This is a genomic window from Brevibacillus sp. HB1.2, from assembly GCF_013332495.1.
GTDB lineage: Bacteria > Bacillota > Bacilli > Brevibacillales > Brevibacillaceae > Brevibacillus > Brevibacillus porteri.
Genome location: NZ_JABMIU010000002.1, coordinates 115343 through 346028, shown reverse-complemented (window position 1 = coordinate 346028; position 230686 = coordinate 115343). Strand labels below are relative to the sequence as shown.

Here is a 230686-nt window from a genome sequence, read left to right as displayed (position 1 = left end):
TCCTTCCACCTCTTGCGGGTACGCTACAGGCTGATCTGGATTTCCTTCGTGGAATAGCATCCAAGTCACACCTTGTCCCTGCTCGGGGTTCAGAGAAATACGTATTTCTTCTGGTTTATCTACTTGGAAGGCAAAAATATCTTGCCAGTCGTTTCCTTTCATGTCGCCTGAAACAGTCGTACCTATCGGCAATGGACCATTTGCTTGCTCGATAGAATCATTGCTCTCGCTTTCTTGATAGAGTTGCTCTTGTGGGCTATCTTCACCCGTAACCACTAAGGTAAACGGTTGGTCCTTTTGCCCTGTACCATACGTATAAGCAGTCACATAGTAAGTCCCTGGTTTCGCATCGAATGATCCGATCAGCTTGTTGCCTTCGCGCTTGTTGGGATAGGCGATGTAGTTCTGCTTATCAGACTCGTGGAATACTAGCCACGCCACTCCATCCACATGCTTTGTTTCCATCTCTACTTGAAGCTGTTGGGCTGATTTCACATCGAGACGGAACTCCTGGCTCGGTTTTTGAAGATTGACGATACTTGTAATCTGCTTACCCAATGAAATAGACGTTTCGTCAGGGTTAGGCGTTGGATTCTCTGGCTCGGTGCCATCTTCATGAGCCAGCTTCCCGTGGAACACGACATCATAGGCAAAGCGTCCATCTTTTGTCGTACGATAATTGGTGAAGTAGCTCGTAACCGTGTCATAGCCATTCCAGGAAAGACCCGATAACTCCTTGAGGAATCCATCTGAGAGGCGGTTCATTTCTTGCCAATCCTGAAATTCTCCTTGGGAAGCTCCACCCGTATAAACCCCACGCAACGTGAAGCTACGGAATTCTCCAGAGTCTTTTTCATCTGTTTTTACATCGGTCAGAGAGGCAACCTTTGCGATTTGACGATAAACCTCGTCTTTGTTCGTCACGTCCACTTTTTGTAAGTAATCATCTGAAACGAGAGGAACATCCAACTCTTCATACTGGTCGATCAATTCTTCTAACGTTTCTTGATAGCCACGTTCAAGAGCGCGATCACGGCTGAATTCTTCGATTAAGTCATCATAAGCAGATACATCATTGGAACGGATCGTATCATTGATTTTATCCAGACGAGCAAAATCATTCTTGAACATATGGTACTGAAGCGCGAATGAGTAGTCGTAGAATGCCATGGTTCCGTATTTGGCACGCATCATATCTGCCGCAGTGTAATCGAGATAAGGCGCTGAATTTCGGATATTGCCTACAACGGATTGGCGAGGCTTGATTCCTTCCGTTCGGGTAGCACCTGCGAAAAACTCAGCTCCGCCTTCTTCATACCAAGGCAAGCGGCTGTTTTCATAAATTTCTCCCTTTCCCCACATGCCCGGCACTTCATATCTACCTTGCAAATAGTGGACGAATTCATGACGGAACAGCTCTTCGAGACTGTAGATGCTTTGTTCTTTTGTCCGATCGTAGGTGAAGAAAGTACCGGTACCCTCAATGTAGATACCACCATTATCTGTGTCGTATCCGTACAGGAAGCGATTCATTTTATATTCATCAGGCGTATTGTAGATGACAATGGTCAGTACATCATCCGGATTACCGCTCTCGAGCTCCTTGTCATTGCCGATGACACGATGAAATTGTGCCTTCACTTCCTTGGATGCCCAATACAAGCGCTCAACCTGTTCTTCTGTTAGTTTATCTCCCGTTTTGAACACAATCGCTCCGTCATCAAAAGTAAATTGCTGCGGAAGATAATGCTTTTTCCCTTCTTTTTTCATTTCCTCGAGGTCGATTTTTTTTCCATTGGCATCCTCGCCATATGCTTCCTCGATTTGTTGCGCGGCCGTGAAGTAAGGCTCGCTCCACTTTTTATAAGTTTTCATTGCTTTCGTCAAAACTTCATTGGCTTTGTCTGAATCACTGTAGTAGCTACCTAATTTCCCTGTGTAATACAAGGCATTGTTCGTCAGCCATACGTGATCAGTGGAAGTGTCACCATTTTCCGCCATGTCGAAAATGGGGTCGAGAAATGCGTCGATGCTGCCTTTCAGTGCATCTCTTTCTGAATCATCTACTCCCCAAATCAGAACATAGCCAACACCTTGAAGGACGCTGTAAAAAGCTTCGCTTGCTTCGCGATCATCTGACCATTTATCCCGATTGTCGTTAAAGTCCGCCATTACTTTTGACAGAAGGCCGATTGTCTCAGAATCAACAGTCGTGTTGCTAATTAATTTTCCCGTAGAACTGATGATTTCATTTTGAGTCTTTGTACCTAAGGTAAAATTTTGATTGGAAGTAATTGCTTGAAGTGCTGGAATAATCTTTTGCTTATACTTTGGCTCCATCAAATACTTTAAGCCGTCGTTGTAATACCCCAAGTAATACCCCGAACGCAATACCTCTACAAATGTATGTATGCCTTGCTCGTCATCCTTAGTGAAGTTCTTGCCACTCTCTTCCAATGCATCGATGATGGCTTGAACCCGATCTCGATCCGCATAAAATTCCTGGGTGTCGTCGTTGTAAGTAAACAGCTCAGGGATTTGCGTCCAACTGATTTCCTTCAACAATTCAACAAGCTCTGAATTGTCCAATGTATTTAGGTGGGAGATGCTGTACTTCTCCTGTTTGGCTGCTTGGCGTAACTGACTCTTCGACATGTTTTCTTGAACGGGTGTATGACCAATCTGCGAATCATTGCGCTCTTGGGATGGGCTTGGCGGCGTGCTTTTGGCTTGAGCTGCTAGTGGCAAGCCTGCCGCTACCGTTGAAATTGCAATTGATCCTGCTGTTACCATGCTAATCCATGATCGATTCATTCTTTCGTTGACTCCTTTTTCATTCATTTTGGTAGTGAAATTGAATATTTTATAGTATCGGTATCCAATATGAAAATCCTTACAAATAAAACAAAAGATGACGGAATATAGCTCTTTCTTCCTATTTGGTAAAAAGAAAAGAATGTCTAGAGAAGTAGCTTTGTAAGAATGGAAGGAGAGCGACTTTTGTTTGCCTATGACGAAAACATGATTGTTGATCGACAAAAGAAGAAAGGATGTGCATCCAGCATTCGACAGTCTTTGTTAGCAGCATTGGCTATGATTGACATTGGGAAAGCACAGATAGGTGAAGTTGGCGGAGGGGAGTGCTAGAAGATGCTGGAAAAAATTCTCGAACTGCGTTCACGATCCATGTCCATTGCACAAATTGCCAAAGAGTGCGGCTTAACGATCGGTCAAGTTAAGTATCGCCTGCAAAAAGACCGTGCGAAGCCAGTGACACCACCTCCCGCTAGAACGGAATTGGAATGGCAATTGCCTGCGTTTTATGGTCGGGACATTGTCAAAGTCATGGTACAAGGACCGACTGTGCTATTCGTCTATTGGGAAATCACTTGGCCCCGCATGAGAATGGTCGCATCCTACCTGCAAGCCGATTATCGTCACATCCAGAAGGGCTTGCGTCTGTATGATGTCACGGAACGCTTATTTGATGGAAAAAATGCGCATTCCGTCCGAGATGTGCTCGTACATGAAGAGGCTCATTCCTGGTACGTGAATGATGTAGAGCCAGGGCGTACATACATTGTTGATTTTGGTTTATATGAACACAATCGGTTTTGTCCGATTTTACGCTCGGAAACGGCAATTACCCCGCGTAACTCAAAAGCTAGCTGGGGGGAATCGTTCGTTGAGCCCGTCCACGATTCAGCTACACCTTCCTGGTTTGAGAACTTTTCCTCCTACTCGTTGTATACCAAAACATCAAAATAAGTGAGGTGTCATTTGTGCACAAAGGTTATCTCTCCCTCGTGTTGCATGCCCATCTGCCTTATGTCCGACACGGGGATCGGGACGATCGCCTGGAAGAGCGCTGGGTGTATGAAGCCATGCTGGAATGCTATCTTCCCTTGCTCATGGTTTTCGACAGGCTCCTCTCAGACGGCATCGCTTTTCGCATGACCCTTGCTATTTCTCCGACATTACTTTCCATGCTAGAAGATGATCTGATCGTGACACGCTTTCGCACACATCTAGCGAAGACTGTTGAATTGGCTGGGAAGGAAGTCAAACGCACCGCAGGTCAACCTGAAGAACACCGTATCGCCAAAATGTACGTGGAGCGCTTTCGAAGCATCATTGCCTATTGCCGCAAGTGGGATTTTCAACTAATCAAGGCCTTTAGGTATATCGAGGATAGCGGATGCCTCGAACTCATCACTTGTGCAGCCACGCACTCCTTCTTGCCCTATGTGGAAACAGAAGAGGCGATTCGGGCACAGCTTCAGGTGGGCATCGATACACATGAGCGGATTCTGGGAAGACGTCCGAAGGGAATTTGGCTGCCAGAGTGCGGGTATACACCTGGATTGGATCGTTTGCTGAAAGAGGCAGGGCTTCGGTATTTCTTTGTAGACAGTCACACGATAGAGCATGCGACGCCGTTACCTCGCAGAGGGGTGTTGGCTCCCTTGTTCACGCCGCATGAAGTGGCTGCCTTTGCCCGTGATGAAGTGGCTTCCCGCCAGGTATGGAGCTCAATCGATGGATATCCAGGGGACTATGATTATCGTGAATACTACCGGGATATCGGATTTGACAGGGAGATGAGCTACATCGAGCCGTACATCCATCCTGACGGCATTCGCGTGCATACCGGTTTGAAATACTATCGGATCACCGGAAAAGCAGGGGATAAAGACTGGTATGAGCCAAGCTGGGCGCGGGAAAAAGCAGCGTCTCATGCTGGACACTTCCTGTATCACCGAGAGCGTCAAGTGGAGGAAGCCAGTCACTGGATGGATCGCAAGCCGTTGGTCGTCGCCACTTATGATGCGGAATTGTTTGGTCATTGGTGGTTCGAGGGTCCACAGTTTCTAGATGACCTCATGCGAAAAACGGTTTGTGATTCAAAAGACGTGAAATTAATGACACCATCTGAATATTTGGAGGAGTATCCAGCGCAGGATCGCGGTCACTTGCCTATGTCTACGTGGGGGAGAAATGGCTACGGAGAAGTCTGGCTGAACGAGAATAATGGCTGGATATACAGGCACTTGCATCAAGCAGAGCGGGAACTGATCGGAGCGATTACTACCTTTTCTGAAAAGAAAGGAGATCCGCTTGCCTTACGGTGCCTCAAGCAGGCAGCACGCGAATTGATGTTAGCCCAAAGCAGTGATTGGGCGTTTATTTTAGACGGTCAAACGGTCACCCCGTATGCGGTGCAACGCGTTCATGATCATTTAGTTCGCATGCGGGCTCTCTTGGCGATGTATCGAGAGCATCAACTGGATGAAGAGGCAATTACGCAAGCAGAAGCTGACTTTCCGATCTTTCCTGACTTGGATATCACGTTCTATTTGCCTAAACAAATGCATAGAGTGAACGTATCGCGTCAATTGGTAGCGGCTACGCAAGATCAGTCTTCGACAAAAACAGTTTTGATGCTTGCATGGGAATTTCCCCCTCATGTGGTAGGGGGGCTTGGTCGGGCTGTCTACGATCTCGCCAGACATCTTGTCCAGCAAGGAATCGTGGTGCATGTGCTGACAGGTTCGGCAGATTCATGCTCCATAGATGAGATGATGGAAGGAGTTCATGTACACCGTTTGCCTACGTACCTTCCTTCTGAACAAGCTGACTTTCTGGCATGGGTGTTTCAACTGAATTTGGCGATGGTCGATGCTACCTTCAAGCTATGGTCACTCGGAGTGCGACCAGATGTCATCCATGCTCATGATTGGCTTGTCAGCTGGGCAGCGATCGAACTGAAACAGAGGTACTCTCTTCCGCTCGTCAGCACGATTCACGCTTTGGAGCATGGACGGCATCAAGGCATTCATACACCGTTGCAGCAAAGGATTCATGAGTGTGAACGTACACTAACACAAAGCTCTGACTCGATGATCGTTTGCAGCAAGTATATGGAGTCGGAAGTCATGTGCTTGTTCGGAACACCTTCATCCCAATTACGTGTCATTCACAACGGTGTCGATCTCATTCCTTTACCGGATGTAAATCGTGAACAGCTTCGGCAGGAGTTGGCGATAGGCGATGGACCTGTCCTCTTTTTTGTAGGGCGCTTGGTCCAGGAAAAAGGTGTTCACCTATTGTTGGAAGCCATGGCAAGGCTGCGCGATGAATTTCCGCAGGCGAAGTTGCTTATAGCTGGCAGAGGGCCGATGCAAGACGAGTGGAAGCAGTTGGTTCATCAAAAGGGACTTTTTGAGCAAGTCCGCTTCTTGGGCTTCGTAGAAGATGTTAGGCGAAATGAGTTGTTCGCCTTGGCTGATGTGGCGGTATTCCCGAGCTTGTATGAACCTTTTGGAATTGTTGCACTGGAAGCGATGGCGCTAGGTACGCCAGTTCTTGTTGCGGATACGGGAGGGCTTCGAGAGATCGTTCGCCATGGCGAAAACGGCGCTATGATGTTCACAGGCGACCCTGAATCCTTGACGAATCAACTCCGCTGGCTACTGCGCGACCCCGATCAGCGGCATCAACTAGCCCAGACGGCCATGCAAGATGTGAAACAGTTTTATAACTGGACCATTCTCGCTACTCAAACCATCGATCTATATCGTTCACTTTGCGTATCCGCGGAAAGCGGCATGACAACATAGATTGCAACGATGAAGGAGGAAGAAAAGAAGATGAAGGCAGTAATCATGGCTGGGGGAAAAGGTACACGACTACGTCCGTTAACATGCCACACGCCAAAACCAATGGTGCCACTCTTAAACCGGCCTTGCATGGAGTACACGATTGATCTATTGAAAAAGCATGGGATTACAGAGATAGCAGTGACACTCCAGTATCTGCCTGATGTCATCCGCGATACGTTTGGTGATGGATCTCGCTACGGTGTTTCGCTCGTCTATTTTGAAGAAACGATTCCTTTGGGCACGGCAGGCAGCGTGAAAAACTGCGCCGATTTTCTCGATGAGCGCTTTATCGTGATCAGTGGAGATACGTTGACAGACATCGATTTGTCGGCAGCGATACGTTTCCATGAGCAAAATAACGCTCTGGCTACGTTGATTTTGACTCGTGTAGAAACACCGCTGGAATTCGGAGTTGTCATGACAGATGAGGGCGGACGCATTACACGCTTTTTAGAAAAGCCGAGCTGGGCGGAGGTTTTTAGCGATACGGTGAATACCGGGATATACGTCTGCGAGCCAGAGGTCTTGTCTTATATAGAAGAAGAGCGGGAAGTGGATTTCAGTAAGGAAATTTTCCCATCTTTTTTACAAGCAGCAAAGCCTCTATACGGATATGAAGCAAGCGGTTATTGGTCTGATATTGGCTCTTTGGAGGTTTATCAGCAAGCCCAGTTTGATTTGCTGGATGGACGCGTGCATCTCGAAATAAAAGCACAGGAAATCGCGCCGCGCATTTTCTTGGAAAATGATGTTCGCATCGATTCATCGGTCCGTTTGGAAGGCCCTGTCTATATCGGTGAAAATGTACACTTGCAGGCTGGAGTTGCCGTTGGTGCTTATTCCATTCTGGGGAAAAATACGGTGATTTCTTCCGGTACGAAGCTGTCCAGGACGATCGTTTGGGAAAATAATGTCATTGGGAAAAAAACTGAGATCACAGGAACGACGCTCTGCCGCAACACCCGAATTAGCGATTGCGTACAACTCGGGGAAGGGGCGGTCATTGGAGACCAGTGCTTCATTGGGGCGAAGTCGGTGGTAAAGGCAGGCATCAAAATTTGGCCGGACAAGGAAGTCGGTGAAAATGCGACTGTCACAACCTCGCTCATCTATGGTGCCAAGCAAACCAAAAATTTGTTTGGGACGCATGGAATCAAGGGCATTGGCAATGTCGACATCACGCCCGAATTCGTCACTAGACTTGCTGCTGCCTACGCGTACTTACTACAAGCGGGGGATAAAATTGCGCTCTCAGCATGCTCACACCCATTTGCTCAGTTATTGAAGCATAGCATCATGACGAGCTTGTGCTCTTCCGGAATTGATACGGTCGATCTCGGGATTGGCAATTCACCCTTGATCCGATACGGCGTGCGCTCCCTGGCTTGCAAGGGTGGCATTCATGTTTATATGGCAGAGCCAGTCGATGATAAAGAGATTGTCATCCAATTCATCGATCATGCTGGGTTGCCGATTTCTCGTGATATGGAACGCAAAATTGAGAATGCTTACTGGCAAGAGACGTATGTTCGCAACCTGCATCGATTGGGAGCATTGCAAGTCGAGCATCAAGTACAAGAAGCTTATCTTCATGCTTTGGTCCAACAGTTGAATGTATCGTCCATCCAGCGTCAGCGCTTCCACCTGCTGATCGATTGTGAACAGCGATTTTTCCCGACTTTTCTTGCGCCACTCTTGCATGTAATGGGAGTCACTGCACATTACAGCTCCATACAAGAAGGTATTCGGAAAAAGGGAGCGGATTTAGGCGTTCGTCTCGATAAAAATGGCGAACAATTTACCTTGTTTACCGAGCATGGAGAGAAGCTCTCGAACGAGCAGATCACGGCTCTGCAACTGCTGGCTTGCAGTGGTCAACATCGGCGCATCGGGCTTCCTGTGAGTGCACCGATCGAATTGGAGCATATGGCCCAGCTGTTGCAAATGGAGGTTGTACGCACCAAGGTCTCTCCGCGCTCCATGATGGAGGTATCGAGTGAACAGCGCTTTCATCCGATGTTTGACGCCGTGTACAGTCTCATGAGAATTCTTTCGTACCTCGCTTCCGAAGAAAAACCGCTCAGCATTCTGCTGGAGCTGTTGCCAGCGTGCCATATGGAGAAAAAGACTGTCTTTTGCCCATGGACAGCAAAAGGGAAGGTCATGCGCAAAGTGATGGAAGAAAACAAAGGCAAGCTGCTGGAGCTCGTCGATGGAATCAAAGTATACGATTCGAACGGCTGGGTGCTGATTTTACCCGATTCAGAGGATTCGCACGTAAAAGTGATTTCGCAAGGAGCGACGGCAGAGACCGCGGCTACGCTTGCTTCTTCCTACGCGAGGCGAATTGCCGAATATCAGTTTCACGAAAAGAGAGAGATCGACAGCCTATAACGAAAAGGACGTGAAGGCATGCCGAGACCGCTCGTCGTCGGGAACGGAAAACTGCTGATTAATTTTGATGACAAGCTGCACATGCGAGATCTCTATTTTCCGTATGTCGGCCAACTGAATCATGTCGGGGGACACTTTAGCAAGCTGGGTATTTGGGTGCAAGGTCACTTTTCCTGGCTGGATGAAGACGGCTGGACGCGGAAGCTCGGATACGGACAGGAGTCTTTGGTGACAGATGTTCATGCGCATCATGAACATCTGGGCATCGCCCTGCAAATTGCAGATGGGGTGCATCAGCGTGACCCGATTTATTTGAAAAAGGTGTGCGTTCAGAATTTGACGAGTGAAGTGCGAGAGGTCAGGCTGTTTTTCAATCACGATTTCAGCTTGAATGAGACGGAGGTAGGGGATACCGCTGTTTTTGATCCTATCCTGCGCACCATTTACCATTACAAGCGCAATGTGTACATCATGGCGAATGGAAAAACGGATACGGGTGGGATCGATCAATATAGTGTCGGGATTAAGCGGTTCAACTATGCGGAGGGGACCTGGAGGGACGCGGAGGATGGTCTTTTGTCCGGCAATCCAATTGCACAAGGCTCCGTAGATAGTACGATTTCTTTTTCCCTCATACTGCAACCGCAAGAAGAAAAGGCGCTCTTTTACTGGATGTGCATTGGTGAATCGTATGAGGATGTTAAAGTATTGAACCAGTATGTACTCGAAAGTGATCCGGAACATTTGCTCAGTCGGGTCGCGGTGTATTGGCAACGTTGGGTCAATAAGGAAGAGCGGGACTTTGCTGATCTTCCTTCAGAGGTTGTCAATCTGTACAAGACCAGCTTGCTACTCGTGCGCACGCAAATTGATCAGAATGGAGCGATTCTCGCTGCGAATGACTCGGATATTCTCCAATTCAATCGCGACCATTACAGCTACATGTGGCCCAGAGACGGAGCGTTAATTGCGAGTGCGATGGCGAAAGCGGGTTATACGGGAGTGGTCGCACCATTTTTCCGATTTTGCGCGGACGCATTGAATAAGGACGGATATTTGCTGCACAAGTACAATCCAGATGGGTCTGTCGGCTCTAGTTGGCATCCGTATATTGTTGACGGAGAAATTCAGCTCCCGATTCAGGAGGATGAGACGGCACTCGTGCTGTATGCGCTCTGGGAGCAATACAAGAGCGGCAAGCAAATTGAAGACTGCCAAGCGCTCTACCCCACGCTGGTTCGCCCGGCGGCCCGCTTTTTGCTGGAGTATGTCCATCCAGAGCTGCAACTCCCAAAACAAAGCTACGACTTATGGGAAGAGCGACGGGGAATTTTTACGTTTACCAGTGCTACTGTTTTCGCAGGCTTAATGGCTGCGGCTCGTTTTGCCCAGCTGTTCGGGGATGATCGGCGCTACAAACGCTACACAGAAGGGGCAGAGCGCATTCGTGGGGCAATGGAAAAACATCTCTACGACTCTGAAATCGGGCGTTTTTTGCGTGGGATATATGTAAGAGGAGATGGGAGTGTCGAAAAAGATTTCACGGTGGAGAGCAGCTTGTTCGCCTTGTTTGCGCTTGATGTGTTTTCCGTAGACGATCCGAGAGTTGAGCGGACGATGGAAGCTGTCAAAAAGAGTTTGCGGGTAGACACGGTGATTGGTGGAATTGCCCGCTACCAAGGGGATTACTATTTCAAAAAATCACATGATACGGCGAAGGTACCGGGCAATCCATGGATTATTTGCACCTTATGGGTCGCTGATTGGGAAATTGCCAAGGCGAAATCTCTCGATGAACTCCAAGAGCCAAAGAACAGATTGGATTGGGTCGTACGCCATGCTCTACAAAGCGGCGTGCTATCCGAACAGCTCGATCCGTATACAGGTGCTCCCGTATCCGTTGCACCGTTGACGTGGTCGCATGCTACTTATGTTGCCACTGTTTTGCGTTATTTGGAGAAGGTGAATGAGTTGCGGTAACGAGGGGAGAGATGAGGGGATGACAACGATCCGTTTCGGTACGGACGGTTGGCGCGACATAATTGCAGATGGCTTTACTGTCGAGAATGTCCGCATTGTCGCACAAGCTATCGCTAGCTATACCAAAGAAATCGGACAACAGGAGCAGCCTGTTCTGGTCGGGCACGACACACGGTTCTTGGGGAGACGCTTCGCGGAGGAGGTTGCAGCTGTCCTGACTGCGAATGACATTCGTACCTATTTGGTGAATGAAGCAGCGCCAACGCCTGCCGTAGCCTTTGGAGTGAAGCATTTTGCAGCGAGTGGCGCGATCATGATCACGGCCAGTCACAATCCACCCGAATATAACGGCATCAAATACATTCCGGAGTACGCCGGACCTGCAACGCCTGCGATCACGCAAAGATTGGAAGAGTGGATCAGCGAAACCTGCCAGGCGAAATCGGTGCGTACGATTTCCCTCGCGGAAGCAAAGGCCCGCAAGCTGCTGCAAGTCATTGTGCTGCGTCCTCATTACGAGGCGCATCTTAGACGGATGGTAAATATGGATGTTTTGAAAAACTCTTCCTTGTCCGTTGTTGTCGATGCCATGCATGGTGCAGGTATGGGCTACGTGAGCGGTTTTTTGTCTGAGGCGGGGGTGAAAAACGTCGGAATCCGAGAAGTCCCGGATGCGGCTTTTGGCGGAGATTTGCCTGAGCCAAACGATAAGCATTTGCATTTGCTAAAAAAAGAAGTAGTAGAACGCCAAGCATCTCTTGGTCTTGCCAATGACGGCGATGCGGATCGCTTCGGAGTCGTCGATCGCTTCGGACAGTACATCACGCCAAATGAAGCACTCGTCCTGCTGACCTATCATTTGCGAAAAAATCGTGGCTTGAGCGGACGGATTGTCAGGACCGTAGCGACTACGCATCTATTGGATCGGATGGCTAAGCATTATGGTCTTGAACTGGTAGAGACGCCAGTTGGCTTCAAGTATGTAGGTGAGGAAATGCGCAAAGGTGACGTGCTCATTGGTGGAGAAGAAAGTGGCGGGGCCAGTATTCTCGGTCACATCCCGGAGAAAGACGGCGTACTCATCAATTTGTTGCTCGCTGAGATGTGCGCGCACGAAAACAAAGGAATTGATCAAATCCTGCGAGACGTATACGAGCAGTTCGGCGAGCTGTTCCATACGCGAATTGATATGAAATTGCCGGAAAAAGATCAATGGATACAGCAAATGATCGCTAAGCCACCTGCACTAATTGGTCCTTATCAGGTTTTGGAGATTCAACGAGTGGATGGGGTCAAGCTGTTGCTCGAGGAAGGACATTGGGTCTTGATCCGTCCGTCTGGCACAGAACCGTTGGTACGCATCTATTGTGAAGCAACGAATGCAACGGCTTTGCAGAAGTTGCAAGATGCGATTCGCGAATGGTTTTTGGAGATTAATGTGTAAATTCTGAAGGGGAGAGCCTGCATGGATGTGCTAGGTTCTTCTTTTTTTCGTAGGTTCCTGTTATGTGGCTACGGGGAAGAGAAGAATATTTCCAGTCTAGGCTCCAGGCTCCGTCCTGCTGGGGGCTGAGACTGTCCGCTCCGAAGGGATTCGCGGGGAAACGCAAAAGTGGTAGCCGCTTCGTCGCGTGGGCACGTTGCGTTTCTTTTGCCCGCTCATCCCTTCTCCGCTCGGTAGGACTCCACAAGTCGCTACGTCTGGAAATATTCTTCTCTGGCGTGACAATGAGGTTCTCCAATCTTTTCAGGCATTTAAAAATCGGCTCACACGGAAAGTTCGTAGAGGAAACAGGAGAAAAAAGCGAAGATCTTAGGGACACCGACCGAGACGCAATGCAAAAAGCGAAACACGCTCTTAAGCGTCCACCTCTGAAACACATCTTGAAAGGACCACTTTGGACGCGGTTTCGCTTTTTGCATGGAGTCGTGCAGTCAATCCCGCAGGGGGTGGCCCTAGAATCTGAGTGTTTTCTCCTGTTTCCTCCCCACCACGACAGCAACGTACAAAATCGTTATACACTACATAAAAAAACAGATGCTATTGCTGGATATCTACTACCCATTTACCAAATCGAAAAAATGAGGTATTCTTGTCCATATGCAATCCTTTCATTGGAATCGGACAGGACTTCCTGGCCTCACCAGTGTAAAGGATTTTTTGCCCCTTAAAATAGGAAGTGTCTGAATGATCGTAGTAGATGGACCTTCATTAATTTTGTTTTAACGTAGTTCGAAGTCGGTAACTGATGAGAGATGATGAGAAACGATGCGGATCGATCAGGATATATTGCAAGCTTTTTTACAGGAAGTTCAAGTGGAGAGTCTGTCGCCGGATGATCCAGTCGTCGTACACCACACGCCGTATCCGTGGGAGTTGGTCGGTACCGGCAATTATGCTGCCGTATTTGCCCACCCGGACTATCCAAAGGTAGTGATTAAGCTGTACGCACCTGGAAGACCAGGAGCCGAACAGGAAATCGAAGTCTATCGCAAGCTTGGGGAGACTCGTTCTTTCCCTATCTGTTATGATTATGGGGAAGGATACTTGGTCATTTCGCGGATGAACGGCATACCCCTGTTTGACTGTGTTCGCTTTGGTATTCCGATTCCTCCCCAGGTGATTGAAGACGTGGAGGAAGCACTTGAAGAAGCGCGCAGGAAGGGTTTGTTTCCGCATGATGTCCATGGGAAAAACGTACTCATGGATCAGGGACGAGGTTATCTGATTGACGTATCGGATTACTATGTCAATGATACAGACACAAAATGGCGTGATTTACGCAAGGCGTATTACAAGGTGTACCTGCCATTTATCAAGGATCGTGGATGGAAAATTCCATTGTGGATGCTGGAAGTTGTACGCAAAGGCTATCGACTGTACAAAAAAGGAAAGCGCTTGTTCACGTAGACGGTCTCTGGTAAAATGATCATTTGATATTGTGTTTGTTCAGTTGCTGGTCGAAGCAGAATAAGGAGGACATTCCATTGTTGTACTATCTCATTGCGGCAGTAATTATTGCGCTTGATCAGTTTACAAAGTATTTAGTCGTGAAGTATATGGAACTGGGAGAATCCATTCCTTTGATCGCGGACGTATTTCATCTCACTTCCCATCGAAACATGGGAGCGGCGTTTGGCATCCTGCAAAATCGACGTTGGTTTTTTATTGTCATTACCGTTGTCGTTGTGATTGGGATTGTCATTTCCTTGATTCGCTTGAGAAAAAACCAACCTCGTGCATCGTTGGCGCTGTCATTGGTCTTGGGTGGAGCCGTCGGGAATTTCATTGATCGTGCGATGACTGGTCAAGTTGTAGATTTTCTCGATTTTACGTTGATTAACTTCCCAATCTTTAACGTGGCTGATATGGCCATCACGATTGGTGTGGGGATTTTGCTTCTCGATGTTTTTCTGGATGGGAAGAAAAACAGATAGTTATGAGAATAATAGTGGGAAAGCTCGGATAGGTGGAGAAAATTACATGAATGACACGCAATTGTTTGAACGTTACGATTGGACGGTAGAGCCAGCGGATACGAGCGAGCGCATCGATAAGTTTATCACGCTGCAAAATGAAGATTGGTCCCGATCACAGGTGCAGGCTTGGGTGAAGGAAGGCCGTGTCACTGTAAATGGTGAACCGATCAAAAACAACTACAAGCTGCAGGCAGAGGACGAAGTAACCCTCCGTGTTCCGCCGCCAAAGGAAATGGCAATCCAGCCAGAGGAAATGTCCTTGGATATTGTATACGAGGATAGCGATGTCGTGGTCGTGACTAAACCACGTGGCCTCGTCGTGCATCCTGCTCCTGGTCATTACAGTGGGACACTCGTCAATGGGCTTTTGGCACATTGCAAGGATTTGTCCGGAATCAATGGTGTTTTGCGTCCAGGAATTGTCCATCGCATTGACAAGGATACATCCGGCCTGTTGATGGTAGCCAAAAACGACAAGGCACACATGGGTTTGGCTGAACAATTAAAAGCACATACGGTCAATCGGAAGTATGTCGCGATTGTTCATGGTGTCATCCCGCATGAAATGGGAACGATTGAAGCACCAATCGGGCGCGATCCGAAAAATCGCCAGCAAATGGCGGTTGTTTTTGAAAACAGCAAGCCGGCTGTGACGCATTTTATCGTGCTGGAGCGCTTCAAAGAGTACACGTTGGTGGAATTGAAACTCGAAACAGGACGTACCCATCAAATTCGCGTACACATGAAGTATATTGGCTATCCACTGGCGGGCGATCCGAAATACGGTCCGAAAAATACATTGGAGCTCGATGGACAAGCTCTGCATGCGAAAACACTGGGCTTTATCCATCCCCGTACAGGAGAGCAGCTCGAATTTGAAGCGCCAATGCCGAAGGAAATGCTTGACGCCATCGAGGTTCTTAGACAAGCGTAAGCGAACAGGAGGAATAGCCGTGCTAAAAAGATTAGCGCATGTGACGCTGTACGTTCACGATTGTGAAGAGGCATTGCGGTTTTACACGGAAAAACTCGGTTTCGAAAAACGCATGGATTCTCGGATGGATGATGGTTCTCGTTGGCTCACCGTCGGTCTTCCTGGGCAGGAGATAGAGATCGTATTGCATGACCCTACCCATTGGCATCGGGAAGAAGTTGCGCAGGAAATGCTTCGTCAGGTCGGCAAAAATCCAATGTGGGTTTGGGAGACGGATGATTTTGTGTCCACATACGAAACACTGCGCCAACGCGGTGTGAAGTTTGTGAGTGAACCAAACGAAGTGATGTATGGCATTGAGGTTATTTTCGAGGATCTGTATGGCAATCGTTTTTTGTTGTTGCAGCCAGTCTTCCTATGACACTTACATAATGGCAGTTGGATTGGAAAACGCTAGTAGAGAGCTTATTACTTTCTTCTGGCGTTTTTTTCATCATTCAATAGAGCGTGTAAGGAGTGAATGCTTGTGATCGGAAAATGGGGGAAGCTGATCAGTCTTTTTGTCCTTTTGGTTGTACTTGTCACGGCAAACGGTGAAGCAAAGGTGACGGCCCAAAACCAACAGCCAGAGCGTGTGAACAAGGAAATAAGCGTTCCGGCAAAAATTGCATTTACGAGCAACCAGCATTTGTTTTTGGTAGATGGACGGGATGCATCAGGAAAAATAAAGCAAATCTCCAAGGACGGCTATGCACAGATCGTAGGCTGGTCGCCAGATGGCAAGTGGCTCCTGTTCGTGAAATACAAAGGCAACGACAATTACTCGACACCAGGCTACGTGTGGATCGTCAGAGCGGATGGCAGCAAAACAGTACAGGTAGACGAACGAGCAGTCTTTGAAATGCCAAAGTGGTCCCAAAAAGCGAACAAGCTAGCATACACCGTGAATATCGGCAGCAATGAAGCGCCAAGCCCTTTGCTGATTGTAAAAGAAATTCATGATCAAGGAGAAGTAGCCTTGCAAAGTTCAACGAAGGCTGACTTCGCAGATTTTGCCTGGATGCCGGATGGGGAAAACATGCTTGTCGCGCTACCCGCTGAAAAAAATAAGCCGATGACGCTGGCCTTGCGCACGCTTGCAGGTAAACCGTTGGCTGCCTACCCGATTGCAGAACCGCCAAAAGTGGAGGAAGGTATCTACCCATGGGCGGCGACAGGCCTAAAAGTATCCCCGGATGGGAAGGCTGTTGCCTACTTTGTCAGGTATAACTCCGGGTCCTTGTCTGCTGATGGCGTACCTATTCAATGGTTTGATTTGACACAGCCTGCCAAAAAGCCAATAGAACTCGGTACAGGATTGGCTTATCCTGATTGGCTTGATTGGACACCAAATAGCGACCAGCTCGCTTTTGTCGATGGCACTGACCGGATCGCCACGACTAACAAGCAGTTGAAGCTGGCGGATCGAGCAGGAAAGGTCAAAACAGTTAGCCCTAGTCCAGTGGTGGTAGACACTTATCCAGTATGGATTCCAAAAGCTCCATACACACTGCTTTTCACCAGAGGCTTGGCTACAGCGTATTCATACGATCCAAAGAAGGTCATGGTACCGGAACAAGGCATCTGGCGGCGATCCGCAGATGGAGCAGAGCAGCAGGTGACAAAAGGGTCAGCGAATACCGCCGACTACTATCCTGCGCCATCTCCAGATGGGAAACAGCTCCTTTTCTTGCGTTTGGATCGAGCGGAGCATGGCTCCCTGTTTATCCAAGGAATAGGTGAGGATGCGGACAAACAAGTCGAGCTGATCAAAGACATTACAGGGGACATTGGTTATTATGCGAACTATTTGCCACCGTGGGTCAGCGTCTATTGGGAATAGTTAGACTTTTCCGGGCTGCATTGACACCCGTCCAGAATCGTGACATAATTCTACATGACGAATGGAACCTTTTAATCCAGTCCAGTGAGGCTGGCAAGGGCACGGAATGACAAGCAGGCGGGACTCTTACAGTCCGGTCAGTTTGTCCGAGGGCTTCTTGTCTCCTGACAAGGAGCCTTTTTTCGTAAGGTCCACTGTTCCCGTCGAGAAAGGGGATATTGAGATGATCAACAAAAGCGTCATTATGGATGAAGCCGCAATCCGCCGCGCGCTCACTCGAATCGCACATGAAATTATCGAGCGAAACAAAGGCGTCGAAGATCTCATTATCGTGGGCATCAAGACCAGAGGGATCTACCTCGCACAGCGTCTTGTGGAAAGAATCGAAATGATTGAAAATGTGAAAGTCCCAGTCGGTGAGCTGGACATTACGTTCTATCGTGACGATCTGCAACACAAGTCAGAAGATGCCATTTTGCAAGGCTCCAAGCTCCCAGATCAAATCACGGGCAAGACTGTGATTCTGGTGGACGATGTTCTCTACACGGGAAGAACAGTGCGTGCCGCATTGGATGCACTGATTGACAACGGTCGCCCTCGGATGATTCAACTGGCTGTTCTGGTTGATCGCGGTCATCGCGAGCTACCCATCCGCCCTGATTTCGTCGGAAAAAACCTCCCAACTGCTCGAACGGAAATTGTCGATGTACAATTGGCAGAAGTGGACGTTATGGACATTGTGTCCATCCGACAGCTACTGTAAAAATAAAAGAACTCCTCTTTAAAAACGATCCCGTGAGGTCGGCAAGAGGCAAGAAACTTCCCATGAGCATGGTGAAGCTAGCCTCTTTGTGTCCGCACAAAGAGGTTTTTTGTATAAAAAAGCTTTTTGAATGAAAGAAACAAAACAGGGGGCATACAGGCATGAGCCAAAAAAATTACATCGATGTAGACGAAACACCACATATTTCGCGATTGCTGCCACTCAGTATTCAACACTTGTTCGCGATGTTCGGCTCGACTGTACTCGTACCGATCTTGACGGGTCTGGATGTTGCAACGGCCCTCTTGGCGAGCGGGATCGGGACACTTCTGTTTCTGTGGATCACCAAAGGAAAGCTTCCGAACTATCTCGGTTCTTCCTTCGCCTTCATCGGTCCGATTATCGTCGTGAGTCAATCGCATGGTGTAGGGACGGCACTCTTAGGCTGCTTCCTCTCCGGGATTGTGTACATCATCGTCGCCGGAATTGTGAAGAAGGCAGGAGTCAAATGGCTCGATCGGGTACTGCCACCAGTTGTCATCGCATCCGTCATCGTTGTGATCGGTCTGAGCCTGGCTGGCGTAGCAGTAGACATGGCAACGAAAGTCACTGTAGACGGTCAATCGCAAATGTCACTGACTTCGATTGAAATCTCGCTCGTTACCGTGGTCATAACAGTTCTAGCAGCGGTCATGCTACGCGGTTTCCTTGGTCTTATCCCCATCTTGATCGGAATGGTTTCTGGTTATGTATACACGCTGCTGCGTCACCCTGATCTGATTAACTTTCAAAAAGTAGTAGAAGCAGACTGGTTCATCACGCCACAAAAAATGTTTACGGAGCACTTCAAATTTACCGAAGTCATGAGTGCGATCGGTGACGGCTCTGCATGGATCGCAGCACTCGTCATTGCGCCAGTCGCTTTCGTCACGCTGGCAGAGCATTTGGGACACTTGCTGGTAACGAGCAAGGTCATGGATCGCGATCTGATGAAAAATCCGGGTCTGCACCGCAGCTTGCTCGGAGACGGGGTGGCAACCTCACTCGCAGCCATCATGGGAGGTCCGCCAGCAACGACGTATGGAGAAAATATTGGTGTCCTTGCAATGACTAAGGTATACAGCCGAGTGGTCATCGGTCTGGCTGCTGTACTGGCAATCATGTTCGCCTTCGCTGGTAAGATTAGCGCCATTTTAATGACGATTCCAACGCCGGTACTTGGTGGTGTCTCCATCATCCTGTTCGGTATCATCGCGGCACAAGGCTTGCGGATGTACGTCGAGCACAAAGTGAATTTTGCAGACAAACGCAACATGATTCTCGCAGCGGTCATCCTCGTCACGGGAATCGGCGGATACAAAATCAGTTTTGCAGGTACAGGTATCGCTTTCCTGAACGATCTGACCATCGATAATATCGCACTCTCTACCTTCCTGGGAATTATTCTGCACCTGATCCTTCCAGGAAAAGAGTCCGCGATGGGCGAAGCGCACCAGGAAGAACAAAAACAAATAGCCTAAACGTTCCCAATCCTTTAAATCCAGTCCAGAGAGGCTGGCAAGGCATAGAACGCTGTTAAGGCTGCCCGAAAAAGGCACCCAACCAGCTTCTTGTCTCGCTTGCCTCCAGATGCAAAGCGATGCCAAGAAGCTTTTCTTATGAAAAAAGCTTTTCTGTTGACCAAAATGAACCGGAGGGATTCATGATGAAAAATGTAGCGCACCTGATTGGCCTCAAAGACTTATCGAAAGAACAGATCATCCAGCTCCTCGAGCGAGCAGAGTATTGGGCTGCTAGACCAACTGAGCAAGCGGATATCCTGCGCGGACGGTTTGTCGCGAATCTGTTCTTCGAGGCCAGTACCAGAACCCGCTTCTCTTTTGAAGTAGCACAAAAGCGACTGGGCGCACATGTTTTGAACTTCATTCCGGAAACCTCCTCCACCGTAAAAGGCGAGACGGTCTATGACACGATCCGCACCTTGGAAGCAATGGGCGTGGAAGCAGCCGTTATCCGCACCAAGAAAGAAGGCCTGCTGCAAGAGTTAGCAGAAAGCGTAGACCTGAAGCTGATCAACGCGGGAGATGGAACGAATGAGCACCCGACCCAATGCCTGCTCGATCTGTTGACCATGAAAAGACAGTTTGGCAAGCTATCTGGTCTCACAGTAGCGATCATGGGAGACCTGCGCCACAGCCGCGTGCTCGGTTCTCACCTGCATGCGCTGCCGAAGCTCGGCGTGAATCTGCTACTCTCGGGTCCTGCTACGATGATGCCGGCGCATATCCCGCAAGGTGTCAAAATCGTGGAAATGGAAGAAGCGGTTCAAACCGCAGATGTGGTCATGATGCTGCGCGTTCAGCTAGAGCGCCATGCGGAATCCCTCTATCTATCGAAAGAAGAGTACCACAAGGCACATGGGCTCACTCTGGAAAGAGCCAAAATGATGAAGTCCGGCGCAGTTATCATGCATCCGGCACCCGTCAATCGCGGGGTTGAGATTCATACCGATTTGGTAGAATGCGAAACGTCCTTGATTCAAACCCAAGTGACCAACGGAGTCGCAGCAAGAATGGCAGTTCTAGAAACTCTTTTGAAAGGGAGCGAAATGACATGGGAATCATCCTTGGCAACGGCAACGTACTAAATCAGGCGGGGGAACTCACCCCGATGGAAATATTGGTGGAAAAGGGAAGAATCACAGCGATGGGGGAAACGCTCGATCGCGAGGGACATGAATGGATCGATTGCCACAGCGGTATGATTAGCGCCGGTCTCATCGATGTGCACGTACATCTGCGTGAGCCAGGCTTCGAACATAAAGAAACGATCGAAACAGGGGCAAAAGCAGCGGTACAAGGCGGATTTACAACAGTAGCATGCATGCCGAACACACGACCATCCATCGACAGTGTCGAGACCGTGACCTACATTTTGGACAAAGCGAGCGAGGCTGGTATGGCGCGCGTGATCCCGTATGGTGCGATTACCGTTCGCCAATTGGGAAAAGAGCTGACGGATTTCGCTGGGTTAAAAGAAGCGGGGATCTTTGCGCTGACGGATGACGGTGTGGGCGTGCAATCAACAGCGATGATGAAAAAGGCCATGCAAAAAGCAGCAGAGCTCGGTATCGCAATCGTCGCTCACTGCGAGGACGAAGACCTGTTGATCCCAGGAGCAGCCTTGCATGACGGGGTGGTAGCTGCTCGACACGGACTCCCTGGAATTCCTTCTGAGTCAGAGTCCATCCACGTTGGTCGCGATATTTTGCTGGCAGAACAGACAGGTGTGCACTACCACGTATGCCACATCAGTGCGAAAGAGTCGGTGCGTCTGGTACGCGATGGGAAACGCGCTGGCGTAAATGTAACGTGTGAAGTCAGTCCGCATCACCTCTTGCTGTGCGATGAGGATATCCCGGACAATCTGGATACGAATTGGAAAATGAACCCGCCGCTGCGCTCTCGTGAGGATCGTGCTGCACTGATTGCGGGATTGAAAGACGGCACCATTGATATGATCGCCACAGACCATGCACCACACACTCAAGAGGAAAAAGCAAACGGGATGAACCGAGCACCATTCGGAATCGTCGGACTGGAGACAGCATTCCCGCTCCTGTACACAAATCTCGTGCAAAACGGAGAGCTGACCTTGAAGAAGCTGGTTGAGCTGTTGACCGTGAAGCCAGCAGAAGCATTCAAACTGCCATACGGACGTCTGGAAGTGGGCGCACCAGCAGACCTGACTGTGATTGATCTGGAAACGGAAAAAACAATCGACCCAAGCACATTCGCAAGTAAAGGAATCAACACACCATTTGCTGGTTGGGCATGCAAAGGCTGGCCGACCCTGACACTGGTTGATGGGAAGATCGTATATCAAAACGTGTAAAAACGACTTACAGACGAGACACAAGTTTTTACACGACAATGGAGGAGGAGCATAGATGCGTGCAAGATTGATCTTGGAAGACGGAACAGAATTTATCGGGACAGCATTTGGAGCGACAAAGGAGTCCTACGGGGAAGTGGTTTTCAATACAGGGCTGACTGGCTATCAGGAGGTTTTGTCCGACCCATCCTACTGCGGACAGATCGTCACCATGACATACCCGCTAATCGGAAATTACGGGATCAATCGAGACGACTTTGAAGCTGTTCGTCCATACATTCACGGCTTCGTTGTTCGCGAGCATTGCGAGGCGCCTAGCAACTGGCGCAATACGAACACACTCGATGAACTGCTGAAAACATACGACATCCCAGGTATTGCTGGAGTCGACACCCGGATGCTGACGAGAAAAATTCGTTACCACGGCACGATGAAGGGCATGATTACAACCAGTGAAGCCCCGTTGGCTGAATTGGTTGCTGCCCTGAACGGCACGACATTGATGACAGACCAAGTATCACGTGTTTCTACGAAAAGCGTCTTCAGCTGCCCAGGTACAGGTCATCGGGTAGCACTGGTAGACTTCGGCGCGAAGCACGGAATTTTGCGCGAGCTGACCAAACGCAATTGCGACGTAGTAGTCGTGCCTTACAATGTGACAGCAGAAGAGATTCGCCGCATTCAACCAGACGGGATTCTCTTGTCCAACGGCCCTGGGGACCCGAAGGATGTACCGCAAGCTGTAGAGATGATTCGCGAAATCTTGGGTGAATATCCTCTGTTCGGAATTTGCCTCGGTCACCAGCTGTTCGCACTAGCATCTGGCGCGGACACGACGAAAATGAAATTCGGACACCGTGGCGGCAACCATCCAGTAAAAGAGCTGCCAACCGGACGCACATATATCACATCCCAGAACCACAGCTATGCAGTCAAAGAAGATTCACTGGCAGGCACGGAACTGGAAGTTACACATATCGCACTCAATGATGGCACCGTCGAAGGCGTACGTCATGCAGCGAAGAATGCATTCTCAGTACAGTACCATCCAGAAGCAGCTCCAGGTCCGTATGATTCCGGCTACCTGTTCGACCAGTTTCTTGCGATGATGGAAACCGCTAAGGAGGAAAAAACTCATGCCAAAACAAGATAATCTGAAAAAAATCCTCGTAATTGGCTCTGGACCTATCGTCATCGGGCAGGCTGCAGAGTTTGACTATGCAGGCACGCAAGCATGCGAAGCGTTAAAAGAAGAGGGCATGGAGGTAGTTCTGATCAACTCCAACCCGGCGACCATCATGACTGATACAAACATGGCGGACAAAGTATATATAGAGCCAATCACACCTGAATTCGTAGCGCGCGTCATTCGTCAAGAGAAGCCGGATGGACTGTTGCCTACACTTGGTGGTCAAACAGGCTTGAACATGGCTGTTGCTCTCTCAGAAGCAGGCGTTCTCGAGCAAGAAAATGTAAGGCTGCTCGGAACTAAGCTGGAATCGATTAAGCAAGCAGAAGACCGCGACCTGTTCCGCTCTCTCATGAATGAACTGGGTGAGCCGGTACCTGAATCCGTCATCGTGAGCACGGTCGTAGAAGCTGTCGATTTTGCAAACGAAATCGGTTATCCCATCATCGTTCGTCCTGCCTACACCTTGGGTGGTACAGGCGGTGGAATTTGTGAAGATGAAGAAACCCTCCGCGAGATCGTCGCAAGCGGATTGAAATACTCCCCGATTACGCAATGCTTGATCGAGAAAAGCATTGCCGGCATGAAAGAAATCGAGTACGAAGTGATGCGCGATGCCAACGACAACTGCATCGTAGTCTGCAACATGGAAAACATCGACCCAGTCGGCGTGCATACAGGTGACTCCATCGTAGTAGCACCTAGCCAAACACTGGCTGATCGCGAATATCAAATGCTGCGCTCATCCGCACTGAACATCATCCGGGCACTAGGTATCGAGGGTGGCTGCAACGTACAATACGCACTCGACCCGCACAGCTTCCAATACTACGTGATCGAAGTGAACCCGCGTGTGAGCCGCTCTTCTGCACTGGCTTCCAAGGCAACAGGCTACCCAATCGCAAAGATGGCAGCCAAAATCGCAATCGGCTACACGTTGGATGAACTGAAAAACCCGGTGACAGGCCAAACATACGCATGCTTCGAGCCAACACTGGACTACATCGTCAGCAAAATCCCACGCTGGCCATTCGACAAGTTCCAATCCGCAAACCGCAAGCTCGGTACGCAAATGAAAGCGACTGGAGAAGTCATGGCGATCGGTCGGACTTTTGAAGAATCGATCATGAAAGCCATCCGTTCCTTGGAAATCGGCAGCTATCACATCGAGATCGAGGGAGCAGGCGAAATCAGCGAGGAAGATTTGAAAGCTCGACTGGTGCACGCGGATGACGAACGCCTCTTCCTGCTGGCAGAAGCACTGCGTCGTGGCTGGACGATCGAACAACTGCACAACCTGACCAAGATCGATCTGTTCTTCCTGCATAAGTTCCATAAAATGATTGCTTTTGAAGCGGAACTGGCAAAAGGCTTGACGAGTGAGAAGCTGTACGAAGCAAAACGCATGGGCTTCACAGACCGCAAAATTGCCGAGCTGTGCGGTGAGACAGAAGAAGCGGTACACGCGATGCGCAAAGAAAAAGGCTTTGTACCTGTATATAAAATGGTAGATACTTGCGCGGCAGAATTCGAAGCGCAAACACCGTACTACTACTCCGCGTATGAAGTAGAAGACGAGCGCATCGAGACTGGCAAGAAGCGTGTGGTTGTGCTGGGTTCTGGACCAATCCGCATCGGTCAAGGAATCGAGTTTGACTATGCGACTGTCCACGCTGTCTGGGCACTGAGAGAAGCGGGCTATGAGGCAGTGATCATCAACAACAACCCGGAGACCGTTTCAACAGACTTCAACACTTCGGATCGCCTGTACTTCGAGCCGCTGTACATTGAAGACGTCATGAACATTCTCGATGTAGAGAAACCAGAGGGTGTCATCGTACAATTCGGCGGACAAACCGCGATCAATCTGGCTGACAAGCTGGCTGCACGTGGAATCAAAATCTTGGGTACGAGTCTCGAAAACATCGACGCAGCGGAAAACCGCGAGAAGTTCGAAGCGCTGCTGCGCGAGCTGGAAATCGCCCAACCACCAGGCAAAACGGTTACGTCAGTCGACCAGGCAGTAGTGGCAGCAGAAGGACTTGGCTTCCCAGTGCTGGTTCGCCCATCCTACGTACTTGGCGGACGTGCGATGGAAATCGTCTACAACCAGTCCGAACTGTTGGAGTACATGGAAAAAGCGGTGAAGGTAAATCCTGATCACCCTGTACTGGTTGACCGTTACATGGTGGGGGTAGAAGCGGAAGTCGATGCGATCTGCGACGGCGAAAATGTTTTGATCCCAGGCATCATGGAGCATATCGAACGCGCAGGGGTGCACTCCGGTGACTCTATCGCTGTATATCCTCCGCAATCCTTGTCCCAAGCGATCAAGGATGAGCTGATTGACATGACGACAAAGCTGGCGCGCGCCCTGCAAATCAAAGGCTTGCTCAACATCCAGTTCGTCATCTATAAAGACCGTCCATACGTAATCGAGGTCAATCCGCGTTCGTCCCGTACGGTGCCATTCCTCTCCAAAGTAACGGGGATTCCAATGGCAAACATCGCAACGAAAGCGATCCTTGGTCACTCGATCATCGAACAAGGCTTTACACCAGGCTACCATCCAGAGGAGTCGATGGTTTCTGTCAAAGTACCAGTCTTCTCCTTCGCAAAGCTGCGTCGCGTCGATATTACGCTCGGCCCTGAAATGAAATCGACCGGAGAAGTCATGGGACGCGAGAGCACACTGGCAAAAGCATTGTACAAAGGCTTGGTCGCAGCGGGCATGAATATCCCGACACAAGGCACATTGCTTGTGACAGTTGCTGATAAAGACAAGGAAGAAGCGCTAGACATCGTGAAACGCTTCCGCCACCTTGGCTTCAAGCTGATGGCGACCGCAGGCACAGCAGATTATTTGGAGCAAGCGGGACTGCAAGTAACACGCGTAAGCAAATTGTCTGAGGGCACGCCAAACCTGTTGGATGTCATCCATACAGGAGAAGCGAACATCGTACTCAATACACTGACAAAAGGCAAAACGCCACAACGCGACGGCTTCCGCATTCGTCGGGAAGCAGTAGAGAACGGCGCCGTATGCTTGACTTCACTCGATACAGCTTCCGCTCTCCTGCACGTACTGGAGACGATCACATTCTCTACAGAAGCAATGCCAGCCCAGCGTGCTGGTGCCAAAGTGGCAGTAACCGTATAAAAAGGGGAGAGCAGCGTGCAACAACAACTAACCGATATTCGCGAACGCATGATTGTTGCGCTCGACTTTTCCACACTGGATGAAGTCAAAAAGTGCATCGAGCCGCTACAGGGGCATATCCGCTATGTAAAAGTGGGGATGGAGCTCGCTTACGCAGAAGGTCCAGCGATCGTTTCCTTCTTGAAGGAAAAAGGACTCCAAGTGTTCCTCGACTTGAAGGTTCACGATATTCCCAATACAGCTAAAGGCGCGATGAGAAGCCTGGCGCGTCTGGGAGCAGACATGGTAAACGTTCATGCGGCAGGCGGCGTAGCCATGATGGCGGCAGCGAGAGAAGGTTTGGAGCAAGGGACAGCGGCAGGTGCTGCTCGTCCCCTCCTGATCGGTGTGACGATGCTGACATCTACTGGTTTGCAAACGATGAATCAAGAATTGGCGATTCCAGGTGATGTAGAAGATGTTGTGGTGCACTATGCGCTGATGACCAAGCAAGCTGGTTTGGATGGGGTAGTTGCTTCTCCACTAGAGGTACCGATGATCAAAAAAGCTGCTGGAGACACATTTGTAACCGTAACACCAGGAATTCGTCCACTGGGAGCAGATCAAGGCGATCAGACGCGCATCACGACGCCGGAACAGGCATTTCGCTTGGGCAGTGATTACCTCGTGATCGGACGCGCGATTACGGGTGCAAAAGATCCGGTAGGTGTCTGGCAAAGTATCGTCGCAGCAGTGGACAAAGATCGTTCGTAAAGTAGCCAGCTGGAGGGAATAAGGGAAATGACGACAAAGACAACCGCTAAACATATTGCAGCGAACCTTCTCGAAATCGGGGCAGTTCATTTGCGACCGGAACAACCTTTTACATGGACGTCCGGGATCAAATCCCCGATCTACTGCGACAACCGGATCACGATGTCCTATCCGCATGTGCGCCGTGCCATTGCGAGAGCATTTGCCGATTTGATCAAGGAGCAGTACCCAGATGCGCAAGTCGTTGCTGGAACAGCGACTGCGGGTATTCCACATGCTGCATGGGTAGCAGAGCTGCTTGATCTGCCTATGATTTACGTACGGGACAAGGCAAAAGGCCACGGTCGCCAAAATCAGATTGAAGGCGCATTGGCGGCTGGTCAAAAGGTCGTCGTGATTGAAGACCTGATTTCCACAGGAGGCAGCTCCTTGAAAGCAGCGCAAGCTGTGCAGGCTGAGGGTGGAGAGGTACTGGGGGTCGTAGCCATTTTCAGCTACCAATTCCCAGATGCCCAAGCCTTGTTTGAGGATGCAGGCATTCCTTGCTCCACCATATCGAATTACACAGCACTTTTGGAAATAGCTTCAGAGCAAGGGGTTATTACAAGTGAACAGGAAAAAGTACTGGGCGAATGGCGGAAATCCCCGCGTACTTTTTTTGAATAAGGAAGGGATACATGATGAAGAGTAGGGCGGTGATCAAACCGTCCTACTCTTTTTTGTTTCGCCGTGGATCACAATCTGGACCCCTTCGGATCGATAGAACTGGAGTATATCATCGGCAGTCATTTCGAAATGACCGAAATCCTCTGGAAAAAGAATACCGGGCGTAACAGTTGAGTTTTCGTTTTGCCGAATGATGGGTTGTGCAAAAATGGCAGCTCCCAAAGCAGTTAGGTGAGTCTGCCCTTTCGGATCAGTGATCTCGATTTGGCGTTTCACGTTCATGCCATGCTGATTGCGCCCATTTAATTGGATGACAACATGGTGAGGTGACCCTTCACCTGGATTGTACAGTATTTTTTGACGTGTGCTTTTGCTGAGCAGGTTCCATATCCGGCTTTTCACCAATGAAACGAGGGCAAAAGTAGACAGTTTATTGTCGAAGGCGATACGAAAATCAGCGGCAGTTACGTTTTGGGCTTTCACGAGCGTCATGTGATCGGGTGTGTCAAGACGATAGCATTTCGCATGGTACCCATTCGGAAAGGTGACGGGTAACGGATCTGACAAGGGTGTCACTTCTTTTACGCCAGTCGGTGTGGTGACGGCAAAAGGAATCGTCATACGATCCATATAGTCGGTGGAATCTGGACCCGCTTTGTCTTGAAGGGAATAAAGGGCGTGAAGATGTATCTGGACATCTTGCAGGGAAGCTGTATGTATGCTTGCAAGAAGTGCTACAGTTCCCCCCATCCACCCTGAGGCGAGAATGACTGGAGAGCCAATGTTCTCATTCTTCAAGCGTTCGATCGATCGTGTAAATCGTTCTGTCCAACGTGTGACGTCAATCAGAGGAATCTGTCGGCGAACAGCGGCAAGAAGCAGAGTGTCATCAGGATCATTTACTGCACTAATGATCAAAGTCAAATCATCAGGAGCATGGGCGAGAGGATCGGATTTGGAGATGTCTAGGAGGAAAGGCTTTAGCCTACCGGATGTAAAAGGCAATGACTTTCCCGTAGACCTTCCTCCCAGCAATAATTCGAGAGTAGGGTGGCGATCGTGCAGGATCTTGGCAATTTGGCTCCCAACCGTTCCGTAGCCGCCGACAATTAAAACTTTGGTGAGATTCATGAAGATTTCTCCTTTGATTAAAGGTTTATGCGTTTAAGTTTATTAACGGATAAGTGTGAAAAACAGGGACACACTGTCCCTTTTCGTGACGTTTCAAATTCAGTTGCACTCTTCTTCGACGAAAGTCACCAATTGCTTAAAAAGCCTGATCGCTTCTGTAATTTCAAGCCGATAAAACATCTCCGTTCCTTTTTTTTGAACGTTTACTAGGCCCGCCTGTTTTAATATTTTCAAGTGATGAGACACCGTAGGTCTAGACATGGGAATATGCTCGGCGATTTGTGTTACGTTCATGCTTTCCTTGTCGATGAGAAGAGCTACAATTTGCTGCCGAATCGGATCACCTAAGCCTTGGAAGTATGGACTTAACTCCATAAATATTTGAATCGCTTTTTCATTGCAGGTTGGATTCGTCATTGCACACTCCGTTAATAAACTTAATCATTTGAACCAAAGTATATGGGTTCTTCCTTATTTTTGCAAGTCATAAAAACGTTGATCAATCAGCAAAAAATAAGAGGAAGCGAGATTGGCCAGATGCAATAGGAAAGAAAAGTAGGGAATAGTAAGGGAGGTTACAAAAAAAGTAAAGGTAGGTGCTTGTGTATGAAAAAAGGAACGGGGAGCCTGGGCTCTCTTATGAAAACAGAGAAGGTTAAGAAAATCATCGGTGCAGCTTTTTTGTCTGCCACACTGATGTTTTCTCTTCCTCATACGGGACAGGCTGTGGGCAAAGGTGCACATGGGCCAGATATTTATGTGATTCAGGGGATGTTGAAATCATTAGGTAGTTACTCGGGTCAAATCAATGGATACTACGATGATGTTACCGTACGAGGTGTAAAGCATTATCAGAAAAAACACGGGTTGCCGGTTACAGGAAATGTAGATAATCGTACGTTCCAAAGCATTGTTTATTCCTATGATAGTGTCAAATCTGGAAAACGCGGCCAAGGTGGCGGCAAAGGTCGCGGTGGTGGAGCAGGCCAAGGTGGCGGCAAAAGTCACGGTGGTGGAGCAGGTCAAGGTGGCGGCAAAGGTCACGGTGGTGGAGCAGGCCAAGGCGGCGGCAAAGGTCACGGTGGTGGAGCAGGCCACGGTGGCGGCATGGGCGGCGGAGCAGGCCAAGGTGGCGGAATGGGCGGCGGAGCAGGTCAAGGTGGCGGCATGGGCGGCGGAGCAGGCCAAGGTGGCGGAATGGGCGGCGGAGCAGGTCAAGGTGGCGGAATGGGCGGCGGAGCAGGTCAAGGTGGCGGAATGGGCGGCGGAGCAGGTCAAGGTGGCGGAATGGGCGGCGGAGCAGGTCAAGGCCAAGGGAAAGGTTACGGCGGCGGAACAGGCCAAGGCCAAGGTAAAGGTAAAGGCTACGGCGGTGGAACAGGTGAGGGCCAAGGCAAAGGCTACGGCGGTGGAACAGGTGAAGGCCAAGGTAAAGGTAAAGGCTACGGTGGCGGAACGGGTGAAGGCCAAGGCAAAGGCAAAGGTTATGGCGGCGGAACAGGTGAAGGCCAAGGTAAAGGCAACGGCGGTGGAACCGGCAACGGCGGCGGAACCGGCAACGGTGGTGGAAAAGGCAACGGCGGCGGAACCGGCAACGGTGGTGGAAAAGGCAATGGAGGCGGCAACGGCAACGGTGGCAGCAATGGCAACGGTGGTGGTAACGGCAACGGTGGCAGCAATGGCAATGGAGGCGGCAACGGTAAGAACAATGAGGATAACGAAGGTACTGGAAAAGACTAACTGTACACAGGAGATAAAACGCTTCGCCTCTTTTATAGGGACGAAGCGTTTTTCATGTAAAAGAGCTAACTTTAGTTAGTGTTAGAAGGAATTTGGCTAATGATATCATGATTGATGATTGCTATTTAATCAGCCGGGATATTAGAAAAAGTTCGATGGAGGAAGAGCGATACACATAGGAAAGACAAGTCAGCGTATCCAGCCTGAAAGAATGCAAGCAGGTAACTGATCAAATGACAGAAAAGTACAACGATTGCATGCAAGGAGGATTATGGTACATACCAGACCTTTTGAATATGAGCAAGACGAAGCATTTATTTGGGAATTGTACGGTTCTACGAGAACCGAAGAAATGGCTCTTTGGGGTTGGAGTGAGGCGGACAAGCTTGCTTTTTTACAGTCGCAGTTTATCATGCAGCAGAAGTCTTACCAAATGCAGTTTCCCGCTCAGAAGCATCAAATCATTCTTCGATCCGAGCAGCCTATCGGTCGGATGATCACGGATGCGAGCGGAGATGCATTGCACCTCGTAGATATTTCTTTGCTGCCTGCTTATCGGGGACAGGGTGTTGGTTCTGGTATGATTGGCGATCTGCAAAAAGAGGCTCAAGCTTTCCAATTACCAATCCGTTTACATGTTGTACAAGGGAATCCCGCCTTTCGATTATATGAACGACTTCATTTCATCGTAACTGACTCAACGGGGCTGTATATCCAAATGGAATGGCAGCCACGTTTGCAAAAATGACCAATCTGTTCGTTCGACAACGGAAATAACCACTTTACATAAGGAGGAAGCAACATGGCAGAGCCATTTATTGGAGAAATCAGGATGTTTGGAGGAGATTATGCACCACAAGGTTGGGCATTATGCAATGGACAAATCTTATCTATTTCTGAAAACGACACATTGTTTAGTTTGATTGGAACCACATACGGCGGGGATGGACAAACGACTTTTGCGTTGCCTGATTTACGGGGACGTATCCCGCTTAATCAAGGGAAAAATCCGAGAACAGGAACTACCTACGTGATGGGTGAAAAAAATGGTGTAGAATCCGTCACCTTAACCGTCCCACAATTGCCCGCGCATACGCATACGGTCCATGCATCATCGCAGCCAGGAACGCAGAACAGCCCTGCCAATGCTGTATGGGCAAAGAATGCGCAGCAATATTCAGCGAATGCACCTGATGGATTAATGAACGCGTCCAGCTTGAGCAGTGTAGGTGGGAATCAACCACACAGTAACCTGATGCCGTTTACGGTTATTAATTTCATCATTGCCCTGTACGGGATCTATCCTTCACAACAGTAATATCCAAATCGAACAGGAGGATTTTACATGGAACCATTTCTTGGAGAAATTCGCTTTTTTCCATTTCCATTTGCACCAAAGGGTTGGGCCTTGTGTAATGGTGCTCTGCTACCTATCAACGGAAACCAGGCACTGTTTTCCTTGGTAGGAGTTGTTTATGGGGGGAACGGGACAACTACGTTTGCTTTACCAGATTTAAGAGGGCGTGTCCCCGTTCATACGAATCGTCACTCGGATCGCCAAATCGTAACGCTCGGTATGTCAGCCGGCGAAGAAACGCATGTATTAACGACAAATGAGATACCCGCCCATACCCATACGGCAAGCGGTTCGAATGCAGTTGCCAATGAAAAAGTATGCGCTGGGAACTACTGGGCACAAGCTTCCGCTACAACCTATGGGACAACCCCGGATACGACGATGAGCGAGAGTGCGCTGCAAACGGTAGGAAACAGTGCACCACATTATAATATGCAGCCGTATTTGGTCGGAAATTTTTGCATCGCAATTCAAGGGATTTACCCGTCAAGAAACTAGAGGAGGCACTACCATATGGATCCGTATATTGGAGAAATTCGTATCTTCAGTGGAAACTTCCCACCGAGGGACTGGGCTTTTTGTGATGGACAATTGATTGCGATCTCTTCCAATCCTGTCTTGTATTCGATATTGGGAGCGAAGTATGGCGGAGATGGCAAGACCACATTTGCTCTTCCTAATTTAAGAGCTACAGCTCCAATGAACCAGGGGGAAGGACCTGGCTTGACACCACGTGTGGTAGGTGAGACAGGTGGTTCAAGCAGCATAACGTTGCTGCAAAACGATATTCCGGCACATACTCATGTTCCGAATGCGTGCTCAACTCCTACAGAGGATACGCCAACAGGCGCAAAATGGTCTTCCACCGTTGGCCGGGGAGCTGTCATTCCTTACTCTAACACGAGTGATGGGACACAGCTTAGTCCGCAAGCAATCGGCACCACAGGCGGGACTCAACCTCATAATAATATGCAACCTTATCTTGGACTCTCGTTCATCATTTGTGTGGAAGGCGGAGCTTTTCCGCCGAGAGAATAGGAACCGTATTTTGGACGCCCGATGCTGCGTAGCAGAAGGCGTCTTTTTCGAATGACGATGACGGTCACAGCCCTTCTTCCATCTTTTCCTACTTTTCGTATTCTTCTTGCGAGACGTATGCATTATAATGGATATGTCCGTGATATTAAACGATCGCTTGAAGCAGAACGATCGCAGAGGATGAAGCAGATGACGAAGATAGAAATACTGAAAAGCATGTTGACGAGCGATCAACGCAATGCCCCAGTATGGCTGTTATTAGGGTTAGAGCATGCTGAGCACGGGGATCGTACGGAGGCTTTACAAGCGTTTACGCAGGCCCTTGCCTATGGAAATGAAGCAATGAAGGAAAAAATTGTGATCGAACTCAACAAGCTACAAAAGGAATCCCCATATTCGCGGACGTTAAAAGGGATCAATCAGAAGGATTCCTCAACATATACGATGTTTTCACCTAAGATACGCGTCATCGAAGGGGGCAAAGGGAAGACCACCGCGAAATCGGTTCAACTCGTTGAGAAAACGGCGGGTTTTGGAATGGTCGGCGGGCTTGGACGAGTAAAAGAGGCAATTTTTCAAAGACTCCTACATCCTATTTCGCAACGGTTGTCTCAAAAGAAAAGTACCATTTTACTCTACGGACCATCGGGGTGCGGAAAATCTTTGCTAGCAAAAGCAACCGCAGAAGAATGTCAGGCTCATTTTTTCTCCATGGCGATCACAGGCGGTCGAAGTATGTATGCGCCGTCGAACAGGCAGTTCAACATCCAGGACTTACTGGCAACAGTCCCTGCCGATAAACCGTTTCTGTTCTTTTTAGATGAACTAGACGCTTCCAGCCATTACGAAGAGCATCCGAACTCCTATCCTAGACAGGGGATCGATTCCAAATGGCTTCAGCAGATAGCGGAGGCAGGCGAATACGACGAACGATTCGTCCTGATGGGTTCAACCAACGTTCCATGGGAATTGGAGCCTTCCATGCTCCGAGCAGCTGGTTTTGATCACTGGATTTTTGTCGGACCGCCAGATCGGCAAGCACGGGAGGATATTTTTCGCTTAAAGCTAGAGGGCCGTCCTTCTGAGACGCTCGATTATGAGCAATTAGCAGGATGGACAGAGTTTTATTCGGGGGCAGACATCGAGTATGTAGTGGAGCTCGCAACGGAGCAGGTCTGGCATGATGTTGTAACAAAAGGGGTCGATCGCCCGATTCAAATGAGCGATCTACGGGAGGCCATTGCAGCTACCTATCCAACAACCATTGAGTGGTTGCGGACTTTGAAAGAACATTTGAAACAAGTGGATTACAACGGAATCTATGATGAGGTGTGGGATTACCTGTCTCTTCATAGCAGAATCTAACATCAACGAAAAGACTGTCAGCTCGCTATCAAGCTGCGGTCTTTTTTCTTGGTACAAATGTTAGAATATTGACTCAATATAGTCTTTTTTGTACGCTGAGTATAGGCACGAACAGTTGCTGGAAGGTGGAGGATACGTGATGAAAATAGTAGATATATCCCGTCCGCTCATGGCAGGTATGCCGACCTGGCCAGGGGACACTCCCTTTCACTATGTCGTAAACTGGCCCAAAGCGGAGAGCGGATCAGTCAATGTTGGTAAAGTAACCATGAGTATTCACACAGGCACCCATGTGGATGCTCCATTCCACTTCGATGACGATGGCCGAAAAATAGCTGAATTGCCTTTGGACTTGTATATTGGAGAGGCAAGAGTGGTAGAGCTTACGGGACGTTCCAGCATTGGCCCAGAAGATTTTGCCCAGGTAGATCTGGAGGGGGTGGAACGCTTGCTGCTCAAAACCTTATCATGGAGCGACCCCAATCAGTTTCCGTCAACCATCTGTCATCTGCGAACGGACTTACCAGCGTTCCTCGCCCAAAAAGGCATTCGGCTGATTGGAGTAGATGTCCCGTCTGTCGATCCATTGGACAGCAAGGAACTGGCTGCTCATCATGGGCTTCATCAGTATGACATTCATATTTTGGAGGGGCTTCTGCTCGATCATGTAGAACCGGGTGATTATGAACTGATCGCACTGCCGCTGCTTTTGATGGAAGCAGATGGGAGTCCGGTACGTGCAATCTTGCGTCGTTCGTGAGGCTGTATATTGATAAAGCAGTGATTTTCTCGAATAATAATAGGGTAACTACAAAAACCATCATCACGGCGTACGTATGAAGGGAATGAAAAAGTAGATGGAAGCGATGACCTTTGTCCTTTTTGGTGCAACAGGAGATTTAGCCAAACGCAAAATTTTCCCTGCGCTCTTTAACTTATATGTAGATCAAAAGTTGTCTGCTGCCTTTTCGATTATCGGTGTAGGGAGAAGGGCCTGGTCTGGTGACGAATTTCAGGAATCTGTTCGCCAGTCTGTCCATGAGTTTTCCCGTCGAGCTCAGATTGCTTCCCACGAACTAGACGCTTTCTTGTCTGCTTGTCGCTATGCGGAAGTAGATGTCATGGAGCCGCGTGCTTATGAAACGTTACATGATCTGGTCCTGCAGAGAGAGCAAGAGCTGCAGATCCCGCAAAACCGGATGTTTTACTTGTCAGTAGCCCCGCAATATTTCGAGGGAATTGCAACCAATGTTAAGGTCAGTGGACTGGGTTCAACGACAGGCTGGAAGCGTCTGATCATTGAAAAACCGTTTGGGCATGATTTGCAATCTGCCGAAGAATTGAATGAAAAGCTGGGGAAAGCATTTTTGGAAGAAGAAATATATCGCATTGACCATTACTTGGGAAAACCGATGGTTCAAAACCTTGAGGCTCTCGAATTTGCGAATCCGGTCTTCCAGGCTCTTTGGAACAACCAGTACATCGCCAACGTGCAAATTACGGCGAATGAAACGGTCGGCGTCGAGGATCGGGCGGGATATTACGAGCCAGCCGGTGCACTGCGCGACATGCTCCAAAATCACATGCTGCAAATGCTCATGATTATCGCCATGCAGCTTCCGAAGCGAATCACTTCCGCCCATATCCGCGAAGAAAAGCGCAAGGTGATGGCGGCCGTGCGTCCGATGAAGAAAGAAGAAGTCCGCACCCACGTGATTCGCGGTCAGTATAGTGCAGGACATATTCAAGGAACACCTGTGGCTAGCTACAGGGACGAGCCTGGTGTCGATCCAGTTTCGATGACAGAAACGTATATTGCCACTCGTGTCTGGATTGATGACCCGTTTTGGCAAGGGGTACCTTTTTATATTCGTACGGGAAAAAGACTGCAAGAGAAATCAACCAGGATCGTCATTGAGTTCAAAAATCCGCACGAAAAGCTATATCAGGAGCAAAATGAAACAACATCGCCAAATTTGTTGATCATTAGCGTGAATCCGAACGAAGGTATTGCCTTGCAGGTAAATAGTAAGAATCCGACAAATAGCGGTAAGATTGAGCCGGTGACGGTAGATTTCAGTGCGGGGACAAAAGACGTGCCAGAAGCGTACGAGCTGCTCTTGTTCGATGCACTCCGAGGGGATTCCACCTACTTTGCGCATTGGGATGAGGTCCGGCTGTCTTGGGAGTGGGTGACACCGATTTTGGAAGCCTTCGCTGAGAATTTGGTGCCGCTCTTTACGTACGAAGCTGGCTCATTTGGACCGAAGGCCGCAGAGCAATTGCTGGCTGCGGACGGATTCGTGTGGTGGCTGGATAAGGTCGAAGAACGAGTGCCGGTCACTGCAACGAGATAGACCAAAAGAAAAGGGAGCGGATGAGATGCGATTTGGCGTAATCGGAACGAACTGGATCACCGAGGAATTTATCCAGGCTGGTCAAGAAGTTGAAGGATTTTCTCTTCAGGCTGTTTATTCACGTACCATCGAACGCGCCAAGGAATTCGCTGACAAGTACCATGCACCATTCGCCTATAACAGCCTAGAAGAAATGGCTGCAAGCAAAAATATGGACGCGGTCTATATCGCGAGCCCCAACTCCTGCCACGCGGAACAAGCGATCCAGTGCATGGACGCGGGGCTACACGTATTGTGTGAAAAGCCACTGGCTTCCAATGCAATTGAGGTAGAAGAAATGATCGAAGCAGCGAAAAGAAATGACGTGCTGCTCATGGAGGCTGTCAAATCTACGCTGTTGCCCAATTTTTTTGCGATACAAGACAACCTGCACAAGCTTGGAAAAGTACGACGCTATATTGCTAGCAATTGCCAATATTCTTCGCGCTATGACGCCTATCGCGAAGGGAAGGTTTTACGTGCTTTTGATCCTGCTTTTTCAAACGGAGCCTTGATGGACATCGGAATCTATTGTCTTTATCCGTTACTCATCCTTTTTGGCAGACCAGACGACATCAAGGCAGAAGGAATTGTGCTTGATTCTGGAGTGGACGGGGAAGGCAGCATTCTTTTGAAGTATCGAGAGATGGATGCAATCATTAGCTTTTCGAAAATTACGACCTCCTATCAGCCAGCAGAAATCCAAGGGGAGGACGCCACGATGGTGATCGATCGAATCAACCATCTCAAAGAAGTGGACATTCGTTATAGAGACGGACGAATCGAGCAAGTGACAAGGCCGCAGACCCCGAAGACCATGCATTATGAAATTAGGGAGTTCCTACACTTGGCAAGGATAGGGGCAAGACAATCTACAACGAATTCACATGATGTCTCCAAAACGACCATGCAGGTCATGGATGAAGTAAGAAGACAGATGGGAATCGTTTTTCCTGCGGATCATAAAAAACGGTAAGTAAAGGGGAGGGCATTTGGGATGAAAATGTATGATGTAACCGCCACCGTGTACGAAGGAATGACGGTGTATAAAAACAAGCCGGAAAAGCAGCCGAAAATACGTACCGCTACCAATGGCTATGTAACAGAATCGAGAATCGATATGGACCTTCATTCTGGTACCCATGTAGATGCTCCCCTGCACATGGTGAATGCTGGCGATACATTTGAGAGTATTTCATTGGAGAAGCTAGTGGGCAGTTGCAAGGTTCTCGATCTCACAGCGGTAGAGGACAGGATCACTCGCTCCGACTTGGAGAGCTTCGATCTTGAGCGAGGAGATTTTGTCCTGTTTAAAACGAAAAACTCTTTTGAAGAGGCGTTCTCTTTTGAATTCATCTTTCTGTCAGAGGAAGGTGCAGAATATGTAAGTGAGCTGGGGGTACGGGGCATTGGAACCGATGCACTTGGAATCGAACGCAGTCAGGAAGGGCACCCCACCCATAAAAAACTGTTTGCAGCGGGCGTCATTGTCGTGGAAGGCTTGCGGCTAGCGGAGGTCCCCCCAGGCGATTATTTTCTGGTAGCTGCACCACTCAAGCTGATCGGCACGGATGCAGCCCCGGCAAGGGTCCTATTGTTTGAAGGATTACATAACGAATAATGGAGACATCATTTGTCTATCCAAAATGAAGGGGAGGGAAATACATGCTCAGACGACCAAAGCGCGATGAATACGCCGCTTATTTTGACTATTATATTGGGCTTGTACCGGAGGGGGAGCTGCTAACGATCCTTACGCAACAAGGAGAGAGGCAAGTCGCGCTATTTTCGTCACTTGCGCCTGAGCAAATTGATTATCGGTATGCACTAGGCAAATGGACGTTAAAAGAGGTTTTGGGTCATCTCGTCGATACAGAACGCATCATGAGCTATCGCTTACTGAGAATCGCGAGAGGAGACCAGACACCCCTCATCGGTTTTGATGAGAATGCTTTTGTCGAACACGGGTGTTTTCAGCTACGAGACCTCTCTGATTTATTGGAAGAGTATAAGGCTGTACGTGCTTCGACTATCGCGCAAGTCCGAGGAATCTCTCCAGAAGCGTGGTTGCGTACAGGAATTGCCAACGGAAACAAGCTATCTGCAAGGACGTTGGCTTATGTGATTGCAGGACATGAAGCTCACCACAGTACCATTTTGAGAGAGCGGTATTTAGGGTAGGTCTCGTATGGAAAGGATACAGACAATCGATTATGCATCGCCCCTCGGTGTCTTGGAAATCAGTGGGACAGAAGACGGGGTATGTTCTATCCTATTCACAGATCGGGACGAACCCATTTTGCTTGAACATGAAGACAATTGCCACGAGCCTCTCCTCGTTTGCTGGCAACAGCTGGACGAATATTTTTCCGGCAAGAGACAGTCCTTTTCTGTTTCCCTGTGGATGAAAGGGACAGACTTTCAGAAATCAGTCTGGCACACATTGACCACCATTCCCTATGCGCACAAGATTACGTATACGGAGCTAGCCGCGTTGATTGGGAAGGAAAATGCGGTGAGGGCTGTCGGGAATGCCAACGGAAAAAATCGGCTGAACATCATTGTGCCATGCCATAGAATTATAGGAGCAAACGGGAGTCTAACAGGCTATTCGGGTGGCTTGTGGCGAAAGGAATGGCTACTGACCCACGAACAATGTTCGCTAAACAAGGAAGAATAAGGTAAAATTTGAGGAGAGTAGTGAGAAAAGACAATTTCATAGGTGGAAACAGGTTCCTTCGGGCGTAACATTCGCCACAAGGATAATAGGGAAGCTCGGTGCAAATCCGACACGGTCCCGCCACTGTAAGAGGGGAGTCAGCGTCCAACAAGCCACTGGTCTATCAAAATAGACGGGGAAGGCGACGCTAGACGATGAACCCATAGTCAGGAGACCTGCCTGTTTCGACAACACTGATAGACCTACGGGAGATAGGGAGGTGTTAGAGATGGCTTGCGAAAAACAGCGCGTGGACAAGTGCGTCCCTCTTTTTCTGGCATTTTCTAACGATCGTCACGGTCGAGCGGAAAATGTTCTTTTTATTTTGGGCAGGATAAAAGAAGAGGAGGGCGTGCGATGATTCAACTTTTCATTTGCCAATGGTGCGGATATGTCGAGGAAAAAGAGCTGCCTGAGGAAGGTCAGGAGGGTGTGTTTCATTGCACTTGCTGCAGTATGGAAGAGGTAGAAAGCCTGTTCACTCCCAACTGAAAGCCTTGACAAATCAGCTTACAATCAGAAAAGAAAGAATTTTGTTGACGCTTGCCTTGGAATTTCTTAGAATAAAGCTCAACAGCATAAATAGTTCTTATCCAGAGAGGTGGAGGGTCTGGCCCTATGAAGCCCGGCAACCGTTGCATATTGCGACAAGGTGCCAATTCCTGCGAGACGTTTCGTCTCGAAAGATAAGAAGCGGGTTACTCTATTAGTAGATGAACCTTCTTCTTAGCGAAGAAGGTTTTTTTCAATTTCATATTTTCTTTATCCAGAGAGGTGGAGGGACTGGCCCGATGAAGCCCGGCAACCGTCACGCATATTTTGTGACAAGGTGCCAATTCCTGCAGGACATATACGTCCTGGGAGATAAGGAGGGGGAGCATTAGCTACTAACAAGCCTTCTTCTTATCGAAGATGGCTTTTCTTTTTATCTAAAATTCGGGGTATGGGGTGGTCAGGATGAGTGCAGAAGTGGTACGCGTGGGATTATTGGGATTGGGAACAGTGGGTGGAGGCGTAATCAAAACGATCCGTTCGCAACAGGAGAAGCTGGCTTCTCGTCTGGGAAAACGAATTGAGATCGTCAAGGCCTTGGTGCGTGACTCGGAAAAAGAGCGGGCGGTTCATGTCGACCCGGCTTTACTGACAACTGACTTTGAGGAAGTATTGAGAAGCGATGTGGATATCGTGGTGGAGGTCATGGGCGGTGTAGAACCTACCTATGACTACGTCCGTGCTTTGATCGAAAAGGGCTGCCATGTAGTAACTGCCAACAAAGAACTTCTGGCGAAAAAAGGAACAGAGCTAGTCGATTTGGCAAATCAGCATCAAGTACATCTGGCCTATGAAGCGAGTGTGGCAGGGGGCATCCCGATCTTGAGCGTGCTCCGGCAGTTCCTTCGCACGAACGATATCCAAGGTGTTCGCGGTATTCTCAACGGAACAACGAACTTCATTTTGACGAAAATGGAAGCAGAACAGCTCTCTTATCAGGAGGTGCTCAAGCAAGCGCAGGAGTTGGGCTATGCGGAAGCAGACCCTCGTTCGGATGTAGAAGGCTTTGACGCTATGTACAAGTTGTACATCCTGGCACAGCTTGTTTATGGAGAATCGCTGCCGCTAGCAGATGTTGTTCGTAAAGGGATTTCAGATTTATCAGCGGGTCACATTCGGATTGCGAGTGAGCTGGGGTACCGGATCAAGCTCATCGCGCAGGCCTATCAAGCTGAACAAGGAATTCGCCTATCTGTTGAACCAACCATGCTTCCGCTGAGCCATCCGTTGGCGCAAATCCACGACGCGTTTAATGCTGTGCAGCTATCGGGCAACATCGTGGGAGACTTGTTGTTTACAGGAAGAGGGGCAGGAGAGCTCCCTACAGCAAGTGCAGTCGTAGAGGATTTGGCCTATTTATTGACACAGCCATTCACACCTCATCCTACTTGGAAAGAAAAAACGGCTGACAAAGCAGGAGTCACGGTGGATTCGGAGGAACGCGTCCTGTGTTATCTAGAGGGCTCATGTCATACTGCTACGCCAGATCGTGTCTTGTATTTCCTTCAGCAAGCAGGAGTCAACGTGCATAAACTAAAAGTCCAATTCGACTTGGGGGGCGTATTGCGTGCAGGTTTGATCGTGACAGGAATCAGTAAAGAGCACGAGTCCCTATTGAAAAATGATTTTGGCTTAGAAATTCGCTGCTTCCCCATTATCGAATCTACGTAAGTAAGAGGAAAAATAAGAAGAAAAGCCGTATTTCTAGTTACCTGGAAACACGGCTTCTTTTGTCAGGGGGCAATCTCCACCGCTTTTGCGCGCGGCTGTACACGCCCGTCACTTTGTATGTCTACACTCTCAGAAATGGATTCAATACGTTTTAGCAGGGCAGCGCCGTTGCTTTCATTCATGGGTACAGCTTGTCCCAATTCTGCGTGAAACGGAAGCATCGTCAGCTCACAATCACCGCTTTTCGTACAGCTTGCTTGCAGAACCATCGTTTCCCAAGTCTTGGGTTCGCTTGATCGTGTGAAAATGAAATTGCCGAGACTATACGCAATCCATTTGTCATTGTATCGTTCAAAGCCTTGAAGTACGTGGGGATGACCGCCGACAATCAAATCTGCACCAGCATCGATGTAGGCACGAGACAACTCTTCTTGATGATCGACAGGATAATCGGAGCGTTCCTTTCCCCAGTGCGCAATCACCACGACGAGATCCGCTTGGTTGTTCGCATTTTGGATCGCTTTCACTGCTAGCGTAGGATCATAGGAAGCGGCCATACCTGGCTGGGAATCCCCTGCAAACCAGCTTGTTTCGGGAATGACCCTGCTGAAGCCGAGAATCGCGATCTTGATGCCGTTCTTTTCTATGAATACAGGGGAATAGGCACGGTTGGCATCCTTTCCGGCGCCGACGTATTCAATCCGGTTCTTGTCCAAAGCGTCAAAGGTATCGAGCAATCCCGGAACTCCTTGATCCATGGAGTGATTATTGGCGAGATTCACCACATCAATCCCTGCGTTTTTCATGGCAGGAACAGCAAGTGGCGATGACTTGTAGACATACGCCTTGTTCTGTGCGGCAACACCTGTGGCAGTGATCGGCGTCTCCAAATTGGCAATCGTGATATCATCTTGCAAAAAGAGTGAGCTTACATGCTTGAATGGGTAGTCATAGCTGTTTGCGAGTAAGGTTTTCTCTACATTCCCGGACATCATGATGTCACCGACAAAGGTGAGCTGCACAGAGGTCTTTTGGTTCACAGTATTGTCAGGAGCAGGCTGCTCGTTCGGGTTGGCATATTTTCCATCCATGGCAGTTTGGAATAGGTAATAGGTTCCGACGACGAAGATGGCCAATACGCTAAATAGGAGCGTGCTCTTTCCAACACGTACCCATGTTTTACGTGATTTCTTGCGCCGAGCTTTTACCCGACTTGATCTGGTCTCGTTCATTTTTCCCCCTTGTGATTCTATCCTTACATAAATGAATTTTGATATCCTATAAGTATTACGAAAAGAGGCGAGAAAAGGTGCGATTAACTTTTGATCATTTGGTTCATTTTGTACAGCGAACTCCACAGGAAGCATCGGAACAATTTTGCCAAGCGGGTTTTCATGCGGTAGCTGGAGGGCGTCATGCGTCTTGGGGGACATGGAATAGCCTTAGTTATTTCGGGCTTTCTTATGTTGAATTTTTGGCGGTTGAACACAAGGAGCTTGCGCGACAATCAGATAATCCGCTCGTACGTCAATGCATCGAGGATGAGGCAAAGGGAGAAGGATTTGGCCAGATTGCGCTTCGGACCAACGAGATGGATGCGTGGGCAGAGCGCCTGCGAATCCAAGGTTTGCAGGTTACTGGACCAGTTGCGGGAAGTCGTACGCGTGATGATGGCACGACGCTTCGGTGGCGGATGCTGTTCCTCGAAGATGCAGATAGTGCACTTCTACCGCCATTTCTCATCGAATGGTCGCAAACGGATGAGGAGAGAATAGATGATTTGACAAATCGTGGCATCATTGCCGCTCATCCGAACGGTGCAGCGCATCTCCAGTCAGTAGGCTATGCAGTAACAGATCTGGAGGAGGCAACAGCACGTTGGCAAAGCTGGTTTGGATGGAAGAAGAGCGAAACATTCCACGATAAAGAACTGGGGGCCATCTGCCAAGCATTTGAACTTCCGGGTGGAAATGTAGTGCTTTGTCAACCGACTGAGGAGGGATTGGCGCTGACTGCATGGAAAAATCGCGGGCAACGACCGTTTTTTGCGAGGCTGGAAGGAGCAAGCAAGAATAGCGAGTATAAGATTGATGGAGGATCTTACTTTCTAGTAGCGCTGGAATAGTCGTTTAGAAGAGAGCCTCTGCAAACGGATTGAGTTGTGTTTACGAGAAGAAGAGCATCCGTTTTATGTAGCGTTTTGAGAAAAAAACCACCTCGCACTGGAGGTGGTTTTTTTACTAGGTGCCAAACGTCTTTTTAGTTAAATTTCGGTACATCACCAGCATCGCGATACGCCAAGGTACGAGCATGCCGAATGCGAGCAAGAAGAACAGTCCACCTGTCTGAATCGGTGTAAAGCTATCATTGATCATCAGTTTAATAATCAGTCGGATGACCAACAGTCCGGACAAAATGAAGAAAAACGCACGGGACCGTTTCAAATACACATCTTGCCCAATGATTTCGAAGCGTGACGTCATAATCAGCGGAATCGAAAAGATAAGCCCAACCACAAAGGCTGCAATATCAAACTTGGGCGGTAATTGCGCCTCGGGGAACAAGAACATTGCAAACCCTGTCGCCATAAAGAAAGGTGGCAAAATAATGCTTTTTGCAGAAGCCGGCTTTTTTTGCCGACGCATTCTCACAAAGATCACTGCAATAGCCATCACGAGAGGCAGCAGGATTCCCAAAACGGGAGAGGAAAGTATCTGCATGGAAGAACGCCTCCATAAGGTTCAACATACTTTCACTAGTGTACACCAAAGCATGGTCAGTGGGAAAGCGTTTGTCATGGTACGTTACATTCCGATTCTAGGCAGCTGCTTCATCGTGGGAGCGCACATCCAGCTTATGCTTTTTACTGTAGAAGAAAGTCAATAAGCCAAAGAGCACTGTCACCGAGCCGATGAAGAGGAGGTAGCCGCTAATGCCGAGAATGTCCAGCCCAACTCCTGTAATCGCGAGAGCCAACAAGAAGAATCCACGATCCAGCATGCTTTTGAAAGAAAAGAATCGCCCTTGCTGGTGTGGAGGTAGACGCTTCTGGAAAATCGTTGCGGTAACCGGGAAGAAGAAAGCAACGACAAAGCCGAACATGGAGAAGGAAGCGAGCACCATGAATTTGTTATCGGCGAATGACATGCCAAACTGGGACAGCGCGAAGAAAAAGAGCATGATGGTGGACGCTGCCACGAGGTTTCTGCGGCCGATCCAACGTTTTGCCAAGAGCCCCCCAATCAAAATGCTGATTCCTTCTGCTGCATAGATCCATCCCATGAGCTGAGGTTCCTGTTGTAGCTCGCTAAAGTTCAAGATCATCAGGTTTAATCCTCCAAGGAACAAGGTGATCAACCCGTTATTAATCAAGCCGACTAACAAGGCCGGGTCCTGTCGCGAGATCGTCAGTACTTCGCGAAACTCCACTTTTTCCTGAATTTTCCGAGAAGTCACTTGCGGAATACGGAGAAAGAGTGTGACGACAGCGAGTACAGCGTACGCGATGATGGAGCACACATACAGCATGGACAGGTCCATGGAGGCAACGAGTATACCGCCGATTGCTGTTCCTCCAATGCGCGAGAGGGTAGAGATATTCAGATATGCGCTGTTCGCCTTGAGTAACTCGTCCTGGGAAAGGATGGCTGGCAAGGAAGCCTGCACGGTCGGAAAATAAAACGCAGCAGAGCATTGCATCACGATCAAAGATACGATCATCCACAGAAGAGAATCGTTGGCAAGAGCCGGGAACATGAAGACGGGGCTGAGTGTTCGGACCAGGCTGGCAAACAGCATGATCTTGCCTTTGTCGTACATGTCAATTACCACACCTGCTTTAGGGGCGAGGAGGATGCTGACCACCAACCCACACATCAGAATCAAGCCCTTCACCGTATCAGAAGGAACGAGTTTCTGCATGAACGCAAGATTGGCAATAATCGAAATCCACATGCCCGCTCCCGCGACGATCTCTCCGCTCATTAAAAGCAGAAAGGTACGATTACGCCATAACATGAGAGCCACTCCAAACATTCGTTAGATAGGTAAAAATTTGAACCGATCCATTCATTTGATAAAAAGCGATTTCTCAAGTATAGCATTCATGCAAACGCTTGTATATTTATTGTCTTTGTGGGTATTCTTCGTGTTCATAACGGACAAACTAACGCAATACTGCGGCCATTACGCCCAAAAGGAGCTATTCGTAAATGGCGCGAAAACGGACGTTGCTACTGTTGATCGTGTATGGATTCGCTGCGACACTCACGATCTTTTACGGACTGGTGGAAAAGCATAGCGTGATTGTCACGTTCTTTTCTTTTCATGTGCTTGTTTGCATCTGTATCCCCGTCATTCACGGATGGTGGGAAGGAGATTTGCAAAGGCACTGGCGTTTAGCGTGGGGAAGTTTTGAATGGCAGGGTACTTTATACGGACTGGCATTAGGCGTTCTTATGTTGACAGGAGTGCTGGCTGGGCTTTGGTTGCTCCTGCAGGAACCGGGAAGACCTGAAGCCGTTCGAGCAGGTATGGAGACATGGGGGATTGAACGCCGCTGGATTTGGGGTTTTTCGTTCTACCTCGTTTTCATTAACTCGCTGCTGGAAGAGTTGTTCTGGCGAGGCTTCGTATTGCAGCGGTTGCGCGCATCCTTATCCCGCTTGATGTCCATTTTTCTTTCCAGCTTTTTTTATTCCTTGTATCACCTGATTATCTCTACGATCCTCTTTGGTTTTCGAAACGGCTTGTTCATTACGTCGATGGTTTTTGGAGCAGGGCTAATTTGGGGATGGATGAAAGGAATGTTTCCTTCGATTTACCCAAACTGGATTAGTCATTTGTTCGCGGATTTGGGTCTCGCACTAGCTGTGGGTCTCTGGATTTATTGACCGGATAGGAGGGTGAAACGGATGCTGGCGATTCATGAAGAAACGAGACTGCGTAAGCGATTGCTCAGTATACTTCGGCAAAACAGTGAAGCATTTCAACTCTACTATGACACGTATGGATATACCCCGATTGAGCCGTTGCTGGACTATCTTCATACGCTGAAAGGGTGCTCATACATAGCTAGGCAAGATCTTCATCAAGTCGTGGAATTCGATCCGGAGCGGAGTATCGAATGGGACGGTGGAGCACTCATTCGAGCTACTTACGGATTTTTGCCCACGATTGCAAAAAGCAAGCTCATCGAGATGGTACCACCTGACGTTCTTTATTACGGGACACATCGAAAATTATGGAAACAAGTACTCACTGGTGGCCTGTTGCCAATTGCCAGTGAGTATGTGCAGCTTGCGGAAAGACCGGAGCATATAGGAGAGCCGACAGGCACATTGCGCCTCGTCACTGTGAATGCAAAGGAGGCCCATGAAGCCGGCATTTGCTTTTACCGCGTGGGTGAGCGCTATTGTTTGAGCGATGCTGTCCCGGCTAGTTATTTGCAGCTGTACGCAGACTAGTTTGACTCGTTGTTTCGACGTGCTTCGCGCATTTGCAGCTGTTGCTTGCGTTCTGCCAAAACGTCGCTTCGATCCCTCAAGGTATGCTTATTCAGCAAGTAGGCGTCTTGCATATCGCTATCCCGATGTTCAGGGTGATTTTGCATCGTACAAGCCTCTTGATACGCCTGTTTCAAAGCATCGGACATGGGCAGGGACAGGCTTCGATAGGGCTGACCATTTTGGATTTCCGTCAGGCGCTCTTCAAGCAGGTTAGCCAGACTGTCACTATCCAACCCAAGCTTTTGGATGTCAAGTTGATGCTTTTTGACAAGGGATATGGCGCTTGTGAGCATTTTGATTGCACCTGACTGATTCCCGCGTCTCTGGTGATACAGAGCGACGGAGATTTGAATCAAACCAACCCACACTGGCTGTCGCTCATGTGGAGGAGCGCTTTTCCAATACTCCTCAAGAATCTCATGACACTCAAAATAATCGCGTTCTACATGAAACTGGATCAAATAATCCAGATACGGTTGCGGATACATGGTGATCTTCACCTCACTACTTGGTTTTCAATGGTTCGTTTATGTACTATTATAAAGCATAGAGAGTAGAAAATGAGGTGTAAAACCATTTATGACAAGAGATGAACTCGTAGCCGTATTGGAAAAAAAGCGAATGACCGAAATCATAGAACTGATCGAGGATGCTGAACAGGGAGAACTGGAAGAGCTCGAGCTCGTGGAAAGCCTGGGATTGCTCATGGATCAGGAGTTGAACAAAGAAGTCCTTTCGTTATTGGAGAGCTTGGGTGTCGCCATTATTTACTTGAGCGGCGATGAAGAAGACGAAGAGGATGAAGACGACGAAAAGTAGTAAAAAAGAGAACCAACCTTGTGCATGGTGCCAGGTTGGTTTTTGCATTCCTTACTTTTGCGTCCATACGCGATTTTTATTTCGTGTAGCGGGGAACTTTTCCCCTCTGGAAAGCTCGATGATCATCGGGTTCTGCACACTTGCACCAGACTCACCAATCTCCATGTATACGGCATTTTTCGGAGACTTTTCTCCTTCACGAAAACGGCTGTGTTCTCCCACGAAGGCACCTTCTTCCTAAGGAATTGTCATCTGAATTAGTATGACCCGGTACACTGGCTTCATGCTTTCCCTTCTATTGACGATAGATTTTGAATTCCTTTACGATCATTTCAATTACTTTTGGAGAGGTGAATACATGCTACCTTTGACCTTGAAAAAGGAATCCAATATATCTTATCACGAGCAATTATATCAACAAATTTCATCCTCGATTCGAAGCGGTGAGCTTCCTTCCCAAGAGCAGCTGCCAACGGTAAGGGAGTTGGCGGCACAGTTGAAAGTCAATTACAACACCGTTCGCAGCGTGTATTTGCGTCTCCAGCAAGAAGGGCTAGTTGATTGTCGGCAAGGGAGGGGGACGATTGTAACCAATAGTGCAAGTGACACGCTCTTGTCACGTAACCCGATCCATCTTGCTTTACTCGCCAAAGAAACCATTCATAAAGTAAAAGCAATGGGCTATACCATGGATGAATTCTCGCGCGTTCTGTCCTGTGTTTTGCAAGAAATCAATCAGTTTCCGGTTCTTTTTTTGCGGTTCACAGAGCTGGAGGTCACTGAATATATGCGTTTGGTGCAGTACCATCTTCCGAGTGTGATGGTTGAAGGGAGAACCGTCGAGGATTTTTCTCAGCAGGTAGAATGCGATGCAAATTTTTTGCAGCAATACAAAGCCATCGTTATCCCACCTTCCGTTAACCTGAAACTCCCGCAGGATGCGCCTCCGATCGTTAGCCTTGATTTTATCCCGGACCCAACGACGGTGATCCCTGCCATGGAGGCCTACCCACGAAATACGAAAGTCGGATTGATCTGTGCGACCATACGAGGTGGTGCGGGTATGATCAATGATCTCTACAACGCAGGCATTACGCACTTGGATATTCGGACAATAGAAGCGAACCATGCAGAAGTGTTTGATTTGATTGCATCCTCTGACGTCGTGTATATTTCCAAGCCTGGCTATATGGTGAAACCACATTTGCTTACGCTGCCAAAAGTAAAGGAATTTCAAGAAATTCCTGACCACCATGGTATTAATGAGCTGCGCAAGCTCGTTACCCATTGACCATACTGAATAGCCTACGAGACATCCGCTGATTTTGACTAGTGTATAGACTGATGTCCATGCCGATATGCCTTCACCTACATACCTTGTAGATGTAACGAACAGGAAGGAGTGAGGTTAATGAGTTGCGGATGCAGAAGATCTCGTCGCAGATGCTTTAAATGCTGCGAAAAGAAAGTGTACAGAAAGCATTGCTTCTACAAGCCACACTACAAAACCCATTGCAAACCATACGGTCGTAGTTGGGGACACGGACATTGTGGAGGTGGAGGCCACTATGGTGGTTGGGGCCACTTTGGCGGCGGCTATGATGGTTACGGCTCCTCTCATGGTGGCGGGTACGGTGGAGGGTACGGCGGCGGTTACGGTGGAAGTCACGAGAGCAAGTATTAATAGAGAAAGGCGCCGTGGTGGCGCTTTTTTCGTTTTTTCGCAAGTTTTGCGCAATTTGTCGTACAATAGAGGAAAAGGATTAATGGAGGTATGGATATGCAATTCCTGAATGGGAAAGAGGAACGAATGTGGGCGATGATCGTGCATCTATCTGCCTTCCTTGGTTTTATCGTTCCGTTCGGCAATGTACTAGGACCTTTAATCGTATGGTTGATCAAGCGTGAAGAGGGAGCCTTTTTTTATCAGCATGGAAAAGAGGCACTGAATTTTAGCATCTCGGTGACGATTTATGCCGCCATTTCAAGTTTGCTGATCATCATTTTTATCGGCGCACTTTTATTGGGAGCCCTCTTTATTTTTTGGGCGATCTTCGTTATTATCGCTGCGGTGAAAGCGAACGAGGGAAAAGAATTCCGTTACCCGCTCACTCTCCGGTTTATTAAATAACCGTTCTTGGAAAAGTCGTTCCACTTGGGACGGCTTTTTATATTTGTTTGAATTTTCTATTTAAAAAGAGGGTGAACAGTCGTTCATCTCGAATTACAAGAGAGTGTAGTCGGTGAAGGGGGGAGTTAAATCATGTTGACGGGAGTGACGATAGTTGATTTTTCTCGCCATCTTCCAGGTCCGATTTGTACGATGCGCCTGGCTGATTTGGGGGCAGAGGTCATTGAGGTGGAACCGTTTCACGACAAAACTCACTCACCGTTAATCAGACCTTCTCATCCTGAAGCTAGAGAGACGGGAGCGTTTTACCTGCGTTCACATCGCAATCATAAAAGTATTTCCTTGAATTTGCGGACGAATGAGGGAAAAGCGCTCGCGTTTGCTCTGGCCAGACAGGCTGATGTCGTGGTGGAAAGCTATCGACCAGGTGTGATGCGTCATTTGGGACTGGATTACGATCGCCTGTTCGAGATGCACCCTGCTGTCATTTATTGCTCCGTGACGGGCTATGGCCAAAGCGGCGAGCTATACCAAATAGGGGGGCATGACTTGAATGTCCAGGCAGTAAGCGGATTTCTCTCACTGGTTCGCGATCTGGAAGGCAAGCCTGTCGTTGCAGATATTCCGCTTTCTGATTATGCGCTCGGGTTGTATGCCAGTGAACAAATATGCGCGGCGCTTGTTCAACGTGCGCGGACAGGACGAGGAGCATATTTGGATGTTTCGTCGGCTGACTTGTTTAGTTCTTGGACAGGGCTTCATGCACTGTTTATGTCATACAGCTCCTCGATTGGACGGGAGACCGGGAGAGGGAGTCTGCTGGCGTATCAGGTGTATGAGACAGCAGACGGCCAGTATGTCGCACTTGCTGCATTGGAAGAAAAGTTCTGGCTCAATTTTTGCCGTGCGGTAGGAAGAGCAGACTGGGAGCTATGCCACCGAGCTAGCGTTTCTCTGCATCCAGAGGTGTTTGACGATATGAAAGCACTGTTTCTGTCCAGAACCCAAGCCGAGTGGAGTGAACTGGGCAGTGAAGTGGATTGCTGTCTGACCGCCGTTGAAGATTGGGAAAACTGGGTAGATAATCCATACGTTGCGAACAGGGAGATAGCGTATACGCTGCCTTATTTGGAAAAGAAGTCGCCCGATCATGGGGAGAGTCTCGCGCATCGTTACAGGGCGGAGCGGTTGTCACCCCCGTGGCACACCGATTACACGTACGAGCTGCTCAAACGCAAGCTGAACCTCACAGAGGAGGATTTGAGCAGGCTGCAAAGGCAGGGGGTTATTCCTGCCGCTTCTTTATAGGAAAGGGTGAGAAAAATGATGGAACAGGATCATCATACGCAACTGATCGTAACAAAAGTTGATGGAATCTGCACGATTACGCTCAACAGGCCACACGTCCTCAATGCGATGACGCTTGAAATGTTTTCCCTTTTGCAGGACGCGATCTCAAAAGCTTCAGCAGATGAGGAGGTCGATGTGCTTATTTTGCGGGGAGCAGGGGGGAACTTTTGCTCCGGTGCTGATTTGGGCGTGTTGACTGCGCTGACGGATAAGAGTGACGCTGATCAATCATTGACGATCATTAATGATTTCATCACTAACTTGCATCAAATGCCAAAGCCTGTGATTGCAGTCATCGAGGGAGTAGCCGTCGGAGCGGGACTCAATCTCGCGTTGCATGCTGATTTTGTCATTGCGACGGAAGACGCCCTGTTGCAGGAGCCTTTTGTCCAGATTGGTCTGACAACGGATTTTGGCGGGACATACCTTATGCCAAGGCTTGTTGGGACGGCGTGGGCGAAGCGTCTCGCACTGCTGGGAGAAAAGATTACAGGGAAAAAAGCGGAGGAAATCGGCTTGATCTATCGAGCGGTAGAAGCCAATCAAGTCGAAAGTGAGGTTGAAAAATTGGTTGCTGCGGTACGGCGCCTGCCGAAGCAAGCGTATGCCGTCACAAAAGAAGGGTTGGGACGCTGCCAAGCAAACGGCCTAGAATATGCACTGGCCTGGGAAAAGCAACAGCAGCCGTCCCTGATCGCACGTCCTGAATTTCAGATGCTCGTACAAGCGAAGCTGAAGCGGACGTAGCGCTGATTTATTTTGGCAGTGGGATGTTTAGCTCATGAATGCGCTGTCCTGTCGCTGCACTTTCCTCGAACAAAGAGAGCGCTGGTGATTTTGCGCTCGGGTCCAGCTTGAGATCGATAGAAAAGCTCCCCCACTCGGGGGCACCCGTGCTTGCTGTCACAAAGCTATTGGCCAATGTCTTGTCTCCGTCTGTCACGACGAATCGAACGTTGGCTTCGTTCACGCGTGCTTCACCCTTAATCGTATATTGTCCTTCGCCTGTTTTGGTGATCGTAATATTCCGAAACGATTCATTCTCGTATTGCCCCTTGTCTTCGCCAACAGGATGAGAATGTGTGCTAGCTGCTGCGGGCGAAAGGATGCTGGGGAATGATACAGCAGTCAGGCTCATGGCGAGTAAGCAGGTTGTCAGCATATTTGTTCGAAATTGCATGTTTTTCCTTCCTTTCATTCGTTTTCCTCTCTAGGTTGGCGAAATTGGAATAGAACTATTCTCGGGATTGTATGACAACTCCGTGAAAATGGATGAGATAAAAGTCCAAAGGGAACTTTATCCGTTGAGCAAAGGGCCATTCTGTGATAAAGTAGGGACATCAAGATCCTGCGATGTTCGATAGGCCGTAAATGTTTCTAACCTTATACGTGTTTTTTGGGAGACGGAAACTGTGATGGATGTCAGGCCCACCTCCTTTTGGGATGCATGGGAAGGCTGAAGTGCAGAAGGGTCGCCCACCTGTGTGAGCGCAGGTTATAGAAACATGAGGTCAACGGCAGAGCGGGGACTTGGCCGTTTATGAATGCAATGAATTGCCGATAGCACAAAAAACCACTTGGAATCTGCTTCCAGGTGGTTTTTGTTTTTTATACGTTGATTAATGGGTGGTTTTGTTTTGTTTGCCCGAGCCGTGGCCCTGCCCCTGCCCTTGTTTTTGGGAGCCTTGGTCTTGATCCCCATGATCGACAATGGTCAGGTCCTTTTCAAGTGTTTGGGAGTCTTGGGCGTCTTGAAGAATTTGATACATTTGTAGGAAGTTTGCTTTTTGTCCCTCAGGAATTCCTTTAATGCGAACGGTTAGTTCTTGCGGGCCGCCGCCATTTTGCTGTTGCCCACCTTGGCTGTTCCCTTGACCGCTGTTTTCATTGGAACTCGGCTGCTCATCAAGAAAGCTGAGAAACATCGAGTCGCTGTCTTGGTCTTGTTGGTTGTTTTGTCCGCTGTTTTGCGATTGCTGTCCTTGTCCTTGTCCGTTTCCGCCTTGCTGCTCAAACAGCACGTTGAATTCGTTAAGATCGGTCTGGATGATACCAATGACGTTCATCCTGATCCTCCTTCCAAAATAGAAATGATGCTTCAGCCCGGATGTTTGGAATGATGGACACCGTGCCGTTGCAGGTATCCATGGAAAAAGTATTCGACCACCGTAATGGCAAATGCCGTCAACAATAAACCAGATAAGGATATGGTCTGACCAAACAAGTAACAGCCAAGCCACAAGGAGGCAAACACGAACAAGAAATCAGCGGAGCTCGCAAACGTATTGTTCGTACGCGGGAGGATTGTCAAATCAAGTACATAACCCAGTAAACTGACAATCACGCTTGCGAGCACTGCAAACATAAGGGACGTCCCCGACCACCAAAGCCCTGGAATGGCAATGATTCCGTTAAACAAGAGCTTGAGAACGATGTTCAAAGAGCGAACACCACCTTTCATGCCCTTAGTATGAACTTAGGTAGTCGCACTATTCGTAGAAGAGGTGTTTGATTTCAAACGGCGGATCAGTGCTTCATCTGGTGTCACATACAGCGTTCGTTGCTGCTCGTAGATCACATAGCCAGGCTTGGCCCCGCTCGGTTTTTTTACATGCTTGATGAGCGTGTAGTCTACGGGAATTTGACTTCCTTCTTTGGCACGACTGAAATAAGCCGCCAGATTCGCTGCCTCAAGCAACGTTTCATCTGAAAATTCCCGAGCGCGAATGACGACATGGGAGCCAGGGATATCCTTGGTGTGTAGCCATGTTTCTTGCGACGATGCGAGCTTGTTGGTCAAGTATTCATTTTGTTTATTGTTTTTACCGACCAAAATTTCAATACCGTCCGAAGAAAGGTACGTATCCAGCTCTGGTCTGGTCTCTTTTTTCTTGCGCGGACCGCGTTTTTTACGATCTCGCATGTAGCTTTGCTCAACGAGCTCCTCGCGAATTTCTTCTGCATCTTTTAAGGTGGCATGTTCCAGTTGAACCAATACGCCGTCCAAATACAAGAGTTCAGCATGCGCTTGCTCAATCTGCTCACTCACGATGGAAAGGCTGTTTTTGGCCTTGTTATACCGCTTGTAATACGACTGTAAATTTTCCGAAGGGGTCTTCAACGGATCGAGCGGAATCGTGATGGTACCTCCCGCTTCATCATACCAGTTGACTGTGACGAGCTCGCGATCCCCTCGCTTCATTTGGTGCATATTGGCGGTGATCAATTCACCGTACAGGCGGAACTGATCTGCTTCATGCGCATCTTGCAATGTTTGTTCGAGCTTCTCGATTTTCTTTTCATTTTTATTGCGCTCAGAAGTGACAAAACGAATTAAATCGTGCGCACGCTGCTTGACAGTGTCACGGAGCGCCTTTCCTTCGTAAAATGCCTGCAAGCATTCTTGAATGGAAGGATAGGGGGTGGTAACCCCGTTTGAGAGATGAGTTAGCTCGACGACGTGAAAATACGCTTTGCCGTTTGCCTGTACAATGGATGGAACATACTCATGAGCGTTGATTGCCTTCATCACCTGTGAAAAGGCAGCCCACAGTGTTTCATGATTCGCAAGGCCGGCTCTGTGCAAAATTTCTTTTGCCAATAACGGACTGATCCCGGTATAGCCTTCTACGATTTGCTTGTCCAAACGACCGCCGTTCCAGTCGAGGGAAGAAATAAACGCTTGCTCGGTTACAGTAAGAGGGTCGCGCTTATCTTGGCTCGGAGGAGAAACATAAGGTCTGCCAGGCGTAACTTGTCTATACTGGCTAATGGCGAGCGTCACATGCATGGCGCTATCCAAAATCATTCCGGTTGCAGGATCGATGAGGATGATGTTACTGTGCTTGCCCATGATCTCGACAATAATTCGGCGGACAGCCGTGTCACCCAGCTCGTCCCGCGTGCGTACGTCGATGTGAATGATTCGCTCCATCCCGATTTGCTGGACAGATTCAATTACACCGCCCTCACAATGCTTGCGCAATAGCATGCAAAACATCGGAGCTTCCAGCGGATTCGTGAATTCTTCTGTCGTGATATGAAGTCTCGGATAAGTCGGGTTTGCAGACAGGAGGAACTTTACCGTTTCTCCTTGTGTCCGTACTTGCATAACAATATCGCTATGGTGGGGCTGGTGGATTTTCGAGATGCGTCCTCCTACCAGTTTATGTAATTCCCGCGTAACGGAGCGGGTTACTACGCCATCAAATGCCATAAAAGTCACCTCAGATCAAAAAAATGGCTAGAATAATAGATAGAGAGCTGCCAGTCACAGTGTAGCATAAGTCAGGGCAAGGAGGAATCTCATCGTGGTGGGGTTGCTTCGGTTGACACTGCCAAGAGTTGTCTCCTATAATAAATTAACGATTTTGCGTCTATGGAAGTGAAAACTTATGATTCGAAGCATGACTGGTTACGGTAGAAAAGAAGATAGCAAAGGCTCCATTCGAGCAACAGTCGAGATTCGTGCAGTGAATCACCGCTTTTCTGAGATTGTCGTGCGCCTGCCCAAAGCATGGAATATGCTTGAGGATTCGATTCGTAAGCTAGTCGCGCAGTTTGTCAGAAGAGGGCGTGTTGATGTCACTGTCTCAGTGGAAGGGAAAAATTCTTCTGCTACGGTCATGGACATTGACTGGGATGTGGCTGAACAGCTAGTCTCCATTTCCCGCGAGATGACTCAGCGTTTTTCGCTAGAGACGCCTTTAACCGTCAAGGATCTGCTACACTTTCCTGGCGTGATACATACCAAAGAGTCAGAGGACAATGTGGAGGAGCTGACAGAGTGGCTCCAAGACCTGGTCAGGGGCGCGGCAATGGATCTCGTTTCGATGAAAGAGACCGAGGGTAATCTGCTGCACGCTGATCTAGCCAGTCGCCTGACTGCCGTCAACACATGGACGCGGGAGATCTCCCAGTTGGCCCCACTATGTAGGGAAGATTACAAGGGCCGACTTGAGCAGCGCGTAAGTGAGTGGGCCGGTTTGACACCTTTTGAATTGGACCCTGCTCGTGTAGCGCAAGAGGTTGCCTTTTTCGCTGATAAAAGTGATATTAGTGAAGAGTTGACCCGTTTAGATAGTCATTGCCAACAGTTTGCCATTCAATTAGGCAAAGAAGAAGCAATTGGTCGAAAACTGGATTTTCTGCTCCAAGAAATGAATCGGGAAGCCAATACGATTGCTTCCAAAGCGAATCATTTACGCATTCAGCATCTGGCTGTCGAGATCAAGACAGAACTGGAGAAGATGCGGGAGCAAATACAGAATGTTGAGTAGCATGAAAGGATGGGCTGGGCCGTCATGGCAATCAAGCTAATCAATATCGGTTTTGGCAACATTGTCAATGCCAACCGCATTATTTCAATTGTAAGTCCGGAGTCCGCTCCTATCAAACGGATCATCCAGGAAGCGCGCGATCGCAACATGCTTGTGGACGCTACTTATGGGAGACGTACACGTGCAGTCATTATTACAGACAGCGATCACGTGATTTTGTCAGCGGTACAGCCAGAAACAGTGGCACAGCGCTTGACTACGAAGGATGACGAATCGGACGAATAAAGTAGGAGTGTAAACAATGAGTATGGTTGATCGTGGTCTCCTTTTGGTTCTTTCCGGACCAGCTGGTGTGGGAAAAGGAACAGTATGCAAGGCACTTCGTGAAGTGATGCCTGATCTGGTGTATTCTGTTTCCGCTACCACACGCCAGCCGCGTCCTGGAGAGGTAGAAGGAGTTAATTACTTTTTTAAAAGCCAGGAAGAGTTCAAGCGGATGATTGAAGAAGATGCTCTTCTGGAATGGGCAGAATACGTAGGAAATTACTACGGAACACCTCGTCAGTTCGTGGACGATATGCTGAATGAGGGGCGCGATGTTATTCTTGAGATCGAAGTTCAGGGTGCGCTTCAAGTGAAAGAGAGCTTCCCGCAAGGTACATTCCTGTTCCTGGCTCCTCCTGATTTAAACGAACTGGAAAACCGGATCGTGGGACGCGGGACAGAATCACAAGAGATTATTCGCAAGCGCATGGAAGTGGCGCGTGCTGAAATCGAGCTCATGGACCACTACGATTATGTAGTCGTCAATGACGTCATCGAATCGGCTTGCGATCGAATTCAAGCGATTATTACAGCGGAGCATCTGAAAAAAGATCGTCAGGTTCACAAATATAGCAAATGGTTACAGGAGGTTGAATAGAATTATGTTGTATCCATCTATTGACGAATTGACCGAAAAAGCAGAGAGCAAGTACATCCTGGTGACAGTAGCATCCAAGCGTGCGCGTCAGCTTCGCGAAAACAGCGAAATTCAAGTGGTGAGACCAAAATCCAAAAAGTTTGTAGGTTTGGCACTGGAAGAGTTCATCTCCGACGAGCTCGTTCACGAGTTTTTGGACGGTCGCAAATAAGCAGTCACCTTTAAAAACAACCTCACGAGGTTGTTTTTTTCGGATTTCGGATAGGGGAGAAGGGAGAGAGTGCAGATGCATTCGCTTGCAGGAAAACGAATTGTTCTTGGGGTATCGGGCGGCATCGCTGCTTACAAGGCTGCTGCATTGACCAGCAAGCTGACACAGGCAGGTGCATTGGTGCATGTCATTTTGACAGAGGGTGCCTTACAGTTTATTCAGCCTTTAACGTTTCAAGCCTTGTCTCACCTACCTGTTTATACGGATACATTTACAGAGCCAGACCCGCATGTGATTAGCCATATTGAACTGGCTGATCGAGCTGATCTCGTATTGATCGCGCCAGCAACGGCAAACGTGATTGGCAAAATGGCGAATGGCATAGCGGATGATATGCTGACGACGACTGTACTGGCTACGAAAGCGCCTGTCATGGTCGCGCCTGCCATGAATGTCAATATGTACAATCACCCTGCAGTTATCGCAAATATGGATAAGCTGACGGCCTATGGTTATCGGTTTGTTGAACCGGGTGTCGGGCTCTTGGCATGTGGATGGATTGGCAAAGGACGTTTGGCGGAGCCAGAGGAAATCGTCGAAGCTGTTCGTCAATGGTTTGCTTCCGATGAGACTAGACAAATGATCCGAGAAAAAGATTTGCAGGACAAGCATGTACTGATCACAGCTGGACCGACCCGTGAAAAAATTGATCCAGTTCGTTACATAACCAATCATGCTTCAGGCAAAATGGGCTACGCTATCGCGGAAGCGGCACGAGACAGAGGGGCGAAGGTCACACTGATCAGTGGGCCGACTTCCTTGGCACCTCCTGATGGAGTGGAATTCATCGCGGTGGAATCGGTACAAGAAATGTTTGATGCCGTCATGGAGCAGTTGCCTCACTGTGACATCGTCGTCAAATCAGCAGCAGTGTCCGATTATCGACCAAAGCATGTATCTGAACATAAGATGAAAAAGGGTGATGGTCCACTCGAACTGGAGCTGGAGAAAGCACCCGATATTTTAAAGACCATTGGTGATCGGAAAACGAAGCAATTCGTCGTGGGCTTTGCAGCAGAAACCCAAAATGTGTTGCAGCATGCCCAGTCCAAGCTGGAGCGAAAAAATCTCGATATGATCGTAGCCAATAACGTATTGCTCGAGGGTGCAGGTATGGGGAGCGATACGAATATCGTGACCTTGCTAACCCGTGGCGGAGAGCAACTGGCATTGGATAAATTGAGCAAGCGGGCTGTGGCAGACAAGTTGTTTGATGCTGTCCTTGCAGTACAAGAACATAAACCGCTTCGAGACCTGTCATGATTGCTCAAATTATCGTGGACGTTCCGGTCAATCGAACGAATCGACCTTTTGATTACCATGTTCCGCCTTGGTTGCGTCCACTGATTCGCATTGGTAGCCGTGTGGTTGTCCCATTTGGTCCCCGTCAACTGCAAGGCTATGTCATTGGGATCGTCGAGGACGACGAAGCCATACCAGATCGTTCGCGACTAAAAGATGTCGTGCAGGTACAAGACGATACTCCTCCTCTTACGCCAGAGCTGTTAAAGATGAGCGAATGGATGTCCAAGCAATACTTGTGTCCGTGGGTAACGGCTGTACAGGCGATGCTTCCTGCTGTGCTCAAAGGGAAGTCGGAGAAGTGGCTGACGGCGACAGACGCATTGGACGAAGAGGCATGCGGGAGATCGGGGCTTCTGTGGGAATTGTTCCGCAAACGGCAACTACCGCTAGCAGAAGTAGAGAAACAATTTGCGGAGGAGTATTTGCTCGTTCCGGGTTGGATACAGAGTGGTCTGCTTGCTACCGAATATCAAGTAAGGGACAAAATTACCCGCAAGCAGCAATCATTTGTCCGGAGTTTATTGGATGAGGGTAAGCTGGAGGAAGCGATAAGTTCGTTGCCAGCGCGGGCGGAGCAGATGCGCCGTGTCCTTCAACTGATGCTCATGCACAAGGAGCAGTCCTTGTCTGTACAAATGCTGCGGGATGAATACGGAATAACGCGTTCTCCGCTAAAAAGCCTGGAATCAAAAGGCTGGATCGCGATCGAGCAAGTGGAGGTTTACCGGGACCCGTACGCCAATCGACGTTTCCAGGAAAAGCAAAAGCCTGTCTTTACCTCGGTGCAGGAAGCGGCACTGACACCTATCTTGCAATCGATTGATTCGGGGACGTATGCTTCTTACTTACTGCACGGTGTTACCGGAAGCGGGAAGACAGAAGTGTATCTCGAAGCGATCGAAAGTACGTTGGAAAAAGGGCGCGAGGCGATCTTTCTCGTTCCGGAAATTTCACTGACTCCGCAAATGGTGGAGCGCTTCAAGGCCCGTTTTGGTGCAGACGTAGCTGTTTTGCACAGTGCGTTGTCACAAGGAGAGCGCTATGACGAGTGGCGCAAGATCATTCGTAAACAGGTCAAAGTGGTGGTAGGTGCACGATCTGCCATCTTTGCTCCGTTTCGGAATGTTGGTTTGATTGTGATTGATGAAGAGCATGAGAGCTCGTATAAGCAAGAAGAGACCCCTCGCTATCATGCACGGGAAGTAGCCCTGTGGCGAGCGAAAGAGAATCAGGGTGTACTCGTCATGGGAAGCGCGACTCCTGCCTTGGAGACGTATGCACTGGCTACCCGAGGCCGCTACGAGCTGTTGCGCATGCCAGAGCGCGTCGGGAACCGTCCGATGCCGCAGGTACATGTCGTGGATATGCGAGAGGAGCTTCAGTCCCAGAATCGTTCGATGTTCAGCCGGAAGCTGCATGAGATGATTGCAGATCGATTGGCAAAAGAAGAACAGATGGTCATTTTCCTTAACCGAAGAGGCTTCTCTACCTTTGTCATGTGTCGATCCTGTGGCTATACGATGCGCTGCATTCATTGCGACATCTCGCTTACTTATCATAAAACGAATCATACGGCACGTTGCCATTACTGTGGATATACCATCGCACAGCCTAAGCATTGTCCGGAGTGTCAGAGTGAGCATATACGCTTTTTTGGTACCGGAACACAAAAGGTGGAAGCGGAGCTGGCCAAACTTTTCCCTGGAATCCGGGTCATCCGCATGGACGTGGATACGACCTCGCGTAAAGGCTCTCATGAAGAGCTGCTAAACAAATTCCGCGCGGGTCAAGGCGACGTTTTACTCGGTACCCAGATGATTGCCAAGGGCCTTGATTTTCCACGAGTGACGCTAGCGGGAATCATTGCAGCGGATACTTCCTTGCATCTGCCTGACTTCCGTGCGGCGGAAAAGACATTTCAGCTCCTGACGCAGGTAGGTGGACGGGCAGGACGGCATGAACTGGACGGAGAAGTATTGATTCAGACGTATACGCCAGAACACTACAGCATTGTCCATGCGACCAAGCATGATTATCCCGCATTTTATCAGGATGAAATGATGCAGCGCAGACGAACAGGCTACCCGCCGTATTTCCGTCTCGTATTAATTACGTTTAGCCACGAGGATGTACCTGTTGTTATCCGTGGTGCGCATACAATGGCTGACTATTTGCGGCAGCGTTTGGCACAGACAACGGTCCTCTTGGGCCCAGTCGCTTCGCCCATTGCGAGGGTGAAGGATAGATTTCGTTTTCAGATCATGCTAAAATATCGTGATGAACCGCAACTGTCAGACCTGCTCGCTCAGGCGACGGCTGCGTTTGAAGAATGGAACAAACAGCAGAAAGTATTGATGACGATTGACGTCGACCCTTACGTACTGCTTTAGGGAGGATATGAAACACATGGCGATTCGCACAATTGTAAAACATCCAGATCCGATTTTGCGTGAAAAGGCAATGGTTGTAACCAAATTTAATTCCAACTTGCACAAGCTGCTTGATGATATGGCAGATACGATGTACGATGCAGACGGTGTAGGCTTGGCTGCTCCACAAGTGGGCATCTCCAAGCGTGTCATCGTAATGGATTGCGGTGATGGACTGATTGAAATGATCAATCCGGAAATCGTTGAGCATGAAGGTGAGCAATACGATTATCCAGAAGGCTGCCTGAGCATTCCTGGCCTGCAAGGAGACGTTCGCCGCCACAAGTGGATCAAACTGCGCGGTCATGATCGTAACGGGAATGTGGTTGAGCTCGAGGCAGACGACCTGTTGTCCCGTTGCGCTCAACACGAGATCGATCATTTGAATGGTGTCCTCTTTATCGATGTAGCTGACAAGGTGTACAAAGTAAACCCGAACCAGGAAGGGGAATAACCATTTGAAAGATGCTCGCATCCTGTTTATGGGTACTCCTGACTTTGCTGTATCGAGTCTTACGGCTGTACTCGAAGCAGGCTACAACGTGGTTGGAGTCGTAACAAAATCCGATCGTCCCGTTGGACGCAAGCAAGTATTGACGCCGCCCCCCGTGAAGGAGGCGGCTTTGCGTCATGGACTTTTGGTATTGCAACCGGAGAAAATCAAGGCAGAAGAAGCCTTGGATGAAGTGTTAGCGCTCGAGCCTGATCTGATCATTACCGCGGCGTATGGACAGATTTTGCCGAAGAAATTGCTTGATGCACCGAAATATGGCTGCATCAATGTGCACGCTTCTCTTTTGCCGAAATATCGTGGGGGTGCCCCCATTCATAAATCAATTGTCGAGGGAGAAGCGGAAACAGGCGTGACCATCATGTACATGGTGGAAGCTCTCGATGCAGGGGATATGCTGTCCAAGGTAGTCGTTCCGATTGAGGAGCGCGATACCGTGGGGACCATGTTTGACAAATTGGCTGCGGCAGGCTCTGAACTGTTGCTGGCTACCGTTCCACGCCTGTTGGCTGGTGAGCTCGTAGCAGAGCAACAGGATCATTCGGCAGCGACTTTTGCCCCGAATATTAAGCGTACAGACGAAAAAATTGACTGGAGCCGTTCTGCAGAACAGATTTACAACCAAGTCCGCGGCTTGAATCCGTGGCCGGTCGCATTTACTACATGCGAAGGCAAGATTTGGAAGTTGTGGTGGGTAGAAAAAATGCTTGCGTCGGGCGAAGGCAAAGAGCCGGGAACGATCATCGCCCGTGAGGAAGACGGTATCGTGGTCGCTTGCGGTAGCGGTGCAGTGAAAATAACCGAATTGCAGCCAGAAGGCAAAAAACGTATGAGTGCACTCGACTTTTTGCGTGGAGCGGGCAGCAACATTGAAATCGGCACAAAGGTAGGAGAATAGTCCGTGGCAAAAAAGGGAGCTCGCGATATCGCCCTCGATGTTTTGAACAGGGTAGAAGAACATAAGTCCTACAGTAATCTTGAGCTGCGCAATGTCTTGGATCGTGAAAATCTCAGTGCAGCAGATGCAGGGCTGGTGACGGAGCTTGTGTACGGTACCATTCAGCGAAAGATGACGCTGGATCATGTCCTGTCTCATTTTGTCGGGAATAAAAAGGTACAGACTTGGGTTCGTAATTTGTTGCGTCTCAGCTTATATCAAATTCACTTTTTGGACCGTATTCCTGAGCGCGCTGCCGTACACCAGGCGGTTGAAATCGCCAAGAAACGCGGTCACCAAGGGATTGCTTCGATGGTCAACGGTGTCTTGCGCAATGTATTGCGCCAGCCGGATGTGTGGGAGCGTCAGCCAAAAGGCGACCGTGCTTTGCAAATCGCCGTAGCCTATTCTCATCCAGAATGGCTTGTGCGTCAGTGGCTTACGGTCTATGGAGAAGAGACGACGATTGCGATTTGCGAAGCCAACAACAGAACGCCGCATAGCTCTATCCGGGTCAATGCATGGAAAACGACGAAGGATCAAGTGCTGGACAAGCTGGCGGAAGAAGGGCTGGAAGGCCAAACATCGTCTGTCAGTCCTCATGCTATTTTGATGGAAGGCGGACATGCAGCAGGCTCTCGCTTGTTCAAGGAAGGCTACTTCACGATTCAGGATGAGAGCTCCATGCTCGTAGCACCAGCTCTTGCTGCACAACCAGGCATGCGTGTACTGGATGCTTGCGCGGCTCCTGGTGGAAAAACAACGCACATAGCAGAAATGATGGAAAACAGCGGGCAAATCATTGCGAGTGATGTGCATCCGCACAAACGCGATCTGATTGCGAGTGCAGCGAAAAGACTCGGGATTACAATCATCGAGCCAATCGTTAGTGATGCGCTGGACCTACCTGAAAAAGAGCTGGGAACTTTCGATCGAATCCTGCTGGATGCGCCGTGTACCGGATTTGGCGTGATTCGTCGGAAGCCAGATCTGAAATGGAACAAAACGCCTGAAGATGTCCGTGCGATTGCTCAGTTACAGTACGAACTGCTCAAGACGTTGGCACCGATGCTTGCTCAGGGTGGTGTCATGGTTTACAGCACATGTACGATCGAGCCAGCAGAAAACCAGGAGATTGTTCGCCGCTTTGTCGAAGAACACCCTGATTTCGTATTTGATGATACACTGGCACAAGACCTGCCTGAGGTTGTCAGAGGGCATGTCGATGAAACCGGAGCCTGCGTACAAATTTTGCCTCACCATTTCGAGAGTGATGGATTCTTTATCGCACGATTGAAACGAAGAGGATAAGGAAACGGACGTACAAACAAGGGGTGGCGCACCAACAGGTGGAAAATGCCACTCCTTTGCCTTTGTTTGCGAGCGCTCAGATTGGTTTACACTAGGAAAAGCGATGCATTTATGAATCTGGATGTCAAAACCGTTTGAAGCGAGACGCCCCACGAGGTACAATGATAGAATGGATTTAGGCAAGCAATGATTTTGAGGATGTGGAGATAGAATGCCGTTAACGACATTTACTGGCGCAAAGCCGCTTATTTACAGTTTGACGCAAGATGAAATGAAGGAATGGCTGGTTAGTGCCGGCGACAAAGCATTTCGTGCGCAACAAATTTTTGACTGGTTATATGTAAAGCGTGTCACTTCTTTTGAAGAGATGAGCAATTTGTCCAAGGAGCTGCGCGAAAAGCTGGCTGATACATTCCGCATGGGTCCGCTCAAGGAAATCACGCATCAAGAATCGCAGGATGGAACGATCAAGTTTTTGTTCCAGCTTGTCGATGGACATGCGATTGAGACGGTGATTATGCGTCATAACTACGGAAACAGCATTTGTGTTACGACACAGGTGGGCTGCCGTATCGGATGTACGTTTTGTGCATCTACATTAGGTGGACTAAAGCGTAACCTGGATGCAGGTGAAATCGTCTCTCAAGTATTGACGGCACAACGCAGATTGGATGCGGAAGGTGAGCGTGTCAGTCACGTTGTCGTCATGGGGATCGGGGAGCCTTTCGAGAACTTCGAGAGCTTGATGGCGTTCTTGTCTGTAATCAACGATAACCGTGGACTGAATATCGGTGCTCGTCACATTACAGTTTCCACCAGTGGAATTGTGCCGAAGATTTACGAGTTTGCTGAACAAGGCGGACAAGTGAACCTGGCGATTTCCCTGCACGCTCCAAACACGGAGCTGAGAAGCCAGCTGATGCCGATCAACCGCGGCTTCCCGCTTGCTACGCTGATGGAAGCATGCCACCATTACATTAACAAGACAGGGCGTCGTATCAGTTTTGAGTATGGTCTGTTCGGCGGGAAAAATGATCAGCCTGAGCATGCAGAGGAGCTGGCCGAACTCATTGGCGACATGCTTTGCCACGTGAATCTGATCCCGGTGAACTACGTACCAGAGCGTGATTATGTGCGCACGCCACGCAATGAGATTTTTCAGTTCAAACGCATTTTAGAGGAAAAAGGAATCAATGTGACCATCAGACGCGAGCAAGGCAGTGACATTGCTGCTGCATGCGGACAATTGAGGGCACAACACGCTAAAGAAACCGTGGGGTGATGCCATGGAAATCGCGATGAAATCCCATGTTGGCCGCGTTCGTCAGGTTAACGAGGACTATTATGCCTGTGTGACCGATTTAAACGGACGCGTGCTCGCCATTGTAGCAGATGGTATGGGTGGCCATCAGGCTGGTGATATCGCCAGTCGCCTTGCTGTTGAGCGAATAGTAAAAGAACTGCGTCACCTAGAAGGGGACCTCGAAGCAGAGGATGTGCGTGAGCAATTGATGAACGCCATCCTGCTTGCGAATAAAGAAGTCTATGAATATGCGATTGAACATCCGGAGTGCAGTGGCATGGGTACAACCGTGGTTGCTGCTTTGTTCGACCAATCCTCCGTGATTACTGCGCATATTGGCGACAGCCGTCTGTATTTTTACAACCAAGACGGTCTGGTCATGAAGACAGAAGACCATTCCCTTGTAAATGAGCTGTTGAAAAGTGGACAGATTACAGCCGAGGAGGCGTCTGTCCACCCTCATCGCAACGTCATTATGCGTTCGGTCGGGACTGAACCGGATGTGCTCATTGATCTTGGGCAGTTTGAATGGTCAGAGGGTGATATCGTCTTGATTTGCTCAGATGGACTGAGCAACAAGGTCAGTCATCCTTCCTTAGAAGAAAATTTGCAGAAACAGATATCGTTACAAGCGAAGGTGGACGGTTTGGTGCAAGAAGCACTGGATGCTGGTGGGGAAGACAACATAACGCTGGTTGCCGTACGAAATACGCTTGATGCCGGTCAGGAAGAGGGGTGAGAGAGATGGAAGGTCAACGACTGGGAGGACGATACCAAATAGAGTCCCGCGTCGGTGGGGGCGGTATGGCCATTGTATACAAGGCCAAAGATTTAATATTGAATCGTCCAGTGGCAGTTAAAGTGCTGCGTTCACAGTTTGGTACGGACGAAGATTTCGTCAATCGTTTCCGACGTGAAGCGCAGGCGGTGGCGAGCTTATCTCACCCCAATGTGGTTGGGGTGTATGATGTCGGTCAGGAAGGCGATACCCATTACATGGTGATGGAGTACATAGAAGGCTACACGTTGAAAGAGGTCATCATTCAACGTGGTGCGCTGCCGGTAGAAGAGGCAGTGCGGATCGCCGAGCAAATTTGCGATGCACTCGATCATGCGCATCAAAACCAGATCATTCATCGAGATATCAAGCCGCATAACATTATGATTGGAAAAAATGGTCGGGTGAAGGTTACGGACTTCGGGATTGCGAGAGCCGTTACTTCAGCAACGATTACGCATACGAATGCGATGCTTGGCTCTGTCCATTATTTTTCGCCAGAGCAGGCGCGCGGCGGGATTACCGGGGAAAAATCCGATATTTACTCGCTGGGGATCGTCTTGTACGAAATGGTGACGGGTGAACTGCCGTTTTCCGGTGATTCGCCTATATCAGTGGCGCTCAAGCATTTGCAGGAGCCGCTTCCAGAGCCGCGCCAAGTCAATCCGGCTATCCCGCAGAGTGTAGAAAATGTCATTTTGAAGGCGCTGGTAAAGGATCCATTTCTCAGATACGCGTCCGCGAGTGAAATGCTAGAAGATTTGGAGACCTGCCTGTTCCCAGAGCGATTAAACGAAGAAAAGCTGACGTTCCCGGTGGATGAAGAGATGACGCGTGTGGTGCCGATCATCACACCTGACATGCTCGAAGGCCATACCAATGGCAAAACCGGAGGAGCGGGGCGTAGCCGCTATGAGCAGCGTACGGAAGAAGAGGATGCCAAACCAGCCAAGAAACAATGGTGGGTCAAAGCTCTGTTGTGGGTAGGTGGTATCGGACTGTTTTTCGTACTGGCATTCTTCGGATTTAACTTACTGTTGAATCTGTTCCCGTCCGTTCCAGAGGCACAGGTACCTCATGTGGAAGGGATCGAAGTAACGCTCGCTGAGAAGAAGATTCAGGATGCCAAACTGGTTGCCCGTATCGTGGAAGAAGCCAATGATACGATAGAAAAGGGAATGGTGATACGCCAAGACCCTGCACCTCCCATGCGGTTAAAGGAAAATTCCGTTGTAACTTTGTATGTAAGCAAAGGACAACAAGAGATTAACATGCCAAATCTGGTTACGCTGCCGCGAGCAACCGCAGAAGAAGCATTGAAAAGCAATGGTTTTAAACTGGAGAATGTCACTTTCGTAGAGGAAGAGGACGACAAGGCTGAGGTAGGGACGGTTATCAAGCAGACTCCAGCCGCAAATGAAAAAGTGTTCCCTACTAAAACGAATGTGACGGTCACGATCAGTAAAGGAAAAGCCTTCGTGAAAATGCCGGATGTGCGGAATTTATCAGTAGAAGCTGCACAAGTAGAATTGTACAAAAAAGGACTGACTGTTGGGGAAATCACCAAAGTGCCTACTTATACGACGGACAAACCAGGTATTGTTCTCAGCACTCACCCTTACGATCCGGGAATGGATGTGCAAAAGGAAGTAGCGGTTCCGCTTGAGGTCAGCAATGGCCAATATCCGCAGGACGCTAAGCTGGCAAACGTTCCGGTTTATGTAGAGGTTGTGCCTGGTGAAACACTGGAAGTGAAGATTGAAGTGACAGATGCTCGTGGAGAGGCAAAAGCTCCGCTCACGGAAACGATCACCGAAAGTAAAGAGTACGATGTACCAATTGTCTTGGCGCCACAGAAGGACTCGGTAGTCAAGGTCTTTGTGAAACGATCGACTGATCAAGGCTTCATTGAATACCAGACAATTCCAGTTTCGTATAACAGCTTGCCATAGTGTAGTGGAGGGACATGAATGCCAGAAGGACGGATTGTGAAAGCGCTCAGCGGTTTCTATTATGTAGCCGACGAAGGGCGAATCTACAGTTGCCGTGCACGAGGGCTCTTCAAGAAAAAAGATGCAAAAGTAAATCCACTGGTTGGGGATTGGGTCGTCTACGATGCGATCAATGAGGAAGAAGGCTATATCATGGAGGTGGGCGAACGGACGAATGAGTTGGTTCGTCCGCCCGTTTCCAATGTGGATCAGGCGGTACTCGTCTTTTCGATGTACAAGCCGATGTTCAGTCCGTTGCTGTTGGACAAGTTCCTAACGCACACGGAGCGTGCAGGGATTGATTCTGTGATTGTGCTATCCAAAGCCGATCAAGTGTCGGAAGAAGAGGTAACCGAAATCGTGGAGAAGTATGAAGCGATCGGGTATCGCGTGATTCCGACCTCAACAGCGGATCAACGCGGTGTGGAGGAAGTGCTTGAGGTTTTGCGGGACCGTATTTCGGTTTTTGCAGGTCAGTCAGGTGTAGGCAAATCCTCCCTGATCAACATGCTGTTTCCGGGTGTCAGCCTGCAGACAGGAGATGTCAGCCAAAAGCTCGGACGCGGAAAGCATACAACGCGTCATGTCGAGCTGATTCCACTTGCGGGCGGCGGCTATGTGGCAGACACACCGGGCTTCAGTTCACTGGAATTTATCGATTTCTCCGAGCTAGATCTGGCGGAATCCTTCCGGGACTTTGCCGATCGCAGCTCGGAATGCAAGTTCCGTGGCTGTCTTCACGTAAGCGAGCCAGCTTGTGCCGTGCAGGCCGCACTGGAGGCTGGTGAGATCAGTAAACAGCGCTACGAACACTACAAACAATTCCGCGAAGAGCTAAAAGAATACCAACGGAGGAACAAACCATGGTAAAAATCGCACCTTCTATCCTATCTGCTGATTTTGCCCGTCTGGGTGAAGAAATTCTCGATGTCGAGAAGGGAGGAGCGGACTGGATTCACGTGGATGTAATGGATGGACACTTCGTTCCAAACATTACGATCGGCCCTCTGATTGTGGAGGCGATTCGCCCAGTGACCAAGCTGCCTCTCGATGTGCACTTGATGATTGAGGAACCAGATCGCTACATTCCGCAATTCGCGAAAAGTGGAGCAGACTGGATTACTGTTCATCAGGAAGCATGCCGTCATTTGCATCGCACGCTGCACTTGATCAAGGAGCAAGGTGTAAAAGCAGGAGTGGTATTGAACCCGGCTACACCGATTTCCACGATCGAGCCAGTCCTTGCTGATTTGGATATGGTTCTCCTCATGACGGTGAACCCTGGTTTTGGTGGACAAAAATTCATTCACAGCGTTGTGCCAAAGGTTGCCCAGTTGCGTCAAATGCTGAACGAGCGTGGCTTGGGGCATGTGGAAATCGAAATCGATGGTGGTGTCAATGCACAAACAGCGCGTTTGTGCGAGGAAGCAGGAGCGACTGTCCTCGTTGCAGGCAGCGCGGTATTCAATCAGGCAGATCGCGCTCAAGCGATCGCTGCGATTCGTGGACAGTAAGAATAACACGTAGCTGTAAGCTGACGACGATAGGCAATCGGCGTCAGCTTTTTTTTGTTTTCTCTTGTTTATGCGGTTTGTAATCATCTGAATATTGTAATTAATTACCTGATAAATCAATTAATAATAAAAATAAAAGTATAATTATAGTTCATACTACAAATAGAATAAAATCGAATTATTCTTACTCCTATAAGGATTATAGGTGATAACTGGTAAAGGTTAATTAACAAAAATAAAACATTTTGGAAAATATTGCTTTTTAATAAATATAATGATTAAATCAAATTATCCAGATAGTGGTAAAAATTTCCTATCTGAGAGATACTGGCCAGTATCAAGAAGTGTTTCTCGCCCTCTAAAAAAATCAGGAGTTGATCATGTATGAAATCGTTATGGAAAAACAGTGTAGCGGTTCTAACCATTCTCTCCATTCTGCCATTTTCACAAACTGCCGTGCATGCTGAACAAAAGCATTCGGGGCCGATCTCGACTTCTCAAGTAGACGTGCAAACGAAAAAATTGTCTATTGAAAAAGAAGGTAGATTGTCAGCGGCTGAACGAGCATTCGTAGGAAAAGTAAAATCGAAAAAGGGTGTACATCGTCAAGGCGACCTGTATGTGGTCTCCCGTGGTGAAATGCCTACCTCTGGTTATAGTTTGAAGGTTGTTGGAACTCAGCAAGGATGGGAAATGCTCACGGTTTATGTAGAGCTGACCAATCCTACTCCAGAAGATATTACAATGCCAGCGGTGCACACACCTTATATCATTGTGCGGGCAAGCCTGCCGCCATACACAACAATGGTGTTTATGGATGCAACGACAGATAAGGTATTGTTCCGATAAACTGCTTGATGGATAGAAATGGAAAAAGGCCGGATATAATCATCCGGCCTTTTTTTAGTCGAGACATGCTGTTTTGGGTGCCAATCTTATAAAAATTCCCCCTTAGATTTCATCGGGTAACCAGGTGGTTTTTCCAATGACGATTCTAAGGGGCTCGTCGCAGAGTTGCTATTCTATTTCGGATGAGTGGAAAATTAAGGCTGATTCGATGTTACATACGTACCGGCGATCAAATCATGGATCGAGCGTTTATCCTGACGAACACCAACCATGATGGCGCTGACGATTATACCAAGACCGAGTGTAATGACATACACGATTCCTCCGACGAGGTTGCGTAACAGCATGGTTCCGATTCCTACAGGCTCTCCATCGATTCGGGCGATGCGAATCCCGGCAATTCGTTTGCCCACCGTATAGCCATGCCAAAATACAGGCACGAGGAGGCTGTACAGCGAGGAGATGAGATTGGTAACAATATTGTCTTCTGTACTGCCTGTAATGATATAGGTGATCAGTAGTAGCGGTAGTCCGATAATGATTGCATCTAGCAGTCCGGCACCGAGCCGACGCCAAAATCCTACGGGATTGCTTGGCGATGTGGTGATTGATTCCATGTTTTCCCTCTCCTTGTTATTCGAATAGGAATATATATGACTGCCCATTCGAAAATAGTGCAGATAAGGCTCCGTCGTTAACGAGACGGAGCCTTAATTTTCCATAAGATTATACACCTGTAAATTTATTATGACAAGGTTAAAAACATCCGAAGCATTACGGCAATCCTGCCAGGAATGGCATCAATGACGATATGCTCGTGGGAGGCGTGGGCTCCATCACCAACAGGTCCCAAACCGTCAAGCGTTGGTGTGCCTGCATCAGCGGCGAAGTTTCCATCGCTTGTTCCGCCGACACCTTGCTCCGTCAATTCAAAGCCTTCCAGACGCGCTTGTTCCTGCGCATGCAAGAACAGTTGCTCGGTACCGGCAGTTCGTTCCATAGGAGGCTTGGTGATACCGCCTTCCACGAACAGCTTGGCTTCCGGATGGACAGGGGTCAGTTGACTCATCAATCGGGTAATACGCTCGCTTTCCTCACGGCTTTGGATACGCACATCAATTTCTGTCATGGCAAAGTCAGGTACGACGTTCGATGCACTTCCCCCTGTAATGGTACCAACAGACAAGGTAGTGCCCGCCTCATAATTCGTAAACGATTGAATATCGAGGACGTGGTGAGCCAGTTCAGCGATCGCATTGATCCCCTTGGCGTGATCATTGCCTGCATGTGCAGCACGGCCTGTGACTTTTAAAAGGAAGTCTCCGCCGCCTTTGCGGCTTGTTTTCAAAGAGCCATCTCCAGCGGCAGGCTCCAGTACCAATGCATATTTACTTCTTTTTGCTTCCTCTCTAATAAGCATTTCGGAGGAAACACTGCCAATCTCTTCGTCGGTGTTCCAAAAAAAGACGAGCTTATTTTTGGGCGAAAGATTGTGTTCCATCATGGCGCGCAGGGCGAAATAGCTAAAAACGATCCCCGCCTTCATGTCGTATGTACCAGGCCCATAGAGTCGGCCATTTTCCTCGCGACAAGGCTCAACGGCTAATGTACCAATTTCTTTTACGGTATCGAAGTGACCGAGAATGAGGATTTGTTCGTCGCCATCTCCATACTCCATTCGCAGCTGATTTCCGTATTGCTCTTGTGGCAAGCTCTCTACCCGACACCCCAATTGGCGAAAGCGCTCCGCAATCAGACTGCCTAATTGATCGACAGCTTGCTTGTTATGGGTGGGTGTTTCCATCTCTACATATGTACGCAGTTCCTCGATAATTTCTGGGAGCTGCTGCCGAAAATAGGACGTCCAATTTTTCTCCATGTCAGCCTCCTGTAATTCCTTTTACTAGCACTATAAAGCCTTGTTTGCTTTTCTGCCACTAAAATAAAGATTTGCGTATAAAATTCTGTATATTCCGTGTTTAAAATGTAAGTAAAAAATGATTGAAATTGTTTAGATTATGAGTAAAATAATCATTGTGATGCATAAATATAAGTTTTCATGCAAATTAATGCTACGAATAGACTGCTTTATGCGTAAAAATCATAACAACGGGGGTTCATCATGAAGAAAACAAAATCATTTATTTCTCTGGCACTTACTTCAATGCTTGCGGCAGTCGTGATCGCTGGATGCGGTACAGGCAATCAAACAGCAACAGGACAAGCACCTGCGCCTTCTGCTGGCGACAAGAAAACATTGGTCATGGCTACTTCGGCTGACTATAAGCCGTATGAATATCACGATCTGAGCAGCGGAAAAGATGAGATTGTCGGCTTTGACATCGATATCGCGAAATACATTGCAAAAGAGCTTGGCTACGAACTGCAAATCAATGACATGAACTTTGACGGGCTTATTCCGGCACTGCAAACGAATCGCGCGGACTTCGTTATGGCTGGCATGACAGCAACGCCTGAGCGCGCGAAGAACGCTGATTTCTCTACCATCTATTACGATGCGAAAAATACGATCGTAGCAAAGAAAGACAGCAATTTGACCAAGCCTGAGCAATTGGCTGGCAAAAAAGTAGCGGTACAGCTCGGTTCTATTCAGGAAGGGGCAGCAAAGGAGATTGCAAAGACTGTTTCCGGCTTGCAGATCACTTCACTGAACAAGCTGCCTGAGATTGTTGAAGAAGTAAAAGCGGGCCGCGTAGATGCTGCCATTATCGAGGACACGGTAGCGAAAGGCTTCGTGGAAAACAATGACTCTCTGCAATTCACCACATTGGAAGAAAATGAACAGAATGGCTCCGCTGTTGCGTTCCCAAAAGGCTCGCCGCACGTAGAGAAATTTAATGAAGTCATTAAAAAGATGCAAGACAACGGAGAAATGGACAAGCTGATTCAAAAATGGTTCGGCCAATAATCTCTCCAGGCAACGAAGAATAACTGTATAAGCAGCAAGAGGGGAGAATGGGCATGAATTTGGATTTTGCACAAATCGTGCCCTATATTCCTTTCATATTGGAAGGGATAAAGGGCACGCTACTTGTTACTTTGATTTCGGTTGTATTGGGATTTTTCTGGGGCTCCATCCTCGCACTTATTAAAATTTCGAATGTGAAAGTGCTAAACTGGCTCGCGGTTGTTTATACTTCTGTTTTCCGCGGGACGCCTTTGATTTTGCAGCTTACCTTTGTTTATTTTGCAACGCCACAGCTTACTGGCTACAACATTTCGCAACTGGAAGCAGCAGTGCTAACATTTACACTAAACTCAGGTGCATACATTTCTGAGACGATTCGTGGTGGAATATTGGCGGTGGATAAAGGGCAGTGGGAAGCGGCCAAAGCGCTTGGTGTACCTTATCACCGGATGATGCTAGATATTATTTTGCCGCAGGCTGTCAAAAATATCTTGCCTGCACTCGTCAATGAAACGATTGCGCTCTTGAAGGAATCTGCACTCGTTTCCACGATTGGTCTTGCAGACATCATGCAGAACGCGAATGTGGTCAAAGGCACCATCTTCCGCTATTTTGAGCCATACATGATCGCCGGTATCCTGTACTATGTCATGGTTATGATCCTGACTTGGGTAGCTCGCGTACTGGAACGGAGGATGAGACTCAGTGATTAAGATCGATAACATTACGAAGTCGTTTGGACAACTAAATGTATTGAAGGGCATCACGACGAACATCGGTAAAGGGGAGGTTGTCGCCATCATCGGTCCATCTGGATCGGGGAAGTCAACACTACTTCGTTGCATCAACCTGATGGAGACGCCAACGACGGGTACAATTACGATCAACGGGCAGGAAATCACGGCTCCAAAAGCTGACGTGATGGGTATTCGTCAGCAAATCGGGATGGTTTTCCAGCATTTTCACCTGTTTCCGCATATGACGGTATTGAAAAACTTGACCTATGCTCCGATGAAAGTAAAAGGTATGTCTGCGGCTGAGGCGGAAACAAAGGCGAGAGAGCTATTGGCGCGTGTAGGGCTGGCGGACAAAGCGGATGTCTTTCCATCACGCTTGTCAGGCGGTCAGAAGCAGCGTGTAGCCATTGCCCGTTCACTTGTGATGGAGCCTCAAATCATGCTGTTTGACGAGCCGACCTCTGCCCTCGACCCAGAGATGGTCAAGGAGGTTTTGGAGGTTATGAAAGGGCTGGCTGATAGCGGAATGACGATGGCAATCGTTACGCATGAAATGCGCTTTGCCGAAGAGGTGTCAGATCGTATTTTGTTCCTCGATGATGGTCGTCTCTTGGAGGATACGCCACCAGAAGAGTTTTTCCAAAAGCCAAGAAGTGAACGCGCCCAGCAGTTTTTGGAGAAGGTTCGGTAATACAACTAGCCGCAGTGCCGATGAGGCAGCGGCTTTTTTCTTTGACACGCGCATAGACTTGGGCTAGAATCAGAAACATTATCAGTGTAAAAAATTTTTTGTTTATTCTATTTTGAGGAGTGACTATTTTGGATCGTCAACGGTTGGTCATTTTGTTGGAAATGGCGATGATGGCGGCTCTTGCAATTGTGTTTAGTCAGATCAAGGTTTTCGAAATGCCACAGGGCGGCTCTGTATCTTTGGTGATGGTGCCAATCGCATTGATCGCTGTTCGCCGTGGACTCGCTGCTGGTGTCATTACAGGGCTTGTTGTCGGATTTCTTCAATTGCTCTTGGGCAGTACAGTTGTCCATCCAGTTCAGCTGTTGCTGGATTATCCGCTTGCTTTTGGAGCGCTGGGTCTCGCTGGGTTTGTTCGCCTGTCTGGCTACGAAGGAACGAAGCAACGAATCATGGTTCTGTGGAGCGGCTTGTTCATTGGCGTGATTGGACGATTTGTCTGCCATTTTCTATCGGGTATTATTTGGTTTGGCAGCTACGCGCCAGAAGGTGTACCAGTCTGGCAATATTCCCTCATTTATAACATCACGTATCTGCTGCCAGAAATGATTATCGCGGGAGTCGTCTTGACAGTTGTGCTTAGCAGCGCATCGCAGCTGCTGTTCCCCGCACGCGATCGAGTCGCATAAGAAACAGGAAAAATCGGTATCAAGTACAAACTATCCACATAATGTAATCAGGCAGCGAGTTCCGTTGCCTGATTTTTTACTTCTTAGACATCTACTTTTTTCAGGTGGCAGGATACATGTTTATCCGACAGCAGAATATGATGTAATATGCACGTTTTTGAGAACACCTAAAGGAGGTGCTTACGCGAAATGGGATTGCGCTCCTATCGCCTGCGACAGGGGGGCGCCTTGCGACGTGTTCTCGGGGTTGCGTTGGCTGTCGGGGGAATCACCATTTTCCTGTATTGGGCACCTCCGTGGGTTTGGTATAGCCTATTGGCATTAGCACTCATAGGGGCCGGCGTGTATTTGTATCGTGTGTAGTAATTTCGGTGAGGAGGGGTAGCATGCGGTTTTACACCATCAAGTTGCCGAAGTTCCTGGGTGGCATGATTCGGGGCATCATCGAGGCGTTCAACAAGAAAAAATGAACTTTCGGCCCCGAGCCTCCTTAGGGAGAAGAGTGGAGAAACGGGAGAAATGCAAAAAAGCACCTCGAGGGTGCTTTTTTTCGCATAGCTGAAATCAACTATACGCGAGTTACGAGACCGGATTTCAGTGCTCGAGTACTTACATAAACGCGCTTCGGTTTTCCATTTACGAGAATGCGCACTTTTTGTACGTTGACACCCCAAGTGCGGCGAGTTGCGCGCATGGAGTGGGAGCGAGCGTTTCCAGCTTTAGCAGATTTACCTGTTACAAAGCAACGACGTGCCATTACAATCCACCTCCCTTGTTACATATAAACGGGATTTCCTTTGTGGGAAATACAAATACTCGACTATATTAGCACAACATTGCTGTCAATTGCAATACTTGACAACATGAATTACCTAGTCTTTCTCGTAGGGTTGATAGGATCGACAAAACGCTTCATTTCTCTTTTGTGTTAGTGTAGAATTGTAAGGAAGCATGGTTACGCTTACCTATGACGGTCAAGCTGTTTAACAGAGGAGGAGTCCTTGCATGACAGTGGAAATGAATACATCGCTAGGAAAGATCGATGTTACAGAAGACGTGATCGCACGGATCGCTGGCGGCGCGGCCATGGAAGTTTTTGGACTTGTGGGCATGGCTTCTCGCAAAGCGTTGAAAGATGGAATCGCTGAACTGTTAGGAAGAGACAACCTGAGCAAAGGTGTCGTCGTTCATAACACAAATGGCGAAGTAGTATTGGACATGCACATTATCGTCAGCTATGGCGTAAAAATTTCTGAGGTGGCAGGCAACGTTCAACGCCGTGTTCGATATACCTTGGAGCAAACAGTAGGCATCGATGTGACTGCTGTTAATATTTTTGTGCAGGGAGTTCGTACAGACAGGGATATGTAAGGAGGAACATCAGTTGGTACATACGCGTCTAGATGGCGTGCTGTTTAGCCGGATGGTTTACCTGGGGGCGAACCTTTTATCCGACAACGTCAGAGTAGTGGATGGATTAAACGTCTTTCCTGTGCCGGATGGCGATACGGGGACAAACATGAATTTGACTTTCTCTTCCGGTGTGGAGGAGCTGACTCGAAAAGAATCCCCCCGAATCACTGAATCGGCAACTGCTTTGGCAAAAGGTCTGTTAATGGGCGCGCGCGGTAACTCCGGCGTGATTTTGTCCCAGTTATTCCGCGGCTTCAGCAAATCAGTCAATGGAAAAGATGAGGTTAACGCCCGTCAGTTTGCCGATGCCTTGAAAGCTGGTGTTGACTCTGCGTATCAGGCAGTGATGAAGCCGGTAGAAGGCACGATTTTGACTGTTGCCCGTGAAGCGGCGGAGATGGCTGTGCGTGCAGCGCGCACGTCAGATGATATTATCTCTGTCATGGAAAAAACATACGAGCAGGCGCAAGCTACGCTGTTGCGTACGCCGGAAATGCTACCTGTTCTAAAAGAAGTGGGCGTAGTCGACTCTGGTGGACAAGGTCTCTTGTTTATTTATGAAGGGTTTTTGCGAGCATTGCGCGGGGAAGAGCTATCCGCCGATCGTGAGCGTTCGTTACCTAGAATCGGTCAGGAAGAGCTGGACAAGCTCATTTCTGATCAGCATAATGCACAAATCCACATGAAAACAGAAGACATCACGTACGGGTACTGTACGGAGTTTATGGTTCATGTCGCGCATAGCACCGAGCCGAACAAAAAGTCGTTCTCAGAAGCGCTGTTCCGCAACCACCTGGATACGATGGGTGATTCACTACTGGTCGTCTCTGATGATGAAGTCGTCAAGGTACATATTCATGCAGAGCATCCGGGCAGCGTATTGCAATACGCTCAGCAATTCGGCAGCCTGCATCGACTGAAGATAGAAAACATGCGCGAGCAGCATGCGAACATTCTAAAAGCGGAAGAGAACAAAGGACAGGCGAAGCCAGAAACAGTTGCTAAACCTGCTACAGAGTTGCTTCCATACGGATTGATCGCGGTAGCTGCTGGTGAGGGAATCGCTACAATTTTGCGCAGCATGGGTGTGCATGTGGTAGTAGAGGGCGGTCAAACGATGAACCCGAGCACAGAGGACTTCATGAAGGCCATCGCAGGACTGAATGCCCAGCACATCATCATCCTGCCAAACAACAGCAATATCATCATGGCAGCACAGCAGGCATCCGAGCTTGCTGAAGTTCCTGTATCTGTCATACCGACGAAGAGCATTCCGCAGGGATTAGCAGCACTGGTCAGCTTCCGTACAGATGTTGAACCGGAAACGAACGTGCAAGCGATGACCAAGGCAATTGCCCAGGTGAAAACAGGTATGGTGACGCACGCGGTTCGCGACACGCAAATGGGTGAGGTACAAATCAAAGAAGGCGATTTTATCGGCATGGCTGAGAAAGAAATCGTCACAGCAGGCCCCGACTTGCTAGCTTGCGCAACGACGCTGCTCTTGGGAATGGTGGATGAAGACTCCGAAATCATTACGATATTCTTAGGAGAAGATGCGACAGAAGACCAGGCTCATGCTTTAGAAAAAGCTTTGTCTGATGCGTACGCGGATGTGGAAGTAGAGATCCAGGCAGGCGGTCAACCGTTGTATCCATTCATTTTTTCTGTCGAGTAAAAGCCAACCTTTTGAACACGAATGAATAGGGAGAGGAGCGATCGAGAATGCCAATTGTGATTCTTACCGACAGCGCGTCTGATATCGATGCGTCTGTGAGGCAGTCATTGGGGATCGTGGCCGTCCCGTTGAAAATCATGTTTGGGGCGGAAACGTATGTGGACGCAGTCACTATCTCGTCTTCGGAGTTTTTCGATAAGCTGAAGCAATCGAGCGTGATGCCGACGACCTCGCAGCCGTCTCCGCTTGAATTTGCCGAAGCATACAAAGCGATCTATGAGAACTATGGCAAGGACGTGCAAATCATTGCCATACTCTTATCGGGTTCCTTATCGGGTACGTATCAATCAGCGATGATCGCCAAGTCGATGTTGGATGAAAATATAGACATTACGGTGATCGATTCTCGCAAAGCTTCGTTTGTTCATGGAATGATCTGTGTGGAGGCTGCCAAAGCCGCACAAGCAGGCAACAACAAAGAGCAAATTCTGGAACAGATTGATCGTTATTTGGATGAGGTGCAGGTATACTTTATTGTGGATACACTGGAGTTCCTGCAAAAAGGCGGTCGGATTGGCAGAGCATCTGCTGTCATCGGTTCGCTTTTGAATATCAAGCCGATTTTGACGCTGGATACTGCTGGGTACGTGTCTGCTTTTGACAAGGTACGAGGGACGAAGAAAGCTCTGAATCGCGTATTTGAAGCTTTGCAAGAGTACGCGAAAGGCGAGCCTGTGAAAATCGCTGTGCTGCACAGTAGTGTTCCAGATCAAGCGGCTGAGCTCTTGGAGCGACTCAAGCAAGAGTTTTCGGTAACGGACTCTTGGTTGGAACAGATTGGTCCCGTGATCGGTACGCATACAGGTCCAGGTCTACTTGGGATCGTCATGGTAAAAGATAAGTAAGGGATATATCGTATGGAGAGGAGCTTCCCTGAGGTAGGGGGCTTCTTTTTTATACGTGAAATACAAGGGGGAGGTTCTGGTGAATAAGGATGATTTCCTTATCGAGCTGGAGGATATTGTGTATGACTCTCTATTTATTGGCGGTCATAAAGATGATTTGAACAAAGAAATTTCTGCTAATATGTGGTCTATTTCTTTAAGTAAGCAGTTAGCTAGTCAGTTCACAGTTTCTGATTTTATGAACTTTTTCCATAAAGTAATAGAGAATAGAAAACAGCAAATTTTAAAATCAAATAGTGATCATGGAATGCTGTTATATGTTTGGTTCGATTGGCAGGCTTCGCGACTAAAATTTAATCTTATCTCTCAGGTTCATGAAAGACTCCCCTTTAGCGGAAAGATTGAAATCATTGATGAGCTTGAACCAATCATTAACGAGTTTCTTCATTTTTCGTATCATGATGGATTTGTAGATTTCGATCGAGAACTAGATCCCGTAAAGGTATTCCTAATTTCACTTCAAAAGAAATAATTTCAGAGGGAGTTTTTTCATATAGCCTGATTTGACCGCATGTTGTCAGCATAAATCGGTTATGATTGCTTTACGTACAGTTTCCTCTGTAGCGCTTTCAAAGGCTGTAGGATACAATGAGAGGGAATCTTGTTGAACCCCTTGTGATTCAGGAGGAGAACCGGTTGAAGTACAAAAGCGTATTTGATATTATCGGTCCAATTATGGTTGGGCCATCTAGCTCCCATACGGCGGGTGCAGCTCGTATCGGTCGTGTGGCTCGCAAGCTGTTTGGCAGAATGCCTTTGCGAGCAGAAATTGTGTTTTACGGCTCATTTGCAAAGACGTATCAAGGACATGGTTCTGATGTGGCGACCGTTGCAGGAATTCTTGACTTTGACACGTCGGATTTGCGTCTGAAAAATTCGTTGGTGATTGCAGAAAAAGCTGGCATGGAAGTGGAGTTGTCCACTTCTGAGGTTTTGACAGAGCACCCGAACACGGCGCGGATCAAGCTGTCTGATGATGAGCGTCAGATTGAACTCGTTGGTGTTTCCATTGGTGGCGGGAAGATCGAAGTGTTGGAATTGAACGGGTTTTCCTTTCAGTTGGGCTTCGATACACCGACGCTCTTGGTCTTGCATGAGGATCGCTTTGGGATGATTGCGGCTGTGGCAAAGGTGCTGACCCAGCACAACATTAATGTGGGGCTCATGGAAGTGTCTCGACACACACGCGGTTCGCGTGCTTTGATGGCAATCGAAACGGATTCGACGATCTCCCCGGAAGTCCTGGAGGAAATCCGTCAAATCCCCCATATCTTTGACGTATCCCTGCTCGCATTGAACTAAGCAAAAGGACGAGCAGGATTAGAGGAGTGAACAACCAGATGTTTCGTAATGTGGCTGAACTAGTTGAGCTGGCCGAATCCCAGGGGAAGAAAATCTCCCAGGTGATGATTGAAGCAGAAATGGAAGTTTCCCAGCGCAGTCGGGATGCCATTATGCAAGATATGTACGCCAACCTCGATGTGATGGAAAAAGCAGTGCGTCGCGGGCTTACTGAAGATATTCGCTCGCATAGCGGGTTGACGGGCGGCGATGCGAAGAAGCTGCAAACATATATGGAGACCAAGACGTTTTTGTCTGGCCCCACACTTTTGAATGCCGTTTCGATGTCTGTGGCGGTTAACGAAGTAAATGCTGCAATGGGTACGATTGTCGCAACACCGACAGCAGGAGCATGCGGCATTGTACCAGGGACGTTGTTTGCTGTATCTGACAAGCTGCAGCCGACCCGTGAGGATATGGTCAATTATTTGTTCACAGCAGGCGCTATCGGGTATTGCATTGCCAATAACGCATTCATTTCGGGTGCTGCAGGTGGTTGCCAGGCAGAGGTGGGCTCTGCAACGGCTATGGCTGCTGCGGCGATTGTAGAAATGGCTGGCGGTACGCCTGAGGAATCTGCCCAAGCAGTGGCGATCGCATTGAAAAATATGCTCGGTCTGGTCTGTGACCCCGTAGCCGGACTGGTTGAAGTACCATGTGTCAAACGAAATGCGATGGGAGCAGCGATTGCGACGGTAGCCGCAGATATGGCAATGGCAGGCATCAAGAGCGTAATCCCGACAGATGAAGTCATCGATGCCATGTACCGAATCGGTTGCGCCATGCCGACTACCCTGAAAGAAACCGCACAGGGTGGTCTTGCTGCCACGCAAACGGGCCGCATGATCGAAGCCAAAGTGTTCGGCGTACGGATGGAGAAGTAAGATGGCTGGTGGATATCAATCGCCCGTCTCCCTTTTGCACGGGGTAGGGGAAGAGCGGGCGAAGGCATTTGCAGGACTGGGAATCAACAGCATTGGTGATTTGCTGGAGTATTTCCCGTCTCGCTATGAAGATTACCGTGTGCGCGATTTGACAGAAGTAAAAGACGGAGAGAGGGTCACGCTGGCAGGTACGGTGTACGGCGAACCCTCTGTTCGTTTTTATGGAAAAAGAAAATCACGACTTTCGGTCAAGGTTGTCATGGATCGTGTCGTGGTGACGGCTGTCTGGTTCAATCAGACGTTTGTCAAAAGCAGGCTGTCGCCCGGCAAGGAAATACTCGTCACAGGAAAATGGGACAAGCACAAGCTACAAATCACTGTGAGCGAAATGACAGAAGTAGACTCCGAACGTGCGACAAAACGAGGCGAGCTCGCCCCTGTCTATCCACTTGGTGGCGATGTGACGCATACACTGCTGCGCAAAACCATTCAACTGGCGTTGCGTCAATACGGCAAGGAGATTCCTGAGATCCTACCTGCGGATATTGTGGAGCGCTACCGACTGATGCCGCGGATGCATGCCTTTCATTCGATTCATTTTCCGGAAAATGCGGAAGATGGTCGTCAAGCGCGGCGACGGATTATGTTCGAGGAGCTTTTCTTATTCCAGCTAAAGATGCAAACACTGCGCAAGATTAATCGACAGCAAACGGAAGGCGTTGCTTTGACGATTCCGATGGAAGAGGTACGGGAATTTGTCAAAGGTCTACCGTTCCCGCTGACGGATGCGCAGAAACGAGTGGTAAAAGAAATATTGGACGACATGCGGGCACCTCATGCGATGAATCGGCTGCTGCAAGGGGACGTAGGCTCGGGAAAAACGGTCGTAGCTGCTATCGCGCTGATTGCTGCGGTGAAAGCAGGTTATCAGGGAGCGCTGATGGTACCGACGGAGATTCTCGCCGAGCAGCATGTGCAGTCGTTGACGAAGCTTTTGTCCGATTATGGCATTCAGGTCGCGCTCTTGTCTGGCTCGCTGACGGCGAAACGTAGACGTGAAGTCATCGGCTCTCTGCAAATGGGGTTAATCGATGTCGTGGTTGGTACCCATGCGCTCATTCAAGAGGATGTCTTTTTCTCCCGTCTAGGTCTTGTGATTACGGACGAGCAGCACCGATTCGGCGTGGAGCAACGGCGAATTTTACGGAATAAAGGCTTGTCTCCTGATGTCTTGTTTATGACTGCAACACCAATTCCGAGAACACTGGCAATTACGGCATTTGGCGACATGGACGTCTCGACGATTGATCAAATGCCTGCGGGGCGCAAACCGATTGAGACGACATGGAAAAAGCACGATCAGTTTCCGGCTGTGTTGGAGCAAATGCGGGATGAACTGCGCAAAGGACGACAAGCGTATGTGATTTGTCCGCTCATTGAGGAGTCGGAAAAGCTCGATGTGCAAAATGCGATTGATGTACATGCTCAGCTCACACACATTTTCCCTGAATTCGGCGTAGGTCTGATGCATGGGCGACTGCCAGCGAAGGAAAAGGATGCAGTCATGCAAGCCTTTCTGGCGGCAGAGCATGCTGTCCTGGTCAGTACAACGGTCGTAGAGGTCGGTGTGAATGTGCCGAATGCCACCTATATGGTCATTTATGATGCGGAGCGGTTTGGTCTTGCTCAGCTTCACCAATTGCGTGGGCGGGTAGGACGTGGCTCTGAACAGTCGTATTGTGTGTTGATCGCCGATCCGAAATCCGAGATTGGAAAAGAGCGGATGCGTGTCATGTGCGAGACGACGGATGGATTTGAGCTATCGCAGCGCGATTTAGAATTGCGCGGACCGGGTGATTTTTTCGGGACAAAGCAGAGTGGCTTGCCGGAGTTTAAAGTCGCTGATTTATTAAGTGATTACAAAGCGCTGGAGGTAGCGAGACAGGAGACTGTCAAGCTGGTAGCAGAGGACTCTTTCTGGCGCGACGAAAAGTATCATTGGCTGCGTGACTATTTAAAGAATGAGGGCGTGCTGGACGGTGTCGTCTTCGATTAGGAAAGGAAGCCTTCCCACTTCAAGCGCGTGGGGAGGCTTTTTCTTTTGTGGAGTGAAACTTTAAGTAGGGTATCGACGTCTATCCTCTGTAAGGTAAATTTTTCTAGGAAGCGAGGCGAGTTTTTTTGTCTTTGCGAAAAATTCGGGGAATGAGTATGTCCATTGTATTTGCATTGCTTATCATGACAGGATCCGACTTCGCGCAAGCAACCTCCACGGACAGTCGGATTGCTCAGACTGGCCCCTCCCATACGACCAGCCAAACGACAAAGGAATGGAAGCAAAAGGAACTGCCTTACGACTACGTAGCGATGAAAGAAGACGTGGTTATTCAGTTGAACGAGGCTCCACAGCTCCGCTCTCCTCGAAGAACGGTCGTAGGACCTGCACCACAGGCATACACCCTCTTTTTTAAGGAAGCGGTGAACCGTGGAACAGTCGAAGCAGCGATCCGCAAAAATGCTCAGGAAGAGACCAAAAAAGAGGACTTGGGCTACGTGGAGCCGATTTTTACGTTTCACTGGGTGCACGACCGTCAACTGCAATTGCTGGCTACCCTTCCTGATACGCTTGCCAAAGACAGAAGCTGGACGGAATATGTTGTAAATGTAGCAGGAGCGAAGACGGTAAAGGGAACCGCGTTTGATGATACGAATGATTTCTCGGCGGTGGTGTTTGCTCCGTCTCAGATTTGGCGAGTCTCCGTCGATGGTAAGGTGAAAGAAAAAATGACGGACTTTGCCGTCAGGACTCCCATGGAATTTATCGACCCTGAGGAACGGTATGTGTTGTTGGAGCGATTTACAGAATATTGCGAGTGCGATGCACGTTTCCCCATGCTGTATTCGATTTATGACATACAGACAAAAGAGCTGACTGCTTATCCAGTGGAGCTGACTGACAACTATAGCGGTGCAGGCGACTTCATGGCAGATCGCCGCGGCTTCTTTTTCGCTCATCCACCAAAAGGGACAGAAGTACCGAAAAGTGAGTTTGCCACTCGTATCAAGGTAGATGGATACGTACATGGAGCCAGCTTTAGCCATGATCGCAAGCATGTATTGATGGCAGTAGGCAAGACCGAACAGAAAAAGGATCTCGATTTGGTCGTGTACGATCTGGCGACTGCAAAAGAACGGCGCCTCCCAGGTGTAATCAAAGGATGGGTTCCAACAGATGAGATGAATGGGCAAGTCCAGCCTGTCAGTTTTATCGATGATGGACGCTACGCGACGTTTGAAATGAGAATGGAGGAGGAAAGCTTTGAGGAGCTTCGCCAACGCTACGATTGGCAGTCAGGCAAAGTGATCAGCTGGAATCCACCTGTTCCCAAAGAAGCTTGGTCTGGCTATATCCAGTCGACAGATGGCGCCTATCAAATGTATTGGAATGCAGGGGTGTTTAAGGGCGACGTCAAACTGAAGGAAATGAAACCAGATGCGATATGGATTCCAGGCACTCACCATTTGGTTTATATCGATTGGGAAAAAGCTGAACAAGGAGCGGAGTCCGTATCGTCGCTCTTCCTGTTCGATGCTGATCGTAAGCAACAATCTATGCTGGTGAAAGGACTGCCAGCGAATGTATCTATTTTGGGAGCTAGCAACGACGGCAAATGGCTGTATGTTACGACTCCGGAGCGACTAGCCCCTTAGCGTCATATTCCGATGCCAGTATGGATAAAATGATCAAGGATTCGTAAGTATCGCCTGATTTTAGGCAATCGCGCAAGGTGCCCTCTATGTGAAACCCTTCCGATACGTAAAGGGTGCGGGCGCGGTCGTTCGTTTCTTTTACATCCAGCCAGAGTCGATGGGCTTTTTGCTCGATGAATGCCCAATGCTTGATCTGACGCAGGATGTTGCGACCGTAGCCTTCGCCCTTCACTGCGATTGTAATACGCATGAGCTCAATACTTTGATGAGGATTGGTCAGCCCGGCGATGATGACGTAGCCGACGGGGTGGCCTGTTTCTTTTTTTTCGGCAATCATATGGAGGATGTCCGGGTTGCCAAGTGAGTGGTGGTGCCGCTCTTCGCTCCACGGGATAATGAACGGGGTATTCTCTGGCGCATTTTCTACTTCGCATACAAATGAAATGTCTGCTGGTGTAGTGCGGCGTAAGTGGATGGTCATGCGTGTATCTCCTTTTCAGCTTAACATTTGCATACCATGATCAGATTGCCGTCGGGATCGCGGAAGTTGAACCAGTGACCATGCTGGATAGGAACGACGACTTCTACTCCGTTCTCCTTGAGAAATGCATAAGAGGCTTCGATATCCTGTGTGTTGAAATGAAACAAGGGAGCATCATCTGTGATGCGCTTCGGAAAGATTTTGCTGTCCAGAACGAGCGTCAGTCCGCTTTGTAAGGGAATGCAGTATATATGTCCGAACATAATCTCGCCGTCTGCGGGAATGCCCAAGAGACGGCAGTACCAGTCGCGTGCGCGTTCGATGTCGCTGACGGCTACAAAAATGGTTCCGATTTGGGGCAGCAGGGGGGAAGTGGTTGTCATAGTGATAAAGCTCCTTTCAATAGGCGTTTTCACAAGGGCGACCCGTCATAATCGTGCACGAAATGTCGGATCGCCTGATTTTGCTTTTGCTATTCTGAGGGGGAAAGGGAGGTCATTACCATGGATTTGCTTGCAAAGCTGAATGAGGCTCTGGACTACATCGAAGACAATTTGACCAGCGAGATTGACTACAAAGAAATCGCTCGGGTGGCTTGCTGCTCCGAGTATCACTTCAAAAGGATGTTTTCTTTTCTCGCTGGAGTTCCGTTATCCGAGTACATCCGGCGTCGGCGCATTACGCTTGCAGCTTTTGAGCTTGCGGACAGCAACGAGCGGGTCATTGACATTGCGGTCAAATACGGATACGGATCGGCTGATTCCTTTGCCAGAGCTTTTCAGAATGTGCATGGCGTCACTCCGACAGAAGCCAGACACATTGGCCATTCCTTGAAGGCTTATCCGCGAATGACCTTTCATCTATCCATTAAAGGAGGCAGTGCCATGAACTACCGTATGGAAGAAAAAGAGCCATTTCGCATTGTGGGTCTGAAAAAAAGAGTCCCGCTGATTTATCGTGGAGTCAATCCAGAGATTGCGTCCATGTGGGCTTCATTAGATATGGAGACGATTCAGCAACTGAAGTCTCTATCCGATGTCAAACCACTTGGACTGCTCAGTGCGTCCACGAACTTTTCAGAAGGTCGGCTGGAATATGGTGAGGTTGATCACTTTATCGGGGTGGCCACTACAAAGGAATGTCCAGACAATCTGGCAGTGCTTGAAGTTCCTGCTTTTACCTGGGCCGTATTCGAATCAGTGGGTCCATTCCCTGATACGCTGCAAGACATCTGGGGTCGCATCTATGCTGAATGGTTTGTGTCCTCTGGATATGAGGCGGCTCAGGGCCCAGAAATTTTGTGGAACGAAAATAAAGAGATAACATCACCGACCTTTCGCAGCGAGATTTGGATTCCTGTGGTGAAAAAGTAACCCTATATTGCATTCGCTCTCGTTTGCGGAACACCTACCAGCGTGTGCATATCCGGGAAGAAATAATTACCAACTTTTTTTGCATATGACAGGCATAAAAGCGAACGTTTGTTTGCTTAAATAACGGATCGTGTTTTTGATCGACATGCAGAGCTTTTATGCCAGTATCGAGAAAGGGGTCAACCCAGAGCTGCGAAACAAGCTGATTGTCGTCGCCGTCGATCCCGCTGACGTGTCGCATAGTTCAATCCTAACCAAGATTACTCTAGCCTCATCTTGAAGACAAGGTGGGGCTATTTTACGCTTGCTGTGCTCACGAGCATCTGACAAGCGTTAATGCCAAGAAATCTTTCTCTACTGAGGACTCTTTTCGGGCACTCTAAGGGCAACACCACGATTAAGGAGGGAACCCTGATGCGTAAACACCTAGTCTTGTTCCTACTCCTCCTGTTCCTGCCGCTGGGCGCCTGCGAGCCGTTTGCATCGCCGTCGACGCCCGGTCCCGGTCCGGTGACCTCATCCCCCGGTCCCGGTCCGGTGACCTCATCCCCCGGTCCCGGTCCGGCGACCTCATCCCCCGGTCCCGGTCCGGCGACCTCATCCTCCGATCCAGGACCGGTGACCTCAGCCCCCGGTCCTGGTCCGGTGACCTCAGCCCCCGATCCTGGTCCGGCGACCCCATCCCCCGATCCTGGTCTGGTGACCCCTGGTACTGGCTGCGACAAAGTAGCGGAAGTCGACAGGCAAGTGAAGGAATTATATAACAAGTATCTCGAGGCTAATAAGGCTGGTAGAACGGAGGAGGCAGCACAGCTATACAAAGCCTATGCGGCTGCCTGGCAACAGCTGCAATACCTTAGAAGTATTTGTCCACATGTCCCTGAAAGAAGATGACGATCCTGCAATACCTGTCGGCTGGTCATCTGCTCAGATTGCGTGAGCCTGTTACTTTCTGGGGGGCAGGTCTGCTGTCATCCGAAAGACGGTAATGTTTGCCGACCAGAGTTAATTTGAACCATTTCAGCCGGCCCGAGTTGTCGGCTTTTTTCTGTTAAATTTCAAGGGAATGGGCAAGACTTCCGGTAGACCGCTCTAGCACTACGTAAGCCGTTACATTGATGTCCCAATCCACTCCGATAAAAACGAAGAAAACCATGATAATGGGAACAACAACAAAATCGCCAACTTATATGACGGTAAATTCGGATATGCAAGGTTTAATAGTCGTTTGCACCCATTCGACTAACTAATTCTTTGATATACATTGACAGGCGAATACTGATTTCCGAACGCATAACATCCCGGACCATTCCAAAGCGATCCTCGTATCCTCTACAAATAAAACGGTGATACATTACCATATCTGCTTGTTCATCACTCATTATTTTAATATTACGCTTCGACAATTCGCGGCGCAGACTGTACAAATCTGCACTTATTTGGCTCATTAGTGCTCGGCCTGCTGTCAAATAAAGCTGCTTTAGAAGGTTGGAATGGTTCTCTATGTCTTCGATGCTCTTTTGCACCATGCTTAACATGTGAGGAAGCAAGATGCAGTCTCGGATCATTTTGAACTCATCTTCTGTAGGTCGTTTATGGGAGTTCTTTGCGTCGTGACGATTTTCGTATTGTTCTTGATGCTCAGTAAGCAGCATTTTGGACTTCCACCGTTCATTACCGTCCAGTTTGCTCATTTGTAATGGCCTCCAATCTGTTCTGCCCTCTCACGGGCTACTCCGGACTGTAATAATGATGATGCCCTCATAATAGCGGCGCTGCCGTATCTATCCTTAATGTCATCAGTCGCTCTCTCCAGGCTGTACGCTTTGATCCGGTCGTCGAAAAAAGTAAGCTGAATGACGTTATCGTCTGTCAACTCAGTCAATGCAACAGATAGGTGGTTAACGGGCATACCGCTCCAATGTTTATGGAAAATTTCGAGAGCTGCTGATGCGACTTCATGTGAAAGGGATGTAGAATGTGGAAGTGTTACCTGTCTATTAAACGACAATATCGAATGTTGACCATCTGTTTCTGTTGCTCCGACGGACACAACTCGCCCGATGTAACCCAGTCTCCTGCTGCGACGACAGACCTCCACCACCAATTCCAGCAGTATGACCTCGATATCTTCAATCTTCCGATAAAGGCTGCTTCTGAGCGCCTTGCCGTGACTAACCGATTTTAATTTATTACGAATACTTGCCACGACAGGGCTAGGGTCTATTCCACGTGCTGTCTGCCAATAATATTCCGCCTGTATATCACTTTGCTTGCCCATCTCTTTTCGCATACGCTTTTTAAAATCACCCAGTTCCAGACGCGCAATGTCGCCAATCGTGTAAAGACCCATACGTGTAAAATGACGAGCCATTCGAGAGGCAACCATAAACATTTGATGTACCGGTAACGGCCATAATACAGATTCTAAATTGTCGAAACCAAGTTTAAAGATACCTTCGGGCATTTTTTTAGCAAAATTATCAGTAGCCATTTTCGCCAACACTTTCGTTGGTCCAATTCCGCACCGCGTCCAAACACCTGTTGATAACAGAACGTGTGTCTGGATCTGGTGAGCAATCTCTTCCGGAGCCCCGAAATAACTGATAGAACCTGTAACATCAAGAAACTGTTCATCGATGGAATAAGGTTCGACCTGGTCCGTAAATGACTCGAAGATCTCGGTAAGAAGCAAGGATACGGTGATATATGTTTGCATTCGGGGGCGTATTACGACCAAATCGGAACATTTCGCAAGCGCCTCGCCGACTCTTTCGGCCGTTGTTACACCGCGTGATTTGGCGACGGGGCAAGCAGCCAGAATGATACCAGATCTTCTAGAGGGATCAGCTACAGCGACTGGCTTATCTTTCAAGTCTGGCCGGGCCGCTTTTTCAATCGAAGCATAGAATGATTGTCCGTCAACTAACATAATGGTTCGCTCTTGAGGCACGGCATTTCACTCCTGTAAAGTTGGTGATTCGTAGATGTACTACAAAGTCCATACACGCTATGGATGCGAACGTATATTCTTATTATATACCGAATGTATGTTCGTAATGCAATGAGAATAATTGGAATGCAAAAAATGCCCCCAGGTCATCCATATTGACCAAGTAGCGCAACGCCTCAAGCTTCGGGCAGCTCTGAGGTCCACTGGGTTCCTTTTGCCCTACTGCTGCATGTGAAGCTGGCAACGAATTTCTGAATAAAGGAAAAGTTAGGTACATGATGGGGAGGTGCACAAGAATAACACAGTAAATAGACAAAAATAGGTCTCTTTTTCAAAAGCAAGCTGCAAAAAACAGCGTGCCGCGATGAAACGGTGTGTGCGAAGAAGATGCGAGATTCCTGAAACGAAAAGCGGTCAAAAACAACCGTTTTTCGTGTTTTTTTGGCTTACACGGATTTTGCCAGAAGAGAGGTTTCCCTGTATTGTTAGATTATCTTTTGAAGCATATATTTGACGGATAGAACAAAGGAGATTTAACATGCTAGCACAAGAAATGGGTGTCATATTCACCAAGCACGCCGATCAAATTACTTCCAAACGTTGGGGAGAATTCATGCAACAATTGGAGGAAAAAGGCCTGTACGTGCTCATTGAGACAGACACGATCGGAAGAGTGATGAGTCCATTGGGCGGCTTGATGCCCATGCCGTGTAAAAGTGAGACGCTCCATATTGTGACAGCTGATGAGCTGGAGCAGCGCGGCTTGCCGCTCGGTCACCACATCGTAACGAAAGCGAAAGAAAAAGTAGTCCAACCATAATCGAAAAACCAACGCAACCTTTCCGTGGGAGCTAGCCTCCAAGTGGGAAAGGTTTTTTTGTGTAAAAAACGTCCCCTCTCATCGGGGGATCGAAACATCTCGACGTTTTTCATAAAGCTGGATGCGACCGCTTGCGGTCAAACAAAACGGTTATGACCGTTTTGTTGTTCCTAAATAAAAGAATGCTCCGGCTAGGGGTAAGATCTATCCGGCAATCGGCGGTAGAGGGCAGAAGGTCACATTATGATAAGGAATAGGACAAAAGAAGCAAGCAGGAGAGAGGAGAACAGGAATGACGACAATGGAGAGCAAAGAGGGAATGCAGCCCAAAAAAGGCGTGCGTCGCTTGCTGGAGATTGCGGATGAGAAGCGCGGCTTGCTCGTCGTCTCGGCGATATTGTCTTCCTTGAGCGCAATATGCATGCTGGTGCCTTATGCATCGGTCTACTTTATTTTACGCGAACTGTTAACGCATGCAGCGTCTCCCGCAATGGCGGACGGGGCGTACATGATTCGGTGGGGAGTTATTGCGCTTTCGGGACTCGTGGGAAGTCTGGTCATGATGTATGCAGGCGGGATGGTGTCTCATATCGCTGCGTTTCGCATTTTGTACGGAATGCGAGTCAAATTGGCTGCGCATATCGGCCGTTTGCCGCTTGGCTGGCTCAACGGGACGTCTACCGGTGCAGTCAAAAAAACATTGGAGCAAAATGTGGAAAAGGTCGAGACGTTTGTCGCGCATCAGCTTCCGGATTTGGTGCATGTAGTCGTGACAACGGTGCTCATGATTGGCGTGATGTTTTACTTGAACGTCTGGCTGGCGCTGGCCTGCGTCGTGCCGATCATACTGGGATTGATTGTGCAGATCATTACGTTTTCCGGGACGAAAACAAAAGAAAATATCAAGAGGTACTACGATTCGCTAGAACGGATGAATGGATCTGCCGTCCAGTATGTACGTGGAATGCCGGCGATCAAAGTATTCGGGCAGACGGTTCATTCCTTCCGGCGCTTTTATGCGGATATGATCACCTATCGGGACTATTGCGTCAAGCATACGGATGATTTTCAAAACGGATTTTTGGTGTTCAAGGTGATTCTGAGTTCATTTGCGGCCTTCATTCTCCCAGTAGGGGTGTTCATGCTGAGTAAAGACCCGCAAAATGTTGCGTTTGCGTCTGTTCTGCTCTTTTTCCTCGTAATGGCGCCAGGTGTATCTGCACCGATGTTTAAGCTCTTGTTTTTGACCTCTACCCTGCGTGACATTGGCGAGGGGGTGGAGCGCATGGATCGGATTTTGGCAGAGCAGCCCGTTGCCGAACCGCTTAGCTCCCAGCGTCCGCAGAGCTTTGATGTCGCATTTGAAAACGTCTCTTTTTCTTATGCAGCAGAGGGGAAAACAGGAGGAGAGGCACTTTCTCGCATCTCTTTTTTGGCGAAGCACGGGCAGGTGACAGCTCTGGTCGGACCATCTGGTGCAGGGAAATCTACGGTCGCGAATCTCATTCCGAGATTTTGGGATGTTTCGAAGGGAGCGATTCGCATTGGCCAGGTAGATGTTCGGGGACTTTCTAGTACGGATTTGATGAACACCGTAGCATTCGTCTTTCAGGATACGTTTTTGTTTTACGACACGGTTTACAACAACATTGCGATTGGATTGCCAGACGCAACGCCAGAGGCGGTCTATGCAGCGGCGAAGGCAGCCCAATGCCATGATTTTATTCAAAAGCTCCCGCAAGGCTACGACACCCTGATCGGGGAAGGGGGAGTCTACTTGTCTGGGGGAGAAGAGCAGCGTGTGGCGGTCGCACGGGCGATCCTGAAAAACGCACCGATTCTTGTCCTCGACGAGGCTACTGCCTTTGCTGATCCTGAAAATGAGTATGAGATGCAACTGGCGCTGGCAGAGCTGATGAAGGGCAAAACCGTCATTGTCATCGCGCATCGCCTGTCAACGATTCGGGATGCAGATCAAATTTTGGTGCTGGAAAAAGGGGAACTGATCGAACAAGGCAGGCATCAATCATTGATAGAGGCGAATGGGCTCTACGCCCGGATGTGGAAGGCTTACACCGATGCACAGGACTGGCAAATGGGCGAAGGAAAGGGGAGTGTGGATGCAGATGAGTATGCTGAACAATATCACAGCAGGTAAACCAAGGGCGCTGATCAAACCCGTTATGTACACGACACTTGCCAACCTTGCGCAAATATTGCCGTTTGCCTTGCTCGTGGAGGGTGCCCGCTTGATTTTTGAGCCGTTTGCCCAGCCAGGTGCCCCATTGAACATCGAGCGACTCTGGTGGGTATGCGGATGGATGGTAGTCTCGTTGCTCCTTTTGTTTCTATGCGAAATTCCAGCGTATCGTACACAGTTTCGTGGCGCCTACAGCACGGCTGCAGAAGGGCGAACCAAGCTAGCAGAGCACCTTCGCAAGCTGTCACTCGGTTACTTGAACAAAAGAGACCCAGGGGATTTGGCCAATATGATGATGGGAGATTTTACGATGGTAGAGCACGGGATTTCCCATCTCGTACCGCAAATGTTGGGGGCGATCATCATGCCTGTCATAGCGATCGTAGGTCTTTCTTTCGCGGATTGGCGCATGGCACTGGCCTTGTTTGCTGCGTTTCCCATAGCGATTCTCTTGGTGCTGATGACATCTGGACTACAACGCAGGCTCGGAGCGAGGCATATGCGTGCCAAAATTGACGCCGCCAATCGCTTGCAGGAATATTTGAACGGCATTCGCGTCATCAAGGCGTACAATTTGACTGGCGAACGCTTTGTACGGCTGGAGCAATCCTTTCGCGAATTCATGCGGCAGAGCATACGAATCGAAGGTTTACTGGGACCGATTGTGCTCGCCGCCATCGCTTTTATTCGGGCGGGCCTCACACTCATGGTCATGGTCGGCGTGTATTTGCTCATAGCAGGTAGCATAGATCTGATCACGTTTGTCATGTTTCTGCTGGTTGGGACACGTATCTTTGATCCGTTGACAGCTGCACTCGTCAACTATGCAGAATTCCGTTACCACGAACAGGCGGGGGAGCGGATTGTCCAGTTGCTGTCGGAGCCGATCATGACAGGCGAGCAGCAACCACCTTCGGAAAACGACGTGAAGCTTGCAGGCGTCTCTTTTGGCTATATCGAAAAGAACGTCCTGAACAACGTGAGCATGCATATGCCAGTCGGTTCGTTTACAGCGTTGGTCGGGCCATCCGGCAGTGGAAAAAGCACCGTGATGCGGCTGATTGCCAGATTTTATGACCCGTCGCAAGGCAGTGTTCAGCTGGGCAATCAACCACTTGTCGACATGGACCCGGAGGCACTTCTCTCCCGCGTGTCAATGGTGTTCCAGGACGTGTATTTATTCCAGGACACGATTGCAAACAACATTCGCTTCGGAAAAAGGGATGCGACACAAGCTGAGGTCGAGGAGGCGGCTAAACAAGCGTGCTGCCATGATTTCATCATGCAGCTATCCGATGGCTACGATACGCTCGTAGGGGAAGGGGGAAGCACGCTATCAGGCGGCGAGAAACAGCGCATTTCCATTGCTCGAGCGATCTTGAAAAATGCGCCGATCATTCTCTTGGATGAAGCAACAGCCTCACTCGACCCCGAAAATGAGGCGCAAATTCAGAAAGCGATCGATACGCTTATCGAGGGAAGAACGGTTATTGCCATTGCTCATCGCCTGAAAACCATCCGTAATGCTGACAACATCTACGTGTTGGAAAATGGCACGGTCGTCGAACAGGGACAGCATGATGAGCTTGTGAAGAAAAACGGTTTGTATGCGCGGCTGTGGAAGCTGCAACAAACGACAGGTGGCTGGAGACTATCCTCATAAATCGGTGACAAAACCCGCTAGGCAAGTCAGCCGAAGCGGGTTTTGTCATGGGCGTACGCTTACGTTTCGTTGTCTGCTTTTTTAGTCGCGGGGACGTGACGGAATAGCTTGGTCATGCACGCCCAAGCGATGAGTGGGCCGATTCCGATGCACAGAATCAACCAGTTCAGCGTAAGAGAAGAGACGCTCAAGGAGGTTACCAGCAGAAAGATCAGAATCCCCACCAGCCGACCAACGTCCAGAGCGAACTCTCGGAGCACGACATACTCGACCCGATTGCGTGCGCTCTCTTCGTTCGTGCCAATCAGATCAAAAATCGTGGAGAGCATGGGTACAGAATACAGCGGATAAGCGATGGACACGGCAATCCCGAAAATAAGCAGTGTCGTAAAGCTCACCTGCCAAAAAAATACGAACAGAATCCCCCACATGATGACAGAACCAGTGAGCATTCCCCACTTGCGATAGCGCGGAGCGAACCATTTGGCGATCAAGAAGTAGCTCACAAGCCCGACGGCAGATGTAGTCAACCAGTAGTTGCCGAGAGTCATCTCGCTTCTCGTGGAAATGTAGACGAGTAGACCGATCACAAAACCGAATACACCTTCACGCAGTCCTTGACCAGCTAAAGCGCCTGCCGCCCAGCGCCACTCGGGCTCCTCTCTCAAGCAACGGAAGGAAAAGCTCCAAGAATACGTCCCTTCCGATTGACGTTTTTTCAAAAAAAAGCTGATGAACACGCCGACGACAAATAGCGCAAGCGAGATCCCGAAAATAAGGGAGTAGCCGTTATTGCCCGGGAGCCGCGTAATGAGCAGCCCTGATATCCATGGAGCGAGCATGCCGCCAATGGAAGCAAGCAACCCTGCCCAACCGTTGAAAAGGTCGCGGTTATCGGCATTCGTGATTTCGAAGTACACCACATTAAAAGAAAGCCAGAAAAAGCCACTCGCCATACCTTGAACGAGCCCAAGCGGTACGGCATAAGAGACAGCTTTTGGACCCGCCAGAAGAACGAGCAAATAAAAAAGGGCAGAAACCGCCATCCCGGCACGCAGGATATTCATTTTGTTCAAATGCTTAACATACCAGCCAGCAAGCCAGAAGGTAAGAGCACCCGCGAGATGGGCGGCGAAAGTAAACCAAGCGATCGGTGCAAACTGACTTTTTACCTTCCACAAATAGACGTTTACAAACGTGCCAGAAAGGGCGCCAGCGGCAATGAATACAGCGTTGACCAGGAGCAGCAGCTTGGCTTGATTGTCCAACCGACCTGATGGCTTTTGATGAGAAGGCTCGTGGCGCGACATTTTCAGACCAGTGGACTCCTGTATTTGAAGGAAGGATGGAAGGCGGTTTTTTGTTTTTTGCTGCATACGTTCCCTCCGCGCAAAAATAGGACATGAACATAACGTGCCCTACCGCTGCTACTTTCAACAGGAAAGTGAGTAAGCACCATGTTTTCCCAAATGAAAAGCGAAGATCGCAATTTTTTGAAGGTTATTTCATTTCAGGGAGGAAAACGACTAGCAGCAAACAAATTAAGAGAGGATAGGCATACGAAAATACAGAAGCGAACAGAAAAGAGGTTACGAGATGGCGACAACCATTTTCAGAAATGGACGCATTTACACAGGAGATTCCAAGCATTTGTTCGTACAAGCACTGGTCGTTCGGGATGGTATTGTCCATGACTTGGGCAGCGATGCGGACATGCTTCTTCAATACGGAGGCAGTGATGTAGCGATCGTTGATTTGCAAGGATGTACCGCTACCCCGGGGTTGATTGACAGCCACCTGCACTTGGGATGGCTCGGTCTCACCTTTTTGCAGCTGGATTTGAGCAAAGCTCGGTCCAAGGACGAGATGCTGTTTCTCTTAAAAGAAAAAGCGCAAGCCACACCTGAAAATACGTGGATACAAGGCTATGGCTGGGATGAGAATTTGTTCGCGGATGGGGGCGGCATTCCTACCATTGAAGAGCTTGATCAAGCTGCACCGCATTGCCCGATTCTTCTGGCACGAATATGTGGACATGCGAATCTGGTCAACAGCAAGGCATTGGAGCTATGTGGCTATCATCGTGACATGGAGGTGCCAGCGGGGGGAGTCATTGTACATGATCCTGTGAGCGGAAAGCCAACGGGTATGCTATTAGAAACTGCCTCCAACCTGATTACGAAGCATATTCCAAGACCTGACTACGATCAGTTGAAGCAAAGCCTGCGCAGCTCGATTCGCTATGCAATGGCGCATGGATTGACAGGGGCACATACGGAGGATTTGCGTGAATTGGGCGGACTTGCGCAAACGTATCGGCTCTATGATGAGCTCATCAATGGCGAAGAGCTTGCGCTGCGCAGCAACCTGCTTGTCTTCTATCCGCATATGCATGAGCTGCGCGACTTAAACATGACGGCAGGCTATGGAAACGCTCATGTGCAAATCGGTGCGGTGAAAATTTTTGCAGATGGGGCATTAGGACGTAGGACGGCTTACCTGTCAGCTCCGTACGCTGATGATCCGAGTACCAGCGGGTATCCAGTGCATGAGCAAGACGAGCTAACAGAGCTGGTTCGCCAAGCACGAGAACTGGGGATGCCCATAGCCGTACATACCATTGGCGACAAAGCACTGGAAATGGTGCTGAACAGCTTGGATCAGTTCCCGGCAGTCGCCTATCGGGATCGCCTCATACACACACAAATCTTGCGGCCGGACCTGCTGGACCGCTTGAAGCATCCTCATCGGATCGCAGATATCCAACCGCGTTTTCTTGCAGGAGACTTCCCTTGGGTGATGGATCGTGTTGGGCAGGAGCGGATTCAACACTCGTACATCTGGAAAACGATGATGGACTACGGAATCATTTGCGCTGCGGGCTCGGATACACCGGTAGAGCCAATCGATCCTCTGTTGGGGATACACGCAGCGGTCACGCGCAAAGCACCAGGGGAAACACACGATGGGTACTTCCCGCAAGAAAAACTGACGATGGAGGAAGCGATTCATCTGTTTACATTGGGCAGTGCACAGGTGACGAACGAAGATCATGTCAAAGGTACGCTGTCTCGTGGAAAATACGCAGATATGACCGTCTATTCCAAAGACCTGTTTACCATCGATCCAGACGAGCTGCTCTCTACAAAGGTCATGATGACCATCATAGGCGGAACAGTTTGCTACACGTCTTGAAAACATAACCAGAAAATCAGAGCAGCGGCTGTCCTGGACAAGAAAGTAAAGTCCTGGATTGCCGCTGTTTTATGGAACGATCTACTTTTCAGACATACTTGCCAGATGCTCTTCAAGACGATCCATGGTCTGTTCGGCACCTGGGACGGCATATGTTTTCACCTTATCGAATACAGCGGCAGTTTCTTCAAAAACGGTGCGATAAGTCAGTTTGGTCTTGCCATCCAGATCCTCAAAGATGGCTGTCGCAAAAAAATGCGGAAACACAGTATGTTTGAAGACGATTCGCTCGAGTTGAACGACCTCGACAAAGACGTTGGTGTTGGGAAAATCAACGCTATCAGGACCGTGCATGATAAACTGCCATGTACCGCCCGGTTTTAGATCAAACTGCTGAGTAGTCGTCGTGAAACCTCGAGGCCCCCACCATTTCGACAGGTTCTCCTCTTTCGTCCAAGCATTAAACACAAGATCACGTGGAGCATCAAATACACGGGTGATCACAATCTCGCAGTCGCCTGCTTGCGTTGCGATTTTGTTTGATTCGTTGTTTTGGTTCATGTCCATCCCTCCATACTTAAGTAGCTTCGCCATGAATATACTCATTTTTTCAATCATAACAAATAAATTAGGTTTGGATTTCTTTCGGATTGCTCTCTTGCATAACACATACGCAAAACCCGGCTCAGGATGAGTGAGTCGGGTTTTTTGTCAGCTGCTTTCCGCGCAGCAAGCTCTTCACATCGATTTCCGCAATCAGCACACTGATCAAAACGAGACCTGCGCCTATGTACCCGCGAACAGACAGTGTTTCGCCTGTAACCAAGAAGGCAAACAGGGCAGCGAAGACTGGCTCCAAGGAAAAAATAACACCCGTGTGCGTGGCGGTCGTATATTTTTGGGCCACCGTTTGAACGACAAAGCCAATTGCACTGCACAATACGCTAAGGGCGAGCACGGCGATCCAAGCCTCTGTCGTCTGCGGTAATGTGGGAGTCTCCAACGCAAAAGAAAAAACAATGCCCAACAGTGCCGTAAAACCAAGCTGATAAATCCCCAACTGGATCGTATCCGATTGATTGGCCCATCGGCCTGTTACGGTAATATGTGTAGCGTAAAAGAGAGCACCAGCGATGCACAGAAGATCTCCTTGGCTGATGCGAAATTCAGCGCTTAGTGTGAGCAGGCCGATACCGATCATGGCCAGTCCAGCGCCGACAAAGACTCTTTTTTCGGGACGGTTTCTCAAAAGAATAGATAAGAGCGGAACAAAGATAACGGTCAAGCTAACGAGAAAGCCTGCCTGGGAAGCTGTCGTTGATTTCACTCCGTTCGTGATGGTGGCAAAAACCCCGAAAAGGAGCGCACCGAGTACGAATGCATGGAGCAATGTTTTTCGATTCGTGCTACGCAAGCGTTTGTGGAACAAGGCAGCTGCGAGTATAAAAGCAATGCCAAAGCGGACACCGATCAGATTGAAAGTCTCCAAATCCTTCAATCCCATTTGCATAAACACATACGAGGTTCCCCAAAACAGGGTGACCAAAATCATAGCCAAATCGGCTTTCACTTGCGGTTTCATGATGGGATAAGCCTCCTTGCCCGGGAAAAAGCGGGTCCTAATCAGTGTTGCGCCATAAACAGTATACGAGTATCGTTTAAATAAGAAAAATGAATGTTTGTGATGATTTTCATGAATCGGATTCATGTAAAGGGGACGAAGAAGGGTGAGTTTGAACAAGTTTGAGGTAGTGATCACCGTTATTGAGTCGGGGAGCTTAACCAAAGCTGGCGAAATACTAGGTCTGACACAATCAGCGATCAGTCATGCGATTGCGAGTCTGGAGCGGGAATTTGGGTTTTCACTTTTGACCAGAGGACGGTCAGGTATTAGCCTCACGAGTAATGGGGAGCGACTGCTTCCCTACATACGCGAGACCTTGCGCTGTCATGAGCGGATGAAACAAGAGGTGTTTGCCATCAATGGGTTGGAGGTCGGGACGGTGAGAATTGGGACGTTTACGAGTGTATCTACGCAATGGCTTCCCGGTATTCTCAAGCGGTTTCAAGATCAATATCCGGCGATCGAGATTAAGCTGATGGAAGGGTATTACGATGGAATTGAGAGCTGGATTCAAACCGGAGAGATTGATTTCGGCTTCGTCTCCTTGCCGACAACAGAGGATTTGGAATGTATTCCTTTGAAAAAGGATCAGATGTATTTGCTGGTGACAGAGGAACACCCGCTCTACAAAGAGGAGCGGGTACATGTGAGCCGATTGGCCGAAGAGACATTTATCATGCCGAAGACGGGCTGTGACAATGATATACAGCGCTTGCTGGCCCAGTATCAGATCGAGCCGCGAATCAAATATGAAGTAGGAGATGATCATGCGATTATTGCCATGGTGCAAAATGGGCTCGGGATCAGTATCCTTCCGGAAATGATTTTATTCCGCTTGCCTGCAAATATCCGGATGATCCCGCTTGAAGGGGAGCATTACCGTTCGCTGGGGGTGGCAGCAACCTCTTTTTCCAAGCAGTCACCGGCTGCCAAACGCTTCTTGCAATTTGTTACCGAATGGGTAAACGAGCAGCAGGCGTAATTCAGACAGACAAATCGCTCCTGACTTCCTTCGCCAACGGTTGCTTTCGGATAAAGGGCAGGTACAACAAGAAAAACAACGCGAGAGCTACTCCTTCCAACGATACGATGTACCACGGATACGGGCCCAAAAAGTCGATCAGACTGGGATTGTCCGGTTTGCGCGAGACAAATAAGTAATTTCCGCCGGTCCAATGGTTGACGAAAAGTGCGACGAGTAAGAGCAGGTTTAAAAAGCCCATCGTTTTCCCAATCGAACGGACAGTCGGACGGTAGCCTTCTATCCACGTCATGTACAGGCAAGCAAGGACGATTCCCGCGTGGGCTACAAAAAAATGCACAAAGCGAAAATGCGGAAATGGATAAAACAACTCGGGGGTAAGCAGTGCCTGCATGGCTCCGCCAATTCCTGCAAAAAACGTAATCTCATACATCCCGTAACTTCTCGTCATCAGCATCATGGCAGAAAGGAGGAGGGTCACGCTACACAGCTGCAAGGGCAATGTGTAAGCAGCCGTCCAGCTCTCGGTATAAACATGCCAAAGCTGATAACAAACCTCTGACAAGAGCAAGACACCCGCAAGTACGTAACGTGTGGCGAGTCGATTTGTCGGGACTTGGAGCTTTTGCCGAAATAAATAGGTGAACACGACCAGACAAAGCACAAGAATCAAGGTGATAACGTGAGAAGTAGAAAACAGCCGAAACGGCTCCCCTGTCAGAAAAAGTGAAAAATAGGGTGAGGTCATAATGATCTCCTCTTTGTTTATTATTTTTTATATTTGAAAATTCACGAAATTTTAACAGATAGCTATTTGTCTGATATAAATCTTTGGTTATAATATAAATAGACTACGTTACATCATTGAGAGGAGTTATAGTCTTGAACTTAGTGCTCACGGAAAAACAATGCAAGTCTTGCCAGGTTCGCTTGACCGAGTATGAAATCGAGAACAATGGTGCGCTCTGCATGGAATGCTTCAAGGAAGAAAAAAGCGAGTAAAAGTAACAGCAAGGCATACGGCAACTGACTGTCTACTGCTATCTAATAATAGACCCTTTCAATCAGGCCCTCTCTTTCATAGAGAGGGTCTGATTTTTTTGCAGGCCTTATTCCGGGAGCGGAATGATGAGTTCCATTCTTCGGCTACCGTCTTTCATGCTAGTTTCAAACAAGATCAGTGTCAGTGTGCTGTTCGGCTCCGCTTTTTTCACTTTCAGTGTATGGGTAAAATCTCCCCAATCAGGAGCAGCGGTCGTAGCCTGCACGGAACCTTGCGTCAGCTCGTTATGCCCATCTTCTACGACGTAATTGAGTACTGCTTCGAACACACTCGCCTGTCCTTTGATTTCAAACGTGTCTTGGGCGGTTTTCTTCACAGTGACATTGCGGAAAATGTCATTGGCATAGACAGTCTCTTGTTGAGTTGGTTGTTCCGTTGGTGGCTTCTCAGGCGTTGTAGGTGGTTGCGAGGTTGCGGGTGGCTCAGAAGCAGGTGTCTCGGGCTCGGCTGCAACAGGTGGCTTCTGTTGTTCTGTTGGAGTGGAAGGGCTATCTGTGCCACTCGTGCATCCTTGCAGCAAGCCGATCGTCAACAGCAGCAAAAGCAGTTTTTTCATGGTATCCCTCGATTCTGTCTGGTATGAAATGGTACCTACAAATAGTAAGACGTAAAAACAAATAATAGTGTTTCAGGTGGATGAGTCTTCCTGCATCAAACTGTGGTAGAATGGAGAGGAAGTAGCAACCATTATTCCTAGAAGGCTGGTCTGATAAGAATGGAACAACAGACGTTTCGAGTGGAAAAAGACTTTCTTGGCGAGAAGCAAATTCCAGTAGATGCTTATTATGGCGTGCAAACGATGCGAGCAACGGAAAACTTCCCAATCACCGGGTATCGTCTTCATTTTTCCCTCATCAATGCAATGGCAATGGTAAAAAAAGCAGCTGCGATGGCCAATATGGAAGTTTCCAGATTGAATCCACGGTTAGGAAATGCAATTGTCGCTGCGGCGGAAGAAATCATGCAAGGAAAATGGCATGATCAATTTATCGTCGATCCGATCCAGGGCGGAGCAGGTACTTCGATCAATATGAATGCCAACGAAGTGATCGCGAACCGCGGTCTTGAAATGCTGGGTGAGAAAAAAGGAGATTATTTCCACCTCAGCCCAAATACACATGTCAACATGTCTCAGTCTACCAATGATGCTTTCCCGACAGCGATTCATATTTCAACACTTACTCTGTTGGAAAAGCTGCTCGTGACAATGGATAAGATGCATGATGCATTTGGCCAAAAAGCAAAAGAATTCGATGATGTCATAAAAATGGGTAGAACGCATTTGCAGGATGCGGTTCCGATTCGCTTGGGCCAAGAATTCGAAGCATACCGTCGAGTGCTTGAGCGCGACATCAAGCGTATCAAGCAATCTCGTCAGCATTTGTACGAAGTGAATATGGGAGCGACTGCGGTAGGAACGGGTTTGAATGCTGACCCTCGTTACATTACAACAGTAGTCAAGCATCTTGCCGATATCACAGGCTTCCCGCTGACGGGTGCGGAGCATCTCGTGGATGCTACACAAAACACAGATGCGTACACAGAAGTATCAGCAGCACTGAAAGTTTGCATGATGAATATGTCTAAAATCGCAAATGACTTACGTTTGATGGCATCAGGACCTCGAGCTGGACTGGGAGAAATCTCCTTGCCAGCACGTCAGCCAGGCTCCTCGATTATGCCAGGAAAAGTCAATCCTGTCATGGCAGAACTCATCAACCAAGTAGCGTTTCAGGTCATCGGAAATGACCATACGATTTGTTTGGCTTCCGAGGCAGGTCAGCTAGAACTGAACGTTATGGAGCCTGTGCTTGTCTTCAACTTGCTGCAATCGATCAGCATTATGGACAATGCATTCGATGTCTTTACGCGTCACTGCTTGGAAGGAATCGAAGCAAACCGCGAGCGCATGAAAGAATACGTCGAAAAAAGCGTAGGCGTTATCACTGCGGTGAATCCTCATCTCGGATATGAGACTGCTGCACGCATTGCCCGCGAAGCCATTTTGACAGGAAAGTCTGTACGTGAGCTGTGCTTGCAACACAATGTACTGACAGAAGAAGAGCTGGATCTGATTCTCGATCCATTTGAAATGACTCATCCAGGTATTGCTGGAGCATCCTTGCTGGATCGCGACTAAACCAAAAAACTCCCGCGCTTTGCACATGCGAAGCAGCGGGAGTTTTTGCTTGCAAAAGGAAGGGCTTGCACTACTTTTTCGGAAGCTGCTCCAAGCTCTTGAATTCATAGCCTTGCTTGCGTGCTTCATCGATCATCATCCCGAGTGCCTCTGCATTGTCTTTGGAGACAGAATGGAGCAGAATGACAGCGCCAGGATGCAATTGAGCCATCACGCTATCATAGGCATATTTTGCCCCTCGCTGGACTTTGGTATCCCAATCTTTATAGGCGACCGACCAAAAAACATTGGTATAGCCCATATCTTTGGTTACAGCAAGTGTGCGATCGCTGAAAATTCCTCTAGGAGGTCGTAAGTAACGCATGTTAGCTTGTCCGGTCACTTGCTGGACTGCATCCCTTACTTTCGTCAGTTCGTCTTTGATTTTCTGATTCGATACGGTTGTCATATCGGGATGGCTCCAGGAATGGTTGCCGATTAGATGTCCCTCTTGCGCCATTCGCTTTAACAACTCGGGCTGTTCCTTCACAAAGTGCCCTGTCACAAAGAAAATGGCAGGGACTTTTTTCGCGACAAGTGTATCTAAAATCTTTGGTGTAAAGCCGTTTTCATAACCGTTATCAAACGTCAAGTAAAGCTCTTTTTTCGTGGTATCCCCTAAAAAAACCGCACCGTGACGATCCACAATGCCTTTAAAGCCTTCCTCGTTAATAGAGGGTAACTGACCATTCTTGCTCTTTTTAAATCCAAAATGGTACGGGTGATCTGGTGAGGCCATAATCGAGTCAACTGGCAAGGCACTTGTAAGCAACAAGCTAATCCCGATCAACAAGCTTTTGATCCATCGTCTTTTCAATAAGGAGCTCTCCCTTCTGTAGCGAAGTCATGATGTATTTAAGGCGATTCCATCAAAAGTTTGTCCAGTCTACTTCCAAATATGTAAACGTACATCTGCAACAGTGGCTAGGTAGAAGGGCAAGTGAAGCGGTATTCCAAGTTGTGTAAAAATCTTCTCTGGATAGGGAGACAACTGTCCATACAAGAAAAAGGAACTCGTCATATAGTATCAAAGTCGACAGAAAACTGTTGGCAAATGCTACCAAGTAATCATCTATAGCCAGGAGGTGTGGTTAACATGGAAGAATGGTTGGAGCAATTACGTGATGCCATCGGTGAAGGTGCAGAAGAATTGGAAGTAAAAATCGAATACGAAGATGGTACCACGAAAAAATTGTACTTCGGCAGTAATGATGAAGAAGATGAAGACGAAGATGAAGAATCCGAAGACGAAGAATCCGAAGACGAAGAATCCGAAGACGAAGAATCCGAAGACGAGGAATCCGAAGACGAAGAATCCGAAGACGAGGAATCTGAAGACGAGGAATCCGATGACGAAGAAGAAGATGACGACGAAGATGACGACGACTAATCGTTTGTATTTGTTGAAAAAAGATACGCGTACATGCGTATCTTTTTTCTGTTGCATTCTGTAATATTAAACATATTTCATGATGAGGATGGAGCAGAAAATGAGCTTTCAAGTGAGTCATCAAACGATAAAAGAATGGTGCGGTCGCCTTTCCTATGAAAGAGGAAAGACGTTTTACCGTTCTGGGAACGTGCTTGTGGAGCATTTTCAACAGGAGCCTGCCTGGATCAAAACCACAGTGAACGCAGGAAAAAATAATTATCAGGTCACGATTGAACTGGACGAGTCTGGTATGGCAGCAGTGTGTAGTTGTCCTACTTTAGCGTCGTATGATCACTACTGCCAACATATCGCAGCTTCGTTGTTAACCATGCGTGATCTGCAAGTAGACGAGCATCCTGGCAGCTATTCCACTTCCTTTGCAACGAGACAAGCAGGCAGGACAACCCAGCCTGATTCCCAGCTAACAGAGGGACTGTTCGGCTTGTTCGTGGACCGGCCGATTCGGACAAGCCATAATCGCGTGTTGCTGGATTCACGAACAACGCTTGCCTTGGAAATCATATGTAAAATCATACCATACGGCTTTCGCAAGAGCATGATCGGAATAGAGCTGAAGCTAGGGCCAAAGAGGTTGTACATCGTAAAGGACATTCGCGCGTTTTTAGACCAGGTGGATAAGCAGCAAGTGTATCGTTTCTCTAGCCAATTTGCCTATGATCCGAATTTGCATCGCTTTTTGCCAGAGCATGAAGCCATTCTCCGTGAACTCCTGCAAATTTACCGCACGGAAAAAATATATCGAGAGACAGCAAGCTACCATTATCAGGAACAGAAGCATGTGGGTGGGGAACGGGTTCTTCTTGTGCCACCCTTTACCTGGGAGCGAATATTTGCTTTGCTACTTACCGCACCGACTGTTCACATTCAGCATCATGACCAAATGTATCCAACGTTTGCATGTATAGATGAGCCGCCGCCACTCCACTTCGAATTCGACCAGACCAAAACCGATCAATATCAGCTGGAAGTCCAAGGATTCAAGCAAATCACTGTCTTGGAAGCTTACGGATTGTTGCTCGTAGATGGCATATGGCACAGACTACCAAAGGAACAATGCCACAGTTTGGCTGAGCTGAAGTACCTGCTAGAATCTCATAGCAGTGAGCGAATTCACATTCCCGCGGAAAAAATCGAGCCATTCATGGTGCAGGTTGTCCCGGCCTTGATGAAACTGGGGAACGTGCAAATTGCAAAGGCCGTCTCGGAACGAGTCGTGCAATTCCAGTTAAAAGCCAAGCTGTATTTGGACAGGGTAAGAGACCGGCTGCTGGCGGGACTTGAGTTTCAATATGGCGATATCGTCATCAATCCGCTGGAAGGGAATGAAGGAGGAGGGCAACGTGGCAGTGAGCTGATTTTGATGCGTGATGGGGAGAAGGAGCGGCAGATTTTAGGGCTGATGGAGGAAAGTGCCTTTACCCGCACGGAAGGCGGGTATTTTCTAGATGACGAGGAAGCTGAGTACGACTTCCTTTACCACGTCGTCCCTAAGCTGGAAAAACTGTTAAAGGTATACGCAACAACTTCCGTAAAAATCAGGATTCAGCCTCTCCACCTACCACCAAAAGTAAAAGTGGATGTTGATGAGCGAACAAATTGGCTGGATTTTCGCTTTGATATGGATGGGATACCCGAGTCCGAGATCCGAAGTGTTATCCAATCGGTAGAAGAAAAGCGCAGATATCATCGGCTGTCGAATGGAGCACTTCTGCCACTTGAGACAAAGGAATTTGAGCAAATCAATCGTTTCCTGGACGAGATGGGCATGCAATATGCTGAGCAAATGGGGAGTGGTTTTCAACTGCCTGCTTTTCGGGGACTGCGCTTGCTTGATATACCCATGCAGGGACAGTCTGTTCAGCTAGGCAAATCATTGCGCCAGTTTTTGGAGAATATGCGTAACCCTGATAATCTGGACTTTCCAGTACCCGAATCATTGCAGGCGACACTTCGAGATTATCAGAAGTTTGGCTATCAATGGATGAGAACATTGGCACACTACGGCTTTGGGGGAATTCTCGCAGACGATATGGGACTGGGGAAGACGTTGCAAAGTATTACCTTTCTTCTCTCTGTCCTGCCCGAAATCCGAGAACAAAAGCTCCCGGCGATTATCGTGGCTCCTGCCTCTCTTTTATACAATTGGCACAATGAAATTAAAAAGTTCGCGCCAAATATCCGTAGCGTTATTGTGGATGGAACGAAGGAAGAGCGGAATCAAATCGTAAACGAGCTGTCAGAAATCGATGTGCTCATTACTTCGTATCCGCTCTTGCGTCGTGATCATGCCCAGTTCGAGGAGTATTCCTTCCACACCTTGATCTTGGATGAAGCGCAAACCTTCAAAAACTATGTGACCCAAACAGCTCAGACAGTCAAACGATTGAAAGCTAAGCATCGCTTTGCTCTTACGGGAACACCTGTGGAAAACAGGATAGAGGAGCTGTGGTCCATCTACGATGCTGTTTTCCCTGAGCTTTTTCCGGCAAGAAAGGAATTCCTCGACTTGCCGCGAGATACGATTGCGAAGCGGACGCGCCCATTTTTACTACGCAGGCTTAAGACTGAGGTACTGAAGGAATTGCCGGCCAAAATTGAAACACTGCAAAGCGCAAGGCTGTTGCCAGAACAGAAAAAGCTGTATGTCGCCTATTTGGCGCAGCTCCAACAGGAAACAGTGAAGCATCTGTACAATAAAGGCTTTCAAAAAAATCGGATCAAAATTCTCGCTGGCTTGACGAGACTGCGTCAGATATGTTGTCATCCGGCGCTGTTCGTCAAAGAGTATGACGGCGGGTCAGCCAAGCTCGAACAGCTATTCGAGATCATCGGTGAATGCAAAAACGCTGGGAAGCGCGTTTTGCTCTTTTCTCAATTTACGGAGATGCTAGGGATAATCGGACGCGAGCTGGGGTATCACGGTGTCCCGTTTTTCTATCTGGACGGACAGACACCAGTGGCAGAGAGACTAGATTTGTGCAACCGATTTAACGAGGGCGAGCGAGATCTGTTTCTCATGTCATTGAAAGCTGGGGGAACAGGATTGAATGTGACGGGTGCGGACACCGTAATCTTGTATGATCTGTGGTGGAATCCCGCTGTGGAACAACAGGCAGCTGATCGTGCCCATCGTATCGGACAAAAGAACGTCGTTCAAGTGATCAGGCTTGTTGCAGAGGGGACGGTCGAAGAGAAGATGTACGAGCTGCAACAAAAAAAGAAAAACTTGATCGAGGAAATCATTACACCGGGGCACGAGGCTATCTCTTCTTTAACCGAGCAAGAAATACGCGAATTGCTGATGATTTAACATGAACAGCTTGACTGTCGCTACCATGCGAGGGGTCAAGCTGTTTTTGCGAGACTTTATCCCTGTGCGAATAACGAATTGGCAGACTCCCAATGATATTTGTCCGGTTCGAGATAAGAATATAGCGAATAGCTTATGGAGAAGGACGAAGGCATCACCACAGTAGTGTGGGGGGAATGGAATGGAACAATATGTGATTAAGCCATGGGATACCCGAGAAGGGAATGTGGAAACGCCGGCTAACTGGGATTTGACAGTGCCACCGGAAGTAGACGCGATCGCAGAAGAAGTGGTCAAAGAGTATGACATGTCGGTGAAGAGTCGTACGCTCATTACTTCCAAGCCAGACAAAGGCGGGGCTATTTGGCGCATTGAAACAGATAAAGGTCCGCGCAGCCTAAAGGTACTGCACCGTACGCCTGAACGCAGTCTCTATAGTGTGGCTTTCCAAGAATACGTCGTCAAACAGGGGGCAAGGGTACCAGCACTGATTCCTGCCCGAAATGGCAGTCTATTTGTGGAAAAAGGCGGGAAACTCTGGATTGTTACCGATTGGATTGCTTTGCAACCGGCAACAAAAGTAGATTTGGTAGGCGCGCAAGAACTTTGCTACGGTCTTGGTGAATTCCATCGTCATTCGAAAGGCTATATTCCGCCCGCAGGAGCCAAAAACTCTTCCCGTTTATATCGTTGGCCCAATCATTATCAAAAGATTGCCAAAAAAATCGGGTGGATGCGGGAAGTAGCAAAAGCCTACAGTGAAACACCAACAAGTAAATCCATTTTGGCCGTCGTTGATCACTATGAACAGCAAGCATGGGCAGCCTTAGAGAAACTAAAAACATCTTCCTATCCGAAAATGATCAAAATGGGAGAGGCGCACTGGGGATTGGTGCACCAAGATTACGGCTGGTCAAATGGTCAAAATGGTCCGGGAGGGCTTTGGGTCATCGACCTGGATGGCGTGTCGTACGATTTGCCATTTCGGGATTTGCGCAAGCTCATCACCAGTACGATGGATGATATGGGCGTCTGGGATGTTACCTGGATGCGCGGCATGATCGAAGCCTATCATAAGGCGAATCCACTGGATCGCGAATCGTTTGAAGTGCTCTTAAATGATATGGCAGTGCCAAACGAATTTTATAAGCACCTCAAAGAGATGTTTTATGATCCCGCAATCTTTCTGTCGACGGAAGCGGAAGGCATTTTGCAGCGAGTGTTGACGGGGGATAAAACGAAAGATGCGGCATTGGCAGAACTTGCAAAAGATATCAGCAAATACGAACCGGGCAACTATGACCAAATAACGGAAGTAGTTGAACCGCAAAGGCTGGCGTCAGGTATCAAGGACTTCATACCTGTTGCGGTATCCACTCCACCGACAGAGTCTTTGGTCGAGGTGCCGAAAGACGAAAAGTCCAAGAGCAAGGTGTCTAAGGTGAAGGTATCCAAAGACAAAGAGTCCAAAGTCAAGCAGCCTGCAAGCGACAAAACGCCAGTTATACGGGAAGAAAGCCAGCAAGAAGGGGCAGAGGCAGAACAAAGCACTACTCGCAGAACTCGAATCTCATTTTCGGGAAATGTTCCTTTTACGCCATCAGCGCCACTCGCTACAAGCGAAGCACGAAACCTCGTTCGTCGAAACAAAAAGCGGGGAATGAGCTCAGCTGTCTCAAAAAGCAGCAGCAATAAGTCAAGCAAGCCTCAAAGAAGAGTAAAGGTCTCTATCAATGTAAAAGCCAAATCACCACAAGCAAAACCCGCAAGTCAAACAGGGAAAAGCAAAAAAGGAACTGTGTGGACATCTAAACAGCAGTCCCGGACCGTCACTTCCAACAAGAGCAAGAAAGTTGCCAAGACGGCGAAACCAAGCCGTAAATTCATCAACAATCAGATGAAGAAACAGCGTCATAAATCAAAGAAGACGAGAGGCAACTAATGTAAGAAGTCGGAACGGGAAAGGAGAATACGGATGAAAGTTATCATGGTCTGTACAGAGAAATTGCCAGTCCCTCCTATACGAGGGGGAGCGATTCAGACTTATATTGCAGGGATTGCAGATATTCTAGGGAGGCATCACGAGCTGACTATCCTGGGAACGTCGGATCCCACGCTACCGATGGATGAAAAAGTTCGCAATGCACGTTATGTGCGGGTAAATGGTCAAGGGGTGTTCGAGATTTATGCACGCGAAGTAGCCGCTTTCCTAAGTGCGAACAACTATGATGTTATCCATGTTTTTAACCGACCGCGGATGGTTCCCATCATTCGTGAAGTATGCCCGAACGCACGTATCATTTTAAGTATGCACAATGATATGTTTGATCCGGTAAAAATAGGGCAGGCAGAAGCTGCTAGAGCCGTTGCTGAAACAGAACGCATCATCACCATCAGCGATTATGTCGGCCGGGTCATTTCATCGCTATATCCTGAAGCCACAAACAAGCTTCGTACAATTTATTCAGGTGTGAACTTGGAAACATTTGTTCCGGTGGAAGGATCCAATACGGCGCAAAAGATTCGTCAGGAACTGCGGTCGACGCACAATCTTGGCAACAAACAAGTGATATTGTTTGTAGGACGATTGACGCCGAAAAAAGGGGCCGACATTCTGGTTCGCGCGATGAATGAACTCCGCTCCTACCATTCCAACATCGCTCTCGTCTTAGTTGGAGGGTCCTGGTACGGTGAAAATAAAATCAGTGACTATGCAGCATATGTACGATCATTGGCGAATCGTTCGCCTGTTCCGGTAATTACAACGGGATTTGTTCCGGCAGATCAGATTCACCACTGGTTCTGGGCGGGGGACGTTTTTGTCTGTCCTTCGCAATGGGAGGAACCACTGGCACGTGTCCATTATGAAGCGATGGCTGCCGGTCTGCCTTTTGTCACGACAAAACGGGGTGGAAATGCTGAGGTGATCATCGGAGGCAATGGACTGTTGGTCGAGCAGCCGGAGGACCCTCAAGCGTTTGCTGTACAGCTGAAACAACTATTGTCCAGCCGCGATCTCCAACGTCAAATGGGGAGAAGTGGACGCCAGCTTGCCGAACAAAGATTTACATGGGATCGAGTTGCGAGAGATGTGCTAGATGTATGGAATAACATGGGTAGGTAAAACCAAAAAGTGAATGCTATCAGCCCACTTCCCTAAAGAGAGATCGGAGAAGTGGGCGTTTATTCATACCTTCGGGACGAAAGAGACTTGCAATGTCCTTCTAGAGTGGACAGGCCTGTCTGAACAAAAGGGCTCGTCCCACATGCCTATTGTACGAAATGGGGGAAGATGGGGGGAATCTACTACGCACAGACTCCCCGCATCTTCAGGTAATCCTGAAGCTCCTTAGAATATCAGCTTGTTCAATTAGGTTCTGCATTTGGAATAATCGCGACGATGTGGGTGATAGGAATAAGAATAGAGGCTCCGTTTGTACGTGAGGAGGGTAAGGTCTGTAATTCAATGATTCCTTCGTCCACTCTAAGAAGCTTGCCGACTCGGTAAGAACGACTCTCAGGTCCCCAATCCGTCGTCAGTAAGATCTCCACAAGTTGATCGTTTCTCATGCATTTGCTGAGTTCTTGACGAAGCCCTTCAATACATACTTGATCAGCCGATTCTTCCGTTTCGACATCTACCTTCACTAATGGTGCAGGGATGACGATTGGCTTCGGTGCTTCTACTTGTACAACAGGTGCCTCTACTTGTACAACAGGTACCTCTACTTGTACAACAGGTGCCTCTACTTTTACAACAGGTGGCTCTACATGTACAACAGGTGGCTCTACATGTACAACAGGCGCTTCTACATGTACAACAGGAGCGTCTACTTGTACAACAGGTGCTTCTACTTGTGGAATGGGGGTGGTCACATTCACTTGAGGTGCGCGAACGTGGATACGGGCAAAACGGCGTAGTTGCCTGAGCAGACTATTGGATTTGCGTTTGGTAGATCGCTTCTTGCAGGGGCAGCAGCGGGTTTGCTTTGCTTTTAGTTTCTTCTTTCTCAATGCTTTCAAAGGCAACACCCTCCTTACTATGCATGAAATATCATATTCAGTAGGGTGGCGACCGCATTGGACTAACACCTGATTTGACAAAATCAGGCAGGAAAACATTAGCAAAATTAGATGATTTTTTTAAAAAAATAGGAAAATCGTGTATACTTATCAGGTAATCTCAAAAAGAAAGATGGAGGTTTCTCATGAATCGTACGCCGATTGCCCCCATGGGAGTGGGGAAGCTGTTGGACAAGAGCTTTTCTGTGTATCGCCAGCATTTTGGAGCATTCTTTTTGTTGGCTTTAATTTGGTTCGGTCCATTGTTACTCCTGCAGCAACTGCTTTTGGTTGATCTGACCAGAGTGCCTTTGCTCGCACAAGATACAGAAGGTATGGATTTTGCAGAATCGTTAGGCGCAAGATTTGCCGGACAAGAAGAATTTATGACACAAAGCCTTCCGATGCTGCTCATATTCATATTCCTTGTCGCACCAATCCTTTTGATCATCGCCTATCCGCAAATGATTTCCGGTTCGATTTTACTGACGAAGGCTGCTCTCGAGGGTGAGACCTTGAGCCTAAAAGATGCCTTAAAGGGGGCACTTCGTCGATTTTGGCCGCTCGCGGGCAGTACTTTCCTATATGGAGTAATCGCGTTTGCAGTGTCGACAGCATTTGTCATCGTATATGGATTGATTTTCGTTATGATCGCCTTCGCCGGTGGGATGACATTAGAAACCATGTTTGATCCGTCAGATGAAGGCAGCATTGTGCTTATGATCGTTTTAGTTTTATTTGGCTATTTATTCTTAATTGCTGGGATGATGCTCGTACCAGGCTATTTCTTAATTCGTTGGGGTTTTTATATGCCGCTCGTTCTGTTCGAACGCGATGGAGTCGGAATCGGCCAGAGCTGGAATATGACAAAAGGAAACTTTTGGCGTTTATTCGGTCTTTTTGTTGTTCTCAGTGTGATCTACTCGATGTTCTCTAGCGGCATGCAATTAGTACTCACTGGCGTCTTAGGTACATCTATCCTCGCGCAAATTATTCTGGTTGCACTTACCTGCCTCTTGACCCCTTGGATGGCCATTGTTTACGCGTTGGCTTACTTTGATCTGCGCGTGAGAAAAGAAGGGACAGATTTACAAGAGCTAGTTAGCCGTCAGCTTGCCACATCTGCACCAGTAGAACCAGCAACGCCTACCCCTGCACAAGAGCCGGGAGTTACTCATGATTAGCACGAGTCCTTGGGTAGATGACAAGGAGCATTTACAAGAGATTCTAGCCAGAGACGAGTTCAATTTGCCCCAAGGCAGTGGCGAGAACTGGATTCAAAGAGCGATGGAGTTTGTGATCGAGTTGCTCGCCGATCTTTTTCAGTGGACTCATATTCCAACTGGTGCTGCTAATACCGTATCTACACTCGTGCTCATTATGGCAGTACTGGGACTGGTCGGCATCATTTACTGGTTGTTCCGCAGAATGATTTGGGTGCAGAAGAAGCATCAACCGCTGTTTATGGACGGTGAAAAAATACGTTCTCATGCAGACTATTTGCGTGATGCGAAAGAAAAAGCAGCGCGAGGAGAATGGCGGGAAGGAGAACGCTCGTTGTTTTTGGCGTTGTTGGTTTATATGCAAATGAAGTCATGGGTTCGTGTGGAGAAATGGAAAACGAATTGGGAATACGCAGAAGAAATTGAGGCAAATCAACCGAGCTTACGCGATGTGTTCGGCAGCTTCGCACGAGAATTCGACGCTGTTTGGTACGGGCAAGCACTTGTTGATGAAGGGTCGTTTTGGCAACGTGTAAACGAACTGGAAGGCATCTGGCGCGAGGAGGGACAGCATGGATAGTTTGCGCACCTATCGTGTCGGAATAGTTGTGGCTACCTTGTTGCTCGTCATCGTGGGCTGGTTGATCGTCAAGCCTACAACTGAGCCTCTCCCACCGTATTTGGCTTCATCTGCACAGCCGAGCGGACTCAAGGCTGTGCTCGTACTCCTGGAGGAAAAAGGCAAGCAGGTAAAGGAATGGCGGCAGCCTATGCGTTTTTTACCAACAGCAACTGGGCAGGCCATGCTCGTAGTAGAACCAGAAAAACTGATGCCAGAGGAACAGATAGACATTCTGGATTGGGTCAGTGAAGGCAATGACCTGATTCTCTTTCAGTCGAGACCAGAGTGGGAAGACCTTCCCTTTTATACGGAGTACATCCGGGAAAAAGAAAATCAGGAGCGAAACATTCAGGGACCTCTCGTCCAGGGCAGGTTCATGGGCAAAGCAGAGACCTCATTTCGATTTTTAGAAGATGAGGACATGGAGCCACTTCTCTACGACGATCAGGGGATACTCGGAGGAAGAACAGAAGTAGGAGATGGCAGTGTCACGTTTTTTCTCGTACCGGAATGGCTAACCAATCAAAAAATTGATCGACTGTCCCACTTTGAAGCGATCTGGCCGTATGTACAAGGAGACTGGTCCGTCCTGTGGGTAGACGAATACCATCACGGCTTGCAGGAAAAACCAGGTTTTCTGGCGATCTATCCGGGCTGGCTCATAGCTGCCTGCATTCAACTCGGTATCCTGCTTTTGCTGTATGTGTGGTGGAGAGGAAAACGTTTCGGACCGGTCTATACGCTTAGGGAATGGACGGTGCGCCGTGGTGATGAGACGTTGCTCGCCGTGTCTAGCTGGTATGAGCGAAGAGGGCTGGCACAGGATGCGTTGCGCCATCGAGAAGCGTACATGCGACAGCTGTTGTACGATCGGTGGGGAGTGCACCAACGAGCTGATCGTGTGGAAATCATGCGATATGCCAAAACAAGATGGACAAATCAAGAGGTAGAGAAATTCGCTCATCTGCTAGAACGACTGGAACAGGCAAAAAACGAAGGGCGATACTCGCCGAAGAGCTTGCTTGCAGACAGTCTTTTGTTGGATGAGATTACGAAGCGTCTGGAGAAGGAGTGACAACTACTGTGGAGCAATTGTTGCAACAAATGGAAAAAGAGCTGGTTGGTCAGCGGCAAAATGTTCGGTTACTGCTAACAGCTTTGGTTGCCGGTGGACACGTTTTGCTAGAAGGTGTACCTGGTATCGGAAAGACGAAAATGGTAAGGACCTTATCGGAATTGATGGGGGGCGTGAGCAAGCGCGTCCAGTTCACGCCTGACATGATGCCATCGGACATTATTGGTCATGTGGTGTTCAATATGCAGCAGAACCAGTTTGAGACAATCAAAGGTCCTGTTTTCGCTAACTTATTGCTGGCGGACGAGATCAACCGGACTCCCCCGAAAACCCAAGCCGCCCTTTTAGAAGCAATGGAGGAAGGGCAAGTGACGATTCATGGTGTCACCTATCCTTTGCCAGATCCGTTTTTTGTCGTCGCCACGCAAAACCCGGTGGAGTACGAAGGGACGTATGTGTTGCCGGAGGCTCAACTTGATCGCTTTTTGTTCAAGCTAACAATGTCGTATCCTTCTCATGAAAATGAAAAGCAAATCCTCGCCAAACATATTCCCAATAAGCGCAGCCACGAGCGTAATCAAGAGCCGCTCTTTACATGGGAGGCGATTTTGGAGAAGCGACGCCAATTAGAAGAAGTGGTTGTGGATGATTCGATTCTGGAGTACATAACGACACTGATTCGCAATACACGCGAAACGAAGCGATTACTCTTAGGTGCCAGCTCTCGTGCCGGAATCGCCGTGTTGATGGCGAGTAAAGCCTGGGCACTTTTGGACAATCGCAAGTTTGTGACGCCTGATGACGTGAAGATGGTGGCCCGCCCTGCATTGCGGCACCGACTCATTCTGTCACCGCAGGTAGAATTGGAGGGGGGTACCAGTGACCACATCATCGAAGAGACGCTGGCGGCTATTCCAGTTCCTCGCTGATTTTTTGGCAGACCGTTTTGTCTTGCCATCCAAGCGGCTGCTTGTGGCAGTTTTGCTAGGCACACCCATCGCGATCGTCGGATTTCTACTGGAGATTGGCTATTCGACATTCTTTTTGTACAACGGTTTACTCCTGATCGCTAGCATCTTGGATTGGGTTACCATCCCCAAGCGCCGAGACTTGTCGATCCAGCGAATTTTGCCTGAGCAGACGGATATCGGACAATCGTTTTCGATCGAGCTTGAACTGGCGAACAGAAGCGGGCAATCTGTTGCGTACTCTATCGTAGATGATCTTCCGCTGTCATTTGATGAAGCCGGACCGATCACAGGTGTGATGGAGCGCCCCTTAACCAACCTAAGTTTTGAAACAAGAGGAAAAGAACGCGGAGAGTACGTGTTCCGCTGGCTTTACATGCGGTGGCATGGCAAGCTCGGCTTGTGGTATCGCCAAAGCCGCTTTGCGTGTGAACAAACAATCAAGGTATATCCTGACCTTTCAGCCGTTCGTGGCTATTTGGCTTCGTTGCAGGAGAGCTTGATCGTCGACGGGAAAAAAATTATGCGCAGGGCGAAAGCGGGTACGGAATTCCATGCGATCCGCGATTACGTCCCTGACGATGATCCTCGGATGATTAACTGGTCTGCATCAGCACGCTCCCGACGTCTGATGACGAACCAATATCGCCCAGAGCATGGCAAAGTGATTACCATTTTGATCGATTGCGGCAGGTTGATGGGCGTCGAGCTGGATAACCAGACGAGACTGGATCGATCGCTGGAGTCTGCTCTCACGTTAGCGGCAGTGGCATTGCGTCAAGGAGATCAGGTAGCGTTACTAGCCTATTCGCATGAGATCAAGACGTACATACCTCCAGGCAGAGGGCTGCGCCACTTGCACACCCTTTTGGAGGCAACCTACAACCTGACGAGTGATTTTGTAGAGGCTGATCCGGCGAAGGCGCTTGAATTTTTGAATCGCCAGCAGAAGAGAAGGAGCTTGGTGGTACTTTTTTCAGATATGGAAAATTACCTTGTCGAAGATCAGTTGAGCCATTATTTGTGGCGGATGCGCCGTTCGCATTTGATCTTGCTGCTGTCTTTGGCAGATCCGCTTCTGCATGAATGGAGTCATATAGCCACGAGCAACAGCAGCTTGGCGTTTACGAAGGCGGTAGCTCAGCGGTTCCAGCTCGATCGCAGGGCGTTTCAACAAAAAATGATCGGCGCGGGTATCCAGGTACTGGACGTTCCGGCCGATCAATTGACGCTGACTGTTATCAATACTTATTTGGACATCAAATCAAGAGAAGCTTTGTGAGAATCGGGTCTGTATCCGAGGAGGTACCAGGCAATTAGCAAAAGCAATGTGCCGACAGCTACGATGTACTTGGCTTCGAGTGAGAGGCTCGATGGAGTGATGTAGCCCTCGATGATTCCCGCGATGAACAAGAGTGGGATAGTAGCCAATAGCAGATGCGCAGATTCTTTTGCCGCCTCCAAAAATTGATGTTTTCGAGCGTAGCGGCCGGGCACAAGCAGGCGGTACCCCATATGAAGACCTGCTCCGCCAGCAATGAAAATGGCAGTCAGCTCGATCACGCCGTGTGGCAAAATGTAGGCCCAAAACGCATAGCTGCTATCTGCCTGATAGTAGACGGCTGCCAAAGCGCCAACCAGAAGGCCATTGAACAAGAGAAGGTAGATGGGGACGATTCCGAATGTAATTCCACTGACAAAGGCCAGCATGGCAACTTTGATGTTGTTGGTCATAATCATCGTGGAGATGACCGGACTGTCAAGAGAGTCGTGCCCTTCTCCCAGCCTGGATGGATCGATCTGCTCAGCCATCCCTTGAGGCAATACATAATACAGGTTGAGTGGATCGACCATAACAGCAGCAAAGCCAGAAATACCACCAATGATGAATAGAAGCGCTGCCACACCAATGAAGCTCATTCGCTTATGTACGAGACCCATCAGGTAGCTGCCAAAGAAATGCTTGAGCTGCTGCCAGCTGCCTATTCGCTGCTTGTAAGCCAAATTATGTGCACGTAAAACGAGTTGATTTAAGTAGAGCGTGATCTCGTCTGCAGGATGGTAGGAGCGCACATAGGCCAAATGAGCAGATGTTTTCTTATATAGTTGTGTCAGGCGATCAATATCGGTAGCACTGATGTGCCGAGGTTGTCGGGTAAAACGCTCCACTAATTGTTCCAGTTCGGCCCAAGAGGCTTTATGCTTGTGCCAAAACGAGGTAATATCCATGTATAATGCCTCCTTACATTAACGCGTGTTTCAAAACTAGAAAAAACCTCAAAGTTTCGAGGGGGGGAAGAAAACCATCATGAATGAACCGACATACGTCAGTGGGTCAAATCGAGAAGCTTCTGTCGTGACACCCGAGCATGTTATGCTGCGATTTCAGACGGCAGGTCTAGGCAGCCGCGCCACTGCGATGCTGATAGATACAGGAATCTTGCTCCTGGTTAATCTTACTGTATTTATTTTGTTTGGTATAGTTTTATTTGGAAATGAAGATGATTTTTTCCTGGATTCTGGCAACTACGCGTTGGCCATCGTCCTCCTGGTTATCTTCGTAGTGAATTTTGGTTACTTTTGGTTACAGGAAGCACTCTGGGGCGGACAGACCGTTGGCAAAAGGCTGGTCGGAATCCGGGTCATCCGTGAAAACGGACAGCCTGCGACGTTTGTTTCCTCGACGATCCGGAATCTGTTTCGCATCATTGACGCAATGCCAACTGGTTATTTTCTCGGGGCGCTCGTATGCTTTTTCCACCCCCGTGATAAGCGAATTGGCGATATGGTAGCGGGCACAATTGTCGTGGTAGAGTCAGGACAGCGATCGACTCTTTTTCAGAAAAAGAAAGACAAACAGCCAAACGGCTTTGATTTGAATCATGCGCTACTCGTGCTTGAAGAGCGCCAAAAACAGGCGATCACCCGAGAGGATTGGCAGTTGCTTTCCTCCTTCATTAGCAGATCATCCTCTTTATCTCAAGCGAAAAAATATGAACTCGGGAATCAAATTGCCAGCATCATGCGCAAAAAATTAGAGCTTGTTGACGAACAGACCACCAAGGAAGACCCGATCCTGTTTTTGCAAAGACTGCACAATCAGCTGCAAAGCGAATTTCAACTCAGAAAATAAAGCGAGATACCGCCAAATAAATGGCGGTATTTTCTTTTCTCGACTTATTTATCCATTATTCAGCAAAATGCTGATTCAAAAACTTTCTGTGTTATAATGAAACCTCACTCTATGTCACAGAAAGGAGGAGGGAGCCGATGGACGACAAATACATGGGAACGTCATCGACTTCGTCACCCACACTGCCACTCCCGGCAAACGGGAAGCAAAAAGGAAGACGCAGAAGAGGCAGCCTTTTTCAGGCATTGATTCCCTCCCAGACAGAAGGTAAGCGTCCTTTACTACCGATCGTTTTGGCCGTTCTGGTCTGGGTAGGACTCGCCTACGCTGGATATGCCTTTGCTGTTTATACGTTGGACAAGCAACAGCAATTTGTGAACCAACGAATTGATCAAATTCAAGAAGATAACCAAAAGCAGATGAAGGCATTGGGAGATCAATTGACTCTGGTGCAGGAAGAAATGCAAAATGTCCAGAAGGGTCTGGGAAATCTGGAAGAAGATTTGGCATTGACGGGTGAAACCATTGGTGGCACGAACAAGACCAAAGAAGCTCTGCAGGATCGGGTTGACCAGCTCAACAAACAGCTGGTTGATTTGAAAGCATCTCTGAAAAAATTGGAGGATGCAGCCCGTGCTTGGTAAGATCAACCGTTTCTTTCTCTTTCTGTTGGCGCCTGCTCTCGGTTTTCTGGTCGCTTTTGCGCTGGACAATCCAGTGGACAAGCTCCAGACGGAAGGCCTAAAGCTTCCTTCTGCCGTAGCGAAGAGCCAAGCAGATGAGCTGGGAGAACGGCTCAACGACACCAAGGTGCAGCTTCGGAATGTAGAAGTCGTCATCGAAGACATCCAGGATCGCTCGAAAAAGGAACAGAAAGAATACGAGCAACAAAACAAGAACATCAGCAGCGCGCTTGAAGCGAGCAAATCCCAGACGCAAAAATCTGTGGATGTATTGGACACGATTTTGTCCAACATGCTTGGCAAGCCGATCGGTCAACACTTCGGGAAAAACTCGACAGTAAAAGTCTATTCCCTGCAAGAAGGCGGATACCGCGGTTATATGGCCAAAGTTCGCCTCAATGATCCGAAAGCGTTGAAAATGGTGCTGGCCAACAACTCCGTGAAAAGTAAGGGAGAAACGACGAGTCAAGCTGGTAAACGTACAGGAGCCATTCTTGCGATCAATGCAGGCGGCTTTATGGCGGACAAGCAGGGCAATCTGACTCCGTTAGGTATTACTGTTGTTGACGGCAAGATTCGAACCTTTTCCAATAATGCGAAGCTGAGCTTTGTCGGCTTTAACAACAAAGGTCATCTGGTCGGAACAAGCATCAAGACGCAGGCGCAAATTACGCAACAAGGGATATTGCAGGGAGCGAGCTTTTTGCCGCGTCTCTTGCAGGACGGAAAGCGAATGCCTATCCCTCGTGAATGGGCGAATGCGCGTCAACCGCGAACACTGATCGGCCATTTCGACAACGGCGATTTGCTGCTGATTGTCATTGATGGAAGACGAGATGGCTGGAGTAATGGTGTTACGCTGGAGGAAGCGCAAAAAAAACTGCAAGAGTGGCATGTCGTGGATGCATATAACCTCGACGGCGGTGGCTCCAGTGCGTTTTATTACAATGGCAAGCTGCTGAACAAGCCTTCTGGCGGCAAAGAACGACGCGTGGTGAGCAATTTGGTCATCATGCCATAAGCAAAAATCGCAACACTCTTCTGTGAAGACGACAAGTCTTGCTGCAGAAGAGTGTTTTTTTCTGTAGAGAAAAGTTTGCCTAGGCAACTGTGAATGTGGGTTGACCTTAAAAAATGCTGAAAATTATAATAATAGGTAGAATTAATGAAATGGAATAGGAGGGATCGCATGAAAAAAGGGATGTTGGTTGCTCTCTCGATTGTTTCCGTGCTTTCGTTTCCTCATTTTGCTGTAGGAAAAGTCCCAGGTGTGCCAGCAGGTGTGCAAGGAGCTACAAAAGGAATTGTCGCGGTCTCTCATCCAGCAGCGGCGCAGGTCGGTAGAGATATCTTGGCAAAGGGCGGCAATGCGATTGACGCTGCGGCTGGGATCCAATTTGCTCTGAATGTGGCAGAACCGTATATGTCCGGTATCGGCGGTGGTGGTTTCATGATGATTTATGTGAAGGATCAGAACAAAGTGACGGTGATAGATAGTCGGGAAGTGGCGCCTGCCAAGGTGACTCCCACTATGTTTTTGCAGGCAGATGGTAAGCCGATCCCCTTTGAGGAGAGACATACGAGCGGTCAGGCCGTAGGTGTCCCAGGGACATTGCTGGGTGTAGAGCAGGCGCTGGAATCGTATGGGACATGGGGCTTGGGAAAAGTGATAGAACCGTCGATTGAATTGGCGGAAAAAGGAGTTCGCATCAACTGGGTGTCCGCTCAATTTATTGCCAATTCCATGGAAAAGCTGAAAAAGCACGGTACTGCTGCACAGGTGTTTGCGCCAAACGGAGTTCCACTCAAAGAAGGCGAGATGCTGGTTCAGCCCCAATTGGCGAAAACGTTGAAGATCATCCGCGACAAAGGCTCGGATGCCTTGTATGAAGGGGAAATTGGCAAGGCCCTCGTCGAGGAGGTACAAAGAACAGGTGGCACCATGACACTCGATGATTTGCAGGCGTATCAAGTGAAAGAGCGTGAACCAGTCCGGGGCATGTATCGCGGATATGAAGTGATTTCGATGGCACCACCCAGCTCTGGCGGCTTGACACTCATTCAGATTTTGAAGCTGATGGAAGGCTACGATAACAAAAAGGACGGAATCGGGTCGGTGGCCTATTTGCATCATCTGATCGAAGCCAACCACCTCGCCTACGCAGATCGGGCGGCTTATATGGCGGACGAGGACGTTTATCCGGTACCGAAAAAGGGGCTGATTGCAGACGAATACATCAAGGAACGACGTCAGCTCATTCATGAAGAAACCGGGAATGCCAATATTGTGGCAGGAGATCCTTGGAAGTACGATCCTGGCAAAAAGCCAGAGGTGTCAATGAAACTGAGAGATCAATCTCCGGTCAAGCAGACCACGCACTTCTCTGTGATGGACAAATGGGGGAATATCGTTGCGTATACGACCACCATTGAAGATATTTTTGGCAGCGGTGTGATGGTTCCTGGTTATGGATTCATGCTCAATAATGAGCTTACGGATTTTGACGCGATTCCTGGCGGTGTCAATCAGGTCGAGCCTGGCAAGCGCCCACGTTCGAGCATGACACCAACTATGGTGCTAAAAGACGGGAAGCCTTTTTTAGCAATTGGCTCGCCTGGTGGCTCCACGATTATCGCCTCCGTATCGCAGACGATTCTCAATGTGATCGATCATGGAATGGAAATTGAGGATGCGATCCGTGCACCACGCATTTTTTCTAGCAGCTATCCGAATGTGACGTGGGAAGCGGGCATTGACCAAGATGTCATCCTGCAATTGATGGCAAAAGGTCACGTCTTTGCTGAGGAACCGTCGAACATTGGCAACGTCCAAGCGATTGTGTACGATTTTGAAACAGGAAAAATGTACGGCGGAGCCGATAACACACGCGAGGGTACTGTACTCGGGGTCGATGCCATTGCGTATACGGCTGCTCAGCCAATCCAATTACCAATAGAAAAAGAAGGCCCCTTTGATTTACGAGTAAACGGCAATGTCTACCCATATACAGCAGAGCAAAAAGTGATGATAAATGGAGTAGCGTATGTTCACGCCAAAAAGTTGCTGTTAGGGTTGGGACAAAAAGTGACGTCCTTCCAGTCTGATGTGGTCATGGTGCAGGGAATTCCTTACTTGCCTGTCAAAAAAGTTGGCGAGAAGCTGGGCTATACGGTCATGTGGAAGGAAGGAGAGCGGTCCATCGAGTTGAATAGCAAAAAGTAGGCTGATCAAGGAAAGGATGTAGCAAAAATGAAGAAAGTACTTGTACTCGGAGGAACGCGATTTTTTGGAAAGCGATTAGTCCAGCTTCTCGTTGCAGCTGGGGCAGACGTTACTGTGGCAACGAGGGGGCTTTCCCAAGTGGAGTTGCCTACCTCTGTCAAAAGAATGACGCTTGATCGCGATGACGTCCATTCACTAGCAGTCGCAGGGGAAGAGCAATGGGACGTGGTATACGATAACATCTGTTATTCCTCCCAAAATGCAATGGATGCGTGTAAAGTTTTTCGGGGCAAAGTGGGTACGTACGTTTTGACCTCTACCTTGTCCGTCTATGATTATGCAGAGGAACCATTACAGGAAAAAGCATTTGATCCATACACGTATGAAATCAACCAGAAAACGAGAGACGAGACAACCTATCAAGAGGGGAAACGTCAAGCAGAAGCCGTCTTTTTTCAGGAAAAGGCCTTCCCTGTCGTAGCTGTTCGTTTTCCAATTGTGCTAGCGGAAGACGATTACACACGTCGGCTATGGTTTCATATTGAGCATGTGCAAGAAGAGCAACCGATTGGAATCACGAATCCCACTGCCCGGATGTGTTTCATACATGCACAGGAAGCAGCTCAATTTTTGGCATGGGTGGCGACAACGTCCATCACAGGGCCAGTGAATGCGTGCTCGGATGGGACTGTTTCGCTTGCTGAGCTGATGGAGATGATTGGGCAAACAGTCGGAAAACCTGCCCGAATCGAGCCAACGACAGATGCTTCTGATGCGTCTCCCTTTGGATTTGTAGCATCCTTTTACATGGATAACGGGAAGGCTAAGGCCGCGGGCTTCCCGTTTTGGTCGTTGGATGAATGGTTACCAGCGCTTGTCAAAAAACTAAACGAGGAATAGACCTTTCGAAAAAGCGTGACCTATCTACCTTTTCTTTCGTAGTACTCCATGGTAAGGTAGAGCAGAACATATGTGTCTGTAAGGAACCAGGAGGATCGATCATGAACAAAAATCGCACCAGCAGCCTTGCGATCGTCGCAGCACTATCAGTAGCACTACTCAGCGGATGTGAACCTCCCTCATTAAGTGGATTGTTATCCAGCGAGTCGAATGGACAGTCCGCGGGTGAGGGAACGCAGTCAACGACAGTTGAGCCAAATAACGAGGAGACAGCACGTCCCCAACGGGCATCTCTTGCAGAGACGATAAAAGATGTGGATGGAGTGCCAACCGTTACGAATGAAACAGAGCTCTCGGTTGTCGTAAATAAACAGCGGGCACTGCCTGCCGATTATATTCCACCGGATTTGGTGGAGCCGAATGTGCCGTTTCCTTTTGATGAAAAAGTGGAGAAGCGATTGCTGAGAGCAGAAGCTGCTCAAGCATTAGAAGAGCTGTTTGCCAAAGCAAAGACAGAAGGTATCGAACTGTATGCTGTTTCTGGCTACCGCTCGTATAAGACCCAAAAATCGCTGTACGAAACGTATGTAAGGACGCAAGGTGCTGAACATGCTGCTGCCTACAGTGCCGTACCTGGAAAGAGCGAGCATCAGACTGGTTTAGCTATGGATGTGTCTGGATATGATGCAAGTACACGCTTGGAAGAATCATTTGCTGAGACACCTGAAGGAATATGGCTGGCAGCCAACTGTGCAGACTTTGGGTTCGTTATTCGTTATTTGAAGGGCAAGGAAGATACGACTGGATATGCGTATGAGCCTTGGCATTTGCGTTATGTAGGGAAGGAAATGGCGAAAGAAATTATGGCAGGTGGCCTTACTTTGGAGGATTATTTTTCTGAAGCGGCAATTGCTCACAAATAGCGCCATCGAAAACAAAAGAGCCGCCCCGATAAGGAGCGGCTTTTTGAAGTCTGGATAAATGCTAACGTGGGAGACGGACCTGGGACAGCGGCCAGTATACGACTTCTGCGCGTCCTACTACATGATCCAGTTGAACAGGGCCAATGACGCGGCTGTCCATACTGTTGTTGCGATTATCCCCCATGACAAACACGCTGCCCTCAGGAATCTTCACAGGATCAAAATCTTCGGTTAACGTCACACCTGCTGTAGAGGTTTTGAGCTTGTTTTCGAGCAGATACTCTTCGCTGAGAGGTTGGCCATTGACATACACTTGATCATTTTTGGCTTCAACGGTGTCTCCAGCTACTGCGACCACGCGCTTAATCCAGTTGTCGCCAGTTGCATCTGGATGAACGATGACGATATCGCCAGGCTGCGGTTCTTTGAGGTAGTAAATCGCTTTGTTTACGATGACGCGCTCGCGGTCATGCAGCGTACTTTCCATGGAACGCCCTTGGACAACGTAGGGAGCCATGACAAAGACGTAGATAAAAGCAGTCAATCCGCCAATCAAAACAAACGATTTTAACCAATCGAGCAATTCCACTTTCCATTTTGAGGTAGGGTTGGTTTGTTCCATTGAAATTCTCCTATGTATGTAGATTCTGTGGCAAATATGCCTGGGTCAAATGCCTCGTGTGTATAAGGCTGTCTTCCCATTATACATGCTTTACGAATGGATACGAAAGATGATTCAAGGAAATAATTGGCTGCGTGGGTGAAGAAGGAAAAAGTCTTAACATTATTTTGCAAGCTTACCTATTGTCAGTTTTTCCTGTTTGAGTTAAGATGTTCTTGAAATAAGTTTTACAATAAAAATATTAAGTGGTAAACACTTTGTCTGGCTCATACATATCTTTCGTGAAAAGAAATAATTTCGGGAGTTCTCTTGATCTTCCAGTACTTAAGCTATATAGTTTTATAGTAAAAGTACTTATATTATTAATTTTCCGAAAATAGGTGATGTTGTGAGCAATATGTCCCGTGCCAGTAAACTTGAGGAACTGGATCGAGTATTTGTCGAAATTGCTCGTTTCTTTATTAACAATTGGCTAGAAGAAGAGTCAATCAGTCCGAAGCAGTTTATCCTGCTGCGTGTGCTACATCAAAAAGGACGAAGCACAGTTTCTGAGCTGGCGACCATTTTGAAACTGTCCAATAGTGCCACCACCATTGCACTCAATCGGTTAGTGAAGGCTGGTTTTATCGACCGTGTCCGAGACGAACAGGATCGACGTGTAGTGTGGGTCACATTATCACAACAAGCGATTCCGACTCTGGAAGGACTTTTGTGCGACAGGAGAGCACTCGTAGGAAAGCTGCTGGAGAATCTGAATGATAACGAGTTAGACCAGTTTACGTATTTCCTCAGGAAAATGCAGCAGTCCATATAGACATGGCCATCAAGTTCGGGTCTGGGGACATTCTTGCAAGACAAAAGTGTGTACCGCGGGAATGGGAGTGTACACATATGAAAAAGAAAAGCACACTGATCATGAGTTCTTGTATCTTAGGAGCGGCTCTGTTCACACAAGCTGCATTTGCAGAAGAGGCAGTAAAAGCTACTGAAACGACTACTGCAACAGAAGCAACAACAACGACTACAGAAGAAAAACCTGCAACTGAAGAAAAGCCTGCAACTGAAACAACACCTGCAACTGAAACAACACCTGCACCTACAACAGAAGTAAAACCAGTAGCTCCAGAAACCGTTAACCCTGTTCAAGGGCTGACTCAACAAGGTGGCTGGATCACGATGCCAGGTAAAGATGAGTTCGTACTGGTGAGCGGCCAATACGTTCCAGTAATCTCTACTGTAGCTGGCTGGACAATGATGCCAGGAACAGATCAATTTGTAACAACTAATCGCATCACTCCTGTAAGTGCTCCAGCTGCTGGTTGGACAATGAGTGCACCTGAATCCGATAACAATAAATAATTTCCTTTACAAAAGACGCTTTGTCCCTCGATTGGGCAAGGCGTCTTTTTTTCGGCTAAATCTGGAGATTCCCGTACAAACTATAGCCGATCGAAACCAAAAGGAAGGAGGGACGAAAATGGCAGGTCATGATAAGGATCAGGTTCGATCTAGGGCGAGAGGTTTGAGCACTGAGGATGCAGGCGGAGCCGTCTATTATCAAGAGGCAGACGAATATACGGCTGGTCTGGCTACGACGCAGGAGTTGGTCAGTGACATGTACAAGATGGGAACCATTGAGGACAAGGAACAAACGGTGTAAAAACACAGGAAAAGAGTAAGGTCAGCCTGGATGCAAGAAGGCTGGCCGTTTTCTATTTCGTTGATAAAAAATTTTTTATTGACTTAGTAGATTGTATCGGTAAAAATACAAGAGGAATCAGAAAATTTAAAAAGGATGTGCCACGAATGAGAGACGCACGATTAGATCAATTAGCGTACAATCTGGTTAACTATTCTGTACGAGTACAGCCAGGGGAAAACATTTTGATCAACGCGAAAGGGGACACACCGGATTTGGTGCAAGCCCTCGTGCGTGAGATTTACAAAGCAGGCGGCAGTCCTTATGTTCAATTGATTGATCCCGCCGTAAGCCGAGAAATCGCAATGAATTGCAATGAAGAGCAGTTGAAGACCATGGCTCAACATGAAGTTGAACTCATGGAGAAAATGCAAGGGTACATCGGGATTCGTGCGGCGAATAACATCAATGAGATGGCTGATGTTCCAAGTGACAAGCTGAGCATCTATTCTCGCCTGTATGAGCTGCCAGTGATGAACGTACGCGTGCCTAAAACGAAGTGGGTTGTTCTTCGTTATCCGAATCCTTCCATGGCACAGCTTGCGAACATGTCTACAGCAGCTTTTGAAGATTTTTACTTCCAAGTATGTAACCTGGATTACGCGAAAATGGACAAAGCAATGGACAGTCTGGTTGACTTGATGAATCGCACAGACAAGGTACGCTTGGTAGGACCTGAAACGGATCTCACCTTCTCCATCAAGGACATTCCTGCTGTAAAATGCGCTGGCCTTCGCAATATTCCAGATGGTGAAGTGTATACAGCACCTGTGAAGGACTCCGTAAATGGGGTTATCACTCATAATGCGCCAACACCATACCACGGCTTCACTTTCGAAAATGTTCGTCTGACCTTCAAGGACGGCAAAATTGTGGAGGCAACAGCGAACGATACCGAACGCTTGAATCAAATTTTGGATACGGACGAGGGAGCGCGCTTCGTTGGGGAATTCGCTATCGGTGTGAATCCTTACATTCGCAACCCGATGAAAGATATCTTGTTTGACGAAAAAATAGACGGAAGCTTCCACTTCACGCCTGGTCAATGCTATGACGAAGCATACAATGGCAACAAATCGTCTGTGCACTGGGACATGGTTTCCATCCAACGTCCGGATTGGGGCGGAGGGGAAATCTGGTTTGATGACGTCCTGATTCGCAAAGATGGTCGTTTTGTCATTGCAGAGCTTGAATGTCTGAATCCAGAAAACTTGAAAGGGTAAGGCAAAGCCTACCCAAATCATTTGTCGTACTGACGGAGCCTTTCGTGAGCAAGCATAATATCCATTTCTAGCTGAAATAGCATGTGCAGATTGCTTGAAGGAAGAGTAATTCTGCGTGCTGCGTGGTAGAGAAGTGGCTTGTTTTGTTTGATGACCGTCATGATTTCCACAACCGGAGGAACGACTTGCTTGATTCTTAGCAGACTTTGCAAATAGCGAAGAAAAGTTTGAATACTAGCCTGGTCATCCTTGTTCGGTACCGTTTCAATCAAAGCGAAAAAGTCTCGGACGATGATACGCTTCGTCTCCTGAGGCTCCACTATGGTTGTACGATTCACTTGATCCACCTCGCGGGAAAGAGTAACAGCTTCTTTTCTTTTCCCGCTGAATGACAAGTGATAAACCTTTTGCACGATAAAAAGTCTTTGGCATGTGCATGTGCCAAAGACTTTTCGTTTTTATGACTCACGATGACCAGCGTAGATGCTTGCTTCTTCCAGGGGAATCCGTATACGCAGGAGCAGCCAGGCATTCAAGAGAGAAAACGTCAGGGCAGTTGTCACAGCGGAAAATGTCAGGGGGAGTAGGAGCAACTCAAGTGATACGACCAAGTAGTTGGGGTGACGAATGAACCGATACGGACCTCGCTTGATCGGAGCCTCGCCCGGGAGTATGAAGATGCGGGTATTCCATCGCTTGCCCAGGCTGCGAATACACCAGTAACGAAGTCCTTGCGCGATTAAAAACAGGCTGAACGGAGCCGCCCACCACGAGGGGAGAACCATGGCACTGCTTTTGCTCACCACTTCGAAAATAAGCGAGAGAAAAAAGAGAAGATGAAGAAGGACGATGTATTTGTAATGACTCGCCCCAACCTCGTAGCCACCTTTTGACCGGATAAAGCGGGCATTCCTCACGGCAACGAGAAGCTCGACCAGTCGCTGCAACACGACTGCACACATAACGACTCCAAAGAAGAGCAACATGACTATCTCGCCTCCAGAAGTAACAGCTCGGAGCTAAATCCAGGTCCAAGTGCAGCGACCAAACCGCGATCTCCCGGCTCCCACGCCCTCTCCATGCTCTTTTCCAAGACGAACAGAACCGTAGGAGAAGACATGTTTCCAAAATTGGTTAAGACATCTTCAGAAAAACGAGTGGCTTCTGTACCAATGCCCAGAGACCGCTGGTAAGCCGTTAATACCTTGGCTCCACCTGGATGGAAAATGAAATGACGCAGATGATCGATAGACATCCCATGCGGTGACAAAAAGCTCTCGACGTTTTCTCGCATCGAAGAACGAATGAGAGTAGGGATGTCGCGAGAGAAAATGACTTTTAACCCCGGATCGGTCAATTCCCATCCCATGACATCTACGGTGTCCGGCCATGTTGTTGTTCGTGCATCACAAAATTGAACCTTGGGTGCGTCAGAAGAAGACAAGACTTGGTCGCCTTCTATCAATACGGCTGCAGCTCCATCTCCAAAAAGGCACGTTGCGACCAAATTGCTTTTGGACAAATCTTGTCGGATGAAGGTCAAGCCGCACAGTTCTACGCTCACAAGCAATACTCGCCGCGAGGGAAAAGCTTGGGTGTATTCACATGCCCGCGACAATCCCATCGCACCACCAGCACAGCCCAGGCCCCACAACGGGACACGGGTTACTTGTGGACGGAGTCCTAAACGGTGGAGCAAGCGGGAATCAAGGCTTGGAGTAGCAATACCAGTGCTTGATACAAACATCAGACAATCGATGGAAGAAGGCTCGACACCAGCTTTTGTCAAACACTTTCGGGCTGCTTCCTCTGCCAAGGCTTCGGCATGTTCGATATACAGCTGATTTTTCTCTGCAAAGGGCCGGTCCTCCAAAAACCAATCCATTGGCATACTAAAATGCCGCTTCTGAATGTGACTGTGTGCAAAGACGTGTAACAAACGGTCTATATCGGGAAAAGCATCTTGAAAAAATAGGCGTGCTAGCTTCATGGAATCCTCTTGTGTAATCTCGTGGGAAGGTACTGCTGTAGCCACTGCTTCAATACGGGGCATACATTCATTCACTCCCGTCTGTTTTTATTAGCCATTAGCTTATCCCTTCCAATTGGTTCCAATTCATCGGCAGTTTCGTGGTTTTGCTTGAACTTACAAAAAAAGATAGGTAAAATATTCCTTATTATATGAAAAAAGACCTACTATAAATTTCATTAGATAGGTCTAATGTACGAATTGAAAGAGGTACATCGGATAGATCGGGGGTAGTGTACTTTGGGTTCGCGCTGGATTAGTTTGGGAATGTCCTGTGTGATCATCTCGGTTTGGCTGATCGGATACGGATTGCCGACGGATGAGAGTATGATTGTCTTTCTTTTACTTGTGGCTGTCATTCAGACGCTTGCTGCCTATCAAATAGGGAAGTATGTAGATCAGTTGCGGCAGATGGCTTATCACGATTCACTTACAGGCGTTCTCGTCAATCGTAGATTTCTGGACAAGCTGGTCGAAGAAGTGGAGTTGGCAAAAAGTAATCATCAATCTGTTACTCTATTGTTTATCGATTTGGATAATTTCAAAATATTCAATGATTCATATGGTCATTTGGAAGGTGACCGACTCCTTTGCCAATTTGCAGGGCTTTTGCAGGCAAGTGTACGAAAACAAGATACGGTTGGAAGATGGGGTGGGGAAGAATTCGTCGTTTTGTTAACGCATACCGACACAATGAGAGGACTCGCAATCGGAGAACGAATTCAAAATCAAGTCCGACACGCTCTTTCAGGTGTCACGGTCAGTATCGGAGTAGCCTCGTATCCTCACCATGCTTCAACAGCGGAAGAGTTAGCGAAAAAAGCAGATATGCTTATGTATGAAGCGAAAAAAAGGAAAGACTGCATGATGGTCGCCTCGAATGAAAAGATAAATATTGGCAAAACTAACACTCGTCAGCTCACTTGACACGGGTGTTTTTTTGATTGTAAAGAGCATTTACAAAAACTTAATAATTCCTTAAAGAAAAATATACACACTTGACCTTGATTTTAAATTTACGGAAACAATAACTTTCGATATAATCTGTTAGGTGTCATTTATTCAAAGGAGTGAAGAAGTCCCGTATGTTGAAATCAAACAAGTATATCTTCTTTGATCTGTTCGAGCAGCAGATTGCCACTGTGCACAAAGGAACTCATCTTTTCTATGAAATGATAGGAAACTATCAAGATCTAGAAACAAAGGTTAAGGCAATCAAGGCTGTCGAGAAAGAAGGAGACGAAATCGTTCGTCGTATCATGAACGAGTTGAACTCTACTTTTATCACTCCGCTTGAGCGTGAAGACATTCACCAGCTCGCTCATACGATGGACTCGATGATCGACTACATTGACGGTGTCGCTGATCGTATGTATCTGTACCAAGTGACTCAACCAGATCCACGTGTATTGGCACAAGCCAATATTTTGGTGAAATGCTCGGCTAAGCTGATCGAGCTGATTCGCACACTGCGCAAGCTGGATCATAAAGTTGTTACACAAATCGCTGGGGAAATCAAAGACTTGGAGCATGAATCTGACTCCAACTACCGTAAAATGGTATCTGATTTGTTGAATTCTCCTGATACCAACCCAATGGAAGCGATCAAACTCAAAGAGATTTATGATAAACTCGAAGACTGTGCTGACTTCGCTGAGGACGTCTCCAACCTGGTAGAAGGGATCGTGTTAAAGAATGCCTGATCTTTCGCCAGAGGTGATTATTCTCGTACTCGTCGTCATCATGGCGCTAGCTTTTGACTTTATCAATGGTTTTCATGATACGGCGAACGCGATTGCGACTTCTGTTTCGACGCGTGCATTAAGTCCGAAAACCGCGATTATTATTGCATCCGTGTGTAACTTGCTTGGGGCACTCTCGTATACGGGTGTAGCGAAGACAATCGGGGGAGGCATTACCGATCCATTCAAGCTGGAAAATGGATTGGTCGTCGTTTTGGCCGCGTTGACATCTGCGATTTTGTGGAACCTAATCACCTGGTGGTTCGGAATTCCTAGCTCGTCCTCGCACGCGATTATCGGAGGCGTTGCAGGTGCTGCTTTTGGTGCCGCAGGAAGTGGTGCCATTAACTGGTCAGGCTTCATTAGCATTATCCAAGCGTTGATCGTATCCCCGCTTGTTGCGTTTGCTGTTGGTTTTGTCGTGATCAAGCTTGTTTCTTGGTTTGTTCGTAACTCAGCGTACCACAAAACCAATCGAGGTTTCCGTTCGATGCAAGTAGTGTCAGCAGCTTGGCAGGCCTTCAGCCATGGAGCCAACGATGCGCAAAAAACAATGGGCGTAATCACCCTTGCTCTGATTTCAGGTGGATTCTTGATTCAAGCACCGGGCGAATTCGTCATTCCACTGTGGGTAAAACTATCAGCTGCTGTTGCAATGGCTTTAGGTACAGCCTTTGGTGGATGGCGTATCATCAAGACCTTGGGTGGTAAGATTATGAAAATCAAGCCAGTTTCCGGTTTCTCAGCAGACTTGTCTTCTGCCTTGATTATCACAATCTTTACAGCTTTGAAACTGCCGGTGAGCACAACGCACGTCATCACATCCGCCATCTTGGGGGTTGGGGCATCGCAAAAGCTGAACGCAGTAAAATGGGGCTTGGCTGGCCGAATCTTGGTCACTTGGGTCATTACCCTTCCGATTACAGGACTTTTGGCTGCTGCATGCTACGTCGTATTTGACGTATTCCTGTAGAGCTACATCCTTATACAACAGACAACAGACAACAGACACCTTTCCGTGTAGTAGAGTACGCGGGAAGGTGTCTTTTTCATTAACTTGATCCAGTTAAACGCTCCCATAAACCGGGCTTGGGTTTAATTTGCACGAGGCGTACCGCAGAGAATGGGATATAGTCAAGCGAGCCATCCCGTTCTTCAATTAATATCCCATTTTGGCTGTAATCATACAATTTGCCTTCTGCAAATGCAGATAATCCTTGACCGATCATATCAGGAGCAAAATGAATACGTACGTAGCGATCGAGATACTCTTCCAAAATTCCATCATCCATGTGATTCCCCTCCTTTTTTCATTCTTTCTCCTAGTTATTACCTGCATTGCGACAATTCAGACAAGGTAAAGAAAAAACCACCCAGTCGGACTGACCTGAGTGGTAATGGATATGGCATGTTGACACTATTCAATCGAGTTTTGGGAATGTCCTGTCTGCTTGCTTTTGCGTGCAAACACGAGCATCAAGATGACACCGGCAGCAATTAAGCACAGACTGACTAATTGAGCGACACGCAGAGTATCTGCTATTAACAGACTGTCTGTACGCATTCCCTCAATGTAAAAGCGACCGAGTGAATACAGGATCATGTAGCTGAACAAGACCTGCCCATCGAATTTTTTGAATCGGTACAGCATGAACATGAGAACGGCGAAAACGAAAAGGTTCCAGATCGATTCATACAAAAACGTAGGATGGTAATATTGTCCGCCGATAAACATTTGTTCACGGATGAATGCAGGGAACTTTTCCATAAACTCAGCAGAGACGGGACCACCATGGGCTTCCTGGTTGATAAAGTTACCCCAACGTCCGATGGCTTGACCCAAGATAACACTTGGCATAAAAATGTCAGCCAAACGTAGGAACGGCAGATTATGTTTTCGAATATACCAGCTTCCTGCCAGAACACCACCGATTAATCCACCGTGAATAGCCAAGCCGCCTTGCCAAACTGCGAAGATGTCCAGTGGATTGTCTTTGTACTGCTCCCATTCAAACGTAACATAATACAATCTTGCACAAACGATGGCTGCTGGAATGATCAGAACCACCATGTTCAAGACGTGATCAGGATCAATGCCAGAACGTTTGGAATTGTAGCGAGCGAGATAAGTACCCAAGAAAAACGCCAGCCCCATAATAATGCCATACCAGTGAATCTTTAAGGGGCCGATTGCAATTGCGATCGGATCGATCATGAATGTGCCTCCTTGCCTCAAAACATCTGTGCCAAGTATAGCACAAATGGGCTGCTGGATTCCAACTAATGGCTTACTGGGACTGCAAAAAGCCGAGGATGGCATCAAGGGAGGCTCGTTTCGTCGGAGTAGATACGGATGAGAATAAATCTCCGAATGTTTCCAGCCGTTTGGGTACCGTATAAACGGTGAAGTCTGTGGGATGAGAATGGGGAACCTCCTCCCACAGGAGTGGTGTTGATACGGTTGCCTGTTCTTTTGCACGAGTTGAATAAGGGGCTGGCAACGTTTTTCCTCGCCAATGTTGCAAATAGTCAATGTACAGCTTATCTCCCCGATTCTTCACCAAGCGCTCGATGGTTACTAGTGATGGATGCTTGCTGACTAGATAGGATGCGATGAAATGTCCGACCTGGCGCGTCTGTTCAAACGTATAGCGGAGTTCAATCGGAACGTATACTTGCAAGCCGCTGGAACCAGATGTTTTGACCCAGGAAGGCAGCTGTAATTCATCGAGCAGCTGTTTCAACAAGAGGGCAGACTCTATCACAACGGCAAAATCATCTGTTGAAGGATCGAGGTCAAATACGAGCTCTGTCGGAGTCTCATCCGTGGCGAGGTGAAAGGAGACGTGCCACTCCAATGCTGCTTGATTTGCCATCCACACGAGTGTCGCCCGGTCATTGCACAGTACGTAATGAACATTTTCCCACGTGTGCGTTTGGATCCAGTCAGGCGCATAGTCAGGGGCGTTTTTTTGATAGAAGTGCTTGTCGCCAACTCCGTGAGGGTAGCGAATGACGGTTAAGAGCCGATCCTTGCTATACCGTAGGAGTGGGGCTGAGACAATCAGCAAATAGCGCAAGTAATCTAGCTTGGTTACCTTGGCTTGTGGCCATAGAGGCTTGTCAGGATTTGTAATGGACAATGTGTGATTGTCGATCGTCAGCTCGTACTCTTTTGTTGCAGGACGCAATGATGTCTTCACCTTCTTTTTAAAAGGGATAGGTGTTCCTACTATCTCCCATCCGAGTTTCTCTATGTAAAAGGAATACCTCTTTGCATATATTTCCTGCCAATCAACCATAATACGGGTAGCTTTCCAGTGGTTGGGTTGGTGATGAAATGAAATTCAAGAAGAAAGATAAAATGAAAGAACTGATTGAGACAATGAATGCCTGCAGCTTGATTGAGTTGGAGGGTATACCGATTTCGCCTCAATTGGGAGAGAACATAGATCTGATGAAAAAAATGTTCTCTGATTGCTCCGATTTTGTCATACGAGAATTCCGTCAAAAAAACAGTGTCCGTGCGATTGCTGTCTTCGTAGATGGGCTGATTGATACCAAAGAGGTCAATTCTGCGCTGAAATCGTTAATGGTGCTTGAAGACGGCGATCAAGATATAAAAGTGATAGAAGAGTCACTTTTGCCCGTTTCCCAGATGGGAAGAGTAGACGATTATAAAAAGCTGCTACAAGCTGTGCTTTCAGGTGATACAGGCATTCTTGTTGAGGGCAACACAGAAGCACTCACGCTGGGCATTCGTGGAGCAGAAAAACGCTCCGTTAACGAACCAGAAGGAGAAGCTGTCGTACGGGGGCCACGTGAAGGCTTTATCGAAAATATTCGCACGAACACATCAATGCTGCGGCGCAAATTGCGAACACCTCGATTGAAAATGAAGTCCTTGGTAGTTGGACGTGAGACGAACACCAATCTGGTGGTTGCCTTTCTTGATGGGATTGCTGATCCAGAGATCGTACAGGAGGTCACTGGTCGAATCAGCAAGATCAATATGGATGCTGTGCTGGAAAGCGGATATATCGAAGAGATGATCCAGGATAACTTGTACTCGCCTTTCCCTCAGGTTATGTATTCAGAGCGCCCAGACACGGTTGCTGCGGCATTGCTAGAGGGGCGTGTCGCGATATTTGTGGATGGGACACCGATGGTTTTGATAGTGCCTGTTACGTTTTGGATGATGATGCAGGCCAGCGAGGATTATTACGAGCGATTTCAAATGGCTACCCTTGTTCGACTGCTGCGATATGTATTTCTCATCATTTCGCTCATTACCCCTGCTTTATATGTGGCCATTACGACTTATCATCAACAGATGCTACCGACCACCCTCCTTTTAAGTATTGCGGCTGCGCGCGAGTCCATTCCTTTTCCTGCTATTGTGGAGGCTTTTATCATGGAAATTTCTTTTGAAGCCTTGCGAGAAGCGGGGATTCGTCTTCCGAAAACGGTCGGGCAAGCCGTCAGTATTTTAGGTGCGCTGGTCGTTGGTCAGGCAGCGGTGCAGGCAGGGATTGTTTCTGCTCCCATGGTTATCGTCGTATCGCTAACGGGGATTGCCTCGTTTACGATCCCGCATTTTAATGCATCGATTTCATTGCGAATGCTGCGTTTTCCGATCATGATTGCGGCTTCGATCCTCGGCATCTATGGAATGCTAGTAGCGTTATTGCTCATCCTTGGTCATATGGCCAACCTGCGTTCTTTTGGTGTCCCTTATTTATCGCCGCTAGGCCCGATGTCGATCGGTGATCTCAAAGACGTACTGATGAGGGCTCCATGGTCGATGATGGAAAAACGCCCAAGCTTTTTGGGCGTTCAAAATGCAAGGCGTATGAACGATGGTTATGCTAATTCTATTCAGCAAAGAGGAGGGCAATCAGGGGTGACAGGCAACCGTCATCCAAACGAGGAGGGACAATCGTGAAGGCTGTGACCCGCATATTGGTGGTGTCGCTCTGCATGTTCCTAGTATCTGGATGTTGGGATCGCCGTGAAGTAAATGATATGGCCATCGTCATTGCAATGGCGATGGATAAGGAACCAGACGGCAGGTATCGGTTATCCATTCAGGTCCCCCTGGTCAGTAGCCTAGGTGCCCAGTCCGGAGGCGGTGGTGGGACGAGTGGTGATAAGAGCTATTACGTTGATTCCGCCGTAGGCAGGACAATTCGGGAAGCGAATGGTTTGATCCAAGCCAGAATGTCTAGAGAAATTTACTACTCCCATCACCGGATGATCGTCATAGGCGAAGAACTGGCAAAGGACGGAATGTCGGAAGTGCTGGATATTGTGTCGCGCTTTCCAGAAAACAGACTAACAGCTTACATTGTCATGACAAAAGGTAAAGGAATCGAATTATTAACCGCACAGCCGCAATTTGAACGTTTTTCGGGAGAAGCGATGCGTGAGTTGGTCAAGATGGGCGGCATTACAGTAACATTGAAGGATGTGGCCCAAATGCTCGGTACACCAGGGGTTGATGCCATTTTACCCGTTCTGGCAGCAGTGGATTCTCATCCGAAAGGAAAGTCAAAAGAAATAGAGGCGACGGGGGTAGGCATATTTCGACAGGACAAGCTCGTAGCGATCGCGAAGCCCAAAGAACTGCTCGGCTTGCGATTGTTCCAACGCGATTTTACACCGTTTTCTGTTGTAGTGTCCCTTAACAAGCACGAACGGCTTACGATAACTCTTTCGAAAGGAAGGGCGAATATCAAGCCTGTGATCAAGAAAGGCCACATCCATTTCAAAATTGACCTCTACGCTTCTGCTGTTGTAGTGGAGAATCTGTCAAACCTCGATCTCGAGGAAGAGAAAAATATTAATATGCTGCAAGCGAAGCTCGTCGAGCAAATCAATAACGGTGTGAATCATATGATGAAAACAATCCAACAGAAACAATCAGACTTTATTGGGTTGGGAATCGCATTGTCAAGGAACTATCCGCAAGAGTGGCGAAACCGATATCGGAACAGGTGGAATAAGGAGCTTCCGAAAATCACATATGAAATCCGATCGAAAGTGCACATGGCCAATTTCGGACAGACAACGAAAAATATAACCCAAGGTGAAGATGATCATGAATAGAATATTTCTGGTCTTTTTTGTCTTCATGCTGTTACTTTCCTTTGGAGAATTCATCTTGAAGCGAAAAGGAATGGACGGGAGACAGCAGCGAGTCATCGCTATTTTCTACGTTTTAACCATTCTTTGTCTGATTGCTTTACAATTCCAGTATTATCAAGTGTTACCCACGAGTAATTTGATGAACTTTCTATCTCCTCATGTGAAGTGGTGGGTGGATCAGTTCGTATAAGGAGGCCCAAGTATGATTCACAAGCAAGTTGTCAATCATCGACAAATTTCCTGGCTGGTCGGCAGTGTCTTGATGACAGGAATGATGATCAGTTTCTTGCGGTCTGTCGTTCAGGTAGCAAGGATGGATGCTTGGTTCTCTCAAATTTTACCCATCTTTTATGCGCTTTTTATCGCCTACGTTTTGAGTGGGCTGGTTGAAGCATACCCCGGGAAAAATATCTTTGAAATCTTGTTTATCATTGGCGGGAAGTGGATTGGTGGAGCTATCAATCTCCTCATTTTGTTTTATATTTGGATCATCCTGGCGATCGATATTAAAGGGGCAGCTGATTTTTTACATATCTCGTTATTGCCAACCACGCCATTGGAGATCATCTTACTCGTCTTCGTCCTGTTAATGATGTACTATGGCAAAACGAGTCTTGAGGTGGCGGCACGGGTAAATGAGTTTTATTTTCCCATTTATTTCATCATGTGCATTTCGCTATATTTCCTGCTGGTAAATGAATACAACGTAGAGCGTTTGGAACCAATCTTGACCAGTAATTTGGATCGGATCGTGGTCAGCAACTTTTTACCAGTGGGTGTATATGGTGATATTTTTCTCATTGGGGCATTCTTACATGCCATTGTAGAGCCGCGACTATTTTATGCTGCGATGAAGCACGGGGTCATCATTGTTGGCTTTGGGACGACGATTATGTTGCTCGTCTTGCTTGGGGTGATGGGCTTCATTATCGCCAGTCGACTGAATTTCCCTATCTATATTCTCGTCCAGCAAATCCACGTGACAGATTTCCTAGACAGGGTCGAAATGATCCTCTTTAGCGTGTGGTTCCCCGCTTTCACAATCAAAGTCATTGTCGCTTACTTGGCATTTTTAGTGGGGGTTGGATCATTTGGGGGACAACGGCATTACAATACATTCAATGCTCCGTGTGGATGGTTTATCGTTGTATCGTCCATATTCGGGTTTCCAAATGTAGCGCATATCGATCAATTTATTAGTTATAGCTTGCCGTTTATCGTTCTCGTCTTTCAACTGCCGTTGGCGATCTTTTTGCTCATTCACGTAAAGGGAAAGAACAAAGGAAGAGTGCAAAGCCTCATTCCCGAAGGAACGAAGCTTTATCGATTTTACCGGTCGATGGTGTGGATCACGACAGTCTGTTTAAGTGGTTGCGTGATCGTGATTTTGATTGGGGACTTTTTAAAAGATAAATCAGCGGTAGGAGGGGTCACGACAGCGATTGTGTACATTGCCCTCTTACTGATAGCTCTGTTGACGAGCTACGGGGAAATGCAGGCTCTTAATCATGGCAAGCAAAGGCTGGGGAGGGCAAAACAGGCCGGTTCGTTTCGACAATGAGATCGAAAGCCACGTGGTTCCTTACTCCAAAACACACTGGAGAGGGGGGACATCCACGACGCCTTGTATACTTGGCTGTCGCAAGGAATGCCCTTCCTTCCACTCTGCAAATTTGATTTTGACGGTGATTTCCGGCTGTATCCATAAGGTATTGGCTGCGCGTGGTGGCTTGTTAACAAAAGTCATCTTCTGTTGGACAAGAGGCTGTATTCTCTCCGTTAAAGCACGCCAGTCCGTTTGCGTCAATTTTCCAGTACCTGCATGACCGATGTACCAAAGAGAACCGTGTTGATCGAATAGGCCCAGAAGCAACGAATTGACAATATGATTCCGAAGCGTAACGCCGCCTACGACAGCAATGAGATCTCGGTAGTACTTTTTCTTTCTCCAGCGTTGATCTTTCCCATTGATCAAGTAGCTGCTGGACGTATCCTTCAGAATGATTCCTTCCATGCCTTGCGCTTCAATGACACGGTAAAGAGCGTCTCCATCAGCAAAATTTTCAACTAGCTGCACATGAGGAGTAGGAGTGATGATTTTGCCCAGTATTTGTTGTCGCTCTGATAGGGGGGAGGAAGTTACCCATTCATGATTCCAGTACAGTACATCGAAGACCATGTATGTGACAGGGACAAGCTTTTGTATCTGGGAGACTTTCTCTAAACGGCGGAGCCCGTCTCTCCTCATGACCTCGTAAAAGGAAGGCTTTCCGTCTGGGCCGAGAGCGATTATTTCGCCATCCAAAATCACAGAATCGGCACGACAATACGAGCGAATATCGGTCACTTCTGGATAATGGAAAGTCCGTTCATTTAATTTTCGGTTGAACAGTTTGACTTCGTGTCCATCGTAGTAGGTAAGAATGCGAACGCCATCCCATTTCACTTGGCCTATCCATTGTGGTCCGATAGGTATAGCTTCCGTGCTGGTAGGCTCAAAAGGAAAAAGCGGAGTTAGTTCCATAGCTGCCACCTCTATGTTTAGTTGGGACTTGCCCAGTTTTCTAATACAGTTTCACGGATGGGCATGATCTATACGAGTGGTGATTGCGGATGCATTCTTGTGAGAATTTTACGAAACTTTTTTATTGATTAAGTATTGAATTCAAGCTATACTACTTATATAAAGTAACTGATGGGTTAGCGGATTGGGCTGTATCTGGTTGAACTGCTTCCTCCTTCCGTGGTACGTCCACCACACCTCATGGGAAGGGAGCTGTTCTCTGATATGGCCCTTTTTGTGTCTAACTCGGGTTGGGAATGTTTGTTGTTCACTTTCTTTAATCCTTTTTTCATTGATATACAATTAGCGACTTGTTTATAATGACTGTGCGAACTCATTTACGAAAGAAGGAATTGACTTGCCGTTTCTTCGGTTTAAAGGCTTTGCGAAGCAAGACATAGAGCCCATTTCTCAGATTCTTATAGAAGAGTTTTCTAAAATTGCTGAGGTAGCTCAGGAAAAGGTGAAATTGGAGCTGCTTCAGGTAGAGCAATTGACGAATAGTCCTTTGTCTGTAGAGATCATGATGTTTCCCCGTGAACAAAAGCAACATGATGCGATTGCTAGTGCCATACACGGCATTTTGAAGAAGCAAGGCTTTCTGCATATCCATATTTTCTTCATTCTGCTATCGCCTACTCTCTATTATAAAGAAGGACTTCCGTTGCAAGTTGGAATGACGAAATAAGCAAGAAAAAAGGTCGAGATCCTCCAAAAGGGATTTCGACCTTTTTCTATTAATAATAGAGGCTTTCGGTTTGTAGGCACTTGGAGCATGTTCGCGTAAGTGGACTCTCGATATAGACGTGGCTGCAGTCCTGTTGAATCAGCCGCAATTGCTGTTTGGATTGCTCTAGCTCAGCCTCTAGTCGAATGATCTTTTCGCGTAAACGACTGGCTTCCTCCATAGGCATCCCCCTTCATTAGGAATGGTACAAGCGGCTTCCCTGTTCGCGGAACTCACGCGATTTTTCCTGCATTCCGGAAAGAATGGCGGGATCTTGGGCAGCCCCTTGTTCATTGGCGATGTGACGAATGTCGTGCGATATTTTCATGCTGCAAAATTTAGGTCCGCACATGGAACAAAAATGGGCGGATTTGGCGGCTTCTGCTGGTAACGTTTCGTCGTGATATTCACGGGCGCGCTCTGGGTCCAGGGACAAATTGAATTGATCGTTCCAGCGAAAATCAAAGCGAGCTTTGGATAAGGCGTCGTCTCGCAGTTTTGCCCGCGGATGTCCTTTTGCGAGATCAGCGGCATGCGCTGCGATTTTGTATGCGATTAAACCGTTGCGTACATCCTCTTTATTGGGTAGGCCGAGGTGCTCCTTGGGCGTTACGTAGCAGAGCATCGCTGTTCCGAACCATCCAATCATGGCGGCGCCAATCGCTGAAGTAATGTGATCATAGCCGGGAGCGATGTCGGTCGTGAGTGGCCCAAGTGTGTAAAAAGGAGCCTCATGGCAAATGGATAACTGTTTATCCATATTTTCGCGAATGAGATGCATGGGGACGTGACCAGGACCTTCAATCATGACTTGTACGTCGTGTTCCCACGCAATTTTTGTGAGTTCTCCCAATGTTTCAAGCTCCGCGAACTGGGCCTCGTCATTCGCATCCGCGATGGAGCCAGGACGTAGTCCATCTCCGAGCGATACACAAATGTCATAGGCCTTCAGAATTTCGCAAATTTCAGCAAAATGCGTATACAAAAAGTTTTCTTCATGATGGGCCAGGCACCATGCGGCTAAAATCGATCCACCGCGAGAGACGATACCTGTAACACGGTTAGCTGTCATAGGAATGTAGCGCAATAGAACACCAGCATGAATCGTGAAGTAATCGACGCCTTGTTCTGCTTGCTCAATCAAGGTGTCTCGGTATACCTCCCATGTCAAATCCTCGGCTTTCCCATTTACTTTTTCAAGTGCTTGATAAATCGGGACAGTACCGACTGGAACAGGACTATTGCGGATAATCCACTCCCGCGTGGTGTGTATATGTTTTCCCGTCGAGAGGTCCATGATGGTGTCCGCACCCCAACGGACCGACCAAATCATTTTTTCGACTTCTTCTTCCATCGAAGAGCTGACAGCTGACGTTCCGATGTTGGCATTGATTTTGACATGAAAGTTACGGCCAATGATCATCGGCTCGCTTTCAGGATGATTGACGTTAGAAGGGAGGATCGCACGTCCAGCGGCGATTTCTGCCCGTACAAATTCAGGGGAGACTCCCTCGCGAATGGCAACGTATTCCATTTCCGGTGTGATGATATTTTTTCGGGCATAATGAAGCTGGGTAACATTTTTTCCTGACTTTGCCCGTTTTGGTTTGTAGCCCTCTCGAGGGAAAGTGGGGAGGGTGGCTGCCTTTGCTTCGTTTCGGATGCCGTCGTCGACTAGTTGTGGTTCGCGACCGACATACGTTTCCGCATCATTTCGCTCATCGATCCACTCGTGGCGGATGGAGGGCAGTCCTACTTGAATGTCAGGAACGTAACCCGTTGCGGTGTACTCGCCACTCGTATCGTACACGCGAAGAGGGGGATTGGGTGTGGAGCCAGACAATCCTTCGGTAGGATGAAGGGAAATCTCGCGCATCGGGACGCGGATGTCCGCACGACTACCTGTTTCGTATACTTTGCGACTGCCTGGAAAAGAAGACACCAATGACATAAGAAAAACCTCCTTGATTTGGTTGCACGAAAGCGAGAACCGTTTAGGGAGGCGAAAGAAACTGCCCGCGAAAAAGCGCCGCATAAAACAATATGCGACGCCAACGCGAGAGTAGAGAAGAAACGGGTATCCTAAAAAGATACACGCATCTTTTCGTGTCGTATATGACATTCCTCCGCTGGCATTACCCAGTTCAGGTTCAACGGTCGATGGCACAGTACCATCCTCTCAGCCTGGTGATTTCCAAGCTCCCGTGCTTTTTTGTATTTTGGATTGCAAGAATAGGATAACGGGAAGTCCATTTAATTTCAAGGAAAATTTTCCAACGAAAAAATTGCGGGTGTGCAACACATTTTCCTCCCCCCTATTCTCATGAATCGGACTAAAACTGTTTCTGTAGACCCACATGAATCCTATCTGTTACGATGAAGTTCGAAAAAAAGCAACTGCTTCCAGCGCTTTGATTTTCCGCGTTGTCGAAGCAGGCTGGAGAAGTATTTTGAGGTGATGAGGTATGGATGTCTATTCGGATCTAAAACAAGGAGAACGTGGAGCGTGGGTGAGTATTTTCGCCTACATATTTTGCTCTGTATTAAAAATAGGAGTTGCTTATGTCACTGCGTCAGAAGCTTTAATGGCCGACGGTCTTAACAACTCAACGGATGTCGTCGCATCGATTGCTGTTTTGATCGGGCTGCGAATTGCAAGGAAACCACCTGATAAAGATCACCCGTATGGTCATTTTCGGGCGGAGACGATTTCAGCACTTGTCGCATCATTTATTATGCTATTTGTCGGAGTTCAAGTCGTTACGAATGCCGTACCATCCTTGTTGGACCCACATCATACGGCTCCTAACCTGTTGGCAGGGTGGACAGCACTTGCGACTGCAGTCATAATGCTTGGCGTTTATCGCTACAATAAAAAGCTCGCCATCAAAACAAACAGCCAAGCACTAAATGCAGCGGCAGCTGACAACCGTTCAGACGCATTCGTCAGTATCGGGACGTTTATCGGGGTAGCTGGCGCACAATTTCAATTGCACTGGCTCGATCCTTTAGCTGCTTTTGTTGTTGGTCTCATCATCTTGAAAACTGCTTGGGACATTTTCAGGGAAGCAACTCACCGTTTGACAGATGGCTTTGACGAGAGCGAGCTAGCGGACCTGCGGGCTACCATTTCCTCGATTTCGGGAGTTAAGGATATCAGTGACATCAAAGCCCGCTACCACGGAAGCAGCGTGCTCGTTGATGTTGTCATCCATGTAGATCCAGGTCTGAATGTGGTGGAGAGCCACACCATCACCGAGAAAATTGAAGAACAGATGCGCAAGATTCACCGCATTAACGCTGTTCATATCCATATTGAACCATGCAGGAAGATGGCGCCAAGCTAGATGTCTATATGTGAATACAAAAAAACCTGTCCAGAGTGGGCAGGTTTTTTTATGTGCAGATTAAACAGGGGTTGCCTTCTTTTTGCGCAGTGTTTTGGTTGTAGAAGTAGTCGTTTTCTTTTTTTGATCGGTTGCGGTCTCCTTTTTCGATGCTTGCTCTTTTTCGGACGAGGAGGCAGCGGTGGTGCGTTTTCGCGCAGGCTTTGACGGAGTCGGTTCAGGCTCGATTTTGATGGGTATTGCGGCTTGACCAGCTGTAGACTCCAAGCTTTCTTTTAGGGCCTGCATGAGATCAATTACATTGGTTCTTGCAACGGTAGGTGCAGTAGCGATCTCCTGACCCTCCAGTTTTTTCTCAATCAGTTTTTGTAGGTCAGATCGATATTCATCCGTATATTTTGCCGGATCAAAAGGGATCGTCATATTGCTAATGAGCTCAGTTGCCATCTTTAGTTCGTTTTCGGCCAATGGAACAGTGGCTTCTGGCAAGGCAGGCACTTGACTGACGGGACGTACTTCATCTGGATAGAAGATCGTCTCCAGCATGATGCAATGCTCATACAGTCGGATAACGGCCAGGCTTTGCCGATTGCGCATCGTCACCTGTGCAACGCCGATCTTGCCTGTCTGTTCCATGGCGGAGCGCAACAGGGCGTATGCTTTTTCACCAGTGTCTTGTGGGGATAGGAAATAGCTTTTATGAAAATAAACGGGATCGATCTCCGACAAGTCTACGAAGTCGAGTATTTCAATGGCTCGGCGTGTTTCTGGCGTAATGGCTTCCAGATCCTCATCGTCAATCATGACAAAATGTCCTTTTTCATATTCGAAGCCACGGACGATTTCGCTCGTATCGACCTCGCGCTGGCAGTGCGGGCACATTTTCGTGTACTTGATCGGGGTATTGCACTCTTTATGCAGTTGGCGAAAGCGAATATCGCGCTCTTCGGTTGCAGTAAACATGCGGACAGGTATATTGACAAGGCCGAAGCTGATCGAGCCCTTCCACACCGTATGCATGCGGATACCTCCTTCACAGCTATTTTTGAATAGTATCTGTAACCGCATAGAAGAAGTGCCGAGGGAATTGAAGGTGGAAAAGTAAAAAGCCAGCCGATTTGATACGGCTGACTTCTTGTATAGCTACTGCCCATGCTTGACGATGTCCGATTGATCTGCACGCGATTGCATGTCTCGCGCCAGCTCGACATCTTTGCCAGTATGGTCCGCAATGGATTGGGCTTTGGACGCCTTCAACTTTTGTGCAGACGGTCGTTTTTCTGCCATGAACGACTCACTCCTTTCAGGCAATCTACATGTAGGGGGTGTTACAGGTACATGTAGTATGCGCTGCACACAAAAAAATACCCCATCGCCAAATGACGAGGGGCAGCCGTTCAACTCCTCCCGATGAAGGGAGCGATGGCACGAAATGCTCCTATCAGACACGTCGTGCGCCAAAGTGAACAGCCTTTCAATTATGGGAGAGGAGAAACCGGAGGAAGAGCTTATGGGGAAACGTAAGTCTTCTCCGCGGTTGTCAGCGACACCGTTGCGTCGCTATTCAACATCTTTTCCAATCGAATGGGGTTGTATACCTTTCTTGTACATAAATTTTTCCAGTTGCTAATTTTACGGGTGTATGCAGTTGTGATAGTATGATATCATTCTCAGTCTTAGAAAATCGCGTCATACAACATACATAGGAAAGCAGACAGGTGAAATGAGTATGCGAGTCATCGCTGGAGAACACAGAGGAAGACGGTTGGCAGCAGTTCCGGGGAAAGGAACGAGACCGACAACCGATAAAGTCAAAGAATCGATTTTTAATATGATTGGTCCGTATTTCGATGGCGGATGGGCATTGGACCTATACGCAGGAACAGGTGGTCTCGGAATCGAGGCATTGAGTAGGGGAGCGGATCGAGCTGTTTTTGTGGAGCGAGATCAAAAAGCATTTGCTGTAGTAAAACAAAACGTCAGCACTTGCAGGCTGGACGATTATGCAGAACTATATCGGATGGATGCGGACCGCGCCATTCGCACACTGAGTACGCGCAATCAAAAATTTGATCTCGTCTTTTTAGACCCGCCATACGCCCAGCAGAAAATTGTCGAAGAAATTGAGATGTTGCAGGAGCTGGGAATGTTAGCGGATGGAGCGTGGATCGTGACTGAGCATGATATCGCAGACTCCTTTCCAGATGCGATTGGTCATTGTGTGAAGGACCGAGCGGCTAAGTATGGGGATACGGCCGTTACCGTGTATTATTACGATTTGGAGCCACAAGCCTAACTTTCAATCAAGGTGCAAAAGAGCACTAAGGGAGGATTACCCGCTATGGCAATCGCCGTATGTTCAGGAAGCTTCGACCCTGTTACTTATGGGCATCTCGACATTATTGCGCGGGGTGCCAACGTTTTTGATAAGGTCATTGTTGCCGTCTTAATCAATTCGAAGAAAAACTCATTGTTCAGCGTAGAAGAGCGCGTCGATTTGCTTCGTCAAGCAACGGCTGACATGAAAAATGTAGAAGTGGACTCTTTTGACGGCTTGTTAATTGACTATATGAACAAAAAGGGCGCACAGGTGATCATTCGTGGCCTTCGTGCTGTTTCTGATTTTGAATATGAGATGCAAGTCGCCTCGATTAATAAAAAGCTCGATGAAAATATTGAAACGTTTTTCATGATGACGAACAATCAATATTCGTACTTGAGCTCAAGTATTGTGAAAGAAGTTGCGAAATACAAGGCGAGTGTCGCCGATTTGGTGCCGCCAGTCGTAGAAGAGGCACTAAAGCGAAAAATGGCCGAGTAGATTATCGCGTCGTCTTGCTGCGGTTCATGCGCGAAAGAGTCAGACTGGTACACAACAGAATGGCACCGACGCCGATGGCGATTCCCCCTGATAGGAGCAGGGTCTCCCACCAGCTCGTCGCCGGAATCTCGGATTTGGCATGTACAAATACAGGGACGGCTTTCTCGATGAACCAGGAACTGACTGTGGCAAGAGGTCCCCAAAAGACAAAGGTCAAAATCGCAGCTAGCAAAGCGTGCAGCGCTCTGGCAATCAAGTAAGGGGCGACGCGAATATCCGTTTCACTCAAGATACTCGCGACCTGCGCGTGAACACTCAAACCGCCCCAGGACAATACAGCACTGGCAATCGCTGCTTTCCAGACCAAGGAAACTTCATCAGGCACAATGCTCGCAGCCTGTGCGCCGAGGGTTACTTCGAACAAACCAGCCACGATTGCTTGGGAAAAGGCTGGTGGAAAACCAAAGGGACCGAGAATGATTGAGAGAAGCGTACTGATGATCTGTGTCAGATGAATCGTGGAGAATAGTTGAATTAAGACCGAAAAAACAATGACGAAGCCACCAATCATGAGCAATGTATTCAGGGCGGATTGCACCGCTTCTCCCATTAATTTTCCGAACGGACGCCCATCACGGATACGTGCCCGATGCATCGCTTGTAGGGCGCGTAAAGGAAGCGGTAGTGAATTTTTCTCTAATGGGGCTGACGTAATGGCAAAAGGCGCATGAAAACGATAAATCACGCCCATGAGTACAGCTGACAAATAATGAGTCAGAGCTAAAATGATACCCATTTGCTCACTGTGGAAGAAGCCGATTGCCACTGCTCCCATGACGAATAAGGGATCTCCCGTCGTTGTAAAAGATACGAGACGTTCACCCTCAGCCTTCGTCACATTGCCTTGCAGACGCAGGCGAGTTGTCAGCTTTGCGGCTACCGGATATCCGGATGAGAAGCCCATAGCCAGTACGAACCCGCCAGTGCCTGGAACGTTAAACAGTGGGCGCATTAATGGCTCCAGTAACACACCGACGAAATGAACGACGCCCAGACCCATCAACACCTCAGACAGCACAATAAAGGGAAGCGTAGAGGGGAAAACTACCTCCCACCATATTTTCAGACCGCGTACGGCAGCTTCAAAAGAAATCTGCGAGTAAGCAATCAACGAAATAACAATGAAAACTGTCGAGAGGGCGAGCAACAAAGTAAGTACGGGTGAGTGGCGTGACATGGATTCCTCCTGAATCGAAGAAAAGTAGTAGTACATGTCTACGTGGCTGGCGGGAGAACTATGCGTAAGCTTGGTCGACGAATATCTCCCAAGTGTGAAAGGTACAGCGATTTACCACATAGGCTGGTTACAGGGAGGGGGTTTTTCCATGCAGACAAAGCGTAAACCAATCGTGGGTGTAGCCCTGGGTTCTGGGGGCGCTCGCGGTTTTGCACATATTGGTGTATTGAATGCGTTAGAAGCACATGGCATCCAGATTGACATGCTGGCTGGCTCCAGTATGGGCAGTCTGATTGGGGCTGTCTATGCCAACGGAATTGAACCGCATATGATGGGAAAGCTTGCCCTTAATTTAAAACGCAAGCATTGGCTCGATTTGACTGTACCCAGCATGGGCTTTGTTACGGGGGAGAAGATCAAGCAATTAATTCGCCTGCTAACGCACGGAAAGCGCTTGGAAGAGCTGAACAAACCGCTTGCCATTGTGGCGACGGATATTGAATCAGGAGAACGAGTCGTATTTCGTGAAGGTCCAATTGATCAAGCGGTGAGGGCAAGCATATCGATTCCAGGCATCTTCGTACCTGAAAAGGTAGGGGGACGGCTTTTAGTCGACGGAGGAGTTATTGATCGTGTGCCCGTAACGGTGCTGCGTGAAATGGGTGCCGATATCGTGATTGCGGTAGATGTCGCCCAATTCGATACCCGGACGGAGGTCAAAAGTATTTTTGATGTGATTGCCCAGACGATTGATGTGATGGAAAGGGAAATTCTGCGACATCGAATCATTGCGGCAGACATCGTAATCAGGCCGGATGTTGGACACTATAGCAGTATCGCGTACACAGGTGTCGAAGAAATTATCGAGTTAGGTGAACGTGCGGGTACTGACCATATCGAACGCATTCAGGAACTAATTGCAGATTGGGAGGCACAGGAATGAGTGAGGAACAGCTTTATGCCAATAGACGCAGATCTACAGGAACCAGAGGCTTTAGCTGGATACTTGCCTTGGTTTTTGTCTTGTTGGGTATTTCTTTTTTTGTACCGACGAATTATTACGTGAGTCGTCCGGGTTCAGCGATTGAGTTGGGGCCGATGATTCAAGTGGAAGGCGGCAAGAAAGACGAGACTGGCTCCTTTATGCTCACGACGGTCAGAATGGGCGAAGCGAATTTGCCGTGGTATTGGTATGCAAAAATGGCGCAGGATGTTGAGTTGATGCCCAAGGAGCTGGTGGTCAGCAAGGGCGAGAACAGCGAAGATTTTATCCGTAGAGAACAAGCGATCATGGACAATTCACAAAAAATTGCGGAGGCAGTCGCGTTCCGTCTTGCCGGTTTTGAAGTGAAAATCGAGAAGCAGGGTGTGTGGGTGATGGGTACTCTAGAAGGGTTCCCTGCCTATAAAGCATTGCGAATTGGTGATGTCATTACGTATGTTGACGGGGTTCGCACGTCTGAGGCAAAAGATTTGCTGACAGCCCTCTCTGCAAAAAAAGCAGGGGATCAAGTCGAAATTACGTACACAAGAGATGGACAAGAGGCCAAAACGATGTTAACCTTGGAACCACTACCTGAATCCAAGTCAGTTGGAATTGGTGTACGCCCTGACAACAAACAGGAAATCATCATACCGAAAGAAGTAACCATTGCCTCTCAAGGGATTGGTGGTCCTTCTGCGGGATTAATGATGACACTGGAGATTTATGACCAGTTAAATACGGAGACGGATTTGACAAAAGGCTATAAAATTGCAGGAACAGGCACGATTTCGTTAGACGGAAAAGTAGGCAGGATCGGTGGCATTAATCAAAAGGTAATCGCAGCGGACAAAGCGGGCGCAGAGATCTTCTTTGCTCCGCAGGATACGCCAGATACGAACTCCAATTACGAGGAGGCGTTAGCGACTGCCAAGCGGATTGGAACTTCAATGAAAGTGGTTCCAGTCAAGACGGTAGAAGAAGCGATTACGTACTTGAATGGACAAAAACCGAAATCTACCTGAGCAAACTAGCTGTCAAGCAAAAATGGTTGACAAAGCTTTGGGCAGGGTCTATAATCATCTTTGTTGTGCATGAGGTGAAATGCTATGAACATTAAGTTAGCAGAGTTAGAGCACCGAAAAGGAGAGCCGTTGCCATTCCAGTTAACTCTGGATGCAGATGAGCTGAAGAAGCGCCATCATGAGGTTCGTGGGATTACTCCTGTAAATGCGAGTGGTGAAGCCGTACAGCTGGGCAATCTCTATTACGTAAAAGGAAGCATGAAGGCAGATGTGAATTTTGTCTGCGCGAGATGTTTGAATCCTTTTGTCGATCAGGCAACAGTAGATTTCTCTGAGACATTTGCGCTTGCGGATGATCCGATCTTGCAAGATGACGAGGACAGCGATATCCTTCCTCTGGAAGGCGATGAAATTGAGCTGGACTCGCTGCTGCAAGAGGATTTCTTACTGGCAATGCCGACCTTCCCGCTTTGCGAGGAAGATTGCAAAGGTCTGTGCCCGACTTGCGGTGTGAACCGTAATGAAGTGGCATGCAGCTGCAAGAATGAGCGTGTTGACCCGCGATTGGCTGGGTTGGCTGACTTTTTCAAAGACAGCAAATAAGTTTTCTTACTGTATTCAAGATGATTCGCCGACCATTCGTGGCAGCGTCTCATTTTTGAAGGATGGCATAAGCATTTTGCCTATACTGTCCACCCAATAGAGCTTCTTAGCATTTGTCAGTTGAAGGAGGTGTAAGGAAGATGGCAGTACCTCAACGGAGAACTTCCAAAACCCGTAAAAGAATGCGTCGTACGCACTTCAAATTAGAGATTCCAGGCATGATCAAATGCGATAATTGCAGCGAATACAAGCTTGCGCATCGTGTTTGCCCAAGCTGCGGTCACTACAAAGGCGTGAAAGTAGCGAAGTAATATTCGCTGCTAAGAAAGCAAGGTGAGAAATCGCCTTGCTTTTTTTGTTTCTTCCTATTGCTTATGATTACTTACAAACACTTATTATCACTTGCGAAAATCACTTAAATGACTTATAATAAAGGCAGGATAAGGATGGGGTTGAGGCTTCGTGTTTCAAGAGGAGAGGCTCGCTGCAATTCTTGCGTATTTGCAGGAGCACCAGCGAATCAGTGTGCAAGAGGTAGTTGAGCAGTTTGGGGTTTCCCGTGACACAGCGAGGCGTGACATCGTCAAGCTGGAGGAGCAGGGTCAAATCCTGCGAACTAGGGGAGGAGCAGTGTTGCCCAGCCTCAACAAAAAGAACTACTCCCATCAGGAACGAATGCAGCTTGATTTGACAGGAAAGCGCAGTATTGCAGCAGCAGCGGCCCGTCTGATCAAAGATGGAGATTATTTGCTGCTCGATGCTTCCACAACCGTTCAGCTCACAGTGGAATCCTTGCAGACTCGCGATCATGTCATCATCACGAATTCATTAGCGACTGCCTCCAGTATGTCCCGAAAAGAAGGCGTTCTTGTCAAGCTTTTGGGCGGAGACGTACATGCAGAGGATCAATGTGTCCTCGGTACACGCGTGATTCAAAACCTTGCTGATTTTCATGTCGACAAAGTACTGGTTGGTGCATGCGGTCTTACAAAGGAAGGGCTCATGTCTACGCAGGAAGATCACGGCTTTCTGATCAAAGAAATGATCAAGCGCGCCGATCAAGTGATCATCCTCACTGACCATACCAAGTTTGGAAAAAGCATGCTGTATCGCGTTGCCGGTTTTGATCAGATCGATATTATCGTGACCGATAAGCTGCCTGAAAAGGAAATGGTTGAAGCTTTGCACGCTAACGATGTAGAGGTGATTGTAGCTTCCACATGAAGCTATTGATCCATAAAAAAGAGGATAAGTTCTATTTGGCTGGCGTGAATGGGTGACCAGCGTGACAGCAAATGGATTTATCGAAAGAGAGTCCTTCAAATGGGAAGGGCTCTTTCTTTTTTTCTTGCATTTGTATACGGCCCCTGCTATTCTAGTAATCCTGACTTTTCCAAGAGGAGGGTTCTATGGTCTATTGGCGGATTATTCGCAAGAGCTATCATCGAAATCTTCAGTATCGTTTATCGCATGTCATCAACAATGTCGCAAGCTCGATTTTTGGGCTTGTTTTTATTGCCATTTGGACGGGTGTCCTTTCTGGAAAACAAGTATATGGCCCATATGATGTCAAAACGATGGGGTATTATATTGCGATTTGCCAGAGTGTTCTCTGGATGACAACCTTTATGTCGCCGGGTCTGAACGTCCAAATAGCGGTAAGAAGCGGGGCTGTTAGCCTGGATATGATCAAGCCTGTTCATTATCTTTGGTACATGCTAAGTCAGGAGTTTGGACGACTATTGTACAACGCTTGCTACCGAAGTGTTCCGATCGGCTTGCTGCTAGGATTAGCGGTAGGCTTCTTTTTTCCCTCCGATCCGTTCACTTACTTCTGGTTTATCCTCTCGCTACTGTTAGGAACTTACGTAGGTATGTTGCTCTTTTATCTCGCGGGCATTTCCTCCTTCTGGACGACAGAAATACGCTGGGTACACCTAATTCTTTTGTCATTGATCTTTGGGTTAGGTGGACAAATGATTCCGATAGACTTGATGCCTGGGATGATTGGAGAGGTAGCACCTTATTTGCCCTTTTCCGCGATGATTTATTATCCAGTCATGACCTTGCTAGAGCTTGCCCCTCCTTATGGCATGCTTGTACAAGCTGGTTGGGCGCTCGTTTTAACGGCAGTTGCTTTATTGGTGACGAACATGGCAAGAAGAAAGCTAGAAATTCAAGGAGGATAACGATATGTTTGCCCTCTATCGCAAACTGATTGCGGCCAGCATTCGCTCGCAAATGCAATACAAGATAAATTTTGTCACGAGCGCTGCCACGACCGGAATGATTATGGTGCTTGATTTTATTATTCTCTCTGCGATTTTGTACCGATTTCACGATGTGGTCGGGTGGGATATATACGAGGTTGGGATGCTTTACGGGATTTCCTCGGCATCTGTCTCCTTGTATCGACTGTTTGCCCCAGAAATCAACGACTTTGAGAAGTACATCGTGCAAGGAGAGCTCGATCAATTACTCATCCGACCTGTTTCACCTTTGCTTCTGCTATTGACACGCAATCTTGATTTGTCGAGAGTGGGAGGAGTGGTGCAAGGGATGTCTGTTTTGGTCGTCTCATTGTCGGGACTTGCGGCGGAAGGGAAATCGATCATGGGGTTGGTGTTATTCTCGCCGATTGCCATTTTGTCTGGCGGAGTCATCTATTTTTCCATTGGACTTGCTACGGCTGGGGTCGCATTTTGGACGCATCAGATGAAAGACATGCTGACCTTTACCATTTATGCGCCAGCCAATGCTTCCAATTATCCGATCGGGCTATATCCAAACTGGCTCAAATGGCTGTTTTTCTCAGCGATTCCGATCGCATATATGAATTATTTGCCAATGTTGACGCTGTTGGGCAAAGGGGGGGGATGGTTTTATCCGATACTCACCCCGGTAGCTGCAGCGATTGCTTTTTATTTCGCTCGTATGCTGTGGAATGTCGGAATTCGACACTACCATAGTACAGGGAGCTAAGGAGGGGTAACATGATTGAAGCAAAGCACATCGAAAAATCATTTTTCCTGACAAAAGCGAAAGAGGGGCGCTTTGCTTCTCTACGAACACTCTTTTCTCGTGAACAAAGGGAGGTCAAAGCCGTCCACGATATCTCTTTTTCCATTGACAGAGGCGAGTTCGTTGGATATATCGGGCCGAATGGCGCAGGAAAATCGACGACAATCAAAATGCTCGCAGGAATTCTTCATCCCAGTCAGGGGGAAATACGAATTGGCGGTTATAGTCCGCAGCGGGAACGAATTCAAGTAGCCTCACAAATCGGTGTGGTGTTCGGGCAGCGAACACAGCTGTGGTGGGATTTGCCAGTCAGAGATTCCTTCGAAATTTTGCAAGCGATGTACAAAATTAACGACAAGGCATATCGGCGATCGATGGAGGCGTATCAGGAACTGCTGGATCTGCATGAATTCCTGGATACGCCAGTGCGTAAGCTGTCATTGGGTCAGAGGATGAGAGCTGATTTAGCGGCAGCACTGCTGCATGATCCGCCTGTCCTGTTTTTAGACGAGCCTACGATTGGGTTGGATGTGGTCGCGAAGACTCGCATCAGAGCGTTTTTGAAAGAAGTGAATCAGACCCAGAAGAAGACGATTCTATTGACGACGCATGATATGGACGATATTGAGCAACTCTGCAACCGGATCATCGTGATCAATCATGGCAAAAAGATGATGGATACGAGCTTGGTCGATTTGCGACGTCAGATAGGGCTGCCAAGCCTCATTCGAATCGAATTTCGACAACCGCCCGAAAAGCTTTACGACCTAGAGGGAATCGAGCGGATGGAGCTAGCGGAGAATGTACTTTCGATTTACTTCGACAAAGGAAAAATTTCTTCCCCGCGAATCCTTGCCGAAGTGGAGGGCTGGGGTGAGCCGCTGGATATTCAGATGAAGGAACCGGGGATTGAGGAGATCATTCGGCTCATTTATCGTTAGGGACGGCTACCTAATTTCGCGAAGGATACTTGTAATTCCACATCTTCTCCCTTATACTGTGTTTTGGTACCAGGTATTAAAAACAGATCGCAATCATACATAGTACAATTGAATCCTGCTTATGGGGGTGTTCGGCATCGCCCGCTTGCCAAAAAAAGATCGCCAGTCCCGTTTGGTGCAGTATCTGGCGGATAATCCATTTGCGACGGACGAAGATCTGGCTGAGTTATTTCATGTCAGTATTCAAACCATACGTTTAGACCGTCTGGAATTAGGAATACCGGAGCTGCGTGAACGTATCAAGACAGTCGCAGAGAAAAGTCTTGATCCTGTAAAATCATTGGGTGTCGATGAAGTCATCGGTGAAATTGTTGATCTACAGCTCGATTCACAGGCTATTTCCGTATTGGAAATCAAAGAAGAACACGTTTTTTCGAAAACACAAATTGCCAGAGGGCATTATATATTTGCTCAGGCCAACTCATTGGCAGTAGCAGTAATTAACGCAGACGTAGCGTTGACAGCTACGGCGAGAATCCGCTTTGTGCGTCCTGTACGAATAGGGGAAAAGCTGGTGGCCAAAGCAGTGGTAAGAAGCCGAGACGGCGACGAATGCAAGGTGCGTGTAGAGACAAAGGTCCAAGGTGAATTGGTCTTTACCGCAACCTTCCGTGTAGTTGAAATGTCGAGCTACCATAACAGCATGGATGAGGAGTAAGGAGGAGTCACGGTTGCGAATTGCAGTGGATGCGATGGGCGGCGATCACGCACCGAAGAGTACCGTATTAGGGGCGCTTGCTGCCATCAAGGAAAACCCAGCCATTACAGTTGTATTGGTGGGAGATGAACAGGCTATTCGGAACCACTTGCCGCAGGATATTCCGGCAAACATCGAAATCGTTCCTGCAGCGGAAGTGATTTTGCCAGATGATGAACCGGTTCGAGCTGTTCGGCGTAAGAAAAATTCTTCGCTGGTCGTAGCTGTTGAGATGGCGCGCGAGAAAAAAGTCGACGCGATGATCTCGGCTGGGAATACGGGCGCTTTAATGACAGCAGGCTTGCTGTACGCTGGTCGCATGGATGGAATCGAGCGCCCTGCGCTTTGTGCCTATATCCCGAATACAAAAGGCCGAGTAACACTGACGCTAGACGTCGGAGCCAATATGGATGCCAAGCCACATCAACTTGTACAATACGCGGTGATGGGGAGCTTGTATGCTGAAAAAGTGTTGGGCTTCGAGCGGCCGACAGTAGGCTTGCTGAATGTCGGGACGGAAGAAGGAAAAGGGAACGAATTAACGAAAGCTGTTTTTCCACTCCTTCAAGAAGCTGACTTGAACTTTGTAGGAAATGTGGAAGCGCGCGATGTTATGCAAGGAGCCTGTGATGTGCTCGTATGCGACGGCTTTGTAGGAAATGTTTTGTTAAAGGCCGTAGAGGGTGCTGCCTCCACAATCTTTTCGCAGTTGAAGCAGGAGTTTACTTCCAGCCTGATTAATAAGCTAGGAGCGGCCATTCTGAAACCTGGATTGGTTCGCTTTAAAAAGAAAATGGATTATGCGGAATACGGTGGTGCTCCCTTGCTGGGATTGAAATCCCCTGTGATCAAGGCCCACGGTTCCTCAAATGAACGTGCGATGAAAAACGCGATTGTTAGTGCTACGCGATTTATTCAGCAGGACGTGAACGAGGTTATCCAGCAATCATTACAGAAAAATACTTTGGGAGAAAGCGAGTGAGGCAGATGAGTGCAAAGCGTTCAGTAGGAATTTTGTCTACAGGGTCTTATACCCCGGAGCGGGTGTTGACGAACTTTGATCTGGAGAAAATGGTGGAAACTTCTGATGAGTGGATTGTTTCCCGAACTGGCATCAGAGAACGCCGCATTAGCTCACCGGAGCAAGCTTCCTCCGACTTGGCTTACGAGGCTGCCAAAGAAGCGCTCGAAAAAGCAAACATCAGCGCGGAACAGTTGGATATGATTATTGTCGCTACCGTAACGCCTGACATGTCGTTCCCGTCTACTGCTTGCTTGCTGCAAGAAAAGCTGGGTGCTACACGTGCGGCTGCTATGGATCTTTCCGCGGCTTGCACAGGCTTTTTGTATGGAATTACGACAGCGACTCAGTTCATCGAAAACGGTTTGTATAAAAAAGTGTTGGTCGTAGGCGTTGAGACCTTGTCCAAAATTACGAATTACAAAGATCGAAATACATGTGTGTTGTTCGGAGACGGCGCAGGTGCAGCTGTTATCGGTGAAGTTACTGAGGGCTACGGCTTCCAGTCCTTCGAGCTCGGCGCAGATGGATCAGGCGGATCTCTCTTGTGCATACCAGCAGGCGGTTCCAGAACACCTGCATCTACTGAGTCTGTCGAACAAGGACTGCATTATCTCTACATGGCAGGCGGAGAAGTTTTCAAATTCGCCGTTCGCGTCATGAATTCTGCAACAGAGGCTGTCTTGTCCAAAGCGGGCGTATCGAAGGATGAGATCGACCTGCTGGTGCCGCATCAGGCAAACAAACGCATCATCGACTCTGCTGTACAGCGTTTCGGTCTGTCTGAGGATAAAGTTGCGATTAACCTGGATCGTTATGGAAACATGTCCTCTGCCTCCATTCCAGTAGCGTTGGATGAAGCAGTAAAAGCTGGTCGCGTAAAAGAAGGCGATAACCTGATTCTGGTTGGGTTTGGTGGCGGCTTGACTTGGGGAGCGACGCTCTTGAAGTGGTGCACGACTCCGGCAGAAGGGAGCAAGTAGGAATGGGCAAAGTAGCCTTTGTTTTTCCAGGGCAAGGTTCGCAATTTGTAGGAATGGGGCAAGCGCTCTCCGAGCAATCGGAAGCGGCCCGTCACATATTTGAGCAGGCTGATGAAGCTCTCGGCTTTTCCTTGTCTGGACTGTGTTTCACAGGACCAGAAGAGGAATTGAAGCTGACAGCAAACACACAGCCAGCTATTTTGACAGCAAGCATCGCTGTTATGGCAGCATTGAACGAAAAGTTGCCTGACTATAAGCCTGCGTTCGTAGCGGGTCACAGCTTGGGTGAGTATTCTGCTCTGGTTGCAGCCGGGGCGTTGTCTTTTGCAGATGCAGTCAAAACAGTGCGAGCTCGTGGTCAGTTCATGGAAGAGGCAGTGCCAGCGGGACAAGGTGCAATGGCGGCTGTTTTGAACATGGATCGTGCGGCATTGCATGCGGTTTGCGAAGAAGTAACAGCATCTGGACATCCTGTTCAATTAGCGAACATGAACTGCCCAGGGCAAATTGTCATCTCTGGTTCTGCTGAAGGTGTGAAACTGGCCAGTGAAAAAGCGAAGGAAGCGGGCGCAAAACGTGTCCTTCCATTGAATGTAAGCGGTCCGTTCCACTCGAGTTTGATGCAGCCTGCAGCAGATAAACTGCAAGCAGTTTTTGCGGGCGTTACCGTACAAGAAGCGACTGTGCCTGTTGTGGCAAACGTGACGGCTAGACCAGTGTCTGAGGCTACTATTATTGTAGATCAATTGGTTCAACAAGTTTCCGCCCCAGTTTTGTGGGAGGACTCTGTACAATGGATGGTCGAAGCAGGCGTGACAACCTTTGTAGAGATCGGTCCAGGAAAAGTTTTGGCCGGATTGATCAAGAAAATCGCACCAGCGGATACGACGATTATCTCTGTACAGGATATGGATTCGCTTACTGAGCTATTGAACGGAGGGGTACTATGCTAACAGGAAAAACAGCACTGGTCACAGGGGCTTCCCGTGGCATTGGGCGTGCGATTGCATTGAAGCTAGCAGAAGCTGGTGCTAATGTGGTTGTCAATTACGCAGGTAGTGAAGCGGCAGCGAGCGAGACTGTTGCACTTATTAAAGAAATGGGCCGCGATGCCATCATGATTCGCGCGAACGTTTCTTCTACAGAAGATGTCAACGACATGTTCAAAGCTGCTTTGGATCATTTTGGTGTGATCGATATTCTCGTGAACAATGCGGGTATTACTCGCGACAACCTGATCATGCGCATGAAAGAAGACGAGTGGGACGATGTCATTGCGACGAATTTAAAGGGTGTATTCAACTGCGTAAAGGCAGCGACCCGCCCAATGATGAAGCAGCGTTCAGGCAAAATCATCAACATCACTTCTGTGGTAGGTGTTTTGGGGAACGCAGGACAAGCAAACTACGTGGCGGCAAAAGCTGGGGTTATTGGCTTGACGAAGACGGCTGCTCGCGAGCTGGCTAGCCGTAACATCACGGTGAATGCTGTTGCACCAGGATTTATCGATACAGAAATGACTGCTGTATTGCCTGAGGATGTCAAAGCAGGACTCACAAGCCAAATTCCGCTTGCCCGCTTGGGACAGACTGATGATATCGCAGCTGTGGTGCTGTTCCTGGCATCCGATTCGGCCAACTACATGACAGGGCAGACCCTGCATGTAGACGGCGGAATGTACATGTAATTAGAAAACCTCAATCGAGCATTTTCTGAAAACTGGTTTTTTGAAAGCTCATCCACTATAATACGGGAGAGGGGGTGAAGCAAGATGGCAGATACTTTGGAGCGTGTAAAGAAAATCATCGTCGATCGTCTGGGTGTAGATGAGTCCAAAATTACTTTGGAAGCTTCTTTCAAAGAAGACCTGGGCGCTGACTCCCTGGATGTGGTTGAACTCGTAATGGAACTCGAAGATGAGTTTGATTTAGAGATTTCCGACGAAGATGCTGAAAAGATCACTTCTGTTGGTGAGGTTGTTAAATACATAGAATCTCACAAGTAGTTGGATCTGTTGGAAGTCCCGTACCATACGGGACTTCTCCTTCAATAGCCACCTGTACATAATTCAAATAAATACATGTTTTGCATGCAGTGAATGTAAGAAGCTGACTGCTGACTTTCATATAGAGGTGATTGCAATGAAACGCAGAGTGGTGATTACTGGCGTTGGTGTCGTTTCTCCAGTAGGGAATGACGCGCAGACTTTCTGGAACAGCTTGCTGGAAGGAAAATCAGGCATTGACCGTGTGGCTGCCTTTGACGCTTCTGATTATCCAACACAAATTGCAGGCGAAGTGAAAAACTTCGATCCTGAGCAGTATATGGACAAGAAAGATATCCGACGTACAGACCGATTCGTTCAGTTTGGATTAGCTGCTGCCAAAATGGCTGTAGAAGATGCAAAACTGGAGATCACGCCAGAAAATGCGGAACGAGTGGGTGTATACATCGGGTCCGGAATCGGTGGTCTGACTACATGGGAAGAACAGCATTCCGTATTGTTGGAAAAAGGACCGCGTCGCGTGAGTCCGTTCTTCATTCCGATGCTGATTGCAAACATGGCGTCTGGTGCAGTATCCATTCAATACGGTGCAAAAGGACCAACTTCCAGCGCGATTACCGCTTGTGCGACAGGTACCAATGCGATCGGTGATGCACTGCGTCTGATCCAGTTCGATCACGCCGATGTTATGATCGCAGGTGGAGCAGAAGCAACGGTGCGTCCAATGGCATTTGCAGGCTTTTGCTCAGCGAAAGCGATGTCCACCAGAAACGATGAGCCGCAAAAAGCAAGCCGTCCGTTTGACCAAGATCGCGATGGCTTCGTAATGGGCGAAGGTGCTGGTGTTCTGATCCTGGAAGAGCTTGAGCATGCGAAAAAACGTGGAGCAACGATCATCGCGGAAGTCATTGGCTACGGGATGAGTGCAGATGCTCATCATATTACTTCTCCATCTCCTGGTGGCGAAGGGGCAGCGCGTTGCATGGCAAGCGCACTGAAAGACGCTGGCGTTGACCCAACAGAAGTTCAATATATTAATGCACATGGTACTTCTACTGACCAAGGAGATATCGCAGAAACACAAGCGATCAAGAGTGTGTTTGGCGAGCACGCATACAAACTGGCTGTCAGCTCGACCAAATCGATGACAGGCCATCTGTTGGGTGCTACTGGTGGTGTCGAGGCCATCGCGACGGCATATGCGCTGCGTGATCAAGTACTGCCTCCAACAATCAACTTGGAAAACCCGGATCCAGAATGTGATCTGGACTATGTTCCGAACCATGCGCGTAAGGCGACCGTCAATGTGGCTGTTTCCAATACATTTGGATTCGGCGGTCACAACGCAACGGTAATCCTGAAGCGATACGAAGCATAAATGAGCCCTACTGATAGAAAAAGTAGGCAGTCTCCTGGAATGGTGGTGAGGGTGATGAATTTTGCACAGCTGCAAGAAACGATAGGCTTTCGCTTTCGTGATGAAAGTGTTTTGCGGCAGGCATTCACCCATTCTTCCTACGTGAACGAGCAACGCGGCAAACGAATATCAGACAATGAGCGGCTAGAGTTTTTGGGGGATGCTGTGTTGGAGTTGACCGTCTCCCAGTTTTTGTATAAAACTTTTCCGAAGATGAGCGAAGGGGAAATGACGAAGCTGCGTGCAGCCATTGTCTGTGAACCTTCTCTCGTCAAGTTTGCTGAACTGTTGAATTTTGGCGATCTCGTATTGCTGGGAAAAGGGGAAGAGCTGACAGGTGGACGTCAGCGACCAGCCTTGCTAGCGGACGTTTTTGAGGCGTTTGTAGGTGCGCTTTACTTGGATCAGGGGTTGGACGCAGTCTTTTCATTTATGGAAAAATACGTGTACCCGCGCATCGACAAAGGAGAGTTTGCCCAGGTAACCGACTTCAAGAGCCAGTTGCAGGAATTTGTTCAACAAGACAATCTGGGAGACATCCATTACCGAATTGTAGAAGAAAAAGGACCAGCTCATAATCGAGAATTCGTATCTGAGGTGCTTTTGAACAATCGTTCGCTTGGCATCGGCTCTGGCCGCTCCAAAAAAGAAGCGGAACAGCAAGCTGCTGCACGAGCATTGGTCAAGCTGGGGGATAAATAATCACTCGTCAGCGAGAAGGGCTGCATCATCTGCTACAAGATGGTGCAGCTTTTTTCTTTCGGGTGGGAAACATAGGGAAAATACTGCGAGATGACCGCTATCTATGATACACTTACCTACAGATGACCATGTAGGCTCGTAGTAGGTAGCTCCTGTTCGATGCAGGGGCTTCTTTTCGGGTGCCATCCGAACCTTGCATGTTTTCAATCTGTCAGTTTGGCAGGCAGTCTTGGATGGTTTCTTAAGGAGGACCGTACGTATGTATTTGAAACGCCTGGAGCTGGCTGGATTCAAATCCTTTGCCGATCGCACGGAATTGGAATTTGTACCAGGGGTAACAGCCGTAGTGGGACCGAATGGAAGTGGGAAAAGTAACGTTTCTGATTCGATCCGCTGGGTGCTGGGGGAACAGAGCGCAAAGTCGTTGCGTGGAGCGAAAATGGAAGACATTATTTTCGCGGGTAGCGACAAGCGCAAGCCAGTGAATTTCGCAGAAGTGACACTCACCTTGGACAATACAGATCGTTCGCTCGATGTGGAATATTCGGAGGTATCCGTTACCCGCAGAGTGTATCGTTCTGGTGACAGTGAGTACTACATAAACAACAGATCCTGCCGTCTAAAAGACATCATGGAGCTGTTTATGGATACCGGGCTGGGTAAAGAAGCGTATTCCATTATCGGTCAAGGAAAAATTGAGGAAATCCTCAGTACCAAGTCCGAGGATCGCCGTGGAATATTTGAAGAAGCAGCCGGAATCGTCAAATACAAAACACGCAAGCGCGAGGCTGAGAAAAAGCTCGATGACACTGAGCAAAATCTGGTGCGTATTCACGATATCGTCAGTGAAATTACGGAGCAGATCGGACCTTTGCAGGAGCAGGCAGAAATAGCCAAGACGTACAAGGAGCTTCATCGCCAGTTGGTTGAGCATGAAGTAGCTCTTTACGTGCAGCAAATTGAAGCAGCTCATACGAAGTGGGAAGCAGCGACAGGACGCGTAGAGGAACTCAAGAATCTGTTAATCGGACAAACGACCGAAGCATCCAAGCAAGAAGCTGATTTGGAGCAAGCGCGTTTTCATGTCACCCAAATCGACCAATCCATCGAAGAGCTGCAACAAGTACTTTTGACAGTCAGTGAAGAGACCGAGAAAGTCGAAGGACAACGTGAGGTATTGCGGGAGCGTATGCGCAATCTCAATGCCAATCGTCAGCAGACGATGGAGCAGATGCATCGGATTACCGAGAAGCAGCACGGTCTTGAGGCAGAATTGGCTGAAGAACAAGAGCGGGCCAAGGAAGCGGATCGCCGAATGACCGAAGCCCACGCTTCGCTACAAGAAGCAGAAGGTCAATTTTTTTCGATGGTGCAATCACTGACAGATGATGTCGAGCGTTTGAAGAGCGATTACTTCGAAAAGCTCAATGAAATGGCGAATCTGCGCAACGAAAATCGTCATCAAGAGCAGCTTCTCAAGACAAGCGAGGCCAGAGTCGAACGTCAATTGTCTGGAAAAAAACAGCTCGATGAAGAAGAAGAGCAGCGACTAGCTCAGTTGAGCCAGCTCCAAGATCAGTTGGAGAAGATCGTTTCTACCATTCAAGAAACTGGTGTCAGATACAAAGAGCTGGTTGAGGGTATGCGCGAAGGACAAGCCCGCCTTGAAACAGCCCGTCGAGAGCTGCGCCACTGGGAACAAAAGCGGGAAGCAGCGAAGTCTCGCTTTGACCTGTTAAAAGAAATGCAGTCGGAGTTCGCAGGGTTTCAGCAAGGGGTAAAAGAAATTTTGAAAGCACGCGAGCGTGGCTTCAAAAGAATTCATGGAGCGGTCGCTGAGCTCGTTGTCGTGCCACAGCAATACGAGACGGCGATGGAAGTAGCATTGGGTGGCGCACTGCAAAACGTCGTCGTGGACGACGAAGCATCTGGTCGTGCAGCGATTGCTCACTTGAAGCAGCACAATGCAGGTAGGGCGACATTTCTACCGCTCGATGTCATCCGGCCTCGCACCTTGCAGGCAAGCGATAAGCGCCAGCTGGAGGCGGAGAGTGGAGTCGTCGGAATCGCGAGTGAGCTCGTGACCTTTGAGGAAGCGTATAGACCTATCCTCGAAAGTTTATTAGGCAACGTCATTATTACGGAAAAGCTGGAGCAAGCAAACCGTGTGGCCCGTACGCTTGGCTACCGCTATCGCGTCGTGACGCTGGAAGGCGATATCGTGAATGCTGGCGGTTCTATGACAGGGGGGGCCTTGAAAAAGAACAGCACGAACCTGCTTGGACGCAACCGTCAATCAGAAGAGCTGGAAGCGCAGCTAGTAGAAATCGACCAGGCAATTTCTGGGCATACTACCCTTATGGAGCAGTTGACGAAGGAACTGGCGCAAATGCAGCAGGAGCAAGAAAATCTGCGTACAGAAGGCGAAAGTCTGAGATTGAAAGAACAAGAAGTAAAAGGACTCTTGCAGCAAAAAGAATCGGAAGGCAGATCCTTGGGCGAGCGAGCAAAGCTTGTTGAACAAGATATAGAAGGCTATCGCCGCGAGATGGAAGAAGCCAAACGAAAGCAAGAGCAGCTGCAAGCCTCCTTGGCTGCCATGGAGCAAGAGGAAAAAGAGCTCGGTGCGCAGATCGCAGAAGCAGAGGCGAAACGCCAAGAGCAGCTCGAATCTAAAGAAGAAATGAATCAAAAAATAACAAGTCTCAAAGTACTGAATGCGCAGGTCAAGCAAGAGTATCAATCACGCTTGGAGCAAACAGAACGTTTCCTGGAGCAAAAAAGCCAATTGCAGCGCGAATGGGAAGAACAAAACGCGAACTTGGCATCTCTTGATGAGCTGGAGCGTACGAACGAATCGTCCGGGCTTGAGCTGGATCAGCGCATTAGCGAATTGCGTCAGGATAAAGACCGTGTAGCTGGCTTGATTCAAGAGCGGCGAAGTGAGAGGGCGACTCTCTTTTACAAACAGGAGCAAGTGGAACAGCAGGTGAAGGAAATCCGCCGCGAGGTTAAATCGCTCGAGGAAAAGCTTCATCAGGAAGAAGTAAAAGTCAACCGCAATGAGGTAGAGCTCGATCATCTGTTGAATAAACTCTCCGAAGAATACGAAATGAGCTACGACCTGGCAAAGCAAAAATATCCGGCACGTGGCGAGATTCAGGAAGAGACACAAGTGGTCAATCGTCTCAAAAAGCAGATTGGGGCACTTGGCACTGTGAATCTTGGCGCGATTGAGGAATATGAGCGCTTATCTGAGCGTCAGCAGTTCTTAAGCTCGCAGGAAGCTGATTTGAATGAAGCAAAAGACATGCTCTATCAAGTGATCCAAGAAATGAACGCAGAGATGTCGCGCCGCTTCAAAGAAACATTTGATGCGATTTCAGAGCAGTTCCGCGACGTGTTTGTCCAACTGTTTGGCGGAGGACGCGCAGATCTTGTACTCTCTAACCCAGATAATCTGCTTGAGACGGGTATCGATATCGTGGCGCAGCCACCTGGCAAGAAGCTGCAAAATCTCGCACTCTTATCCGGGGGCGAACGTGCTTTGACTGCGATGGCCTTGCTATTTGCCATCCTGCGTGTGAAGCCAGTGCCATTCTGTGTATTGGATGAGGTAGAAGCCGCGCTGGATGAGGCAAACGTTAACCGTTTCGCCGAGTACATGCACCATTTTAGCAACCAGACGCAGTTTATTTGCGTCACACACAGAAAAGGCACAATGGAGAGCGCAGACGTGCTATACGGTATCACGATGCAAGAGGGCGGCGTGTCCAAACTCGTCTCCGTGAAGCTGGAGGACAGTGACAAGTTTATCGAATCAGCCTCTTAAACGGATTTGCCATTCAATTGATACTACCCGTAAAGGAAGATGAACATGAGTTTTTTCAAGCGCCTTCGTGATGCTATTGTCCAAAAATCCGAAGAGGTCACCCAGAAGTTTACGGATGGTTTGGCTAAAACGAGAGACCTGCTAGTAGAAAAAGTAGAGGATCTGGTACGTCGCTACAAAAAGATCGACGATGACTTTTTCGATGAATTAGAGGAAATTTTGATTACGTCCGATGTGGGCGTCAATACCGTAATGGAGCTCATTGACGACCTGCGGACAGAAGTGCGCAAGCAAAAAATCGAGAATGCGATCGACCTGCAGCCCATTCTCTCAGAAAAACTGGTTGCCCTTTTGAAAAATGATGCTGCTGCGGATACGTCTCTGAACGTAGAGGGCGGTCGTCTGAATGTCATTTTGTTCGTAGGGGTAAACGGAGTAGGGAAAACGACCACGATCGGTAAAATGGCTCATATGTTCAAGCAGCAAAATAAAAAAGTGCTGCTGGCAGCAGGTGACACGTTTCGTGCAGCAGCGATTGAACAGCTGGAGGTTTGGGGAGAGCGTGTAGGCGTTGACGTAATCAAGCAGCAGCAAGGCTCTGATCCGGCTGCTGTGATCTACGATGCGATTCAGGCAGCGAAATCCCGCCAAGTCGATGTGCTGTTGTGCGATACCGCAGGCCGCTTGCAAAACAAAGTCAATCTCATGGAAGAGTTGGCGAAGGTACACCGCGTATTACAACGCGAATTGCCAGGAGCTCCACATGAGGTCTTGCTAGTATTGGACGCTACGACTGGGCAAAATGCGCTTTCGCAGGCGAAAACCTTTGGACAGTCTGCTGGTGTAACAGGTTTAGTCCTGACCAAGCTGGATGGCACAGCAAAGGGTGGTATCGTCATCGCGATTCGCAACGAGCTGAACATTCCGGTGAAATACGTCGGCTTGGGTGAAAGAATGGATGACTTGCAGCAGTTTGATCCCGAGCAATTTGTTCATGCACTTTTTGCTGGATTGATTCAAAAAGATGAAACAGAAGAGCAGGAAAACGCGTAAAACATAGTGTTTCGAAGATAAAAAAATGATGTCAATAAAAAACCTTGACACTAGGTGTGGAATTAGGTACTATAATCTACGTGCTGTAAAGAAAAAGTCTTTACAGTTTGAAACGAGTACCTCATAGCAAAGGATTGGTTTCATGTTAGAAAAGACCAATCAAGTCAATCTCTTGTTTGACTTTTACGCGCCGCTACTCAAGGGCAAGCAGCAAGAATATCTTGAGCTGTATTATCTGGACGATTTATCGCTCGGAGAAATTGCCGAGATGCATGAGGTCAGCCGCCAAGCTGTCTATGATCATATTAAGCGGGCGGAGAAGCAACTGTTCGAATACGATCAGAAGCTTCGCCTCGCTGAGCGTCATGAAAAGCGCATGGACGTGTTGAATCGCATGAATGAACTTGTAAATGAGCTTTCGGAGAGCGAGACAAGAGACGAGCTGAACACTTTGCTCCACCAACTGTCAGAGATGGATTAGGAGGGCTCGCATGGCGTTTGAGAGCTTAGCCAATCGGCTGCAAAACGCGTTTGACAAACTGCGCGGCAGAGGAAAAATAGACGAAACCATCGTGAGTGAAGCGATGCGTGAAGTTCGTCTGGCCTTGCTGGAAGCAGACGTTAACTTTAAAGTAGTAAAAGACTTCGTTGCTCGTGTCAAAGAGCGCGCAGTCGGTCAGGAAGTCATGAAAAGCCTGACGCCTGGTCAAATGGTGATCAAAATCGTGAATGAAGAACTGGTCGCTCTGATGGGTGGCAACGTTGCTCAGCTCACGATGGCACACCGCCCGCCGACCGTCATCATGATGGCAGGTCTGCAAGGGGCAGGTAAAACGACCACAACCGGTAAGCTGGCCAAGTACTTGCAAAAGCAAAACCGTAAGCCGCTTCTGGTAGCGGGAGACATTTACCGTCCTGCTGCGATTAAGCAACTTCAGGTTTTAGGGGAGCAGCTCAATGTTCCCGTCTTCACTCTCGGTGATCAAGTCAGTCCTGTCGATATCGCTCGCCAAGCGATTGAACACGCGAAGACGAATCATCTCGACGTAGTCCTCATCGATACCGCAGGTCGCCTGCATATTGACGAAGCGCTGATGGACGAGTTGAAGCAGATTCGCGAGGTAACCAAGCCCGATGAGATTTTGCTCGTCGTGGACGCGATGACAGGTCAAGATGCCGTCAACGTAGCAGAGAGCTTTAACAGCCAGCTCGAACTGACTGGTGTGGTTCTCACGAAGCTCGACGGTGATACCCGAGGCGGTGCGGCACTGTCCGTCAAAGCTGTCACTGGCAAGCCGATCAAATTCGCGGCGATGGGTGAAAAGCTGGATGCGCTCGAACCGTTCCATCCGGATCGTATGGCTTCCCGTATTTTGGGTATGGGGGACGTACTCAGCCTGATTGAAAAAGCACAGGCATCCGTGGATGAAGACAAAGCACGCGATATGGAACGCCAAATGCGTCAAGGTGAGTTTACCTTCGACATGTTCCTGGATTCCATGCAGCAGCTTCGCAACCTGGGTCCTTTTGAAGACATTCTCGGCATGCTGCCAGGAATGAACAAGATGAAGGGCAAAATGAACGTGGATGAGAAGCAAATAGCCCGCGTTGAAGCGATCGCCAAATCCATGACCAAACAAGAGCGCGCTAATCCTGATTTATTGAATGCCAACCGTCGCAAGCGCATCGCAAGCGGAAGTGGAACAAGCATTCAAGAAGTCAATCGCTTCCTCAAGCAGTTCGAGGAAATGAAAAAGATGATGAAGCAATTCTCAGGCGCTGCTGACAAGATGGTCAAGAAGTCGAAGAAAAAAGGCTTCGGATTACCTTTCATGGGAAAAGGCGGAGGCAACAACCAGGGCGGGATGAACTTCCCCTTTAACTTCAAGCCACCGTTCAAGTAAGTAGGCATGATCTCTCGCGACACTGACTTGTCAGCTGGCCGCGATGGTTCAGATATAGTAGCACCAACGCAGATGCTCTTCTAGCGTTGATTAATACAGGAGGTGACACAACATGGCAGTTAAAATCCGTCTGAAGCGTATGGGTTCCAAGAAAGCTCCTTTCTACCGTGTAGTAGTAGCTGACTCCCGTTCCCCTCGCGATGGCCGTTTCATTGAAGAAATCGGTTACTATAACCCGGTTGCACAACCGGCAGTGGTGAAAATTGATACCGACAAAGCGGTTCAATGGATCCTGAATGGTGCAGCTCCAACTGATACCGTTCGTAACCTTCTCTCCAAAGAAGGCGTTATGGCTAAAGTGCACGAAACCAAATACGGCAAATAAGTCGGTCATCTGGAGGTTTGATGATGAAAGCGCTGGTCGAAACGATCGCTAAAGCTCTCGTCGATCATCCGAATGAGGTTCGTGTTAACGCAGTGGACAAAGAGCGAACCCTCGTCTTTGAATTGTCGGTACACCCTGATGATATGGGGAAGATTATCGGTAAACAAGGACGAATCGCGAAAGCCCTGCGCACGGTCGTGATCGCCGCATCCGTGGAAACGGACAAGCGTGTCACGGTTGAAATTGTATGAGAAAAGGCTGGGAGCTTTCCCAGTCTTTTTTCTAGTATCCAAGATGCGTATAAACCATGATGGTTTTTCCGAAAGGAGTGGCGAAGGTGCTTACTATATTTCGGACAGTACAGGTTAAACTGATCATTACGGAAGCATCACGGGCTGCTCTCATTGATCAGTATAGCCAACGACTTCGTTTGCAGCGTAAAGAGTGGGAGCAGTGGCAGTTTCAATCGAAAAAGTTATTAACCGAGGCGAAGAAAAAGTCTACGGATACATATGCGTTGGCGCAGGAAAAAATCGCGCAGGAAGAGCGCCGACGCAAGGAAAAGATAGATCACCTGACATATACCCTCCAGCAGGTAGAAAATCTCCCAGAGGGAAGCGAGATCGATTACCAGACGGTTCAAAGCCCTGTCACGATTCAAGAGGGTGATGTCTGGGATGAAATGATGTCTGGAACGGAAATCATGATAAAAGATGGTCTGGTACATGAGATTCGGCTACAAACGAAAAATGGGAACAAAAAAAAGGAGGAATGAACACGTTGAGCCAAAATAGTTTTTACGGAGTAGGCAAACTGGTTAATACGCATGGCCTGCGTGGTGAGGTACGTGTAACACCTACGACTGACTTTCCAGATCAGCGTTTTCGCAAAGGAAATGAGCTGTACTTGTTCCATCCGACACTCAGTGAGCCGCTAAAATTGAAAATCGTTTCTCGTCGCTCGCATAAAAATTTTGAGATTGTGAGCTTCCAAGGCTATGAGCATATTAACGATATCGAAAAGTACAAGGGCGGAGAGTTGAAAATTCCAGAGGAAGCGCTGATGGAATTAGAAGAGGACGAGTTCTACATTCATCAGCTCGTCGGCTGCGTCGTAGTAACTGACGAGGGCGAAGAACTGGGGAAAATCGTGGATGTTATGCAGCCAGGAGCAAACGATGTGTGGGTAGTGAAGGGGAAACGCGGAGAAATCTTGCTGCCGTATATCGATGAGTGCATCAAGGAAGTGGACATTGCGAACAAACGTGTGGTCTGCCATCTGATGGAAGGCTTGCTGTAGGAGGAACTTCAGATGCGGATCGATATTTTTACGCTCTTTCCCGAAATGTTTACAGGTGTTTTATCCAGCAGCATTTTGGGAAAGGCAAGCGAAAAAGAACTGGTTGATTTTCACGTTACCAATTTTCGCGATTTCTCTGAGAGCAAGCACGGTACGGTAGACGACACCCCTTATGGCGGTGGCGGAGGAATGGTCTTAAAGCCTGAGCCGTTATTCCGAGCCGTAGAAGGCTTGGCAGGAGAGAAAAAACCCCGAGTGATTCTGATGTGCCCACAGGGTGTACCTTATCATCAGAAGCTTGCAGAAGAGTTGGCGCAAGAGGAGCACCTTGTCTTCATTTGTGGTCATTATGAAGGGTACGACGAGCGAATTCGCGAGCATCTCGTCACGGATGAGATCTCGATTGGCGACTACGTACTGACTGGGGGAGAGCTTGCGGCGATGGTGGTCATTGACAGTGTCGTTCGTTTGCAACCAGGGGCGTTGGGAAACCAGACGTCAGCTGTTGAGGATTCCTTTTCAACAGGACTGCTCGAATACCCTCATTACACAAGACCAGCTGAGTTTCGCGGCTGGAAGGTGCCAGATGTATTGTTGTCAGGCCACCACGCCAATATTGAAAGCTGGCGGTTAAAAGAATCGCTGCGTCGAACAAAAGCACGGCGTCCAGATTTGTTGGAAAAGATTGCGCTGACAAATGAAATGAAAAAGCTATTGGCTGAATTGGAGCAGGAAAAAAAGTAGGGAGCAAATAGGAGAAGAGTCTTGTAGTTTTGTGCCCCCTGTGTTAATATACTTCTTGTGGCAATTTTGCCCGCTGACTAAGGCGGTCCGCTACTCGTAACGCAGCCCTAGCGGCTGGACCTATGGGTTAGACGAGTAAGAACGTCTATCGGAAGGAGGAAATTCAAATGAACCAAATTATCCGTGAACTGGAAAAAGCGCAATTGAAACAGGACATTCCTGCGTTCCGACCTGGTGACACTGTTCGTGTACACGTTAAGGTTATCGAGGGTCAGCGTGAGCGTATCCAGCTGTTCGAAGGCGTATGCATTCGCCGTCGCGGTACAGGTGTCAGCGAAACATTTACAGCTCGTAAGATTTCTTACGGCGTAGGTGTTGAGCGTACATTCCCAGTACACACGCCTAAGATCGACAAGATCGAAATCGTGCGTCATGGTAAAGTACGTCGTGCGAAACTGTACTATCTGCGCGATCGCGTAGGTAAAGCAGCTCGTATTAAAGAAATTCGTCGATAAGCGTAAAGCTTAGAAAGAGGACTGGCCTGCTTGCCAGGCCTCTTTTTTCCATTTAACGATCTCGAAATAAAATAGTTCATCTTGACATATGTTACAGCTAAGGTTGGACGAGCTTTCATGGGAGGATCGTAAGTCATGAGCGAAGAAATTACCTCCAGTCATAAGAAGAAAAATGAACTATGGGAATGGATAAAGGCACTTGGGATCGCTTTAGTCTTGGCGTTTCTCATTCGTACCTTTTTGTTCGCCCCGTTTATTGTAGAAGGCGAATCCATGGAAAGTACATTACATAACAGTGAAAAATTAGTTGTAAACAAGGCGATTTACTTTTTGCAAGATCCGAAGCCTGGTGAAATCATCGTGTTTCATGCTGAAAAGGAACGAGATTACATCAAGAGAGTCATTGCTGTTGAGGGTGATACAGTAGAGGTCAAAAGCGATCAGCTACTGGTCAATGGCAAAGTGGTAGAGGAACCGTATCTTGCACAATTTAAAGAACAAGCGAAGCAGCAGGGAGAGCCGTTCTTTACCCACGATTTTCCCCCGGTCCAAATACCAGCAGACCATATCTTTGTGATGGGCGATAACAGGTTGAACAGTCATGACAGCAGAGCCATCGGTCCTGTTGCCGTCAGTACGGTTGTTGGTAGAGCTGAATTTACTTTTTGGCCGGTTGCGGGAATTCGCTTGACAAGATAATGCAAAGCTTCAAGGTAGGTGAGACATCATGACGATCCAATGGTTTCCTGGCCATATGGCTAAAGCACGTCGTCAAGTAACGGAAAAGCTGAAGTTAATCGATGTTGTCATTGAGCTTCTCGATGCACGTCTGCCGCTTTCCAGCCGTAATCCGATGATTGACGAGATTGTCAGTGATAAACCACGTTTGATATTACTTAATAAAGCAGATTTGGCGGATGAACGGGCAACAGATGAGTGGATTGCTTATTTTCGCAAACAAGGCATTCGCACATTGCCGATTGATGCCCTGAGTGGTAAAGGTGTCAACAAGCTCCCAGAAATGTGTAAGGAGCTAGCTGCTGACATGCTGGCAAAGCGCAGTGAGCGGGGGATGCAAGGTCGTGCCATCCGCATCATGATCTTGGGAATCCCCAATGTCGGCAAGTCTTCCCTTATTAACCGCTTGTCCAAGCGCTCAGTAGCGGCTACAGGTGATCGTCCGGCGGTAACCAAGGCGCAACAATGGGTAAAAATGGGCGATACACTGGAGCTGCTCGATACGCCTGGTATTCTTTGGCCGAAATTTGAAGATCAGATGGTAGGTCTGCGACTGGCGGCAAGTGGGGCAATTAAAGACGAGCTCATCGATTTTACGGAGGTAGCATTATTTGTCATCAGCTACATGATGCACTACTATCCGGAACGCCTGATCGAACGCTTCAAGCTAAAAGAACTGCCTGAGGATCGAGTAGAAATGCTCGAAGAAATCGGGAAGAAGCGCGGTTGTCTCGTTTCTGGCGGAAATATCGACTACGACAAGGCAGCGGAAATTTTCCTGCGTGAGCTGCGTTCCGGAAAGCTGGGAACGATCTCTGTCGAGCGCCCGATTGATTGGGAAATGGACGAACCGATTGGTAAGCCAGTATCTTTTCCCGAATAAGCTTTCCAGCCATCAAAAACCTGTCTATCGATATATACGGTAGGCAGGTTTTTTACTATGAGAGGATGTTCAAAACGTCGTCTTTTTGAATGGGCACTTTGAGATCTGTAAGGAGAAATGAGTCAATGAATCTAGCGGATATGTCGATAAAAGAAATACGAGTGACGATGGAAAAGTTGGACGAGGTACCCAAAGATTTTTTACAATTGTTGAAAGAAGATAAAAGAGCGGGTGTACAGGCTCTGGCGAAGCAGGCGGAAGCAGCGATTGCACGTCAAGAAAAGCTCGCACAGATGTGGGCAGACATGACCGTTTATGAGAAAGCCATGTTTGATAAGGGGCATCAATACATATTCGGGGTAGATGAGGTCGGACGAGGACCATTGGCTGGTCCAGTTGTCGCGTGTGCCGTGTGCCTGCCCAAGGATTTTTACTTGCCAGGACTGAATGACTCGAAGAAGATACCTGTATCCACTCGGGAAGCTTTTTGCGAAATCATTCAAAGAGATGCACTTGCTGTGGGAATCGGAATTGTCGATGCAGCAAGAATCGATGCGATCAATATATTGGCTGCTACAAAAGAGGCGATGAAGCTGGCGATCCAACAGGCAGGTAAAGTGCCAGATGCATTACTGATTGACGCCGTGCAGCTAACCGGAATGGATTGCGAGCAGGTTCCGATTATCGGAGGGGATGCCAAGAGTGTCTCGATTGCAGCCGCATCGATCGTAGCAAAGGTTACCCGTGATCGATTGATGGCCCAGTATGCCGAACAATATCCAGCCTATGGCTTTGACAAGCACGCAGGCTACGGCACCCCTGAGCATCTGGCAGCAATCGCTCGATTTGGACCTACGCCGATCCATCGCAAGACATTCACTGGTGTAAAAGAACACGCCTAAAAAGTGAAGCTAGTAACATACTGCCTACAGGAGGAGGATCTGCATGTTTTCCCCGTCGCAACTTATTCAATCATTCGTGCAAAAAGCACCCATATCCGCTCCGAAGCCGGTTGAGCTTACTCCCGGACAAGTGTTTAAAGGCACGGTAATCAAGCATTACCCGGACAATATGGCGCTCGTACAAGTCGGGGGAATGCAGGTTCAGGCTAAAATGGAAGCAAGTCTGGAACCGGGCCAGAAAGCTTGGCTGCAAGTCCAACCATCAACAGGCGTCGTCACGTTGAAGGTTTTGGAAAGCGTCGGGGAAGGAGCTGGCAAAGACGCATCTCTAGAAGGGCTAATGCGGTCACTAGGGATTGCCGATACAAAAGAGAACAAAGCGATCGTGCAAGCTCTGCTTGGTGCCAATCTTCCTGTGAATAAGGAAACGATACAAGCTTTTTCAGCCGTTGCTGGGCGCTTAGGCGTAGACAATGCCACGATAGAGGCATTCATGACTGCCATGAAACGAAATTTGCCACTGACTCCAGATACAATCGGAGGGCTCAAAGCTTTTTTATCGGACAAGCCAATGGGTCAGCTCATCCAAAACCTGCTGCAGCAAGCCTCGCTCTTTTTAGAGGGAGAGGGCCAGCCTTCACAGACGACAGGTCAAATGTCTCAAAGCCAATCACAGCAAGTCCCCGGACAGGCTAATGCAGCAACGGGAGATGTCAAACAGCTTGTTAGTCAATTAAAAGAAAAGTTGGCAGGACTCTCTTTACTTATCGCGGGCAACGATGCAACAGACGAGGGACTGGCCGTCAAACAAATGCCACAAGGGAATCAGCCCAATCAAGGTGCTTCTCAGAACGCGTCTGGAGGAAGCCAGACTCAGCCGCTGCCTGCGCAGAGCGGTCAGCCTTCAGCGCAATTGCAGACATCACCCCAACCATCAACCCAGGCTTTCAGTAACATACCATCGCCATCACAAGCTGTTTCGTCATCTGTTTCCACTGAGGCAGCAACTGCACCAAGCCCTGCAACAAAGCAGGTGGAATCGCAGCAAAACGCCATGATCGGAAAGAGTAATCAGTTGCTGCCTAACCAGACTAGTGGTCCAAGCGTCGAGTCAAAAATTGCTCGAACCGAGCCGTTGCCTATTCCTCAGTCATCACAGATGAATCAGGAGCCGATCCAAAACAAGCAGATGGCAGAGCAAAGGGCCGTAGTGACAGATGCGGGGCAAAAGGTCATTCAACAAATGATGTCTCAAGCATCTGGTGCAGTGAATGGAGCCACAGCTGCTAACCCGATTGCTGAATTGTTTCGTCATTTAGGCGTAACCCACGAGAGAGAATTGATGGGCCAGGCATTTTCACAGGGGGCAATCGATTCGCATTCATTAAAGCAGATGGATACAGTCAAATCCCTCTTGTTGCAAATCAGTCAAGCGCCAGCTCAGGCACTACCAACCGCCTTGCGAGAAGCTGCTGATCAACTACTGCAACAAGTGACCGGACAACAGTTGATGATGGTACAGCCCTCTAACCAAGCTTTGTCTCAAATCGTGATGCAAATTCCGATTCGCCAAGCAGAAGGGGATGAGACGGCTTTCGTCCAAATTGAGTCAAAAAAGAAAGGCTCTGGACAACTTGATCCGGAGAACTGCCGTCTATTCTTTCATTTGGAACTCCAAAGTATGGGGACAACTATGATTGATGTCAGTATCGTGAATCGAATCGTTAACCTGCAAATTTTTAACGATACGCCATGGGTGGAAGCACTCATTCAAGGCTCCAAGGATCGTTTTGCTGACCAATTACAGGATGTTGGTTACCATCTATCGGCTATGCGGGTCCAGCCAGTCCCGGCCGAGCGCGGGAAGTCGACAAGTCCGATCCAAGCAAAAGGCCCCATCCTGGCTGACTATAAAGGGGTTGACCTTCGCGTATGAAGCCGCCATCCTCTTCAGAGCAAAAACGCAAACAGGCAGTTGCGTTAAAATACCAGGCGGGTACCATGGAAGCGCCAAAGGTTGTGGCAAAAGGCAAGGGGTACGTAGCTGACAATATCCTGAAGACAGCAAAGGAGCATGATATACCGGTACAAGAGGACCCATCACTTGTAGAGGTTTTGGGTAAGCTGGATTTGGATCAACAAATTCCTCCGGAGTTGTATCAAGTTGTGGCAGAAATCCTTGCTTTTGTCTATCGTATCGATAAAGGCGGAGGAACCAAATAATGAGCGATCGCCGCCGTCTTCTTGGTCAAAAAGGAGAACAGCTTGCTGAAAGCTATTTAGTGAACAAGGGTTTTTGCATTGTCGATCGAAATGTTCGAACAAAACGTGGGGAAATGGATTTGATTGCGCTAGACGGAAATTGCTTGGTTTTCATTGAGGTCAGAACGAGGAGCAGCCAATCTTTTGGATCAGCGGGCGAGTCCATTACTTGGAAGAAGAAACAGAAGCTGCGTGAGCTTGCCATCGAATACCTGCAAAAAAACTCACAGCCAATCCCGGCCTTTCGGTTTGATGTCATCGCGATTTACACCGGTACATTAACACCAGGTGGAGACTTCATGAAGCCGGTCATTGAGCATTATGAGAGTGCTTTCTAGGAAAAACGGGCTCTCGACTACGGATATATTGGGGATACGTCTACAGCATCAGTCGCAGAGCCAGCGTACTATGTACTGTACTCGACGCGATGAAACTCCTCCAAGCATCAATATCCGCTTTCCGGCTCAAAAGCTGGGAAGCATTTTTTTTGATGAAATGGATCTATTCGTACAGACAAGCCCATAACTAGAGTCACTTTTTGCTTTTGTATTTGGGTTACAAACAATTGTTTGAAATAAAAACAAATATTTTTCAAAAAAAAAGCATATTTGGTGTGACATTTTTCCATCTCATACGTCAATACAAGTATAGGAAATAATTTGGAGGTAAAAACATGAAAAAGATCAAAAGCAACTTAATGAAAAACGTCTCCTTAGCAGTTGCAACTATTTGTACTGTTCAGTTTTCAGTTACAGGTATTGCTTCTGCACAAGTCACGACACCACAACCTTTACAAGCCTATAGCGTGGTAGCAAGCACTTCTGGCCTGAAAGCCAACTCGAGTTCAATGAATATCTCCGTAGGTTCAACGGAAACGATTCGCCTGACTTATAATGGCAGCACGATTGATAATGGACTGGTTAACTGGGAAGTAGGCACTTCTGATATCGCTACTGTTTACAATGGAGTCGTGACAGCTAAGAAGGCAGGATCGACTTTTGTTACAGCAAAATATAATGGAGATAAAGTATCAATCAGAGTCACCGTTTCAAAAGCTGAGATTTTGGAAGCAAATCGTTCTGAAATCAATCTTAAAAAAGGTAAGAAATCGACAATTAGTTTGAAATATGCTGATAAAACTCTAGCTGGATCAAAGGCAGATTGGCGTTCTGAGGATAAATCCATTGCTACTGTAGATGATGGTGAAATAAAGGCTGTATCTTCTGGAAGCACAATCATTACAGCAGAATATAGAGGCCAAAAAGTAGAAATTGAAGTAAATGTTGGCCAAAGCAACTCAGATGGGAAACTAGAAGCAGACGTCTCTCGACTCAAGATGGAAAAAGGCGATAAAGAAACAATTAAATTGACTTATGACGATGATAAACTGTCTGGTTCCAAAGCAACTTGGAAATCGTCGGATACTTCCGTAGCTAGAGTCAGTGATGATGGGGTCGTTACTGCTAGAGCCAAAGGTACAGCTACGATTACTGCTAAATACAAGGGCGACGAGGTAGAAATTGACGTCTATGTCGATACGGATGCTTCAGGTAAACTGGAAGCGGATTATACTAGTATTTCCTTGAAAGACGGACAAAAAGAGACTATTCAGTTAAGATATGACGATGAAAGATTGTCTGGTTCCAAAGCAACTTGGAAAACATCCAATTCGTCTGTCGCAACTGTAAGTGACGGGGTTGTAACAGCTAAAGGTAAAGGAACTGCTTACATTACAGCTCAATACAAAGGTGACAAGGTAGAGATCCAAGTAAAAGTTGATGCAAATACCTCAGGTAAGCTGGTAGCGGACGACACGAAACTTTCCATGAAGAAAGGAAATCGTGAAATCATTATTCTGACTTACGATGGTGCTGTGATCAGTAATTCCCAAGCTTCCTGGAAAACTTCTAAATCTTCCGTAGCAACTGTCAGCAGTAGCGGTACTATTACAGCGACAGGTAAGGGTAAGGCAACGATTACAGCTAGTTACAGAGGCGAAACAGTAGATATTGATGTAACTGTTGATGGTTCCTCCTCATCACTGGAAGCTGATGATACCAGCCTCACCATGGATAAAGGTGACAGAGAAATCGTTGTATTGAAGTATGATGGCGACATCATCAGTGGTTCTAAAGCATCATGGAAATCCTCTAAAACTTCTGTAGCGACTGTCAGCAGCAGTGGTACGATTACTGCAAAAGGAAAAGGAACGGCAACGATTACAGCTACGTATAAAGGCGAAAAAGTGGAGATTGAGGTAAAAGTTGGCGGCTCAAGCTCAGGCAAGTTGGAGGCAGATGACGACTCTATTTCGCTCAAAAAAGGTGACTCCGAAAAGATTAGACTCACCTATGATGGCGATGATATCAGTGGTACCAAAGCTACATGGAAGTCCTCCAAGTCTGCTGTAGCCACTGTATCAGACAATGGAACTGTAAAAGGGAAAAAGAAAGGTAAGGCTACTATTACAGCAAAATACAAAGGCTCTACAGTGGAAATTGAAGTTACCGTAAAATAAGATAGGATAGAAAGCTCGCTGAATCTTAATTGGTTCAGCGAGTTTTTTTCAAAATGAAAGGTAACCCTGTTAGTTGTTGTGGAGGAGGAATTAACCTTGAGAGAGATCATCTTGGAAAAGTTAAAAGAAATCGAGCAAGAGCATGACTTGAAAATATTGTTCGCTGTTGAATCAGGAAGCCGGGCATGGGGATTTCCGTCCAAAGATAGCGATTATGATGTACGTTTTGTCTATGTGAAGAAACCAGAATGGTATTTGTCCATTGACGACAAACGGGATGTTGTAGAAGTACCGATCAATGACCTTTTAGATATAAATGGCTGGGATATTCGAAAAGCCCTCAAGCTATATCGAAAATCGAATCCGCCTCTACAAGAATGGCTTGTGTCAGATATCGTCTATCTCGATACACTTGGCTTTCGAGATGAGCTGGTAAGATTGCAAGGGGAAGTATTTTCGCCAAAGGCTTCCTTGCATCATTACCTCAGTATGGCAAAGGGGAATTTTCGGGACTATCTGCAAGGGGAGCAAGTCAAAATCAAAAAGTATTTTTACGTGTTACGCCCGATCCTCGCATGTATCTGGATCGAAACGTATCATACGAACCCCCCCATTGGATTTGATCAGTTAGTTTCAGAGCTGATAACCGATTCTAGGTTAAAAGGTAAAATTTCTGAGCTGCTCCAAAGAAAAATAGCTGGGGATGAGTTGAACTGGGAGCCAAGAATAGAAGAGCTTCACCATTTTATTGAGGAACATATTGAGCGTCTGACTGCACTGACTAGCCAATATACAAATGAGCTGGATGACCCAACAGACAAGCTGGATGATATATTTCGGAAGTATTTACAGAAGGCGTGGAATGTCAGGTAGTCATTATGAAAACGCTACGCTAGATAGGGAGGTACAAATATTCATGCAGGATCATATCCGAAAACAGATACAGCAACCTCTTGAAATTCACTTCGATCAACCAGAAAAACCTTACGGCTGCTTCTCCCATTTCTCTGGTCATCCGATAGAGGTGGAAGGGGAACGATGGACAACTTCGGAACACTATCTGCAAGCCAAGAAAGTTTCGGGAACTATCCTTGAAAAAGAGATCACGCGCAAGGTATTACAAGCAAAAGTAGAACAGTACCCTGTCATTCGTGAAATTCTGCTTTCTACTGGGGATGCAGCCTTAATCGATCGTACGAGTAACGAACGAAACATACTAGGAAGATTGTGGATGGAAGTACGTGAAAGCCTAGAGGGGTATCAACCGCATTTCTATTTGCCACCATGGATTGTGTTTCCAGAAGAGCATCCTTATAGTTTGTTTTGGCGGATGGGATTTGGTGAGGACTATGTCATGCATTATTGGCCATGGCTAGAGGAAATGAGCGAGGATGCCAAGAAAGAGTATGACGCTTATTATCCGGTACCAGAGGAATGGAAGTTTGAAGATTTAGATGAGGAGGAAGAATGAAGCTACTGTTCATTTGCAGTAGAAATAAATGGAGGAGCTTGACAGCAGAAAAGATTTTTCACGGGATCAATGATTATGAAGTAAGATCAGCAGGTACTGAAACTGGGGCGCGTATCAAAGTAACAAGTGGACTTATCGGCTGGGCTGATTTCATTTTTTGTATGGAGAAAAAACATGTAAGGCGGTTACAAGAAAAGTTTAGCTCGGAACTGATGGATAAAAGGATCATTTGCTTGGGCATCCCTGATGAATACATATACATGGATGAGGTGCTGATCGAGATATTAAAATCGAGTGTTTCCGCATATATAGATATTCCGGAATAAAGCTGTGATTACCAGTTGTCGATGTATACCGGATTATTATGTATAATGGGGATGATATGGCTCGATCGCACTATCCATACTTATCGTAAAGCGAGGATTATCACCATGAAGAAAAAACTTGTACTGGTTCTAGATGTTGAAATAGCAGACAAAGCTGATATGCAGCAACTGGCCGATTCTATGTCCACAGCAATTCAATCCGTGGAAGGGATTGCTTTGCAAGACCTGGTTATGTTTGATAACGATGAAAACAATGCTGACAAGCTAATTGCTAACATAAAAAAAGAAATGTCCTAAAGAGGAGAGCAGTCCTGTGTTTTTCATTTATGTTCTGGCTTACCTGATCGTTGCTCTCCTCTATGGATTTTGGACGATGAAAAGCCAACTGCTCTGGGTTCGACTAACAGGAAATTTCATCGTTCACCTATTTATTGCTGCAATCGTGAGTCTCGGTTACTTTTTTGCGTAAAAGAAGTGGCTATGACCTGTTGTAATGGGAGATGAGTGTATGGATTATCAAAAATTGAGTAAAGAACTGTCCTATGCGCTTCGTCATGCCCCCCATGAATATGAGCTTGAGTTAGACGAACAAGGATGGGTTCCTATCAAGCAATTACTTTTGTCACTTCATGAACAGCGCAAGTGGCGAGCGGTTACCGAAGAAGATTTACATACGATGATTGCGTTATCAGAAAAAAAGCGCCATGAGATCAATCAAGGCAAAATTCGCGCCCTCTATGGACATTCAGTGCCGCAAAAGATTCAAAAGGAAGAAAAAGAACCACCTGCGTTTCTTTTTCACGGCACGCCGCAAAGATTCCTCGATTCTATTTTGACTAGCGGGCTTGTTCCAAAAGGAAGACAGTATGTGCATCTGTCTGAAGACGTCCAAACAGCACAGCAGGTTGGGAAAAGACGAGACGATCATCCGGTACTTTTGCGAATCGATGCGAGGCAAGCTTGGCAAGATGGTGTGAAGTTTTACCATGGAAATGAGCTCGTTTGGTTAGCAGATCACGTGAAAAAAGAGTATATCTCTGTCTATCAGAAGTAGCTCGATTTGCTCAAGAAGAAACAACACAGCATGAGAAAAGACTCGCATAGATCGCGGGTCTTTTTTTATATCAACGTTAATCGTAAAAGGAGGTAAAAACGGCATGGAATTGTTGTTTGCTTTTCTACTGTTGGCAGGACTTTTTGCCATCTACGACGTGATTCGGAGGATGAACCAGAACATCGTAACGCAAGTGGATCAAAACCAGCAAATCATTGAACTACTGAATGAATGGAAGAAAAAGCAGTGAAGATAAAGGTGGCCGATTACAAGTCCAGGACCAGCGATTATCGTTTTCCCCATCATATTCAAATGGTTTCAGCAATAATACACGTTCTAAATCGTTGGATAAAGTGAGGAGGTTCAGTTCGCCTCGTTCTTACGTTTTTTCATAAAGATAAAGAATACCGTCGTCGATCGACCAACTACGTAATGAATGCCCCCAATCGCTTGTTTGCGAGGGTAAGTATTTTTCGAGATCATTGACGATTTTTTCCCAATCTTGATCACAATCATTAATCTCAATGAACTCACCGTATACCAAGTCAAAAACGAGGTAACCCATTTCGTACTCGATGCAATCGATCTTATAGTAAGAGACACTGTATACTTCGTCCCAGTCGATCTGAACAGGTTCAGCATATTCGTGGTGTATGGAAATTTGATGATGATCAACAGTAAAAATCAAATCGAACCAACTCCTTACCTGTTTATTTGCAGTATACCTGTTGGAGTGAAGGTTTTCCATAAATGTATGGGTTACTTTGCCTCTTGATCATTGATCAAGAGGTTTTGTTGTTTTAAATTGAATGAACAGTAGGTAATTGGAACTGTTTCCCTAACTATATTGACAAAGTGGTATCAACGATTAGCCACAAGCATCAATTTACTTGCCCACCCCCTCTATCTTTTCCTACCCTATAACCAGAGGGGGAGAGAACATGTACGCATGCAGTTATTCAGGCACGGTGCTTGGCATAGATGGAATGGTCGTCACTGTCGAAACAGACATAGCAAATGGCCTGCCTCAATTCGACTTGGTCGGACTAGGTGGTTCTGCAGTAAAAGAAGCGCGAGATCGTGTTCGTGCTGCCCTGCGTAACGCAGGATACGACTACCCAATGCAGCGGATCACTGTAAACTTGGCACCAGCAGACCAGCGCAAGGAAGGTTCTGGTTTCGATCTAGCTATTGCGTTCGGTATTTTACTTGCCTCGAAGCAAATGCTCCCTAGACCAGAGAGAATCCTCGTTCTTGGAGAGTTGGCATTAGACGGTTCTCTTCGCCCTGTAACGGGTGTACTCCCCATTTTGCTAGAAGCTAAAAATGTAGGATTTACCCACGTGATTCTCCCCGAGCAAAATGCAGCGGAAGCACAGCTCGTCGACATTACCGTATTGCCTGCGAGTAATTTGGAAGAGGCCGTGAACTATTGGAAAGAAGGACTTCATAGGAAAAACGCAGACTTGGTTTTCCCTGAAACGGAGACAGGCAATACAAAAGCGAACCAGCTGCCTCCGGACTTTGCCAATGTATACGGACAGCAATTTGTAAAACGTGGCTTGGAGATCGTAACAGCTGGATTTCATAATGTGATCGTTAACTGAAACAAAGTCAAGTAAATGCGAAAGGACATGAGCAACCAAATGCTTGTGTCTTTTTGTATTTATTTGAGCGGATAAATAGTCACAATACTGCACTAGTGAGTAGAATTCAAAAAAGGAATATTTACCAGTGCTAGATCGAAGTGCCAGAAACATTTGGTATAATTGTCAGAAGAATATTATTTCGAATTTATAAGAAGGTGGATCATAAATAGTTGGGCTAGAATGAAATATCTTAAAGCTTTTATTATTGCAAAGGAAATAACGATAAAAGATGGTTTTCATTGGAGGGGTTATTGGTGGATGTTAAGAAAGGTCTGAAAAACACAATTGGCGATTATGCACACGGATTAGCAAAAGCAACTTTGGGCAGTGTACCCGTTGTTGGGAATGGACTTTCTGAACTATTTACATTGCTCGTGACTCAACCTTCAGAGAAAAGGAAAGAAAACATTTTGATTATGATAGATGAGCGGCTTAAAGAACTAAAAGTTAAAGTAGATAGGTTCAATATTGAACAATTGTCTACAAATGAAAACTTTCTTTCGGTAACACTACAAGCAACCCAGATTTCTCTAAGAACACATCAAGATGATAAAAGAGTGGCATTGTTAAATGCTATAACAAATTCTGCACTGTCTACGAGTGTCGATGAGAATTTACAACAAATGTTTCTTTCTTTTATCGACACATTTAATGAGTGGCACTTGCGGATTCTTGTTTTATTAAAAGATCCTAAACAATACCTTGAAGCTGCGGGATTAAATTCTAATTTTTCTATGGGTGGGCTCAGTGATGTAGTTTATCTCGCATACCCTGAATTAAGGTCAAATGATGAATTTACTAAGCAGATTTTTAATGACCTATACAATAAAGGGCTATCAGGAACTGGAGCAAGTGGGTTAAACACTATGATGACAGGCAGTGGAATGGTTGCAGCAAGATTGAGTAGGATGGGAGTTCAATTTCTTGAATTTATCAGTGACCCAAGCGAATTACGATAAAATGAAGATTTTAATTAGGGAGAGAGTTGCATGCATTACCCTTTAGTTGTTGCAGTTATAAAAGAGCCTTATTATCAGATACCTGATTGGTTGAATACAGATGTGGCTTATACTGAATATGTCAAGTTAACAGGTCAAACTACTAGTGATGAAGTTGATTTGTTTATTGCGATGCTTTTGGGATACAACAATATAGACGTTAAGGGTACACCTCATGAAGTGTTAAAGCGATTATTTGATGAATCGGATGTAGTAATTGGAGGAGGAATCTATTTCGAAAGCAATGATAGGATAATTCCTCCGAGTTGTTGTTCTGGTCTAGAAGCTTGGAGAGATGTGCTAGATAGTGTTATTAACAGGAAAAGCCCTTGGATGGGTCATAATCCAACACCAAGAATGGAATTCGCTGATAATATAGTGCGTGTTTGGTCGGATGACTCTAATGAAGAAGATGTAGACAAGAATGAACTGTACTATATTGATTTTGATTATGTGGAGTTTATTGCAAAGCTAGAAATGGTTGAATCGAACTTAATGGAATTTGCAAGAGTGCCTCTTTTCAATAGATTTTTAGAGTTTGACCTTGAGTTAGCCAATGATGTGGTGAAAAGGTTTCAAAGTTGGTTTATCTTCAAAGGTGACTAAGAGGGGCAGTAAAGAAGTGAATAAAACGGTGATTTGATTGGAAAAGGTAATGTAATGCACACTTTCATCAAACAAGTAAATGGATACATGATCAGACATTGGACTCTTGGAGATGTGTTTTACATTCAAGAAGGTGAAGATTGGATTGTTGAAGACAAGGATCTTGATACGGTAATTGATTTTGCGATGAAAAGGTAATTTGATTATGTTTTGGAGGGGAAAATGAGTAGGGTATTTTCTACGCTTGCTTCAAGGACTATTGTTTCAATAGTCTCCATTATAAACTACTATGCTCTAATGCTGCTCGTTTATCTGATACTAACAGGAGCAGATGCTTTAGTAATTACATTGATACTTCCTATAATGTCGATCATTTTGGCAGCAGTTACTTTCGTTACATTGCATCGTGCAAAAGATAAAGGACGTGGCACGATGATCTTATGGACGAGTTTCATGCAACTCTCTTTATTCTTACTAGTAGCTTTTTTCATAATTGATACGATGACAAATCCTCATGGTATTTGGATTTATAAAACACCATAAAACAGCGATTTGATTTGAAAGGGTTGTTATGATGGATACAGTAATTATTACTGTGATAGGGACGCTCAGTGGTACTTTAATTGGAACACTAGGAACTTGGATAATGAACAATCAGAAAAACAAGCATGACAATATGCAAGCCGAAAAAAGAAGAAAATGGGAACTGGAAGATAAGGAACGTACTGAACTGCGAGAAAGTGAACAAAACAAGTTTATTGTTTACAACAAAATATTGAAGAGTGCTAGTGAACACATGATAGTGACCGCTGGAAAGTATATAAATCTACGTGATTTCAAAATAAAAACCTATATGGATAGTGTGCGTCCAATTATCTATGAGAATCTTCACTTACTTGATAAAGAAGTAGTTAGTCGCGTTAGAAAAATTGATACTGAAATTGACAAGATGAATTTCCTAGATGATTCAGAGCCTGAGTGGGTTGATAACTGTGCTCAACTCTATGATGAAATGCTTGAGATGATTGAGTCTAAGTATTTAGGATAGAATTAAATATCGTTTTTATCAACATCAAATAGGAGGATTATATGTTTGAATTAATTGCAGTTGAAGTTTTTTCGAATGATAAGGAATCGGTGATTAAGAAAGAAACTTCAACTATTGGAAGATTTGATGACATGCTTTCAGTAGCAAAATATTTGTACTTAGAAAAAGAAATAGATGTCGAGAATTGTATTGAAGATAATTTAGTTGCTGAAGACTGGTTTGAGTATGACGAAGATTGGATTGAGGAAGGCGATAGTAAATATTCTAAATTACTCTATCATATTGAAGGTCACCAACAGTCAATCGATTTTAATCTGAGAACAGCCATAGAAGTGTTTGAGAGTTTATGTATTTTGAGCAATGTAATGGGGAGTTTTAAATATAAAGCTTTCGACATTGAAGATATATATTCACAAGATGGTGAGTTAGAAAAACTGCATGAAAACTTAAGCCAAATTATGGAGCAAAGAGACAATTTGTTTAAACATGGATATGACAAAGATACAATTAGTGACATGATTAGAAAGTATTTTCGTTGAAATTGGCATTTTAATGGATTTTAAAGGGGTGAGATAGATTTGAGCAAAGATAAAATTGTTAAACAACTACAGAAAGAATTTCAAAGTCATCGATTTTTAGATTGTTTTGGATGCAGCAATTCCATGAGTGGTGACGATAAACATGGAGAACAAGTTTTGGTGTGTGCATATCATAAGAAGGTTGTTGAAGAAGATGAACTGTGCGAAAGCTATAACTAAAAGGAATAAAATGGGGATTTCATGAGGATTGAACAATGAAGATAACAATTGCAGATTAATGGTTAGGGAATGACATTGTATTTTTCTTTCAGAACAATATTCAAGAGGATAATGACGGTATTTCTAATAGGGAATTTTTATGTCCTGATGGAGCGTTAGCCGCTGTTCGAAGAAGGCAGATGATTGTAGCAATAGACGATAACCAAATTGTAGGAGCATTGCGCTTTTATCCTAGAAAGTCTGATCAAACTATTTCGCTATATCAGTTTGCGATTCGTTCAAGCCATCGAGTGCAGAGGTTAATGGATAAAATGCTTCAGATCTTGGGGGAGTACCCAATTGAGGTAATATGTCCGATTACTTCTAAAATGAATGAGTATTATGAGAAGAGTAGTTGGAGATTGAAAGAAGAAAAGACAGGCAGCAACATTTGGGAATGGATGAAATGTTAATTTGAACGGGAAAAGGAGAGCGCCTAATGAACTATATTATACTAGACTTAGAAGCGACATGTTGGGAAAACGACAGATCAAAACAAAATGAAATCATTGAAATTGGAGCTGTAAAGCTTGATGAGAACTTAAACGTAGTGGGAGAGTTTCAGACATTTATTAAACCCAAATTAAATCCCATGTTGTCAGATTTCTGTAAGAGTCTTACATCCATAAAACAAGAAGAAGTTGATAATGCTCCTAGTTTTGGGAAAGCGATAAGTAATTTTAAAAAATGGATTGGTAATGACTACTATCTATGCTCATGGGGTTTCTATGACAAGAAGCAATTCAAGATGGATTGCGAACTACATAAGACACCCACAAGCTGGATTCGAAATCATATTAGTATCAAGCATCAGCATGGAAAGATGATTGGCGTAGAACGAGGAGTAGGCATGGAACGAGCACTAAAGATGCTTAGTATACCTCTTGATGGGACTCATCATCGTGGAATTGATGACGCAAGGAATATAGCTAAAATCTTTATTAAGATTTTTGACAAGTTAGAATTCTAATCAAATGAGGGTTTTATCATGATTAAAAACAATAATGATCTAACATTAATATACGACGAAGGTTCAGATGGTTTTTATTTGGAGAATGGACGAGGTGAGATACTAAGCCCAGAAGAACATAATGAGGTTTTAGAGAAACTAAATAATTTTTTATCTCATTATGGGAGTCATAACATTGCTGAACTTTTAAGTAAGCGAAAAGAACAATTGACACATTTGCAGCAATTTAATAGTTTTACTGATTTTCCTCACTAATAAAAACGAGACGGCTATTAAGTAGCTCGTCTCGCTGTCATTTCTCCGCAAGATATCCCAAAAACCTCACATGCTGCAAAACCTACTCATAAATCTTCCCCATATATAAGATGGCAGCGAGTGACTTCCACTCAGGCTGATCTGACAGATACCCCATATCTATAGTATCTTCCATCCAGGATTCCATTGCCTCCAGAAAGGCAGCAAGCGATAGGTTTTCCCATTCCTCAGGGTTCACTTGAAGGTCGTGGCGTAATGCCTTTATAAATTCAATGAGTTCATCTTTTGAATCAACATTCTCGCGTTTATCAAATAGGTCCATATTAAGAAATTCTCCTTCCTTGTAACAGTAAACACACGCATTGTTTAGCTCATCTCGTTGTGATTTCTGATTCCCCTGCTGGCATGAATCCTTAGCTACCGTACATGCTCAAAGCATTTGTAATTGACAGTAGAGGGAATCTCTCTGTCATGAAAAATCTCAACTTCGATTCCAAAGCTAGGAGAGTAGATCCACTGATCACCGTCGACTGCAGTGGTGTTATCAAGCGTTGGAAAGATTCAGTATAGGTCCGTTTGCATACTACTCCTGACTTTTCAGCATGTTACTATGATACTAACTATCTGGAACTTGGTGGTGAAGAAAATGGAAATTGGGTTTGAAGCCAAAGTATACCACATTGGATTATCTATAGGGTTCTTTTCTAAAGATCATATAAACGTGTGGGCAGATAAAGTAATTGATCTTTTAGAGGTAACAGATATACCTGATATGGTGTTTGAGCTTTCAATGGTAAAAAAAGAGGAGGACATTCCTCGTTTACTTATCGAGCTTTGCACTAATACAGAAGAGGAAAAAGCATTAAAAACAATAGTTGGAATGATTAACCTCAGTTACAAAAACAAACACTATACTCTTTATGAGACATGTGAAATTCTCTATAGGTTATCAAATTACGTTGATTCTGATCATGAATGGAATGGATATCTGTATGCGATCACGGAAAGCCTTGATCGTGCCCTGGATGGATATGGGGATGTAGATACTTCAAGGAAAGAAATAGAAGAGTTTTTACTTGAACACGAGAAATATTCCAAATTGTTCGATCTGAGTTCACTTCCAAATCAACCACTAATTACAGAGTTTAAGCCGAGGAAGGAGCATATACTTTTAGATGTTTCCTGTGTAGAGGCTCCAGCAGATCTTCATATGATCTTGAAACGTCAACTTGATTTCCCTGATATGTATGGTATGAATTGGAATGCATTTTGGGACGCAATCACCGGTATGGTAAAGCTACCGATGAAAATAACTATAACTGGATGGGAAGTATTGGAGGAACGCCTTCCGAAAGAAGCAGATTCTTTAAAAGAACTTCTTAAGGACTATTCATTACGTTATACTAGCGAAATTTTCACAGTAGAGTATGAACAAAAAAGCGAGACATCTTCTAATTGAGGATGTCTCGTTGTCATTTCTGTTGCTCCGCAAGATACCTCAAGTACCTCACATGCTCTAAAGCCTTCTTTTTATCTTCCTCGCTTAGCTTTTCTAATTCATAGAAGAATAAGCTTTCGTATTCGGAAAGAGGTTTGTCTTTCTTGGAGGAAGGGGAAGCTGTATCCTCCAAAATTCCGGCTTTCTCCAAAAGCTCCTCATATGTAACGCCATTTAGAAAAGCAGCAAGCACTTTCAAGGTCTCGTGTTTAGTTTTATAGGTACCACCTTCAATTCTATTAATTGTCGAATGGCTCACGCCTGAAACATCCGCGAGTTCCCACTGGCTTCTGTATTCACTTTTTCTCTAATACCAGCAAAAAAACGCGAATTATTGGTGTATCAAGAAGCCAACTATTGAGGGCGAAGCTTCCTGATGTTGACAAACGCTTTTCGCTGGGGAACGATTTCATCGCCAAAGTGCTGCAACTTTTCAAAATCTTACATTTGAAGATATCTTTTTTGGGACAAGGCGTCTCATGTGTGTGACAAAGAGATATCAGCCTGAAAGGAAGCCAACAATGATCAAACCACCTAAAGGCTATCGAATTCCATCGTGAGTTCGCTCCTGATATGAAACGAGAGAGAGAAGTTAGGAGCTGCGCATAAATACATTCCACCATTTCACCAGGTAAGGGTGATAACAGGGTCAAGGTGGGGTCACTGCCAAAATGATTTCTTTAGAAAAGCATACAAGACAGAAAATGACCAATATATAAGGATTATCGTTATGACAAAATCGAAGAGATTCATTTTCGCAACGAAAACATAAAAGTAACAGTTGAATCGAAGTTCAACTGCCCAAGTTTTAGTGTTCTATGAAGTCCAGAATTAAAGACTTTAGACAAGTTTGTATAAACGCTAAGGCAAAAGCTCCAATTTACTTGCCCACCCCCTCTATCTTTTCCTACCCTATAACCAGAGGGGGAGAGAACATGTACGCATGCAGTTATTCAGGCACGGTGCTTGGCATAGATGGAATGGTCGTCACTGTCGAAACAGACATAGCAAATGGCCTGCCTCAATTCGACTTGGTCGGACTAGGTGGTTCTGCAGTAAAAGAAGCGCGAGATCGTGTTCGTGCTGCCCTGCGTAACGCAGGATACGACTACCCAATGCAGCGGATCACTGTAAACTTGGCACCAGCAGACCAGCGCAAGGAAGGTTCTGGTTTCGATCTAGCTATTGCGTTCGGTATTTTACTTGCCTCGAAGCAAATGCTCCCTAGACCAGAGAGAATCCTCGTTCTTGGAGAGTTGGCATTAGACGGTTCTCTTCGCCCTGTAACGGGTGTACTCCCCATTTTGCTAGAAGCTAAAAATGTAGGATTTACCCACGTGATTCTCCCCGAGCAAAATGCAGCGGAAGCACAGCTCGTCGACATTATCGTATTGCCCGCGAGTAATCTGGAAGAGGCTGTGAACTATTGGAAAGAAGGACTTCATAGTAAAAACTCAGACTTGATTTTTCTCGAATCGGAAACAGGCAAGACGAATACGAACCAACTGCCCCCGGACTTTGCCAATGTTTACGGACAGCAATTTGTAAAACGTGGCTTGGAGATCGCAGCAGCTGGATTTCATAATGTGATATTGGTGGGGCCTCCAGGTTCAGGGAAAACCCTTTTAGCTACTTGCCTGCCTGGTATCATGCCGAACATGACCATTCATGAATCTTACGAAGTGACGAAAATATACAGTATTGCTGGTCAATTGAAGCGGGAGAGTGGGCTCGTTGAGGAGCGACCTTTTCGTGCTCCACACCATACGATTACCGCTACTGCACTGATTGGCGGTGGTGCGCAAATCCCGCGTCCCGGAGAGTGTAGCTTGTCTCACGGCGGAATCCTCTTTCTTGATGAGATGCCCGAGTTTTCTCGGCATGTATTAGAGGTACTGCGCCAGCCGCTAGAATCAGGGGCTGTTACGATTGGACGATCTAAGCAGGTTTTTACCTTTCCTGCTCGGTTTCTGTTAATTGGTTCATGCAATCCTTGTCCTTGTGGATTCTTCGGTACTCGAGAGAAGCAAACATGCTCATGCTCTCCCCAACAAATTTACAAATATCGCTCAAAGCTCTCAGGTCCGTTGCTAGACCGCATCGATCTGCACATCGAGGTGCCGAGAGTACCCGTTCAACTTCTTCACAACAGAAAAGCAGAGGAGTCCTCAAAAGACATTCAACAACGAGTAGAGCAAGCGAGAGCTGTCCAGTGCGAAAGATATCACTATCGTCCTGGATGTCCTTTTAATAGTGTGATGAATGGAGAAGAGCTGCGCCAATTTGCTCAGCTGGATAAGGAAGGACAAGAGATGCTGCAGCTTGCCTTCGAGACATTAGGTTTGAGTGCAAGAGCATACGATAGAATTGTAAAAGTGGCGAGGACAATTGCAGATTTAGATGGGGCCGGCCGTGTAGATGCTGCACATGTAGCAGAAGCAATTCGCTACAGAGCCTTGGACCGAGGGCTACTTTTTTAAACTTAAAAGATTACAAAATGCTAGATAGAATGGAAAAATCAATTCTTTCAGCAGTGAATCAACTACTTTCCATAATAAGCAATCCATAGGAAAACAAGATCCATACGATCAGCAATGACCCAAAAACTGCATTTCGCCTATAATCCTTATTGTTGACAATTTTCTTCATAATAAATGTAAAGTTAACAAAGAACAAAATAGCTAGAATAGGATTAAGGTACAATGCAGATAAAGCAATGAATACCATATTGTTCACCTCATCCAAATTACACCATATCTTTCTGGATGATTATCAATATGCGCAGTTTGAATCAGTATGCTGATCATGCTCCTTATTTGTTCCTCGACTTTTGTTGCTCCGATGCACAGTTTGCTTTTCTGCATGGTCACGTCTGCATAGATGACATCGCTTGTCCAAATGCCAAATAGTCAAATATTCGAGAAAAATCGGTTAGTCTGCATGTGCCTAATAAATGAACACAGCACATACAGACTAACCACTCCACTACCAATTAAGTAACAGTAAGTACTTATTAAACATAATCCCTATACAATCGTAACAACATAAAACACAAACTCACCGCAATCCCCACTATCCCAAGGCCGACAATACTTCATAGAAATCGACGTCATTCCCCGTCGCAAAGCCTGAAAGGACATCACCTGATGCCCCTCTTGCCCAATACGAGCTGGCGATGGTGGAGGAACAAAATGATTCGCATGCAACGATAAAAAGCGAGCATCCACCGGATTAGACAAGTCCCACTGGTAGCCGGTTGAGGGATTTGCCACTAGCGTAATCGTGAATAAGTGGCCTTCCTGCACTTGTAATGTATACGTTGAGGTTTTGACCACTGGTCTTCCTCCCTTTGAATGAAGTCGATACCTATTTCCCATACCATATGAAAAAAGCTTGATAGCTGCTAACGACGAAACAAGCAGTAAAAAATTTAATTTCATTAATTGCATGAAATTCAGTTCGCTTACAAGTTGTGGAATTACTTGATACATCTATCATTTTGCGAATATATAACGATAGAAAATAGCTATTATACGTACAATGTTCCTAATTAATTTGAAACAATTAGTATGATCTGGAAAGGAATATGCAAGATGTTGGCGAATAAGTAGGGACAAAGACATATATTGTCGAAATGCCTGATGATATTTGTAATCTTTATTACCTAGATATTGTTATGACTAGAAGTATCCTAAAGAGAGTGGAATCTCTTTTGCTCGCGTGCATGTAGGTACATTTCCCAGCACTTCCAAGTTGCGCAGAGTTTCTCTCGCTTGGAAGAAGCTTTTTCTTTGTGTTCATACTTGCTAGGAAAGGGAAAGGAAAATTGATGGAGAGCATTCCAGATTTATTTAAGAAAAAAGAGTACTATCACGCATTTCAGCCCATATGTCAACTTCCTGAGAGAAGTAGAATAGGGTATGAAGTTTTACTTCGCAGTAAAGCGGGGACCTATCCAGAGGCATTGTTTTCTTTGGCAAAGGAAAACCAAAAGCTGCCAGAACTCGACGCCCATTCCTTGCATTATGCGCTCTCGACTTTTTTTCATTCGTCGATCGAACACAAAAACGAGCTTTTATTTGTGAACATTTTTCCTTCTACCATCATAGAAGACACATTTCCTAGCTTCATTCAAAAGATCGCTCGTTCCTTTCGTCCCTTTTTGAACCAAATCGTTTTGGAAATCAACGAATCGATTATGGAAGGAGAATGTTGGAGCGAACCCATTTTTACACACCGCATAGCTGAATTGAAAAAGATGGGGTTCTTAATTGCGTTGGATGATGTAGGAGATGGCGCGAATATATTCAGTAAAATCGAAGATATTTCACCTGATTACATCAAGATTGATCGTTTTTTTTCGCAAGAGCTCTCGAGTTCATTAGAAAAGCAAAAGACTGTAAAATTATTTGTTGAATTTTGCAAAGATGCACCTCAACTCATTCTCGAAGGAGTTGAGGAAGAAGAGGATTTTGCTTGTGCTTCTTTATTGGGCGTTGCAATCGGCCAGGGATACTTGTTTGGTAAACCAGGCAGTTTGCCGGACGAATAAGAGGGCAATGCAGAATTGGAGGAATTTTTATGGCTAGTGATAACAACGTATATTCTCGGAAAGCAACGCTTTCCTTAAAAATATCCGAGTTTGAAGTCCCTCCGATGCAGGATCTGTTGATCATCGGGCGGAAAGCGCCAATTGGTCCTGAGGCTGTAAGGAGAATGGCGGATGCACTTTCACCAGAGCAGTTTACTTTACTGAAAATGAATCATCCAAAGATTGAGGCGGTTTTGTTAAGAAATACCCTTTTGCAAATGATAGATGAAAAATTGCTGATGAAAATCATTCTGGAAGAAGCAGAGCGTATGATTAGCGACTCTATGGTTCTGCGATCTGAGTTGAAAATAGCATTGTCTGTTCAACGAGAGGTGGATCTATTATGAACATCTCCGACATCATGACGACGACGATTTGTACCATCACCTCTGACAAAAGTGTCTCTTATGCGGCGGAGCGAATGAACGAATCTCATGTTGATTCGTTAGTTGTCATGGATCACGGAGAGGTACTGGGAATGGTTACGACGAGAGATGTTTTGTCAGCTCATCCAAACCGAATCGTTGCCGATGCCATGAGTAGTCAGCCGTTCTATCTGTCAGCCAATCACAATGTATGGGAGGCTTATCACGCGCTTCATCAAGAACAAAACGGGCTTGCTTTGGTCAAACAAGAGGATCAACTGATCGGATTCATCACAAAAGAAATCGTAGAGATGAAAATAGCAGAATATCGAGACCCATTATCGGGTTTGTATCGCGCTCCATACATCCAGTTTATTGGGGAAAATTTTTTAAAGGAGCGAAAACCTTTCCATTTGCTTTTTATCGATTTGAACGACTTTGGTCGAATTAATAAGCTGCATGGCCATCCATTCGGGGATGATGTCATTCGCACCTATTCTTCGGTCCTCTCTTCTTTGGCTGAAGAACAGGGTGATTACTTATGTCGTTATGCAGGGGACGAGTTTGTTTTGATCTCTACGATTTCCGATGAACAGATTCAGGAATACATTACGCTTATTACACGTCCAACCAACGTTCTGGATGTCTTCGTATCTGCAGCTGTTGGTCATGTGAACGGGTACAATACACAAGACTTCTTCGCCAGATCCTGGCGGGAATTAATCGCTGAAGCAAGTTTAGGCTCTTCAGCTGCCAAATTATCCAAATCACTTTCTTCCACGGTCGGATAGGAAAAGTATAGTTTACCAACAATGCGCATACACTTTTGGACAGGCTAAGATCTTTCATTGCAACCAATTATTTTATGGTACGTAATATATAGTGTGAATAGATCGATATGAGGAGGCAATGACATGATTGTAACTACTACCAGCATGATCCAAGGAAAAGAAGTGGAAGAGTATCTGGATATCGTCAGTGGAGAGGTAATCATGGGTGCAAACGTAGTCCGTGACTTTCTCGCAGGGATTACGGACATCATCGGAGGCAGAAGTGGCTCGTATGAGAGCAAACTCGCAGAAGGTCGTGAACTGGCCTTGCGTGAAATGAAAGAAAAAGCACGGGTATTAGGTGCAAATGCAGTGATTGGGGTTGATCTCGACTTCGAAACATTGCGAGAAGGTATGATGATGGTTATTGCCACAGGCACAGCTGTCCGTGTGAAGTAAGCCGGTAAACACCCGGCTTTCTTTTTTTACCGAAAGCAGTCGTAATACATAGCGAGCAAGGAGAAGTGAGCATGCAAGTACAAAAAACTCTTCAGGATTTATCGAATAGAATAAATGACCAACCACAAGGGATCACTGGATTACATGCGATTTATCATTTTGTCCTAAGTGGAGAAGAGGGGGGCACCTACGAGATTGTTTTTGCCGATAATCAGGCGGACTACACGCTGGGTGTGACGAGGGAAGCAGGCTGCAAGCTGGAGTTATCTGACAAAGATTTTATTAAGCTCGTAGAGGGACGCTTGAATCCCACTGTTGCTTTTGTAACGGGTAAGCTGAAAATTAGTGGAGAAATGGGACTTTCATTTAAATTGCAAACAATCTTACATCACTATCAAACACAAAAATAACGAAAAAACTAGTCAATCCTTTAAACGTTGCGTTAAAATATGACCAAACAATGACACCTACTCTAACACAAAACGAGGGGAAACATGCGCCATATTTGTTCATTGATTGCGAGTGTAAGCCAACTGGAAGAACAATCTGTGCGTTTTGATTTTTATCAAGAAATCAGACGACCCAAGCCAGAACGTCAGTTATTAAAGCATCATGCACAATTACCGCGTCATTATTTCGATTATTTAATTCATTCAGGAGTATTGGATGTAGAAACAGATGCCCCTTATCAGCCGGGGAAGATCATGCCTGCTTCCATCGGTATGAACATACGCTCGCTCGGTGGGAACGTATTGTTTGACATGTGCTTTGCTCCGCAAACATATAAATTGTGGCAAAACACAGATGCAAGCATAGAAGACCTTTCTCTGCCTGCTGATATATTTGAAGAATACGTCTATCGCTTAGGGGCAATCAGTCGCTTTCGCTATTTAGGCCGAATCGATGATCCCGTAACAGCAACAAAACTTGGTGAGAACGACATGATTGAATTCAAACGCGACTTTCTTTATTCGAAGACGGGAATTATTAAGTCTATTGTGGCGTTTGCGAATTCAAACAACGGGAATTTATTTTTAGGCATTACCGATGAAGGAACAGTGTGCGGGATTGATCATGAGATCGAGCAGTATGGAGACCCGGACAAGTACATTCTTGCCATTACGCAATACATCCAAGATAAGACGTCACCGTTTGTGACCCCATTCCCAAAAATTTCGTTGAAAAAAATAGATGGGAAAACAGTGGTAGCTATCTTTGTTGAAGCCTCATCTGATTTGATTTGTGGTTTGGACAAAAACAATGAAAAGTACGTGGTGATTCGTACGAACAATCGCTCCGTTATTGTGAAAGATCCGCACCAAATTGGTGAAATTTACGTGAAACGAAAGCTTGGCAGTGAGATCAGCCGTCGATTGGGACTTCTGTAGCGTTATCTTACAGGAATACACGAGGAGGGTTACTGCGTGATATCGTCTTTACGTACGTGTCTACTGGTTATGATGGTGAGTACCTTGTTTGTCACTGGCTGTGCACAGTCAGGTAAGGTATCTGATGACATGAAAGATCATATCGAGACAGAGCTTGGTGCGGTTGAAAAAGTAACGGTGATGTCAACGGATGGACAGGAAGTATTATTGGACTCGCGCTTGTTTTTGCAAGAGCTGTCCGGACAGGGTCAAGATTTACAAATATCATCCGAGCCTTTAAAGCAAGAGGATGTACGTTTTACACTTGTCCTCTACCGAACACAGCAGGCTCCACTTGTCGTAACAGTGGGGGAGTCGGCAAGTGAGTTTGGAGGACACACGTATCGTGGAGCGGGTGCCAGCTATTTTTATCAGTGGGTAAACAAGTTAACTGGCAAAGGCGTGCTCTCACAAAAAATTCAAAGTGTGCGTTTAGCGGCAGAGGACCTTGGTCAAGCTCGCGTATTGAACGAATCAGAAGCAGAATACATCAGGAAAGTAATGGAATCGGCAGTACCAGAGCTGGATAGTCGTAGTAAGCAGTATCCACTCTATCCGAACTATCGGATGAGAATAAATTCTGCTGACAAACCTGTCGAAGTGGCCATTTTAACGCCGACGCTGATTGCGGTTCCCTTTGGGAGAGAAACGTTTTTCTTTCGCGTAGAGGGTAGCCTCTTTTCGCGGTTAACGGAATGGATGCCGCCAAGCAATCGTAAGGAAGACAGGATCGACCAGTTATTTAAATCTACACAGATTCGCATCACAGCAAATGGCGAAATGAACGTCCAAGACACAGAGCTGGATGTCACCCAAACGACGATCGAGCAAGGAATTGCTCATCAATCCGTCCGATTGCTAAAAAATGGAGATCCACTAAATGTTCCACCGAAAGATCCGGGCTCAAAACAATACGAACTTCATTTTTTTGTGAATGATAAAGAACAGAGAATTGAACTATATCCAGGTTACTTTAAGTACGACCAAACTTGGTACAATCACGATGAACTCGCTGAAAACGAGTGGAAATTGTTTCAATCTCTACGAAAATGAGGAATATCCTCATGAAGTTTCGCACTTCTGGTCACGATAAAAAAGAACATATTACTACCACTTTTGCAGTTTTTGTCGTAGAATAGTTACGTTGCACTGATAGTGGAGGTTATGACCGGAAAAAGACAGACGTCTTTGAACCGGTCTAAAAGCCTGCCGATCTTTATCTGCCATAGGAGGATGGAGAATGAACATTCATGAGTATCAAGGTAAAGAGATACTTAAGCAGTACGGTGTAAAAGTTCCTGAAGGACGCGTAGCTTTCACAGTGGAAGAAGCTGTTGAAGCAGCGAAAGAACTGGGCACCCAAGTAAACGTAGTAAAAGCGCAAATTCACGCTGGTGGCCGTGGTAAGGCTGGCGGTGTAAAGGTTGCAAAAAATCTTGATGAAGTTCGTACATATGCCAGCGAAATTCTTGGCAAAGTACTGGTTACTCATCAAACAGGACCAGAAGGTAAAGAAGTTAAGCGCCTTCTGATCGAGCAAGGCTGCGACATCAAGAAAGAATACTACGTTGGTGTAGTTGTTGACCGTGCTACTGGAAGCGTTGTAATGATGGCTTCCGAAGAGGGCGGTATGGACATCGAGGAAGTAGCAGCAAACAATCCAGAAAAAATCTTCAAAGAAGTAGTTGATCCAGTAACAGGTCTGAATGGCTTCCAAGCTCGTCGCCTGGCTTACGCAATCAACATTCCAAAAGAATTGATTAACAAAGCTGCCAAGTTCATGATGAGCTTGTACCAAGCTTTTGTTGATAAAGATGCTTCTATCGCTGAAATCAACCCACTGGTTGTAACTGGCGACGGTGAAGTAATGGCACTGGATGCGAAACTGAACTTCGACAGCAACGCTCTCTATCGTCACCCTGACATCGTAGCTCTGCGCGATCTGGATGAAGAAGATGAGAAAGAAATCGAAGCTTCCAAGTTCGATCTGTCCTACATCGCACTTGATGGTAACATCGGTTGCATGGTAAACGGTGCAGGTCTGGCGATGGCAACAATGGACATCGTGAAATTCTACGGTGGAGACCCTGCTAACTTCCTTGACGTTGGTGGCGGAGCTACTGAAGAGAAAGTAACAGAAGCGTTTAAAATTATTCTCCGTGACGAAAAAGTAAAAGGTATTTTCGTCAACATCTTCGGCGGCATCATGAAATGCGACGTTATCGCAAACGGCGTAGTAAATGCAGCAAAACAAATCAAATTGGACAAACCTCTCGTTGTACGTCTCGAAGGTACAAACGTAGATTTGGGTAAGAAAATCCTCAATGAGTCCGGTTTGAACATCGTAGCTGCAGAATCTATGGCTGATGGTGCTGAGAAAATCGTATCCTTGGTAAAGTAAGTTATCTCGAGTAGATACGTTAAAAAAGGTGGGAAAATTACGCGATGAGTATTCTCGTTAATAAAAATACAAAAGTAATTACGCAAGGGATTACGGGTGCAACTGGTCTGTTCCACACTCGCGGAGCCGTTGAATACGGTACACAAATGGTGGGCGGTGTAACACCTGGTAAAGGTGGAACCGAAGTTGACGGTATTCCAATTTTCAACACAGTGAAAGAAGCAGTTGAAGCAACTGGTGCTACTGCATCCGTTATCTACGTTGCTCCTCCTTTCGCTGCTGATGCGATCATGGAAGCAGTTGACGCTGAACTGGATCTGGTAATCTGCATCACAGAAGGTATCCCAGTTCTGGACATGGTAAAAGTTAAGCGCTACATGGAAGGTAAGAAAACCCTTCTCGTAGGTCCTAACTGCCCTGGCGTAATCACTCCAGGTGAGTGCAAAATCGGTATCATGCCTGGTTACATCCACGTTCCAGGTAAAGTAGGTATCGTATCTCGCTCTGGTACCTTGACTTATGAAGCAGTTCACCAAACTTCTACTCGCGGCCTGGGTCAATCCACAGCTGTAGGTATCGGTGGAGACCCAGTAAAAGGTATGGAGTTCATCGATGTACTGAAAATGTTCAACGAAGATCCAGGTACCGAAGCAGTTATCATGCTGGGTGAAATCGGTGGTACTGCAGAAGAAGAAGCAGCTGAGTGGATCGCTGCTAACATGAAAAAACCAGTTGTAGGCTTCATCGGCGGGCAAACTGCTCCTGAAGGAAAACGTATGGGCCACGCTGGTGCGATCATCTCCGGTGGTAAAGGTACAGCTGCTGAGAAAATCGCGAAGCTCGAAGAATGTGGTATTCGCGTAGCGAAAACACCTGCAGTTATCGGTGAAACACTTGTTGAATTGCTGAAAGAGCGCGGTATGCTCGAGAAAGTAATGGGCAAGTAAGCATAGAAGACAGAAGTGGACAGGCTTAGGCTTGTCCACTTTTTTATTTTTGAAGCAGCCTCTTTCTTTCGATAGAATAACTTTCAAAACCGTCAACTGTGACAATAGCGATCGGGATGAAGGAGGATTTCGGAATGGGAAAGGCTCAGCTCGACGAGAGAGACTGGCTGTATGTGTTAACGATGATAGCGGGTTTGGGAAGAAAGAAAATCAGAGAAATCTTTGAAATCACTGGTTCTTTTCAGGTGGCCATCGAAAATTGGCACGAACTGGCACATGAGCTCAGATTGACTTCCTTGATCACTGGGCATGTTGACAAGCAAAGCAATGAAGCATCAGCTATGGCGCTATTGGAAAGGCGTGAAGAAGAGGGAACGCGCTTCTTATGTCCTTTTGACGATGCTTATCCTGTTTCGCTCCGCAATATCCCGGATTCTCCATGGACACTGTTTTATCGTGGTGATCACACCTTATTGGAGAAATTGTCGATTGGCGTCGTTGGTTCGCGCAAACCGACACCATATGGAAGAGCGAGCTGTAGCTTTTTTGTCCGAGAGCTGGTACAAGCAGGTCTTGTCATTGTCTCAGGGGTAGCATATGGAATTGATGCGGAAGCTCACCAAGCTACGTTGAAAGCAGGCGGTAAGACCATTGGTGTGCTTGGGTGTGGAATGAATCACGTTTATCCTTCTCGGCATCGAGAACTTTATCGCGAAATTGAATCTTTTGGCCTACTCCTCAGTGAATATCCTCCACATATTCCACCTATATCTGGATTATTTCCAGAGCGAAATCGTATCATAAGTGGACTTTCTATCGGTGTATTAGTGGTGGAAGCAGCAGAAAAAAGTGGATCCTTGATTACGGCAGACTGTGCACTTGAGCAGGGCAAGGAAGTTTTTGCAATTCCTGGCCCGATTTTTTCATTGATGAGTGCGGGGCCGCATAACTTGATCAAACAAGGTGCAAAGCTAGTAACGTGCAGTAACGATATTTGGGAGGAAATCAAGCATCATCTTCCAGAAGCTGTACGGAAGCAGCAGGCCGAAAACAGAAAGGCAACCGAGGTTATTCCCTTATCTAATGAAGAAAAAGCGATTGTAGAAGCCGTAACATATGATGGCATTCATTTGGATGAGTTAATGAGCAGTTTAGAAAAAGATCAGCGCAGGATGCTACATCAGCTGGTGATTCGTTTGGAAGCAAAAGGGGCCATCGTCGCACTTCCGGGCGGTTATTTTGCTCGTCGATAGCGTTTTTTCCAGATATTTGGTAATGTCTAGACGTACAAGTGTTTGACAAACCGGATAAGGGTATTTAATAATAGGGAAGATTCCTTACTAAAAGGGGAGGAAAAAAATGGCTGATACGCTAGTAATCGTAGAATCCCCTACGAAGGCCAAGACCATTGGAAAATACCTGGGTAGTAAATATATCGTGAAAGCGTCTATCGGGCATGTACGTGATTTGCCGAAAAGTCAAATGGGTGTAGACGTTACGCGTAATTTTGAACCCAAATACATAACCATTCGCGGCAAAGGCGATGTATTGAAGGGCTTAAAAGATGCCGCTAAAAAAGTAAAAAAAGTATATCTCGCAGCCGACCCGGATCGCGAAGGGGAGGCAATTGCTTGGCATTTGGCACAATACCTTGGGCTCGATTTGAATCAGCCGCTTCGTGTGGTATTTAATGAGATTACCAAAGATGCCATCAAAGAAGCGTTCAAGCATCCACGACACATAAACATGGACTTGGTAAATGCTCAACAGGCACGTCGCATTCTCGACAGACTCGTGGGCTACAATATCAGTCCAATTCTATGGAAAAAGGTTCGAAAAGGCTTGAGTGCTGGACGTGTTCAATCGGTTGCGGTAAAGCTTATCATGGATCGTGAACGGGAGATCCAAGAGTTTATACCAGAAGAGTATTGGACGATTGCGAGTACATTGATCAGCGGCGGAAAAGAAATTAACGCTAAGTTCTATGGTTATGGCGATGAAAAGGTGGAGCTTCATTCGGAAGATGATGTAGCAGCGGTATTGAAACGAATGAAGAACAAACCATACGTGGTACAAAAGGTAACCAAGCGAGAGCGTAAGCGCAATCCTGCACCTCCTTTTATCACGAGTTCTTTACAGCAAGAAGCAGCTCGTAAGCTAAACTTCCGCACTTCTAAGACCATGCGAATTGCTCAAGAGCTCTATGAGGGGATCGACGTTGGCAATAAAGAGGGCGCAGTTGGTTTGATTACCTATATGCGTACAGACTCTACTCGCCTATCTGCGACTGCACAGAACGAAGCAAGAGAATACATACTTGAGAAATATGGTTCAGACTATGTGTTAACTGAGCCACGCAATCAGGCGAAAAACGAAAATGCTCAAGATGCTCACGAAGCGATTCGTCCAACAGGAGTAATGCGTACACCGGATGAAATCAAGGAATACTTGTCGAGAGATCAGCTTCGCTTGTATCGATTGATCTGGGAGCGTTTCCTTGCCAGTCAAATGTCATCTGCTGTTCTTGATACGATGAGCGTAGATATTGACGCAGGTGGAGTTACCTTCAGAGCAACAGGATCCAAAGTGAAGTTTCCTGGATTTATGAAGGTATATATTGAAGGAAACGATGACGGTGCAGAAGAAGAAAGCTTCCTTCCGCCCATTGAAGAAGGACAAATCCTCGAACAAAAAGAAATCGAGCCGAGTCAGCACTTTACACAGCCACCACCTCGATTCTCTGAAGCGCGCATGCTTAAATCATTGGAAGAGATGGGGATTGGACGTCCATCTACCTATGCGCCTACATTAGAGACCATTCAAAAGCGAGGCTATGTGGCGTTAGAGGAGAAACGATTTGTTCCGACTGAATTAGGCGAGATTGTGATCACGCTTGTCGAGGAGTTTTTCCCGGAGATTCTCAACGTAGAATTCACTGCGCATATGGAATCGGGTTTGGATAATATCGAAGCAGGGACCACCAATTGGGTGCAGGTGCTGGACGATTTTTATCACGACTTTGCAAAGCGCGTAGTTGTTGCAGAAGAAGAAATGAAAGAAGTAGAGCTGAAAGTCGAAGAGTCGGATGAATCATGCGAGCTTTGCGGCCGTGTGATGGTATATAAGCTTGGTCGATTTGGCAAGTTTTTAGCTTGTTCCGGATTCCCGGATTGCCGTAATACGAAGCCGATTGTAAAAGAAATCGGTGTAAAGTGTCCGCAGTGTGAAACCGGAGAGATTATCGAACGTAAATCTAAGAAGAGTCGTATTTTTTATGGCTGCAATCAATACCCGGAATGCGATTTTGTATCGTGGGACAAACCGATTGCCAGACCTTGTCCAAAATGCTCCAGCATGCTCGTGGAGAAAAAGCGCAAGAAGCAAGGAGTTAGCATTGTTTGCACCAAGTGTGATTATCAAGAAGAGGCAGACTCCTAAGCAGCCTGATTTGATTTTGTAGTTTGGAGGATTAACAGCATGTCACAACCAACAATTACAGTAGTGGGTGCTGGTCTCGCTGGTAGTGAGGCAGCATGGCAAATCGCGCAGGCGGGTGTAAAAGTAAAGCTGTATGAAATGAGACCGAAGACACAAACGCCTGCACACCATACCGATAAATTTGCAGAGTTGGTATGCAGTAATTCATTGCGTGCTAACACGTTGACGAATGCAGTGGGTGTATTAAAAGAAGAAATGCGTCGATTGAACTCTGTCATTATCGATGCGGCAGATCGTTGCGCGGTTCCAGCAGGAGGCGCGCTTGCCGTAGACAGACACGAGTTCTCGGCTCATGTTACAGATGCCGTTCGTAATCATCCTTTGGTTGAGGTCATTTCGGATGAGATTACCGAAATTCCTGATGGGATTGTCGTAATTGCGACGGGGCCACTTACTTCTCCTGCTTTGTCTACAAAGTTAAAAGAGCTGACGGGTGAAGAATACCTGTACTTCTATGATGCAGCTGCACCCATTATTGAGAAAGACTCGATTGATATGAACAAGGTATTCGTTGCTTCCAGATATGATAAAGGTGAAGCAGCCTACCTGAACTGCCCGATGACTGAAGAGGAGTTCAATCGCTTTTATGATGCGCTGATCTCTGCGGAAACAGTTCCATTGAAGGAATTTGAAAAGGAAATCTTCTTCGAAGGCTGCATGCCGATTGAAGTATTGGCAAAGCGTGGGCACAAAACCATGACATTTGGTCCCATGAAGCCAGTGGGGCTGGTTGATCCACGGACAGGCAAAAAGTCTTACGCGGTTGTACAGCTTCGTCAGGACAATAGTGCTGCGACATTGTATAACATCGTAGGCTTCCAGACCCATCTAAAATGGCCGGATCAAAAAAGAGTCTTTTCACTCATTCCTGGGTTGGAAAACTGCGAAATCGTTCGTTATGGTGTCATGCACCGCAACACCTTTATCAACTCGCCAAAACTGTTGAAGCCTACGTATCAGTATAAAGATCGCGAAACACTTTTCTTTGCTGGTCAAATGACTGGTGTAGAAGGATATGTAGAGTCAGCAGCATCAGGCTTGCTTGCGGGGATAAATGCAGCACGACTCGCAAAAGGGGAAGAATTGATCGAGCTTCCGCCAGAAACAATTATGGGCAGCATGGCTCGTTATATTACAACGGCAGATCCAAAGCATTTCCAACCAATGAACGCAAACTTCGGATTGGTACCGGAATGGCCAGAAAGAATCCGCGACAAGCGTTTGAAAAATGAAAAGCTCGCTGAGCGGGCGCTAGATACAATTCAGAATTTTACACAAGAACGACACAATTAACATTGATATCCGTTTTTCGTCTGTGTTACTATATAGGTGCTTCGAGGAGGGTGCATCCCGTATGGACATTTCGCAACAAAATTCTGCGGATATTGAGATGTTTACCCGCTATTTGCGAGTTGAAAAAAACGCCTCTCCTCATACGGTGAAGCAGTATGTGGCAGATATCAGCGAATTTGTCTCCTTTATGGAACAGCACCAAATCACCGTATTTGCTGCTGTTTCTTATTTGCATGGTCGCTCCTTTCTCGCGCAATTGGCTGGCAGGGGGCTTTCCCGACGAAGTATTGCCCGCAAGCTATCCAGTTTGCGTAGCTTGTACCGATTTCTGTTGCGTGAAGGTCAACTGGAACAGAATCCATTTCAACTAGTCTCCACTCCCAAAATGGAGAAGAAACTTCCTTCCTTTTTATATCCGCAAGAAGTTCAAGCTTTTTTCGATCTGCCTGATACAACCACTCCATTGGGAATTCGTGATCGGCTGATTTTTGAACTGTTGTATGCAAGCGGCATGCGTGTTACGGAGCTCACCACTTTATCTGTGAGTGACGTGAATCCGAGTATGGGAGTCGCCTTGGTTTATGGAAAAGGAGCGAAAGAACGATATGTGCCGGTTGGAAGTTATGCCTGCGACGTTCTTCGGCAATACCTAGAATATGGAAGAGAAAAACTGTTGGCTGGAAAAGTAGAACACGGCAATTTGCTGGTTAACTATCGGGGAGAACCGTTATCCGACCGCAGTGTTCGGCGGATTGTAGACAAATACGTAGATACGTACGCTCTTCAATTGCGGGTTTCACCACATACTTTTCGTCATACGTTTGCAACCCATATGTTGAACGGCGGCGCTGATCTGCGTACCGTGCAAGAATTACTGGGACACGTCAATGTTTCGACGACACAGGTGTACACCCATGTGACCAAAGAGCGACTTCGGCATGTATATGACACCGCTCACCCACGAGCAAACCCGGGCAATACAGGTTCCGCCAATCGGACATAACGGGAGGAATCAGTGATGGAACAGTTTCACGCAACAACCATATTTGCTGTACAGCATAATGGGTCTGTAGCGATGGCCGGAGATGGTCAGGTTACTTTTGGCAACAGCATGGTAATGAAGCACGGTGCCAAAAAAGTAAGACGTCTATATCGCGGCGAAGTTTTAGCAGGATTCGCTGGCTCTGTTGCTGATGCCATTACGCTTTTTGAGAAGTTTGAAGGAAAGCTGGAGGAGTATCACGGCAATCTGCAGCGTGCTGCTGTAGAGCTGGCGAAAGAGTGGCGCATGGATAAAATTTTGCGTCGTTTGGAAGCCATGATGATTGTTGCCAATAAGGAGCATTTGCTGCTTATTTCCGGAAATGGCGAAATCATTGAGCCTGATGATGGGATTCTTGCAATTGGTTCTGGCGGTAGCTTTGCCCTTGCAGCAGGTCGTGCATTGAAAACATATGCGCCGGATCTCGGCGCACGTGAAATTGCGGAAGCATCGCTTCGTACCGCTGCTGAAATTTGCGTGTTCACAAACAACAATCTTGTTGTGGATGAGTTGAATTGAGCGAAAGGGAGGAACCTACTGTGCTGAATCTTGAGCAATTAACCCCGCGTAAGATCGTAGAGCATTTGGATAAATACATTGTCGGGCAGGCACAAGCCAAGAAAGCTATTGCTGTAGCGCTTCGCAACCGCTATCGTCGCAGTCGTTTGCCAGAGCAAATGATTGAAGAGGTTGTTCCAAAAAACATCTTGATGATCGGACCTACTGGTGTTGGAAAAACGGAAATTGCACGTCGGATTGCAAAACTGACAGGTGCTCCTTTTATTAAAGTAGAAGCAACCAAGTTTACGGAAGTCGGTTATGTAGGACGCGATGTAGAATCGATGGTCCGTGATCTGGTGGAAGCTTCTATCCGTACGGTCAAACAGGAAAAAGTAGAGTCGGTGAAAGAGAAAGCCGAGAAGCTTGCGAATGAAGCGATTGTGGACGTACTCGTCCCATCTCGCAAGCAGTCGAACTCGTTCAAAAATCCGTTGGAGATGTTCTTCGGTGGACAGCAGCAACAGCAGCAGGATACCTCTGATCAAGAAGAAGTGTCGATCCAGCAGCAACGCAGACAAGTCATGTGGCAATTGACGAATGGCCAGTTAGAAGAGCAAATGATTGAGATTGAAGTCGAAGATCAATCACCTTCGATGTTTGACATGTTCCAGGTTCCGGGTACAGAACAAATGGGGATGCAAATGCAGGATATGCTCGGTAGCCTGATGCCTAAGCGGATGAAGAAACGAAAATTGCGAATAAAAGATGCGCGAAAGGTATTAATTCAGCAGGAAGCGCAAAAACTGGTGGATATGGACGAAGTTACGCAGGAGTCAATTCGTCGAGCTGAACAACACGGTATTATCTTCATTGACGAAATTGACAAGATTGCGGGTAAGGATGGGCGTGGCCCAGATGTATCCCGTGAAGGGGTCCAGCGTGATATTTTACCGATTGTGGAAGGCTCAACTGTCATGACTAAGTACGGTCCTGTCAAAACAGATTATGTTCTGTTTATCGCAGCTGGTGCTTTTCACATGGCAAAACCATCCGATTTAATTCCTGAATTGCAAGGTCGTTTTCCGATTCGGGTGGAGCTGACTAGCTTGCGCGTTGAAGATTTTGTCCGAATTTTGACTGAGCCTAAAAACGCGTTGCTTAAGCAGTACGTGGCCCTCTTGGAAACAGAAGGGGTGCGTATTGAATTTACACCGGAAGCCATTCAGGAACTCGCTCGTCTCGCTGCTGAGGTCAATCAGAGCACAGATAACATTGGTGCTAGACGATTGCACACCATATTGGAGAAGCTACTGGAGGATCTCTCTTTTGAAGCCCCAGAAATCCACCTAGAAGTTGTACAGATTACCCCCGATTATGTCAAACAGAAATTAGGTAAAATCGTGGGGAACAAAGACTTGAGTCAATATATTTTATAAACATTGGATAGGCAGCACATATAATTAGGAGGAAATACAGATGGATCTACTGTCAAAAACAAGAAGAATTAACCGCATGTTGCAAAAATCCGCGGGTCATGCCGTGAACTTCAATGAAATGTCCCAAGTTTTGAGTGACGTTATCGAAGCAAATACTTATGTTGTAAGCCGCAAAGGAAAACTTCTCGGCTTTGCGATTCATCAAGAGATGGATAACAGCCGTATGCGTAAAATGCTGGAAGAGCGCCGTTTTCCAGAAGAGTACAGCATGGGGTTACTGAAAGTAGATGAAACATCTGCGAACCTGGATGTAGATAGCCCATACACCATTTTCCCAGTTGAAATGAAAGAAGTATTCCGCACAGGTTGGACGACGCTTGTTCCAATTATGGGTGGAGGAGATCGTCTCGGTACGCTGATTTTGGGTCGTATTAACGATCAATTTGTCGATGACGACCTGATTCTTGCAGAAGTAGGGGCAACTGTAGTAGGTATGGAAATCTTGCGCGAGCGTTCTGAAGCAATCGAAGAAGAAGCACGCAGCAAAGCGGTTGTACAAATGGCGATTGGTTCCCTCTCTTATAGTGAGTTGGAAGCTGTTGAACATATTTTTGAAGAACTCGAAGGCAAAGAAGGCTTGCTCGTAGCCTCCAAAATCGCGGATCGTGTAGGGATTACTCGCTCCGTAATTGTAAACGCACTGCGCAAGCTGGAGAGTGCGGGCGTTATCGAATCCCGTTCTTTGGGGATGAAAGGTACCTTCATTAAAGTGCTGAATGAAAAGCTGTTGCCTGAACTGGAGAAGCTCAAAACCTCCTAATATACCTTGCGAAAAGTTACAAGAAAGTAAACAAAAGGTGTAGCAACTCATGTTGCTGCACCTTTTCTCATGGGACTTTAGTCCTAATTAAAGCAAGAAACGACACATTATTACCATAAATTATATGATGATTTTTAATGCATACCTCGACGATTGCAATGGTTTGAATATGGTTTCCTTGTAAAATGCAGTAAAAAAACAGGAAAGATAAGGGATTTAGTCCCATTGAATCATTTTGAAAAACGTCATGAAAAGGGGCTTTTTTGTCCAAATTGATTTTGCTATGATTGAATCGTATTAGGGTGTCGAAAATACAGGAAATATAGGTGGATTTAGGGAAAGTAATTGACTCATATTGGGGGAGAAGGAAAAAATGCTGGATAGTTACCATCTGCAGGTCCTGGAGAGATCACTCGACGCTGCAACATTGCGACATAGAACGATCGCAAACAACCTTGCCAACATAGACACCCCTCAATTCAAAAGTCAACAAGTCATCTTCGAGAGCTTTTTGCAAGATGAGTTGAACGCAAGAGCGGGAAATGGCAAGTTAGAAGCGTATCGGACCAATCAACGACACCTACCGTTTGGAAATGTAGGGGGCGTTGCAGTACCACAGGTTGTGTCCAATCCGAATAACTTCATTCAGAACAGTGGTAATGATGTTGACTTGGAAACTGAAACAACAGAATTGGCCAAAAACCAAATTTGGTACAGTGGTTTAACGCAATTGACAGCAGGACATTTTCAAAAGCTACGCAGTGTAATTGAGGGTGGAGGTAAATAAAGATGAGCTTGTTTCAGGGAATTAACACAAGTGCTTCTGCCTTAACAGCTAACCGCTTGCGATTGGATACGATTTCTTCCAATATTGCGAATGCGGAAACCACTCGAGCAAACTTCGTAGATGGCGCCTGGCAGCCATATCGGAGGAAAATGGTGGAGTTGTCACCTCAAACAAATGGAACGTTTGATAACTTCCTGCAAGCAGCCGTGGGGACGGTCTCAGGAAGTCAGGGTGGACAAGGTGTGAAGGTTACAGCGATTCAAGAAGACAATACTCCGTTTAAGCGAGTATTTGATCCATCTCACCCAGATGCAGATCAAGACGGATATCTCTTGATGCCGAACGTCGACCCGATGAAAGAGATGGTGGACATGATCTCTGCATCAAGATCATACGAAGCCAACGTGACAGCACTGAACGCTTCCAAATCGATGATGCTAAAAGCGTTGGAAATCAAGTAAAGCGGGTGACAGTAAGGAATGGAAATGAGTGCAATCTCCCAACTAACGCCAATTCGTACACCGAGTGTGAACAAGCCAACCCCAGCTGAAGTTTCCCAAGAATTCTCATCGTTTCTATCGGATGCCATGAATAAAGTGAATCAGGCGCAAGTAGAATCGTCGAATCTTGCCGACAAGTTTGCAGCGGGAGAAATTACCGACTTGCACCAATTGACTGTTGCAGGTCAAAAAGCTTCCGTGATGCTACAGATGACTATGCAGGTCAGGAACAAGATGATTGAGTCTTATCAAGAAATCATGCGCATGTCGATTTGATCGTTGTTGGTATCCTTTGAGAGGTGAAACATGAACGAACGTTTAGCAGTATACAAAGACCAGATTACGTCAAAATGGAACCAATTTTCCAAGAAACAAAAATGGATGATTCTCGGTATTTCGCTCTTCCTCTTGATTTCTCTTGGTCTATACATATACATCGCTTCTCAGCCGGTGTACAAACCACTCTACAACCAAAAATTGAGTGAACAAGAAATCGGGACTATCAAGCAAGAGTTGGAAGCTTCACAAATTCCATATCGAATCACGGGGAATGGTACAAGTATCGAGGTTCCAGAAAAAATGGCACAAGATGTCATTGTCGATTTGGCTGCACAAGGTATTCCGAGTCAAGCAGGAATTAATGCAGAAATTTTCTCTAGTACCCTTGGAGTTACAGATCGCCAATTTGATGTCATGAAGAAAGAGGCTTTGCAACAAGAGCTGCGCAAGATGCTGGAACGTGTAAAAGGTGTACGCTCCGCACAAGTGATGATTACATTGCCGCAGGAAAGCGTTTGGGTGACGGAGACTCCGGATACAGCGACGGCTTCCGTTATCGTCGATGTTGAACCTGGAACAACGCTTGATCAAAAGCAAATTAACTCGCTATATCTGCTTGTTTCCCGAAGCGTTCCGAAATTGCCGATGGAAGCGATTGCGATTACAGACCAGTATTCCAATCCACTAGAACGTTCCGAAGGCAATGAAAGCGAAGGCACATTGAGTAGCTTTAAGCAACAGGAAACAATTAAAGCGGATGTTGAAAAGAAAATTCAACAAAACCTGTACAACTTGTTGGGTACAATCATGGGACGCGATAAAGTCATCGTCCATACGTTCATCAAAATGAACTTTGACAAAGAAAATCGCGTAGAGAACATAGTTGAGGCACCTGACAAAGAGAATAACGAAGGACTTATCATTTCTTCTCAAAAATTATCAAAAGCCTTCTCTGGACAAGGTCAACCTCCAGGGGGAATTGCAGGAACCAATAACAATGCAGTTACGAACTACCCGGGAGCTGCCCCACAAGGAAGTAACAGTCAATATGAAGAGTTGAATGATACGATTAACCGTGAAGTAAATCGTATCACACGAAATGTTACATCAAGCCCGTACAAGATCGAAGACATCACAATCAACGTTGGGGTAGAACCGCCAGCTGGTGGAACGATGGATGCTGCTACGCTCGAGAGCATCAAACAAGTGTTGCGCAATGTTGTTCGTGTCACTTTGAGTGATCAGGTTTCTGATTTAACGGATGCTGAGTTGGACAAGCATATTTCTGTACTCCCTCGTCAGTTCTCAGGAAAAGCTGAGATTGAGGATTCCAGTGCACTAAGTCCTGCTGTTCTTTGGACAGTTGGTGGTATTGCAGTCTTGGCACTTGCTGCTGTTGCCTTCCTCGTTTATCGCAGACGCAGTCAAGCGAAGCAACAACAAGAAGAAGACGAATTGCCAGACTTGCTGACACCGTTAAACGCGGCCGAAATACCAGACTTGATTTACCAAGAAGATGGAGACCAGGTAGTGGTCAGAAAGCAACTTGAAAAATTGGCGCGAAGCAAACCAGATGAGTTTGTTGTTCTGCTTCGTACTTGGTTAGCAGAAGATTAAGGAGTGAATGGTATGGCTCGCGGCGCTAAAGAGTTGTCAGGACGACAAAAGGCAGCTATCCTCCTCATCTCACTCGGGCCGGAAGTTTCTGCCCAGGTGTTCAAGCATTTACGTGAGGATGAGATCGAGCAACTGACATTAGAAATCGCCAATGTGCGAAAAGTGGATACGGATGAAAAAGATAAAATTTTATCTGAATTTCACCAGATAGCAGTTGCCAAAGAGGTAATTGCACAAGGCGGGATTACGTACGCCAAAGAAATTTTGCAAAAAGCTTTGGGTGAGACCAAAGCGATGGATATTATCAATCGCTTGACGGCAAACCTTCAAGTTCGACCGTTTGACTTTGCTAGAAAGGCTGACCCAGGTCAAATCCTTAACTTTATTCAAAATGAGCATCCGCAAACGATAGCTTTGGTGCTTTCTTATCTGGAAGCTCAACAAGCAGCCATGATCTTGTCCGCTCTTCCGCAAGAGCGTCAAGCAGAGGTTGCGAAACGTATTGCGACTATGGACAGCACTTCACCGGAAGTAATCGCTCAAGTTGAACAGGTATTGGAGCAAAAGCTCTCTGCCACTGTTACCCAAGATTACACGCAGGCAGGCGGGATCGAAGCGATCGTGGCTGTACTCAACGGTGTCGATCGTGGAACCGAACGCACGATTCTGGATTCCCTCGAAATTCAAGATCCAGAGCTGGCAGAAGAAATCAAGAAGCGTATGTTCGTCTTCGAGGATATTGCTACTCTCGACAACCGTTCGATTCAGCGCGTTATCCGCGATGTGGAAAATGCCGATCTGCAACTTTCTCTCAAAGTATCCAGCGAAGAGGTTCGGGAAGTTATTTTCCGGAACATGTCCAAACGGATGGCGGATACCTTCAAAGAAGAAATGGAGTTTATGGGCCCAGTTCGCCTTCGCGACGTCGAAGAGGCACAATCTCGTATCGTTGCAATTATCCGTCGCTTAGAGGAGGCTGGTGAGATCATCATCGCCCGCGGTGGAGGAGATGATATCATTGTCTAGGATCATCAAAAGCGCCAATTATCGGCCTTCTGAGGAATCTTTTCTCCTCTCGGTAACGCCTGTACCACTTAAGACGGAAGAAGTTGCTGAAAGGTTGCAAGAAAATCAGGAAATTTTAAATCAAGCTGAGATCGAGGCGAAAACGATCATCTCAGATGCAGAAGAAACCGCGCAAAGCATCTTGCAGCAAGCTTCGGAGCAAGCAGAGCAATTAAGACAAGAGACGCTTGCTCAGATGGAAGAATGGTGGGAACAAAAGCGTCAGGAAGCTGCGCAGTTGTTTCAACAAGTACAAGAACAGGCTATGACGGAAGGGCAGGAGGCAGGTTTCGAAGCGGGTAAACGTGAGGCATACGAGGAGCAAACAGCTACACTCAGCCAAGCTAAAACCATTCTGGAACAGGCGTTTGCCGAAAAAAAACAGATTATAGCTGAGGCGGAGCCATTTCTAGTGGAACTCAGCATGGAAATCGCTAAAAAAATCATTGGACAGGAATTGCAACAGCATCCCGAGCAGGTCCTGGAAATAACGAAAAAGGCACTCCGCCGCTCACGTGTATATGGCGAGATTACGGTATGTGTCAACCATAAGTACTTCGATTATGTGCTCGAACATCGTGCTGGTTTTCTGGAAATGTTAGATGGACAAGCAGAGCTCTCCATTTACCCTGACTATACCGTACAAGATGGTGGATGTGTCATCCGTACTGCTTTGGGAAGTGTCGATGCCCGCATTGATACACAAATGGAGGAGATTAAGCAGGCGCTGCTTACGATTGCCCGAGGAAGTGAGGCTCCATGAGCATTCTAGATCTCTCGAAGTACAAGTACATGCTGCATGGATTAGATCCGATGCGCGTGAATGGAAAAGTGACACAGGTTGTTGGACTCACTATTGAGTCGCAAGGGCCAGAAGTGAAATTAGGCGAGATATGCCATCTATATCCGGCTAACACAAAGGAACCGATCATCGCAGAAGTCGTTGGCTTTCGCGAAAACAAAGTGCTGTTAATGCCATTAGGCGAATTGACCGAAATTGGTCCAGGTTGTGATGTGGTCGCGACAGGACGTTCGCTAGATGTAAAAGTTGGACCAGAAATATTGGGTTCGATCCTAGATGGATTGGGTCGACCCTATCAAGGTTCACTGCCATTTGGGCTGACGTCTTATCCTACGAACAACATGCCGCCAAATCCGATCCTTCGACCGCGCATTCAAGAACCATTGAGTGTAGGTGTGAGAGCGATAGATGGTCTACTTACCATTGGGAAAGGTCAACGGGTCGGCATCTTCGCTGGATCAGGGGTAGGAAAAAGTACATTGATGGGAATGATCGCCAGAAATACTACGGCAGACATCAATGTCATTGGTCTTATTGGAGAACGCGGCCGTGAAGTCATGGAGTTTATCGAGCGTGATCTTGGGGAAGAAGGACTAAAGCGGTCTGTTGTTGTCGTAGCTACTTCCGATCAACCTGCCATGATTCGAATCAAGGGAGCAATGATTGCGACATCCATAGCGGAATATTTCCGCGATCGTGGAATGAATGTCATGCTCATGATGGATTCCGTCACGCGCTTTGCCATGGCGCAACGTGAGGTGGGCTTGGCAATCGGAGAACCGCCGGCTACGCGTGGTTATACGCCATCGGTTTTTGCGATGTTGCCGAAGCTAATGGAGCGCGCAGGAACAGCGGATAAGGGAAGTATTACAGCCTTTTATACCGTACTGGTTGATTCTGACGACATGAACGATCCGATTGCGGATGCGGCGCGGGGGATTTTGGACGGTCACATCGTTCTTGACCGGAAGATCGCTCACAAAGGTCACTTTCCTGCCATTGATGTGATGGCGAGTGTAAGTCGTGTCATGAATGAAATCGTCGATAGTAACCATTTGGATGCTGCTCGTCAGCTGAAAAAGCATTTGGCTACGTTTCGTGAAGCGGAGGACCTCATTAATATTGGGGCGTACAAGCCGGGAAGCAACCGGGAAATCGATGCGGCTATTCGCTACCGTGATATCATTTCTGGATTTACGGCACAAGGAACGCATGAGCCATCTACTTTGCAGGGCGCTATCCAAGCGTTGACAGCTCATTTCGGAGGAGTGAACTAACGTGCGTGTGTTTCAGTTTCATCTCCAAAAGGTTCTTGATTTAAAGGAAAAAGAAAAAGAACAAGCAGAGTGGGCTTTCGGAAAGTCGATCCAGCGTAAAAACGAAGAAGAGTGGAAGCTTACTCAACTAACCGAACATCATGACGAGATGACGGTGAAGCTTCAGGAAGTACAGATGCAGACATGCAGTGCTGCTCAGCTCATTTCCATTACCCAATATCAGCAATCTGTTGCGAGATCCATCCAGAATCAGCAACATACCTTGCACGGTTGTGAACAGGATGTGGAACGCTGTCAGTCACGATTGACGGAACGTATGAAAGAGTCCCAACTATGGCAACGCCTTCGGGAAAAGTCGCTCCACCAATTTCTGGACGACCAGAAGCAAAAAGAGCAAAAAGAGTTGGATGAGATCGGTACGCAGCTCTATCTTCGCCGAAGCTACTGAGGGAGGTTCCAAATGGAAGAAATCCAAGAAGAACGGGAATACGGCAGGTGGGAATGGTTCTTTTATATGATTGTCATTCCTGCACTGTTTGCCAGCCTCCTTGGCGGTGTGCTCCTGAGCTTGCTCGGAGTAAACGTGTTAGGGACTGTTCTCCACTGGGCTAACTCCATACCGTACGTGGAAAAATTAGTCCCGGACGAATATGCGGCAACTCCCGACTCAGAAGAACAACCTGACATGGACAAACAAGTGGCAACCCTACAGCAAGATCATGCAAAAAACCAGCAGCAGATTACCGCTTTACAAGAAGAGTCAACAAAGAAAGACGCCACTATTGTGGCACTGGAAAAGCAGATCGATGATTTAAACAAGGCAATGGAAGATAAACGTGCTACTGAGGAAGAACGTCAGAAGCAGTTTGCAGATTTGGCTAAAGTGTATACAACCATGTCACCCAAAAATGCTGCAGCCATTATTGAAAATCTCAAGCTGGAAGAGTCAGTGACGGTTATGACCAAAATGAAACCTGCCCAACAAGCGGACATTTTGGCGAAGATGGAACCGAAGAAAGCTGCCGATATTTCGATCTTGTTAAAAGATTCAGTAGTGAACAAAGATGATGACATTGCTGCTCTACAACAACGTGTAGATGTTCTTACAAAGGCGCTGAGCAATACGCGTGATGGGTCTGAATCGAATGAGGATCTAAACAATACATTTACTCAATTGCCGCCAGCGGATGCTGCTGCCATCATTCGTTCACTCATGAATACTAACAAGGCCCAAGCCATTGCTTTAATGAAAGATTTGCCTGCGAATAAACGGGCACAAACTCTCTCAGCGATCGCCAATGACGACAAGAAAGAAAAAGACAATCTGGCGGCTCGCATCACGACAGAGTTGCTTCGAAAATAGATTGAGCAATCATCTGTTTTCGTTCCTATAAGCAACAATTCAAAAAGAGGAGGTGAACGAGATGAATGTGGCCAATTTGACTCCTGCCGTAGGATCAGCTGGATCTGTTACAGCGACACCTGTGGCAAATGCGGGAGGAACTGGTTTAGGTCAAATGTTTTCCATGCAATTGATGCAGATGTTGGATCAAGTGGGAAACGCAGAAGAGACAATGGTTGCGCCAGAGGGTTTAAGTGAAGAGGAGATGCTAGCATTAGCTGAGCTCATGGCATTATTTGCCCAACTGCTTGGCTCTGGTCAAACTACGCAAGACGAATTACCGCCTGATGCCCAAGAAAAATTTGCAACTGCAATTGAACAACTTTTGGGTAAAGCGCAAGGAAATGCTGGTCAAGTGAGTGAGGATTTGAAGCAGATTCTAGCTAACCTGAAAAAAGGGGAAGCAACTCCAAACGAACTGGACAAGCTGGCAGCTCTTCTCGAATCCCTGAAGAATCAAAAAGGAAATACGGAAGAGTCGAAAAGAAGTGGACTGAACTTGCGATCCGATGTGATGGCAAACATGAACACAACCCAGCAAGACACGTTTAAGACGATTTCACCACTACGGTTGAATCAAGGTCTCTCGGCTTACAAGCTAGAGGCAGGGATTCAGTCTCAAACTGTACAGCCTACCCTGCAAGGCGGCCTTTTGAATCAAGAGGGCGATGCGCAAGAGGGCATGTTGAATGGAAATGGTCAGACACCGATTATTGCTTCATCTAATACGCAGACACAATCGGTACAGACCTTTCAGCAACAGTCGGTTCCAACACATCATGTGAACGCCAATCAACTGACACAGCAAGTCACACAACTTTTCGTGTCCAAGATGCAGTTGACGCAACATAATGGCGTACATGAGGCGAGGCTGATTCTGAATCCACAATCTTTGGGCCAAGTAGATGTAACCATTACTTCCCAAAATGGAGTGATTACAGCACAGTTCCATGCCGAAACACAGGCTGGAAAGGATATGCTGGACAATCAGCTTCCGCAGCTTCGAGCTGCGTTGACACAGCAAGGCTTGCAAGTTGATCGCTTGGAGGTAAACCAGCAGCAGGATACAGCTTTTAACTTCCAACAGCAGCGTGAACAAGCACGACAGCAGCAAGAGAATCGACAACAGCAAGATAAAGACGAGCAAGAATTTGCTCTCGATGCCCTGGTAGACAGCAATGAATCAACAGATGTGCTATGGGATCGATTGCGGGAAACGGCTCGCGGCATTGACGACATCGTCTAGGATTGGATATAAGGAGGAAGCGCCATGAACCATTTTCGTGTGGGGCAACCCTATTTTCCTCCGAAAACGAATCACGTCGCAAAAGCTACTACCCAAACTGCTCCGGGAAACAACACGTTATTTCAGCAGTATTTGACGGAATCGATTGGCGCTGCAACCAAGTCGGAGCCACTTAGTTTTAGCCAACATGCCGTCAATCGCTTGCAGGAGCGGGGCATTACGCTAGAAAGACCGCAGCTGGAGCGTTTGGAGTCCGCTGTGCAAAAAGCAGCCGCCAAAGGCGCCAGAGAGTCTCTCGTTATGATGGATAATGTGGCCTACGTCGTGAGCATCGTAAATCGGAAAATTATTACCGCCGTAGACGATGGCAGCATGAAGGACAATGTATTTACAAACATCGACAGTGCCATTTTCGTGTAGGTGGCTGTTTACTGGGCTGGACCTCCTTTTGAGGAAGCCCATTCGGCTACCGACTGACAGAGGTAGCCGCTGTAAATGAGAAGGTAAAGGAGGAAATAACTATGCTTCGCTCAATGTACTCAGGTATTTCAGGCATGCGTGGTTTTCAAACAAAATTGGACGTTATTGGTAACAATATCGCGAACGTAAACACAGTTGGCTTTAAAAAGGGTCGTGTAATGTTTCAAGATATTTTGAGCCAAAACGTTCAAGGGGCTGGTGCTCCTACAGATGGTGGTAAAGGCGGTACAAACCCGACGCAAATCGGCCTGGGTGCTTCCATTGCTTCTATTGATACTGTTTTCTCTGCTGGTAGCCCAATGACAACAAACCTGCCGACAGACCTTTCCATCGAAGGAGACGCGTTTTTCATGGTCAGTCCTGATGAAGGGGCAACCATCTATTACACGCGTGCAGGGAACTTCACTCGTGATGCCCAAGGTTTCTTGGTGAACTCCCAAGGGATGAAGTTGATGAACACTGATCCGGCTCCAATCCAAATCAACCAAGCAGATGGAATTGTTTCTTACTCCATTGGTAAGGATGGCGTAGTTACGACTGTGGATGATACTGGAGCACTTGCTTCGGACAATACTATTGGCGTAATGACCTTCAACAACCCAAGTGGTTTGAAGAAGATCGGTAACAACCTCTACGAAAACACAGTGAACGCCGGTGCACGTGATGATGATCCAATGACTCCAGCTACTCCAGCAGATGCACGAATCAGCATCATCGCAGGACAACTGGAAATGTCCAACGTTGACCTTTCTGAAGAATTTACAGAAATGATCGTGGCACAACGCGGTTTCCAAGCAAACTCTCGGATCATCACGACATCTGACACAGTATTAGAAGAACTGGTGAACCTGAAACGATAATTTCGTTTAACGGAATTGGCCGGGGAAGTGTTCTAAGCCTTCCCCAGCCTGATCCGGAAAGGAGCAGCCAATGATTAAGTTAACTCGTTTTAACGGCTCTACATTTTATCTGAACATCACTCACATTGAAACTGTTGAAGCAACTCCGGATAGCGTAATCACGCTATTCAACGACAGAAAGTACATCGTGAAGGATTCGGTGGAATCCATCGCTGAACGTGTTCAGGCTTTTTATCATAATGTTCCTCCGGCAACATCTGTACCGAAAATGCCGGGTGATTCAAATGAATAGCGGGAGGCATTAGCGATGTTTCAAAATCGATTGTTTAACATGGCTCTAATCATTATCATCGCGATATCGCTACTGGGAGTGATCTCGTTTGTTCTCTGGCAAACGTATCTCTCTCCGGATGCGCAAACAGCCACGACGGGAGAGCAAGAAGTGAAGACGCTCACGGCAGAGGAAATGAAAGAGTTCTCCGTTGACACTGGCGAAATTACTACGAACTTGCTAACGAATAATTACATGATTGTACGCTTTAGCATTACGGCCGACAGTGCTGATGCTAAAACAGAGCTGGAGCAGCGTTTGCCGCAAGTCAATCAAGTGATTATTAAAACATTGGCGGGGTTGACACCAGAAGACATAAAAGGTACTGAAGGTGTGAACAAGCTGGAAGCAAAAATTATGAATGAAATCAGCTCCCTGATGCAAGAAGGTAAGATTGTTCAAGTAGTGACAACCAAACGCGTCTTGTCATAGGAAGCGATTATGGTATACATAGCAAGGAGGTGACGACATATGGCCGAGGTTCTCTCACAGAGTGAGATTGATGCGCTGTTGGCCGCCCTATCTTCGGGCGAAATGGATGCCAACGAGCTGAAAAAGGAAGAAACTGAGCGTAAAGTCAAAGTATATGATTTCAAACGCGCCCTGCGATTCTCAAAAGATCAGATCCGTGGTTTAACGCGAATCCATGAAAACTACGCGAGGCTGTTGACTACGTATTTTTCAGCTCAGCTCCGTACCTTCGTGCAAATTACGGTTGCCTCCGTCGATCAATTGCCGTATGACGAATTTATACGTTCTATTCCCAAGATGACCATCTTGAACATCTTTGAAGCTCCTCCGCTGGAAGGACGAATGGTTTTGGAAGTAAATCCAAACATCGCCTATACTATGCTGGATCGACTTCTGGGAGGACAGGGGGCGATTCCAGAAAAGATGGGCGCCCTTACGGAAATTGAAACAACGGTGATGGAACGCGTATTCGGCAAAGCGCTGGATACTTTCCACGAGGCATGGAAGCAAATCATTGAGCTAGATCCGTACCAGGAAGGTTTGGAGATGAATCCACAGTTCATGCAGATCGTCTCACCTAACGAGATTGTCGTGGTAATCTCCTTTAGTACCAAAATCGGCGATACAACAGGAATGATCAATCTCTGTTTGCCTCACGTGGTACTGGAGCCAATCATGACAAAGCTGTCTGGACAATACTGGTTCTCCAAACAAAAGAAAACGCGGGATGAAGAAGAGCGTCTGCGTGTAGAAGAGCGAGTAAAAGTTGCAAAATTGCCGATTGTTGCTGAAATGGGGACAGCTACGATTACAGTAGGAGATTTCCTGCAGCTGCAAAAAGGTGATGTCATTCAATTAGATCAATCAATCGACAACAAGTTGAAAATTAAAGTGGGCGACCACTTAAAGTTCTTGGGTCAGCCAGGAACACTTAAAGGAAGGGTCGCCGTACAGATTGATGAAGTCATAGAGGAGGGGGAGGAACAAAATGAGTAGAGATATGCTTTCTCAAGACGAGATTGACGCGCTGTTACGTGCGAACAACTTGGTTGAGGACGAAGAGGAAGCTGTGTCGGCAGTGACCCAGGATGTTGCCGATTTTCTGTCCCCGTTTGAACAAGATGCACTCGGAGAAATTGGTAATATCTCCTTTGGGAGCGCAGCTACCGCGTTATCTACTTTGTTAAGTCAAAAAGTAGATATTACTACCCCTACTGTTTCCGTAGTCAATGTCGATGAATTGGAAAGCGAATTTCCGATTCCTCACGTGGCCGTCCACGTGGAATATACAGACGGTTTCAAAGGAATTAACCTGCTAGTCATTCGCATGGAAGATGCTGCAGTTATCGCGGATCTGATGATGGGCGGAGACGGCAGACCAGCGAGCACTGAAATGTCTGAGCTTCATATCAGCGCGGTTCAGGAAGCAATGAATCAGATGATGGGTTCCGCTGCTACGTCCATGTCGACGATTTTCAACCAGTTTATTAATATTACGCCACCTGGCATCGATGTAATGGATCTGGCGCAAGGCAAGGGTGGAGACAGCTTCTCTGATGATGACAGTCCTCTGGTGAAAGTATCTTTCCGCTTAAAGGTAGGAGAGCAAGGCGAACTTATCGATTCCAATATTATGCAGCTTCTCCCGCTTTCCTTTGCGAAAAAGATGATTGATAGATTGGTTGGAGGTTCAGAGGATGAAGCAGCAGTGGCCGCCCTCATAGATGAGATAGAGATGCCTTCTCTGCCTGCTATGAGTCTGTCGGCTCCTTCTATCCAATCAAGTGCGCCGGAGCAACCACAGAGCCACGTACCGCCTGTAGCGCCGCCACAACAGCAACAGCCGGTGTATCAGCAACAACCGGGTTACGCACAGCCAATGGGCTACCCAGGACAGCCGCCGATGTATCCTGACGCGTATGGACAACCAATGATGCCACCAGGCTACGCTCCGTACCCAGGTATGTATCAGCAGCCTCCAATGGCTCCGCCAACACCACAGCATTTCGGAGGTCTTGCAGCTAGTCAGGCGAATGTAGTACCAGCACAATTTGCTCCGCTTGGAGGTGCTCCTATGTATACAGGAGACATACAGAACTTAAACCTGCTTCACGATATTCCATTGCAAGTAACAGTTGAGTTAGGTCGTACGAAAAAGCTTATTAGAGAAATCCTTGACTTGTCCGCTGGATCGATTATACAGTTGGACAAGCTGGCAGGTGAGCATGTAGATATTTTGGTGAACAACAAATTAATTGCCAAGGGCGAGGTTGTCGTCATTGATGAGAACTTTGGGGTTCGTGTTACAGACATCATCAGTCAGATAGATCGTGTTCAAAAATTACAATAATCCAATCAAGAGGGAAGCATTAGGGAGGAGCTATTCATGTCTAACAAAGTTTTAATCGTAGACGATGCAGCATTCATGCGTATGATGATCAAGGAAATTCTTTCGAAAAACGGGTACAGCGTCGTAGGGGAAGCAAGTGACGGTGCACAAGCAGTTGAAAAGTATAAAGAATTGGGACCTGATCTCGTAACCATGGATATTACCATGCCAGAGATGGATGGAATTTCTGCATTGAAAGAAATTAAAAAATTGGATCCTAACGCGCGTGTGATCATGTGCTCCGCGATGGGTCAACAAGCGATGGTAATCGATGCGATCCAGGCGGGCGCAAAAGACTTCATCGTAAAACCATTCCAGGCGGATCGCGTTCTGGAAGCGATCAAAAAGACAATGAGCTAATGATGATGATCCGGAATGCAGGGGCAAGACTCATTTTAGCCTTCAGTCTGATCCTGTTGCTTTTCGTCTCCTCCCTGCCGAGTACCGCTTTTGCGGAAGGTTCAGTAGCGGATGCGTACAACCAGGGAAAAGTGCCAACTAGCAATGCGCCCGCCGGCAGTGAACAGCCGGCGGCCATTCCGGGCAGCGGAACAGGAAGTATGATCGGGTATCTAGTTCAAGTCATCTTTTCGCTTGGCTTTATTGCAGTATTGATCTTTTTATTGCTCCGTTTTCTTGGTCGACGTCAAGGGGCTCAAAGTCATGGACCAATTAAAGTGATTAGCGCTACTGCGTTAGGCAATGGCAAAACACTTCAGGTTGTTATGATCGGCGAGTCATTGTACATCGTGGGCGTGGGAGAAAACGTTCAATTGCTTCGTAGGATCGAACCGGGTGAAGAGGTAGATCTGATCTTGGCTGACGCAGAGATCAAACCAATGAAAAGCCCATTCTCGCTAGAGTGGCTCCCGTTCGGTAAGAAAAAGCAGGCAGAAGAAGAAATCTTGTTTTCTTCTGATATGGACGGTAAAAGCTTTCAAGATCTGTTGCAGGGTCAATGGAACGACTTGAAAAATCGTCCAAACCAAACAGAACATTGGAAGAAAGAGCAAGCTCAGGACAGAGGGGACCAAAAATGAAATATTTTTTGCAGGTGCTGATGCTTGTCGCAGTGTTGCTATCCGTACCTGATATGGTCATGGCGGCGCCAGCGGGGACACCGCTTGTTCCGAGCATTGATTTGAAGATAGGCGGCGGAACTGGAACACCGCAGGAGACATCGACGGCCATTCAGCTGTTACTGATTTTGACAGTACTATCTGTAGCTCCAGCGATTTTGCTTTTAATGACCAGTTTTGCGCGAATTATGATTGTCTTGTCTTTTGTACGAAATGCATTGGCAACTCAACAAATGCCACCGAATCAGGTATTGATTGCCCTTGCGTTGTTTATGACATTTTTCATTATGGCTCCGACACTCGGACAAGTAAACGAAACAGCCGTGCAGCCATTTATGCAAGGCAAGCTAACGCAACAGCAGGCACTTAACGCAGCAGTCATACCCTTTAAGGAATTTATGGCAAAGCAGACGCGTGAAAAAGATTTAGCACTTTTTCTGGAATACACAAAAGCCGAACGACCAAAATCGATCCAAGATATTCCTTTGAATGCACTGGTACCTGCTTTTGCCATTAGTGAATTGAAGACGGCTTTTCAGATCGGTTTTATGATATTCATTCCTTTTCTCGTAATTGATATGATCGTCTCCAGTATTTTGATGGGGATGGGGATGATGATGTTACCGCCGGTTATGATCTCATTGCCGTTTAAGATTTTATTGTTCATCATGGTGGACGGCTGGTATCTCATTGTGAGATCACTTTTGACCAGTTTTTAGCGACATTCCGAATGCCTCAGGAGGTAGAGCATGACACAAGAATTACTTATGCAAATCGCCCAAAGCTCTGTTTATACCATCCTGCTCATTTCGGCACCCGCACTTGGGGTCGCCTTACTGGTCGGTTTGATGGTCAGTGTCTTTCAGGCAACGACACAAATTCAGGAGCAGACACTCGCTTTCATTCCAAAGATCGTGGCCGTATTTGTCGTGATCTTGGCTGCTGGTCCATGGATGCTTCGGGTACTGCTTGATTTTACGATGGGGATCTTCGGTAACCTTCATCGTTTTGTTGGGTAGCATATGAATCTTTTTCTGATGTATCTGCCCGTATTCTTGCTTGTTTTTGTCCGAATGAGTGCCTTTTTTGTAACGGCTCCGTTCTTTTCCATTCGTGGTGTACCGAATCAGTTTAAAATCGGTCTTGCATTTGTCATGGCCGTCATCAGTTTTCAATCCTTGCCGGTGCAAGGCGAGATTCCGATGGATTTGACATTTATTCTGTATGTCATGAAGGAAGCGCTTGTTGGTGTCATTCTTGGTTACATATGTGAAATGATGTTTATCGCTATTCAGGTTGCCGGCGGACTGATGGACATGCAGATGGGTCTTGCAATGGCAAACGTGATTGACCCCAAAACGGGTACATATATCCCGGTGACAGGTAACTTCAAAAACATTCTGGCTGTCCTGTACTTTTTCAGTATTGACGGGCATCACATGCTGATACAAGGTGTGTTAAGCAGTTACCAGGTTATACCGGTGGACATCATGTGGGCGGCTTTCGGAAGCGAAAACGTCATGATGACAGCAGTAAAAACATTTCAAACGATGTTTGTGAGTGCATTTATGATTGCGGCGCCTATCGTCGTTGCATTGTTTCTGGTTGATCTCTCTCTTGGTATTATCGCCAAATCTGTCCCGCAGTTTAATATCTTTGTGGTGGGCTTGCCCATTAAACTGCTTGCGGGTTTTTTACTGCTTATCGTGGTGATGCCTGCGTTCTTGCTGACCCTGAACGGATTGTTTGGGAACATGTTCCGGGCACTTGCAGAAATGATGAAATCGCTCGGAGGATCACCATGAATCAATTGAGGCTTTCTTATCAAGTAGATCTTCAATTTTTTAATGGGGAAAAGACAGAAAAAGCTACGCCCAAGAAAAAGCAAGACGCACGAAAAAAAGGGCAAGTCGCGAAAAGTCAGGATCTTTCCCCAGCCCTATCTTTGACAGCATTTTTCTTTCTGTTAATGATGCTTGGCTCTACCATGCTAGGCACATTTCAAGATTTGATGCGGGAGTCATTGATTACATACACCACGTGGCAAGTAAATGAAGAAAATTTAAAAGTCATCGTGATGCAGCTCGTATTTGAAGCGATAAAAATTGTAGGACCTATTCTGGGCTTGAGTTTTCTTGTCGCATTTGCGGTGAACTACATGCAGGTAGGCTGGCTAATTAGTACGGAACCCCTCCAAATGAAACTGGAAAAGATCGATCCGATTAAAGGGGCAAAACGAATTTTTTCCTTACGCTCGCTCGTAGAGCTACTGAAATCTTTATTGAAAATAAGCGCAGGCATATATGTCGCGTACGTCATTCTATGGAATGCAAAGGAACAAGTTGTACAGCTTTCCTTATTGTCTCTCGGAGCAGTCCTATCGTTTACTGCCGAAGAGGTGACAAAGCTGGGAATCTATCTCGGGTTATTGCTTTTCATTCTCGCGATTCTGGACTACGCCTATCAGCGTTATGAGCATGAAAAGAATCTGCGGATGTCCAAGCAGGATCTCAAGGACGAGCATAAGCAAGCGGAAGGTGATCCGCTTATCAAAGGGAAGATTCGTGAACGGCAAAGAAGTATGGCCATTCGCCGTATGATGCAGGAGCTTCCCAAAGCGGATGTCATTATTACGAACCCGACTCACTTTGCTGTTGCCGTTCGCTATGACGCAAGTGCGATGAGTGCACCGACGGTAATCGCCAAAGGGCAAGACTATCTAGCATTAAAAATAAGGGAAGTAGCGAAAAAGCATCGTATCGTTACCATGGAAAACAAGCCCTTGGCCCGGGCTCTCTATAGTCAAGTTGAAGTTGGGCAACAAATTCCCGAAGAGATGTTTAAAGCGGTCGCGGAAGTTCTCGCGTACGTCTACAAGCTGCAAGGGAAAGTGAAATAAATGGAAGGAGGATAACCAGTGGGATTCAAATTTAAAGAAGTTGGTACGATCCTTTTTGTCATAAGCATTGTTGTCATGATGGTAATCCCACTTCCTTCAGCGCTACTTGATTTGCTGTTGATTTTGAATATCTCCCTTGCATTGACCATCTTGCTTGTGTCGATGTATACAAAAGAAACTTTGGAATTCTCGATCTTTCCGACAGTTTTGCTTATTACAACACTTTTTCGACTAGCCTTGAACGTGTCGACGACGAGAAATATTTTATCGCATGGTGAAGGCGGTAAAGTTATTGAAACGTTCGGTAGCTTTGTAGTCGGTGGTAATCAAGTCGTCGGTTTCGTCGTGTTTCTGATCTTGATCATCATTCAGTTTATCGTAATCACGAAAGGTTCTGAGCGTGTAGCTGAGGTAGCAGCACGTTTTACGCTCGACGCGATGCCTGGTAAACAGATGAGTATCGACGCCGATCTGAATGCAGGGATGATCACAGAAGCAGATGCACGTGTCCGAAGAAAAAAGATTGAGAACGAAGCTGACTTTTATGGAGCAATGGATGGTGCCAGCAAATTCGTAAAAGGGGACGCCATCGCGGGTATTATCATTTTTATCGTAAATATTATTGGTGGTTTTATCATCGGGATGCTCATTCACGATATGAGCTTTGCAGAATCTGCCTCTCGATTCACTACCATGTCTGTCGGTGACGCACTGGTGAGCCAGATTCCAGCGCTCTTAATCTCGACCGCAGCGGGTATTATTGTAACGCGTTCTACTTCTGGTGAAGGTCTTGGTGAAGACATCGTCAAGCAAATGTTCAGCTTTCCGCGTCTTCTCTATATCGTAGCCGGATGCATGTTATTGCTGGGACTCTTTACACCGATTGGAATTCTGCCTGTACTTCCGGTATGCGGGATAATGGGATTTGCTGCTTGGAAAATGGAGAAGAACCAAAAGATGCAAATCCAAGAATCCGCCGACCAGGTGGAAGAGCAGCAATTGGAAGAAGTACGCAGTCCAGAAAGCGTCGTGAACCTGTTACAGGTCGATCCGATCGAATTCGAGTTCGGTTATGGCTTAATCCCGCTTGCCGATGTGAAGCAGGGAGGAGATTTGTTAGATCGGGTCATTATGATTCGAAGACAAATCGCACTCGAGATGGGGATCGTTGTACCGGTCATTCGTATACGTGACAACATCCAGCTTCGACCGAATGAATATATGATTAAAATAAAAGGCAACCAGGTCGCAAAAGGGGAAATCATGCTGGATCACTATCTGGCGATGAGCCCGGGGATCGAAGATGATTCTATTGTTGGTATAGAAACCGTAGAACCTGCGTTTGGATTGCCTGCATTATGGGTAACAGAAGAGAATAAGGAGATTGCTGAGCTTTCCGGCTATACAGTTGTCGATCCGCCATCTGTTGTGGCTACACACTTGACAGAGGTCATCAAGCGACATGCCCACGAATTGTTAGGTCGCCAGGAAACAAGGGCCTTGATCGACAATGTACGGGAGACAGCACCAGTTCTCGTAGACGAGCTGATTCCAAGTATGCTCGCCATTGGGGACGTACAAAAAGTATTGCAAAAGCTGTTGCGTGAAAAAGTGTCTGTTCGAAATCTCAACGTCATCCTTGAAGCACTTGCGGATCAAGCCTTGTATACAAAAGATCCAGATGTACTGACAGAATATGTGAGACAGGCGATGGCGCGACAGATCACACTCCAATTTACGGAGCCAGGACAACCACTTCGCGTGCTTACAGCTGGAGCAGGATTGGAAAAAGCAATCTCTGAACGTGTGGAACAGTCTGAGCAAGGAAGCTATCTGGCGATGGATCCGGAAACGTCTCAGCGAATATTCCAAAACATGTCGACTGAAGTGAGCAAAATGATCAACTCGGGTCAACAGCCGATCATTCTTTCATCACCAGCGGTCCGAATGTACTTGCGTCAATTAGTAGATCGCATGATGCCAGACGTTCCCGTTTTGTCGTACAGCGAGCTCGAACCACATGTTGAAGTGCAAAGCGTAGGGATGGTGAACATTTCGTGAGGGTAAAACGTTACATTGTCGATTCGATGCCAGAAGCAATGGGAAAAATCAGGACGGACTTAGGAATGGATGCTGTGATTCTTAATTCCAAGCCGATAAAAACAGGTGGATTGTTCGGGATGTTTGGCAAACAACGAATCGAAGTAATCGCTGCTGTCGATGAAAAGGCATCCGAGCGAGAAAATCCAACA

General features: G+C 47.2%; 243 protein-coding genes, 1 other RNA gene, 2 pseudogenes and 4 riboswitches (2 of these 250 cut by a window edge). Of the genes and pseudogenes, 202 read left to right on the top strand and 44 right to left on the bottom strand.

Annotation, left to right across the window (positions count from 1 at the left end; translation table 11 throughout):
* On the bottom strand, positions 1-2814 hold the 5' portion of the coding sequence (locus tag HPY28_RS06525) for a collagenase (protein ID WP_174230264.1). It extends 108 nt beyond the left edge of the window; only the first 2814 of its 2922 coding nucleotides appear in the window; the start codon lies at positions 2812-2814; the stop codon falls past the left edge of the window.
* Positions 2815-3000: 186 nt separating this feature from the next.
* Here HPY28_RS06525 and HPY28_RS06520 point away from each other — a divergent pair, with 186 nt between their 5' ends.
* From HPY28_RS06520 to pyrE, 19 genes are all read left to right on the top strand, one after another.
* On the top strand, positions 3001-3147 hold the full coding sequence (locus tag HPY28_RS06520; protein WP_017249523.1) for a hypothetical protein: 147 nt from the start codon (positions 3001-3003) through the stop codon (positions 3145-3147).
* A 3-nt stretch (positions 3148-3150) separates the two neighbouring features.
* Positions 3151-3768 carry a DUF4912 domain-containing protein gene (locus tag HPY28_RS06515; protein ID WP_017249522.1) on the top strand — a complete coding sequence of 206 codons (618 nt, stop codon included), beginning with the start codon at positions 3151-3153 and terminating at the stop codon, positions 3766-3768.
* Between the two features lie 14 nt (positions 3769-3782).
* The gene (locus HPY28_RS06510) at positions 3783-6620 is read left to right on the top strand and encodes a 1,4-alpha-glucan branching protein domain-containing protein (protein WP_174230263.1); all 2838 of its coding nucleotides are present in this window, start codon (positions 3783-3785) and stop codon (positions 6618-6620) included.
* A 30-nt stretch (positions 6621-6650) separates the two neighbouring features.
* Positions 6651-9056, top strand: coding sequence for a sugar phosphate nucleotidyltransferase (locus tag HPY28_RS06505; RefSeq protein ID WP_017249520.1), 2406 nt, complete (start codon positions 6651-6653; stop codon positions 9054-9056).
* 18 nt (positions 9057-9074) lie between these two features.
* Positions 9075-11036: a glycoside hydrolase family 15 protein gene (locus HPY28_RS06500; protein ID WP_174230262.1), complete on the top strand. Its 1962-nt coding sequence runs from the start codon at positions 9075-9077 to the stop codon at positions 11034-11036.
* Between the two features lie 19 nt (positions 11037-11055).
* Positions 11056-12480 (top strand): phosphoglucomutase/phosphomannomutase family protein, encoded by a 1425-nt coding sequence (locus tag HPY28_RS06495; RefSeq protein WP_173622169.1) that lies wholly within the window; start codon positions 11056-11058, stop codon positions 12478-12480.
* An 825-nt stretch (positions 12481-13305) separates the two neighbouring features.
* The gene (locus HPY28_RS06490; protein ID WP_017249516.1) at positions 13306-13947 is read left to right on the top strand and encodes a serine/threonine-protein kinase; all 642 of its coding nucleotides are present in this window, start codon (positions 13306-13308) and stop codon (positions 13945-13947) included.
* Between the two features lie 77 nt (positions 13948-14024).
* Positions 14025-14474, top strand: coding sequence for a signal peptidase II (lspA, locus tag HPY28_RS06485; RefSeq protein WP_017249515.1), 450 nt, complete (start codon positions 14025-14027; stop codon positions 14472-14474).
* A 46-nt stretch (positions 14475-14520) separates the two neighbouring features.
* A complete protein-coding gene (locus tag HPY28_RS06480; protein WP_017249514.1) occupies positions 14521-15450 on the top strand; it encodes an RluA family pseudouridine synthase in 930 nt (309 codons plus the stop codon).
* 19 nt (positions 15451-15469) lie between these two features.
* Positions 15470-15871, top strand: coding sequence for a VOC family protein (locus tag HPY28_RS06475; RefSeq protein ID WP_174224348.1), 402 nt, complete (start codon positions 15470-15472; stop codon positions 15869-15871).
* Between the two features lie 99 nt (positions 15872-15970).
* Positions 15971-17332, top strand: a complete 1362-nt coding sequence (locus tag HPY28_RS06470; RefSeq protein ID WP_174230261.1) for a TolB-like translocation protein — start codon at positions 15971-15973, stop codon at positions 17330-17332.
* A gap of 223 nt (positions 17333-17555) precedes the next feature.
* On the top strand, positions 17556-18095 hold the full coding sequence (pyrR, locus tag HPY28_RS06465; RefSeq protein WP_007728461.1) for a bifunctional pyr operon transcriptional regulator/uracil phosphoribosyltransferase PyrR: 540 nt from the start codon (positions 17556-17558) through the stop codon (positions 18093-18095).
* A gap of 161 nt (positions 18096-18256) precedes the next feature.
* The gene (locus tag HPY28_RS06460) at positions 18257-19615 is read left to right on the top strand and encodes a solute carrier family 23 protein (protein ID WP_173622165.1); all 1359 of its coding nucleotides are present in this window, start codon (positions 18257-18259) and stop codon (positions 19613-19615) included.
* A 185-nt stretch (positions 19616-19800) separates the two neighbouring features.
* The gene (locus HPY28_RS06455; protein ID WP_017249510.1) at positions 19801-20742 is read left to right on the top strand and encodes an aspartate carbamoyltransferase catalytic subunit; all 942 of its coding nucleotides are present in this window, start codon (positions 19801-19803) and stop codon (positions 20740-20742) included.
* Complete coding sequence (locus HPY28_RS06450) at positions 20709-21989, top strand: dihydroorotase (RefSeq protein WP_173622163.1); 1281 nt, start codon at positions 20709-20711, stop codon at positions 21987-21989. Before HPY28_RS06455 ends, HPY28_RS06450 begins: the two co-directional genes overlap by 34 nt.
* A 55-nt stretch (positions 21990-22044) precedes the next feature.
* Complete coding sequence (locus HPY28_RS06445; RefSeq protein ID WP_017249508.1) at positions 22045-23142, top strand: carbamoyl phosphate synthase small subunit; 1098 nt, start codon at positions 22045-22047, stop codon at positions 23140-23142.
* Complete coding sequence (gene carB / locus HPY28_RS06440) at positions 23126-26338, top strand: carbamoyl-phosphate synthase large subunit (RefSeq protein WP_173622162.1); 3213 nt, start codon at positions 23126-23128, stop codon at positions 26336-26338. Before HPY28_RS06445 ends, carB begins: the two co-directional genes overlap by 17 nt.
* Positions 26339-26353: 15 nt before the next feature.
* On the top strand, positions 26354-27091 hold the full coding sequence (pyrF, locus tag HPY28_RS06435) for an orotidine-5'-phosphate decarboxylase (protein WP_371736719.1): 738 nt from the start codon (positions 26354-26356) through the stop codon (positions 27089-27091).
* A gap of 27 nt (positions 27092-27118) precedes the next feature.
* Complete coding sequence (gene pyrE / locus HPY28_RS06430; protein ID WP_174230260.1) at positions 27119-27757, top strand: orotate phosphoribosyltransferase; 639 nt, start codon at positions 27119-27121, stop codon at positions 27755-27757.
* A 33-nt stretch (positions 27758-27790) separates the two neighbouring features.
* On the opposite strand, the gene HPY28_RS06425 is transcribed toward pyrE, so the two are convergent.
* Positions 27791-28888 (bottom strand): saccharopine dehydrogenase family protein, encoded by a 1098-nt coding sequence (locus tag HPY28_RS06425; RefSeq protein ID WP_174230259.1) that lies wholly within the window; start codon positions 28886-28888, stop codon positions 27791-27793.
* 99 nt (positions 28889-28987) lie between these two features.
* Entirely contained in the window at positions 28988-29305 is a 318-nt protein-coding gene (locus tag HPY28_RS06420; protein WP_007728447.1) for an ArsR/SmtB family transcription factor, read from the bottom strand.
* A 222-nt stretch (positions 29306-29527) separates the two neighbouring features.
* Between HPY28_RS06420 and HPY28_RS30815 the strand changes: the two genes are divergently transcribed.
* The 14 genes from HPY28_RS30815 (at position 29528) to HPY28_RS06355 (ending at position 41726) form a co-directional block, all read left to right on the top strand.
* Positions 29528-30628, top strand: a complete 1101-nt coding sequence (locus HPY28_RS30815) for a peptidoglycan-binding domain-containing protein (protein WP_305820042.1) — start codon at positions 29528-29530, stop codon at positions 30626-30628.
* 271 nt (positions 30629-30899) lie between these two features.
* The gene (locus tag HPY28_RS06410; protein WP_017249501.1) at positions 30900-31376 is read left to right on the top strand and encodes a GNAT family N-acetyltransferase; all 477 of its coding nucleotides are present in this window, start codon (positions 30900-30902) and stop codon (positions 31374-31376) included.
* 54 nt (positions 31377-31430) lie between these two features.
* A complete protein-coding gene (locus HPY28_RS06405) occupies positions 31431-31946 on the top strand; it encodes a phage tail protein (RefSeq protein ID WP_017249500.1) in 516 nt (171 codons plus the stop codon).
* A gap of 27 nt (positions 31947-31973) precedes the next feature.
* Positions 31974-32483, top strand: coding sequence for a phage tail protein (locus HPY28_RS06400; protein ID WP_174230257.1), 510 nt, complete (start codon positions 31974-31976; stop codon positions 32481-32483).
* Between the two features lie 15 nt (positions 32484-32498).
* A complete protein-coding gene (locus tag HPY28_RS06395) occupies positions 32499-33023 on the top strand; it encodes a phage tail protein (RefSeq protein WP_173622157.1) in 525 nt (174 codons plus the stop codon).
* Between the two features lie 189 nt (positions 33024-33212).
* Positions 33213-34388, top strand: coding sequence for an ATP-binding protein (locus tag HPY28_RS06390; protein ID WP_173622156.1), 1176 nt, complete (start codon positions 33213-33215; stop codon positions 34386-34388).
* Between the two features lie 139 nt (positions 34389-34527).
* Positions 34528-35148, top strand: a complete 621-nt coding sequence (gene kynB / locus HPY28_RS06385) for an arylformamidase (protein WP_174230256.1) — start codon at positions 34528-34530, stop codon at positions 35146-35148.
* 97 nt (positions 35149-35245) lie between these two features.
* A complete protein-coding gene (gene zwf / locus HPY28_RS06380) occupies positions 35246-36745 on the top strand; it encodes a glucose-6-phosphate dehydrogenase (protein ID WP_174224339.1) in 1500 nt (499 codons plus the stop codon).
* A 25-nt stretch (positions 36746-36770) separates the two neighbouring features.
* Complete coding sequence (locus HPY28_RS06375; RefSeq protein ID WP_017249494.1) at positions 36771-37760, top strand: Gfo/Idh/MocA family protein; 990 nt, start codon at positions 36771-36773, stop codon at positions 37758-37760.
* Between the two features lie 21 nt (positions 37761-37781).
* On the top strand, positions 37782-38405 hold the full coding sequence (locus HPY28_RS06370) for a cyclase family protein (protein ID WP_174230255.1): 624 nt from the start codon (positions 37782-37784) through the stop codon (positions 38403-38405).
* Between the two features lie 44 nt (positions 38406-38449).
* Positions 38450-38965: a DinB family protein gene (locus tag HPY28_RS06365; protein ID WP_174230254.1), complete on the top strand. Its 516-nt coding sequence runs from the start codon at positions 38450-38452 to the stop codon at positions 38963-38965.
* Positions 38966-38972: 7 nt separating this feature from the next.
* On the top strand, positions 38973-39464 hold the full coding sequence (locus tag HPY28_RS06360) for a methylated-DNA--[protein]-cysteine S-methyltransferase (RefSeq protein WP_174230253.1): 492 nt from the start codon (positions 38973-38975) through the stop codon (positions 39462-39464).
* A 33-nt stretch (positions 39465-39497) separates the two neighbouring features.
* A riboswitch (cobalamin riboswitch) is annotated at positions 39498-39701 on the top strand.
* Between the two features lie 159 nt (positions 39702-39860).
* A complete protein-coding gene (locus HPY28_RS30685) occupies positions 39861-39995 on the top strand; it encodes a hypothetical protein (RefSeq protein ID WP_017249489.1) in 135 nt (44 codons plus the stop codon).
* Between the two features lie 94 nt (positions 39996-40089).
* Positions 40090-40196: riboswitch (SAM riboswitch) on the top strand.
* A gap of 66 nt (positions 40197-40262) precedes the next feature.
* Positions 40263-40374, top strand: a riboswitch (SAM riboswitch).
* A gap of 86 nt (positions 40375-40460) precedes the next feature.
* Positions 40461-41726, top strand: coding sequence for a homoserine dehydrogenase (locus tag HPY28_RS06355; protein WP_174230252.1), 1266 nt, complete (start codon positions 40461-40463; stop codon positions 41724-41726).
* Between the two features lie 62 nt (positions 41727-41788).
* On the opposite strand, the gene HPY28_RS06350 is transcribed toward HPY28_RS06355, so the two are convergent.
* Entirely contained in the window at positions 41789-42958 is a 1170-nt protein-coding gene (locus HPY28_RS06350) for a CapA family protein (protein WP_174230251.1), read from the bottom strand.
* A 77-nt stretch (positions 42959-43035) separates the two neighbouring features.
* Here HPY28_RS06350 and HPY28_RS06345 point away from each other — a divergent pair, with 77 nt between their 5' ends.
* Positions 43036-43851, top strand: coding sequence for a VOC family protein (locus HPY28_RS06345; protein ID WP_174230250.1), 816 nt, complete (start codon positions 43036-43038; stop codon positions 43849-43851).
* Positions 43852-43966: 115 nt separating this feature from the next.
* On the opposite strand, the gene HPY28_RS06340 is transcribed toward HPY28_RS06345, so the two are convergent.
* Together HPY28_RS06340 and HPY28_RS06335 are read right to left on the bottom strand one after the other, a co-directional pair.
* Positions 43967-44446, bottom strand: coding sequence for a CcdC family protein (locus HPY28_RS06340; RefSeq protein WP_106835234.1), 480 nt, complete (start codon positions 44444-44446; stop codon positions 43967-43969).
* A gap of 97 nt (positions 44447-44543) precedes the next feature.
* On the bottom strand, positions 44544-45743 hold the full coding sequence (locus tag HPY28_RS06335) for an MFS transporter (protein WP_174224333.1): 1200 nt from the start codon (positions 45741-45743) through the stop codon (positions 44544-44546).
* A 194-nt stretch (positions 45744-45937) separates the two neighbouring features.
* On the opposite strand from HPY28_RS06335, the gene HPY28_RS06330 reads away from it, so the two are divergent.
* Both HPY28_RS06330 and HPY28_RS06325 read left to right on the top strand, forming a co-directional pair.
* Positions 45938-46618 carry a CPBP family intramembrane glutamic endopeptidase gene (locus HPY28_RS06330; protein ID WP_017249482.1) on the top strand — a complete coding sequence of 227 codons (681 nt, stop codon included), beginning with the start codon at positions 45938-45940 and terminating at the stop codon, positions 46616-46618.
* Between the two features lie 21 nt (positions 46619-46639).
* Entirely contained in the window at positions 46640-47191 is a 552-nt protein-coding gene (locus HPY28_RS06325; RefSeq protein ID WP_174230249.1) for an RNA 2'-phosphotransferase, read from the top strand.
* Here HPY28_RS06325 and HPY28_RS06320 read toward each other — a convergent pair.
* Positions 47188-47721 carry a DUF309 domain-containing protein gene (locus tag HPY28_RS06320; protein WP_173622317.1) on the bottom strand — a complete coding sequence of 178 codons (534 nt, stop codon included), beginning with the start codon at positions 47719-47721 and terminating at the stop codon, positions 47188-47190. The two genes, HPY28_RS06325 and HPY28_RS06320, sit on opposite strands and share 4 nt — an antisense overlap.
* Before the next feature lie 91 nt (positions 47722-47812).
* Here HPY28_RS06320 and HPY28_RS06315 point away from each other — a divergent pair, with 91 nt between their 5' ends.
* On the top strand, positions 47813-48052 hold the full coding sequence (locus tag HPY28_RS06315; protein WP_174230248.1) for a hypothetical protein: 240 nt from the start codon (positions 47813-47815) through the stop codon (positions 48050-48052).
* Between the two features lie 51 nt (positions 48053-48103).
* Here HPY28_RS06315 and HPY28_RS06310 read toward each other — a convergent pair whose 3' ends face one another.
* On the bottom strand, positions 48104-48274 hold the full coding sequence (locus HPY28_RS06310) for a YjzC family protein (protein ID WP_017249478.1): 171 nt from the start codon (positions 48272-48274) through the stop codon (positions 48104-48106).
* A 136-nt stretch (positions 48275-48410) separates the two neighbouring features.
* Between HPY28_RS06310 and HPY28_RS06305 the strand changes: the two genes are divergently transcribed.
* The 5 genes from HPY28_RS06305 to HPY28_RS06285 all read left to right on the top strand — a co-directional run bounded on the left by HPY28_RS06305 (position 48411) and on the right by HPY28_RS06285 (position 52280).
* Positions 48411-49343 carry a GntR family transcriptional regulator gene (locus HPY28_RS06305; protein ID WP_174230247.1) on the top strand — a complete coding sequence of 311 codons (933 nt, stop codon included), beginning with the start codon at positions 48411-48413 and terminating at the stop codon, positions 49341-49343.
* Positions 49344-49620: 277 nt separating this feature from the next.
* Positions 49621-49845 carry a hypothetical protein gene (locus HPY28_RS06300; protein WP_017249476.1) on the top strand — a complete coding sequence of 75 codons (225 nt, stop codon included), beginning with the start codon at positions 49621-49623 and terminating at the stop codon, positions 49843-49845.
* Positions 49833-50183, top strand: a complete 351-nt coding sequence (locus HPY28_RS06295) for a DUF4870 domain-containing protein (protein ID WP_017249475.1) — start codon at positions 49833-49835, stop codon at positions 50181-50183. Before HPY28_RS06300 ends, HPY28_RS06295 begins: the two co-directional genes overlap by 13 nt.
* A 132-nt stretch (positions 50184-50315) precedes the next feature.
* Positions 50316-51491 carry a CaiB/BaiF CoA transferase family protein gene (locus HPY28_RS06290; protein ID WP_173622144.1) on the top strand — a complete coding sequence of 392 codons (1176 nt, stop codon included), beginning with the start codon at positions 50316-50318 and terminating at the stop codon, positions 51489-51491.
* Between the two features lie 18 nt (positions 51492-51509).
* On the top strand, positions 51510-52280 hold the full coding sequence (locus tag HPY28_RS06285; protein ID WP_026043158.1) for an enoyl-CoA hydratase/isomerase family protein: 771 nt from the start codon (positions 51510-51512) through the stop codon (positions 52278-52280).
* 7 nt (positions 52281-52287) lie between these two features.
* Here the strand turns inward: HPY28_RS06285 and HPY28_RS06280 are convergent, their stop codons facing one another.
* Entirely contained in the window at positions 52288-52713 is a 426-nt protein-coding gene (locus tag HPY28_RS06280) for a Gmad2 immunoglobulin-like domain-containing protein (RefSeq protein WP_026043157.1), read from the bottom strand.
* 162 nt (positions 52714-52875) lie between these two features.
* Here HPY28_RS06280 and ssrS point away from each other — a divergent pair.
* A non-coding RNA gene (gene ssrS, locus HPY28_RS06275) (6S RNA) lies at positions 52876-53066 on the top strand.
* An 86-nt stretch (positions 53067-53152) separates the two neighbouring features.
* Here ssrS and HPY28_RS06270 read toward each other — a convergent pair.
* From HPY28_RS06270 to HPY28_RS06260, 3 genes are read right to left on the bottom strand one after another with little or no spacing between them, the layout of a single operon-like run.
* Positions 53153-53599: a hypothetical protein gene (locus tag HPY28_RS06270; protein WP_017249471.1), complete on the bottom strand. Its 447-nt coding sequence runs from the start codon at positions 53597-53599 to the stop codon at positions 53153-53155.
* A gap of 32 nt (positions 53600-53631) precedes the next feature.
* Positions 53632-53973, bottom strand: a complete 342-nt coding sequence (locus HPY28_RS06265) for a DUF2512 family protein (protein ID WP_007728396.1) — start codon at positions 53971-53973, stop codon at positions 53632-53634.
* Positions 53974-54009: 36 nt separating this feature from the next.
* Positions 54010-55749, bottom strand: coding sequence for an Rqc2 family fibronectin-binding protein (locus HPY28_RS06260; protein WP_174230246.1), 1740 nt, complete (start codon positions 55747-55749; stop codon positions 54010-54012).
* Between the two features lie 178 nt (positions 55750-55927).
* Between HPY28_RS06260 and HPY28_RS06255 the strand changes: the two genes are divergently transcribed.
* The 15 genes from HPY28_RS06255 to HPY28_RS06185 all read left to right on the top strand — a co-directional run bounded on the left by HPY28_RS06255 (position 55928) and on the right by HPY28_RS06185 (position 70933).
* On the top strand, positions 55928-56812 hold the full coding sequence (locus HPY28_RS06255; RefSeq protein WP_069849491.1) for a YicC/YloC family endoribonuclease: 885 nt from the start codon (positions 55928-55930) through the stop codon (positions 56810-56812).
* Between the two features lie 24 nt (positions 56813-56836).
* On the top strand, positions 56837-57097 hold the full coding sequence (gene remA, locus HPY28_RS06250; RefSeq protein WP_015891999.1) for an extracellular matrix/biofilm regulator RemA: 261 nt from the start codon (positions 56837-56839) through the stop codon (positions 57095-57097).
* Between the two features lie 16 nt (positions 57098-57113).
* Complete coding sequence (gene gmk, locus HPY28_RS06245; RefSeq protein WP_017249468.1) at positions 57114-57734, top strand: guanylate kinase; 621 nt, start codon at positions 57114-57116, stop codon at positions 57732-57734.
* 4 nt (positions 57735-57738) lie between these two features.
* Complete coding sequence (gene rpoZ / locus HPY28_RS06240) at positions 57739-57945, top strand: DNA-directed RNA polymerase subunit omega (RefSeq protein ID WP_016742004.1); 207 nt, start codon at positions 57739-57741, stop codon at positions 57943-57945.
* Between the two features lie 75 nt (positions 57946-58020).
* Positions 58021-59268 carry a bifunctional phosphopantothenoylcysteine decarboxylase/phosphopantothenate--cysteine ligase CoaBC gene (gene coaBC / locus HPY28_RS06235; protein WP_017249467.1) on the top strand — a complete coding sequence of 416 codons (1248 nt, stop codon included), beginning with the start codon at positions 58021-58023 and terminating at the stop codon, positions 59266-59268.
* The gene (gene priA / locus HPY28_RS06230; protein ID WP_174224328.1) at positions 59265-61700 is read left to right on the top strand and encodes a primosomal protein N'; all 2436 of its coding nucleotides are present in this window, start codon (positions 59265-59267) and stop codon (positions 61698-61700) included. Before coaBC ends, priA begins: the two co-directional genes overlap by 4 nt.
* Before the next feature lie 16 nt (positions 61701-61716).
* Positions 61717-62193, top strand: coding sequence for a peptide deformylase (def, locus tag HPY28_RS06225; RefSeq protein WP_007728382.1), 477 nt, complete (start codon positions 61717-61719; stop codon positions 62191-62193).
* Between the two features lie 4 nt (positions 62194-62197).
* Positions 62198-63148, top strand: coding sequence for a methionyl-tRNA formyltransferase (gene fmt, locus HPY28_RS06220; RefSeq protein WP_017249464.1), 951 nt, complete (start codon positions 62198-62200; stop codon positions 63146-63148).
* 3 nt (positions 63149-63151) lie between these two features.
* Positions 63152-64498 carry a 16S rRNA (cytosine(967)-C(5))-methyltransferase RsmB gene (gene rsmB, locus HPY28_RS06215; protein ID WP_173622139.1) on the top strand — a complete coding sequence of 449 codons (1347 nt, stop codon included), beginning with the start codon at positions 63152-63154 and terminating at the stop codon, positions 64496-64498.
* A 211-nt stretch (positions 64499-64709) separates the two neighbouring features.
* A complete protein-coding gene (gene rlmN, locus HPY28_RS06210) occupies positions 64710-65780 on the top strand; it encodes a dual-specificity RNA methyltransferase RlmN (RefSeq protein WP_017249462.1) in 1071 nt (356 codons plus the stop codon).
* A 4-nt stretch (positions 65781-65784) separates the two neighbouring features.
* Positions 65785-66540, top strand: a complete 756-nt coding sequence (locus HPY28_RS06205) for a Stp1/IreP family PP2C-type Ser/Thr phosphatase (RefSeq protein WP_069849479.1) — start codon at positions 65785-65787, stop codon at positions 66538-66540.
* Between the two features lie 5 nt (positions 66541-66545).
* Positions 66546-68531, top strand: a complete 1986-nt coding sequence (pknB, locus tag HPY28_RS06200; protein ID WP_173622138.1) for a Stk1 family PASTA domain-containing Ser/Thr kinase — start codon at positions 66546-66548, stop codon at positions 68529-68531.
* A gap of 18 nt (positions 68532-68549) precedes the next feature.
* Positions 68550-69440: a ribosome small subunit-dependent GTPase A gene (gene rsgA, locus HPY28_RS06195; RefSeq protein WP_173622137.1), complete on the top strand. Its 891-nt coding sequence runs from the start codon at positions 68550-68552 to the stop codon at positions 69438-69440.
* Entirely contained in the window at positions 69434-70084 is a 651-nt protein-coding gene (gene rpe, locus HPY28_RS06190) for a ribulose-phosphate 3-epimerase (protein WP_017249458.1), read from the top strand. Before rsgA ends, rpe begins: the two co-directional genes overlap by 7 nt.
* 384 nt (positions 70085-70468) lie before the next feature.
* Complete coding sequence (locus tag HPY28_RS06185; protein WP_017249457.1) at positions 70469-70933, top strand: protease complex subunit PrcB family protein; 465 nt, start codon at positions 70469-70471, stop codon at positions 70931-70933.
* A gap of 194 nt (positions 70934-71127) precedes the next feature.
* Here HPY28_RS06185 and HPY28_RS06180 read toward each other — a convergent pair whose 3' ends face one another.
* Together HPY28_RS06180 and HPY28_RS06175 are read right to left on the bottom strand one after the other, a co-directional pair.
* Positions 71128-71550 carry an RDD family protein gene (locus tag HPY28_RS06180; RefSeq protein ID WP_017249456.1) on the bottom strand — a complete coding sequence of 141 codons (423 nt, stop codon included), beginning with the start codon at positions 71548-71550 and terminating at the stop codon, positions 71128-71130.
* Positions 71551-71678: 128 nt separating this feature from the next.
* Entirely contained in the window at positions 71679-72812 is a 1134-nt protein-coding gene (locus HPY28_RS06175) for a M20 family metallopeptidase (RefSeq protein ID WP_173622136.1), read from the bottom strand.
* Positions 72813-73055: 243 nt separating this feature from the next.
* On the opposite strand from HPY28_RS06175, the gene HPY28_RS06170 reads away from it, so the two are divergent.
* The 6 genes from HPY28_RS06170 (at position 73056) to spoVM (ending at position 76449) form a co-directional block, all read left to right on the top strand.
* Complete coding sequence (locus HPY28_RS06170) at positions 73056-73862, top strand: transporter substrate-binding domain-containing protein (protein ID WP_017249454.1); 807 nt, start codon at positions 73056-73058, stop codon at positions 73860-73862.
* Positions 73863-73915: 53 nt separating this feature from the next.
* On the top strand, positions 73916-74575 hold the full coding sequence (locus HPY28_RS06165) for an amino acid ABC transporter permease (protein WP_069849708.1): 660 nt from the start codon (positions 73916-73918) through the stop codon (positions 74573-74575).
* Positions 74568-75290 carry an amino acid ABC transporter ATP-binding protein gene (locus HPY28_RS06160; protein ID WP_173622135.1) on the top strand — a complete coding sequence of 241 codons (723 nt, stop codon included), beginning with the start codon at positions 74568-74570 and terminating at the stop codon, positions 75288-75290. Before HPY28_RS06165 ends, HPY28_RS06160 begins: the two co-directional genes overlap by 8 nt.
* 128 nt (positions 75291-75418) lie before the next feature.
* Entirely contained in the window at positions 75419-75979 is a 561-nt protein-coding gene (thiT, locus tag HPY28_RS06155) for an energy-coupled thiamine transporter ThiT (RefSeq protein ID WP_017249451.1), read from the top strand.
* 189 nt (positions 75980-76168) lie between these two features.
* A complete protein-coding gene (locus HPY28_RS06150) occupies positions 76169-76342 on the top strand; it encodes a hypothetical protein (protein WP_007728365.1) in 174 nt (57 codons plus the stop codon).
* A gap of 23 nt (positions 76343-76365) precedes the next feature.
* On the top strand, positions 76366-76449 hold the full coding sequence (gene spoVM, locus HPY28_RS06145; RefSeq protein ID WP_005831022.1) for a stage V sporulation protein SpoVM: 84 nt from the start codon (positions 76366-76368) through the stop codon (positions 76447-76449).
* A 98-nt stretch (positions 76450-76547) separates the two neighbouring features.
* Here the strand turns inward: spoVM and rpmB are convergent, their stop codons facing one another.
* Positions 76548-76736 carry a 50S ribosomal protein L28 gene (gene rpmB / locus HPY28_RS06140; RefSeq protein WP_005831020.1) on the bottom strand — a complete coding sequence of 63 codons (189 nt, stop codon included), beginning with the start codon at positions 76734-76736 and terminating at the stop codon, positions 76548-76550.
* Positions 76737-76984: 248 nt separating this feature from the next.
* Between rpmB and HPY28_RS06135 the strand changes: the two genes are divergently transcribed.
* The 8 genes from HPY28_RS06135 to HPY28_RS06100 all read left to right on the top strand — a co-directional run bounded on the left by HPY28_RS06135 (position 76985) and on the right by HPY28_RS06100 (position 85971).
* Positions 76985-77350: an Asp23/Gls24 family envelope stress response protein gene (locus tag HPY28_RS06135; RefSeq protein ID WP_007728362.1), complete on the top strand. Its 366-nt coding sequence runs from the start codon at positions 76985-76987 to the stop codon at positions 77348-77350.
* Positions 77351-77363: 13 nt separating this feature from the next.
* Complete coding sequence (locus tag HPY28_RS06130; RefSeq protein WP_173622134.1) at positions 77364-79070, top strand: DAK2 domain-containing protein; 1707 nt, start codon at positions 77364-77366, stop codon at positions 79068-79070.
* Between the two features lie 47 nt (positions 79071-79117).
* Positions 79118-79975, top strand: coding sequence for a DegV family protein (locus tag HPY28_RS06125; protein ID WP_174230245.1), 858 nt, complete (start codon positions 79118-79120; stop codon positions 79973-79975).
* A 79-nt stretch (positions 79976-80054) separates the two neighbouring features.
* Positions 80055-80507: a hypothetical protein gene (locus HPY28_RS06120; protein ID WP_371813440.1), complete on the top strand. Its 453-nt coding sequence runs from the start codon at positions 80055-80057 to the stop codon at positions 80505-80507.
* Positions 80508-80671: 164 nt separating this feature from the next.
* The gene (gene sdaAB, locus HPY28_RS06115; protein ID WP_069849455.1) at positions 80672-81337 is read left to right on the top strand and encodes an L-serine ammonia-lyase, iron-sulfur-dependent subunit beta; all 666 of its coding nucleotides are present in this window, start codon (positions 80672-80674) and stop codon (positions 81335-81337) included.
* Positions 81338-81375: 38 nt separating this feature from the next.
* A complete protein-coding gene (sdaAA, locus tag HPY28_RS06110; protein WP_017249446.1) occupies positions 81376-82260 on the top strand; it encodes an L-serine ammonia-lyase, iron-sulfur-dependent, subunit alpha in 885 nt (294 codons plus the stop codon).
* A gap of 1 nt (position 82261) precedes the next feature.
* Complete coding sequence (gene recG / locus HPY28_RS06105) at positions 82262-84316, top strand: ATP-dependent DNA helicase RecG (RefSeq protein WP_017249445.1); 2055 nt, start codon at positions 82262-82264, stop codon at positions 84314-84316.
* 155 nt (positions 84317-84471) lie between these two features.
* On the top strand, positions 84472-85971 hold the full coding sequence (locus HPY28_RS06100) for a hypothetical protein (RefSeq protein WP_174230243.1): 1500 nt from the start codon (positions 84472-84474) through the stop codon (positions 85969-85971).
* Here the strand turns inward: HPY28_RS06100 and HPY28_RS06095 are convergent.
* Together HPY28_RS06095 and HPY28_RS06090 are read right to left on the bottom strand one after the other, a co-directional pair.
* Entirely contained in the window at positions 85943-86452 is a 510-nt protein-coding gene (locus HPY28_RS06095) for a GNAT family N-acetyltransferase (RefSeq protein ID WP_174230242.1), read from the bottom strand. The two genes, HPY28_RS06100 and HPY28_RS06095, sit on opposite strands and share 29 nt — an antisense overlap.
* Positions 86453-86472: 20 nt before the next feature.
* Positions 86473-86835 carry a VOC family protein gene (locus HPY28_RS06090; protein ID WP_017249442.1) on the bottom strand — a complete coding sequence of 121 codons (363 nt, stop codon included), beginning with the start codon at positions 86833-86835 and terminating at the stop codon, positions 86473-86475.
* A gap of 120 nt (positions 86836-86955) precedes the next feature.
* On the opposite strand from HPY28_RS06090, the gene HPY28_RS06085 reads away from it, so the two are divergent.
* Positions 86956-87825 carry an AraC family transcriptional regulator gene (locus HPY28_RS06085; protein ID WP_174230241.1) on the top strand — a complete coding sequence of 290 codons (870 nt, stop codon included), beginning with the start codon at positions 86956-86958 and terminating at the stop codon, positions 87823-87825.
* Positions 87826-87970: 145 nt separating this feature from the next.
* Positions 87971-88105, top strand: coding sequence for a hypothetical protein (locus tag HPY28_RS30875; protein WP_371736723.1), 135 nt, complete (start codon positions 87971-87973; stop codon positions 88103-88105).
* Positions 88106-89042: 937 nt separating this feature from the next.
* On the opposite strand, the gene HPY28_RS06075 is transcribed toward HPY28_RS30875, so the two are convergent.
* Positions 89043-89519 (bottom strand): YhjD family protein, encoded by a 477-nt coding sequence (locus HPY28_RS06075; protein WP_173622127.1) that lies wholly within the window; start codon positions 89517-89519, stop codon positions 89043-89045.
* Entirely contained in the window at positions 89516-90778 is a 1263-nt protein-coding gene (locus tag HPY28_RS06070) for a DNA polymerase IV (RefSeq protein WP_174230240.1), read from the bottom strand. The genes HPY28_RS06075 and HPY28_RS06070 overlap by 4 nt, the downstream gene beginning before the upstream one ends.
* 538 nt (positions 90779-91316) lie before the next feature.
* Here HPY28_RS06070 and HPY28_RS06065 point away from each other — a divergent pair.
* The 3 genes from HPY28_RS06065 (at position 91317) to HPY28_RS06055 (ending at position 95461) form a co-directional block, all read left to right on the top strand.
* Positions 91317-91598 (top strand): hypothetical protein, encoded by a 282-nt coding sequence (locus HPY28_RS06065; RefSeq protein WP_007728325.1) that lies wholly within the window; start codon positions 91317-91319, stop codon positions 91596-91598.
* A 319-nt stretch (positions 91599-91917) separates the two neighbouring features.
* Positions 91918-93756: an ABC transporter ATP-binding protein gene (locus HPY28_RS06060; RefSeq protein WP_026043154.1), complete on the top strand. Its 1839-nt coding sequence runs from the start codon at positions 91918-91920 to the stop codon at positions 93754-93756.
* Positions 93725-95461 (top strand): ABC transporter ATP-binding protein, encoded by a 1737-nt coding sequence (locus HPY28_RS06055; protein WP_026043153.1) that lies wholly within the window; start codon positions 93725-93727, stop codon positions 95459-95461. The genes HPY28_RS06060 and HPY28_RS06055 overlap by 32 nt, the downstream gene beginning before the upstream one ends.
* Positions 95462-95520: 59 nt before the next feature.
* Here HPY28_RS06055 and HPY28_RS06050 read toward each other — a convergent pair whose 3' ends face one another.
* Positions 95521-96837 (bottom strand): MFS transporter, encoded by a 1317-nt coding sequence (locus HPY28_RS06050; protein ID WP_174224319.1) that lies wholly within the window; start codon positions 96835-96837, stop codon positions 95521-95523.
* Positions 96838-97057: 220 nt separating this feature from the next.
* On the opposite strand from HPY28_RS06050, the gene HPY28_RS06045 reads away from it, so the two are divergent.
* Positions 97058-98656, top strand: a complete 1599-nt coding sequence (locus HPY28_RS06045) for an amidohydrolase (protein ID WP_174230239.1) — start codon at positions 97058-97060, stop codon at positions 98654-98656.
* Between the two features lie 81 nt (positions 98657-98737).
* On the opposite strand, the gene HPY28_RS06040 is transcribed toward HPY28_RS06045, so the two are convergent.
* Positions 98738-99217, bottom strand: coding sequence for an SRPBCC family protein (locus tag HPY28_RS06040; protein WP_174230238.1), 480 nt, complete (start codon positions 99215-99217; stop codon positions 98738-98740).
* Positions 99218-99341: 124 nt separating this feature from the next.
* On the bottom strand, positions 99342-100238 hold the full coding sequence (locus HPY28_RS06035) for a DMT family transporter (RefSeq protein WP_017249432.1): 897 nt from the start codon (positions 100236-100238) through the stop codon (positions 99342-99344).
* A 145-nt stretch (positions 100239-100383) separates the two neighbouring features.
* On the opposite strand from HPY28_RS06035, the gene HPY28_RS06030 reads away from it, so the two are divergent.
* On the top strand, positions 100384-101262 hold the full coding sequence (locus tag HPY28_RS06030; protein WP_173622122.1) for a LysR family transcriptional regulator: 879 nt from the start codon (positions 100384-100386) through the stop codon (positions 101260-101262).
* A gap of 1 nt (position 101263) precedes the next feature.
* Here HPY28_RS06030 and HPY28_RS06025 read toward each other — a convergent pair whose 3' ends face one another.
* Both HPY28_RS06025 and HPY28_RS06020 read right to left on the bottom strand, forming a co-directional pair.
* A complete protein-coding gene (locus HPY28_RS06025; RefSeq protein WP_174224315.1) occupies positions 101264-102010 on the bottom strand; it encodes a YwaF family protein in 747 nt (248 codons plus the stop codon).
* A gap of 361 nt (positions 102011-102371) precedes the next feature.
* Positions 102372-102881: a Gmad2 immunoglobulin-like domain-containing protein gene (locus HPY28_RS06020; RefSeq protein ID WP_174230237.1), complete on the bottom strand. Its 510-nt coding sequence runs from the start codon at positions 102879-102881 to the stop codon at positions 102372-102374.
* Between the two features lie 159 nt (positions 102882-103040).
* Here HPY28_RS06020 and aspA point away from each other — a divergent pair, with 159 nt between their 5' ends.
* The gene (gene aspA / locus HPY28_RS06015; RefSeq protein ID WP_017249427.1) at positions 103041-104465 is read left to right on the top strand and encodes an aspartate ammonia-lyase; all 1425 of its coding nucleotides are present in this window, start codon (positions 103041-103043) and stop codon (positions 104463-104465) included.
* 70 nt (positions 104466-104535) lie between these two features.
* On the opposite strand, the gene pdaA is transcribed toward aspA, so the two are convergent.
* Positions 104536-105321 (bottom strand): delta-lactam-biosynthetic de-N-acetylase, encoded by a 786-nt coding sequence (gene pdaA, locus HPY28_RS06010; RefSeq protein ID WP_173622121.1) that lies wholly within the window; start codon positions 105319-105321, stop codon positions 104536-104538.
* A 279-nt stretch (positions 105322-105600) separates the two neighbouring features.
* Between pdaA and HPY28_RS06005 the strand changes: the two genes are divergently transcribed.
* The 4 genes from HPY28_RS06005 to HPY28_RS05990 all read left to right on the top strand — a co-directional run bounded on the left by HPY28_RS06005 (position 105601) and on the right by HPY28_RS05990 (position 112391).
* Positions 105601-105894, top strand: a complete 294-nt coding sequence (locus HPY28_RS06005; protein ID WP_174230236.1) for a DNA primase — start codon at positions 105601-105603, stop codon at positions 105892-105894.
* A gap of 100 nt (positions 105895-105994) precedes the next feature.
* The gene (locus HPY28_RS06000; RefSeq protein WP_017249424.1) at positions 105995-109267 is read left to right on the top strand and encodes a DEAD/DEAH box helicase; all 3273 of its coding nucleotides are present in this window, start codon (positions 105995-105997) and stop codon (positions 109265-109267) included.
* A 181-nt stretch (positions 109268-109448) separates the two neighbouring features.
* Positions 109449-111209, top strand: coding sequence for a CotS family spore coat protein (locus HPY28_RS05995; protein ID WP_174230235.1), 1761 nt, complete (start codon positions 109449-109451; stop codon positions 111207-111209).
* 33 nt (positions 111210-111242) lie between these two features.
* Positions 111243-112391 (top strand): glycosyltransferase family 4 protein, encoded by a 1149-nt coding sequence (locus HPY28_RS05990; protein WP_017249422.1) that lies wholly within the window; start codon positions 111243-111245, stop codon positions 112389-112391.
* A gap of 242 nt (positions 112392-112633) precedes the next feature.
* Here the strand turns inward: HPY28_RS05990 and HPY28_RS05985 are convergent, their stop codons facing one another.
* On the bottom strand, positions 112634-113299 hold the full coding sequence (locus tag HPY28_RS05985) for a hypothetical protein (RefSeq protein WP_100169698.1): 666 nt from the start codon (positions 113297-113299) through the stop codon (positions 112634-112636).
* Between the two features lie 176 nt (positions 113300-113475).
* Here HPY28_RS05985 and HPY28_RS05980 point away from each other — a divergent pair, with 176 nt between their 5' ends.
* The 5 genes from HPY28_RS05980 to HPY28_RS05960 are packed head-to-tail and all read left to right on the top strand — an operon-like array spanning position 113476 to position 118499.
* Positions 113476-114513 carry a DUF7847 domain-containing protein gene (locus HPY28_RS05980; RefSeq protein ID WP_173622118.1) on the top strand — a complete coding sequence of 346 codons (1038 nt, stop codon included), beginning with the start codon at positions 113476-113478 and terminating at the stop codon, positions 114511-114513.
* Positions 114506-115132 (top strand): DUF4129 domain-containing protein, encoded by a 627-nt coding sequence (locus tag HPY28_RS05975; RefSeq protein ID WP_017249419.1) that lies wholly within the window; start codon positions 114506-114508, stop codon positions 115130-115132. Before HPY28_RS05980 ends, HPY28_RS05975 begins: the two co-directional genes overlap by 8 nt.
* The gene (locus tag HPY28_RS05970; protein ID WP_017249418.1) at positions 115125-116249 is read left to right on the top strand and encodes a DUF4350 domain-containing protein; all 1125 of its coding nucleotides are present in this window, start codon (positions 115125-115127) and stop codon (positions 116247-116249) included. The genes HPY28_RS05975 and HPY28_RS05970 overlap by 8 nt, the downstream gene beginning before the upstream one ends.
* 8 nt (positions 116250-116257) lie before the next feature.
* Positions 116258-117178, top strand: coding sequence for an AAA family ATPase (locus HPY28_RS05965; RefSeq protein WP_017249417.1), 921 nt, complete (start codon positions 116258-116260; stop codon positions 117176-117178).
* Complete coding sequence (locus tag HPY28_RS05960; protein WP_017249416.1) at positions 117129-118499, top strand: DUF58 domain-containing protein; 1371 nt, start codon at positions 117129-117131, stop codon at positions 118497-118499. Before HPY28_RS05965 ends, HPY28_RS05960 begins: the two co-directional genes overlap by 50 nt.
* Here the strand turns inward: HPY28_RS05960 and HPY28_RS05955 are convergent.
* Complete coding sequence (locus tag HPY28_RS05955; RefSeq protein WP_017249415.1) at positions 118466-119446, bottom strand: stage II sporulation protein M; 981 nt, start codon at positions 119444-119446, stop codon at positions 118466-118468. The two genes, HPY28_RS05960 and HPY28_RS05955, sit on opposite strands and share 34 nt — an antisense overlap.
* A 79-nt stretch (positions 119447-119525) precedes the next feature.
* On the opposite strand from HPY28_RS05955, the gene HPY28_RS05950 reads away from it, so the two are divergent.
* The 6 genes from HPY28_RS05950 (at position 119526) to HPY28_RS05925 (ending at position 126079) form a co-directional block, all read left to right on the top strand.
* Positions 119526-120350 (top strand): RDD family protein, encoded by an 825-nt coding sequence (locus tag HPY28_RS05950; protein ID WP_017249414.1) that lies wholly within the window; start codon positions 119526-119528, stop codon positions 120348-120350.
* 137 nt (positions 120351-120487) lie between these two features.
* Entirely contained in the window at positions 120488-120994 is a 507-nt protein-coding gene (locus HPY28_RS05945) for a coiled-coil domain-containing protein (protein ID WP_017249413.1), read from the top strand.
* The gene (locus tag HPY28_RS05940; protein WP_174230234.1) at positions 120975-122054 is read left to right on the top strand and encodes a phosphodiester glycosidase family protein; all 1080 of its coding nucleotides are present in this window, start codon (positions 120975-120977) and stop codon (positions 122052-122054) included. The genes HPY28_RS05945 and HPY28_RS05940 overlap by 20 nt, the downstream gene beginning before the upstream one ends.
* A gap of 168 nt (positions 122055-122222) precedes the next feature.
* The gene (ggt, locus tag HPY28_RS05935; RefSeq protein ID WP_174230233.1) at positions 122223-124256 is read left to right on the top strand and encodes a gamma-glutamyltransferase; all 2034 of its coding nucleotides are present in this window, start codon (positions 122223-122225) and stop codon (positions 124254-124256) included.
* A 27-nt stretch (positions 124257-124283) separates the two neighbouring features.
* Entirely contained in the window at positions 124284-125156 is an 873-nt protein-coding gene (locus HPY28_RS05930) for an NAD-dependent epimerase/dehydratase family protein (protein ID WP_174230232.1), read from the top strand.
* A gap of 101 nt (positions 125157-125257) precedes the next feature.
* Positions 125258-126079: a M15 family metallopeptidase gene (locus HPY28_RS05925; RefSeq protein WP_017249409.1), complete on the top strand. Its 822-nt coding sequence runs from the start codon at positions 125258-125260 to the stop codon at positions 126077-126079.
* 61 nt (positions 126080-126140) lie between these two features.
* Here HPY28_RS05925 and lepB (HPY28_RS05920) read toward each other — a convergent pair whose 3' ends face one another.
* Positions 126141-126701 (bottom strand): signal peptidase I, encoded by a 561-nt coding sequence (gene lepB / locus HPY28_RS05920; RefSeq protein ID WP_017249408.1) that lies wholly within the window; start codon positions 126699-126701, stop codon positions 126141-126143.
* A 388-nt stretch (positions 126702-127089) separates the two neighbouring features.
* Here lepB (HPY28_RS05920) and HPY28_RS05915 point away from each other — a divergent pair, with 388 nt between their 5' ends.
* From HPY28_RS05915 to HPY28_RS05900, 4 genes are all read left to right on the top strand, one after another.
* Entirely contained in the window at positions 127090-127515 is a 426-nt protein-coding gene (locus HPY28_RS05915; protein WP_017249407.1) for a MarR family winged helix-turn-helix transcriptional regulator, read from the top strand.
* 77 nt (positions 127516-127592) lie between these two features.
* The gene (locus HPY28_RS05910) at positions 127593-128060 is read left to right on the top strand and encodes a hypothetical protein (RefSeq protein ID WP_017249406.1); all 468 of its coding nucleotides are present in this window, start codon (positions 127593-127595) and stop codon (positions 128058-128060) included.
* A 118-nt stretch (positions 128061-128178) separates the two neighbouring features.
* Positions 128179-128361 (top strand): YozQ family protein, encoded by a 183-nt coding sequence (locus HPY28_RS05905; protein ID WP_017249405.1) that lies wholly within the window; start codon positions 128179-128181, stop codon positions 128359-128361.
* Positions 128362-128507: 146 nt separating this feature from the next.
* Positions 128508-129623 (top strand): aminopeptidase, encoded by a 1116-nt coding sequence (locus HPY28_RS05900; protein ID WP_017249404.1) that lies wholly within the window; start codon positions 128508-128510, stop codon positions 129621-129623.
* Positions 129624-129640: 17 nt separating this feature from the next.
* Here HPY28_RS05900 and HPY28_RS05895 read toward each other — a convergent pair whose 3' ends face one another.
* From HPY28_RS05895 to HPY28_RS05885, 3 genes are all read right to left on the bottom strand, one after another.
* On the bottom strand, positions 129641-129961 hold the full coding sequence (locus HPY28_RS05895) for a hypothetical protein (protein ID WP_026043151.1): 321 nt from the start codon (positions 129959-129961) through the stop codon (positions 129641-129643).
* A 120-nt stretch (positions 129962-130081) separates the two neighbouring features.
* Entirely contained in the window at positions 130082-130609 is a 528-nt protein-coding gene (locus HPY28_RS05890) for an isoprenylcysteine carboxyl methyltransferase family protein (protein ID WP_174230231.1), read from the bottom strand.
* Between the two features lie 2 nt (positions 130610-130611).
* Positions 130612-131676: a type III polyketide synthase gene (locus tag HPY28_RS05885; RefSeq protein ID WP_173622110.1), complete on the bottom strand. Its 1065-nt coding sequence runs from the start codon at positions 131674-131676 to the stop codon at positions 130612-130614.
* 216 nt (positions 131677-131892) lie between these two features.
* Between HPY28_RS05885 and HPY28_RS05880 the strand changes: the two genes are divergently transcribed.
* From HPY28_RS05880 to HPY28_RS05870, 3 genes are all read left to right on the top strand, one after another.
* Positions 131893-132579: a GGDEF domain-containing protein gene (locus HPY28_RS05880; RefSeq protein ID WP_017249400.1), complete on the top strand. Its 687-nt coding sequence runs from the start codon at positions 131893-131895 to the stop codon at positions 132577-132579.
* 158 nt (positions 132580-132737) lie between these two features.
* Positions 132738-133355 carry a DUF47 domain-containing protein gene (locus HPY28_RS05875; protein ID WP_007728239.1) on the top strand — a complete coding sequence of 206 codons (618 nt, stop codon included), beginning with the start codon at positions 132738-132740 and terminating at the stop codon, positions 133353-133355.
* Entirely contained in the window at positions 133348-134367 is a 1020-nt protein-coding gene (locus HPY28_RS05870) for an inorganic phosphate transporter (RefSeq protein ID WP_017249399.1), read from the top strand. Before HPY28_RS05875 ends, HPY28_RS05870 begins: the two co-directional genes overlap by 8 nt.
* A gap of 79 nt (positions 134368-134446) precedes the next feature.
* Here the strand turns inward: HPY28_RS05870 and HPY28_RS05865 are convergent, their stop codons facing one another.
* The 3 genes from HPY28_RS05865 to ligD all read right to left on the bottom strand — a co-directional run bounded on the left by HPY28_RS05865 (position 134447) and on the right by ligD (position 136585).
* Entirely contained in the window at positions 134447-134686 is a 240-nt protein-coding gene (locus HPY28_RS05865) for a hypothetical protein (RefSeq protein ID WP_017249398.1), read from the bottom strand.
* Between the two features lie 125 nt (positions 134687-134811).
* A complete protein-coding gene (gene lgt / locus HPY28_RS05860; protein WP_017249397.1) occupies positions 134812-135609 on the bottom strand; it encodes a prolipoprotein diacylglyceryl transferase in 798 nt (265 codons plus the stop codon).
* A 73-nt stretch (positions 135610-135682) separates the two neighbouring features.
* Entirely contained in the window at positions 135683-136585 is a 903-nt protein-coding gene (gene ligD / locus HPY28_RS05855) for a non-homologous end-joining DNA ligase (protein WP_017249396.1), read from the bottom strand.
* Between the two features lie 149 nt (positions 136586-136734).
* Between ligD and HPY28_RS05850 the strand changes: the two genes are divergently transcribed.
* From HPY28_RS05850 to HPY28_RS05835, 4 genes are read left to right on the top strand one after another with little or no spacing between them, the layout of a single operon-like run.
* Entirely contained in the window at positions 136735-138339 is a 1605-nt protein-coding gene (locus HPY28_RS05850; RefSeq protein ID WP_017249395.1) for a spore germination protein, read from the top strand.
* Entirely contained in the window at positions 138336-139502 is a 1167-nt protein-coding gene (locus tag HPY28_RS05845; protein ID WP_017249394.1) for a Ger(x)C family spore germination protein, read from the top strand. Before HPY28_RS05850 ends, HPY28_RS05845 begins: the two co-directional genes overlap by 4 nt.
* Complete coding sequence (locus tag HPY28_RS05840; protein ID WP_017249393.1) at positions 139495-139731, top strand: hypothetical protein; 237 nt, start codon at positions 139495-139497, stop codon at positions 139729-139731. Before HPY28_RS05845 ends, HPY28_RS05840 begins: the two co-directional genes overlap by 8 nt.
* Positions 139732-139743: 12 nt before the next feature.
* The gene (locus HPY28_RS05835) at positions 139744-141102 is read left to right on the top strand and encodes a GerAB/ArcD/ProY family transporter (protein ID WP_173622107.1); all 1359 of its coding nucleotides are present in this window, start codon (positions 139744-139746) and stop codon (positions 141100-141102) included.
* A gap of 21 nt (positions 141103-141123) precedes the next feature.
* On the opposite strand, the gene HPY28_RS05830 is transcribed toward HPY28_RS05835, so the two are convergent.
* Positions 141124-142065 carry an ATP-dependent DNA ligase gene (locus HPY28_RS05830; protein ID WP_174230230.1) on the bottom strand — a complete coding sequence of 314 codons (942 nt, stop codon included), beginning with the start codon at positions 142063-142065 and terminating at the stop codon, positions 141124-141126.
* 397 nt (positions 142066-142462) lie between these two features.
* Here HPY28_RS05830 and HPY28_RS05825 point away from each other — a divergent pair, with 397 nt between their 5' ends.
* Positions 142463-142792, top strand: coding sequence for a DUF1904 family protein (locus HPY28_RS05825; RefSeq protein ID WP_017249390.1), 330 nt, complete (start codon positions 142463-142465; stop codon positions 142790-142792).
* A gap of 49 nt (positions 142793-142841) precedes the next feature.
* Here HPY28_RS05825 and HPY28_RS05820 read toward each other — a convergent pair whose 3' ends face one another.
* Together HPY28_RS05820 and thiC are read right to left on the bottom strand one after the other, a co-directional pair.
* Positions 142842-143012 carry a hypothetical protein gene (locus HPY28_RS05820; RefSeq protein ID WP_017249389.1) on the bottom strand — a complete coding sequence of 57 codons (171 nt, stop codon included), beginning with the start codon at positions 143010-143012 and terminating at the stop codon, positions 142842-142844.
* A 15-nt stretch (positions 143013-143027) separates the two neighbouring features.
* Entirely contained in the window at positions 143028-144782 is a 1755-nt protein-coding gene (thiC, locus tag HPY28_RS05815) for a phosphomethylpyrimidine synthase ThiC (protein ID WP_174230229.1), read from the bottom strand.
* A 152-nt stretch (positions 144783-144934) separates the two neighbouring features.
* Positions 144935-145047: riboswitch (TPP riboswitch) on the bottom strand.
* 249 nt (positions 145048-145296) lie between these two features.
* Between thiC and HPY28_RS05810 the strand changes: the two genes are divergently transcribed.
* On the top strand, positions 145297-146178 hold the full coding sequence (locus HPY28_RS05810) for a cation diffusion facilitator family transporter (RefSeq protein WP_017249387.1): 882 nt from the start codon (positions 145297-145299) through the stop codon (positions 146176-146178).
* A 60-nt stretch (positions 146179-146238) separates the two neighbouring features.
* Here HPY28_RS05810 and ku read toward each other — a convergent pair whose 3' ends face one another.
* Both ku and HPY28_RS05800 read right to left on the bottom strand, forming a co-directional pair.
* Positions 146239-147198, bottom strand: coding sequence for a non-homologous end joining protein Ku (gene ku, locus HPY28_RS05805; RefSeq protein ID WP_174230228.1), 960 nt, complete (start codon positions 147196-147198; stop codon positions 146239-146241).
* 123 nt (positions 147199-147321) lie between these two features.
* Positions 147322-147465 (bottom strand): hypothetical protein, encoded by a 144-nt coding sequence (locus HPY28_RS05800; protein WP_174230227.1) that lies wholly within the window; start codon positions 147463-147465, stop codon positions 147322-147324.
* Between the two features lie 442 nt (positions 147466-147907).
* Here HPY28_RS05800 and rsmD point away from each other — a divergent pair, with 442 nt between their 5' ends.
* Both rsmD and coaD read left to right on the top strand, forming a co-directional pair.
* A complete protein-coding gene (rsmD, locus tag HPY28_RS05795) occupies positions 147908-148474 on the top strand; it encodes a 16S rRNA (guanine(966)-N(2))-methyltransferase RsmD (RefSeq protein WP_069849354.1) in 567 nt (188 codons plus the stop codon).
* A gap of 45 nt (positions 148475-148519) precedes the next feature.
* Positions 148520-148999: a pantetheine-phosphate adenylyltransferase gene (gene coaD, locus HPY28_RS05790; protein ID WP_007728199.1), complete on the top strand. Its 480-nt coding sequence runs from the start codon at positions 148520-148522 to the stop codon at positions 148997-148999.
* A gap of 1 nt (position 149000) precedes the next feature.
* Here coaD and ylbJ read toward each other — a convergent pair whose 3' ends face one another.
* Entirely contained in the window at positions 149001-150236 is a 1236-nt protein-coding gene (gene ylbJ, locus HPY28_RS05785; protein ID WP_173622103.1) for a sporulation integral membrane protein YlbJ, read from the bottom strand.
* Between the two features lie 148 nt (positions 150237-150384).
* Between ylbJ and HPY28_RS05780 the strand changes: the two genes are divergently transcribed.
* From HPY28_RS05780 to HPY28_RS05585, 40 genes are all read left to right on the top strand, one after another.
* Positions 150385-151179 (top strand): patatin-like phospholipase family protein, encoded by a 795-nt coding sequence (locus HPY28_RS05780; protein ID WP_017249383.1) that lies wholly within the window; start codon positions 150385-150387, stop codon positions 151177-151179.
* Positions 151176-152243 carry a SepM family pheromone-processing serine protease gene (locus tag HPY28_RS05775; protein ID WP_017249382.1) on the top strand — a complete coding sequence of 356 codons (1068 nt, stop codon included), beginning with the start codon at positions 151176-151178 and terminating at the stop codon, positions 152241-152243. The genes HPY28_RS05780 and HPY28_RS05775 overlap by 4 nt, the downstream gene beginning before the upstream one ends.
* 84 nt (positions 152244-152327) lie before the next feature.
* The gene (locus tag HPY28_RS05770) at positions 152328-152846 is read left to right on the top strand and encodes a YceD family protein (RefSeq protein WP_017249381.1); all 519 of its coding nucleotides are present in this window, start codon (positions 152328-152330) and stop codon (positions 152844-152846) included.
* Between the two features lie 140 nt (positions 152847-152986).
* Positions 152987-153157 (top strand): 50S ribosomal protein L32, encoded by a 171-nt coding sequence (gene rpmF, locus HPY28_RS05765; RefSeq protein ID WP_005834357.1) that lies wholly within the window; start codon positions 152987-152989, stop codon positions 153155-153157.
* Positions 153158-153308: 151 nt separating this feature from the next.
* Entirely contained in the window at positions 153309-154070 is a 762-nt protein-coding gene (locus HPY28_RS05760; RefSeq protein WP_017249380.1) for a DeoR/GlpR family DNA-binding transcription regulator, read from the top strand.
* Between the two features lie 185 nt (positions 154071-154255).
* The gene (locus tag HPY28_RS05755) at positions 154256-155035 is read left to right on the top strand and encodes an ABC transporter permease (protein WP_174230226.1); all 780 of its coding nucleotides are present in this window, start codon (positions 154256-154258) and stop codon (positions 155033-155035) included.
* 4 nt (positions 155036-155039) lie between these two features.
* Positions 155040-155828, top strand: coding sequence for an ABC transporter permease (locus HPY28_RS05750; protein WP_174230225.1), 789 nt, complete (start codon positions 155040-155042; stop codon positions 155826-155828).
* 11 nt (positions 155829-155839) lie between these two features.
* Positions 155840-156808: an ABC transporter ATP-binding protein gene (locus HPY28_RS05745; protein WP_174230224.1), complete on the top strand. Its 969-nt coding sequence runs from the start codon at positions 155840-155842 to the stop codon at positions 156806-156808.
* A 121-nt stretch (positions 156809-156929) separates the two neighbouring features.
* Positions 156930-157526, top strand: a complete 597-nt coding sequence (gene fapR, locus HPY28_RS05740) for a transcription factor FapR (RefSeq protein ID WP_017249376.1) — start codon at positions 156930-156932, stop codon at positions 157524-157526.
* 13 nt (positions 157527-157539) lie between these two features.
* A complete protein-coding gene (gene plsX / locus HPY28_RS05735; protein ID WP_017249375.1) occupies positions 157540-158547 on the top strand; it encodes a phosphate acyltransferase PlsX in 1008 nt (335 codons plus the stop codon).
* Between the two features lie 5 nt (positions 158548-158552).
* The gene (locus tag HPY28_RS05730; RefSeq protein ID WP_026043147.1) at positions 158553-159569 is read left to right on the top strand and encodes a beta-ketoacyl-ACP synthase III; all 1017 of its coding nucleotides are present in this window, start codon (positions 158553-158555) and stop codon (positions 159567-159569) included.
* 2 nt (positions 159570-159571) lie between these two features.
* Complete coding sequence (gene fabD / locus HPY28_RS05725; protein WP_174230223.1) at positions 159572-160522, top strand: ACP S-malonyltransferase; 951 nt, start codon at positions 159572-159574, stop codon at positions 160520-160522.
* Positions 160516-161256: a 3-oxoacyl-[acyl-carrier-protein] reductase gene (gene fabG / locus HPY28_RS05720; RefSeq protein ID WP_174230222.1), complete on the top strand. Its 741-nt coding sequence runs from the start codon at positions 160516-160518 to the stop codon at positions 161254-161256. Before fabD ends, fabG begins: the two co-directional genes overlap by 7 nt.
* 84 nt (positions 161257-161340) lie before the next feature.
* A complete protein-coding gene (gene acpP / locus HPY28_RS05715) occupies positions 161341-161574 on the top strand; it encodes an acyl carrier protein (RefSeq protein WP_005834336.1) in 234 nt (77 codons plus the stop codon).
* Between the two features lie 136 nt (positions 161575-161710).
* On the top strand, positions 161711-162952 hold the full coding sequence (gene fabF / locus HPY28_RS05710; protein WP_017249371.1) for a beta-ketoacyl-ACP synthase II: 1242 nt from the start codon (positions 161711-161713) through the stop codon (positions 162950-162952).
* Positions 162953-163006: 54 nt separating this feature from the next.
* Entirely contained in the window at positions 163007-163693 is a 687-nt protein-coding gene (gene rnc, locus HPY28_RS05705; protein WP_026043146.1) for a ribonuclease III, read from the top strand.
* A gap of 259 nt (positions 163694-163952) precedes the next feature.
* Positions 163953-167525: a chromosome segregation protein SMC gene (gene smc, locus HPY28_RS05700; RefSeq protein WP_174230221.1), complete on the top strand. Its 3573-nt coding sequence runs from the start codon at positions 163953-163955 to the stop codon at positions 167523-167525.
* A 45-nt stretch (positions 167526-167570) separates the two neighbouring features.
* On the top strand, positions 167571-168578 hold the full coding sequence (gene ftsY, locus HPY28_RS05695) for a signal recognition particle-docking protein FtsY (protein ID WP_174230220.1): 1008 nt from the start codon (positions 167571-167573) through the stop codon (positions 168576-168578).
* A gap of 142 nt (positions 168579-168720) precedes the next feature.
* Complete coding sequence (locus tag HPY28_RS05690; RefSeq protein WP_017249368.1) at positions 168721-169059, top strand: putative DNA-binding protein; 339 nt, start codon at positions 168721-168723, stop codon at positions 169057-169059.
* 10 nt (positions 169060-169069) lie between these two features.
* Entirely contained in the window at positions 169070-170482 is a 1413-nt protein-coding gene (ffh, locus tag HPY28_RS05685) for a signal recognition particle protein (protein ID WP_017249367.1), read from the top strand.
* A gap of 112 nt (positions 170483-170594) precedes the next feature.
* A complete protein-coding gene (gene rpsP, locus HPY28_RS05680) occupies positions 170595-170867 on the top strand; it encodes a 30S ribosomal protein S16 (protein WP_007719713.1) in 273 nt (90 codons plus the stop codon).
* Between the two features lie 23 nt (positions 170868-170890).
* The gene (locus tag HPY28_RS05675; protein ID WP_007719711.1) at positions 170891-171118 is read left to right on the top strand and encodes a KH domain-containing protein; all 228 of its coding nucleotides are present in this window, start codon (positions 170891-170893) and stop codon (positions 171116-171118) included.
* A gap of 86 nt (positions 171119-171204) precedes the next feature.
* Positions 171205-171642, top strand: a complete 438-nt coding sequence (locus HPY28_RS05670; RefSeq protein ID WP_026043145.1) for a YlqD family protein — start codon at positions 171205-171207, stop codon at positions 171640-171642.
* Positions 171639-172166, top strand: a complete 528-nt coding sequence (rimM, locus tag HPY28_RS05665; protein ID WP_017249366.1) for a ribosome maturation factor RimM — start codon at positions 171639-171641, stop codon at positions 172164-172166. Before HPY28_RS05670 ends, rimM begins: the two co-directional genes overlap by 4 nt.
* Before the next feature lie 12 nt (positions 172167-172178).
* Positions 172179-172910 (top strand): tRNA (guanosine(37)-N1)-methyltransferase TrmD, encoded by a 732-nt coding sequence (gene trmD / locus HPY28_RS05660; protein ID WP_017249365.1) that lies wholly within the window; start codon positions 172179-172181, stop codon positions 172908-172910.
* A gap of 167 nt (positions 172911-173077) precedes the next feature.
* Positions 173078-173425 carry a 50S ribosomal protein L19 gene (rplS, locus tag HPY28_RS05655; RefSeq protein WP_007719703.1) on the top strand — a complete coding sequence of 116 codons (348 nt, stop codon included), beginning with the start codon at positions 173078-173080 and terminating at the stop codon, positions 173423-173425.
* A gap of 135 nt (positions 173426-173560) precedes the next feature.
* Complete coding sequence (gene lepB, locus HPY28_RS05650) at positions 173561-174124, top strand: signal peptidase I (RefSeq protein WP_017249364.1); 564 nt, start codon at positions 173561-173563, stop codon at positions 174122-174124.
* 28 nt (positions 174125-174152) lie between these two features.
* Positions 174153-175046 carry a ribosome biogenesis GTPase YlqF gene (gene ylqF, locus HPY28_RS05645; RefSeq protein WP_017249363.1) on the top strand — a complete coding sequence of 298 codons (894 nt, stop codon included), beginning with the start codon at positions 174153-174155 and terminating at the stop codon, positions 175044-175046.
* Positions 175047-175171: 125 nt separating this feature from the next.
* On the top strand, positions 175172-175948 hold the full coding sequence (locus HPY28_RS05640; protein ID WP_173622096.1) for a ribonuclease HII: 777 nt from the start codon (positions 175172-175174) through the stop codon (positions 175946-175948).
* 43 nt (positions 175949-175991) lie between these two features.
* Positions 175992-177884 (top strand): hypothetical protein, encoded by a 1893-nt coding sequence (locus HPY28_RS05635; protein ID WP_174230219.1) that lies wholly within the window; start codon positions 175992-175994, stop codon positions 177882-177884.
* Positions 177881-178171, top strand: a complete 291-nt coding sequence (locus tag HPY28_RS05630) for an EscU/YscU/HrcU family type III secretion system export apparatus switch protein (RefSeq protein WP_017249360.1) — start codon at positions 177881-177883, stop codon at positions 178169-178171. The genes HPY28_RS05635 and HPY28_RS05630 overlap by 4 nt, the downstream gene beginning before the upstream one ends.
* A complete protein-coding gene (locus HPY28_RS05625) occupies positions 178171-178548 on the top strand; it encodes a YraN family protein (RefSeq protein ID WP_017249359.1) in 378 nt (125 codons plus the stop codon). Before HPY28_RS05630 ends, HPY28_RS05625 begins: the two co-directional genes overlap by 1 nt.
* A gap of 335 nt (positions 178549-178883) precedes the next feature.
* Entirely contained in the window at positions 178884-180728 is a 1845-nt protein-coding gene (locus HPY28_RS05620) for an Ig-like domain-containing protein (RefSeq protein ID WP_173622094.1), read from the top strand.
* A 96-nt stretch (positions 180729-180824) separates the two neighbouring features.
* The gene (locus HPY28_RS05615; RefSeq protein WP_174230218.1) at positions 180825-181601 is read left to right on the top strand and encodes a nucleotidyltransferase domain-containing protein; all 777 of its coding nucleotides are present in this window, start codon (positions 180825-180827) and stop codon (positions 181599-181601) included.
* Positions 181602-181644: 43 nt separating this feature from the next.
* A complete protein-coding gene (locus HPY28_RS05610) occupies positions 181645-182199 on the top strand; it encodes an NADAR family protein (RefSeq protein WP_174230217.1) in 555 nt (184 codons plus the stop codon).
* Positions 182196-182525, top strand: coding sequence for a low molecular weight protein tyrosine phosphatase family protein (locus tag HPY28_RS05605; RefSeq protein ID WP_017249356.1), 330 nt, complete (start codon positions 182196-182198; stop codon positions 182523-182525). The genes HPY28_RS05610 and HPY28_RS05605 overlap by 4 nt, the downstream gene beginning before the upstream one ends.
* A gap of 105 nt (positions 182526-182630) precedes the next feature.
* Positions 182631-182822 carry a hypothetical protein gene (locus HPY28_RS05600; protein WP_017249355.1) on the top strand — a complete coding sequence of 64 codons (192 nt, stop codon included), beginning with the start codon at positions 182631-182633 and terminating at the stop codon, positions 182820-182822.
* Between the two features lie 16 nt (positions 182823-182838).
* A complete protein-coding gene (locus tag HPY28_RS05595) occupies positions 182839-182994 on the top strand; it encodes a hypothetical protein (RefSeq protein ID WP_017249354.1) in 156 nt (51 codons plus the stop codon).
* A 39-nt stretch (positions 182995-183033) separates the two neighbouring features.
* Entirely contained in the window at positions 183034-183579 is a 546-nt protein-coding gene (locus HPY28_RS05590) for an RNA 2'-phosphotransferase (RefSeq protein WP_017249353.1), read from the top strand.
* A gap of 103 nt (positions 183580-183682) precedes the next feature.
* Positions 183683-183829 carry a hypothetical protein gene (locus HPY28_RS05585; protein ID WP_174230216.1) on the top strand — a complete coding sequence of 49 codons (147 nt, stop codon included), beginning with the start codon at positions 183683-183685 and terminating at the stop codon, positions 183827-183829.
* Positions 183830-183958: 129 nt separating this feature from the next.
* Here HPY28_RS05585 and HPY28_RS05580 read toward each other — a convergent pair whose 3' ends face one another.
* Entirely contained in the window at positions 183959-184267 is a 309-nt protein-coding gene (locus HPY28_RS05580; protein ID WP_174230215.1) for a hypothetical protein, read from the bottom strand.
* A 253-nt stretch (positions 184268-184520) separates the two neighbouring features.
* Between HPY28_RS05580 and HPY28_RS05575 the strand changes: the two are divergent.
* The 10 genes and pseudogenes from HPY28_RS05575 to HPY28_RS05535 form a co-directional block, all read left to right on the top strand.
* A pseudogene (locus tag HPY28_RS05575) lies at positions 184521-185180 on the top strand (magnesium chelatase domain-containing protein); the annotation flags it as partial.
* Between the two features lie 302 nt (positions 185181-185482).
* On the top strand, positions 185483-186187 hold the full coding sequence (locus tag HPY28_RS05570) for a hypothetical protein (RefSeq protein ID WP_174230214.1): 705 nt from the start codon (positions 185483-185485) through the stop codon (positions 186185-186187).
* A gap of 30 nt (positions 186188-186217) precedes the next feature.
* A complete protein-coding gene (locus HPY28_RS05565; RefSeq protein WP_174230213.1) occupies positions 186218-186832 on the top strand; it encodes a hypothetical protein in 615 nt (204 codons plus the stop codon).
* 222 nt (positions 186833-187054) lie between these two features.
* A complete protein-coding gene (locus HPY28_RS05560; RefSeq protein ID WP_174230212.1) occupies positions 187055-187375 on the top strand; it encodes a hypothetical protein in 321 nt (106 codons plus the stop codon).
* A 28-nt stretch (positions 187376-187403) separates the two neighbouring features.
* Positions 187404-187880 carry a hypothetical protein gene (locus HPY28_RS05555; protein ID WP_174230211.1) on the top strand — a complete coding sequence of 159 codons (477 nt, stop codon included), beginning with the start codon at positions 187404-187406 and terminating at the stop codon, positions 187878-187880.
* A gap of 41 nt (positions 187881-187921) precedes the next feature.
* Positions 187922-188419, top strand: a complete 498-nt coding sequence (locus HPY28_RS05550) for a hypothetical protein (protein WP_174230210.1) — start codon at positions 187922-187924, stop codon at positions 188417-188419.
* Between the two features lie 39 nt (positions 188420-188458).
* Complete coding sequence (locus HPY28_RS05545; protein ID WP_146147601.1) at positions 188459-188638, top strand: hypothetical protein; 180 nt, start codon at positions 188459-188461, stop codon at positions 188636-188638.
* A gap of 179 nt (positions 188639-188817) precedes the next feature.
* Entirely contained in the window at positions 188818-189090 is a 273-nt protein-coding gene (locus HPY28_RS30870) for a GNAT family N-acetyltransferase (RefSeq protein WP_371813439.1), read from the top strand.
* 26 nt (positions 189091-189116) lie between these two features.
* Positions 189117-189647: a 3'-5' exonuclease gene (locus tag HPY28_RS05540; protein WP_174230209.1), complete on the top strand. Its 531-nt coding sequence runs from the start codon at positions 189117-189119 to the stop codon at positions 189645-189647.
* A gap of 18 nt (positions 189648-189665) precedes the next feature.
* Positions 189666-189902, top strand: a complete 237-nt coding sequence (locus HPY28_RS05535; RefSeq protein WP_174230208.1) for a hypothetical protein — start codon at positions 189666-189668, stop codon at positions 189900-189902.
* Positions 189903-189984: 82 nt separating this feature from the next.
* On the opposite strand, the gene HPY28_RS05530 is transcribed toward HPY28_RS05535, so the two are convergent.
* A complete protein-coding gene (locus HPY28_RS05530) occupies positions 189985-190224 on the bottom strand; it encodes a DUF7660 family protein (protein WP_069849301.1) in 240 nt (79 codons plus the stop codon).
* A gap of 324 nt (positions 190225-190548) precedes the next feature.
* On the opposite strand from HPY28_RS05530, the gene HPY28_RS05525 reads away from it, so the two are divergent.
* Positions 190549-191361 (top strand): barstar family protein, encoded by an 813-nt coding sequence (locus HPY28_RS05525; protein WP_254613067.1) that lies wholly within the window; start codon positions 190549-190551, stop codon positions 191359-191361.
* Positions 191362-191374: 13 nt separating this feature from the next.
* Here HPY28_RS05525 and HPY28_RS05520 read toward each other — a convergent pair.
* Positions 191375-191695 (bottom strand): annotated as a pseudogene (locus HPY28_RS05520) (helix-turn-helix transcriptional regulator); the annotation flags it as partial.
* A 640-nt stretch (positions 191696-192335) separates the two neighbouring features.
* Here HPY28_RS05520 and HPY28_RS05515 point away from each other — a divergent pair.
* Positions 192336-193880, top strand: a complete 1545-nt coding sequence (locus tag HPY28_RS05515) for a YifB family Mg chelatase-like AAA ATPase (RefSeq protein WP_174230206.1) — start codon at positions 192336-192338, stop codon at positions 193878-193880.
* Positions 193881-194426: 546 nt separating this feature from the next.
* Here HPY28_RS05515 and HPY28_RS05510 read toward each other — a convergent pair.
* Complete coding sequence (locus HPY28_RS05510; RefSeq protein WP_174230205.1) at positions 194427-194735, bottom strand: protease inhibitor I42 family protein; 309 nt, start codon at positions 194733-194735, stop codon at positions 194427-194429.
* Positions 194736-195229: 494 nt separating this feature from the next.
* On the opposite strand from HPY28_RS05510, the gene HPY28_RS05505 reads away from it, so the two are divergent.
* The 40 genes from HPY28_RS05505 to flhF all read left to right on the top strand — a co-directional run.
* Entirely contained in the window at positions 195230-195952 is a 723-nt protein-coding gene (locus HPY28_RS05505) for an EAL domain-containing protein (protein ID WP_174230204.1), read from the top strand.
* A 29-nt stretch (positions 195953-195981) separates the two neighbouring features.
* A complete protein-coding gene (locus HPY28_RS05500) occupies positions 195982-196338 on the top strand; it encodes a hypothetical protein (protein WP_017249346.1) in 357 nt (118 codons plus the stop codon).
* Positions 196335-197147: a CBS domain-containing protein gene (locus HPY28_RS05495; RefSeq protein WP_174224293.1), complete on the top strand. Its 813-nt coding sequence runs from the start codon at positions 196335-196337 to the stop codon at positions 197145-197147. The genes HPY28_RS05500 and HPY28_RS05495 overlap by 4 nt, the downstream gene beginning before the upstream one ends.
* A gap of 123 nt (positions 197148-197270) precedes the next feature.
* On the top strand, positions 197271-197585 hold the full coding sequence (locus HPY28_RS05490; protein ID WP_017249344.1) for a YbjQ family protein: 315 nt from the start codon (positions 197271-197273) through the stop codon (positions 197583-197585).
* Positions 197586-197656: 71 nt separating this feature from the next.
* On the top strand, positions 197657-197995 hold the full coding sequence (locus HPY28_RS05485) for an SCP2 sterol-binding domain-containing protein (RefSeq protein ID WP_106835375.1): 339 nt from the start codon (positions 197657-197659) through the stop codon (positions 197993-197995).
* An 84-nt stretch (positions 197996-198079) separates the two neighbouring features.
* Positions 198080-198973 carry an AlbA family DNA-binding domain-containing protein gene (locus HPY28_RS05480; RefSeq protein WP_017249342.1) on the top strand — a complete coding sequence of 298 codons (894 nt, stop codon included), beginning with the start codon at positions 198080-198082 and terminating at the stop codon, positions 198971-198973.
* Between the two features lie 36 nt (positions 198974-199009).
* Positions 199010-200065, top strand: a complete 1056-nt coding sequence (locus HPY28_RS05475; RefSeq protein WP_174230203.1) for a hypothetical protein — start codon at positions 199010-199012, stop codon at positions 200063-200065.
* Positions 200066-200252: 187 nt separating this feature from the next.
* Positions 200253-201413: an ADP-forming succinate--CoA ligase subunit beta gene (sucC, locus tag HPY28_RS05470; protein WP_007719385.1), complete on the top strand. Its 1161-nt coding sequence runs from the start codon at positions 200253-200255 to the stop codon at positions 201411-201413.
* Between the two features lie 44 nt (positions 201414-201457).
* Positions 201458-202360, top strand: a complete 903-nt coding sequence (sucD, locus tag HPY28_RS05465; RefSeq protein ID WP_007719376.1) for a succinate--CoA ligase subunit alpha — start codon at positions 201458-201460, stop codon at positions 202358-202360.
* A 134-nt stretch (positions 202361-202494) separates the two neighbouring features.
* Positions 202495-203613 carry a DNA-processing protein DprA gene (gene dprA, locus HPY28_RS05460; RefSeq protein WP_173622012.1) on the top strand — a complete coding sequence of 373 codons (1119 nt, stop codon included), beginning with the start codon at positions 202495-202497 and terminating at the stop codon, positions 203611-203613.
* A gap of 106 nt (positions 203614-203719) precedes the next feature.
* Positions 203720-205798 (top strand): type I DNA topoisomerase, encoded by a 2079-nt coding sequence (gene topA, locus HPY28_RS05455; protein ID WP_017249339.1) that lies wholly within the window; start codon positions 203720-203722, stop codon positions 205796-205798.
* 39 nt (positions 205799-205837) lie between these two features.
* Entirely contained in the window at positions 205838-207151 is a 1314-nt protein-coding gene (trmFO, locus tag HPY28_RS05450; protein WP_017249338.1) for an FADH(2)-oxidizing methylenetetrahydrofolate--tRNA-(uracil(54)-C(5))-methyltransferase TrmFO, read from the top strand.
* 61 nt (positions 207152-207212) lie between these two features.
* The gene (gene xerC, locus HPY28_RS05445) at positions 207213-208154 is read left to right on the top strand and encodes a tyrosine recombinase XerC (RefSeq protein ID WP_017249337.1); all 942 of its coding nucleotides are present in this window, start codon (positions 207213-207215) and stop codon (positions 208152-208154) included.
* Between the two features lie 15 nt (positions 208155-208169).
* Positions 208170-208712 (top strand): ATP-dependent protease subunit HslV, encoded by a 543-nt coding sequence (gene hslV / locus HPY28_RS05440; RefSeq protein ID WP_017249336.1) that lies wholly within the window; start codon positions 208170-208172, stop codon positions 208710-208712.
* Between the two features lie 20 nt (positions 208713-208732).
* Positions 208733-210130 (top strand): ATP-dependent protease ATPase subunit HslU, encoded by a 1398-nt coding sequence (gene hslU / locus HPY28_RS05435; RefSeq protein WP_026043143.1) that lies wholly within the window; start codon positions 208733-208735, stop codon positions 210128-210130.
* Between the two features lie 40 nt (positions 210131-210170).
* Positions 210171-210950 carry a GTP-sensing pleiotropic transcriptional regulator CodY gene (codY, locus tag HPY28_RS05430; protein ID WP_016743316.1) on the top strand — a complete coding sequence of 260 codons (780 nt, stop codon included), beginning with the start codon at positions 210171-210173 and terminating at the stop codon, positions 210948-210950.
* 373 nt (positions 210951-211323) lie between these two features.
* Positions 211324-211737, top strand: a complete 414-nt coding sequence (flgB, locus tag HPY28_RS05425; protein WP_017249334.1) for a flagellar basal body rod protein FlgB — start codon at positions 211324-211326, stop codon at positions 211735-211737.
* 2 nt (positions 211738-211739) lie between these two features.
* Complete coding sequence (gene flgC / locus HPY28_RS05420) at positions 211740-212198, top strand: flagellar basal body rod protein FlgC (RefSeq protein WP_173617416.1); 459 nt, start codon at positions 211740-211742, stop codon at positions 212196-212198.
* Positions 212199-212216: 18 nt separating this feature from the next.
* Positions 212217-212513 carry a flagellar hook-basal body complex protein FliE gene (fliE, locus tag HPY28_RS05415; protein WP_017249332.1) on the top strand — a complete coding sequence of 99 codons (297 nt, stop codon included), beginning with the start codon at positions 212217-212219 and terminating at the stop codon, positions 212511-212513.
* Between the two features lie 30 nt (positions 212514-212543).
* The gene (gene fliF, locus HPY28_RS05410; protein WP_174230202.1) at positions 212544-214133 is read left to right on the top strand and encodes a flagellar basal-body MS-ring/collar protein FliF; all 1590 of its coding nucleotides are present in this window, start codon (positions 212544-212546) and stop codon (positions 214131-214133) included.
* 12 nt (positions 214134-214145) lie between these two features.
* The gene (fliG, locus tag HPY28_RS05405) at positions 214146-215159 is read left to right on the top strand and encodes a flagellar motor switch protein FliG (protein ID WP_007719331.1); all 1014 of its coding nucleotides are present in this window, start codon (positions 214146-214148) and stop codon (positions 215157-215159) included.
* A complete protein-coding gene (gene fliH / locus HPY28_RS05400; protein ID WP_174230201.1) occupies positions 215143-215961 on the top strand; it encodes a flagellar assembly protein FliH in 819 nt (272 codons plus the stop codon). Before fliG ends, fliH begins: the two co-directional genes overlap by 17 nt.
* The gene (fliI, locus tag HPY28_RS05395) at positions 215958-217277 is read left to right on the top strand and encodes a flagellar protein export ATPase FliI (RefSeq protein ID WP_017249329.1); all 1320 of its coding nucleotides are present in this window, start codon (positions 215958-215960) and stop codon (positions 217275-217277) included. Before fliH ends, fliI begins: the two co-directional genes overlap by 4 nt.
* Position 217278: 1 nt before the next feature.
* Positions 217279-217725: a flagellar export protein FliJ gene (gene fliJ / locus HPY28_RS05390; RefSeq protein WP_017249328.1), complete on the top strand. Its 447-nt coding sequence runs from the start codon at positions 217279-217281 to the stop codon at positions 217723-217725.
* 12 nt (positions 217726-217737) lie between these two features.
* Entirely contained in the window at positions 217738-218640 is a 903-nt protein-coding gene (locus HPY28_RS05385; protein WP_069849276.1) for a MotE family protein, read from the top strand.
* 61 nt (positions 218641-218701) lie between these two features.
* Positions 218702-219925: a flagellar hook-length control protein FliK gene (locus HPY28_RS05380; RefSeq protein WP_174230200.1), complete on the top strand. Its 1224-nt coding sequence runs from the start codon at positions 218702-218704 to the stop codon at positions 219923-219925.
* A gap of 24 nt (positions 219926-219949) precedes the next feature.
* A complete protein-coding gene (locus HPY28_RS05375; protein WP_069849272.1) occupies positions 219950-220345 on the top strand; it encodes a TIGR02530 family flagellar biosynthesis protein in 396 nt (131 codons plus the stop codon).
* A 101-nt stretch (positions 220346-220446) separates the two neighbouring features.
* On the top strand, positions 220447-221265 hold the full coding sequence (gene flgG / locus HPY28_RS05370) for a flagellar basal body rod protein FlgG (RefSeq protein ID WP_017249324.1): 819 nt from the start codon (positions 220447-220449) through the stop codon (positions 221263-221265).
* A 70-nt stretch (positions 221266-221335) separates the two neighbouring features.
* On the top strand, positions 221336-221557 hold the full coding sequence (locus HPY28_RS05365; protein ID WP_017249323.1) for a flagellar FlbD family protein: 222 nt from the start codon (positions 221336-221338) through the stop codon (positions 221555-221557).
* 15 nt (positions 221558-221572) lie between these two features.
* Positions 221573-222028, top strand: coding sequence for a flagellar basal body-associated FliL family protein (locus HPY28_RS05360; protein ID WP_017249322.1), 456 nt, complete (start codon positions 221573-221575; stop codon positions 222026-222028).
* A gap of 39 nt (positions 222029-222067) precedes the next feature.
* Positions 222068-223063 (top strand): flagellar motor switch protein FliM, encoded by a 996-nt coding sequence (gene fliM, locus HPY28_RS05355; protein ID WP_017249321.1) that lies wholly within the window; start codon positions 222068-222070, stop codon positions 223061-223063.
* On the top strand, positions 223056-224417 hold the full coding sequence (gene fliY, locus HPY28_RS05350) for a flagellar motor switch phosphatase FliY (RefSeq protein WP_017249320.1): 1362 nt from the start codon (positions 223056-223058) through the stop codon (positions 224415-224417). The genes fliM and fliY overlap by 8 nt, the downstream gene beginning before the upstream one ends.
* Positions 224418-224453: 36 nt before the next feature.
* Complete coding sequence (locus HPY28_RS05345; protein ID WP_007719294.1) at positions 224454-224816, top strand: response regulator; 363 nt, start codon at positions 224454-224456, stop codon at positions 224814-224816.
* Positions 224816-225496 (top strand): flagellar biosynthetic protein FliO, encoded by a 681-nt coding sequence (locus HPY28_RS05340; RefSeq protein ID WP_017249319.1) that lies wholly within the window; start codon positions 224816-224818, stop codon positions 225494-225496. Before HPY28_RS05345 ends, HPY28_RS05340 begins: the two co-directional genes overlap by 1 nt.
* Positions 225493-226254 carry a flagellar type III secretion system pore protein FliP gene (fliP, locus tag HPY28_RS05335; RefSeq protein WP_017249318.1) on the top strand — a complete coding sequence of 254 codons (762 nt, stop codon included), beginning with the start codon at positions 225493-225495 and terminating at the stop codon, positions 226252-226254. Before HPY28_RS05340 ends, fliP begins: the two co-directional genes overlap by 4 nt.
* A gap of 30 nt (positions 226255-226284) precedes the next feature.
* The gene (fliQ, locus tag HPY28_RS05330; protein ID WP_007719290.1) at positions 226285-226554 is read left to right on the top strand and encodes a flagellar biosynthesis protein FliQ; all 270 of its coding nucleotides are present in this window, start codon (positions 226285-226287) and stop codon (positions 226552-226554) included.
* A gap of 3 nt (positions 226555-226557) precedes the next feature.
* Complete coding sequence (gene fliR, locus HPY28_RS05325; RefSeq protein WP_017249317.1) at positions 226558-227340, top strand: flagellar biosynthetic protein FliR; 783 nt, start codon at positions 226558-226560, stop codon at positions 227338-227340.
* Entirely contained in the window at positions 227337-228434 is a 1098-nt protein-coding gene (flhB, locus tag HPY28_RS05320; protein WP_017249316.1) for a flagellar biosynthesis protein FlhB, read from the top strand. The genes fliR and flhB overlap by 4 nt, the downstream gene beginning before the upstream one ends.
* Before the next feature lie 18 nt (positions 228435-228452).
* The gene (gene flhA, locus HPY28_RS05315) at positions 228453-230495 is read left to right on the top strand and encodes a flagellar biosynthesis protein FlhA (RefSeq protein ID WP_017249315.1); all 2043 of its coding nucleotides are present in this window, start codon (positions 228453-228455) and stop codon (positions 230493-230495) included.
* Positions 230492-230686: the 5' end (the start) of a flagellar biosynthesis GTPase FlhF gene (gene flhF / locus HPY28_RS05310; protein ID WP_174224287.1), read on the top strand. Its footprint extends 1152 nt past the window's final position; 195 of the gene's 1347 nt are visible here — the first part of the coding sequence; it begins with the start codon at positions 230492-230494; its stop codon lies beyond the right edge, outside the window. Before flhA ends, flhF begins: the two co-directional genes overlap by 4 nt.

Bases quoted from the DNA above. Each gene is read 5' to 3' on its own strand.
- HPY28_RS06515 (WP_017249522.1), top strand. From the start codon at position 3,151: ATGCTGGAAAAAATTCTCGAACTGCGTTCACGATCCATGTCCATTGCA.
- HPY28_RS06505 (WP_017249520.1), top strand. From the start codon at position 6,651: ATGAAGGCAGTAATCATGGCTGGGGGAAAAGGTACACGACTACGTCCG.
- HPY28_RS06500 (WP_174230262.1), top strand. From the start codon at position 9,075: ATGCCGAGACCGCTCGTCGTCGGGAACGGAAAACTGCTGATTAATTTT.
- HPY28_RS06495 (WP_173622169.1), top strand. From the start codon at position 11,056: ATGACAACGATCCGTTTCGGTACGGACGGTTGGCGCGACATAATTGCA.
- HPY28_RS06490 (WP_017249516.1), top strand. From the start codon at position 13,306: ATGCGGATCGATCAGGATATATTGCAAGCTTTTTTACAGGAAGTTCAA.
- HPY28_RS06480 (WP_017249514.1), top strand. From the start codon at position 14,521: ATGAATGACACGCAATTGTTTGAACGTTACGATTGGACGGTAGAGCCA.
- HPY28_RS06470 (WP_174230261.1), top strand. From the start codon at position 15,971: ATGCTTGTGATCGGAAAATGGGGGAAGCTGATCAGTCTTTTTGTCCTT.
- pyrR (WP_007728461.1), top strand. From the start codon at position 17,556: ATGATCAACAAAAGCGTCATTATGGATGAAGCCGCAATCCGCCGCGCG.
- HPY28_RS06460 (WP_173622165.1), top strand. From the start codon at position 18,257: ATGAGCCAAAAAAATTACATCGATGTAGACGAAACACCACATATTTCG.
- HPY28_RS06455 (WP_017249510.1), top strand. From the start codon at position 19,801: ATGAAAAATGTAGCGCACCTGATTGGCCTCAAAGACTTATCGAAAGAA.
- HPY28_RS06450 (WP_173622163.1), top strand. From the start codon at position 20,709: ATGGGAATCATCCTTGGCAACGGCAACGTACTAAATCAGGCGGGGGAA.
- HPY28_RS06445 (WP_017249508.1), top strand. From the start codon at position 22,045: ATGCGTGCAAGATTGATCTTGGAAGACGGAACAGAATTTATCGGGACA.
- carB (WP_173622162.1), top strand. From the start codon at position 23,126: ATGCCAAAACAAGATAATCTGAAAAAAATCCTCGTAATTGGCTCTGGA.
- pyrE (WP_174230260.1), top strand. From the start codon at position 27,119: ATGACGACAAAGACAACCGCTAAACATATTGCAGCGAACCTTCTCGAA.
- HPY28_RS06425 (WP_174230259.1), bottom strand. From the start codon at position 28,888: ATGAATCTCACCAAAGTTTTAATTGTCGGCGGCTACGGAACGGTTGGG.
- HPY28_RS06420 (WP_007728447.1), bottom strand. From the start codon at position 29,305: ATGACGAATCCAACCTGCAATGAAAAAGCGATTCAAATATTTATGGAG.
- HPY28_RS30815 (WP_305820042.1), top strand. From the start codon at position 29,528: ATGAAAACAGAGAAGGTTAAGAAAATCATCGGTGCAGCTTTTTTGTCT.
- HPY28_RS06410 (WP_017249501.1), top strand. From the start codon at position 30,900: ATGGTACATACCAGACCTTTTGAATATGAGCAAGACGAAGCATTTATT.
- HPY28_RS06405 (WP_017249500.1), top strand. From the start codon at position 31,431: ATGGCAGAGCCATTTATTGGAGAAATCAGGATGTTTGGAGGAGATTAT.
- HPY28_RS06400 (WP_174230257.1), top strand. From the start codon at position 31,974: ATGGAACCATTTCTTGGAGAAATTCGCTTTTTTCCATTTCCATTTGCA.
- HPY28_RS06395 (WP_173622157.1), top strand. From the start codon at position 32,499: ATGGATCCGTATATTGGAGAAATTCGTATCTTCAGTGGAAACTTCCCA.
- HPY28_RS06390 (WP_173622156.1), top strand. From the start codon at position 33,213: ATGACGAAGATAGAAATACTGAAAAGCATGTTGACGAGCGATCAACGC.
- kynB (WP_174230256.1), top strand. From the start codon at position 34,528: ATGAAAATAGTAGATATATCCCGTCCGCTCATGGCAGGTATGCCGACC.
- zwf (WP_174224339.1), top strand. From the start codon at position 35,246: ATGGAAGCGATGACCTTTGTCCTTTTTGGTGCAACAGGAGATTTAGCC.
- HPY28_RS06375 (WP_017249494.1), top strand. From the start codon at position 36,771: ATGCGATTTGGCGTAATCGGAACGAACTGGATCACCGAGGAATTTATC.
- HPY28_RS06370 (WP_174230255.1), top strand. From the start codon at position 37,782: ATGAAAATGTATGATGTAACCGCCACCGTGTACGAAGGAATGACGGTG.
- HPY28_RS06365 (WP_174230254.1), top strand. From the start codon at position 38,450: ATGCTCAGACGACCAAAGCGCGATGAATACGCCGCTTATTTTGACTAT.
- HPY28_RS06360 (WP_174230253.1), top strand. From the start codon at position 38,973: ATGGAAAGGATACAGACAATCGATTATGCATCGCCCCTCGGTGTCTTG.
- HPY28_RS30685 (WP_017249489.1), top strand. From the start codon at position 39,861: ATGATTCAACTTTTCATTTGCCAATGGTGCGGATATGTCGAGGAAAAA.
- HPY28_RS06355 (WP_174230252.1), top strand. From the start codon at position 40,461: ATGAGTGCAGAAGTGGTACGCGTGGGATTATTGGGATTGGGAACAGTG.
- HPY28_RS06350 (WP_174230251.1), bottom strand. From the start codon at position 42,958: ATGAACGAGACCAGATCAAGTCGGGTAAAAGCTCGGCGCAAGAAATCA.
- HPY28_RS06340 (WP_106835234.1), bottom strand. From the start codon at position 44,446: ATGCAGATACTTTCCTCTCCCGTTTTGGGAATCCTGCTGCCTCTCGTG.
- HPY28_RS06335 (WP_174224333.1), bottom strand. From the start codon at position 45,743: ATGTTATGGCGTAATCGTACCTTTCTGCTTTTAATGAGCGGAGAGATC.
- HPY28_RS06330 (WP_017249482.1), top strand. From the start codon at position 45,938: ATGGCGCGAAAACGGACGTTGCTACTGTTGATCGTGTATGGATTCGCT.
- HPY28_RS06325 (WP_174230249.1), top strand. From the start codon at position 46,640: ATGCTGGCGATTCATGAAGAAACGAGACTGCGTAAGCGATTGCTCAGT.
- HPY28_RS06320 (WP_173622317.1), bottom strand. From the start codon at position 47,721: ATGTATCCGCAACCGTATCTGGATTATTTGATCCAGTTTCATGTAGAA.
- HPY28_RS06315 (WP_174230248.1), top strand. From the start codon at position 47,813: ATGACAAGAGATGAACTCGTAGCCGTATTGGAAAAAAAGCGAATGACC.
- HPY28_RS06305 (WP_174230247.1), top strand. From the start codon at position 48,411: ATGCTACCTTTGACCTTGAAAAAGGAATCCAATATATCTTATCACGAG.
- HPY28_RS06300 (WP_017249476.1), top strand. From the start codon at position 49,621: ATGGTGGTTGGGGCCACTTTGGCGGCGGCTATGATGGTTACGGCTCCT.
- HPY28_RS06295 (WP_017249475.1), top strand. From the start codon at position 49,833: ATGCAATTCCTGAATGGGAAAGAGGAACGAATGTGGGCGATGATCGTG.
- HPY28_RS06290 (WP_173622144.1), top strand. From the start codon at position 50,316: ATGTTGACGGGAGTGACGATAGTTGATTTTTCTCGCCATCTTCCAGGT.
- HPY28_RS06285 (WP_026043158.1), top strand. From the start codon at position 51,510: ATGGAACAGGATCATCATACGCAACTGATCGTAACAAAAGTTGATGGA.
- HPY28_RS06280 (WP_026043157.1), bottom strand. From the start codon at position 52,713: ATGCAATTTCGAACAAATATGCTGACAACCTGCTTACTCGCCATGAGC.
- HPY28_RS06270 (WP_017249471.1), bottom strand. From the start codon at position 53,599: ATGAACGTCATTGGTATCATCCAGACCGATCTTAACGAATTCAACGTG.
- HPY28_RS06260 (WP_174230246.1), bottom strand. From the start codon at position 55,749: ATGGCATTTGATGGCGTAGTAACCCGCTCCGTTACGCGGGAATTACAT.
- HPY28_RS06255 (WP_069849491.1), top strand. From the start codon at position 55,928: ATGATTCGAAGCATGACTGGTTACGGTAGAAAAGAAGATAGCAAAGGC.
- remA (WP_015891999.1), top strand. From the start codon at position 56,837: ATGGCAATCAAGCTAATCAATATCGGTTTTGGCAACATTGTCAATGCC.
- gmk (WP_017249468.1), top strand. From the start codon at position 57,114: ATGAGTATGGTTGATCGTGGTCTCCTTTTGGTTCTTTCCGGACCAGCT.
- rpoZ (WP_016742004.1), top strand. From the start codon at position 57,739: ATGTTGTATCCATCTATTGACGAATTGACCGAAAAAGCAGAGAGCAAG.
- coaBC (WP_017249467.1), top strand. From the start codon at position 58,021: ATGCATTCGCTTGCAGGAAAACGAATTGTTCTTGGGGTATCGGGCGGC.
- priA (WP_174224328.1), top strand. From the start codon at position 59,265: ATGATTGCTCAAATTATCGTGGACGTTCCGGTCAATCGAACGAATCGA.
- def (WP_007728382.1), top strand. From the start codon at position 61,717: ATGGCGATTCGCACAATTGTAAAACATCCAGATCCGATTTTGCGTGAA.
- rlmN (WP_017249462.1), top strand. From the start codon at position 64,710: ATGCCGTTAACGACATTTACTGGCGCAAAGCCGCTTATTTACAGTTTG.
- HPY28_RS06205 (WP_069849479.1), top strand. From the start codon at position 65,785: ATGGAAATCGCGATGAAATCCCATGTTGGCCGCGTTCGTCAGGTTAAC.
- pknB (WP_173622138.1), top strand. From the start codon at position 66,546: ATGGAAGGTCAACGACTGGGAGGACGATACCAAATAGAGTCCCGCGTC.
- rsgA (WP_173622137.1), top strand. From the start codon at position 68,550: ATGCCAGAAGGACGGATTGTGAAAGCGCTCAGCGGTTTCTATTATGTA.
- rpe (WP_017249458.1), top strand. From the start codon at position 69,434: ATGGTAAAAATCGCACCTTCTATCCTATCTGCTGATTTTGCCCGTCTG.
- HPY28_RS06185 (WP_017249457.1), top strand. From the start codon at position 70,469: ATGAAATCGTTATGGAAAAACAGTGTAGCGGTTCTAACCATTCTCTCC.
- HPY28_RS06180 (WP_017249456.1), bottom strand. From the start codon at position 71,550: ATGGAATCAATCACCACATCGCCAAGCAATCCCGTAGGATTTTGGCGT.
- HPY28_RS06175 (WP_173622136.1), bottom strand. From the start codon at position 72,812: ATGGAGAAAAATTGGACGTCCTATTTTCGGCAGCAGCTCCCAGAAATT.
- HPY28_RS06170 (WP_017249454.1), top strand. From the start codon at position 73,056: ATGAAGAAAACAAAATCATTTATTTCTCTGGCACTTACTTCAATGCTT.
- HPY28_RS06165 (WP_069849708.1), top strand. From the start codon at position 73,916: ATGAATTTGGATTTTGCACAAATCGTGCCCTATATTCCTTTCATATTG.
- HPY28_RS06150 (WP_007728365.1), top strand. From the start codon at position 76,169: ATGGGATTGCGCTCCTATCGCCTGCGACAGGGGGGCGCCTTGCGACGT.
- spoVM (WP_005831022.1), top strand. From the start codon at position 76,366: ATGCGGTTTTACACCATCAAGTTGCCGAAGTTCCTGGGTGGCATGATT.
- rpmB (WP_005831020.1), bottom strand. From the start codon at position 76,736: ATGGCACGTCGTTGCTTTGTAACAGGTAAATCTGCTAAAGCTGGAAAC.
- HPY28_RS06135 (WP_007728362.1), top strand. From the start codon at position 76,985: ATGACAGTGGAAATGAATACATCGCTAGGAAAGATCGATGTTACAGAA.
- HPY28_RS06125 (WP_174230245.1), top strand. From the start codon at position 79,118: ATGCCAATTGTGATTCTTACCGACAGCGCGTCTGATATCGATGCGTCT.
- sdaAA (WP_017249446.1), top strand. From the start codon at position 81,376: ATGTTTCGTAATGTGGCTGAACTAGTTGAGCTGGCCGAATCCCAGGGG.
- recG (WP_017249445.1), top strand. From the start codon at position 82,262: ATGGCTGGTGGATATCAATCGCCCGTCTCCCTTTTGCACGGGGTAGGG.
- HPY28_RS06100 (WP_174230243.1), top strand. From the start codon at position 84,472: ATGTCCATTGTATTTGCATTGCTTATCATGACAGGATCCGACTTCGCG.
- HPY28_RS06095 (WP_174230242.1), bottom strand. From the start codon at position 86,452: ATGACCATCCACTTACGCCGCACTACACCAGCAGACATTTCATTTGTA.
- HPY28_RS06090 (WP_017249442.1), bottom strand. From the start codon at position 86,835: ATGACAACCACTTCCCCCCTGCTGCCCCAAATCGGAACCATTTTTGTA.
- HPY28_RS06085 (WP_174230241.1), top strand. From the start codon at position 86,956: ATGGATTTGCTTGCAAAGCTGAATGAGGCTCTGGACTACATCGAAGAC.
- HPY28_RS30875 (WP_371736723.1), top strand. From the start codon at position 87,971: ATGCAGAGCTTTTATGCCAGTATCGAGAAAGGGGTCAACCCAGAGCTG.
- HPY28_RS06075 (WP_173622127.1), bottom strand. From the start codon at position 89,519: ATGAGCAAACTGGACGGTAATGAACGGTGGAAGTCCAAAATGCTGCTT.
- HPY28_RS06065 (WP_007728325.1), top strand. From the start codon at position 91,317: ATGCTAGCACAAGAAATGGGTGTCATATTCACCAAGCACGCCGATCAA.
- HPY28_RS06060 (WP_026043154.1), top strand. From the start codon at position 91,918: ATGCAGCCCAAAAAAGGCGTGCGTCGCTTGCTGGAGATTGCGGATGAG.
- HPY28_RS06055 (WP_026043153.1), top strand. From the start codon at position 93,725: ATGAGTATGCTGAACAATATCACAGCAGGTAAACCAAGGGCGCTGATC.
- HPY28_RS06050 (WP_174224319.1), bottom strand. From the start codon at position 96,837: ATGCAGCAAAAAACAAAAAACCGCCTTCCATCCTTCCTTCAAATACAG.
- HPY28_RS06045 (WP_174230239.1), top strand. From the start codon at position 97,058: ATGGCGACAACCATTTTCAGAAATGGACGCATTTACACAGGAGATTCC.
- HPY28_RS06040 (WP_174230238.1), bottom strand. From the start codon at position 99,217: ATGAACCAAAACAACGAATCAAACAAAATCGCAACGCAAGCAGGCGAC.
- HPY28_RS06035 (WP_017249432.1), bottom strand. From the start codon at position 100,238: ATGAAACCGCAAGTGAAAGCCGATTTGGCTATGATTTTGGTCACCCTG.
- HPY28_RS06025 (WP_174224315.1), bottom strand. From the start codon at position 102,010: ATGACCTCACCCTATTTTTCACTTTTTCTGACAGGGGAGCCGTTTCGG.
- HPY28_RS06020 (WP_174230237.1), bottom strand. From the start codon at position 102,881: ATGAAAAAACTGCTTTTGCTGCTGTTGACGATCGGCTTGCTGCAAGGA.
- aspA (WP_017249427.1), top strand. From the start codon at position 103,041: ATGGAACAACAGACGTTTCGAGTGGAAAAAGACTTTCTTGGCGAGAAG.
- HPY28_RS06005 (WP_174230236.1), top strand. From the start codon at position 105,601: ATGGAAGAATGGTTGGAGCAATTACGTGATGCCATCGGTGAAGGTGCA.
- HPY28_RS06000 (WP_017249424.1), top strand. From the start codon at position 105,995: ATGAGCTTTCAAGTGAGTCATCAAACGATAAAAGAATGGTGCGGTCGC.
- HPY28_RS05995 (WP_174230235.1), top strand. From the start codon at position 109,449: ATGGAACAATATGTGATTAAGCCATGGGATACCCGAGAAGGGAATGTG.
- HPY28_RS05990 (WP_017249422.1), top strand. From the start codon at position 111,243: ATGAAAGTTATCATGGTCTGTACAGAGAAATTGCCAGTCCCTCCTATA.
- HPY28_RS05980 (WP_173622118.1), top strand. From the start codon at position 113,476: ATGAATCGTACGCCGATTGCCCCCATGGGAGTGGGGAAGCTGTTGGAC.
- HPY28_RS05975 (WP_017249419.1), top strand. From the start codon at position 114,506: ATGATTAGCACGAGTCCTTGGGTAGATGACAAGGAGCATTTACAAGAG.
- HPY28_RS05970 (WP_017249418.1), top strand. From the start codon at position 115,125: ATGGATAGTTTGCGCACCTATCGTGTCGGAATAGTTGTGGCTACCTTG.
- HPY28_RS05955 (WP_017249415.1), bottom strand. From the start codon at position 119,446: ATGGATATTACCTCGTTTTGGCACAAGCATAAAGCCTCTTGGGCCGAA.
- HPY28_RS05950 (WP_017249414.1), top strand. From the start codon at position 119,526: ATGAATGAACCGACATACGTCAGTGGGTCAAATCGAGAAGCTTCTGTC.
- HPY28_RS05945 (WP_017249413.1), top strand. From the start codon at position 120,488: ATGGACGACAAATACATGGGAACGTCATCGACTTCGTCACCCACACTG.
- HPY28_RS05940 (WP_174230234.1), top strand. From the start codon at position 120,975: ATGCAGCCCGTGCTTGGTAAGATCAACCGTTTCTTTCTCTTTCTGTTG.
- ggt (WP_174230233.1), top strand. From the start codon at position 122,223: ATGAAAAAAGGGATGTTGGTTGCTCTCTCGATTGTTTCCGTGCTTTCG.
- HPY28_RS05930 (WP_174230232.1), top strand. From the start codon at position 124,284: ATGAAGAAAGTACTTGTACTCGGAGGAACGCGATTTTTTGGAAAGCGA.
- HPY28_RS05925 (WP_017249409.1), top strand. From the start codon at position 125,258: ATGAACAAAAATCGCACCAGCAGCCTTGCGATCGTCGCAGCACTATCA.
- lepB (WP_017249408.1), bottom strand. From the start codon at position 126,701: ATGGAACAAACCAACCCTACCTCAAAATGGAAAGTGGAATTGCTCGAT.
- HPY28_RS05910 (WP_017249406.1), top strand. From the start codon at position 127,593: ATGAAAAAGAAAAGCACACTGATCATGAGTTCTTGTATCTTAGGAGCG.
- HPY28_RS05905 (WP_017249405.1), top strand. From the start codon at position 128,179: ATGGCAGGTCATGATAAGGATCAGGTTCGATCTAGGGCGAGAGGTTTG.
- HPY28_RS05900 (WP_017249404.1), top strand. From the start codon at position 128,508: ATGAGAGACGCACGATTAGATCAATTAGCGTACAATCTGGTTAACTAT.
- HPY28_RS05890 (WP_174230231.1), bottom strand. From the start codon at position 130,609: ATGTTGCTCTTCTTTGGAGTCGTTATGTGTGCAGTCGTGTTGCAGCGA.
- HPY28_RS05885 (WP_173622110.1), bottom strand. From the start codon at position 131,676: ATGCCCCGTATTGAAGCAGTGGCTACAGCAGTACCTTCCCACGAGATT.
- HPY28_RS05875 (WP_007728239.1), top strand. From the start codon at position 132,738: ATGTTGAAATCAAACAAGTATATCTTCTTTGATCTGTTCGAGCAGCAG.
- HPY28_RS05870 (WP_017249399.1), top strand. From the start codon at position 133,348: ATGCCTGATCTTTCGCCAGAGGTGATTATTCTCGTACTCGTCGTCATC.
- HPY28_RS05865 (WP_017249398.1), bottom strand. From the start codon at position 134,686: ATGGATGATGGAATTTTGGAAGAGTATCTCGATCGCTACGTACGTATT.
- lgt (WP_017249397.1), bottom strand. From the start codon at position 135,609: ATGATCGATCCGATCGCAATTGCAATCGGCCCCTTAAAGATTCACTGG.
- HPY28_RS05850 (WP_017249395.1), top strand. From the start codon at position 136,735: ATGAAATTCAAGAAGAAAGATAAAATGAAAGAACTGATTGAGACAATG.
- HPY28_RS05840 (WP_017249393.1), top strand. From the start codon at position 139,495: ATGAATAGAATATTTCTGGTCTTTTTTGTCTTCATGCTGTTACTTTCC.
- HPY28_RS05835 (WP_173622107.1), top strand. From the start codon at position 139,744: ATGATTCACAAGCAAGTTGTCAATCATCGACAAATTTCCTGGCTGGTC.
- HPY28_RS05830 (WP_174230230.1), bottom strand. From the start codon at position 142,065: ATGGAACTAACTCCGCTTTTTCCTTTTGAGCCTACCAGCACGGAAGCT.
- HPY28_RS05820 (WP_017249389.1), bottom strand. From the start codon at position 143,012: ATGGAGGAAGCCAGTCGTTTACGCGAAAAGATCATTCGACTAGAGGCT.
- thiC (WP_174230229.1), bottom strand. From the start codon at position 144,782: ATGTCATTGGTGTCTTCTTTTCCAGGCAGTCGCAAAGTATACGAAACA.
- HPY28_RS05810 (WP_017249387.1), top strand. From the start codon at position 145,297: ATGGATGTCTATTCGGATCTAAAACAAGGAGAACGTGGAGCGTGGGTG.
- ku (WP_174230228.1), bottom strand. From the start codon at position 147,198: ATGCATACGGTGTGGAAGGGCTCGATCAGCTTCGGCCTTGTCAATATA.
- HPY28_RS05800 (WP_174230227.1), bottom strand. From the start codon at position 147,465: ATGGCAGAAAAACGACCGTCTGCACAAAAGTTGAAGGCGTCCAAAGCC.
- rsmD (WP_069849354.1), top strand. From the start codon at position 147,908: ATGCGAGTCATCGCTGGAGAACACAGAGGAAGACGGTTGGCAGCAGTT.
- coaD (WP_007728199.1), top strand. From the start codon at position 148,520: ATGGCAATCGCCGTATGTTCAGGAAGCTTCGACCCTGTTACTTATGGG.
- ylbJ (WP_173622103.1), bottom strand. From the start codon at position 150,236: ATGTCACGCCACTCACCCGTACTTACTTTGTTGCTCGCCCTCTCGACA.
- HPY28_RS05780 (WP_017249383.1), top strand. From the start codon at position 150,385: ATGCAGACAAAGCGTAAACCAATCGTGGGTGTAGCCCTGGGTTCTGGG.
- HPY28_RS05775 (WP_017249382.1), top strand. From the start codon at position 151,176: ATGAGTGAGGAACAGCTTTATGCCAATAGACGCAGATCTACAGGAACC.
- HPY28_RS05770 (WP_017249381.1), top strand. From the start codon at position 152,328: ATGAACATTAAGTTAGCAGAGTTAGAGCACCGAAAAGGAGAGCCGTTG.
- rpmF (WP_005834357.1), top strand. From the start codon at position 152,987: ATGGCAGTACCTCAACGGAGAACTTCCAAAACCCGTAAAAGAATGCGT.
- HPY28_RS05755 (WP_174230226.1), top strand. From the start codon at position 154,256: ATGGTCTATTGGCGGATTATTCGCAAGAGCTATCATCGAAATCTTCAG.
- HPY28_RS05750 (WP_174230225.1), top strand. From the start codon at position 155,040: ATGTTTGCCCTCTATCGCAAACTGATTGCGGCCAGCATTCGCTCGCAA.
- HPY28_RS05745 (WP_174230224.1), top strand. From the start codon at position 155,840: ATGATTGAAGCAAAGCACATCGAAAAATCATTTTTCCTGACAAAAGCG.
- fapR (WP_017249376.1), top strand. From the start codon at position 156,930: ATGGGGGTGTTCGGCATCGCCCGCTTGCCAAAAAAAGATCGCCAGTCC.
- HPY28_RS05730 (WP_026043147.1), top strand. From the start codon at position 158,553: ATGAGTGCAAAGCGTTCAGTAGGAATTTTGTCTACAGGGTCTTATACC.
- fabD (WP_174230223.1), top strand. From the start codon at position 159,572: ATGGGCAAAGTAGCCTTTGTTTTTCCAGGGCAAGGTTCGCAATTTGTA.
- fabG (WP_174230222.1), top strand. From the start codon at position 160,516: ATGCTAACAGGAAAAACAGCACTGGTCACAGGGGCTTCCCGTGGCATT.
- acpP (WP_005834336.1), top strand. From the start codon at position 161,341: ATGGCAGATACTTTGGAGCGTGTAAAGAAAATCATCGTCGATCGTCTG.
- fabF (WP_017249371.1), top strand. From the start codon at position 161,711: ATGAAACGCAGAGTGGTGATTACTGGCGTTGGTGTCGTTTCTCCAGTA.
- rnc (WP_026043146.1), top strand. From the start codon at position 163,007: ATGAATTTTGCACAGCTGCAAGAAACGATAGGCTTTCGCTTTCGTGAT.
- smc (WP_174230221.1), top strand. From the start codon at position 163,953: ATGTATTTGAAACGCCTGGAGCTGGCTGGATTCAAATCCTTTGCCGAT.
- ftsY (WP_174230220.1), top strand. From the start codon at position 167,571: ATGAGTTTTTTCAAGCGCCTTCGTGATGCTATTGTCCAAAAATCCGAA.
- HPY28_RS05690 (WP_017249368.1), top strand. From the start codon at position 168,721: ATGTTAGAAAAGACCAATCAAGTCAATCTCTTGTTTGACTTTTACGCG.
- ffh (WP_017249367.1), top strand. From the start codon at position 169,070: ATGGCGTTTGAGAGCTTAGCCAATCGGCTGCAAAACGCGTTTGACAAA.
- rpsP (WP_007719713.1), top strand. From the start codon at position 170,595: ATGGCAGTTAAAATCCGTCTGAAGCGTATGGGTTCCAAGAAAGCTCCT.
- HPY28_RS05675 (WP_007719711.1), top strand. From the start codon at position 170,891: ATGAAAGCGCTGGTCGAAACGATCGCTAAAGCTCTCGTCGATCATCCG.
- rimM (WP_017249366.1), top strand. From the start codon at position 171,639: ATGAACACGTTGAGCCAAAATAGTTTTTACGGAGTAGGCAAACTGGTT.
- trmD (WP_017249365.1), top strand. From the start codon at position 172,179: ATGCGGATCGATATTTTTACGCTCTTTCCCGAAATGTTTACAGGTGTT.
- rplS (WP_007719703.1), top strand. From the start codon at position 173,078: ATGAACCAAATTATCCGTGAACTGGAAAAAGCGCAATTGAAACAGGAC.
- lepB (WP_017249364.1), top strand. From the start codon at position 173,561: ATGAGCGAAGAAATTACCTCCAGTCATAAGAAGAAAAATGAACTATGG.
- ylqF (WP_017249363.1), top strand. From the start codon at position 174,153: ATGACGATCCAATGGTTTCCTGGCCATATGGCTAAAGCACGTCGTCAA.
- HPY28_RS05640 (WP_173622096.1), top strand. From the start codon at position 175,172: ATGAATCTAGCGGATATGTCGATAAAAGAAATACGAGTGACGATGGAA.
- HPY28_RS05635 (WP_174230219.1), top strand. From the start codon at position 175,992: ATGTTTTCCCCGTCGCAACTTATTCAATCATTCGTGCAAAAAGCACCC.
- HPY28_RS05630 (WP_017249360.1), top strand. From the start codon at position 177,881: ATGAAGCCGCCATCCTCTTCAGAGCAAAAACGCAAACAGGCAGTTGCG.
- HPY28_RS05625 (WP_017249359.1), top strand. From the start codon at position 178,171: ATGAGCGATCGCCGCCGTCTTCTTGGTCAAAAAGGAGAACAGCTTGCT.
- HPY28_RS05620 (WP_173622094.1), top strand. From the start codon at position 178,884: ATGAAAAAGATCAAAAGCAACTTAATGAAAAACGTCTCCTTAGCAGTT.
- HPY28_RS05610 (WP_174230217.1), top strand. From the start codon at position 181,645: ATGCAGGATCATATCCGAAAACAGATACAGCAACCTCTTGAAATTCAC.
- HPY28_RS05605 (WP_017249356.1), top strand. From the start codon at position 182,196: ATGAAGCTACTGTTCATTTGCAGTAGAAATAAATGGAGGAGCTTGACA.
- HPY28_RS05600 (WP_017249355.1), top strand. From the start codon at position 182,631: ATGAAGAAAAAACTTGTACTGGTTCTAGATGTTGAAATAGCAGACAAA.
- HPY28_RS05590 (WP_017249353.1), top strand. From the start codon at position 183,034: ATGGATTATCAAAAATTGAGTAAAGAACTGTCCTATGCGCTTCGTCAT.
- HPY28_RS05585 (WP_174230216.1), top strand. From the start codon at position 183,683: ATGGAATTGTTGTTTGCTTTTCTACTGTTGGCAGGACTTTTTGCCATC.
- HPY28_RS05565 (WP_174230213.1), top strand. From the start codon at position 186,218: ATGCATTACCCTTTAGTTGTTGCAGTTATAAAAGAGCCTTATTATCAG.
- HPY28_RS05560 (WP_174230212.1), top strand. From the start codon at position 187,055: ATGAGTAGGGTATTTTCTACGCTTGCTTCAAGGACTATTGTTTCAATA.
- HPY28_RS05555 (WP_174230211.1), top strand. From the start codon at position 187,404: ATGATGGATACAGTAATTATTACTGTGATAGGGACGCTCAGTGGTACT.
- HPY28_RS05550 (WP_174230210.1), top strand. From the start codon at position 187,922: ATGTTTGAATTAATTGCAGTTGAAGTTTTTTCGAATGATAAGGAATCG.
- HPY28_RS30870 (WP_371813439.1), top strand. From the start codon at position 188,818: ATGATTGTAGCAATAGACGATAACCAAATTGTAGGAGCATTGCGCTTT.
- HPY28_RS05540 (WP_174230209.1), top strand. From the start codon at position 189,117: ATGAACTATATTATACTAGACTTAGAAGCGACATGTTGGGAAAACGAC.
- HPY28_RS05535 (WP_174230208.1), top strand. From the start codon at position 189,666: ATGATTAAAAACAATAATGATCTAACATTAATATACGACGAAGGTTCA.
- HPY28_RS05530 (WP_069849301.1), bottom strand. From the start codon at position 190,224: ATGGACCTATTTGATAAACGCGAGAATGTTGATTCAAAAGATGAACTC.
- HPY28_RS05525 (WP_254613067.1), top strand. From the start codon at position 190,549: ATGGAAATTGGGTTTGAAGCCAAAGTATACCACATTGGATTATCTATA.
- HPY28_RS05515 (WP_174230206.1), top strand. From the start codon at position 192,336: ATGTACGCATGCAGTTATTCAGGCACGGTGCTTGGCATAGATGGAATG.
- HPY28_RS05505 (WP_174230204.1), top strand. From the start codon at position 195,230: ATGGAGAGCATTCCAGATTTATTTAAGAAAAAAGAGTACTATCACGCA.
- HPY28_RS05500 (WP_017249346.1), top strand. From the start codon at position 195,982: ATGGCTAGTGATAACAACGTATATTCTCGGAAAGCAACGCTTTCCTTA.
- HPY28_RS05495 (WP_174224293.1), top strand. From the start codon at position 196,335: ATGAACATCTCCGACATCATGACGACGACGATTTGTACCATCACCTCT.
- HPY28_RS05490 (WP_017249344.1), top strand. From the start codon at position 197,271: ATGATTGTAACTACTACCAGCATGATCCAAGGAAAAGAAGTGGAAGAG.
- HPY28_RS05485 (WP_106835375.1), top strand. From the start codon at position 197,657: ATGCAAGTACAAAAAACTCTTCAGGATTTATCGAATAGAATAAATGAC.
- HPY28_RS05480 (WP_017249342.1), top strand. From the start codon at position 198,080: ATGCGCCATATTTGTTCATTGATTGCGAGTGTAAGCCAACTGGAAGAA.
- sucC (WP_007719385.1), top strand. From the start codon at position 200,253: ATGAACATTCATGAGTATCAAGGTAAAGAGATACTTAAGCAGTACGGT.
- sucD (WP_007719376.1), top strand. From the start codon at position 201,458: ATGAGTATTCTCGTTAATAAAAATACAAAAGTAATTACGCAAGGGATT.
- dprA (WP_173622012.1), top strand. From the start codon at position 202,495: ATGGGAAAGGCTCAGCTCGACGAGAGAGACTGGCTGTATGTGTTAACG.
- topA (WP_017249339.1), top strand. From the start codon at position 203,720: ATGGCTGATACGCTAGTAATCGTAGAATCCCCTACGAAGGCCAAGACC.
- trmFO (WP_017249338.1), top strand. From the start codon at position 205,838: ATGTCACAACCAACAATTACAGTAGTGGGTGCTGGTCTCGCTGGTAGT.
- xerC (WP_017249337.1), top strand. From the start codon at position 207,213: ATGGACATTTCGCAACAAAATTCTGCGGATATTGAGATGTTTACCCGC.
- hslV (WP_017249336.1), top strand. From the start codon at position 208,170: ATGGAACAGTTTCACGCAACAACCATATTTGCTGTACAGCATAATGGG.
- codY (WP_016743316.1), top strand. From the start codon at position 210,171: ATGGATCTACTGTCAAAAACAAGAAGAATTAACCGCATGTTGCAAAAA.
- flgB (WP_017249334.1), top strand. From the start codon at position 211,324: ATGCTGGATAGTTACCATCTGCAGGTCCTGGAGAGATCACTCGACGCT.
- flgC (WP_173617416.1), top strand. From the start codon at position 211,740: ATGAGCTTGTTTCAGGGAATTAACACAAGTGCTTCTGCCTTAACAGCT.
- fliE (WP_017249332.1), top strand. From the start codon at position 212,217: ATGGAAATGAGTGCAATCTCCCAACTAACGCCAATTCGTACACCGAGT.
- fliF (WP_174230202.1), top strand. From the start codon at position 212,544: ATGAACGAACGTTTAGCAGTATACAAAGACCAGATTACGTCAAAATGG.
- fliG (WP_007719331.1), top strand. From the start codon at position 214,146: ATGGCTCGCGGCGCTAAAGAGTTGTCAGGACGACAAAAGGCAGCTATC.
- fliH (WP_174230201.1), top strand. From the start codon at position 215,143: ATGATATCATTGTCTAGGATCATCAAAAGCGCCAATTATCGGCCTTCT.
- fliI (WP_017249329.1), top strand. From the start codon at position 215,958: ATGAGCATTCTAGATCTCTCGAAGTACAAGTACATGCTGCATGGATTA.
- HPY28_RS05385 (WP_069849276.1), top strand. From the start codon at position 217,738: ATGGAAGAAATCCAAGAAGAACGGGAATACGGCAGGTGGGAATGGTTC.
- HPY28_RS05380 (WP_174230200.1), top strand. From the start codon at position 218,702: ATGAATGTGGCCAATTTGACTCCTGCCGTAGGATCAGCTGGATCTGTT.
- HPY28_RS05375 (WP_069849272.1), top strand. From the start codon at position 219,950: ATGAACCATTTTCGTGTGGGGCAACCCTATTTTCCTCCGAAAACGAAT.
- flgG (WP_017249324.1), top strand. From the start codon at position 220,447: ATGCTTCGCTCAATGTACTCAGGTATTTCAGGCATGCGTGGTTTTCAA.
- HPY28_RS05365 (WP_017249323.1), top strand. From the start codon at position 221,336: ATGATTAAGTTAACTCGTTTTAACGGCTCTACATTTTATCTGAACATC.
- HPY28_RS05360 (WP_017249322.1), top strand. From the start codon at position 221,573: ATGTTTCAAAATCGATTGTTTAACATGGCTCTAATCATTATCATCGCG.
- fliM (WP_017249321.1), top strand. From the start codon at position 222,068: ATGGCCGAGGTTCTCTCACAGAGTGAGATTGATGCGCTGTTGGCCGCC.
- fliY (WP_017249320.1), top strand. From the start codon at position 223,056: ATGAGTAGAGATATGCTTTCTCAAGACGAGATTGACGCGCTGTTACGT.
- HPY28_RS05345 (WP_007719294.1), top strand. From the start codon at position 224,454: ATGTCTAACAAAGTTTTAATCGTAGACGATGCAGCATTCATGCGTATG.
- HPY28_RS05340 (WP_017249319.1), top strand. From the start codon at position 224,816: ATGATGATGATCCGGAATGCAGGGGCAAGACTCATTTTAGCCTTCAGT.
- fliP (WP_017249318.1), top strand. From the start codon at position 225,493: ATGAAATATTTTTTGCAGGTGCTGATGCTTGTCGCAGTGTTGCTATCC.
- fliQ (WP_007719290.1), top strand. From the start codon at position 226,285: ATGACACAAGAATTACTTATGCAAATCGCCCAAAGCTCTGTTTATACC.
- fliR (WP_017249317.1), top strand. From the start codon at position 226,558: ATGAATCTTTTTCTGATGTATCTGCCCGTATTCTTGCTTGTTTTTGTC.
- flhB (WP_017249316.1), top strand. From the start codon at position 227,337: ATGAATCAATTGAGGCTTTCTTATCAAGTAGATCTTCAATTTTTTAAT.